This window comes from Arthrobacter monumenti (assembly GCF_054511255.1).
In genome coordinates this window covers 57036-287721 of record NZ_JBTNCY010000006.1, presented here as the reverse complement: position 1 = coordinate 287721, position 230686 = coordinate 57036, and the positions used below count along the sequence as shown (strand labels likewise).

The 230686-nt window shown below is 61.8% G+C and carries 195 protein-coding genes, 6 tRNA genes and 2 riboswitches (2 of these 203 only partly in view); of the genes, 141 read left to right on the top strand and 60 right to left on the bottom strand.

Annotation, left to right across the window (positions count from 1 at the left end; all coding sequences use genetic code 11):
* The 11 genes from ACX80B_RS11195 to ACX80B_RS11145 all read left to right on the top strand — a co-directional run.
* On the top strand, window positions 1-821 hold the 3' portion of the coding sequence (locus ACX80B_RS11195; protein ID WP_459296052.1) for a ParA family protein. Its footprint begins 76 nt before the window's first position; the window shows 821 of its 897 coding nt (coding positions 77-897); its start codon lies off the left edge, out of view; its stop codon occupies window positions 819-821.
* On the top strand, window positions 821-1690 hold the full coding sequence (locus tag ACX80B_RS11190) for a segregation and condensation protein A (RefSeq protein WP_459296050.1): 870 nt from the start codon (window positions 821-823) through the stop codon (window positions 1688-1690). Before ACX80B_RS11195 ends, ACX80B_RS11190 begins: the two co-directional genes overlap by 1 nt.
* Window positions 1683-2399, top strand: a complete 717-nt coding sequence (scpB, locus tag ACX80B_RS11185; RefSeq protein ID WP_459296048.1) for an SMC-Scp complex subunit ScpB — start codon at window positions 1683-1685, stop codon at window positions 2397-2399. The genes ACX80B_RS11190 and scpB overlap by 8 nt, the downstream gene beginning before the upstream one ends.
* A 41-nt stretch (window positions 2400-2440) precedes the next feature.
* On the top strand, window positions 2441-3577 hold the full coding sequence (locus tag ACX80B_RS11180) for a pseudouridine synthase (protein ID WP_459296046.1): 1137 nt from the start codon (window positions 2441-2443) through the stop codon (window positions 3575-3577).
* A gap of 2 nt (window positions 3578-3579) precedes the next feature.
* A complete protein-coding gene (locus ACX80B_RS11175) occupies window positions 3580-4689 on the top strand; it encodes a prephenate dehydrogenase (protein ID WP_459296044.1) in 1110 nt (369 codons plus the stop codon).
* The gene (cmk, locus tag ACX80B_RS11170) at window positions 4671-5378 is read left to right on the top strand and encodes a (d)CMP kinase (protein WP_459296042.1); all 708 of its coding nucleotides are present in this window, start codon (window positions 4671-4673) and stop codon (window positions 5376-5378) included. Before ACX80B_RS11175 ends, cmk begins: the two co-directional genes overlap by 19 nt.
* A gap of 160 nt (window positions 5379-5538) precedes the next feature.
* Window positions 5539-7095 (top strand): ribosome biogenesis GTPase Der, encoded by a 1557-nt coding sequence (der, locus tag ACX80B_RS11165; RefSeq protein ID WP_459296040.1) that lies wholly within the window; start codon window positions 5539-5541, stop codon window positions 7093-7095.
* Window positions 7096-7174: 79 nt separating this feature from the next.
* Window positions 7175-7248, top strand: a tRNA-Pro gene (locus ACX80B_RS11160).
* Window positions 7249-7455: 207 nt separating this feature from the next.
* On the top strand, window positions 7456-8430 hold the full coding sequence (locus ACX80B_RS11155) for a threonine ammonia-lyase (protein WP_459296038.1): 975 nt from the start codon (window positions 7456-7458) through the stop codon (window positions 8428-8430).
* Window positions 8431-8514: 84 nt separating this feature from the next.
* Entirely contained in the window at window positions 8515-9177 is a 663-nt protein-coding gene (locus ACX80B_RS11150) for a hypothetical protein (RefSeq protein WP_459296036.1), read from the top strand.
* A gap of 38 nt (window positions 9178-9215) precedes the next feature.
* On the top strand, window positions 9216-9755 hold the full coding sequence (locus ACX80B_RS11145) for a histidine phosphatase family protein (protein WP_459296034.1): 540 nt from the start codon (window positions 9216-9218) through the stop codon (window positions 9753-9755).
* 5 nt (window positions 9756-9760) lie between these two features.
* Here the strand turns inward: ACX80B_RS11145 and ACX80B_RS11140 are convergent, their stop codons facing one another.
* Window positions 9761-10630, bottom strand: coding sequence for a slipin family protein (locus ACX80B_RS11140; RefSeq protein ID WP_459296032.1), 870 nt, complete (start codon window positions 10628-10630; stop codon window positions 9761-9763).
* Complete coding sequence (locus ACX80B_RS11135) at window positions 10627-11058, bottom strand: NfeD family protein (RefSeq protein WP_459296030.1); 432 nt, start codon at window positions 11056-11058, stop codon at window positions 10627-10629. Before ACX80B_RS11135 ends, ACX80B_RS11140 begins: the two co-directional genes overlap by 4 nt.
* 130 nt (window positions 11059-11188) lie before the next feature.
* Between ACX80B_RS11135 and ACX80B_RS11130 the strand changes: the two genes are divergently transcribed.
* The 6 genes from ACX80B_RS11130 (at window position 11189) to ACX80B_RS11105 (ending at window position 16004) form a co-directional block, all read left to right on the top strand.
* Window positions 11189-12841: a DUF7800 domain-containing protein gene (locus tag ACX80B_RS11130; protein WP_459296028.1), complete on the top strand. Its 1653-nt coding sequence runs from the start codon at window positions 11189-11191 to the stop codon at window positions 12839-12841.
* Between the two features lie 137 nt (window positions 12842-12978).
* Window positions 12979-13365 (top strand): glycine cleavage system protein GcvH, encoded by a 387-nt coding sequence (gcvH, locus tag ACX80B_RS11125; protein WP_459296026.1) that lies wholly within the window; start codon window positions 12979-12981, stop codon window positions 13363-13365.
* Between the two features lie 80 nt (window positions 13366-13445).
* Window positions 13446-13940 (top strand): FHA domain-containing protein, encoded by a 495-nt coding sequence (locus tag ACX80B_RS11120; protein WP_459296024.1) that lies wholly within the window; start codon window positions 13446-13448, stop codon window positions 13938-13940.
* A gap of 84 nt (window positions 13941-14024) precedes the next feature.
* Window positions 14025-14702 carry a transcriptional regulator FtsR gene (gene ftsR / locus ACX80B_RS11115; protein ID WP_459296144.1) on the top strand — a complete coding sequence of 226 codons (678 nt, stop codon included), beginning with the start codon at window positions 14025-14027 and terminating at the stop codon, window positions 14700-14702.
* 12 nt (window positions 14703-14714) lie between these two features.
* On the top strand, window positions 14715-15215 hold the full coding sequence (locus ACX80B_RS11110; RefSeq protein WP_459296022.1) for a bifunctional nuclease family protein: 501 nt from the start codon (window positions 14715-14717) through the stop codon (window positions 15213-15215).
* 195 nt (window positions 15216-15410) lie between these two features.
* On the top strand, window positions 15411-16004 hold the full coding sequence (locus ACX80B_RS11105; protein WP_459296020.1) for a MerR family transcriptional regulator: 594 nt from the start codon (window positions 15411-15413) through the stop codon (window positions 16002-16004).
* A 111-nt stretch (window positions 16005-16115) separates the two neighbouring features.
* On the opposite strand, the gene ACX80B_RS11100 is transcribed toward ACX80B_RS11105, so the two are convergent.
* Window positions 16116-16931 (bottom strand): ParA family protein, encoded by an 816-nt coding sequence (locus ACX80B_RS11100; protein WP_459296018.1) that lies wholly within the window; start codon window positions 16929-16931, stop codon window positions 16116-16118.
* Window positions 16932-17019: 88 nt separating this feature from the next.
* Here ACX80B_RS11100 and gcvP point away from each other — a divergent pair, with 88 nt between their 5' ends.
* From gcvP to ACX80B_RS11080, 4 genes are all read left to right on the top strand, one after another.
* A complete protein-coding gene (gcvP, locus tag ACX80B_RS11095) occupies window positions 17020-19884 on the top strand; it encodes an aminomethyl-transferring glycine dehydrogenase (protein ID WP_459296016.1) in 2865 nt (954 codons plus the stop codon).
* 131 nt (window positions 19885-20015) lie between these two features.
* Window positions 20016-23444, top strand: a complete 3429-nt coding sequence (locus ACX80B_RS11090; RefSeq protein WP_459296014.1) for a pyruvate carboxylase — start codon at window positions 20016-20018, stop codon at window positions 23442-23444.
* Between the two features lie 129 nt (window positions 23445-23573).
* A complete protein-coding gene (locus ACX80B_RS11085; protein WP_459296012.1) occupies window positions 23574-24824 on the top strand; it encodes a MinD/ParA family ATP-binding protein in 1251 nt (416 codons plus the stop codon).
* Window positions 24825-24842: 18 nt separating this feature from the next.
* Complete coding sequence (locus ACX80B_RS11080; protein ID WP_459296142.1) at window positions 24843-26249, top strand: mycothione reductase; 1407 nt, start codon at window positions 24843-24845, stop codon at window positions 26247-26249.
* A gap of 47 nt (window positions 26250-26296) precedes the next feature.
* Here ACX80B_RS11080 and ACX80B_RS11075 read toward each other — a convergent pair whose 3' ends face one another.
* Window positions 26297-28105 carry an AMP-dependent synthetase/ligase gene (locus ACX80B_RS11075; RefSeq protein WP_459296010.1) on the bottom strand — a complete coding sequence of 603 codons (1809 nt, stop codon included), beginning with the start codon at window positions 28103-28105 and terminating at the stop codon, window positions 26297-26299.
* 140 nt (window positions 28106-28245) lie between these two features.
* Between ACX80B_RS11075 and ACX80B_RS11070 the strand changes: the two genes are divergently transcribed.
* From ACX80B_RS11070 to ACX80B_RS11050, 5 genes are all read left to right on the top strand, one after another.
* Complete coding sequence (locus tag ACX80B_RS11070; RefSeq protein WP_459296009.1) at window positions 28246-29346, top strand: ROK family glucokinase; 1101 nt, start codon at window positions 28246-28248, stop codon at window positions 29344-29346.
* A gap of 78 nt (window positions 29347-29424) precedes the next feature.
* Window positions 29425-29970, top strand: a complete 546-nt coding sequence (locus ACX80B_RS11065; protein WP_459296007.1) for a hypothetical protein — start codon at window positions 29425-29427, stop codon at window positions 29968-29970.
* 107 nt (window positions 29971-30077) lie between these two features.
* Window positions 30078-31691: a multicopper oxidase family protein gene (locus ACX80B_RS11060; RefSeq protein WP_459296005.1), complete on the top strand. Its 1614-nt coding sequence runs from the start codon at window positions 30078-30080 to the stop codon at window positions 31689-31691.
* A 3-nt stretch (window positions 31692-31694) separates the two neighbouring features.
* Window positions 31695-32237, top strand: a complete 543-nt coding sequence (gene lepB, locus ACX80B_RS11055; protein WP_459296003.1) for a signal peptidase I — start codon at window positions 31695-31697, stop codon at window positions 32235-32237.
* 37 nt (window positions 32238-32274) lie between these two features.
* On the top strand, window positions 32275-33591 hold the full coding sequence (locus ACX80B_RS11050; protein WP_459296001.1) for a sensor histidine kinase: 1317 nt from the start codon (window positions 32275-32277) through the stop codon (window positions 33589-33591).
* Here the strand turns inward: ACX80B_RS11050 and ACX80B_RS11045 are convergent.
* Window positions 33588-34223, bottom strand: coding sequence for a hypothetical protein (locus tag ACX80B_RS11045; RefSeq protein WP_459295999.1), 636 nt, complete (start codon window positions 34221-34223; stop codon window positions 33588-33590). The genes ACX80B_RS11050 and ACX80B_RS11045 overlap by 4 nt on opposite strands.
* The gene (locus tag ACX80B_RS11040) at window positions 34220-34984 is read right to left on the bottom strand and encodes an alpha/beta hydrolase (RefSeq protein ID WP_459295997.1); all 765 of its coding nucleotides are present in this window, start codon (window positions 34982-34984) and stop codon (window positions 34220-34222) included. The genes ACX80B_RS11045 and ACX80B_RS11040 overlap by 4 nt, the downstream gene beginning before the upstream one ends.
* 146 nt (window positions 34985-35130) lie before the next feature.
* On the opposite strand from ACX80B_RS11040, the gene ACX80B_RS11035 reads away from it, so the two are divergent.
* Window positions 35131-36081, top strand: a complete 951-nt coding sequence (locus ACX80B_RS11035; RefSeq protein ID WP_459295995.1) for a lysophospholipid acyltransferase family protein — start codon at window positions 35131-35133, stop codon at window positions 36079-36081.
* 106 nt (window positions 36082-36187) lie between these two features.
* Complete coding sequence (locus ACX80B_RS11030; RefSeq protein ID WP_459296140.1) at window positions 36188-37564, top strand: class II 3-deoxy-7-phosphoheptulonate synthase; 1377 nt, start codon at window positions 36188-36190, stop codon at window positions 37562-37564.
* 76 nt (window positions 37565-37640) lie between these two features.
* Here ACX80B_RS11030 and ACX80B_RS11025 read toward each other — a convergent pair whose 3' ends face one another.
* Both ACX80B_RS11025 and ACX80B_RS11020 read right to left on the bottom strand, forming a co-directional pair.
* On the bottom strand, window positions 37641-39782 hold the full coding sequence (locus ACX80B_RS11025; RefSeq protein ID WP_459295993.1) for a Stk1 family PASTA domain-containing Ser/Thr kinase: 2142 nt from the start codon (window positions 39780-39782) through the stop codon (window positions 37641-37643).
* Between the two features lie 87 nt (window positions 39783-39869).
* On the bottom strand, window positions 39870-41498 hold the full coding sequence (locus ACX80B_RS11020; RefSeq protein ID WP_459295991.1) for a LysM peptidoglycan-binding domain-containing protein: 1629 nt from the start codon (window positions 41496-41498) through the stop codon (window positions 39870-39872).
* Between the two features lie 248 nt (window positions 41499-41746).
* Between ACX80B_RS11020 and ACX80B_RS11015 the strand changes: the two genes are divergently transcribed.
* Window positions 41747-42079, top strand: coding sequence for an Rv2175c family DNA-binding protein (locus ACX80B_RS11015; RefSeq protein ID WP_459296138.1), 333 nt, complete (start codon window positions 41747-41749; stop codon window positions 42077-42079).
* A 15-nt stretch (window positions 42080-42094) separates the two neighbouring features.
* Here ACX80B_RS11015 and ACX80B_RS11010 read toward each other — a convergent pair whose 3' ends face one another.
* Window positions 42095-43201 carry a polyprenyl synthetase family protein gene (locus tag ACX80B_RS11010; RefSeq protein ID WP_459296136.1) on the bottom strand — a complete coding sequence of 369 codons (1107 nt, stop codon included), beginning with the start codon at window positions 43199-43201 and terminating at the stop codon, window positions 42095-42097.
* 8 nt (window positions 43202-43209) lie between these two features.
* Window positions 43210-43776: a hypothetical protein gene (locus ACX80B_RS11005; RefSeq protein ID WP_459295989.1), complete on the bottom strand. Its 567-nt coding sequence runs from the start codon at window positions 43774-43776 to the stop codon at window positions 43210-43212.
* Window positions 43777-43871: 95 nt separating this feature from the next.
* On the opposite strand from ACX80B_RS11005, the gene dinB reads away from it, so the two are divergent.
* From dinB to nrdR, 26 genes are all read left to right on the top strand, one after another.
* Entirely contained in the window at window positions 43872-45092 is a 1221-nt protein-coding gene (gene dinB / locus ACX80B_RS11000; protein ID WP_459296134.1) for a DNA polymerase IV, read from the top strand.
* Between the two features lie 173 nt (window positions 45093-45265).
* Window positions 45266-45634, top strand: a complete 369-nt coding sequence (locus ACX80B_RS10995; RefSeq protein ID WP_459295987.1) for a DUF3040 domain-containing protein — start codon at window positions 45266-45268, stop codon at window positions 45632-45634.
* Between the two features lie 313 nt (window positions 45635-45947).
* The gene (mraZ, locus tag ACX80B_RS10990) at window positions 45948-46379 is read left to right on the top strand and encodes a division/cell wall cluster transcriptional repressor MraZ (RefSeq protein ID WP_459295985.1); all 432 of its coding nucleotides are present in this window, start codon (window positions 45948-45950) and stop codon (window positions 46377-46379) included.
* Window positions 46380-46556: 177 nt separating this feature from the next.
* Window positions 46557-47531: a 16S rRNA (cytosine(1402)-N(4))-methyltransferase RsmH gene (gene rsmH, locus ACX80B_RS10985; RefSeq protein WP_459295983.1), complete on the top strand. Its 975-nt coding sequence runs from the start codon at window positions 46557-46559 to the stop codon at window positions 47529-47531.
* The gene (locus ACX80B_RS10980; protein ID WP_459295981.1) at window positions 47528-48331 is read left to right on the top strand and encodes a hypothetical protein; all 804 of its coding nucleotides are present in this window, start codon (window positions 47528-47530) and stop codon (window positions 48329-48331) included. Before rsmH ends, ACX80B_RS10980 begins: the two co-directional genes overlap by 4 nt.
* Before the next feature lie 30 nt (window positions 48332-48361).
* On the top strand, window positions 48362-50155 hold the full coding sequence (locus tag ACX80B_RS10975) for a peptidoglycan D,D-transpeptidase FtsI family protein (RefSeq protein ID WP_459295979.1): 1794 nt from the start codon (window positions 48362-48364) through the stop codon (window positions 50153-50155).
* A gap of 45 nt (window positions 50156-50200) precedes the next feature.
* Window positions 50201-51793, top strand: coding sequence for a UDP-N-acetylmuramoyl-L-alanyl-D-glutamate--2,6-diaminopimelate ligase (locus ACX80B_RS10970; RefSeq protein ID WP_459296132.1), 1593 nt, complete (start codon window positions 50201-50203; stop codon window positions 51791-51793).
* A gap of 6 nt (window positions 51794-51799) precedes the next feature.
* The gene (locus ACX80B_RS10965) at window positions 51800-53314 is read left to right on the top strand and encodes a UDP-N-acetylmuramoyl-tripeptide--D-alanyl-D-alanine ligase (protein ID WP_459295977.1); all 1515 of its coding nucleotides are present in this window, start codon (window positions 51800-51802) and stop codon (window positions 53312-53314) included.
* Complete coding sequence (mraY, locus tag ACX80B_RS10960; RefSeq protein ID WP_459295975.1) at window positions 53311-54414, top strand: phospho-N-acetylmuramoyl-pentapeptide-transferase; 1104 nt, start codon at window positions 53311-53313, stop codon at window positions 54412-54414. Before ACX80B_RS10965 ends, mraY begins: the two co-directional genes overlap by 4 nt.
* On the top strand, window positions 54396-55961 hold the full coding sequence (gene murD, locus ACX80B_RS10955; RefSeq protein WP_459295973.1) for a UDP-N-acetylmuramoyl-L-alanine--D-glutamate ligase: 1566 nt from the start codon (window positions 54396-54398) through the stop codon (window positions 55959-55961). The genes mraY and murD overlap by 19 nt, the downstream gene beginning before the upstream one ends.
* Window positions 55961-57289, top strand: coding sequence for a putative lipid II flippase FtsW (gene ftsW / locus ACX80B_RS10950; RefSeq protein WP_459295971.1), 1329 nt, complete (start codon window positions 55961-55963; stop codon window positions 57287-57289). The genes murD and ftsW overlap by 1 nt, the downstream gene beginning before the upstream one ends.
* Window positions 57286-58389 (top strand): undecaprenyldiphospho-muramoylpentapeptide beta-N-acetylglucosaminyltransferase, encoded by a 1104-nt coding sequence (murG, locus tag ACX80B_RS10945; protein ID WP_459295969.1) that lies wholly within the window; start codon window positions 57286-57288, stop codon window positions 58387-58389. Before ftsW ends, murG begins: the two co-directional genes overlap by 4 nt.
* Window positions 58386-59825 carry a UDP-N-acetylmuramate--L-alanine ligase gene (gene murC, locus ACX80B_RS10940; protein WP_459295967.1) on the top strand — a complete coding sequence of 480 codons (1440 nt, stop codon included), beginning with the start codon at window positions 58386-58388 and terminating at the stop codon, window positions 59823-59825. The genes murG and murC overlap by 4 nt, the downstream gene beginning before the upstream one ends.
* Window positions 59815-60753 (top strand): cell division protein FtsQ/DivIB, encoded by a 939-nt coding sequence (locus ACX80B_RS10935; RefSeq protein WP_459295965.1) that lies wholly within the window; start codon window positions 59815-59817, stop codon window positions 60751-60753. Before murC ends, ACX80B_RS10935 begins: the two co-directional genes overlap by 11 nt.
* 244 nt (window positions 60754-60997) lie before the next feature.
* Window positions 60998-62176, top strand: coding sequence for a cell division protein FtsZ (gene ftsZ / locus ACX80B_RS10930; RefSeq protein WP_459295963.1), 1179 nt, complete (start codon window positions 60998-61000; stop codon window positions 62174-62176).
* Window positions 62177-62193: 17 nt separating this feature from the next.
* Window positions 62194-62931: a polyphenol oxidase family protein gene (locus ACX80B_RS10925; RefSeq protein WP_459295961.1), complete on the top strand. Its 738-nt coding sequence runs from the start codon at window positions 62194-62196 to the stop codon at window positions 62929-62931.
* Window positions 62915-63688, top strand: a complete 774-nt coding sequence (locus ACX80B_RS10920) for a YggS family pyridoxal phosphate-dependent enzyme (RefSeq protein ID WP_459295960.1) — start codon at window positions 62915-62917, stop codon at window positions 63686-63688. The genes ACX80B_RS10925 and ACX80B_RS10920 overlap by 17 nt, the downstream gene beginning before the upstream one ends.
* 73 nt (window positions 63689-63761) lie before the next feature.
* Window positions 63762-64283 (top strand): cell division protein SepF, encoded by a 522-nt coding sequence (locus ACX80B_RS10915; protein ID WP_459295958.1) that lies wholly within the window; start codon window positions 63762-63764, stop codon window positions 64281-64283.
* A gap of 72 nt (window positions 64284-64355) precedes the next feature.
* The gene (locus ACX80B_RS10910) at window positions 64356-64664 is read left to right on the top strand and encodes a YggT family protein (RefSeq protein ID WP_459295956.1); all 309 of its coding nucleotides are present in this window, start codon (window positions 64356-64358) and stop codon (window positions 64662-64664) included.
* Between the two features lie 145 nt (window positions 64665-64809).
* On the top strand, window positions 64810-65463 hold the full coding sequence (locus ACX80B_RS10905) for a DivIVA domain-containing protein (protein WP_459295954.1): 654 nt from the start codon (window positions 64810-64812) through the stop codon (window positions 65461-65463).
* An 87-nt stretch (window positions 65464-65550) separates the two neighbouring features.
* Window positions 65551-66246 carry a signal peptidase II gene (gene lspA / locus ACX80B_RS10900; RefSeq protein WP_459295952.1) on the top strand — a complete coding sequence of 232 codons (696 nt, stop codon included), beginning with the start codon at window positions 65551-65553 and terminating at the stop codon, window positions 66244-66246.
* On the top strand, window positions 66246-67172 hold the full coding sequence (locus ACX80B_RS10895) for an RluA family pseudouridine synthase (RefSeq protein WP_459295950.1): 927 nt from the start codon (window positions 66246-66248) through the stop codon (window positions 67170-67172). Before lspA ends, ACX80B_RS10895 begins: the two co-directional genes overlap by 1 nt.
* 94 nt (window positions 67173-67266) lie before the next feature.
* Window positions 67267-70806: a DNA polymerase III subunit alpha gene (gene dnaE / locus ACX80B_RS10890; RefSeq protein ID WP_459295948.1), complete on the top strand. Its 3540-nt coding sequence runs from the start codon at window positions 67267-67269 to the stop codon at window positions 70804-70806.
* 3 nt (window positions 70807-70809) lie between these two features.
* Window positions 70810-71364 (top strand): hypothetical protein, encoded by a 555-nt coding sequence (locus ACX80B_RS10885; RefSeq protein ID WP_459295946.1) that lies wholly within the window; start codon window positions 70810-70812, stop codon window positions 71362-71364.
* A gap of 34 nt (window positions 71365-71398) precedes the next feature.
* Entirely contained in the window at window positions 71399-72748 is a 1350-nt protein-coding gene (gene hisD / locus ACX80B_RS10880) for a histidinol dehydrogenase (RefSeq protein ID WP_459295944.1), read from the top strand.
* Window positions 72749-72861: 113 nt separating this feature from the next.
* A complete protein-coding gene (gene nrdR, locus ACX80B_RS10875; protein WP_459295942.1) occupies window positions 72862-73404 on the top strand; it encodes a transcriptional regulator NrdR in 543 nt (180 codons plus the stop codon).
* A 52-nt stretch (window positions 73405-73456) separates the two neighbouring features.
* Here nrdR and ppgK read toward each other — a convergent pair whose 3' ends face one another.
* Both ppgK and map read right to left on the bottom strand, forming a co-directional pair.
* Window positions 73457-74290 (bottom strand): polyphosphate--glucose phosphotransferase, encoded by an 834-nt coding sequence (gene ppgK / locus ACX80B_RS10870; RefSeq protein WP_459295941.1) that lies wholly within the window; start codon window positions 74288-74290, stop codon window positions 73457-73459.
* A 73-nt stretch (window positions 74291-74363) separates the two neighbouring features.
* On the bottom strand, window positions 74364-75242 hold the full coding sequence (map, locus tag ACX80B_RS10865) for a type I methionyl aminopeptidase (protein WP_459295939.1): 879 nt from the start codon (window positions 75240-75242) through the stop codon (window positions 74364-74366).
* A gap of 69 nt (window positions 75243-75311) precedes the next feature.
* Between map and ACX80B_RS10860 the strand changes: the two genes are divergently transcribed.
* Window positions 75312-75476 (top strand): SPOR domain-containing protein, encoded by a 165-nt coding sequence (locus ACX80B_RS10860; protein WP_459295937.1) that lies wholly within the window; start codon window positions 75312-75314, stop codon window positions 75474-75476.
* 64 nt (window positions 75477-75540) lie between these two features.
* On the opposite strand, the gene panB is transcribed toward ACX80B_RS10860, so the two are convergent.
* The gene (gene panB, locus ACX80B_RS10855; protein ID WP_459295935.1) at window positions 75541-76392 is read right to left on the bottom strand and encodes a 3-methyl-2-oxobutanoate hydroxymethyltransferase; all 852 of its coding nucleotides are present in this window, start codon (window positions 76390-76392) and stop codon (window positions 75541-75543) included.
* Between the two features lie 119 nt (window positions 76393-76511).
* On the opposite strand from panB, the gene glnA (ACX80B_RS10850) reads away from it, so the two are divergent.
* Genes glnA (ACX80B_RS10850) through ACX80B_RS10840 form a run of 3 tightly spaced genes read left to right on the top strand, consistent with a single transcriptional unit; the run spans window position 76512 to window position 81251 of the window.
* Window positions 76512-77852 (top strand): type I glutamate--ammonia ligase, encoded by a 1341-nt coding sequence (gene glnA / locus ACX80B_RS10850; RefSeq protein ID WP_459295933.1) that lies wholly within the window; start codon window positions 76512-76514, stop codon window positions 77850-77852.
* A complete protein-coding gene (locus tag ACX80B_RS10845) occupies window positions 77853-80873 on the top strand; it encodes a bifunctional [glutamine synthetase] adenylyltransferase/[glutamine synthetase]-adenylyl-L-tyrosine phosphorylase (protein WP_459295931.1) in 3021 nt (1006 codons plus the stop codon). It begins immediately after the preceding gene.
* A 54-nt stretch (window positions 80874-80927) separates the two neighbouring features.
* Window positions 80928-81251, top strand: a complete 324-nt coding sequence (locus ACX80B_RS10840; protein ID WP_459295929.1) for a cupin domain-containing protein — start codon at window positions 80928-80930, stop codon at window positions 81249-81251.
* A gap of 85 nt (window positions 81252-81336) precedes the next feature.
* Here the strand turns inward: ACX80B_RS10840 and glnA (ACX80B_RS10835) are convergent, their stop codons facing one another.
* Window positions 81337-82761, bottom strand: coding sequence for a type I glutamate--ammonia ligase (gene glnA, locus ACX80B_RS10835; RefSeq protein WP_459295927.1), 1425 nt, complete (start codon window positions 82759-82761; stop codon window positions 81337-81339).
* 199 nt (window positions 82762-82960) lie between these two features.
* On the opposite strand from glnA (ACX80B_RS10835), the gene ACX80B_RS10830 reads away from it, so the two are divergent.
* Window positions 82961-83398: an RDD family protein gene (locus tag ACX80B_RS10830; protein WP_459295925.1), complete on the top strand. Its 438-nt coding sequence runs from the start codon at window positions 82961-82963 to the stop codon at window positions 83396-83398.
* 52 nt (window positions 83399-83450) lie between these two features.
* Here the strand turns inward: ACX80B_RS10830 and ACX80B_RS10825 are convergent, their stop codons facing one another.
* The 3 genes from ACX80B_RS10825 to lipB form a co-directional block, all read right to left on the bottom strand.
* Window positions 83451-84221, bottom strand: coding sequence for a DUF4191 domain-containing protein (locus ACX80B_RS10825; protein ID WP_459295923.1), 771 nt, complete (start codon window positions 84219-84221; stop codon window positions 83451-83453).
* 96 nt (window positions 84222-84317) lie between these two features.
* Window positions 84318-85313, bottom strand: a complete 996-nt coding sequence (lipA, locus tag ACX80B_RS10820) for a lipoyl synthase (protein ID WP_459295921.1) — start codon at window positions 85311-85313, stop codon at window positions 84318-84320.
* Window positions 85310-86029: a lipoyl(octanoyl) transferase LipB gene (gene lipB / locus ACX80B_RS10815; protein ID WP_459295919.1), complete on the bottom strand. Its 720-nt coding sequence runs from the start codon at window positions 86027-86029 to the stop codon at window positions 85310-85312. The genes lipA and lipB overlap by 4 nt, the downstream gene beginning before the upstream one ends.
* Window positions 86030-86144: 115 nt before the next feature.
* Between lipB and ACX80B_RS10810 the strand changes: the two genes are divergently transcribed.
* A complete protein-coding gene (locus tag ACX80B_RS10810) occupies window positions 86145-87785 on the top strand; it encodes a serine/threonine-protein kinase (RefSeq protein WP_459295917.1) in 1641 nt (546 codons plus the stop codon).
* A 71-nt stretch (window positions 87786-87856) separates the two neighbouring features.
* A complete protein-coding gene (locus ACX80B_RS10805; protein WP_459295915.1) occupies window positions 87857-91462 on the top strand; it encodes a S41 family peptidase in 3606 nt (1201 codons plus the stop codon).
* Window positions 91463-91547: 85 nt separating this feature from the next.
* Here the strand turns inward: ACX80B_RS10805 and ACX80B_RS10800 are convergent, their stop codons facing one another.
* From ACX80B_RS10800 to ACX80B_RS10785, 4 genes are all read right to left on the bottom strand, one after another.
* Complete coding sequence (locus ACX80B_RS10800; RefSeq protein ID WP_459295913.1) at window positions 91548-91976, bottom strand: OsmC family peroxiredoxin; 429 nt, start codon at window positions 91974-91976, stop codon at window positions 91548-91550.
* Between the two features lie 186 nt (window positions 91977-92162).
* Window positions 92163-94070 (bottom strand): 2-oxoglutarate dehydrogenase, E2 component, dihydrolipoamide succinyltransferase, encoded by a 1908-nt coding sequence (gene sucB / locus ACX80B_RS10795; RefSeq protein WP_459295911.1) that lies wholly within the window; start codon window positions 94068-94070, stop codon window positions 92163-92165.
* A 111-nt stretch (window positions 94071-94181) separates the two neighbouring features.
* Window positions 94182-95561, bottom strand: coding sequence for a dihydrolipoyl dehydrogenase (gene lpdA / locus ACX80B_RS10790; protein ID WP_459295909.1), 1380 nt, complete (start codon window positions 95559-95561; stop codon window positions 94182-94184).
* A gap of 173 nt (window positions 95562-95734) precedes the next feature.
* Window positions 95735-97261: a leucyl aminopeptidase gene (locus ACX80B_RS10785; protein ID WP_459295907.1), complete on the bottom strand. Its 1527-nt coding sequence runs from the start codon at window positions 97259-97261 to the stop codon at window positions 95735-95737.
* A 242-nt stretch (window positions 97262-97503) separates the two neighbouring features.
* Here ACX80B_RS10785 and ACX80B_RS10780 point away from each other — a divergent pair, with 242 nt between their 5' ends.
* From ACX80B_RS10780 to ACX80B_RS10770, 3 genes are all read left to right on the top strand, one after another.
* A complete protein-coding gene (locus ACX80B_RS10780) occupies window positions 97504-98493 on the top strand; it encodes a proteasome assembly chaperone family protein (protein ID WP_459296130.1) in 990 nt (329 codons plus the stop codon).
* 112 nt (window positions 98494-98605) lie between these two features.
* Complete coding sequence (locus tag ACX80B_RS10775; RefSeq protein ID WP_459295905.1) at window positions 98606-99859, top strand: DUF4192 domain-containing protein; 1254 nt, start codon at window positions 98606-98608, stop codon at window positions 99857-99859.
* 267 nt (window positions 99860-100126) lie between these two features.
* Entirely contained in the window at window positions 100127-101449 is a 1323-nt protein-coding gene (locus ACX80B_RS10770; protein ID WP_459295903.1) for an RNA polymerase sigma factor, read from the top strand.
* Window positions 101450-101579: 130 nt separating this feature from the next.
* Here the strand turns inward: ACX80B_RS10770 and ACX80B_RS10765 are convergent, their stop codons facing one another.
* Window positions 101580-101804, bottom strand: a complete 225-nt coding sequence (locus tag ACX80B_RS10765) for a DUF7455 domain-containing protein (protein WP_026535343.1) — start codon at window positions 101802-101804, stop codon at window positions 101580-101582.
* A 252-nt stretch (window positions 101805-102056) separates the two neighbouring features.
* Between ACX80B_RS10765 and ACX80B_RS10760 the strand changes: the two genes are divergently transcribed.
* Window positions 102057-104165, top strand: a complete 2109-nt coding sequence (locus ACX80B_RS10760; RefSeq protein WP_459295901.1) for a DNA gyrase/topoisomerase IV subunit B — start codon at window positions 102057-102059, stop codon at window positions 104163-104165.
* Window positions 104166-104221: 56 nt separating this feature from the next.
* On the opposite strand, the gene ACX80B_RS10755 is transcribed toward ACX80B_RS10760, so the two are convergent.
* A complete protein-coding gene (locus ACX80B_RS10755) occupies window positions 104222-105247 on the bottom strand; it encodes a M56 family metallopeptidase (protein ID WP_459295900.1) in 1026 nt (341 codons plus the stop codon).
* A 27-nt stretch (window positions 105248-105274) separates the two neighbouring features.
* Window positions 105275-105646, bottom strand: a complete 372-nt coding sequence (locus ACX80B_RS10750; protein WP_459295898.1) for a BlaI/MecI/CopY family transcriptional regulator — start codon at window positions 105644-105646, stop codon at window positions 105275-105277.
* Between the two features lie 216 nt (window positions 105647-105862).
* Between ACX80B_RS10750 and ACX80B_RS10745 the strand changes: the two genes are divergently transcribed.
* Both ACX80B_RS10745 and ACX80B_RS10740 read left to right on the top strand, forming a co-directional pair.
* A complete protein-coding gene (locus ACX80B_RS10745; RefSeq protein WP_459295896.1) occupies window positions 105863-106855 on the top strand; it encodes a GNAT family N-acetyltransferase in 993 nt (330 codons plus the stop codon).
* A gap of 79 nt (window positions 106856-106934) precedes the next feature.
* Window positions 106935-107258, top strand: coding sequence for a DMT family transporter (locus ACX80B_RS10740; protein WP_459295894.1), 324 nt, complete (start codon window positions 106935-106937; stop codon window positions 107256-107258).
* Window positions 107259-107261: 3 nt separating this feature from the next.
* On the opposite strand, the gene ACX80B_RS10735 is transcribed toward ACX80B_RS10740, so the two are convergent.
* On the bottom strand, window positions 107262-109772 hold the full coding sequence (locus ACX80B_RS10735; protein WP_459295892.1) for a DNA gyrase/topoisomerase IV subunit A: 2511 nt from the start codon (window positions 109770-109772) through the stop codon (window positions 107262-107264).
* A gap of 56 nt (window positions 109773-109828) precedes the next feature.
* On the opposite strand from ACX80B_RS10735, the gene ACX80B_RS10730 reads away from it, so the two are divergent.
* The 4 genes from ACX80B_RS10730 (at window position 109829) to ACX80B_RS10715 (ending at window position 115322) form a co-directional block, all read left to right on the top strand.
* On the top strand, window positions 109829-112615 hold the full coding sequence (locus ACX80B_RS10730; protein ID WP_459295890.1) for a bifunctional acetate--CoA ligase family protein/GNAT family N-acetyltransferase: 2787 nt from the start codon (window positions 109829-109831) through the stop codon (window positions 112613-112615).
* 90 nt (window positions 112616-112705) lie between these two features.
* Entirely contained in the window at window positions 112706-113395 is a 690-nt protein-coding gene (locus ACX80B_RS10725; protein WP_459295888.1) for a DUF5998 family protein, read from the top strand.
* Window positions 113396-113398: 3 nt separating this feature from the next.
* Window positions 113399-114601, top strand: coding sequence for an alkaline phosphatase family protein (locus ACX80B_RS10720; protein ID WP_459295886.1), 1203 nt, complete (start codon window positions 113399-113401; stop codon window positions 114599-114601).
* Window positions 114594-115322, top strand: a complete 729-nt coding sequence (locus ACX80B_RS10715) for a thymidine kinase (RefSeq protein WP_459295884.1) — start codon at window positions 114594-114596, stop codon at window positions 115320-115322. The genes ACX80B_RS10720 and ACX80B_RS10715 overlap by 8 nt, the downstream gene beginning before the upstream one ends.
* Here the strand turns inward: ACX80B_RS10715 and sepH are convergent.
* Entirely contained in the window at window positions 115319-116521 is a 1203-nt protein-coding gene (sepH, locus tag ACX80B_RS10710; protein ID WP_459295883.1) for a septation protein SepH, read from the bottom strand. The genes ACX80B_RS10715 and sepH overlap by 4 nt on opposite strands.
* Window positions 116522-116729: 208 nt before the next feature.
* Here sepH and ACX80B_RS10705 point away from each other — a divergent pair, with 208 nt between their 5' ends.
* Window positions 116730-117029, top strand: a complete 300-nt coding sequence (locus ACX80B_RS10705) for a DUF4193 domain-containing protein (RefSeq protein ID WP_459295881.1) — start codon at window positions 116730-116732, stop codon at window positions 117027-117029.
* Window positions 117030-117033: 4 nt separating this feature from the next.
* Here ACX80B_RS10705 and ACX80B_RS10700 read toward each other — a convergent pair whose 3' ends face one another.
* Window positions 117034-117522 (bottom strand): DUF3093 domain-containing protein, encoded by a 489-nt coding sequence (locus ACX80B_RS10700; protein ID WP_459295879.1) that lies wholly within the window; start codon window positions 117520-117522, stop codon window positions 117034-117036.
* A 131-nt stretch (window positions 117523-117653) separates the two neighbouring features.
* Between ACX80B_RS10700 and dut the strand changes: the two genes are divergently transcribed.
* The 4 genes from dut to ACX80B_RS10680 are packed head-to-tail and all read left to right on the top strand — an operon-like array spanning window position 117654 to window position 120002.
* The gene (gene dut / locus ACX80B_RS10695; RefSeq protein WP_459295877.1) at window positions 117654-118136 is read left to right on the top strand and encodes a dUTP diphosphatase; all 483 of its coding nucleotides are present in this window, start codon (window positions 117654-117656) and stop codon (window positions 118134-118136) included.
* Window positions 118137-118196: 60 nt separating this feature from the next.
* The gene (locus ACX80B_RS10690; RefSeq protein ID WP_459295875.1) at window positions 118197-118934 is read left to right on the top strand and encodes a DUF3710 domain-containing protein; all 738 of its coding nucleotides are present in this window, start codon (window positions 118197-118199) and stop codon (window positions 118932-118934) included.
* Window positions 118927-119259, top strand: a complete 333-nt coding sequence (locus ACX80B_RS10685; protein ID WP_459295873.1) for a hypothetical protein — start codon at window positions 118927-118929, stop codon at window positions 119257-119259. The genes ACX80B_RS10690 and ACX80B_RS10685 overlap by 8 nt, the downstream gene beginning before the upstream one ends.
* Window positions 119256-120002: a DUF3159 domain-containing protein gene (locus tag ACX80B_RS10680; protein WP_459295871.1), complete on the top strand. Its 747-nt coding sequence runs from the start codon at window positions 119256-119258 to the stop codon at window positions 120000-120002. Before ACX80B_RS10685 ends, ACX80B_RS10680 begins: the two co-directional genes overlap by 4 nt.
* A gap of 12 nt (window positions 120003-120014) precedes the next feature.
* On the opposite strand, the gene ACX80B_RS10675 is transcribed toward ACX80B_RS10680, so the two are convergent.
* Together ACX80B_RS10675 and ACX80B_RS10670 are read right to left on the bottom strand one after the other, a co-directional pair.
* Window positions 120015-120692 (bottom strand): potassium channel family protein, encoded by a 678-nt coding sequence (locus ACX80B_RS10675; RefSeq protein ID WP_459295869.1) that lies wholly within the window; start codon window positions 120690-120692, stop codon window positions 120015-120017.
* A complete protein-coding gene (locus tag ACX80B_RS10670) occupies window positions 120689-121363 on the bottom strand; it encodes a potassium channel family protein (RefSeq protein WP_459295867.1) in 675 nt (224 codons plus the stop codon). Before ACX80B_RS10670 ends, ACX80B_RS10675 begins: the two co-directional genes overlap by 4 nt.
* 164 nt (window positions 121364-121527) lie before the next feature.
* On the opposite strand from ACX80B_RS10670, the gene ACX80B_RS10665 reads away from it, so the two are divergent.
* The 4 genes from ACX80B_RS10665 (at window position 121528) to dxs (ending at window position 130081) form a co-directional block, all read left to right on the top strand.
* Complete coding sequence (locus ACX80B_RS10665; protein ID WP_459295865.1) at window positions 121528-123504, top strand: APC family permease; 1977 nt, start codon at window positions 121528-121530, stop codon at window positions 123502-123504.
* On the top strand, window positions 123501-124883 hold the full coding sequence (locus tag ACX80B_RS10660) for a class I SAM-dependent RNA methyltransferase (RefSeq protein WP_459295863.1): 1383 nt from the start codon (window positions 123501-123503) through the stop codon (window positions 124881-124883). The genes ACX80B_RS10665 and ACX80B_RS10660 overlap by 4 nt, the downstream gene beginning before the upstream one ends.
* Before the next feature lie 183 nt (window positions 124884-125066).
* Window positions 125067-127901, top strand: coding sequence for an aconitate hydratase (locus ACX80B_RS10655; protein ID WP_459295861.1), 2835 nt, complete (start codon window positions 125067-125069; stop codon window positions 127899-127901).
* A gap of 197 nt (window positions 127902-128098) precedes the next feature.
* Entirely contained in the window at window positions 128099-130081 is a 1983-nt protein-coding gene (gene dxs / locus ACX80B_RS10650; protein ID WP_459295859.1) for a 1-deoxy-D-xylulose-5-phosphate synthase, read from the top strand.
* Window positions 130082-130231: 150 nt separating this feature from the next.
* On the opposite strand, the gene ACX80B_RS10645 is transcribed toward dxs, so the two are convergent.
* Complete coding sequence (locus ACX80B_RS10645; protein WP_459295857.1) at window positions 130232-131971, bottom strand: BCCT family transporter; 1740 nt, start codon at window positions 131969-131971, stop codon at window positions 130232-130234.
* Window positions 131972-132081: 110 nt separating this feature from the next.
* Here ACX80B_RS10645 and ACX80B_RS10640 point away from each other — a divergent pair, with 110 nt between their 5' ends.
* Both ACX80B_RS10640 and ACX80B_RS10635 read left to right on the top strand, forming a co-directional pair.
* Window positions 132082-132702, top strand: a complete 621-nt coding sequence (locus ACX80B_RS10640; RefSeq protein WP_459295855.1) for a cob(I)yrinic acid a,c-diamide adenosyltransferase — start codon at window positions 132082-132084, stop codon at window positions 132700-132702.
* On the top strand, window positions 132699-133676 hold the full coding sequence (locus tag ACX80B_RS10635) for an aldo/keto reductase (protein ID WP_459295853.1): 978 nt from the start codon (window positions 132699-132701) through the stop codon (window positions 133674-133676). Before ACX80B_RS10640 ends, ACX80B_RS10635 begins: the two co-directional genes overlap by 4 nt.
* Window positions 133677-133772: 96 nt before the next feature.
* Here ACX80B_RS10635 and ACX80B_RS10630 read toward each other — a convergent pair whose 3' ends face one another.
* The 8 genes from ACX80B_RS10630 to ACX80B_RS10595 form a co-directional block, all read right to left on the bottom strand.
* Window positions 133773-135917, bottom strand: a complete 2145-nt coding sequence (locus ACX80B_RS10630; protein WP_459295851.1) for a 3-hydroxyacyl-CoA dehydrogenase NAD-binding domain-containing protein — start codon at window positions 135915-135917, stop codon at window positions 133773-133775.
* A 136-nt stretch (window positions 135918-136053) separates the two neighbouring features.
* Entirely contained in the window at window positions 136054-137370 is a 1317-nt protein-coding gene (locus ACX80B_RS10625) for an HRDC domain-containing protein (RefSeq protein ID WP_459295849.1), read from the bottom strand.
* A gap of 42 nt (window positions 137371-137412) precedes the next feature.
* Window positions 137413-138045, bottom strand: coding sequence for a DUF3000 domain-containing protein (locus tag ACX80B_RS10620; RefSeq protein WP_459296128.1), 633 nt, complete (start codon window positions 138043-138045; stop codon window positions 137413-137415).
* Window positions 138046-138133: 88 nt separating this feature from the next.
* On the bottom strand, window positions 138134-139189 hold the full coding sequence (locus tag ACX80B_RS10615; RefSeq protein WP_459296126.1) for a threonine aldolase family protein: 1056 nt from the start codon (window positions 139187-139189) through the stop codon (window positions 138134-138136).
* A 61-nt stretch (window positions 139190-139250) separates the two neighbouring features.
* Entirely contained in the window at window positions 139251-139985 is a 735-nt protein-coding gene (locus tag ACX80B_RS10610) for an SDR family oxidoreductase (protein WP_459295847.1), read from the bottom strand.
* Window positions 139982-141349: a DUF6421 family protein gene (locus ACX80B_RS10605; protein WP_459296124.1), complete on the bottom strand. Its 1368-nt coding sequence runs from the start codon at window positions 141347-141349 to the stop codon at window positions 139982-139984. The genes ACX80B_RS10610 and ACX80B_RS10605 overlap by 4 nt, the downstream gene beginning before the upstream one ends.
* A gap of 188 nt (window positions 141350-141537) precedes the next feature.
* Window positions 141538-141999 (bottom strand): peptide-methionine (R)-S-oxide reductase MsrB, encoded by a 462-nt coding sequence (gene msrB, locus ACX80B_RS10600; RefSeq protein WP_459295845.1) that lies wholly within the window; start codon window positions 141997-141999, stop codon window positions 141538-141540.
* Window positions 142000-142013: 14 nt separating this feature from the next.
* Entirely contained in the window at window positions 142014-142505 is a 492-nt protein-coding gene (locus tag ACX80B_RS10595; RefSeq protein WP_459295843.1) for a hypothetical protein, read from the bottom strand.
* 75 nt (window positions 142506-142580) lie between these two features.
* On the opposite strand from ACX80B_RS10595, the gene ACX80B_RS10590 reads away from it, so the two are divergent.
* The gene (locus ACX80B_RS10590) at window positions 142581-143891 is read left to right on the top strand and encodes an alpha/beta hydrolase family protein (RefSeq protein WP_459295841.1); all 1311 of its coding nucleotides are present in this window, start codon (window positions 142581-142583) and stop codon (window positions 143889-143891) included.
* Here the strand turns inward: ACX80B_RS10590 and ACX80B_RS10585 are convergent.
* Both ACX80B_RS10585 and ACX80B_RS10580 read right to left on the bottom strand, forming a co-directional pair.
* On the bottom strand, window positions 143854-144309 hold the full coding sequence (locus ACX80B_RS10585; protein WP_459295839.1) for a SufE family protein: 456 nt from the start codon (window positions 144307-144309) through the stop codon (window positions 143854-143856). The two genes, ACX80B_RS10590 and ACX80B_RS10585, sit on opposite strands and share 38 nt — an antisense overlap.
* A gap of 21 nt (window positions 144310-144330) precedes the next feature.
* On the bottom strand, window positions 144331-145233 hold the full coding sequence (locus ACX80B_RS10580; protein WP_459295837.1) for a sulfurtransferase: 903 nt from the start codon (window positions 145231-145233) through the stop codon (window positions 144331-144333).
* 186 nt (window positions 145234-145419) lie between these two features.
* Between ACX80B_RS10580 and zapE the strand changes: the two genes are divergently transcribed.
* Entirely contained in the window at window positions 145420-146457 is a 1038-nt protein-coding gene (gene zapE, locus ACX80B_RS10575) for a cell division protein ZapE (protein ID WP_459295835.1), read from the top strand.
* Window positions 146458-146547: 90 nt separating this feature from the next.
* On the opposite strand, the gene ACX80B_RS10570 is transcribed toward zapE, so the two are convergent.
* Entirely contained in the window at window positions 146548-146799 is a 252-nt protein-coding gene (locus ACX80B_RS10570; RefSeq protein ID WP_459295833.1) for an antitoxin, read from the bottom strand.
* 175 nt (window positions 146800-146974) lie between these two features.
* Window positions 146975-147037, top strand: a riboswitch (guanidine-III (ykkC-III) riboswitch).
* 11 nt (window positions 147038-147048) lie between these two features.
* On the opposite strand from ACX80B_RS10570, the gene ACX80B_RS10565 reads away from it, so the two are divergent.
* Complete coding sequence (locus ACX80B_RS10565) at window positions 147049-147363, top strand: DMT family transporter (RefSeq protein WP_459295832.1); 315 nt, start codon at window positions 147049-147051, stop codon at window positions 147361-147363.
* 40 nt (window positions 147364-147403) lie between these two features.
* Here ACX80B_RS10565 and ACX80B_RS10560 read toward each other — a convergent pair.
* The 3 genes from ACX80B_RS10560 to ACX80B_RS10550 all read right to left on the bottom strand — a co-directional run bounded on the left by ACX80B_RS10560 (window position 147404) and on the right by ACX80B_RS10550 (window position 147704).
* A tRNA-Val gene (locus ACX80B_RS10560) sits at window positions 147404-147478 on the bottom strand.
* A gap of 13 nt (window positions 147479-147491) precedes the next feature.
* Window positions 147492-147562: transfer RNA gene (locus tag ACX80B_RS10555), tRNA-Cys, on the bottom strand.
* A 70-nt stretch (window positions 147563-147632) separates the two neighbouring features.
* Window positions 147633-147704: transfer RNA gene (locus ACX80B_RS10550), tRNA-Gly, on the bottom strand.
* A 245-nt stretch (window positions 147705-147949) separates the two neighbouring features.
* Between ACX80B_RS10550 and ACX80B_RS10545 the strand changes: the two genes are divergently transcribed.
* The 17 genes from ACX80B_RS10545 to hisF all read left to right on the top strand — a co-directional run bounded on the left by ACX80B_RS10545 (window position 147950) and on the right by hisF (window position 164414).
* Window positions 147950-148021: transfer RNA gene (locus ACX80B_RS10545), tRNA-Val, on the top strand.
* 218 nt (window positions 148022-148239) lie between these two features.
* Complete coding sequence (betT, locus tag ACX80B_RS10540; RefSeq protein WP_459295830.1) at window positions 148240-150366, top strand: choline BCCT transporter BetT; 2127 nt, start codon at window positions 148240-148242, stop codon at window positions 150364-150366.
* An 81-nt stretch (window positions 150367-150447) separates the two neighbouring features.
* The gene (locus ACX80B_RS10535) at window positions 150448-151926 is read left to right on the top strand and encodes an aldehyde dehydrogenase family protein (RefSeq protein ID WP_459295828.1); all 1479 of its coding nucleotides are present in this window, start codon (window positions 150448-150450) and stop codon (window positions 151924-151926) included.
* Between the two features lie 69 nt (window positions 151927-151995).
* Window positions 151996-153555, top strand: a complete 1560-nt coding sequence (locus ACX80B_RS10530) for a GMC family oxidoreductase (RefSeq protein ID WP_459295826.1) — start codon at window positions 151996-151998, stop codon at window positions 153553-153555.
* Window positions 153556-153645: 90 nt separating this feature from the next.
* Window positions 153646-154539 carry a cytochrome gene (locus ACX80B_RS10525; RefSeq protein ID WP_459295824.1) on the top strand — a complete coding sequence of 298 codons (894 nt, stop codon included), beginning with the start codon at window positions 153646-153648 and terminating at the stop codon, window positions 154537-154539.
* Window positions 154540-154626: 87 nt separating this feature from the next.
* The gene (gene def, locus ACX80B_RS10520) at window positions 154627-155181 is read left to right on the top strand and encodes a peptide deformylase (protein WP_459295822.1); all 555 of its coding nucleotides are present in this window, start codon (window positions 154627-154629) and stop codon (window positions 155179-155181) included.
* On the top strand, window positions 155178-156104 hold the full coding sequence (gene fmt, locus ACX80B_RS10515; RefSeq protein ID WP_459295820.1) for a methionyl-tRNA formyltransferase: 927 nt from the start codon (window positions 155178-155180) through the stop codon (window positions 156102-156104). The genes def and fmt overlap by 4 nt, the downstream gene beginning before the upstream one ends.
* The gene (locus ACX80B_RS10510) at window positions 156101-157714 is read left to right on the top strand and encodes an RsmB/NOP family class I SAM-dependent RNA methyltransferase (RefSeq protein ID WP_459295818.1); all 1614 of its coding nucleotides are present in this window, start codon (window positions 156101-156103) and stop codon (window positions 157712-157714) included. Before fmt ends, ACX80B_RS10510 begins: the two co-directional genes overlap by 4 nt.
* 35 nt (window positions 157715-157749) lie before the next feature.
* A complete protein-coding gene (gene rpe, locus ACX80B_RS10505) occupies window positions 157750-158430 on the top strand; it encodes a ribulose-phosphate 3-epimerase (RefSeq protein WP_459295816.1) in 681 nt (226 codons plus the stop codon).
* A 10-nt stretch (window positions 158431-158440) separates the two neighbouring features.
* Window positions 158441-158606: riboswitch (FMN riboswitch) on the top strand.
* A 164-nt stretch (window positions 158607-158770) separates the two neighbouring features.
* Complete coding sequence (gene ribD, locus ACX80B_RS10500) at window positions 158771-159847, top strand: bifunctional diaminohydroxyphosphoribosylaminopyrimidine deaminase/5-amino-6-(5-phosphoribosylamino)uracil reductase RibD (RefSeq protein WP_459295814.1); 1077 nt, start codon at window positions 158771-158773, stop codon at window positions 159845-159847.
* A 20-nt stretch (window positions 159848-159867) separates the two neighbouring features.
* Complete coding sequence (locus ACX80B_RS10495) at window positions 159868-160497, top strand: riboflavin synthase (RefSeq protein WP_459295812.1); 630 nt, start codon at window positions 159868-159870, stop codon at window positions 160495-160497.
* On the top strand, window positions 160494-161183 hold the full coding sequence (ribB, locus tag ACX80B_RS10490) for a 3,4-dihydroxy-2-butanone-4-phosphate synthase (protein WP_459295810.1): 690 nt from the start codon (window positions 160494-160496) through the stop codon (window positions 161181-161183). The genes ACX80B_RS10495 and ribB overlap by 4 nt, the downstream gene beginning before the upstream one ends.
* On the top strand, window positions 161176-161919 hold the full coding sequence (ribA, locus tag ACX80B_RS10485) for a GTP cyclohydrolase II (RefSeq protein ID WP_459295808.1): 744 nt from the start codon (window positions 161176-161178) through the stop codon (window positions 161917-161919). The genes ribB and ribA overlap by 8 nt, the downstream gene beginning before the upstream one ends.
* Window positions 161916-162401 carry a 6,7-dimethyl-8-ribityllumazine synthase gene (ribH, locus tag ACX80B_RS10480; protein WP_459295806.1) on the top strand — a complete coding sequence of 162 codons (486 nt, stop codon included), beginning with the start codon at window positions 161916-161918 and terminating at the stop codon, window positions 162399-162401. The genes ribA and ribH overlap by 4 nt, the downstream gene beginning before the upstream one ends.
* Window positions 162402-162451: 50 nt before the next feature.
* Window positions 162452-162715 carry a phosphoribosyl-ATP diphosphatase gene (locus tag ACX80B_RS10475; protein ID WP_459296122.1) on the top strand — a complete coding sequence of 88 codons (264 nt, stop codon included), beginning with the start codon at window positions 162452-162454 and terminating at the stop codon, window positions 162713-162715.
* Window positions 162716-162788: 73 nt separating this feature from the next.
* A complete protein-coding gene (gene hisG / locus ACX80B_RS10470) occupies window positions 162789-163634 on the top strand; it encodes an ATP phosphoribosyltransferase (RefSeq protein ID WP_459295804.1) in 846 nt (281 codons plus the stop codon).
* A gap of 12 nt (window positions 163635-163646) precedes the next feature.
* Complete coding sequence (hisF, locus tag ACX80B_RS10465; RefSeq protein WP_459295802.1) at window positions 163647-164414, top strand: imidazole glycerol phosphate synthase subunit HisF; 768 nt, start codon at window positions 163647-163649, stop codon at window positions 164412-164414.
* On the opposite strand, the gene ACX80B_RS10460 is transcribed toward hisF, so the two are convergent.
* Window positions 164411-165055, bottom strand: coding sequence for a TIGR03085 family metal-binding protein (locus tag ACX80B_RS10460; RefSeq protein WP_459296120.1), 645 nt, complete (start codon window positions 165053-165055; stop codon window positions 164411-164413). The two genes, hisF and ACX80B_RS10460, sit on opposite strands and share 4 nt — an antisense overlap.
* Before the next feature lie 142 nt (window positions 165056-165197).
* Here ACX80B_RS10460 and hisI point away from each other — a divergent pair, with 142 nt between their 5' ends.
* From hisI to pyk, 11 genes are all read left to right on the top strand, one after another.
* On the top strand, window positions 165198-165605 hold the full coding sequence (gene hisI, locus ACX80B_RS10455; RefSeq protein ID WP_459295800.1) for a phosphoribosyl-AMP cyclohydrolase: 408 nt from the start codon (window positions 165198-165200) through the stop codon (window positions 165603-165605).
* Window positions 165606-167201, top strand: coding sequence for an anthranilate synthase component I (locus ACX80B_RS10450; RefSeq protein WP_459295798.1), 1596 nt, complete (start codon window positions 165606-165608; stop codon window positions 167199-167201).
* On the top strand, window positions 167198-167896 hold the full coding sequence (locus ACX80B_RS10445) for a Trp biosynthesis-associated membrane protein (protein WP_459295796.1): 699 nt from the start codon (window positions 167198-167200) through the stop codon (window positions 167894-167896). Before ACX80B_RS10450 ends, ACX80B_RS10445 begins: the two co-directional genes overlap by 4 nt.
* A gap of 95 nt (window positions 167897-167991) precedes the next feature.
* Window positions 167992-168282 carry an HGxxPAAW family protein gene (locus tag ACX80B_RS10440; protein WP_459295794.1) on the top strand — a complete coding sequence of 97 codons (291 nt, stop codon included), beginning with the start codon at window positions 167992-167994 and terminating at the stop codon, window positions 168280-168282.
* A 2-nt stretch (window positions 168283-168284) separates the two neighbouring features.
* A complete protein-coding gene (gene trpC, locus ACX80B_RS10435; RefSeq protein ID WP_459295792.1) occupies window positions 168285-169100 on the top strand; it encodes an indole-3-glycerol phosphate synthase TrpC in 816 nt (271 codons plus the stop codon).
* 81 nt (window positions 169101-169181) lie between these two features.
* Window positions 169182-170615, top strand: a complete 1434-nt coding sequence (gene trpB, locus ACX80B_RS10430) for a tryptophan synthase subunit beta (protein WP_459295790.1) — start codon at window positions 169182-169184, stop codon at window positions 170613-170615.
* The gene (gene trpA, locus ACX80B_RS10425; protein ID WP_459295788.1) at window positions 170612-171418 is read left to right on the top strand and encodes a tryptophan synthase subunit alpha; all 807 of its coding nucleotides are present in this window, start codon (window positions 170612-170614) and stop codon (window positions 171416-171418) included. The genes trpB and trpA overlap by 4 nt, the downstream gene beginning before the upstream one ends.
* Window positions 171419-171501: 83 nt before the next feature.
* Window positions 171502-172596 carry a prolipoprotein diacylglyceryl transferase gene (lgt, locus tag ACX80B_RS10420; RefSeq protein WP_459295786.1) on the top strand — a complete coding sequence of 365 codons (1095 nt, stop codon included), beginning with the start codon at window positions 171502-171504 and terminating at the stop codon, window positions 172594-172596.
* Window positions 172597-172849: 253 nt separating this feature from the next.
* On the top strand, window positions 172850-177478 hold the full coding sequence (gene gltB, locus ACX80B_RS10415) for a glutamate synthase large subunit (RefSeq protein ID WP_459295784.1): 4629 nt from the start codon (window positions 172850-172852) through the stop codon (window positions 177476-177478).
* A complete protein-coding gene (locus tag ACX80B_RS10410; protein WP_459295782.1) occupies window positions 177471-178928 on the top strand; it encodes a glutamate synthase subunit beta in 1458 nt (485 codons plus the stop codon). Before gltB ends, ACX80B_RS10410 begins: the two co-directional genes overlap by 8 nt.
* Window positions 178929-178975: 47 nt before the next feature.
* Entirely contained in the window at window positions 178976-180478 is a 1503-nt protein-coding gene (gene pyk, locus ACX80B_RS10405; protein ID WP_459295780.1) for a pyruvate kinase, read from the top strand.
* A 64-nt stretch (window positions 180479-180542) separates the two neighbouring features.
* On the opposite strand, the gene ACX80B_RS10400 is transcribed toward pyk, so the two are convergent.
* Window positions 180543-181136, bottom strand: coding sequence for an ANTAR domain-containing response regulator (locus ACX80B_RS10400; RefSeq protein ID WP_459295778.1), 594 nt, complete (start codon window positions 181134-181136; stop codon window positions 180543-180545).
* A gap of 139 nt (window positions 181137-181275) precedes the next feature.
* Here ACX80B_RS10400 and ACX80B_RS10395 point away from each other — a divergent pair.
* Together ACX80B_RS10395 and ACX80B_RS10390 are read left to right on the top strand one after the other, a co-directional pair.
* Window positions 181276-181360, top strand: a tRNA-Leu gene (locus ACX80B_RS10395).
* 79 nt (window positions 181361-181439) lie between these two features.
* Complete coding sequence (locus ACX80B_RS10390) at window positions 181440-181820, top strand: response regulator transcription factor (protein WP_459295776.1); 381 nt, start codon at window positions 181440-181442, stop codon at window positions 181818-181820.
* A 204-nt stretch (window positions 181821-182024) separates the two neighbouring features.
* Here the strand turns inward: ACX80B_RS10390 and ACX80B_RS10385 are convergent, their stop codons facing one another.
* Window positions 182025-182579: a P-loop NTPase family protein gene (locus tag ACX80B_RS10385; protein ID WP_459295774.1), complete on the bottom strand. Its 555-nt coding sequence runs from the start codon at window positions 182577-182579 to the stop codon at window positions 182025-182027.
* Window positions 182580-182591: 12 nt separating this feature from the next.
* Window positions 182592-183077: a PaaI family thioesterase gene (locus ACX80B_RS10380; RefSeq protein WP_459295772.1), complete on the bottom strand. Its 486-nt coding sequence runs from the start codon at window positions 183075-183077 to the stop codon at window positions 182592-182594.
* Between the two features lie 136 nt (window positions 183078-183213).
* On the opposite strand from ACX80B_RS10380, the gene polA reads away from it, so the two are divergent.
* From polA to ACX80B_RS10360, 4 genes are all read left to right on the top strand, one after another.
* The gene (gene polA / locus ACX80B_RS10375) at window positions 183214-185865 is read left to right on the top strand and encodes a DNA polymerase I (RefSeq protein ID WP_459296118.1); all 2652 of its coding nucleotides are present in this window, start codon (window positions 183214-183216) and stop codon (window positions 185863-185865) included.
* Window positions 185865-187172, top strand: a complete 1308-nt coding sequence (locus ACX80B_RS10370) for a GNAT family N-acetyltransferase (RefSeq protein WP_459295770.1) — start codon at window positions 185865-185867, stop codon at window positions 187170-187172. The genes polA and ACX80B_RS10370 overlap by 1 nt, the downstream gene beginning before the upstream one ends.
* 176 nt (window positions 187173-187348) lie before the next feature.
* Complete coding sequence (rpsA, locus tag ACX80B_RS10365) at window positions 187349-188815, top strand: 30S ribosomal protein S1 (RefSeq protein WP_459296116.1); 1467 nt, start codon at window positions 187349-187351, stop codon at window positions 188813-188815.
* A gap of 98 nt (window positions 188816-188913) precedes the next feature.
* On the top strand, window positions 188914-189432 hold the full coding sequence (locus ACX80B_RS10360; protein WP_459295768.1) for a tetratricopeptide repeat protein: 519 nt from the start codon (window positions 188914-188916) through the stop codon (window positions 189430-189432).
* Between the two features lie 31 nt (window positions 189433-189463).
* Here the strand turns inward: ACX80B_RS10360 and ACX80B_RS10355 are convergent, their stop codons facing one another.
* The gene (locus ACX80B_RS10355; RefSeq protein ID WP_459295766.1) at window positions 189464-190111 is read right to left on the bottom strand and encodes a YigZ family protein; all 648 of its coding nucleotides are present in this window, start codon (window positions 190109-190111) and stop codon (window positions 189464-189466) included.
* 72 nt (window positions 190112-190183) lie between these two features.
* Between ACX80B_RS10355 and coaE the strand changes: the two genes are divergently transcribed.
* The 4 genes from coaE to ACX80B_RS10335 all read left to right on the top strand — a co-directional run bounded on the left by coaE (window position 190184) and on the right by ACX80B_RS10335 (window position 196244).
* Window positions 190184-191401 (top strand): dephospho-CoA kinase, encoded by a 1218-nt coding sequence (gene coaE / locus ACX80B_RS10350; RefSeq protein ID WP_459295764.1) that lies wholly within the window; start codon window positions 190184-190186, stop codon window positions 191399-191401.
* A gap of 78 nt (window positions 191402-191479) precedes the next feature.
* Window positions 191480-193567, top strand: a complete 2088-nt coding sequence (gene uvrB, locus ACX80B_RS10345) for an excinuclease ABC subunit UvrB (protein WP_459295762.1) — start codon at window positions 191480-191482, stop codon at window positions 193565-193567.
* A 193-nt stretch (window positions 193568-193760) separates the two neighbouring features.
* Complete coding sequence (locus ACX80B_RS10340; RefSeq protein WP_459295761.1) at window positions 193761-194864, top strand: TerC family protein; 1104 nt, start codon at window positions 193761-193763, stop codon at window positions 194862-194864.
* A 9-nt stretch (window positions 194865-194873) separates the two neighbouring features.
* Entirely contained in the window at window positions 194874-196244 is a 1371-nt protein-coding gene (locus ACX80B_RS10335) for an MFS transporter (RefSeq protein WP_459295759.1), read from the top strand.
* Window positions 196245-196286: 42 nt separating this feature from the next.
* Here ACX80B_RS10335 and ACX80B_RS10330 read toward each other — a convergent pair whose 3' ends face one another.
* Complete coding sequence (locus tag ACX80B_RS10330; protein ID WP_459295757.1) at window positions 196287-197609, bottom strand: alpha/beta fold hydrolase; 1323 nt, start codon at window positions 197607-197609, stop codon at window positions 196287-196289.
* 29 nt (window positions 197610-197638) lie between these two features.
* The gene (locus tag ACX80B_RS10325; RefSeq protein WP_459295755.1) at window positions 197639-200221 is read right to left on the bottom strand and encodes a DEAD/DEAH box helicase; all 2583 of its coding nucleotides are present in this window, start codon (window positions 200219-200221) and stop codon (window positions 197639-197641) included.
* A 76-nt stretch (window positions 200222-200297) separates the two neighbouring features.
* Here ACX80B_RS10325 and ACX80B_RS10320 point away from each other — a divergent pair, with 76 nt between their 5' ends.
* Window positions 200298-201071: a trans-aconitate 2-methyltransferase gene (locus ACX80B_RS10320; protein ID WP_459295753.1), complete on the top strand. Its 774-nt coding sequence runs from the start codon at window positions 200298-200300 to the stop codon at window positions 201069-201071.
* Window positions 201072-201137: 66 nt separating this feature from the next.
* Window positions 201138-201857, top strand: coding sequence for a PIG-L deacetylase family protein (locus ACX80B_RS10315; RefSeq protein ID WP_459295751.1), 720 nt, complete (start codon window positions 201138-201140; stop codon window positions 201855-201857).
* A 29-nt stretch (window positions 201858-201886) separates the two neighbouring features.
* Here ACX80B_RS10315 and ACX80B_RS10310 read toward each other — a convergent pair whose 3' ends face one another.
* Window positions 201887-202522 carry an MBL fold metallo-hydrolase gene (locus ACX80B_RS10310; protein ID WP_459295749.1) on the bottom strand — a complete coding sequence of 212 codons (636 nt, stop codon included), beginning with the start codon at window positions 202520-202522 and terminating at the stop codon, window positions 201887-201889.
* A gap of 130 nt (window positions 202523-202652) precedes the next feature.
* Here ACX80B_RS10310 and ACX80B_RS10305 point away from each other — a divergent pair, with 130 nt between their 5' ends.
* The 12 genes from ACX80B_RS10305 (at window position 202653) to secG (ending at window position 216239) form a co-directional block, all read left to right on the top strand.
* Window positions 202653-203063, top strand: a complete 411-nt coding sequence (locus tag ACX80B_RS10305) for a GntR family transcriptional regulator (RefSeq protein ID WP_459295747.1) — start codon at window positions 202653-202655, stop codon at window positions 203061-203063.
* A gap of 16 nt (window positions 203064-203079) precedes the next feature.
* On the top strand, window positions 203080-205968 hold the full coding sequence (gene uvrA, locus ACX80B_RS10300; RefSeq protein WP_459296114.1) for an excinuclease ABC subunit UvrA: 2889 nt from the start codon (window positions 203080-203082) through the stop codon (window positions 205966-205968).
* A 90-nt stretch (window positions 205969-206058) separates the two neighbouring features.
* Window positions 206059-206727, top strand: a complete 669-nt coding sequence (locus ACX80B_RS10295) for a lysophospholipid acyltransferase family protein (RefSeq protein ID WP_459295745.1) — start codon at window positions 206059-206061, stop codon at window positions 206725-206727.
* 55 nt (window positions 206728-206782) lie between these two features.
* Window positions 206783-208813, top strand: a complete 2031-nt coding sequence (gene uvrC, locus ACX80B_RS10290) for an excinuclease ABC subunit UvrC (protein WP_459295743.1) — start codon at window positions 206783-206785, stop codon at window positions 208811-208813.
* 105 nt (window positions 208814-208918) lie between these two features.
* A complete protein-coding gene (gene rapZ / locus ACX80B_RS10285; RefSeq protein ID WP_459295741.1) occupies window positions 208919-209818 on the top strand; it encodes an RNase adapter RapZ in 900 nt (299 codons plus the stop codon).
* Complete coding sequence (locus ACX80B_RS10280) at window positions 209818-210843, top strand: gluconeogenesis factor YvcK family protein (RefSeq protein WP_459295739.1); 1026 nt, start codon at window positions 209818-209820, stop codon at window positions 210841-210843. The genes rapZ and ACX80B_RS10280 overlap by 1 nt, the downstream gene beginning before the upstream one ends.
* Window positions 210844-210852: 9 nt before the next feature.
* Window positions 210853-211833, top strand: a complete 981-nt coding sequence (gene whiA, locus ACX80B_RS10275) for a DNA-binding protein WhiA (RefSeq protein WP_459295737.1) — start codon at window positions 210853-210855, stop codon at window positions 211831-211833.
* 142 nt (window positions 211834-211975) lie between these two features.
* Window positions 211976-212599: a superoxide dismutase gene (locus ACX80B_RS10270; protein ID WP_459295735.1), complete on the top strand. Its 624-nt coding sequence runs from the start codon at window positions 211976-211978 to the stop codon at window positions 212597-212599.
* A gap of 173 nt (window positions 212600-212772) precedes the next feature.
* Window positions 212773-213783: a type I glyceraldehyde-3-phosphate dehydrogenase gene (gap, locus tag ACX80B_RS10265; RefSeq protein WP_459295733.1), complete on the top strand. Its 1011-nt coding sequence runs from the start codon at window positions 212773-212775 to the stop codon at window positions 213781-213783.
* An 11-nt stretch (window positions 213784-213794) separates the two neighbouring features.
* Window positions 213795-215042: a phosphoglycerate kinase gene (locus tag ACX80B_RS10260; RefSeq protein ID WP_459295732.1), complete on the top strand. Its 1248-nt coding sequence runs from the start codon at window positions 213795-213797 to the stop codon at window positions 215040-215042.
* A gap of 72 nt (window positions 215043-215114) precedes the next feature.
* Window positions 215115-215930: a triose-phosphate isomerase gene (gene tpiA / locus ACX80B_RS10255; protein ID WP_459295731.1), complete on the top strand. Its 816-nt coding sequence runs from the start codon at window positions 215115-215117 to the stop codon at window positions 215928-215930.
* 57 nt (window positions 215931-215987) lie between these two features.
* A complete protein-coding gene (gene secG, locus ACX80B_RS10250; protein WP_459295729.1) occupies window positions 215988-216239 on the top strand; it encodes a preprotein translocase subunit SecG in 252 nt (83 codons plus the stop codon).
* A gap of 101 nt (window positions 216240-216340) precedes the next feature.
* Here secG and ACX80B_RS10245 read toward each other — a convergent pair whose 3' ends face one another.
* Genes ACX80B_RS10245 through tkt form a run of 6 tightly spaced genes read right to left on the bottom strand, consistent with a single transcriptional unit; the run spans window position 216341 to window position 224731 of the window.
* A complete protein-coding gene (locus ACX80B_RS10245; RefSeq protein ID WP_459295727.1) occupies window positions 216341-217201 on the bottom strand; it encodes a 6-phosphogluconolactonase in 861 nt (286 codons plus the stop codon).
* Entirely contained in the window at window positions 217198-218166 is a 969-nt protein-coding gene (locus tag ACX80B_RS10240) for a glucose-6-phosphate dehydrogenase assembly protein OpcA (protein ID WP_459295724.1), read from the bottom strand. The genes ACX80B_RS10245 and ACX80B_RS10240 overlap by 4 nt, the downstream gene beginning before the upstream one ends.
* Window positions 218163-219707, bottom strand: coding sequence for a glucose-6-phosphate dehydrogenase (gene zwf / locus ACX80B_RS10235; protein ID WP_459295722.1), 1545 nt, complete (start codon window positions 219705-219707; stop codon window positions 218163-218165). Before zwf ends, ACX80B_RS10240 begins: the two co-directional genes overlap by 4 nt.
* Before the next feature lie 3 nt (window positions 219708-219710).
* The gene (locus tag ACX80B_RS10230; protein ID WP_459295720.1) at window positions 219711-221336 is read right to left on the bottom strand and encodes a glucose-6-phosphate isomerase; all 1626 of its coding nucleotides are present in this window, start codon (window positions 221334-221336) and stop codon (window positions 219711-219713) included.
* A gap of 43 nt (window positions 221337-221379) precedes the next feature.
* Entirely contained in the window at window positions 221380-222522 is a 1143-nt protein-coding gene (gene tal / locus ACX80B_RS10225; protein WP_459295718.1) for a transaldolase, read from the bottom strand.
* 34 nt (window positions 222523-222556) lie between these two features.
* Window positions 222557-224731, bottom strand: coding sequence for a transketolase (gene tkt, locus ACX80B_RS10220; protein WP_459295716.1), 2175 nt, complete (start codon window positions 224729-224731; stop codon window positions 222557-222559).
* A 362-nt stretch (window positions 224732-225093) separates the two neighbouring features.
* Here tkt and ACX80B_RS10215 point away from each other — a divergent pair, with 362 nt between their 5' ends.
* Window positions 225094-226038 carry a heme o synthase gene (locus tag ACX80B_RS10215; protein WP_459295714.1) on the top strand — a complete coding sequence of 315 codons (945 nt, stop codon included), beginning with the start codon at window positions 225094-225096 and terminating at the stop codon, window positions 226036-226038.
* Between the two features lie 94 nt (window positions 226039-226132).
* A complete protein-coding gene (gene malQ, locus ACX80B_RS10210; RefSeq protein ID WP_459295712.1) occupies window positions 226133-228403 on the top strand; it encodes a 4-alpha-glucanotransferase in 2271 nt (756 codons plus the stop codon).
* Window positions 228404-228432: 29 nt separating this feature from the next.
* Here malQ and ACX80B_RS10205 read toward each other — a convergent pair whose 3' ends face one another.
* Window positions 228433-229281 (bottom strand): NAD-dependent epimerase/dehydratase family protein, encoded by an 849-nt coding sequence (locus ACX80B_RS10205; RefSeq protein ID WP_459295710.1) that lies wholly within the window; start codon window positions 229279-229281, stop codon window positions 228433-228435.
* Window positions 229282-229438: 157 nt separating this feature from the next.
* Here ACX80B_RS10205 and ACX80B_RS10200 point away from each other — a divergent pair, with 157 nt between their 5' ends.
* Window positions 229439-230329: a dihydrodipicolinate synthase family protein gene (locus tag ACX80B_RS10200; protein WP_459295707.1), complete on the top strand. Its 891-nt coding sequence runs from the start codon at window positions 229439-229441 to the stop codon at window positions 230327-230329.
* Here the strand turns inward: ACX80B_RS10200 and ACX80B_RS10195 are convergent.
* Window positions 230310-230686, bottom strand: partial view of a COX15/CtaA family protein gene (locus tag ACX80B_RS10195; protein WP_459295705.1) — the end only. Its footprint extends 670 nt past the window's final position; the window shows 377 of its 1047 coding nt (coding positions 671-1047); its start codon lies beyond the right edge, outside the window — the gene reads right to left on this strand; it ends in the stop codon at window positions 230310-230312. The two genes, ACX80B_RS10200 and ACX80B_RS10195, sit on opposite strands and share 20 nt — an antisense overlap.

The window sequence follows — 230686 nt, the reverse complement described above, 5'->3', positions numbered from 1 at the left end:
GTCCGCAGACCGAGTTTCCTGAACTTCGCGCGCTCGATTCCCACGGGCCTGCGCGCATTATCGCCATGGTCAATCAAAAGGGCGGCGTCGGAAAAACGACGTCGACCATCAACCTGGGTGCCGCGCTCGCCGAAGCCGGTCGCAAGGTCCTGCTCGTCGACTTCGATCCGCAGGGCGCGTTATCGGCCGGCTTGGGCACGAATCCTCATGAGCTGGACCTGACCGTCTATAACGTGCTGATGGATCGTAAAGTCCAGATCCGGGACGCTATCCAATCAACGTCGGTTGAAGGCATCGATCTGCTGCCTGCGAACATCGACCTGTCGGCAGCCGAGGTGCAGCTGGTCAACGAGGTGGCCCGGGAACAGGTGCTGGACCGGGCGCTGCGCAAAGTTGCCGACGATTACGATGTGATCCTGGTCGACTGCCAGCCTTCGCTGGGACTGCTCACCATTAACGCCCTGACCGCCTCGCACGGGGTGATCATTCCGCTGATCTGTGAATTCTTCGCGCTGCGTGCTGTGGCGCTGCTGGTGGAAACGATTGAGAAGGTCCAGGACCGGCTGAATCCGGCGCTGGTGGTCGACGGCGTGCTGGCGACCATGTATGACGCCCGCACCCTGCACGGCAGGGAAGTAATTGCCAGGCTGGTCGAGGCTTTCGGTGACAAGGTTTTCGAAACAGTGATCAAGCGCGCCATCAAGTTCGCGGATGCCACCGTTGCGGCCGAACCCATCACGGCTTATGCCGGCAGCCATACGGGCGCGGAGGCGTACCGCAATCTGGCCAGGGAACTCGTCGCCCGCGGTGGCGCCCCGTAATGACTGTCCTCAAACCGGAGACCGAGTTCCAGTCTTCCGGTTTTGAGGTCCGGCTGGATAACTTCACCGGCCCGTTCGATCTGCTGCTCGGTCTGATTTCCAAGCATGAAATGGACATTACCGAGGTGGCCCTGGCCCGGGTGACCGACGAGTTCATCTCCTACATCCGCAGGCTGCAGGACGGTGGACAGGAATGGGCGCTGGACGAGGCGAGCGAATTCCTGGTGGTTGCCGCCACGCTGCTGGATTTGAAAGCGGCCCGGCTGCTGCCGTCCGGTGAAGTGGAGGACGCTGAGGATGTTGCGCTGCTTGAAGCGCGGGACCTGCTTTTCGCCCGTCTGCTGCAGTACAAGGCGTTCAAACAGGTCGCGGCCATCATCGGCGACCAACTCCAGGACGAAAGCGGCCGCTACCCGAGGCTGGTCCGCCTGGAACCACAATTTGCCGCCCTGTTGCCGGAACTGATCTGGCGCAGCACGCCCCAGGATTTCGCCGCACTTGCCGCGAAAGCACTGCAGCCAAAGGATCCACTGCCGACCGAGGTCGGACTGGCACACCTGCATGCCCCTGCGGTCAGCGTGAAGGAGCAGGCAGGCATTCTCGGCGACAAGCTCAAAGCCGGACAGTCCTTATCCTTCCGGACCCTCATCCAAGATGCCGATAATACGATGGTGGTGGTTGCCCGCTTCCTGGCCTTGCTCGAGATGTTCCGCGACGCCGTCATTGCCTTTGAACAGATCTCGCCGCTGGGAGCGCTGAAGGTGCACTGGACCGCGGCGCCGGATGATTCCTGGAGCAGCGCCGCGATCAGTACCGATTTTGATGAGCAAGGGGCGACGCCCGAAGAAGTGGAACAGAACCATGAGTGAACCAAACGACGACGGCGGGAACGTTCGGGAGGACGATCAGCCGCGTGAAGAACAGCCGACTGAGCAGAGCCGGGACGAGCAGCAGCCGGAAGAGGCCTTGGATCTGGACGTTCTGCCCGGGGGAGCGAAGGCCGCTCTGGAAGCCGTCCTGATGGTCATCGACGAACCCGCCACGGAATTCGAACTGGCGACAGCCTTGCTGCTTCCGGTGGACCGGGTCCGGAGTCTGCTCGCTGAACTTCGTGCCGAGTATGACGGATATACTGGGGAGGATCCTGCGCCGGAATCAGCTTCAGCGGCAACCACTCCCCGTGGATTTGAGCTGCGCAATGTAGCCGGCGGCTGGCGGATATTCTCCCGGAGCACGTTCGCACCTGTGGTGTCGCGGTTTGTTCTCGAGGGTCAGACAGCGAAGCTGACGCAGGCTTCGTTGGAGACGCTGGCGGTAATTGCCTACCGTCAACCTGTTCCGCGGGCCAGGGTATCGGCTATCCGCGGCGTCAACGTTGATTCTGTCATCCGGACTCTGACCCAGCGCGGCCTCATCGAGGAAGCCGGCACAGACCCGGAGTTCGGCGCTGTGCTGTACCAGACGACGTCGTTTTTCCTGGAAAGGATGGGCATTGGCAGCGTCGCTGAACTTCCGAAGTTGGCGCCGCACCTGCCGGGGCTGGACAATTTAGAAGAGTTTGAAGGCTTGACCTATTGAGACGTAATGATTTGTATGAACGCTGACTTGAAGGAAACCCAATGACACAGCCTCCCCGCTCCGGATCCCACGGCCGCCCCGGTCCGGAAGGACGCCGCGGAGGGCACGGCAAGGGTCAGCAAGGCGGACCCGGCAAGGGCCGCACCGGTGGCCAGCCAGGCAAGGGCCGTTCCGGCGGTCAGCAAGGTGGGTTCGGCCCCGGCGTTTCCAAGCCTGATGACGCCAAGCCGTCGCGTGCCAAACCGGCCCCGGGTGCCAAGCCTTCCCATTCCAAGCCGGCACCGGGCAAGCCATCGCGGCCAGCCGCGGCCAAAGGCGCCAAAGGACCTAAGGGTCCCAGGGCGTTTGGCAATGAACGCTTCGGCAAGAACCTCGGACCGGTCCAGCAGCGGAAGAGTCACGGCAAGCGCCGTCCCACGGCTCCGCCGGCGGATCAGTCCGACGCACATGATCCGGAAGGCGTGCGCCTGCAGAAGGTCCTGGCCGGTGCCGGAGTTGCCTCCCGCCGGGTCTGCGAGGAGATGATCCGCGACGGCCGCGTCGAGGTCGACGGCAATATAGTCACCGAATTGGGAGTGCGCGTCGATCCCCGCAGTGCGGTTATCCACGTGGACGGCATCCGGGTCCAGTTGGACGAAACACTGGTCTACTACGTCTTCAACAAGCCCAAGGGTGTCGTCTCCTCCATGGATGACCCCGAGGGCCGTCCATGCATTTCCGACTACCTGAAGAAGCGCCCGGAACGGCTCTTCCATGTGGGCCGGCTCGATATCGCCACCGAGGGGTTGCTGCTGTTGACCAACGACGGCGAACTGGCCAACCGCCTGACGCACCCCTCCTACGAGGTACCCAAAACCTACCTGGTGCAGGTGCGTGGACCGATGGCCCACGGCGTCGGCGCTCAGATGCGGGCTGGAATAGAGCTCGACGACGGCACCGCCTCGGTCGACTCCTTCAAGCTGGTCGACTCGACACCGGGACACCTGCTCGTCGAAGTAGTGATCCACTCCGGCCGCAACCGCATCGTCCGCCGCCTGTTCGACGCCGTCGGCCATCCCGTCGAGCGGCTGGTGCGGATCCAGGTCGGCCCGATCCGCCTCAATGACCAGCGCCAGGGAAGCATCCGCGCGCTCGGCAAGCAGGAAGCCGGTCATCTGCTCGCGACTGTAGGGATGTAGCGGTGACAGCAGTGAACAACGGGCATACACACCTGCGCGGGCCGGTGTTGATCATCGGCACCGGGTTGCTGGGTGCCAGTATTGGACTTGGCCTTCGCCGGTGGGGGATCGACGTCGTTCTGTCGGACACCTCTCCGTCGGCCGAGGCAGTCGCGCAGGACATTGGAGCGGGACGGCTGCTTCGGGATGCCGAACCGGATTTTGCGCCGGAACTGGTGGTCTGTGCACCGCCGCCGGATGTGACCGCCGCCGTCGTCGTCGATGCGTTGAAGCGGTACCCAAACGCCGTCGTCGTCGACATTGCCAGTATTAAGGCGTCTGTTGCTGCCGAGCTGAAGGCAGCCGGGGCGGACCTGAGCCGTTACGTGGGCACGCATCCGATGGCCGGCCGGGAGAAGTCAGGTCCGGTGGCGGCCCGCGCGGAATTGTTTACCTCGATGCCGTGGGTGCTTTGCCCTCCGGCTGCCGCCACGGGACAGGCGGTCAAGACTGCGCAGGCGCTCGCTTTGGACCTTGGCGCGATTGTGGCGAGGATGTCGGTGGAGGAGCACGACGAGACGGTTGCGCTGATTTCGCATCTGCCGCAGGTCGTTTCCTCGCTGGTGGCGAGCAGGTTGCAGGACACGCCGCCGCAGGCGCTCTCGCTCGCCGGACAGGGGCTGCGTGACGTGACCCGGATTGCCGCCAGCGACCCGTCGCTATGGGTGCAGATCCTGGGCGCCAACGCTTTCCGGCTGGTGGACATCCTCTACGGTGTCCGTGAAGATCTGAACCGGCTGATCAATACACTGGAACAGCCGGAGGCGCCGGGAGCGCGGTTGGACCTGGCGCAGCTGATGAGCGAAGGCAACGCCGGGCAGGCGCGGATTCCAGGCAAGCACGGCGCACCGCCTCGTGCGTTCGCGGAACTGACGGTCTTGGTCGACGACGTACCCGGGCAGATCGCGAAACTGCTGACCGAGATTGGCGCAGTCGGAGTGAATCTGGAGGACCTGCGGCTGGAGCATTCGCCGGGGCAGCAGGTTGGCATGGTCGAAGTATCGGTTGTCCCGGGCAAGCGGACGGAATTGATAGAAGCGCTTACGGAGCGTGGATGGAAAGTGGTTTCATGAGGGAGTCAAGAACGGTCCGCCTCGGCAAGTCCCTGGTGGTCGCCATCGACGGACCATCCGGATCGGGCAAGTCCAGCGTCAGCAAGGAAGCCGCCCGTCGGCTCGGACTGACGTACCTGGATACCGGAGCGATGTACCGGGCGGTGACCTGGCACTGCGTCGACCTCGGCCTCGACCTGGATGACGCCGTCGCCGTCGAACGCGCCACCCGCACCATCGACCTTTACATCAGCACCGATCCCGACACCGAACTCGTCAAGGTGGGCGGCGTCGACGTCACTGCCGCGATCCGCGAGCCGGAAGTTTCGACGGCGGTCAGCGCGGTGGCCACCAAGCTGGGCGCCCGGGCGGAACTGATCAGACTGCAGAAGCAAATGATCGCCGACGCCGGACGCCGGATAGTCGTCGAGGGCCGGGACATCACCACGGTGGTCGCGCCCGAGGCCGAGGTCCGGTTGCTGCTGACGGCGAGCGAAGAGGCGCGGATGGCGCGGCGCGGGCTGCAGCTCGGAGGCACCCAGGACGCCGGACAGTTGACGACCCAGGTCCTGGAGCGGGACAAGAAGGATTCCACGGTGGTGAACTTCCACCAGGCGGCCGACGGCGTCATCACGGTGGATTCGTCCGACCTCGACTTCGAAGAAACCGTGCGGGCCGTGCTCGACGCCGTCCACGCTGTTGCGGACTGAGGTCGGAGCAGGGTATCCGAACGTGTTTCAATGGATTGCAGCCGCAAAACACTTTTCTCTGCTGCGCCAGCCACACAAGAAACGCCATCGAACCGTGCTGCACCAGCTGCCGGACGATGAAGCATGCCAACAAACGTAACTCCCAAGAAGGACAGTGATCATGAGCGATAGACCGTCTCAGGACGAGAGCGCGAACGACGGGTTCTCCGATGAGGAGTACGTGCCCGCCGAAGCGGACCAGGTCAACGAGCGCTACGCGTCAATCGACGACGCCGAGGCGGATCAGCGTGCCGAATCGCTTCGTGCCGGTCTGGCGGACTACGAACTTGATGAAGAAGACGCCGCCCTGCTGGCCGGAGCGGCGGAGGACGCCGACGACGACGCGGCGCACCGGATGGAGCCGGTGCTGGCCATCGTCGGACGGCCGAATGTCGGCAAATCCACCCTGGTGAACCGCATCCTCGGCCGCCGGGAAGCCGTCGTCGAAGATACCCCTGGTGTAACCCGGGACCGCGTCTCCTATCCAGCGCACTGGAACGGGCGCAACTTCACCCTGATCGATACCGGTGGCTGGGAGCACGACGCCAAGGGCCTTCAGGTCCAGGTCGCAGAGCAGGCGGAAGTGGCGGTCGAAATGGCCGACGCCGTCCTGCTGGTCGTTGACGCCACCGTGGGTGCGACAGCCATGGACGAGGCGATTGTCCGGATGCTGCGCCGGATCAAGAAGCCTGTCATTCTGGCCGCCAACAAGGTTGACGACATCCAGGTGGAATCTGACGCATCGGCACTGTGGGCGCTGGGACTCGGCGAACCATATCCCGTCTCCGCACTGCACGGCCGTGGATCAGCGGACATGCTCGACGCCGTTCTCGAGAAGCTGCCCGAATTTTCCGCTGTCGAGGGGATCCAGCGCACCGGTGGCCCACGGCGCGTGGCCCTGATTGGGCGGCCGAACGTGGGCAAGTCCTCGCTGCTGAACAAGCTTGCCGGTACCGAACGCGTGGTGGTGGATCCCACCGCCGGCACCACCCGTGACCCGGTCGACGAGATGATCGAGCTTGGTGGCCGCACCTGGCGTTTCGTGGACACCGCTGGTATCCGCCGCCGGGTGCATATGGCCCACGGTGCGGATTTTTATGCCTCGCTGCGTACCCAGACGGCACTGGAGAAGGCGGAAGTCGCCGTCGTGCTCCTGGCCGTCGACGAGGTGTTGAGCGAGCAGGACGTACGGATCCTGCAGCTGGCCATTGGCTCCGGCCGTGCCCTCGTGCTGGCGTTCAACAAGTGGGACCTGCTGGAAGACGAACGACGCAAGTATCTGGAGCGGGAGATCGAGCAGGATTTGGCGCACGTCGACTGGGCACCGCGGGTCAACATCTCGGCGAAGACCGGCTGGCACAAAGACCGGCTGGTGCCGGCGCTGGAGCGTTCACTCGAATCGTGGGACAGCCGCATTCCGACCGGACGGCTCAACGCCTTCCTCGGCGAGCTCGTTGCGGCGCACCCGCACCCCGTACGCGGCGGCAAGCAGCCCCGCATCCTGTTCGGCACCCAGGCCTCGAGCAGGCCGCCGAAGTTCGTGCTGTTCACCACCGGGTTCCTCGACCCCGGCTACCGCCGCTTCATCACCCGCCGGCTCCGCGAGACCTTCGACTTTGAAGGCACACCGATCGAGGTCAGCATGCGCGTCCGCGAAAAGCGCTCGCGGAAGCGCTGATCGGGTCGCGGTCTGGTTCGTTACCAGCCGCGGTTTAGGGTAGGATTTCATGGTGGTCCGGGCGACAAAGCCGGACCGTCGGGTTGTGGCGCAGCTTGGTAGCGCACCTCACTGGGGGTGAGGGGGTCGCAGGTTCAAATCCTGTCAACCCGACAAATTGAAAGCCCCCGGATCGTTGGAAACCCACGATCCGGGGGCTTTCTGCGTCCGGGGTGTGAGCCGCTGCGGGGTTCATCTATTGCTTCGTTCAATTGACTCTGCTGTTTCATCCGAGGTTACGATGACAACTACGCTGCGATATTTAGCGCGACGCATCCAGTCTGACAACGACTCCAATCCAAGCCTTGAGAGTGAGGCACGATGAACGATCCGGGCTCTGAGCGGCTGGTCGGTCTGCGTGAGATCACCGAAGCTGCTGAACGCATTGGCGATCTGGTGCTGCGCACTCCGGTCATCGAGCTGCCGCACCCGGTTCGATCCGATGAAGTGCTGCACTGCAAGGCTGAGTCACTGCAGCCGACCGCTGCTTTCAAGCTCCGCGGAGCGTATAACGCAATTGCCCAGGCGCTGCCGCAAGCACGTGAGTATGGCATTCTCGCCCAGTCCTCCGGTAATCACGCACGTGCCGTCGCCTATGTCGCGCACCGGCTCGGCCTACATGCGGTGATTGTGATACCGGAGAACGCACCGCCGGCGAAGGTCGCGGCGGTGCGGGCTCTTGGGGCGCAGGTCGAACTTGTGCCGATTGCGGAGCGGGACACCCGGACGCTGCAGTTGGCGGGCGAAGCCGAGTATGTGCATGTGCCGCCCTACGATGACCTCCGTGTCATCGCGGGGCAGGGGACCGTCGGCCTGGAGCTGATTGAGCAGGTGCCGAATGTCGACGTCGTGCTCGTCCCTGTCTCCGGCGGCGGACTGATCTCCGGCGTATCGGCTGCCGTAAAGGCTCTCAGCCCGCACACCCGGGTCATTGGGGTTGAACCAGAACTGGCGGCTGATGCTACCGATAGTTGGCGCGCAGGCCAACGGATCAGCTGGACGCCGGAACAGACTTCCCGCACCATCGCGGACGGACTGCGGGTCACGGCGGTCGGAACGCATCCGTGGGAGCACATCCAACGCTATGTCGACGATTTCGTCACGGTCTCTGAGGCGCAGATTTATGCGGCGATGCGGCACCTCGCCGTCGCCGGGCGACTGGTCACCGAACCATCCGGGGCTGTCGCGGTGGCGGCGTGGATGCATGACCTGGTGCCAGCGGAAGGCACTGTTGCGGCGGTGGTCTCTGGAGGATCGGTCGAGCCGTCGCTGCTGGCCTCAGTGCTTAGCTCTTAGCCAGCCCCGGTGTGCCCGGGCCGGGTCCTGCCTGACCAGGACCCTGTCCGGGACAGCCGCCCGCTTCCGGAATAGGATGAAGCGGTGGAGGCATTGCTGGAATTCGCTGGTGATTATTGGTGGCTCGTTTTTCCGCTGAGCGGGGTATTTGCCGCGTGGGGAGATTCGTGGCGGAAGGCCAGTAAGCGCCGGCATCAACGCAAAGTTGAGCTGTACAAACTCCGCTACCACGGCCAACAGGTTGAGCAAACGCAAGCGGGTGAAGTGGAAGCGCTCATGGAAACCCACGACGCCGTCAACCAACGTTGGTTGGACTACGAACTCGATGTGGGCAAGCTCATCGATTTCCCCATGATGACCGATGTCCGTGAGCCCCTCACCGTGGCCTTCCACCGGGCGAAGCGCGACGCAGACGCCCTCCGCCCCGCGAAGCCGGATGCTGTGAGCTCTGCCCGGTTGTCCGAGTACCGCGATGCGGTGAATAGCTGTGAGGTTGCCTTCAGGATTGCCGAAACCGAAGCCCGGCGCCTCAAGACCGGAAGTTTCTCGGAGAAGGAGCGGCAGCGACTGTCCACGGCCAGGAAACTGATCACTATCGCCGTGGATAATGCTGCCACCCCGAACGAAAGGCAGACAGCTTACCGCCGCGCCCGCCGTGAGCTGGACGGCCTTATCGTGCTGCCGGACCGGGCCGTGAATTTGCTGGAGCAGCAGGTGGCCCGCCCCTTGGAGGGCGGCCGCTGGTAAACTGCTGCGACACATACGAGGGATGGCAGGTCACAATATTGAGTACGGCATTGGCACTGGTACGGCACGGACAAACGGCCTGGAATGAAGCAGGCCGTTTGCAGGGAAGTACAGATATTCCGCTCGACACAACCGGTCGTGAGCAAGCCGCAGCAGGTGGTGCGGAACTCGCCGGCAGACGGTGGGATGTGCTCGTATCCTCGCCGCTGGGTCGTGCGGTCGAAACCGCGCAGATTATTGGCCATCGGATCGGTCTAGAACCCGCGAAGCCCATCGCCGGATTGCGGGAGCGGGACTACGGAGCGTTGGAGGGTAAGTACCTGGATGGATTGTCAGAGCCTGAATACAATCGCCTGCACACCGGGGCGGAGCCCGAGGACGCAGTAGCCGAGCGTGGGCTGAAGGCGTTGTGCGGATTGTTCGAGGAGTACCCGGAACAGCGGATCATCGTCGTAGCGCACGGAACTTTGATCCGGCTGACGATGTCGGCGTTGCTCGGCCAGCCCCACCCGAGGCTCGCGAATTGCGAAGTCGTCGACGTCGAACCGGAGATGTTCCTCAACCTTCAGGCTGTCTAGCAATATCAGATCCGGTAACCGCCGCCGTCGCCCTCAGGGCGCGGCGGTTGGGGAGAGCCGACGTCGTCGGTTCCGGCTTCCACCCCGGTACTCGGTGCCTGTCCGCTGCGGTCCGCGGGCGAGCCATGTGCCTCGAACAGCCGGAGCAACTCCATCGGTACAGGAAAGACCACTGTCGAGTTCTGTTCCGCGCCGAGCTCCAGCATTGAGGACAGGGTCCGCAACTGCATTGCGGCCGGGTGGGCTTCGAGGACCTCCGCCGCCTTCCCCAGGTTCTCGGCGGCTTCCTGCTCGCCAAGGGCATGGATGACCTTGGCGCGCCGGTCCCGCTCGGACTCGGCCTGCCGGGCCATCGCCCGCCGCATGCTCTCCGGGAGCAGAACATCCTTGACCTCCACGATGGTGACCTTGACGCCCCATGGGTCGGTGACCTCGTCAATGACCCGCTGCAGCTGCTGGTTGATCTCATCCCGTTTGGTCAGTAGATCGTCCAGGCTGGTCTGGCCGATAATGCTGCGCAACGTCGTTTGGGCGACCTGCTGGGTACCGACACGGTAATCCTCGATAGAGAGCACCGCACGCACCGGATCGACCACGTTGAAGTAGGCCACGGCGTTGACTTGGACCGTGACGTTGTCCCGGGTAATCACATCCTGGGAAGGCACATCGTAGGTATGCGTGCGCAGATCCACGCGCCGCATGCGGTCGAGGAACGGGGCAATCACGAACAGCCCAGGGCCTTTCGGCGCCTGGATGCGGCCTAGGCGGAAGATGACGCCCCGTTCGTACTCCGGGACGATCTTGACGGCCCGGGTGACGATGTAGATAACCACCAGAGCCGCAACGCCCAGACCGATCAGCGTGCCGTCAATCATGCGTCCTCCTCAGTCGGCGCTTCTCCGGCCAGCGGCTCGACGACCAGGAAGAGGCCATCGACTGCCCGGACCCGCACGCGGTCGCCCGCCCTCAACGGCCCGCCGGTGCTGTGCAACGACCACCAGCTGCCCTCCACGAATGCCAGCGCGTGTGTACCTTCCGCTGATCTTACCGTGACGATCTGTCCCCTGAAATGATCTGTACCGCTGCTGCTGGATGTGGGGCGGGAGCGGCGCCAGAGCCACACGGCCAGGAACAACCCGCCGAGGGCAAGGATCAGCGTGGGCACAATCAAACTTAGGAACAGATCCCAGCCCAGGCCGAGGCCCTCGATGAAGGAGGACAGAGCAGAACCAATTTCGTCGAGCAGGTCGACCTCAGATCCGGTCACGGCAATCGCTCCGGTGTGCGCTCCGCTCGCGGTCATGCTCGGTCCTCGACTGGGTCATGCGATCCTAATGTCGTTGTACATGAGCGTATCCCTCGTGCCGCGGGAGATAAAGGTATGAACGAAGTCCGCAATGGCCGTAAGTCTCCGGAAACGGTAGAACTGATGAATGACTGAATCTCTTATCCTCGGCCCAATGATGCGCTTCGTCGACGAAACGTCGGCCAGCATCTGGGTGGAAACCCGCGACGCCCGCCGGGTGACGGTGCGGGCGGCAGGGAGCTCCTGGCAGGCATCGACCTTCGCCGTGCACGGCCATCACTACGCGTTGGTTGAGGTGAACGGGCTGGCGCCGGGAAGCGTCAATCCCTATACCGTCGACATTGACGATGAGGAGGTGTGGCCGGCGGGCGGTTCGGACTACCCGCCGTCGTGCATCTCCACGTTGACGCCGGGTAAACCAATCAAGATGGCATTCGGTTCCTGCCGCACCAGCGTGCCGCACGACGCCGGTGGCAACGGCACTCACGGCGTCGACTCGATGCGCGCCTATGCCCTGCGGATGGCATCCACTGCTGACGAAGCCTGGCCCGATCTTGTCGCCTTCCTGGGGGACCAGGTCTATGCGGATGTGACGAGCGACCAGATGCAGGAGTTCATCAGTGCGCGTCGAAGCATGGAGGAACCGCCGGGGAAGGAGCTGAAGGACTTTGAGGAGTATGCGCATCTCTACAAGCTCGCGTGGTCCGATGAAGCCAACCGTTGGTTGCTGTCGAACCTGCCGAGCGCGATGATCTTTGACGATCACGATATCGATGACGACTGGAACTCGTCCTACACCTGGAAGCAGGAGCGCGAAGCCACAGGATGGTGGCACGACAGGATTGTCTCGGGGTTGGGCTCGTACTGGGTCTATCAGCATCTCGGAAACCTTTCGCCGGAGGAACGTGCCCACGACGAAATCTGGGCAGAGATCGCGGCCTACGACGGCGATGGCGAACTGGACATGACAGAGACCATCGACGCCTTCGCTGACCGGGCGAACCAACAACCGGCAAGTTATCGCTGGAGTTATTGCCGGGATATCGGGGACGTGCGTGTGATCACGATCGATTCCCGGGCAGCCCGCGTTCTGGAATCCGACCGTCGGTCATTACTGGACGACGAAGAACTCGCCTGGCTGGACGACAAGATGCAGGGTGGCTTCCGGCACCTGCTGGTCGCCACGTCGTTGCCATTCCTTCTTCCGGAGGGACTGCATCACATCGAATCCTGGAATGAGGCTCTCTCTGAAGGGGCATGGGGAAAACGTGGCGCGAAGATCGGCGAGAAAATCCGTCAGGGCGTTGACATGGAGCATTGGGCGGCATTCCAGCAGTCCTTCCGTGCAGTGGCCGGCATGGTGACTGAAGTGGCCGACGGCAAGAGAGGCACTGCACCGGAGACTATCTGTTTCCTCTCCGGCGATGTGCACTTCTCCTACGTCTCGGAGGTTAAACGTTCCTCCGGCAGCCGCATAGTCCAGGCGGTCTGCTCGCCGATCCGCAATCCTTTGCCAAGGGTCATGCGGTTTGCCACGGCTGCATTGTCATACGGCGTGGCCGGGCCAGTGGGCGCAATAGTTGCCCGATCGGCGAGAGTCCCCAGCCCACCATTCTCCTGGAGTGGCATCAAGGGGCCCTGGTTCGACAACAATCTGGCGGGGTTGGAGGACTCAGCCGATGGCCTGAAACTATGGTGGGACACCGGCGATGTAGAGGACGACGACCATCTGCATCCGCGGTTGAAGCAAGTAGCGGCCGTCACCGTGGGGCCCCGGTAGCTGGGAAAGCTGGCGGTAGCTGGGAAAGTTGTCGATCCGACCCAAAAACGTCACCGGTGGCGAGTCGTCTCCGGAACCGTATAGAGTTCTTAGACACCCGGCTTATCGATATTTTCCTGGACCGAAAGGCACCGCTCATGAGCAATATTCCTGCCGATCTTTACTACACCGCCGAGCATGAATGGATCACGGCCCCGGATGCAGACGGCGTTGTCCGCGTCGGGATCACCGATTTCGCCCAGGACGCTTTGGGGGACGTTGTGTATGCGCAGATGCCCGAAGCAGGGACATCCGTTTCCGCGTCCGACGTCGTGGGTGAAGTTGAATCCACCAAGAGTGTCAGCGATATTTTTGCTCCACTGACCGGCGAGGTCGTCAACAGCAACAAGGGTCTCGACGACGATCCCGCCCTGATCAATTCAGACCCGTATGGACAGGGATGGCTGATGGAAATCCGCGTCGCCGACGCGGATTCTGTTAAGGGTCTGCTCAGCGCTGACGACTACCAACAGCAGGTAGGCTAGAACCAGGAATGAGCAGGCGGTTTTTGCAGTCAAAGGCACCGCTTTCTCGAAGCGGACGAAAAGACGGAGGAGGGGCAACCATGGCTGGCGATGAAGGTAAGTACGTAGGCGGTCGGCGCGCCGGAGACTTGGATGATTCAGAGTCGACTGCCCCCGAAACGACGACGATCAGCGTCCCGAATCTGGATGCCCCATTAGCTGCTCCGAAACTCACGGATCAGGAAATGGCCGCCGTCGAGGCGCTACCATCTGGTTCAGCGCTGTTGATTGCGCATTCGGGACCCAATAGTGGCGCCCGTTTCCTACTCGACTCGGAGGTAAGCACCGCCGGCCGCCACCCCAATGCTGACGTTTTTCTCGACGACGTTACAGTCTCGCGGCGGCACGCCGAATTCCGGCGCACCCAGCGCGGTTTCGAAGTGGTGGATACCGGCAGCTTGAACGGCACCTATGTCAATCAGGACCGGGTTGATCATGTCCTGCTCCGCCAGCACAACGAGGTCCAGATCGGCAAGTTCCGGTTGACCTTCTACCTTGGTCCGGCCCACACGGGTGAAGTCCCGGTTCAGGGCTAACCAGTGTCGCCGGCCCAGCCCGCGCGGCGCCAGTTCGGTCACGGCCGCGCTGACACATCCGGGGCGCCGACAGGTGTCCTCAACATCGGCCAGGTCCTGGCCGAACTCAGTGCTGACTTTCCGAATATCACCGCGTCCAAAATCCGGTTCCTTGAAGAAAAGGGGCTGATCAGTCCTCAGCGGACGGCGGCCGGCTACCGCAAGTACACCGCACAGGACGTGGAACGCCTTCGGTTCGTGTTGGGGTTGCAGCGGGACCAGTACCTGCCGCTGAAAGTCATCCGGGACTATCTGGACGCCATCGACCGTGGCGAGAAGCCGGAGAACCTGCCTGAGGGAGTCAGTATCTCCCCACGCATGGTCTCCGACGAACTGCTGACCCAGCTCAACGGCCAGGCACGGCAGCTGACACTGGAACAACTGAAGAAGCAGACCAACGCCGGCTCGCAGCTGATCCAGGAGCTGGCCAGCCACGGACTGATCAGCGCCGTCGATGACCGGTATGACGATTATGCGCTTAAGATCACCAAGGCCTGCGTGCAGCTGCAGGAACACGGTATAGAACCGCGTCACCTGCGGCCCTTCCGCGCAGCCGCGGACCGCGAGTTCTCGCTGGTGGAAACCGCAATCGCGCCGGTGGCATCGCGCAAGGATGTAGCCTCCAGGGCACGGGCCGCGGACGCCGCACGTGAAATCAGCGATATATGTCTGTCCCTGCACAGTGCACTCGTTAACGGGCAGATCGCCCGCATGGACAGGTAGGGAGGAACCTCAGTGATTGAAGTGGAAATCGTCGGAGTCCGGCTGGAACTGCCTTCGAATCAACCGCTTGTCCTCCTCAAAGAGTCACACGGCGAGCGGCACGTACCCATTTGGATCGGCACTCCCGAAGCAAGCGCGATCGCCTTGGCCCAGCAAGGCATTGTTCCCGCCAGGCCGATGACGCACGATCTGCTGTGCGACGTCGTCGAAGCTCTGGGCCGGAGCATCAAGAAAGTGCACCTGACCACAGTGGAGGATTCGGTGTTCTTTGCGGAACTGGTCTTCGATGACGATTCCGTAGTCTCCGCACGTGCTTCCGACGCCATCGCAATTGCCCTGCGGATTCCCTGCCCTGTGCTCTGTGCCGAAGCGGTACTGGACGAGGCCGGCGTCGAAATTGCCGAAACGGATGACGACGACGAAGATAAGGTCAGCGGGGAGAACGCCGAGAAGGAACTGCGCAAATTCCGCGAATTCCTGGACGATGTCGAGCCAGAAGACTTCGAAAACTAGGGCTTCCAGGAGTGCACGGCGGCGACACGCCAGCAGACAAAGGGCCAGCATCTTTGACCATTGTCCCCCGCCACTCTAACGTCGAAGTACAAGGTTCCCATTGCAACGGCAGTTGTCGACGGCTTTAATGAAGTTAGCTCGTAGACAAGGGTTGAAGCACACTTCCCCCAGGGAGCTACGACAAGGAGGATCCACGTGAGTCCGAAAGGTGATGGTGGCGAACTCTCGCACGCCGCTTCCCACGGCCGGTCGATTCCGGAAAGCGCTCAAGGGCTGCTGTTCACCGAGGACCTTCCAGTTCTTGATGAGGACGCCGGTTACCGTGGCGCCACCGTCTGCAAGGCAGCCGGTATCACGTACCGTCAGCTCGACTACTGGGCCCGTACAGGACTGGTTCTACCAGGGGTACGCAATGCCGCGGGTTCAGGTTCCCAACGCCTTTACGGATTCCGCGACATCCTGGTTCTCAAAGTCGTCAAGCGACTGCTCGATACCGGCGTCTCGCTCCAGCAGATCCGTTCGGCCGTTGAGCATCTGCGCGAACGTGGCGTTGAAGACCTCGCCCAGATCACGTTGATGAGTGATGGAGCAAGCGTCTACGAATGCACTTCCGCCGATGAGGTTATCGATCTTGTCCAGGGCGGGCAAGGAGTCTTCGGCATCGCGGTGGGCCGGGTATGGCGCGAGGTCGAGGGAAGTCTTGCCCAGCTGCCCAGCGAACATGCCACCGGTGAGGAATTCCCGGAGGACGAGTTGAGCAAGCGCCGCACTGCACGCAAGATCGGTTAGAAGTCCTTTAAAAGCAGTTGGCGTCCACCCCTCGGGATGGACGCCAATTTTAGTTTGTCTGCCGACTCGGTCCGGCTTCTGCGCCTGGGGCCGTCTTTCGACGGCGGGAGCTTACCGGTGCACCCGGTCCCGTACCCGCCCGGTCGAGACCAGGTTCATGAGCAACTGGTCGAACAGGCCGGCCGCATGCTTGGCCGATTCTCCCGGCCAGTTGTGGATCGCGTGGGCGGCACCCTGGATCTGCTGCCAGTTCGCCTGCTCGCCGACGGTGGGGGAGAGCAGCAGCTCGCCGAACATGGCGTGCATCTCCGCAAGACGGTAGCTGTGCTCGCTTGAACCGGACCGTACACGGTTCGCGACAATCCCGGCCGGCATCAGGTTCGGCGCGAGTTCGTGACTGAACACTTCAATGGCACGCAGGGTACGTTCAGTTCCCGCCACCGAGAAGAGGCCGGGCTCAGCGACCAGCAGCACACGATTGCTCGCCGTCCAGGCCATCCGGGTCAGCCCATTGAGCGAGGGCGGGCAGTCAATGAGAACCAGTTCGTACTGGTCCACCTTGCCCAGCAGGGTGCTCAGCCGGCGCAGATCGCGCTTGCCCAGATCCGGACGGTCGTAAATGCCGGTATAGGCTGATCCCATGGCGACGTCGAGCACCGGCCGGGGACCGCCGTCGTCGTGCGCCGCAACCCAGCCACTGGCGACCACATTGGCTGCGAGATCCGCCCGCCGGGCACTTTTGAGAAGCCTTCCGATGTCGGTTTCTTCATGGGCACGTACTCCAAGTCCCGTGGTCGCGTCCGCGTGCGGATCCAGATCGACGACCAGGGTGGGAATGCCTGCTGCCAGAGCGGCCGATGCCAGTCCCAGGGTTACCGACGTCTTGCCAACGCCGCCTTTGAGGCTGCTGATGCTCACTACTTGCACTTGAAGAACCAATACCTAACATTTCTAGTCATCACGAGCGTTTCGCCATTTAGAATGGCTGTGGACTGACCGTTATTTGGAGCATAACTTGAAACAAGAACAAGCTAGCAGCAATACGGCAACACCGTTCAGCCACCGACACATCGGTGTCACAACGAAGCCCCACCTTCATCATATGTTGACCAAGCTGGGATTCAGTTCCCTGGACGAGCTCTGCAGCGCCGCGTTGCCGGAAACGATCCAGTCAAGCGAACGGCTGAATCTGCCCGAGGCCGCCTCGGAAGAAGCCATGCTGGCGGAGCTGCGGTCCTGGGCGTCCCGGAACACGGTGCGGAAGTCGCTGTTGGGGCAGGGCTACTACGGCACCTTTACGCCAAGCGTGATACAGCGGAATGTACTTGAGAACCCGGGTTGGTACACCGCCTATACCCCCTATCAACCGGAAATTTCGCAGGGCAGGCTGGAGGCGCTGCTGAATTTCCAGACCATGGTGGCCGATCTAACCGGTCTGGATATCGCCAACGCCTCGATGCTCGATGAAGGAACCGCAGCCGCTGAAGCAATGACGCTGATGCGCCGGTCCAACCGCACGGCGGCACAGGATGCAGCGTTCCTCGTCGATGCCGACGTTTTTCCGCAGACACTGGCCGTCATCAATACCCGCGCCGAGGCGTTGAAGATCCCGGTGCTGGTGCACGACTTCGACGAACCGCTGCCGGATACGGACATCTTTGCCGCCCTCATCCAGTATCCGGGTGACTCCGGCAAGATCCGCGACCTGGCTCCCATCATCGAAGCGCTGAAGGAACGCAAGGCGATGACCGCCGTCGCCGCCGATCTGCTGGCGCTGACATTGCTGGAGGCGCCGGGGACGGTGGGGGCCGACGTCGCCGTCGGAACCTCCCAACGCTTCGGCGTGCCGATGGGATACGGCGGACCACACGCAGGCTATATGGCCGTGCGGAACAAGTTGGAACGCTCACTTCCGGGGCGCCTGGTAGGGGTATCCAAGGATGTGGAGGGGCAGCATGCCTATCGGTTGGCTCTGCAGACCCGCGAGCAGCACATCCGCCGGGAACGGGCGACGTCGAACATTTGCACCGCCCAGGTGCTGCTGGCCGTGATGGCGGGAATGTACGCCGTCTACCACGGACCGGAGGGACTGCGGCAGATCGCGGACCGGGTCGCCGGATATGCCGCCGCCGTCGCCGGAGCCGCCCGCGAGGCCGGACACACCGTGGTGCATGACCGGTTCTTCGACACCGTGCGGATCCAAGTCGACAGCACCAGTGGCAACAACGCGATGCGGATTGTCGCCGCCGCCCATGAAGCGGGCTATCTGCTGCGTCAGGTCGCCAAAGACACTGTGCAGATCGCCGTCGACGAGACCACCGATGATTCGGACCTGGCGGCGGTAACGGAACTGCTCGGGCACCGGACGGAGGACTGGAGCCCGGCAGCGGAAGCAGAACCGGCGCGCAGCACCGACTATTTGACCCATGACGTCTTCCACAGCCACCGCTCGGAGACGCAGATGATGCGTTACCTGCGGCGGCTGGCCGACGCAGACTATGCGCTCGACCGCGGGATGATTCCGCTTGGTTCCTGCACCATGAAGCTGAACGCCGCGGCGGAAATGGCAGCGGTCACCTGGCCGGAGTTCGCCAATCTGCATCCCTACGCGCCTGCCGAGGATACCGTTGGCATGGTGGGCATGGCGACTCAGCTTGAAGAGTGGCTGGCGGAAATCACCGGCTATGACGCGGTCTCCATCCAGCCCAATGCCGGCTCGCAGGGTGAGTTCGCCGGTCTGCTGGCCATCCGCGCCTACCAACGGGACAACGGGCAGCCGGAACGTAACATCTGCCTGATTCCGCAGAGCGCCCACGGTACCAATGCGGCGTCAGCGGTGATGGCGGGACTGAAGGTCGTGGCGGTGAAGACGGACGACTTCGGCAATATCGACGTCGACGATCTCCGGCGGCAGGTGACCGAGCACGAGTCGGACCTGGCCGCGATGATGATCACCTACCCGTCCACGCACGGTGTTTTTGAAACTGAGATCACCACAGTCTGCGAATTGGTGCACGACGCCGGCGGGCAGGTTTACGTTGACGGCGCCAACCTTAACGCGCTGATCGGGCTTGCAAAGCCGGGCAAATTCGGTGCCGATGTATCGCATCTGAACCTGCACAAGACGTTCTGCATACCGCATGGCGGCGGGGGACCCGGCGTCGGTCCTATCGGCGTGCGGGAACACCTGGCCAAGTACCTGCCGGCCCGCGAACTCGGTGAGGATTCCGCCGTCGGACTGGTGTCGGCGGCACCGTACGGGTCGGCGTCGATCCTGCCTATTTCCTGGGCCTACATCCGGATGATGGGACCCGACGGAATGCGTGCGGCTACCCAGACGGCGATCCTCTCCGCCAACTACATCGCACGCAGCCTGGCCGACCACTATCCCGTGCTGTACACCGGCGCCCATGACCTGGTGGCACATGAGTGCATTCTGGATCTGCGGAAGCTCACCGCGCAGAGCGGCATCACGGTTGAGGACGTCGCCAAACGGCTGATCGACTATGGTTTCCACGCACCCACGATGTCCTTCCCGGTGGCCGGGACGCTGATGGTCGAACCGACCGAATCGGAGGACCTCGCCGAGATGGACCGGTTCATTGACGCGATGATCGCCATCCGGAAGGAAATCGCGGCGGTGCAGGACGGACTGTGGCCGGCGCACGACAACCCGCTGGTCAATGCGCCGCATACGGCCAAGAGCCTCACTGAGAGCTGGGATCACAGCTACAGCCGGGCGGACGCCGTCTACCCTGCCGGCGTCGAACCCCGGGGCAAGTACTGGCCGCCCGTCAGCCGGGTCGACCAGGCTTACGGCGACCGGCACCTGATCTGTTCCTGTCCTCCACTGGAGGAGCTGGCGGAAGCGCCCGGATAGGCGCAGCCGGACCCATTTTTGTTAAAAAGTCCGCAAGCGCCGGACAGTGATGTAACCAAAAGCACGCTTCCACCGGCGTGTCATGTAAGTTACGCAGTACCGATTGAGCAGTTTACGCAGATAGGCAGGGCATGTTCTCGAAGATTCTGGTAGCCAACCGCGGCGAAATCGCCATCCGCGCCTTCCGCGCCGGTTATGAACTCGGTGCGAAGACCGTCGCGGTCTTTCCTCACGAGGACCGCAACTCCATCCACCGCCAGAAGGCGGGCGAGGCGTATCTGATCGGCGAGGAAGGCCACCCGGTCCGTGCCTACCTCGACGTCGACGAGATCATCCGCGTGGCGACCGAGGCCGGTTGTGACGCGATCTACCCCGGCTACGGATTCCTGTCCGAGAACCCCGGGCTGGCCACGGCTGCCAAGAAGGCCGGCATCACGTTCATCGGGCCGCCGGCAGAGGTACTGGAACTCGCCGGCCACAAGGTGCACGCCCTCGAAGCGGCGCGGAAGGCCGGCATCCCGGTGCTGGAATCCAGTGCACCGAGCGCCGATCTCGATGAACTGATGGCGGCAGCGGAGAAGGTCGGATTTCCGATCTTTGCCAAAGCCGTAGCCGGAGGTGGCGGCCGCGGCATGCGCCGGGTGGAGAAGCCCGAAGACCTGCGGGCCGCTCTGGAATCGGCCATGCGCGAAGCGGAGACAGCGTTTGGCGATCCGACGATGTTCCTGGAACGCGCCGTCCTGCGGCCGCGGCACATCGAGGTCCAGGTGCTGGCCGACGGCGAGGGTAACGTCGTCCACCTGTTCGAGCGCGACTGCTCGCTGCAGCGCCGGCACCAGAAAGTCGTGGAGATCGCCCCGGCGCCGAACCTGGACGAGAATATCCGCCAGGCGCTCTACCGGGACGCTGTGGCCTTTGCGAAGGAACTGAACTATGTCAACGCCGGAACGGTGGAGTTCCTCGTCGATACCGTCGGCGAACGCGCCGGCGAGCATGTCTTCATCGAGATGAATCCGCGGATCCAGGTCGAGCACACTGTCACGGAGGAAGTGACCGACGTCGACCTGGTACAGGCCCAGATGCGCATTGCCGCGGGGGAGACCCTCGAGGACCTGGACCTGATGCAGGACCAGATTTCCCTCAAGGGCGCCGCGCTGCAGTGCCGCATCACCACCGAGGACCCTGCCAACGGCTTCCGGCCCGACGTCGGCAAGATCTCGGCCTACCGCTCCGCCGGTGGCGCCGGTGTCAGGCTCGACGGCGGCACAGTGTACGCAGGTGCCGAGATCAGCCCGCACTTCGATTCGATGCTGGTCAAGCTCACCTGCCGTGGCCGGAGCTACGGCGCCGCCGTCGCCCGCGCCCGCCGCGCTCTGGCGGAGTTCCGGATCCGCGGCGTCTCGACCAACATCCCCTTCCTACAGGCGGTCCTCGACGATCCTGCCTTCCTGGCTGGCGATGTCGCCACCTCCTTCATCGATGAGCGGCCCGAGCTGCAGCAGGCACGCGGTTCGGCCGACCGCGGCACCAAGCTGCTGACCTGGCTCGCCGAGGTAACCGTCAATAAGCCGCACGGCGAAGCACATGTCCAGCTCGATCCGGCGCAGAAATTGCCGGTCCTGGATGACGTTCCCAACACCAGTTCCGACAGCGCTCAACGTCCAGTCGAGTCAGGATCGCGGCAACGGCTCCAGGAGCTCGGGCCGGAAGGCTTCGCTGCCGAACTGCGCAGTCAGACGGCGCTCGCGGTCACCGATACGACGTTCCGCGATGCCCATCAGTCGCTGCTGGCGACCCGTGTGCGCACCCGTGACCTGGTCGCTGCCGGCCCGGCCGTGTCCCAACTGACACCGCAGTTGCTCTCGGTGGAGGCCTGGGGCGGTGCAACCTACGACGTCGCACTCCGCTTCCTGGGCGAGGATCCTTGGGAGCGCCTTGCCGCCCTGCGCAAGGCCGTGCCGAATATCTGCCTGCAGATGCTGCTGCGCGGACGCAACACGGTCGGCTATACGCCGTACCCGGTGGAAGTGACCGATGCCTTCGTTGAAGAAGCCGCGGCCACCGGCATCGACATTTTCCGTATTTTTGACGCCCTTAATGATGTGTCGCAGATGGAGCCGGCCATCAAGGCGGTCCGCAAGACCGGGACTGCCGTGGCGGAAGTGGCCTTGTGCTACACCGCGGACATGCTGGACCCGGAGGAAAAGCTCTACACCCTCGACTACTACCTGAACCTTGCGCAGCAGATGGTCGATGCCGGTGCCCACATCCTTGCAATCAAGGACATGGCCGGGCTACTGCGTCCGGCGGCGGCATCAGTGCTGGTCAACGCCCTGCGCGAAAAGTTCGATCTTCCGGTGCACCTGCACACCCATGACACCGCGGGTGGCCAGCTTGCCACACTGCTGGCCGCTTCCGATGCCGGGGTGGACGCCGTCGACACCGCCAGCGCGACGTTGGCCGGTACCACCAGCCAGCCCTCGGCGTCGGCCCTGGTGGCGGCATTGGCCCACACCGAGCGGGACACCGGACTCAGCCTGGAAGCGGTCAGTGCGCTCGAGCCTTACTGGGAAGCGGTCCGCCGGATGTATTCGCCCTTCGAGTCCGGCCTGGCCGGGCCGACCGGGCGCGTCTACCGGCATGAAATTCCCGGCGGCCAGTTGTCCAATCTCCGCCAGCAAGCAATAGCACTGGGTCTCGGCGAACGCTTCGAAGCGATCGAGGACATGTACACGAGCGCCGACCGGATGCTCGGCCGCCTCGTCAAGGTCACGCCGTCGTCGAAGGTGGTTGGCGACCTGGCGTTGCAGTTGGTGGGAGCCAATGTGGATCCGGCCGAGTTTGAGCAGAACCCGCAAAGCTACGACATTCCGGACTCCGTGATCTCGTTCCTCAGCGGAGAACTGGGGGACCCTCCGGGAGGATGGCCGGAGCCGTTCCGGACCAAGGCGCTGCAGGGCCGCTCGATCAAGGTGCGCGATGTTGAGCTCAGCGACGATGACAGTGCCGCGCTGCAGTCGGATTCGAAAACCCGCAGGCAGACCCTGAACCGCTTGCTGTTCGAAGGCCCCACGAAGGAATTCCTGCGCAACCGCGAACTGTATGGTGATGTCTCGGTCCTCGACACCCGCGACTATCTGTTCGGCATGCAGCCCGGCGAGGAGCACACGATTGCCCTGGAGCAGGGAGTGCGGCTGATCGCCACGCTGGAGGCCATCTCCGAGGCGGACGCCAAGGGCATGCGCACGGTGATGTGTACGCTCAACGGCCAGATGCGGCCTGTGCTGGTGCGCGACCAGAGCGTCGAAAGCCACGCCAAGGTCGCGGAGAAGGCCGACCCGGCCGACAATGGACACGTTGCCGCCCCGTTCGCCGGTGCCGTCACCGTGACCGTCGCCGAAGGCGACCAGGTGGAAGCCGGCGACACGGTGGCAACCATTGAAGCCATGAAGATGGAAGCCTCGATTACGACGCCGGTAGGCGGCACTGTGGACCGGCTTGCCATCTCCAAGGTGGAACAGGTCCAGGGCGGAGACCTGCTGGTGGCAATCAAAAACTAGTTGCTTCGGTGGTGTGTGGGTTTGCCGCCGTGGAGGTGAACGACGCCGCCGGTGCGCTATGGTGAGTGCAGATTCGAGGCACCGCTGCAGCAGCCGGCGGCGCCCGCCGGACCGACCACGGAAAGACTTATGACGCCAGAGCAGAAGAAGCCCGGCCAACCGGAGGCTGGACCACACGACGACACGCTTCAACCGGATGAGGCCGGCGTGGTGGCCGATGGGCCGTGGGCCGGACAGTGGGTGGCCGGCACGCCGGTGACAGTCCCCACGGACTCCGGTTCACAAGATACAGCGGAGGCGGACAACCCGTCATCTCTCCAGACGTCGTCCTGGCCCGTGCAGGCGGGACTTCCCTCGGAACAGGCTCCGCCGATGCCGGTTGCACCGCCGGCCGGCGGTGACGAGGATGAGGTCCCGGCTGACCGCTCCACCACGCGCAGGATGCACGACGCCGGTCCGGAACCGGCGGCTGCACTGACCGCCGACCGTCTCCTCACCCGGACCAACCGTCCGCCCATGGGTGGCTGGCGGAAGTGGCTCTACGCTGCCACCTTCGGTTATCTCAATCCGGGCGATTCCGAAAAGGTCCGCGTCCAGCGTGCCTTGGAGCACCGGATTGGCGTCCGCCTGGGCGGGCGGACACGTTACATTCCCATCCTGTCCCGCAAGGGTGGGGTGGGAAAGACGACCGTCACGACCCTGCTGGGCATGACCCTTGCTGATATCCGGGAGGACCGCGTCATCGCCGTCGACGCCAATCCGGATCGCGGCACCTTGTCCGACCGTTCCCCGGGCAGCGCCGACCACACAGCCCGGCAGTTGGTCCACGACCGCTTCGCGGTGGATTCGTTCGCACAGTTGTCGGACTATGTGGCCCGCGACGGCTCGCGGCTGGATGTGCTGGCCTCGGACACTGATCCGACGGTGGCCCAGGCCTTCGACGAGGTGGACTACCGCGCCGTGACGGAAATCCTGGACCGCTACTACTCCGTTGTGCTCACAGACTCGGGCACCGGGATGGTCCATTCGGTGATGAAAGGCACCTTGGAGAAAGCGGACACCGTGGTACTGGTCTCCGGTGGCAGCGTTGACGAGGCACGTCTGGCTTCCGAGACATTGTCCTGGCTTGAAGCACATGACCGGCATGACCTCGTAGCCAAAGCCATCGTCGTCATCAACATGTCCTCCGGTGGCGGCTCGCTGGTTGACGTGTCGCAGATTGAAGAGCATTTCCAGTCGCGGGTACGCACTGTGGTTAAAATTCCGTACGACCGCCATCTGGCCGAGGGATCCCGGATTGAGCTGACAAAGCTGCGCCCGGCAACCCGGACCGCGGCCATTGAACTCGCGGCACTGGTCGTCGACGAGCTGCAGTCATAGAAAGTGGGGTCGGCACCGGTGGAACACTACGACCTGATCATTATCGGATCGGGCTCGGGCAATTCGCTCATCACGGACGACTGGAACGACAAGAAGGTTGCTATTGTGGATGGCGGAACCTTCGGGGGCACCTGTCTCAACGTGGGCTGCATTCCGACGAAGATGTATGTCTACCCGGCGGAACTGGCGCACTCCACGGTCAAGGCCGCGAAGCTCGGTATTGACGCGACGGTCAACGAGGTCCATTGGCCGAAGATCCGCGACCGGATATTCAGCCGTATCGACACCATTTCCGAATCGGGCAAAAACTACCGTGATGTCGAGTTGGATAACGTCACGCTGTATCAGGAGCATGTCCGGTTCACGGGCCCGAAGACACTGGTGACTGATTCCGGCACGGTGTTGACGGCGGAGCAGGTTGTGGTTGCCGCCGGTTCCCGCCCGATCATTCCGGAAACCGCCGGTCAGCACCTCCCGCAGGTCCACACCTCCGACACGGTGATGCGGATCGACGAACTGCCGGGCCGCATCTTGATTGTCGGGGGAGGGTTTGTGGCTGCCGAGTTCGCCCACATCTTCGACAGCCTCGGTTCCGAAGTCATCCAGATAAACCGCTCCAATCAACTGCTCAGGCACGAGGACCGGGACATCTCTCTGCGCTACACCAGCCAGGCGGAGCGCCAATGGGACGTCCGGCTCGGGTGCACGGTGGGGACCATCACCGAACTGCCCGATGGCCGTGTCGAAGCGGCCATTGTTCCGACCGGCGGTGGCGAAGCCCGGACCGAGGAAGTCGACATTGTGTTGATGGCGACCGGCCGCCGTCCCAATACCGACACGCTCGATGTCGAAGCGGCTGGGTTCGACATCACTCCGGACGGCCGCATCGCCGTCGACGACTGGCAGCGGGTGCTGGCCGGAGGCTCACCGGTCGAGGGCGTCTGGGCACTTGGTGATGTCAGCAGCGACTACCAGCTCAAACACGTGGCCAATCACGAGGCCAAGGTCGTGAGCCACAATCTGATCCATCCCGATGAGCTGCGGGCCAGCGACCACCGCTTTGTCCCGTCTGCCGTTTTCACCCGGCCGCAGATCGCCAGTGTGGGACTGACCGAGGAGCAGGCACGCCGGCACGCGGCCGAAAACGGCAGCACAATAGCCATGCATCTGCAGGCCTACGGCTCAACTGCCTACGGCTGGGCAATGGAGGACGACGACGGCTTCGTCAAAGTCATTGCCGAGACGGGCACCGGGAAGTTGCTTGGCGCGCACATCATGGGCCACGAAGCGTCCATGATCATCCAGCCGCTGATCCAGGCCATGTCGTTCGGCCTGGACGCGCGGACCATGGCCACCGGCCAGTACTGGATCCACCCGGCACTGACCGAGGTCGTGGAGAACGCCTTGCTCGGACTGGAACTTTAGCCTGGGACTCAAGAGCCGGACAGAAGACCCGGAGGACCCGGCCCCAATCAGGAGCGCGGTGCCAGGTAAATTTCGTTGACCAGATCGTCATAGTCTTTCAGAACCTGCACACGTTTGATCTTCAACGAAGGGGTCAAATGTCCTGACTCCTCGGTGAAGTCCACCGCAACAATCCGGAACGACTTGATCTGCTCAGCCTGCGACACCGTGGAGTTGGCATTATCAATCAGCTTCTGGATCTCGGCCTGGACCTGTTCGTTTTCCGCTGCCTGTGCCACGGTGGTCGACGACGGCAGCCCGTGCCGCTCCAGCCAGCCCGGCAGGGATTCTTCATCGATGGTGACCAGCGCTGAGATGAAGGGCCGGTGATCACCGAGCACCACACACTGGGAAACCAGCGGATCGGACCGGATCTGGTCCTCCAGCAGTGCAGGGATGACGTTTTTTCCACCGGCCGTGACGATGATTTCCTTTTTCCGGCCGGTGATCGTCAGATAGCCATGGTCGTCGAGCTCGCCGATGTCTCCGGTCGCGAACCATCCGTCCACGAACGCCTCCGCTGTCAGATCGTCGCGCTTGTAATACCCGCGCATGACGCAGACGCCCTTGGTCAGGATCTCGCCGTCGTCGGCAATTTTTACCGCATTGCCCGGCAGCGGAACTCCGACCGTTCCGATCTTGATCAGGGCCGGGGTGGTTACCGAGATGGGAGCGGTTGTTTCGGTCAGGCCGTATCCCTCGAGGACGGTGAGGCCGATGCCGTGGAAGAAGTGCCCGAGGCGTTCACCCAGTGGAGCCCCGCCCGAGACTGCATGCTTGACCCGTCCACCCATGGCATCGCGCAGCTTGCCATAGACGAGCTTGTCGAAGAGTGCGTGCCGGAGCTTCAAACCGAAGCCAACCGATCCGTCCTGCTCGGCCTTGGAGTAGGCGATGGCCGTCTCGGTGGCTTTGGCGAAGATCTTGCCTTTGCCGCCGTCCTCCGCCTTGAGTGAGGCGGAGTTGTAGACCTTTTCAAATACCCGGGGGACCGCCAGGATGAACGTCGGTTTGTAGCTCTGCAGGTCGGGCAGCAGGTGCTTGATATCCGGGGTGTGGGCGACCGTTGCGCCGGCAGCTACGCACATTACAGAGATGAACCGGGCGAAAACATGGGCCAACGGCAGGAACATGATCGTCTGGGCGCCTTCGTAGGCCACCTCGGAAATTGCTGCCACAGCATTCTCCGAGAGTTCCACAAAGTTCCCGTGCGTCAGTTCGCAGCCCTTGGGGCGACCGGTCGTTCCGGAGGTGTAGATGATGGTGGCGACGTCTGCCAGATGCGACGTCTTACGCCGCTCTTCGAGCTCTTCATCGCTGATACCGGCGCCAGCGGCACGTAAGGCGTCCAGCCCGTCACCTTCGAGCTGCCATACATGCGCGATCGCTGACAGGCTCTCTGCCTCTGCGGCCTGGCGGACGATATTTTCATGCTTGCCGGACTCGACGAAGATGGCGACTGATTCGGAGTCGCCAAGGTTCCAGGCGACTTGGCTGGGGGAGGAGGTTTCATAAATCGGCACGGACACAGCACCGGCAAACCAAATTGCAAAGTCGACCAAGGACCATTCGTACCGGGTGCGCGCCATGATTCCAACCCGGTCGCCGGCGCCGATGCCGGAGGCGATAAGTCCCTTGGCGAGCAACGAAACATCGGCCAGGAAGTCGGTTGCCTGGATGTTCTGCCAGTTTCCCTCATCGTCTTTGCGGGAGAAGAGCGCAGGGTTGGATGGCTTCTCCGCCTGCCGGATGACAAGATCGGTAATGTTGCTGTCCTGGGGTGATTCAACCATCACCGGAACGCTGTATTCTCGCACGATAGCTCCTTCGGTACCTGCCAATGCCCCCAAGGGGTTGTCAATAGCCTACCGGGGCGGAGCCGGTTCAGCCGATGGGTGACTGCCGGCAGTAGGTAACTTTCAGGTGACAAAAACGACCTTCCGTAGAATGGCCCCGTATGAGTAGACAAAGCAGCAGGCCCCGTCCCGCTTCCGGCGGCCCCTTGTGGCCGAGGACGGGACCAGCCACGGGACGTCCCCGGGTGTTGCCTGCTGTGCCGGCCAGGCTGGGACGCCGTGGGCTGGCGATCGGTATTGATATTGGCGGGACCAAGGTCGCTGCCGGCGTGATCGATGTCCACGGTCAGGTACTGGCCGAACTCGTACGTCCCACTCCCGCCACGGATCCCCGCCAGGTCGAAGACGTCATCGTTGATCTGGTCCGCGAGTTTGCCGCCAGTTACCGGATCTGGTCCGTGGGCATCGGCGCGGCCGGCTGGATGGACCAGAGCGGCAGTACGGTTCTCTTCAGCCCGCATCTTGCTTGGCGGAATGAACCGCTCCGGGAGAATCTTGAATACAAACTTCGACGGCGGGTCATGGTGGTCAACGACGCCGACGCAGCCGGATGGGCCGAATGGCGCTTTGGAGCCGGTCGCGGGCAGAGCCGCCTGGTCTGCATTACTTTAGGAACGGGCATCGGTGGCGCGTTGATAGCCGACGGACGGCTGGAGCGGGGCCGGCATGGCGTGGCCGGGGAGTTCGGCCACCAAATTATCGTCCCCCAGGGCCACCGCTGCGAGTGCGGAAACCGCGGCTGTTGGGAACAGTATGCGTCTGGAAATGCCTTGGGGCGCGAGGGCCGCGAACTTGCCCGTGCGAATTCACCGGTTGCCCAGGATCTGCTGCGGGCAGCCGGCGGCGATCCGGATGCCATTACGGGAGCGTTGGTGACGCGGATGGCGGCAGAAGGCGATGCCACCTGCATTGAACTGCTTGACGACGTCGGCCATTGGCTTGGTCTTGGACTGGCCAACCTGGCGGCGGCGCTCGACCCCGGCCAGTTCGTCATCGGCGGCGGGCTGAGCGGTGCCGGAGACCTTCTGCTGCTGCCGGCACAGCGTTCTTTCCGCCGCTATCTGACCGGCCGTGGTTTCAGGCCGGCGGCCCCGATCAGTATGGCCCGCCTCGGTGCACGGGCAGGCATGGTTGGAGCGGCTGATCTGGCGCGGATAAATGCGCGTACCGGCACCCGTGGAACACGTCCTGCAGGGACATAAAAGACGGCGTCCTTTCAGCTGACCGCACGGTTGGAATGCCAACAGGTTTTTACAAGGTGCCAGCGGATCATTATTGGCATGTCAGTTCTTCTAGAAGCAGGAGAAGCCCGTCCCGTACAAAGGGGCCGGCGCCGGAGGGTGTTTTTTATCCCGCTGGCGATCTTGGCATTACTTGCGGCAAGTCTCGGGTATCTCTTCCTTACGACCTCGGACCCTGAACCGAGCGCTCCACTGGGCGCCTCGATCCCGGTACCAGGCGGCATGGCCGGCATTACCGGTGTCACGCCGCTGGAGGTTGACGGATGGCAACCACCGGCCGCTGCAGCCATTCTCGGAACCCAGCCTCAAGAGGGCGCGCACAGGGTGCGGATCCAGGTTCAACTTACGGCCTTGGACGCCGGCGGCCTGCGGTACGACCCGCAGGAGTACTTCGTTGATGGCATCGGCTCCGGTGAACCGCATGTTCTGTGGTCCTCACCCTCAGCACAGGAGCTCGACCAGGGGGAATCCATCACCGCCACCATGGTCTTTGAACTGCCGGATAAGGCGATCGCACTGGTCCTCGAAAACGAGGACGGCAGCCGCCTGTCATTGGGCTCGGAGCACCACACCGGTGGCCCATAACTGCTCCAGAAACGTTCCTTCGGCCAAGGCTATTTAATCACCTGGCAGGAACGACTTCGGGCAAAGCTATATCGAACCAACAAATGCAGTACAGGAAGTGAACGGTCATGTCCGTATCCAGACGCGATGTCTTCAAATGGGGCGCTGTGGGAGTTGCAGGTGCGTCACTGGTGACTGTCCCGATCTCCACAGTCTCAGCGAAGTCGGCCAGTCAACTCGACGAGCGGGAGATGCCCCGCCCCTATAAAACCGCATTCGTTAAGCCACCAAAGCTGCGGCCTAAGTCCGTGACGTGGGAGGACGGGCAGCGGGTGAACCACTATGAAATTTCGATGCGTCAGAGCACGGCGCGGATCGTGCCCGGGAAGACGACCCGGATCCTGGGCTACGAGGGGATCTTCCCGGGCCCGACGATCGAGTTGGAGCAGGGAACCCGGGCTACAGTGAATGTGCGTAACAAGCTGCCCAAGTTTCATCCACAGTGGGGTCACCTGATGGCGTCATCGACCCATCTGCATGGGTCGGCTTCGCTGCCGCAGTATGACGGGTACGCCAACGATATGACGCCCCCCGGATTCTGCAAGGAATACCATTACCCTAATTTCCAGGCGGCGCGGACTCTTTGGTATCACGATCACGCCGTGCATTTCACGGCGCAGAACGTCTACTCGGGCCTTGCCGCTGTCTACGTCATGCACGACCCGCTGGAGCGCCGGCTGTTGCCACAGGGCGCGTTCGATGTTCCGCTGGTGGTCAGCGACGCCATGTTCGCTGAGGATGGCTCCCTTGCCTATGACGACCGGAGCCATTCCGGGCTGTGGGGGGATGTGATCCTCGTTAATGGCCGGCCCTGGCCGGTGATGAAGGTCCAGCCGCGGGTTTACCGCTTCCGGGTCTTGAATGCCTCGATCTCGCGTTCCTACCGCTTCGCGCTCAGCACCGGGGATCCGATGTATATGGTTGCCACCGACGGCGGCCTAATGCCGCAAACCCAGACGGTGAATAATTGGCGCCACAGCATGGCCGAGCGCTATGAGGTGCTGATCGATTTCAGTAAGTATCGGCCAGGCACCCGGGTTGAGCTGCGGAACCTGTCCAACGACAATAACCGCGACTACGACCACACGAACAAGGTGATGGCCTTCGACGTCGTCGCCCCGCCGAGCGTGAAGAAGATGAAGGCCGACCCGAAATGGAACCGGATCCCCACCACTCTGGCCCACAGCGAGGTGATGGAACTGGACCCGAAGGACGCGGTGAAGACGCGCCATTTCCGGGTACAACGCGGTGGAGAGATCGAACCTTGGACCATCAACGGCACCACTTGGGAAGAAGTCATAGCCAGCAACTTCAAGATGGTCAGCGCCAACCCGAAACTCGGGGCAACGGAAATCTGGGAGTTCGAAAACAAATCCGGTGGCTGGTTCCACCCCATCCACATCCACCTGGTCGACCACAAGATCCTCAGTCGGAACGGACGAGCACCTTTCCCCTATGAACGCGGCCCCAAGGATGTCGTCTATGTCGGGGAGAACGAAACGGTCAGGCTCCTGATGCAATTCGGTCCGCACAAGGGCCGCTACATGGTGCACTGCCACAACCTCCCCCACGAGGACCACTCCATGATGATGCAATTCAGAGTAGGCCCCGTCGGAGACGACACCATCGACGGCGATCCCATGCTCGCAGACCCGGCACACCTCGACACAGAACCGGACTAGAAAATGGCTGCGATCCGGTCGGCACCGTCTTCTGCCCCCGCCTCTTCCTGGCGGCGGAGGCGGAAGACGGTACTGGCCGTCGTCGTTATTGCCATCCTGGCGGGGCTTTTCGCTCTCAGGCTGTGGGTGATTGAACCGGTGGGCGTGGACTTGGCCAGCATGGAACCGACCCTCGATCCCGGAAGTATCGCTTTCGTGCTGAAAACCGGGCAGGCCAAGTCCGACGTCGAGTTGGGGGACCTGGTGGTTTTCCCATCACCAGCGGATGAAACACCGGTGATCAAGCGCGTGGTGGCCGAAGCCGGCCAGCAAATCGAGGTCAGGGACGGGCTGCTCTACGTCGATTCCGTTCAAGTGGATGAGCCGTTCGTGGACCAATCCACCATCGACGGAACGTTCTATCCCTTGACAGAGGTCCCTCCGGGAACTGTCTTCGTAATGGGGGACAACCGTGAACGGTCGATCGACTCCCGCGACTTCGGTCCGTTGCCGGTGAACAGCATCGAAGGCGTTGTTGTCTGGTCCTTTAATCCCGGCGATTGGTAGCAGGGTTTTCCCATGGTTTCAGCGTCACGATGCTGACATGGCATCGATCACCCTCGACGCATCGGATCGTTCTGATATCCGGTTTGCCGTCAAGCGCTTCCTCTTAATGGGGCTGGCGGCACTTGTTCTGATTGCGACCCCGGTTGCCTTCTGGATCCACGCAGCATCGGAGAACCATGCACTGAACCGGGTGGTGGGATCGACCCAGCGGTTGGCGGACAATGCCGTTGCGCCTATGGTGACTGAGGAGGTTCTGGCCGGAGATCCTGAGGCTCTGCGGGAGCTGGATGAACGACTGCAGCCCTGGCTCGAAGAGGGGTCAGTCCTCAGGTTCAAAATCTGGAATGCTGACGGACGGATTATCTATTCGGATGTCGCACCACTCATCGGGCAGCAGTTTGAATTTGCGGACACCGTAGGAAATTTCGGCTCTTCAGGCCTGGGAATCGCAACACTGGGGGTCCAAAACCAGCTCGAGAACGAATACGAAGCCGAAGCCGGTGAGTTGGTGGAGGTGTATGTCCAGCTGGCAGCAGCAAACGGACAGCCCCTGGTTTTTGAGGCATATTACGACGACGAGGACGTCCGGGAGATGCAACTGGCAGTCTTGCTCGGTGTTGCCCCCGCATCTGTCCTGGCTCTGGCGGCTTTGCAACTGGCCCAGCTGGTTCCGGCGATACGCTTGGCCCGCAGAGTCCAGTCAGACCAAGCCAGAAAGCGGCAGCTGCTCGAACGGGCCATTGACGCTTCGGAACTGGAACGCCAGCGGATCGGCCGGGACCTGCACGGCGAAATCATCCAGGATCTGGCAGGTCTCTCCTACGCAATGGAATCCGAGGAAATGCGGGGCTCCGCCGACCAGAGTCCATTGTTCAACCGGGCCCGCTCCATCTTGCAGAATGACATCCGGACGCTCGTGGCGATGACCGGCAACCTGGACCCGTCGGACCTGCGGGAGGCGGGATTGCAAACGGCCCTGTCCCGGCTGGCGGAGAAATTGACTGAGCAGGGAATCGGCGTGATCCTCAATCTGGAGGAGAACCTCAATTTGGATGCCGATCAGGCCGCATTATTCTACCGGGTCGCCCGTGAAACTCTGGCGAATGTGGCCGAACACGCCAACGCGAGGACGGTGGAAGTGTCGTTGCGTGGGTACCTGAACCGCACGGAGCTTCTGATCCGGGATGACGGCTCCGGCTTCGACCCTGAGGCCTGCCCGGGCAAGGATGCCATGGGATTGAAAATCATCCGTTCAACCGTCTCGGCCGCCGGCGGATCCCTCGAGGTCAGCTCCGGGACGGGAACCGGCACCTGCCTGATCGTCAGCCTGCCGGCGGTGGAGCAGCGCTGCTAGACGACAGCGCCGTCGTCGTTATCATCACTGCGTTCCGAGGGCAGCCTCATCAGCAGGAACACGACCGAGGCGAGGAACGCGGCAATGATGCCAACTACGGCCAGCATCGGAAGGGCACGAAAGAAGAAGGCCGACAACAGCAGCACCAGGGGACCGCCAATGGCGCCGCACCACGCGAGCACCACCAGCGGTTCGGTCCCGGCCAGCGGCGACGGCGGATCCTCCGGGACGAAGCTGTCATCCTCTTCTTCTTCGGGGGTGTAGTCACGGGGGCCGCCAAGGTGCTCCCTGTCAATCCTCCGCGGTTGCGGGGCCGCCGACCGTGGATGCCCGAATACGGGATCGGGGGCGGGAATGGATTCACCGTCTGTGTCCGGTTGGCCTTTGTCTTGCCGTTGCACCGGGCCGTGGTCTTGGTTCCGGCCGCTGCTTTCCTGGTTCTGTGCCGGCTCCGGTTCGCTGTCTGTCTGCTCCAGGCGGGATACCAGATCCCGCCAGACGTCGTCGTCGGACGGGTTGGCCCCGGATTCGTTCTGTCCGTCTCCGGTGCCGCCGCCGGAAAGCGCGGCGTCATCCGGGACAGGATCGTTGTCCTGGTCCGGATCGTAGGGGTCGTGCTCAGAATTGTTCATCGCCGGGTTCCTGCCGAATGCTGTTGGATGAAGTCACCGGTGCGGTCGAAAATAAATCCGGCATCGTTATCCATCGTTGCAACATGATAGCTGTTGTGCAGCGGCACGATCTCCAGTTCCCCGCTGCCAAGCCGTTTTTGGATCTTCGCCACGCTGCTGGGCGGAACTATCCGGTCCACGGTGGACTGGAAGACGAGTGTCGGCGCCTGTACTTTACCGAGGCAGTTCAGGGTGTCGCGGAAGAGCAACCGCAACTGGTGCACCGCGGCAACCGGGGTCATCGGATAGGCGCCTTCCGTCACACCGGACTTTTTGATGTCATCGCCGATAGCGGGAACTGTCTGGCGGATATATCTGAGGACGCCGGTGAACCGGGCCAGCGGATCGCTGAAGGTCAGCCCGGGATTGACGACGACGACGCCGCTCACCGGATGATGGGCCGCGATCCTCAGCGCCAGCGTTCCTCCCATGGACAGACCCGCGACGAAGGTGTGGTCCGTCCGTGCGGCAAGCCGCAAGTATTCAGCTTCGAAAGTGCCGTACCAGTCCTGCCATCGGCTGGCGGCAAGCTCCTCCCAGCTGGTTCCATGCCCGGGCAGGAGCGGTAGAGTGACGGCATATCCCGCCGCCGCAAGACTGCGTGCCCAATCGAGCATGCTGGCAGGCGAACCGGTGAAACCATGGCTGAGGGCAACCCCGATCCGTGCGTTTTCCCCACGGCCGGGACTGGAGAAGGCCTCGGCGCCTGCCAGAACTGTCATGTATCCATGGTGTCACTGATCGCGTGGAATCTCACTGCGCAGTACGGTGACGTCCGGGGGCAAAAAGGCCTAGGGTAATGTGGCAGAAACCACTGGAAAATCGTCAGGCTAAAAGGCTTGCGGAACCGGTCAGGAGAGGTTACAGCGTGTTCTATTGGGTGATGAAGCGGATCTTTATCGGTCCCTTGCTCAAAATGCTGTTCCGGCCTTGGGTCAAGGGGATGGAGAACATCCCGGAAGACGGGCCGGCCATTCTGGCAAGTAATCATTTGTCCTTTTCGGACTCGGTCTTCCTGCCGGTATCCGTGTCCCGCCCGGTGGTGTTCCTGGCAAAGTCCGAATATTTCACCGGCAAGGGGATCAAGGGAAAGCTGACGGCTGCCTTCTTCAGGCTGACCAACCAACTGCCTATGGACCGCTCCGGCGGCGCCGCGTCGGCGACATCGCTGGACGCCGGTATCGACGTGTTGCAGAAGGGCGGCCTGCTGGGAATTTATCCCGAAGGTACGCGCAGTCCCGACGGCCGGCTTTACCGGGGCAAAACCGGAATTGCAAAGCTGGCACTGGCGACGGGCGTTCCGGTCATACCTGTCGCGATGATCGGCACCGACAAGGTCCAGCCGATCGGACGGAAAATCCCGAATATCCGGCGTCTGGGTATCATCATCGGCGAACCTATTGATTTCAGCCGCTACAAAGGCCTGGAAAATGACAGGTTCGTCCAGCGGTCGGTCGCTGACGAGATCATGTATGAACTGATGCGCCTGTCCGGCCAGGAGTATGTGGATGCCTACGCCAGTACGGTGAAGGAACGTCTGGCCACACGCAAGAGCGTCAAGAAGCAGGAAGACGCCCGGAAGGCGGCAGCTGTAAGGGCGGCTCCTCCCGGGACGAAGAAACCCGGAACGGTCACCAGCATCGGCGGGGCAGCAGAGGCGGAGCCGGCGGCCGGATCCGAGGATAAACCACGGGGCGGCGACATCCCGCTGCAACGAGCGGATGTGCCGCCGGCTGGCGCGGGTCCAGCCAATGACCGCCAGCCAGAGTCAACGCCGGGACTCGACGAAGACCAGGGCAACCAGTCCGCGGCTGGTTGAAGCCTGCTGCTCAACAATTGTGACGTCTCCGCGGCGGCATTACGCCACCAAGGCGCGCATCGAGGTCGGAAACCATTAGGCTGGATAGGTGACTGAAACAACCCGCATAAGCTCATCCCTGCCGACCAGTCCTGCCGCCGTGCCCACGACTGCGGACTATCCTGAGCTCGACGCCTGGCGTGGACTGCCGATATCCCAGCAGCCGCAATGGCGTGACGATGCGGTCTATCAATCTTCCATTTCGGAATTGTCGACTTTGCCTCCACTGGTTTTTGCCGGTGAAGTCGATGTCCTCCGTGAACGCCTCGCCGCAGCCGCTCAGGGAAAGGCTTTCCTGTTGCAGGGCGGCGACTGCGCCGAAACCTTCGAGGCGGCAACCGCCGACCGGATCAGCGCCCGTGTCCGGACCATACTGCAGATGGCCGTGGTGTTGACCTACGGAGCCTCGCTGCCGGTTATCAAGATGGGCAGGATGGCCGGGCAGTTCGCCAAACCGCGTTCGTCCAATGAAGAAACCCGCGACGGCGTAACGCTGCCCGCCTACCGGGGCGACATGGTCAACGGTTTCGAATTCACCGATGAATCCCGCGGGCATGACGCATCACGGTTGGTCAGGGCGTACCACACGTCCGCATCGACGCTGAATCTCATCCGCGCCTTCACGCAGGGCGGTTTCGCTGATCTGCGCCTGGTACACCATTGGAACAAGGGCTTCATGGCCAACCCGGCCCACTCGCGGTACGAATCGCTGGCTCGGGAAATAGACCGGGCGATGAAGTTCATGGAGGCCTGCGGCTCGGATTTCGAGGCGCTCAAGCGGGTCGAATTCTTTGCCAGCCACGAGGCGTTGCTCCTCGACTATGAGCGGGCGTTGACACGCATCGATTCCCGCACCGGAACTCCGTACGACACCTCCGGGCATTTCCTCTGGATCGGCGAACGGACCCGCGATCTCGAAGGCGCCCACGTCGACTTCCTGTCCAAGGTACGTAATCCGATTGGCGTCAAGCTCGGACCGAAAACCACCGGGGACGATGCACTGCGGTTGATCGAGAAGCTGGACCCGAACCGCGAACCCGGCCGGCTGACCTTCATCACCCGTATGGGTGCAGGCGCGATCCGGGAGAAGCTCCCGCAGCTGGTGCAGAAGGTTACTGACTCCGGTGCCCAGGTGCTGTGGGTGTGCGACCCGATGCATGGTAATACCGTCACCTCTCCCAATGGGTACAAGACCCGCAATTTCGACGACGTTGTCGACGAGGTCCGCGGGTTCTTCGAAGTGCATAACGCGCTTGGAACCTTTCCCGGCGGGCTGCATATTGAGATGACCGGCGACGACGTGGCGGAGTGCCTCGGGGGAGCGGATCCTATCGATCAAGATGCCTTCGTGTCCCGCTACGAATCGGTTTGCGATCCACGGTTGAATCACATGCAGTCATTGGAGATGGCCTTCCTGGTCGCCGGTGCCCTCAGCAAGAGCTAGGGCCGCCGGCGGCCGCGCCTATCCGGTTCCACGCCTTCGCGACGTGATTCCGGCACGGCCACGAGGTTGTCCGGGTCTAGACCACGGTCAGGGTAACAACTGAACCTTTGGGGACGGATTGGTCCACTGGGTCCTGGTCCCGCACGGTTCCGAAGAAGCCGCCCAGGATGTTGTTGACTTCCACCTCGAAGCCAAGCCCTTCAAGCTCCTGTACGGCATCCTCGACCTGGTCGCCAATGAAGTTTGGCACCTCGACCATTTCGGGCCCTTTGGACATCGTCAGGGTCACCGGGTCGCCGCGGAAGAGCTGTCCCGCCGCGGGCTCCTGGGAAACGACTGATCCCGCCGGAATGCTGGGGTGGAAAACGGTTTCGTCGGCGATGACCGGGTCAAGACCGGCCGCCCCGAGCGTGCTCGTCGCCGCATCCTGCGGCTCGCCCACCACGGAGGGAACATCGATGGGTTGCGGGCCCTTGGACACAGTCAATTCGACAGACGTGTTCCGCCGACGCTCTTCACCTGCGGTAATGCTTTGCGTGAGCACGGTACCGGCGGGTTCCTCTTCATTGAACTCTTCAGTGACATTTCCGGCCGACATGCGGGCATCCTGGAGCGTTTTCGTGGCTGCTTCCAGACTCTGTCCGGTGACATCGGGAATGGCGAAGAGTTCCGGACCCATCGAGACGAACAGGGTAACGTCCTCGAACTTCCGGATTTCCATGCTGGCCTCCGGTTGTGCGCGGACGACCAAACCGGCGGAAATCCGCTCATGATGTATGTCTGTGACGGTCGACTCCAACCCGCGCTGGGTTAGCAACTGCTGGGCCTCGGCGACGGTCTTCTCGGTAACCCGGGGAACCGTTGTCAGCGCGCCCGGGCCGACGGCCAGGAACCAGGCTGCGGCACTGGCCAGCAGTGAGATAACCACCAGCACAATAATCCACAGCAGGGCGCGCCGGCGGGGATTGCCGCGGCGCAGGCTCTGCTCCGGCCGCTGGGCGGCCTTGGCCCGCTGTTTGTCGAGGGTCTTCTGCCTGCGCTTGTCCTGGCGGCCTTCCGCCCTGGCGGAGATCGGAGAGGCGGCGTCCGGGTCATAGTCCTGTTGCTGCCGGGGGGCAGCGTCCCCGGTGGGTGATCCCTGCCGGGAGATCACTGTCGTCGGGTGCAGCTTCGGATTAATGACTTGGGTATGACTGGGATCAACCTGTTGCCCGCCGGAATGCGCACCCGGACGGAGGGCGCCCGGCATGACCGTTGTCGCGGTGTCCGCCCCTGGTCCCTGCCGTGGAATGACCGTCGTCCTGCCGTCGTCGTTCCCGGACGCAGGGGACTCAGCAGCCGCCGCCGGCCGCTCAGCATGGAAGTCGAGTTCGGCATCAGACAAAGTGGTCCGGATATGCCGCAGCTCACCAAGGAGCGCGTTTCCGTCGATCGGCCGCTCGTCAGGATCAGCAGCGGTGCACCACTGGACCAGTTCGTCCAGGTCCTCTGCCAGTCCGGGCAGTTCCTGCGAAGGGGCCGGCACCTCGGAATTGACGTGTTGGAAGGCGACTTGGATCGGAATCTCGCCGGTATACGGATGATGTCCGGTCAGCATTTCGTAGAGCATGATGCCTACGGAATAGATGTCGCTGCGGGGATCGGCAGCGCCGCCGGTCACGAGCTCCGGGGCGATATAGGCGACCGTCCCGATGAGCGTTCCCGTATTTGTGCTTGTCGATACTGCCCGGGCGAGGCCGAAGTCGCCGATCTTGATGCGGCTGTCTTCGGCGATGAGTACGTTCTCGGGCTTGACGTCCCGGTGGACGAGTCCGGCTTCATGCGCGGCCGCGAGACCCTCAATCACCGGGTCCAGCAAAGCAAGGGCCAGCCGCGGGGTCAATGGGGCCTTGTCGTCTATGACGGCGCGGAGTGTGTGGCCGGGGACGTATTCCATCACCAAATACACCAGTTGGTCGTCCCGGCCCTGGTCAAGGACACCTACGACGTGGGGATGCGATAACCGGGCCGCGGCTTTGGCTTCCTGGCTGAACCGGTGCAGGAAGCTTGCGTCTTCGGCCAAGTGGGCGTGCATGACCTTCAGTGCGACGTCCCGTTCCAGCCGCTGATCTGTGGCCAGATAGACGGTGGACATGCCTCCCCGCGCCAATCGGGACTGCACAAAGTAGCGCTGGTCCACCACAGCGCCCACCAAAGAGTCAGTTACCCGTTCCTGCACCCTTCGATCCTAGATGTTCCGATGGAAAGGGCCCGAATCAACATGCGATCCGGGCCCAATCAACGACTTGGCTTTTGCCAGTCCGGTTTACCGGAACCGCTTCTGGTGCGCCTTGACGGACTTCACGTACTTCTTCGTATCGTCATAGAAGCCGTGCTTATTGACCGACCATTGCCCCTGGTAGTAGGAACCGATCGCTTTGTCCGTTGAATCACTCGTCCGCAGCAGCGCAGCAATAATGGCGACGCCGGCGGTGATGTTGTCATGCGGATCCAGCAGGTTCAGTTGCCGGCCGACCAGCTGCGAGGCCCACTCTCCCGAGGACGGAATCACCTGCATGGTTCCGATGGCGTTCGCCGGTGAGACCGAGCGGTGATTGAAACCGGATTCCTGGTAGGCATGGGCCAAGGCGAGCGACGGCGGAACACCCATCTGCCGGGCCGTCTGGACGATGATCTCCTGGACCTGAGCCGACGACGGGGCAGGGGCTTTCAGCAGGGCAGCCATGTTGACGTTTGCCTTGGCGACCACGTGCTTGGGGTAGGTGTAATGCAGGAAGGTATTGGGTACCAGATTGTCGGGAGCGGGGCTGTCTCCGGCAGGTGATGAGCCACCGGGAATGGACAGCTTGTTGCCCGGGTAAATGACGCTGTTCAACCTCATGTTGTTCGCCTGCAGGAGGGCGCTGAGCGAGACGCCGTGCCGGGAGGCAATGGCCCCCAACGTGTCTCCGGATTTCACCGTGTAGCTGCCCGAGGATTTCTTTTGCTTCGCCGGGGCTTTCGGTTTCTGGATGACGTTGGGCTCGTTCGACTGAGGGGCCACCCGGCTGCCCGAGACTTTGATGTTCTGTCCGGGATAGATGACAGACCGGATGTTGAGCCCGTTCAGCTCGAGGATATGCTGGGTGCTGACTCCGTGCCGGCGGGCTATGGCACTGATGGTATCGCCCGACCGGACCGTGTAGGAACTTGCGGATGAGTTCGCCGGTTTCTGCTTCTTGACGTTCCTGGGTTCCTGTCTCTGCTGCTGCGGAGCAGGTGCGGAACTGCCGGACAGTTTGATTTTCTGTCCAGGATAGATGACCGACCGCATGTTGAGTCCGTTCGCAGCGAGAACACTTTGGGTGCTGATTCCGTGCCGGCGGGCTATCGCGCCGATCGTGTCTCCGGATTTGACCGTGTAGGTTGAGGCGCTGGAGCCGTTTGAGTTGGAGCTGGCAACCCTCTGGCTCTGCGATGTACCTGCATTCTGTCCCTGGCGGGCCTTGGCCTTTCCGCCGAGCCGGATATTATCTCCCGGATAAATAACAGTGCTGGCGCGCAGATTGTTGAGCTGCAATAGGGCATGGGTCCCGAGCCCATACTGCCGCGCGATACTACCGACTGTGTCGCCCGCCTGGACTGTATGGCTCTTAGGGGCCTTCCGCTGCGTCGGGGCCAAAACCGATGGCAGGTTGGCGGCCACCATGGAAGCAGGCACCACACTGCTAACAGGTCCGGCGGCGGCAACAGACTGCGTCAACGCCTGGGGCAGTACCCGCGGCGCGCTCAAGGTTGGAGCTGCCTGGGCCGGTTGCGCGAGGGCAAGGGAAGAAAGTACAACCGCTGGAATGGCAGCAGTCGAGACTGCGGCGCTGAGTTTCGTGCTCCGCCGCGCACCACTTGGGGCACTCGCTGAACGTGAAATGGGCGTCGACTGGCGCTGGGGACTCATCTATGGGTTCCTCGTCTGGTCTGTGTTTGCGGCACCGTCAGGCATTGCCCTCATGATGGATGCGGTGAATGTTGCAATTGGTGCATATGTTTCGGATGTGACTATTGAGAATCTACACCATATTTGCCATAGCACAAGGGTGTAATTTCCACTGGCAACAATATGACTTACGGCGAGTCTTTCCGGCTGGCTATGAAGCATGACCCGCGGCGTGGCAGTCTTAACGCGTGAACGAACTTCAAAACCTGATAACCAATTGGCTGACGCTTCCCGATGCGAGCGAGCAGCTGGATTTGCCAATAAACAAGGTGCACAGCCTGTTGGACGAGCGCGCCCTGATAGGTGCGCGTATCGGCGAGCGGAATATCCGGAGCATTCCAGCCGAGTTCCTTATCGACGGGCATGTGCTGGAAAGCCTCAAAGGAACCATCATCGTATTGGGGGATGCCGGGTATGAGGATGAGGAGATGCTCAGATGGCTCTTTACCCCTGACGACTCGTTGCCTGGCCGTCCCATTGATGCACTGCGTGAGGGACGCAAGACCGAGATCCGGCGCAGGGCGCAGGCACTGGCCTGGTAAGGGCTGACGCGGAAGCTACGATGCCCGGTGGACGGCAGCCTGGGCAAGAACGGTCAACGCCTGCCGTGTAGGGGCGTCCACGGAGAGTTGCGCCAACGCGGTAAAGGCCTGGTCCGATAACTCCCGGATGAGATCCTCCGTTGCCGCAAGTGCACCGCAGCCGTCGATGATCTGCCGCAGGCGGGCCACATCTGCCTCACCCAGGTCCGGGTCGCCAAGGTTCTGCTCGAGTACAGCTGCATCGCTTTCGGACGCAAGGCTGAGCACGTGACCGGTCAGGACGGTCCGTTTGCCCTCCCGGAGGTCGTCACCGGCCGGTTTTCCAGTAGCTGAGGGGTCACCGAACACACCGAGTACGTCGTCGCGGAGTTGAAACGCCTCTCCGAGCGGGAGCGCGAACCTGGAGTATTGACCCAGCAGGTCGTCGCCGGCACCGGCCAATGCACCACCGAGCATCAAGGGATGCTCTGTGGAGTACTTGGCGGACTTGTAGCGGATGATTGCGCGTGCCCGCCCGACGGCGCTGCTCCGGTCCCTGCCCGGCCCCGCCACTTCCTCCAGCACGTCGAGATACTGTCCTGCCATGACTTCGGCACGCATCCGGTTAAACACCTTCCGGGCCGGACTGTTATGCCCGGCGGCGCCCCCGATTGAGGAGAATAGTTCCTCACTGAACGACAGGCATAAGTCGCCCGTCAGGATCGCCGCGGCCCGGCCAAATGGCTCGGGATCGAGTGCCCAGCCACGCTGGCGGTGCAGCGAACCGAAGCGCCGGTGGACACTTGGCCTGCCCCTGCGGGTATCCGAGTTATCAATGATGTCGTCATGGATCAGTGCGGCCGACTGGAACAGTTCCAGCGCCGCACCGGCCGACGTGACCTCAGGGGCCGTGGCTTCGCCGCCTGCGCCGCGCCAGCCCCAGTAGCACAGGCTCGCGCGCATTCTTTTGCCGCCGGTCGACAAATCGGCGATGGCATCGAGCAATTCAATTGCGTCGGGGGAGATGTCCAGCAGCTCCGTACGGCGTTCCGCCAGGAAGTCCGTGAGGCGGGTTCCGACCGCGGAGATAAACCACTGTTGGGAGCCGCCGTCGTTGTCCGAGGGGGGAGTGGTGCCGTTCAGCTGTGAAGTCACGTGCCCAACTCTACTGATTCAGCTGATACATGTGCCCCGATGGTATAGGTCGTCCCGCCGTCGGTCTCGACAGCTGAAATGTTGACGGTCTCCGTTCCCGCATTGCGGGCGTAGGTTTTAGACGCCGTTCCATCGATGGAGCTTCCTTCCAAGGCTTCGAAACCTTGGTCCGCAAGTGCGTCGTCGTAATAATCGAGGACTTTCGCGGCCGGCGCTTCTGTGGCCGCAACCAGGGAAATGGCGACGGCGTCGCCCGCAGTTTGAACGTCCGAGACCAGCACTTCGGAACCGTCAAAGACAGGAACCAGGTCAGTGGGGAAATCCTCCATCAGCGGATTTGCAGACGCAGAGGCCGCGGCTGCGGCGGAAGGACTCGAAGAGGGAGAAGAGACCTGTGTGGGTTCCGTAATGGAAGGGGCTGCGCTGCTGGACGTCGTTTCCGGTTCCGGCGGGGACGCGTCGTTGCCGGCAGGACCGGCGCATCCGGAAACCAGGATTGCGGCGGTTAAAGTGGTAACGAGTCCAACGGCTCTGGCCCTGCCGCTTGCGTCGCCTGAAAACACTGGTGCTCCTTGTGCTCGCGTTGCCGTGGCGGTCATGGGGCCATTTTAGCCAGTGACGCCAAAGTGCCGGAGCCAGCGCTTAAGATGTGACTGTGATGCTCCCGTCAGACGGCGGTTCGCGCGGTTCCGCTCCACAGAACCTGGACTGCACAATCCTCCATGTCGATATGGACGCGTTTTTCGTCTCCGTTGAGCTGTTGGATGCGCCACAATTCCGGGGAGTTCCAGTCATCGTGGGCTCGGAATCGACCCGCTCCGTTGTGCTGTCCGGTTCCTATGAGGCCCGGGCCTATGGTGTCCGGTCCGCTATGCCGATGGCCGTGGCGCGGCGGCTCTGCCCGCATGCCGTCATCATTGAACCTCATCAGGAGAAGTACCGGAACGTCTCGCAGCGAGTGATGGCGGTTTTCGCCGAAATCACCGACTTGGTGGAACCGCTCAGCGTGGACGAAGCGTTCCTCGACGTCAAAGGGGCCATCCGCCGGCTCGGACTGCCGGAGGAAATAGGTCAGCTGATCCGCCGCCGGGTCGAAACCGAACTGGGGATTACGGCGTCGGTAGGCGTGGCCAGCAGCAAATTCGTGGCAAAGATCGCTTCCACCCGTGCCAAACCGGATGGTCTGCTGGTCATTCCCAAGGACGAAACCGTTCCCTATCTCCACTCGCTTCCGGTCTCTGCACTGTGGGGCGTTGGCGCCAAGACCCAGCAGGCGTTGGCCCGGTTGGGAATTTCGACCATCGAAGACGTCGCCCAGACACCGCCCTCCACACTTAAACGGGCTCTTGGGGCAACGGGGGAGCATGTATACAGACTCGCGTGGGGTCAGGACGACAGGGCTGTGACCCCGGTCCGGGTGGAGAAAAGCATTGGCGCTGAGGAGACATTCGTCACAGACGTTGACTCTGGTCAGGTTCTGCGCACTGAGTTACTTCGGCTCGCACACCGGACGGCATCACGGCTCCGCTCCGGAAGCATTTCGTGCAGGACGGTCGCGATTAAGGTCCGCTTTTCCGATTTCAGTACCTTGACTCGTTCGAAGACCCTCCCCGAACCGGTGAACAGTGCTCAGCTGATCTACGCCGCTGCAGCCTCCTTGTTGACCGCGTTGGGGCCTCTTCCGATGAGTGTGCGGCTGATTGGCCTGCGCGCGGAGTCGCTGGAGGAAGACACCGGAACCATGGACCAGCTCACGATCGACCGGCGCGATGATAACTGGCGGGCAGCTGAGGCGGCCCTGGATCGGGTCAACCGAAAATACGGGCAGGACAACGTTCAACCGGCCAGATTATTGCCACGGGAGGGAAGACCGCGCTAGGAAGCCGCTTCGCAGCCTGCACCTGCGGAAATTACAGCTTTCACAACGGACGAATGCCATCTATCCTAGAGGTAGGCAGATCAATCATTTGGCAGCCCGCCTGATGGCTGTGACCCTCACCGGCCACCCGTCACGGCCATGTTGACGTCGGCACTTACCGTAAGGAGGCAGCAATGCCACTCTCGGAACACGAACAAAAGCTGCTTGAGCAATTGGAACGGCAGTTGCAGGCCGACGACCCCAAATTCGCCAGCTCGCTGGGGAATGACCGGATGCACGCCCTCTCGACGCGCCACATCGTTATTGGTGCGCTCGCTGCTGTGGTGGGCTTATTGGTCCTTTTGGTCGGCGTATCGGCGCAACTCATCTTCGTTGGCGTAGGCGGCTTCCTCATCATGGGGGGAGGAGTCTACTGGGCCTCCACCCAGGGTGCGAAAGCGGCTGCCCGCAAGGACAAGAAGGCAGGCAAGTCCAAGTCCCAGGGAAACTTCATGAGCAATCTGGAGGACCGCTGGGAGGATCGGCGCAGGGAAGAACCCTAAGGCGCTCCACTTAGCCCCACAGCAGACTAAAAGTTCGATTTCAGGATCCGCTTCGGCGGATCCTGAGTCATTTAATGAGCTATATCGCTGGAACCCTTGGAAAATTTCTGTGTGCCGGCCGCACCGGGGCGATTTGCCCTCCACTTCCATCCCCACGCAATAAATCCCACCGCTACAGGCATCCGTGGGATGACACACCCTTGTTTTCGACGCTTTGGCGTTGACGGTGGTGGATTGTGGAGTAAAGTGGAGCCTATTAGAGGGCGATGGTGGCCATGGAGGGAATTTTCCCCGGATCGGCAAGGCGGTGGCGATGTTTCTCGGAACACATTCGCCGCGGCTGGACGAGAAGGGGCGGATCATCCTCCCGGCGAAGTTCCGCGAGGAGCTTTCCAACGGTCTGGTTCTCACACGGGGACAGGAACGTTGCATCTACGTCTTCAGCCAGCGGGAATTCGAAAAGGTTCATGAGCAGCTGCGTGAGGCGCCGATCTCCTCACGTCAGATGCGTGATTACGTTCGGGTTTTCCTGTCTGGTGCCTCTGACGAAGTTCCCGACAAGCAGGGCCGGGTGACTATTCCACCGGCACTTCGCGACTATGCGGGGCTTGGCCGTGAATTGGCCGTCATAGGCGCTGGTGCACGTGCCGAGATCTGGGATGCCCAGGCTTGGAGCGAGTACCTGGACGAGAAGGAATCCGCCTTCTCCGACACCGACGAGAACGCACTACCGGGGGTCCTCTGAACGATTAGGGGCGACCGCCGCAAAACTTCAGTTTGCTTGGACGAGATCTCCAGCCGGCCCGACCGGACTGATCATCCTGACTCACCTTCCCCGGTGTCAGGCGGATCAGGAAGTCAGGTGCGGATGGGGATCTGGTTTAAGTAACCAGCCGCACGATGAAGGGAACGGTTCGAGGACATGAACGCAGAGCAGCCAACCGCCGGGCGTCACGTCCCGGTGTTGCGCGAGCGCTGTGTCTCCCTGCTGGAGCCCGCCATTCAAGCCTCCGGTGCCGTGGTTATCGACGCAACGCTCGGAATGGGCGGGCACAGCGAATCCATGCTCCAAAGGTTCCCCGGGTTGCACCTGATCGGTATTGACCGCGACGAGGAAGCCCTCGCCCTGGCTACGGACCGGCTGGCTCCCTTTCAGGACCGGATTGATCTGGTCCACGCTGTCTATGACGAGATTCCCGACGTTCTGGACGATCTGGGGGTGGATGAGGTTCAGGGAGTCTTGTTCGACCTGGGTGTCTCCTCCCTTCAGCTGGACGAACGCGACCGCGGCTTCGCCTACTCCTACGATGCACCGCTGGATATGCGGATGGATACCAGCACCGGCCAGACGGCGGCTGATGTGGTTAATAACTATTCCGAACCCGAGCTGCGGACGATCATCCGCAGGTGGGGCGAGGAAAAGTTTGCGGGCAGGATTGCATCCGGAATTGCTGCGGCCAGGACTGAGCAGCCGATTACGACGACGGGGCGGCTCGTCGAGGTGATCCGCAGCGTCGTTCCCGCCGGCGCCGCCCGCACCGGCGGACATCCGGCAAAACGGACGTTCCAGGCTCTGCGGATCGAGGTCAATGAGGAACTCGACGTCCTCGAGCGTGCGGTTCCGGCGGCCGTTGACGCGCTGGCCCTTGGCGGACGGATGGTTGTCCTCTCGTATCACTCCCTTGAGGACAAGATCGTTAAATCGGTCCTGGCCGGCCGCTCGCAGTCCTCGGCTCCGCGGGGCTTTCCCGTTGAACTGGAAGAACACAAGCCGGAACTTAAGCGTCTGGTCCGGGGTACGGAAGCCCCGACCGAGGTCGAAATCGAAGAAAATCCACGGGCCGCATCGGCCAAATTACGTGCTGTGGAGCGCATCAAAGACAGGAGAGCGGCATGAGCCAACCAGCCCCAGCCAACGTTCAGCCGTCCACCGGCGCAATAGCGGGCAATACTGCCCGGGTGCTGCCCGACGGCGGTGCGCCGCAGCAGCATCCCAGCCCGCAGAGGCGAACACCGCTCTCGCTGGTGCCGGCAAGAAGCGGTCGGCGGCGCACGCCGTTCGTCGTCTTTTGCTTCCTGACGCTCGCCGCCGCCCTGGTCGGCGTGCTGGTGCTGAACGTCTCCGTATCGTCGGGCCAGTACAAGCTCGTGGACCTGCACAACAAGCAGGTTTCGCTGGCACAGAAGAACGAAATGCTGACACAGCGGCTCAAAACCCACCAGGCTCCCCAGAATTTGGCCTCCGCGGCTGCAGAATTGGGAATGGTAAGTTCACCGTCGTTTGGAACCATCGATTTGGAAACCATGAGCCTTTCAGGCAATCCCAAGCCGGCAGAGGACACAGAAGGTCCGGAAGCGCGCATCCCGGCACCGGATGTGGCGATCCAGCCCCGGCTGGCCGAACCATCTGCATCCTCCGCAGCGTCGCGGGAGGAATCTTCGGCCCCATCCTCGGACCAAGGCACGGAAGGTTCCGGCGATGGCGGGCAGGAAGCAAGTGCATCCAGCGAAGGTGAGGCGCAGGCTTCGTCCGGAGGCGACGCGCAGTCTTCTTCCGAAGGCGAGGCACAAGCCTCCTCCGGCAGCGACGAACAAGCCTCCTCCGGCAACGTAGTTCCGGCTCCGGCGCAAGCGGAGCCGAGGGAACTAAACGGAGGCACCATCCCGGCGCCGCAGCAGCAATCGGCGCAGCAGTAAGTACTCGACAACCAATGACGGGGACACTTTGTGGCACTGATCAACGCTAAGAGCAGAAGGACAAGGCTGTCCGGCACCACCCGGAGGCTGCGGGCCGGTCTGGCGGTCATGCTGATGCTGCTGCTCATTCTGAGCGGCCGGCTGTTCCAGGTCCAGGGTCTGGATCCGGACGGTATGGCGCAGGCGGCCATCGACAACCGGGTCCGGACTTTTCCGGTGGCTCCTCTGCGCGGGGACATTATTGGCGCCCAAGGCGATGTCCTGGCCACCAGCGTGCAGCGGTATGACATCACCGTCGACCAGCAGAACGTCCTGGACGAGTTCACCCGGATTACTCCCCAGAATGAACTGGAAACGGTAACGAAAGAACAAGCGGTCCAGGAGTTGGCCGGAATACTGGGGCACGACCCGGAGGAAGTCAAAAAGGCCATCACCGGTGAGGACCGGTTCCACTACGTGGCGAAGTCTGTGTCGCCGGCCGTGCGGGACAAGATCATTGACCTCGGCATACCGGGAATCGTCGCCCAGGCAACGAGCCAGCGGACCTATCCATCCGGCGCGGTGGCTGGATCAATCGTCGGCTACCTGGGCTCCGACAACGCGGCATTGGCCGGAGTCGAGTTGACCAAGGACGACGTTCTCAGCGGAAAGCCCGGGGAAATCACCTATCAGATTGGTGCTGACGGGATTCCGATTCCCACGGCCCCACGGCAGGAGAAGCCAGCAGTCGACGGTAAGACCATCCAGCTGACCATTAACCAGGACATACAGTGGTTTGCCCAGCAGCAGATCGCCAGCCAGGTGGAGCGGCTCGATGCCGAGTGGGGCAACATTGTCGTGCTCGAGGCTGAAACCGGACGTATCGTCGCAATGGCGCAGTCGAAGAGCCCGGATCCGAATAACCCCGGAGCCACACCGGCCGACCGCAGGCAAGCGATGTCAGTGACGGAGGCCTTCGAGCCTGGCTCAACCGAGAAAATGATCACGATGGCCGCTGCCATCGAGGAGGGGATCGCCAAGCCGCTCTCCGAATTCACTGTTCCCCCGACCTACACGGTCAGCGGGCAAACATTCAGCGACGCTTTTGAGCACGGCACCCAAGAGCGGACCATGGCTGGTATCTTCGGCGATTCGATGAACACCGGAACGGTCATGATCGGCGAACAGCTCACGAAGCAGCAGCGGTACGACTGGTTGCGCAAGTTCGGGATCGGCGAACCGACCGGCGTTCCGTTGCCGGGCGAGACCGGCGGCATCCTCGCCCAGCCCGAGAACTGGGATGGCCGGCAGGAATTCACCGTTCTCTTCGGTCAGGGAGTGGCTCAGACAGCACTGCAAACCGCCGTCGCTTACCAGACGATTGCCAACGACGGCGTCAAGCTCAAGCCGCGTTTGATCGAGGCGTATATCGACCCGGATGGCACCCGGCACGAGGTTCCGGAACCGGAGGGAGTCCGGGTCGTTTCGAACGATACCGCGCAGATGGTCCAGGACATGCTGGAAACCACCGTCACCGACGCAGGCGCGCAGTTGGCCCAAATGGACAGCTACCGGGTCGGCGGCAAAACCGGCACGGCGGAGGCTCCGGGCGAACACGGCGGGTACGATGGGTACACAGCTTCGTTCGTCGGCATGGCTCCCATGGAGGATCCAAAGTATGTGGTCGGGGTAACCCTGCAACGGCCTCAGGGGGACATCTACGGTATCACCGCCGGGCCGACGTTCACGGCTGTCATGGGGCAGACACTGCATACCTTTGATGTCCCGCCGTCCACGGGAAAGCCCCCGCATCTGCCATTGTTTGCCAACAAAAAACCGGAGTAGTTCGTGCCAGAGAACAGCGGACCGTCCAATAGGACGGTCCTGGAAATGCGCCCGCGCAATACCGCTCCGGTGCGGGTCTCGACTATTGTCGAGTTCCTTCAGGCCTTCGGGGCCGGCTCAACGGCCAACCAAGGCCCGCACCCCGCGGACGCCGGGGTCTCGGTCGTCGGGGTTTCCATCGACTCGAGGGATGTGCAGCCAGGTGATTTATACATCGGTCTGCCGGGTTCGAGAAGCCATGGCGCCGCATTTGCCGGCCGTGCCGTGGAGGCCGGTGCCGCGGCCGTCCTGACAGATCCCGATGGGGTCGGACAATTGGGGGAGTGCCCGGTGCCTGTACTCGTCGGGACCGACCTGCGTTCCGTCGTCGGGCCGTTGTCCCGTTTGATTTTCCAGAGCCAGCCGGCCGGAGTTCAGCGGCCAACCCTGTTCGGCGTCACGGGCACCAATGGCAAGACGACCACAACCTATTTGCTGAACTCCCTGCTGCGGGCACTGGATCACACCACCGGGCTGATCGGCACCATCGAAATCCTGGCGGGCGAAGAGGCCATCCCAAGCCAATTAACCACTCCGGAGTCACCGCAGGTGCATGGCTTGCTCGCATTGATGCGGGAGCGCGGCCTGACAGCAGCCGCCATGGAGGTTTCCTCGCACGCTATTGCCTACCGGCGGGTCGATGGGGTGAAGTTCGACGTCGCCGGGTTCACCAATCTGACGCAGGACCACCTTGACCTGCACGGCGACATGGAAGATTACTACCGGACCAAGGCGGGCCTGTTCACCCCGGAGCGTGCGCGGCATGGCGTGGTTGTGGTTGACGACCAGTGGGGGGAGAGGCTCGTCACGGATGCGAAGATACCGGTCACTACCGTCGCTTCAGCAGGGCGCCCCGACGCCGACTGGACCGTGACCTCCGTTGAATCCGCCGGCCTCGGGCACCGGTTCGTGCTCCGCCACCGGTCGGGGGATGTTCTGAGATGCCACACCGGCCTGCCCGGGGACTTCAACGTGGTCAATGCAGCGCTGGCCGCGGTTATGGTGCTCGAATCCGGCGCATCGCAGGCCCGGATCCAGGAAGCCCTCGATGCCAGCGACCCGTTTACCGTCCAGGTCCCCGGACGTATGGAGCTGATTGCAACTGAGCCGGCTGCCATCGTTGATTTCGCCCACAATGCCGATGCACTCGAACGCGCCTTGCAGTCGGTACGCACCCCGGATTCCGTGGGCCGCGTCATTATAGTTTTTGGCGCCACCGGCCAGCGGGACCAAGGCAAGCGATCGATTATGGGCGCGGTGGCGGCACGGAACGCCGACGTCGTTATTGTTACCGATGATGACCCGCACGACGAAGATCCTGCTGGGATCCGTACAGCGGTGTATGAGGGCGCGGCCCAGACCAAGGACGACGAAGATCTCGGTTGCGAACTGCACAACATCGCGCCGAGGGCCGAGGCCATTGCGGCCGCAGTGGAGATGGCGACGGCGCAGGACGTGATCCTGGTGGCTGGACGGGGCCATGAGATCTGGCAGGAGATTAACGGCGTGAACCATTCGCTCGACGACCGGGTGGAGCTCCGAACGTCCCTCAGCCGTCGTGGATTCACCCCCGTGCCTGGCATAGCGGTAGAGTCCTGAGTCGACATGATTGAACTATCTGCAGAAGAAATCGCGACCATTACCGGCGGCAGGCTCACCGGCGCCGTCGACCCTGCCACCATCGTGACCTCGGTTGTTACGGATTCGCGCGAGGCCGTCGATGGCTCACTTTATGTGGCGAAGCCGGGCGAAAAGGCGGACGGGCACAGTTTTATCGGCCAGGCTTTCGACGCCGGCGCGGCACTGACGCTGGCAGAGCGCCCGGTGTCCAGCCCCACCGGTGCTGGGTACCCATCGGTTATTGTCGACGACGCCGTACTCGCCATGGGTGCGCTTGCCGCCGCCGTAGTGAACAGGCTTCGTGCGGCCGGTCCGCTGACGGTAATTGGAATTACGGGTTCGGCCGGGAAAACGACTACAAAGGATCTGTTGGCGGGAATTTTGAGCCGCGAAGCGCCGGCAGTGGCGCCGATCGGGTCGTACAACGGAGAAGTCGGAGTGCCACTGACAGTTTTTGCCGCGGATTTCTCCACCCGCTACCTCATCATCGAGATGGGGGCCACCGGCATCGGACACATCCGCTACCTTGCGGAGATGGTCAAGCCGGACGTCGGCGTCGTACTGGTCGTCGGATCGGCGCATGCCGGGGAGTTCGGATCGGTCGAGAATATCGCCATCGCCAAGGGCGAATTGGTGGAGGCGCTGGCGCCGTCCGGCACGGCGGTCCTGAATGCGGATGATTTCAGGGTTGCGGCCATGAAGGCCCGCACCAAGGCCGGTGTACTTTGCTTCAGCTCCGACGAAAGCCTGCAGAGTGCCGATGTGCCGGGAGAGCTCCTGCTTGCGACGGGGCTGGAAACCACTGCGGAGGGGCATCCTGCCTTTGACATTGCTTTCCCGGACGGGAGCAGCGGACATATCGAGTCGAAGCTGCTCGGTGCTCACCACGTTACCAATCTGCTCGCCGCTGCCTCAGCGGCCAACGCGGCGGGAATCAGTGGAAACAGGATTGTTGAAGCCTTGAGCGGACAGGCGCCGGCGAGCCGCTGGCGGATGGAACGGACCGAAAGGGACGACGGCGTCACCGTCATCAATGACGCGTATAACGCGAATCCGGACTCCATGCGCGCCGCCCTGCGGACTCTCGCCGAACTGGGACGGGGGCGCAGGACCTGGGCGGTGCTGGGCGAAATGCTCGAACTGGGCAACGAGTCGATCGAAGAGCACGACGCCGTGGGCCGCACCGTCGTCCGGTTGAACATTTCCCGGCTGGTGGTCGTTGGCTCCGGCGCCAAACCGATCCATAATGGAGCCGTGCTCGAGGGATCTTGGGGCGATGAGGCCGCCTACGTTGCGGACATGGATGCGGCCGAGGAGCTCCTGCAGGCTGAGTTGCAGCCCGGGGACCTGGTCTTGTTCAAATCCTCCAACGGTGCGGGACTGCATATTCTGGGCGATCGGATAGCATTGCCACCGAACAACTTGGCTTCCGCTGCGGCTCCGTCCGGTGTGGAAGTGGACGACATCCAGGCCACGCAGGAAGGGAGTGCGCAGTCGTGATCACTTTGCTCATCGGCGGTGCTCTGGCCTTGATCTTCGCGTTGGTCGGGACCCCGCTGTTCATCAAGCTGCTGGTCAACCGCGGCTATGGACAGTTCATCCGCGACGATGGGCCAACCACACACCATACGAAGCGCGGAACCCCCACCATGGGCGGCGCCGTCGTCGTCGCATCGGTGGTGGCATCCTATTTCCTCACGCATCTGATCATATTTCTGATCAATCCCGACAACACCGGACCCTCCGTCTCCGGCGGACTGCTATTGCTGTTGATGGTCGGTATGGGGCTCGTCGGTTTCCTGGATGACTTCATCAAAATCTCGAAGCAACGCAGTCTTGGCTTGAATGCAGCGGCGAAAATCACGTTGCAGAGCGCCGTCGGCATTTTGTTCGCCGTGCTCGCATTGAATTTCCCCGACAGTCGTGGCCGGACGCCTGCCTCCACCGCTATCTCATTCGTCCGGGATACGTGGGTCGATCTGGCTTTTGCCGGATCCATCATCGGCGTGATTCTCTTCATCATCTGGTCCAACCTGATCGTCACGGCGGCTACGAACGGCGTCAACCTGACGGACGGCCTGGACGGTCTGGCCGCCGGTGCGTGCGTCATGGTCTTCAGTGCCTATCTGCTGATGGGCATCTGGCAGCAGAACCAGAACTGCGGGTCACCGGGGGTCACAGGAGCCTGCTATGAGGTGCGCGATCCATTCGATCTCGCCATGCTCGCTGGAGCGCTTTGCGGTGCCCTGATCGGCTTTCTGTGGTGGAACACTTCGCCGGCAAAAATCTTCATGGGCGACACCGGTTCGCTGGCACTGGGCGGCGCCCTTGCAGGATTTGCGATCCTGTCGCGCACCGAACTGCTGCTGGCGATTATTGCCGGACTGTTCGTGATCATCACCCTTTCCGTCATCCTGCAGGTGGGTTTCTTCAAAATCTCCCGTGGTAAGCGGATCTTCAAGATGGCGCCACTGCAGCATCACTTCGAACTCAAGGGATGGGCCGAAGTGACCATTGTCGTCCGGTTCTGGATTGTCTGCGGGCTCTGCGTCGCCAGCGGCCTCGGCATCTTCTACGCCGAATGGCTGGTCGCGCTGTGAGTGCGGACCGTTTGGCTGAGCTGACCAGCTGGGACTCCGACTGGGCCGGGCTGCGTGTTGTCGTTACCGGAATTGGCGTGTCAGGCTTTTCCGCAGCCGACACGCTGGCTGAACTGGGCGCCCAGGTCGTCGTCGTCGATGCCACAACAGACGCTGAAGCCAAGGCCAAAGCGGATACGCTCAAAATCGTCGGAGTCCAGGAAGTTTTCCTGGGGGCTGAGTATCGCGAATCGCTTCCTGACGTCTCCGGAAGTGCGCCGGATCTGGTGGTGACATCGCCGGGATGGAGTCCGCGGAATCCGCTGTTGGCAGCCGCGGCCAAAGCGGGCATCGCCATCTGGGGCGACGTCGAACTTGCCTGGCGGCTGCGCCAGCGCGAGGGACGGACGGCGGCACCCTGGCTGACCATCACCGGCACCAACGGTAAGACGACGACGGTTGGACTGACCGAAGCGATGCTGCAGGCTGCTGGCAAACGCGCTATCGCCGTCGGCAACGTCGGAACCCCTGTGCTGGATGCCATCCGGGACCCTGACGGATACGACGTGCTCGCCGTCGAACTTTCCAGTTTTCAACTTCATTGGTCGCACAGCCTGTCACCGCTGGCCAGCGTTTGCCTCAATGTCGCCGAGGATCATGTCGACTGGCATGGGTCCTACAGCCAATACCTTGCGGATAAGGCCAAGGTCTACGCGAACACCCAGGTGGCCGCGGTCTACAATGCCGAGGCGCCCGAAACCGAGCGGATGGTCGAGGAAGCCGATGTCGTCGAGGGTTGCCGGGCCATCGGGTTTACCACCAACACTCCTGCCCTGAGCATGGTCGGCGTGGTCGACAACCTGCTCGTGGACCGGGCCTACATCGAGAACCGGCGCGAAGCCGCTGCCGAGCTGGCAAAGCTGGATGATTTTGAACACGGTGCTGCCCGGCACATGGTGGCCAATGCTCTCGCCGCGGCAGCGCTGGTCCGTGCCTGCGGGGTCGAACCGGAGGCTGTCCGGGCCGGCATCCGTAATTACAGTCCCGGTGCGCACCGGATACAGCTGGTGGCACACTATGCCGGCGTGAAGTGGGTGAACGACTCCAAGGCCACAAACCCGCATGCTGCCGACGCATCGCTCGGCGCCTTCGGTTCCGTGATCTGGATCGCCGGCGGGCTATCCAAGGGAGTCGACTATGACGAACTGGTTGCCAGGCATTCTGCGCGGTTGAAGACAGTAGTGCTGATAGGGGCGGACAGCAGTGCGCTGAAAGCTTCATTGCGGCGACACGCACCGGATGTTCCGGTGATTGAGGCGATGCCGCGCCAAACTGAAGGGGAACAGCCGGACACCTCCGGTATGGCGCTGACCGGGAACGGCGGCAATGTCATGTCGGCGGCGGTGGCAGCAGCAGCGGAGGCAGCCGGAGACGGAGACACCGTGCTGATGGCACCGGCGGCTGCATCGATGGACCAGTTCTCTTCCTACGCGCATCGCGGTAACGCTTTTATCGAAGCAGTTCGTGAGTACGTGGAGGGGCAGGCGCAGACCACTAAGGAGTTCTAATGGTCACCACGCCCACCCGGCCGACCGCCGGAAAGGCCGCGGGCCGCACCCCTGCCAGACCCGGCATCAGGCGGAGTCCCGCCGGCAACCGCGGCAATACTGCAGATTCACGGCCCCAACAGGGCAATGGGACCGGCGGGAACGCTAACGCCGGGAACAACACGTTGCCGGACAAGCTTAGCCGGATGTGGACATTCCTGGAGGGCAGCGACCGGAAAGCCAGCGGGTCCAGTTACTATCTGATCGTCGGTGCCACATTGGCCTTGACCGCCATCGGACTCATGATGGTACTTTCGGCCTCCTCGGTGGAATCCATTGCGTCGGGACTCTCGCCGTATGCGCTGCTGATAAAACAGTCCATCTATGCCGCCGTGGGGCTGGTCATGATGTTCGTCCTGTCCAGGATCAGTATCAGAGGTCTGAAGAAATTGGCCTGGCCGGCGCTTGGTTTGTCATTCGTGCTGCTGCTGTTGGTCTTTTCGCCGCTTGGTTATGGCGTAGGCGGTAACCGGAACTGGATTGGAGTCGGCCAGTTCAGCGCCCAGCCGTCAGAGGCGGCCAAGCTTGCGCTGGCCCTCTGGATGGCGACGGTGCTCGCGCGGAAGGCGAAGCTTATCCACCAGTGGAAGCACGTGTTGATCCCCGTCGTTCCGGTCGCTGTGCTGGCCGTCTTCCTCGTCATCCTGGGCCGGGACCTGGGAACCGCATTGATCATCATGCTCATTGTTGCGGCGGCCCTGTTTTTTGCCGGCGCGCCGGGCCGGATGTTCGTGATTGCAGCGCTGACCGGAGCGGGCGCGGCTCTGGTCCTGACCTTGACCAGCGCCCACCGGATGGAACGCGTGGCCAACTGGCTGCGCGGTGTCTGCCCCATTGGCGAAGCAGGGTGCTATCAGTCCACCAACGGGTTGTACGCGTTGGCCTCCGGCGGCTGGACCGGCGTGGGACTCGGGCAGGGACAACAAAAGTGGAGTTGGATCCCCGAAGCCCACAACGACTTCATTTTCGCCATCATCGGCGAGGAACTTGGCCTGGTCGGAACCCTCGTGGTCGTGGCGCTCTTCGGCATCCTGGCCGTCGCCATCGTTCGTGTCATCATGCGGCATGATGATCCGTTCGTGCGTATTCTCAGCGGTTCCATCATGGTGTGGATTATCGGGCAGGCATTCGTGAATGTCGGTATGGTGACGGGTCTTCTTCCGGTAATCGGCGTGCCGCTGCCGTTCATTTCATACGGTGGTTCGGCTTTGGTTTTCGCATTGGCCGGAATCGGAGTCATTCTCGCCTTTGCCCGTAAGACTCCTGCAAATGTGGAAAGCAGTTCATGACGAATCCAGTCCTTTCCGTTGTACTCGCCGGCGGCGGTACGGCGGGGCACATCAGTCCGCTGCTGGCGATCGCGGAGGCGGTGAAAGACCGCTCACCGGAGGCGCGGATCCTCGCCGTCGGAACCACCGCCGGTATGGAAACCACAATCGTGCCTGCTGCCGGGTACGAGCTTGCCACCATTCCGCGGGTGCCGATGCCGCGCAGTCCATCGGCCGACCTGCTCAAGCTGCCCCTGCGGCTCTATCGGGCCATCCGGGACTCGGCACGGATTCTCGACTCGGCACAAGCCTCTGTGCTCGTGGGTGTCGGCGGCTACGTGTCGGCCCCGATGTATATTGCCGCGCGGAGAAAGCGGATTCCGATCGTGATCCATGAAGCGAATGCGCGCCCCGGACTGGCCAACCGCCTTGGTGCACGCTGGGCGGAAGCCGTCGCCGTGGCGTTCGAAAACACCCGGCTTCCGCGGGCGGAGTGGGTCGGTATGCCCATGCGTTCCGCCATCGCGCATCTGGACCGGGCGCAACGGCGCCCCGCCGCCCGGAGCAGGCTTGGGCTGGCTCCGGACAAACCGACCGTGATAATAACCGGCGGTTCATCCGGAGCCGCCAGCATTAACCGGACAATCGCCGGTTCCCTGGAGGTCTTCGCTGCGGCAGGAATCCAGGTACTGCACATCACCGGCCGCGGCAAACAGAATCTCGATGGGGCCGGCAAGCCGGTGGAAAGTGAACAGTACCGGCAGTTGGAATACTCTGACGGCATGCAGGACGTTTATGCCGCCGCCGACCTGCTCATCGCCAGGGCTGGAGCGGCGACGGTCTGCGAAGTCAGCGCCGTTGGTCTTCCCTCGGTGCTGGTTCCGCTGCCGCACGGCAACGGCGAGCAGGCGCTCAATGCTGCAGGTCTCGTCGCCGCCGGTGGTGCCCTCCTGGTCCCGGACGCGGCCTTCACACCGGAATGGATAGCCGGACATATCCCTCAACTCTTTGCGGATCCTTCGACTCTCGCCAAAATGAGTGCCGCCGCAACCGGAATGGGCATTAGAGACGCCGACGAGCGGATGGCCGGGCTGGTCGCCGGAGCGGCGGGCGAGTCGTGAAGTTTTCGCCTACCCCTTCCGTCCAGAATCTCGGCCGTGTCCACTTCATAGGCATCGGCGGAGCTGGGATGTCGGCCATTGCCCGGATCCTGTTGGCCAGATCCATTCCGGTATCCGGTTCGGATGCGCGCGACTCAGATGGCCTGCGCCAACTTGCCGGGCTTGGGGCAACGGTGCACGTCGGGCACAGCGCCGAATACGCAGCCGCTGCCGACACGGTCGTCGTCTCCACTGCTATCCGGGAGGACAACCCGGAATTCCGGGCAGCCGCTGAAGCAGGCCTGCCCATCATCCACCGGTCCCAGGCATTGGCGGCGGCGATGGAGGGAAAGCAGATCATTGCCGTGGCGGGAACGCATGGCAAAACGACGACGACGGCAATGATCACCGTAATGCTGCACAAGGCTGGACTGGATCCGTCCTTTGCCGTGGGCGGCGATGTTGCCGCTCTTGGCGTCAATGCCGCGCACGGAGAAGGCAGGTTCTTCGTCGCCGAGGCGGACGAGTCGGACGGATCGTTCCTTAACTACCGTCCCGCCATCGCCGTCGTCACCAACGTGGAACCGGACCATCTTGATTACTACGGATCTGCCAGTGCCGTGTATTCGGCCTTTGACGGATTCGTGGACAGGCTGCCTGCTTCCGGGACGTTGATTGCCTGTGCCGATGATGCCGGAGCGATGCAGCTAGTGGACCGGATGCAGGACCGGTTCCGTGATAGTGATGATGCCCCGGCCGTGCTCACTTATGGTTATTCAGATTCTGCCGATGTTCGGATTACAGCGCAGTCGGCCGCGGATCGTTCCAGCGCCTCCAGTCTGGAATTCCTCGTTGCTGGTTCTCCTGTGCAGCAACCTCTCTCGCTGGCCGTTCCCGGCAGGTACAACGTCCTCAATGCAGCCGCTGCTTTTGCCGTCGGTTTGCGCGCAGGGCTCGAGCCTGGACCGGCAGCGTCCGGACTCGCGGCGTTTTCCGGTGCCTCCCGGCGGTTCGAATTCAAGGGGGAAGCGAATGGCGTCCGCGTATTCGACGATTATGCGCATCATCCGACGGAGGTGCTGGCCGTCCTGACGGCGGCGCGGACGGTGGCAGGCGGAAACCGCGTGCATGTATTGTTCCAGCCGCACTTGTTTTCCCGTACCAGGGAGTTTGCACCCGAATTCGCATCCGCCCTCGGACTGGCCGACACAGTATCCGTACTCGATATCTATCCGGCCCGTGAGGATCCGATTGAGGGTGTGACGAGCAGGCTGATCGCGGACAGGATCGGCGATGACGCGTACCAGCCGGATGCTGGCAGTGCCGCGGCCAACGTAGCGGGACGCGCCCATCCGGGAGACATCATCCTCACCGTAGGCGCCGGTGATGTAACGCGGTATGGTCCGCAAATCTTGACAAACCTCGGCAAAGGGACGGAGGCCGACAATGGGAACTGACAATAAGCCAAGGGTGCCCCGGTCCGGTTCCGGTTCCACCCGGCTGCGCACCAGCCGGCGTAGTCAGATGACTGAGCCGGCGGCCGGCACAGTGGAAGCCGGAGACACCATGGTGGAAGTTGGTGCCGAGGAAACGACTGTGGATGAGCCGGCTGGCGCGGAATCGGCTCCCGCGCAGGATTCGGTGGTGAAACTTCCGCGGTCGAAGCGGTGGCGCCGCCGTCGGAATTGGCTGATCGGACTTGGCACCGCCGTCGTCGTCATTGGCGGTCTGATCGCCGCGGTCATTTTTACGCCGATATTCGCGGTCAAAAACATTACGGTTGATGGAACCAAACTGGCGTCTGAAAGCACGATTCTAAAAAAGCTCGACTCTCTGAGGCAGGTTCCGTTGCCGCAGATCAGTACCGGTGAGGTGCATTCGTTGGTCTCCGATGTGCCGCAGGTGCGCGAAGTCAGCATTGAAGCCAGCCCACCATCCACTCTGGTGGTGCATATTGAAGAGCGCGTCCCGGTGGCAGTGCTGAAAGACGGCAATGAATTCAAACTGATCGACGAGGAAGGCACCAGGCTGGGAACTGTCAAGGACAGGGCCGATGCGCCATATCCGTTGATCGATGGAGACCAGAAAGATCTTGGCGATGATATTTTCCGTGCGACGACGGCGGTACTCAGCGCCTTGCCGCCCGACATCCTGGGCAAAATGGAGCACGCTTCCGCCGAATCCGTGGATTCAGTGGAGCTGACCCTGGAAAACGGAAAGCGTGTTTTGTGGGGAAATGCCGAGCGCAGCAAGCTTAAAGCCAAGGTGCTGGGTATCCTCCTCGAGGAGACCGGGGCAAAGCCTTCGGAGGGGGAGCAGCTGGAGCCTCAACCGCCGATAGAGGTCTACGACGTCAGCGCACCCACGAGACCGGTCACGCGATAATTCCGTGCCCGGTGGCGTTAGTTGTGCCGGTGCAAGCGATGGGATTTTAAGTTTCACGCGACACGCGGCACCGGTCATTGCAAGAGCATCCGATGACCCATAGCGTCTCGGTTAAGGAGTTACTTGACATAACTATAACCCTCAAGTAGAGGGTTAGGGTTAAGAAAACAAGCTTTAGGCCGCTGAACGCGACCGGCTCCAGCAAGATCAGTCAGTGCAGAGATTCGAACAAGGGACACAGGACGTGGCAGCACCGCAGAATTACTTGGCCGTCATAAAGGTCGTCGGCATCGGCGGCGGTGGAGTGAACGCCGTCAACCGAATGATCGAGGTTGGACTCCGTGGCGTGGAGTTCATTGCCATCAACACCGATGCGCAGGCTCTGCTGATGAGCGACGCAGACGTCAAACTCGACGTCGGGCGTGAGCTTACCCGCGGGCTGGGCGCCGGCGCCGATCCAGAAGTGGGCCGCAAGGCCGCCGAAGACCATCAGGATGAAATCGAAGAAGTGCTCCGAGGGGCGGATATGGTGTTCGTCACCGCAGGTGAGGGTGGTGGAACCGGTACGGGAGGTGCGCCAGTTGTCGCGCGTATCGCCCGCTCCCTGGGTGCGCTGACCATCGGTGTCGTGACCCGTCCCTTCACCTTTGAAGGGCGCCGCCGTTCCAATCAGGCGGAATCCGGCATTGACTCGCTGCGCGACGAGGTTGATACCTTGATCGTCATTCCCAATGACAGGCTTCTGTCCATCAGTGATCGTAACGTCTCGATGCTGGACGCCTTCCGCTCTGCGGACCAGGTGCTGCTTTCCGGTGTGCAGGGCATTACCGACCTGATCACGACGCCGGGGTTGATCAACCTTGACTTCGCCGACGTGAAGTCCGTCATGCAGGGTGCAGGCTCGGCGCTGATGGGTATCGGCTCGGCCCGTGGCGACGACCGGGCGGTCAAGGCAGCGGAACTTGCCATCGCTTCGCCGCTGCTGGAGGCTTCCATCGACGGTGCACACGGCGTGCTGCTGTCCATCCAGGGCGGGTCCGACCTCGGTCTCTTTGAGATCAATGAGGCGGCCAGGCTGGTCCAGGAAGTCGCACACCCGGAGGCAAACATCATCTTCGGTGCGGTCATCGACGATGCGCTGGGCGACGAAGCACGGGTAACCGTCATCGCGGCCGGATTCGACAACGTGGATACAACATCCGCGCCAGCCGTTCCTGCCCAGGAAGAGCAGCAGAGGCCCGAGGCGGCACCGATGCCCGCAACCGTCGGAGCCGGCGCGTGGTCCAGCAACTACCAGCAGGGCCAAGGCAGTCAGCTTCCGGCCGACGCAGGGTTTGATGTCGACCTCCCCGCCGTCGTCGAGCCCGAGGGCAACGGCCGCGTCCGTCACGACGATCTGGATGTGCCGGACTTCCTGAAGTAATACGGCGGACTGAGGCAGTGTTCTGGTGGCGCCGGCAGGTCGCTGACGGGCTATGGGTGGCGTTCACCGACGCCGGGGCGGGAAATCTTGCCCTGCACGTCGGCGATGACGCCCCTGGAGTCCGGCAGCGCCGCTCACGTCTGGCAGCCGCAATGGACAAACCACCGGAATCGCTGCTGTTTATGAATCAGGTGCATTCGGCGCATGTCGTATGGGCGGATCAGCTTGTCCCTGCTGGACCGCCCAACGACGGCGGCGCCCAACCCGGCGCCGACGCTATGGTGTCTCCTGGCGGACTTCATCCAATGGCAGTGATGGTGGCGGATTGTGTTCCGGTGGTGCTTGCCGGCTTCAATGCAGAGAGCGGGATGGTGACAGGAACCGCCGTGGTCCATGCCGGCCGCCAGGGACTTTACGACGGCGTCGTTCCCGCGGCGGTCCGCGAACTGCGGTGCACCGCCACCGGTGAACTCAAAGCCTGGATTGGACCTGCCATTTGCGGACAATGTTATGAAGTCCCTGAAGAGATGGCCGATTCCGTAGCGGCCCAGGTCCCCGGAACCAGGACGACGACCAGACAGGGAACAGCCGGACTTGACTTGCGCGGGGGTGTGAGCAGCCAGTTGGCTGGCCTCGACGTCGTCGTCGAACAGATCGATGGGTGCACCATGGAGGAAGGCCGGCTGTTTTCGTACCGGCGCGATCATCGGACGGGACGATTCGCAGGATTGGTGTGGCGTGAGCAGACAGGATGAATTGGCGGGCGGCCTTCAGTCGGTAAGGCAGCGGATTGCCAGCGCGGTATCGGAGGCCGGCCGTGAAACAGATCCGGCATTAATCGTTGTCACGAAATTCTTTCCTGCATCGGACGTTGCAGTCCTGGCGACCCTCGGGGTCAAAGACGTGGGGGAGAACCGTGACCAGGAAGCGTCCGCTAAAGCGGCAGAGGCGGCAGCGGATCCTGAGTGTGCAGAGTTGCGCTGGCATTTCATCGGGCAGTTGCAAAGCAAGAAGGCAAAATCGGTCGTCCGGTATGCCTACGCAGTTCATTCCATCGACCGGTCTTCGGTGATTAAAGCACTCAACAAAGCCATGGCAACGGAACAACAGTCGCGGCAGGACGCAGGCTCGGGGCCGAGGGAGAATCTGAAGTGCTTCATCCAGGTCAATCTGGATGAGACCGGCGGCGCCACTGACCAGGACGTTTCAGCGGAACAGAGCGCGGAGCGCGGCGGGGCGGCTCCGGCGGACGTGCTGGCGCTGGCAAACAAAATCGAGAATGCCGAATACCTTGACCTGGCCGGCGTGATGGCCGTTGCGCCGCTGGGCAGCGACCCCGATGCCGCCTTCGGCAGGCTGGCGGATATTTCGCAGCAACTGAGACGTGAATACCCGCATGCCGGTGCTGTTTCGGCAGGCATGAGCGGGGACCTCGAACAAGCCATAAAACACGGGGCGACACACCTGCGTGTCGGTTCCAATGTCCTCGGTCCGCGCCCCGGTTTACGGTAGCGTTCCAGCTAGGGCACACAACTGGGCGCCATTGACAAATCAGCGCTTTAATTTGGCACGATAGGAGCTAACCATGGCTGGTGCATTGCGCAAGACAATGATCTATCTTGGGCTCGCCGATGGTGACGAGCACTACGAGCCTGAGCAACATCACTCGGGACACAAGAATGAGGACTATTCAGTGGACTATGATCGCGACGAGCACCGCACGGAGTCATCTGCCGTGGAATCAAACCGGGTGGCAGAGGATGAATACCGTGCTCCGGTGACCCCCATTAAGCGTGCACCCTCATCAAAGGAAGAGACCTACGGGTTGCGGCAAATCACCACCATCCATCCCCGCTCCTATAACGACGCCAAGCTGATCGGTGAAAGTTTCCGCGATGGCGTCCCGGTGATCATGAACGTCACGGACATGGGTGAAGCGGACGCCAAGCGACTGGTTGACTTCTCTGCAGGACTGGTTTTCGGACTGCATGGAAGCATTGAGCGCGTCACCAATAAGGTGTTCCTTCTCTCACCCTCAAATGTCGAAGTCCTTGGCGATGACAAGAGCGTCAGCGACAACCAGGCCAGCTTCTTCAATCAAAACTAGGGACCTCCCGTCTGTGCCGTTACTATGGGGTACGTCCTGTTATCTGGTGTCTGTAAGGAATGTGGCTGACGCGTGAGTATTGTTTTGTCGCTGCTGTACGTGGTCCTGCTGTTGTTTCTCCTCGCCCTGCTGATTCGATTGATTTTCGACTGGGTGCAGGTCTTTGCCCGTGACTGGAAGCCAAAGGGGCTGGCACTTGTTCTGGCGTCCGGCGTTTATTCGGTAACAGATCCTCCGCTACGGAAATTGCGCCGGGTCATGCCCCCGCTCCGTCTGGGAAATATCTCGCTGGACCTCGCGTTCCTGGTTCTGGTGCTGGCCACCTACATTGCCATGTCGATCGTCTCGGCATCGGCGTCGGCCGCTGCCGGGGCACTTTAGGAACTTCATGGAGGTTAGTCTTCGTAATCTAAAAGATATACTCTGATTCACATATAGAGTGAACTAAGTTTGATAAAAGATCGGTACCGTAAGCGACGACGGCCGCGGCAGGTCGTTGCAGATATAACCAGTATGAGGTGACCAGATGGCGCTAACGCCAGAAGATGTTGTCAATAAGCGGTTCCAGCCCACCAAATTCCGTGAGGGCTATGACCAGGACGAGGTCGACGATTTCCTTGATGAAATCGTCGTCGAGCTGCGCCGTCTGAACCAGGAGAACGACGAGCTGCGCAAGAAGCTTGCGGATGCTGATGCGAGCCCGAAGACCCAGGCTGTGGCCGCGCCCGTCCCTGCCGCCGAGGCAGCGCCTGCGGAAAAGAAGGAAACGGAACAGGTCAAGGAACCCGAGCCCGCGGTCGAAGAGGCACCGGCGAAGGCCGAGCCGGCCGCTCCTGCCCAGCAGCAGCCCACTTCCGAATCCGCGGCCGGAGTTCTGGCCATGGCTCAGCGGCTGCACGACGAATATGTCAATGCCGGTGTCGAACAGCGCGACAAGATCATTGCCGAGGCGCAGGTCGAAGCCCACGGGTTGGTCAACGACGCTCAGGAGAAGAGCCGCAAGACTCTCGGCGAACTTGAACAGCAGCGTTCGGTACTGGAGCGCAAGGTTGAGCAACTGCGTGGCTTTGAGCGTGACTACCGCTCACGTCTGAAGGCCTACATCGAAGGACAGCTGCGCGACCTTGACGCCCGCGGTTCCGTCGCCTCTGCAGACTCCACCGATAAATCCGAAGTGTAATTTTCGAATTTTCTCATCAAGTGCAATGGCCGGCGACTGAGTCCTACTCAGAAGCCGGCCATTGTTCTTAAGCATCACGAAAGCGCCATGACAGATAATTCCCCTGGCACGCCGGAGGCCGCCGGCGGCAAGAACCCCGTTGCGGGTTCCGCAGCCGATGTCAACACCGGTACATCCGGCGACGTCGGCCGCAGGCGGAAGAGGAGCACTTGCCTGCTGATAATGGCCGCGGCCGGACTTTTCGCCTACGCATTCGATCAAGTCACCAAGCTGTGGGTCGTGGCAACGATGACGGAAGGGGAGATAACAGAGGTCCTCCCGCCGGTCCTCAGCTGGCATTTCATCCGCAACTCCGGCGCCGCATTCTCGATCGGAGAGGATGTGACCTGGATTTTCACCATCATCCAAGCGGCCGTGCCACTGATCGTCTTTTGGCTCAGCCGGCGTCTCGGATCCTTTTGGTGGTCCATCGCCTTCGGGCTCCTGGCTGCCGGAGCGTTGGGCAATCTGACCGACCGGTTGTTCCGTGAACCGTCTTTCGGAATGGGACACGTCGTCGACTTTATTGCCTTTCCGAACTTCGCTATTTTCAACATCGCCGACTCGGCCGTCGTCGGAGCCGTCATTTTGATCTGCATCCTGACTTTTAAGGGAATCGGTCTTGATGGACAGCCCGTGACGGAGGAAGACAATGACAGCCGCCGCGGCGGGAAGCGCTCAACCCGCGGGCATCCAGACGGTGGCCAGGACAAGGGCAGCCAAGGAAACCACGGAGGAAGATAATGCGTCACTCCATCCAGGTTTCCGAGGAGAACGCCGGGCAACGTGCAGACGCCGGCATAGCAAGCCTGCTGGGCGTCTCCCGGTCCGCTGCTGCCGCGATGTGCAGCGAGGGGCACGTCTCCGCCAACGGTTCGGTCCTGGGAAAATCCGACCGGCTCGAGGCGGGCAGCTGGTTGGAAATCCAGATTCCGGAACGCCGGGACCCCTTGGAGGTGGTCGCGCAACCTATCGATGACATGGCGATCCTGGCCGACGAGGAAGACTACGTCGTCATCGATAAGCCGGTGGGTGTTGCGGCCCATCCGTCTCCGGGGTGGGTTGGGCCTACAGTTGTGGGCGGGCTTGCCGCCGCCGGTTTCAGGATTTCGACGTCGGGATCCAGGGAACGGGCGGGCATAGTGCACCGGCTCGATGTCGGCACCTCGGGTGTGATGGTGGTTGCCAAAACGGAATCGGGATACACAAACCTCAAGCGTGCTTTCAAAGAACGCACGGTCGAGAAGGTCTATCACGCTCTCGTCCAGGGACTCCCGGACCCGCTCTCCGGCACCATCGACGCACCGATCGGCCGTCATCCGGGGCACGATTGGCGCTTTGCCGTCATCGAAGACGGCCGTCCGTCAATCACCCACTATGAGGTTATTGAAGCCTTTGGCAGGGCATCGCTCGTTGAGGTTCACCTGGAAACCGGCAGGACGCATCAGATCAGGGTGCATTTCTCTGCGCTGAAGCACCCCTGCGCTGGGGACCTCACATACGGAGCCGACCCACGATTGGCGGCCACCCTCGGCCTGACAAGGCAATGGCTGCACGCCCGCTCGCTTGCCTTCAGCCAGCCGGGCACCGGCGACCGCGTGGAGTATGTCAGCGATTATCCTCAGGATCTGCAGTATGCATTGCAGGCTCTGCTCGAAACCACCCGCTGACATTCCAGTCTCCGAGCCCGGCGGACTGGAGCAATCCTTCCTTCTCCGGCGACGCCTGTCGAACCCGGCCTGTTGTCCCATCTAGACTGTTGACGTGGCACCTACTAAGACAAAAGATTCATTCGTACACCTGCACAATCACACCGAGTACTCCATGTTGGACGGTGCCGCCCGCTTAACCGATCTGTTTGAGCAGACCGAAGCGCTGGGCATGAACTCACTCGCCACCACCGACCATGGATTCGTTTTCGGCGCCTTCGATTTCTGGTCCAAGGCGAAGTCCGCCGGTATCAAGCCAATTATCGGCGTCGAAGCGTATGTCACTCCCGGAACCGCGCGGCAGGACCGAACCCGTGTCCAATGGGGTAATGGCGGCCGGGGTGACGTCTCCGGTGCGGGCGCTTACACGCACATGACACTGCTGGCCTCAAGTACGGAGGGCATGCATAACCTTTTCCGGATGTCTTCGCTGGCGTCGCTGGAAGGCTTTCTATATAAGCCCCGTATGGACCGGGAATTGCTCAACACGTACGGCAAGGGGCTCATTGCCACCACTGGGTGCCCGTCCGGCGAGGTGCAGACCCGGCTGCGTTTGGGACAATACAAGGAAGCCGTCGCGGCCGCCGCTGAGATGCGTGACATCTTTGGAGCGGAAAACTACTACTGCGAGTTGATGGACCACGGTCTGGACATCGAGCGCAACATCTCACAGGACCTGCTGAAGTTGGCCAAGGACCTCGGGCTCCCGCTGGTCGCCACCAACGACCTGCACTACACCAATGCCGAGGATGCAAAGGCGCACGCGGCACTGCTGTGCGTTCAATCGGGTGCGACCATGGCGGATCCCAAACGGTTTAAATTCGACGTCGACGAGTTCTACCTCAAGTCGCCCGCCGAGATGCGTTCCATCTTCCGTGACCACCCCGAAGCGTGCGACAACACCCTGCTGATCGCCGAGCGCTGTGAGGTGGAATTCGACACCAGTGCCAGCTACATGCCCCGCTTCCCGGTTCCCGAGGGCGAAAACGAGCAGTCCTGGTTCGTGAAGGAAGTCGAAAAGGGACTGCACTACCGGTATCCAGCCGGCATTCCTGACGATGTCCGCAAGCAGGCCGAATTCGAGGTCGGCGTCATCTCGCAGATGGGCTTCCCGGGTTACTTCCTGGTGGTCGCCGACTTCATCAACTGGGCGAAGAACAACGGTATCCGGGTCGGTCCGGGCCGCGGTTCCGGCGCCGGTTCCATGGTGGCCTACGCGATGCGCATCACCGACCTCGATCCGCTCAAGCACGGTCTGATCTTCGAGCGGTTCCTCAACCCCGAGCGCGTCTCCATGCCCGACTTCGACGTCGACTTTGACGATCGCCGCCGCTCCGAAGTGATCCGGTACGTCACCGAAAAGTACGGCGACGAGCGCGTGGCCATGATCGTCACCTACGGAACGATTAAGGCCAAGCAGGCGCTGAAAGACTCTTCCCGGGTGATGGGCTATCCGTTCTCCACCGGTGAGCGGCTGACCAAGGCCATGCCGCCGGACGTGATGGGCAAAGGCATCACGTTGCCCGAGGTGCACAATCCCGATTCGCCCCGGTATTCGGAGGCGGACGAGATGCGCGAATTGCTCAAGTCCGACCCCGATTCGCAGAAAGTCTTTGAGACGGCGCTGGGGCTGGAGGGGCTGAAACGCCAGTGGGGCGTGCACGCGGCCGGGGTGATCATGTCCTCGGATCCGCTGATCGACATCATCCCGATCATGCGCCGCGAGCAGGACGGGCAGGTCCTGACCCAGTTCGACTACCCGACCTGTGAAGGCCTTGGCCTGATCAAGATGGACTTTTTGGGTCTGCGGAACTTGACGATCATCACCGATGCGGTGGAGAACGTGAAGCTGAACAAGGACTTCGACCTGGAACTGGAGGACCTGGGGCTCGACGACAAAGAGTCCTATGAGCTGCTGGCCCGCGGTGACACCTTGGGCGTCTTCCAGCTCGACGGCGGCCCGATGCGCGCGCTGCTGAAACAGATGCGCCCGGACAACTTTGAAGACATCTCCGCCGTTATCGCGCTGTACCGGCCGGGACCGATGGGCGCGAACTCGCATACGAACTACGCGTTGCGCAAGACCGGCCTGCAGAAAGTCGAGCCAATCCACGCGGAGCTCGAAGTACCACTGGCGGAGATCCTGGGCGGAACGTACGGCCTGATCGTCTACCAGGAGCAGGTCATGGCGATCGCCCAGAAGGTGGCGGGCTACTCGCTTGGCCAAGCCGATATTCTGCGCCGGGCGATGGGCAAGAAGAAGAAAGCCGAGCTGGATAAACAGTACGTCGGCTTCGCTCAGGGCATGAAGGACAACGGCTACTCGGACGCTGCGGTCAAGACCCTCTGGGACATTCTGCTCCCGTTCTCCGATTACGCTTTCAATAAAGCCCATTCGGCCGCCTACGGCCTGGTGTCCTACTGGACGGCGTACCTGAAAGCCCACTATCCGGCCGAGTACATGGCTGCCCTGCTGACCAGCGTCGGTGACGACAAGGACAAGCTCGCCATGTACCTGAATGAGTGCCGCAGGATGGGCATCACGGTACTGCCGCCCGACGTCAACGAATCTGCCGTCAACTTCACACCTGTTGGCAAGGACATCCGCTTTGGGATGGCAGCAGTGCGCAACGTGGGCACCAACGTGGTCAACGCGATGACGGCGGCCCGCACCGAGAAGGGTAAATTCACCTCCTTCAACGACTTCCTGCAGAAGGTTCCCGCCGTCGTATGCAACAAGCGCACGATTGAATCTATGGTCAAGGCTGGAGCTTTCGACTCCCTCGGCCACCCCCGCCGTGCCCTCGCGATGATCCATGAGGAAGCCGTCGACTCGGTGGTGGCCGTCAAGCGCAAGGAAGCCGAGAACCAATTCGACTTCTTCTCGTTGATGGGTGAGGAGAACCCCGACGCCGGATTCGCGGTCGCTGTTCCGGAACTGCCGGAGTGGGACAAGAAGGACCTGCTGTCGTTTGAACGCGAGATGCTCGGCCTCTACGTCTCCGACCATCCGCTCAGCGGCCTGGAAAGCATACTCAGCCAGCACGCCGACTCCAGTATCACCCAGATCATTGGAGAAGAGGGACCGCCCGACGGCGCGATGGTCACGATCGCGGGCATGATCACCTCGCTGTCGCGCAGGATCGCCAAGAACAGCGGAAACGCCTACGCGCGGGCCGAGATCGAGGACCTGGGCGGGTCCATGGAAGTGATGTTCTTCGGCAAGGTATACGGGCCGATTTCGACCATCCTCGCCGAGGACCTCATCGTCGTCGTACGTGGCCGCCTCCAGCGCCGCGACGACGGCGCCGTCACCCTCAACGCGCAGGAGTTGACGGTTCCCGACCTGAGTGACGGGCATTCCGGTCCGGTGATGATTTCGATGATCAACCACAAGGCAACTGAAACCGTTGTGACGGAACTCGGTGACGTCCTCCGGAACCATCCTGGCACCACCGAGGTGCAGTTGAAATTGACTGGACCGCGAAAGGTCGAACTCCTCAGACTCGGCGTCGACCTGCGGGTCAGCCCAACGCCCTCCCTCTTCGGGGATCTGAAGGTGCTGCTCGGACCGGCGTGCCTGGATGCCGGGTAAGCAATGAAAGATTCTGCCCGCCGCGGTGAGCCCAGCGGTGCACGGAAGGCGGCGTACCCGCCGGACGTCTACGCTCCCCGGATGCCTGACGACTTATCGACGGCACCTCCGGCGTCATTGGTGCGTTGGTTCGCCATGACAGCCGCAGCGGGTCTGCCCGCCGGCCTGTTGTGGTGGCTGTGCGCTCCCGGCGGCGCATTCTATGGCGACGGTTCGGTACCGCAAACGTGGTTGCCGAGGGAATTGATGCTGGGCTTGATTGGGCTCGTAGCAGGCGTTGCCGCGGGTTGGTTGGTTGCACGCCAAAAATCGACGCCTGGTTCTGTATGGAAGGCGGCGGCAGCAGCAGGCGGATCGATCCTTGGCTCCATAATTGCCTGGCAGACCGGCGAAGCAATCGGCGCCTGGTTGCAGCCGGTACCGGACGCCGCACCATCCGAAGATGTGGCATTCTCGGTGATGTCCTATGGCGTGCTCCTCATCTGGCCTGCCGCAATGGCCGTAACGACGTTTGCCATAGCGCTCACCAGCTTGTTACGCACAGGGTTGCGGTACTGACGCCCGTATCCGGCCGGGCACGTAAACTGGCAAGGTGACACTTTCTGATTCAACCCCGGAATCCTCACTGCTGCGGACCATCGACTTCCGTGGCAGTACGCTGAGCTACGCGGAACTCAAGCGGGCGGTCCCGCGTGCGGAAGCGGGCTTTGAAGCTGCCTCGGCTTCGGTCGCCGCGATCATCGACGACGTCCGCACCCGTGGGTTCGCGGCTCTGTCGGAGCTTGCCAGTAAATTCGACGGGGTGGAGCAGACTCATCCACGTGTTCCCGCTGCTGTGCTTAGTGAAGCGTTGGCATCCCTCGACGCCGGTGTCCGCTCAGCCCTGGAGGAATCGATCAGCAGGGCCAAAACCTTCGCGGAGGAACAACGGCCCGGCGATGTCGATGTGGACTTTGGACCGGGAGCCGCCGTCCGGCAGAAATGGATACCGGTCCGCCGTGTCGGTCTCTATGTTCCAGGCGGGCTGGCAGTATATCCATCTTCCGTTGTGATGAACGCGGTTCCTGCTATCGCTGCAGGCGTGGAGTCGATCGCTCTCGCATCCCCGCCGCAGAAGGAGTTCGGCGGCCAACCCCATCCAGTGATTCTCGCGGCGGCGGCGCTGTTGGGAATTGAGGAGGTCTACGCCATTGGAGGGGCGCAGGCTGTGGCTGCCTTCGCCTATGGTGTGGAGGGCACCGGTAAGGCTGACGGCTTGGAACCTGTCGACGTCGTCACTGGACCGGGCAATGTCTTTGTCGCCACGGCCAAACGGCTGGTCAAGGGGGTCGTCGGTATCGACGCGGAGGCCGGCGCTACGGAAATAGCCATTCTGGCGGATGACAATGCCAAGCCGGGACTGATCGCTGCGGACCTGATCAGCCAGGCAGAACATGACCCGGCGGCGGCATCGGTGCTGGTGACAGATTCACCGGCACTTGCCGAACAGGTTCAAGTGGAGGTTGCCGCCCGTACCCTTCAGACCAAGCATTCCGGCCGGGTGCGCGAAGCGCTGACAGGCAGGCAATCGGCCATAATCCTCGTCGACGACCTGGCACAGGGGAGCGCAGTGTGCGATGCCTACGCCGCCGAGCACCTGGAGATCCACACCCGGAATGCCTCCGAAGTTGCCGAAGGGATCCGAAATGCAGGAGCCATCTTTATCGGCGACTACAGCCCGGTCAGTCTTGGAGATTATTGTGCCGGTTCCAACCACGTCCTTCCCACCAACGGAACGGCTTCGTTTGCGTCCGGACTGAATGTGACAACTTTTATGCGTGCCGTGCAGTTGGTCAACTATGACCGTAGCGCCCTCGGGGAAGTCAGGGACCACATTAAGAACCTGGCAGAGGCCGAAGATCTGCCGGCTCACGGGGAAGCTGTTTCGGCAAGGTTTTCCTGAACCCGAAAATGGGTGAAACCACAAGATATGGTAATCACGCTCTTGTAATTCACCTACATGTAGTCCTATGATGGTTCAAGAATCCGCATCGGAACAGGGGAGCGAGGAGCACAATGTATTGTCCGTTCTGCCGCAACCCTGATTCACGCGTCGTGGACAGCCGCATGGCCGACGACGGTTCCGCAATCCGCCGCCGTCGTCAATGTCCCGACTGCGGACGCCGCTTCACGACTATCGAAACCACAAGCCTGACTGTGATCAAGCGCTCCGGCGTCGGAGAACCGTTCAGCCGTGCGAAAGTCATCAATGGGGTCCGGAAGGCATGCCAAGGCAGGCCGGTGACCGAGGATGACCTGGCAATGCTGGCGCAGGAAGTGGAAGAAGCGATCCGCGCCAGCGGAGCAGCGGAAATCGAAGCGCATGAGGTTGGTCTCGCCATCCTCGGCCCGCTGCAAAAACTCGATATGGTCGCTTATCTCCGGTTTGCCAGCGTGTACCAGGCCTTCGAGTCCCTCGAAGATTTCGAAGCCGCCATCCAACTGTTGCGGCACGAGGCGGATGCGGCAGCTTCAGATGCACCGCAAATGCCGGCACCCCGCTCAACCGGGCAGGAGACTGCTCCTGACGTGTCCCGGGAACAGGGAACGCTGCTATAAACTCCGGTGGTGGCTGCGGAGGGGAAGCCGAAGCCACCACCGGCACCAAATTCTAGATGTGCTTAAAGCGCTCCGCGGAGTGAAGCGCGGCCCCGACGATTCCCGCATTGTTCTTGAGCTTGGCCGGTATGATTTTGGTCCGCAGGTCGAGAAGCGGCAGGAAGTCTTCGCTTCGTTTGGAGATTCCGCCGCCGATGATGAAAAGCTCCGGCGAGAACAGGAACTCCACGTGGGAGAAGTAGCGTTGCAGCCGGACGCCGTATTTTTTCCAGCTGAGATCTTCGCGTTCCCTGGCCGATGCTGAGGCGCGTGATTCGGCGTCGTAACCGTCAATCTCGAGGTGGCCAAGTTCGGCATTTGGAACGAGCAAACCGTCCATGATGAAGGCCGAACCGATTCCGGTTCCCAGAGTAATGACCAGCACGACGCCGTCGACATCTTTGCCCGCACCCCAGCGTGCCTCGGCGAGACCCGCGGCATCGGCATCGTTCATCACCTCCACCTCCCGTCCGAGGATCTCGGTGAACAAGCTATCCACGTCCGTGCCAATCCACGACTTGTCCACGTTGGCAGCCGACCGGGCGATACCGTGCGAAATGATGGCGGGAAACGTCACGCCGACCGGGGAACCGCCGGCAGGAGCCATGTCCCGGGTGGACAGCTCATCAACGATGTCCTTGACACACCTCGCAACCGCCTCAGGCGTCGACGGCTTCGGCGTACTCACACGGTAACGGTCACCGATGACTACGCCGGTTTCGACATCGACGATGCCGGCCTTGATTCCCGTGCCGCCGATGTCGACGCCGATAACCGTCGTCGGCTCAGCACCGGAAGTGCCGCTCTTGTCTGCGGACTGCTGGGTGGCATGGTTCTCTTGGGGCATGGATTCTCCGAAGGTCAGGCGTGGAAGGTGATCGGGTGCGTCCGGCCAAGTGAATGCCGGTGAGGAGCGATGGTCAGGGCAGGGTCAGGATTTCAGCGCCGGATTCTGTCACCAGCAAGGTGTGCTCGAACTGGGCGGTGCGCTTGCGGTCACGGGTAACGACAGTCCAGTCGTCGTCCCACATATCCCATTCGACAGTGCCCAGCGTCAGCATAGGTTCAATGGTAAACGTCATGCCCGGTTCAATCAGCCGGTCGTATGAAGGAGCGGCGTCATAATGCGGGATGATCAATCCGGTGTGAAAGGCCTCGCCGACGCCGTGGCCGGTGAAGTCGCGCACAACCCCGTAATTGAAGCGTTTGGCATAAGACTCGATGGTCCTGCCGATGACGTTAATCTGCCGTCCGGGAGCCACCGCACGGATGGCGCGGTTCAATGCCTCCTGGGTCCGCTCCACCAAAAGCCGCGACTCTTCGTCGACATCGCCGGCGAGGAAGGTGTAGTTGGTGTCGCCGTGGACGCCGTCCTTGTACGCGGTGATATCGATGTTGATAATGTCGCCGTCCTGGACAACCGTGCTGTCCGGGATGCCATGGCAAATCACTTCATTGAGCGAGGAGCACAGCGATTTCGGGAAATTCCGGTACCCAAGGGTGGAGGGATATGCCTGATGATCGAGGAGGAACTCGTGGCCGACACGGTCCAGTTCGTCCGTCGTGACACCGGGAACGATGTGGCCGCCGACCTCGACAATTGCCTGGGCCGCAATCTTCGAGGCGGCGCGGATCTTCTCGATGGTTTCTGCACTCTTGACCTCAGACCCGGTGAATTCCGCCGGTGCGGGCTTGCCGACGTATTCGGGGCGGGCAATGGACGAGGGGACGGGGCGCAGCGGGGCGACTTTTCCTTGGGTTAGTGTGCCGATAGGTGCGGTTGAAACATTTGGAGGCATACCATCGATCATATAAGGCCCGTCCCGGTTCAGGCGGACAGATGATCGTTGAACTATTTGAGGAGAATCATGGCTGACTTTTGGTACAACATCGTGACGCACGAGGTCGAAGAAGGTGCACAGTCGGACTGGACGCAACTCATTGGTCCGTATGAGACCCGCGCTGAGGCGAAGCGCGCGTTGGAAAAAGTGGAGAAGCGCAACGAGGCCTGGGACGCCCAGGACGACTACTGAGCAACGCCATGCCGGAGTGGGCTATACCCGGCTGAGGTGCCCGTTCCGGCCGCGCTGCCTGCCATTAGAAGGAATGTTCCGGGCCGGGGAACGTACCGTCCCGCACCTCCTGCGCATAGGCCGATGCTGCCTCGGACATGATGCCCCTGAGGTCCGCATATTGCTTGACGAACCTGGGAGACTTGCCATTCCGTAATCCCATCATGTCCTGCCAGACGAGAACCTGTCCGGTGGTGGCATTTCCTGCCCCAATACCGATCGTGGGTACAGCAACCGCCCGGTCGACGGCGGCCGCTACATCAGCGGGAACCATTTCCATCAACACACAGAACGCCCCGGCTTCGGCCAACGCCACGGCGTCGTCGATTACGGCCTGCCCCGCTTCACCTTTGCCTTGAATACGGTAGCCGCCAAGAGCATGCTCACTCTGTGGAGTGAAACCGACGTGAGCCATCACTGGGATGCCCGCTGCCACCATCGCCCGGACATGCCCGGCGTAAAAACTTCCGCCCTCCATCTTTACGGCGCTCACAAGCCCTTCCTTCATCATCCGTACGGACGACTCGATGGCCTGTGCCGGGGAAACCTCGTAGCTTCCAAACGGGAGGTCGGCGACGACGAAGGACCGCTTTGCCCCGGTTGAGACCGCACGGCACAACGGGATCATCTCGTCCAAGGTAATGGGAAGCGTCGTCGCATGGCCGTAGACGTTATTGGCGGCGGAATCGCCCACCAGCAGAACCTCCACGCCAGCCTCGTCGAAGATCTGCGCTGCGTATTGCTCGTATGCGGTCAGCATGGCGAACCGGCCGCCCGAGTCTTTGATTTGCTGTAAATGATGCGTGCGGATCCGTTTGGCCGGTACTGACTGCTGGCCGGAGGCGCCGTAGGGGGAGGGGATTTCGGCGGAGGTCATGTTTCGAGCCTACTGGACCGACGCCGGTGACTGTACAGTCCTCCTTCAAATGCCTCATTGCTTAGTAGAGTGTGGGCAGGAGCATAAACAGGGGTCCAATAGCGAGGAAAGAGGTAGCAGTGAACCGCCAGCAGGAGTTTGTCCTCAGGACTATCGAAGAGCGCGACGTCCGGTTTGTACGGCTGTGGTTCACCGACGTCGTCGGATCGCTTAAATCCGTTGCCCTTGCCCCCGCAGAAGTGGAAGGAGCTTTCGCTGAAGGACTGGGATTCGACGGTTCCTCCATCGAAGGCCTCGCCCGTGTCTTTGAATCCGACATGCTGGTGCAGCCGGATCCGTCCACCTTCCAGATTCTTCCCTGGCGCGGTGAAACCGATGAGACCTCGAGGATGTTCTGCGACATCCTGACACCGGATGGCATGCCCTCGTCGGCCGACCCGAGGAACGTCCTCAAGCGCGCGCTGGCGAAGGCCGCCGACATGGGATTCACCTGTTACACGCACCCCGAAATCGAGTTCTACCTGTTGAAGTCCTCCAAGCCAGGCCCCGACGGCGTCCCGGAGCCGGTCGATGAGGCCGGCTACTTCGACCACGTTCCCGGCGGCGTGGCGCAGGACTTCCGCCGTACGGCGGTGAGCATGCTCGAAGCGGTGGGAATTTCGGTCGAATTCAGCCATCATGAGGCAGGTCCCGGGCAGAACGAGATTGATCTGCGTTATGCCGACGCGCTGCAGACGGCCGATAACATCATGACGTTCCGGACCGTTATCAAGGAGGTCGCCCTTACACAGGACAGTTACGCAACGTTCATGCCCAAACCTTTCTCGCACCATCCAGGGTCCGGCATGCACACGCACTTCTCGCTGTTCGAAGGCGACACCAACGCATTTTTCGAGGCAGGAAGCGAATTCCAGCTGTCCAAGACGGCACGTCAGTTCATCGCAGGCTGGTTGCGGCATGCACCCGAATTCACCGCGGTCACAAACCAGTTCGTCAATTCCTACAAGCGGTTGTGGGGCGGGGGAGAAGCGCCCAGCTATTTGTCCTGGGGACACAACAACCGGTCCGCCCTGGTCAGGGTCCCGCTCTATAAACCAGGCAAGGGACAATCGGCGCGGGTGGAATACAGAGGCATCGACTCCGCAGCCAACCCCTACCTGTCCTACGCGGTCTTGCTGGGTGCAGGACTCAAGGGAATTGAAGAAGGTTATGAACTGCCCGCCGGGGTGGAAGAGGATGTGTGGTCGCTGTCGACGGCGGAGCGCCGGGCGATGGGGCATGACCCGTTGCCTGCCAATTTGCACGATGCCGTCCGGTCATTGGAAGACTCCGAACTGATGGCGGAAATCCTCGGCGAGCAGGTGTTTGAACATTTCCTCCGGAATAAGCGCGAGGAATGGCACGACTACCGGATCGAAGTCACCCCACATGAGCTGAAGCGCAATCTTGGCGTGCTGTAGATGACAGGAAAAAGCTTCAACCGCCGGTTAATCGCGGCGGGTTTTGCCGACCTGGAGAAAAGCACTCGCTTTCTCCAGGCGCCGGAACTGTCCGGTATCGAGGAGCCGTGCCTTTTCGACGGTCTCGCTATGGCAGCCGACCCGGACCAGGCACTGCAGTCACTGGTGCGGCTGTTGGAGAAGAGCCCGGATCTCGGCAAGCTGGTCAATCGGGGTCCTGAAGCCAGCGAGGCCCTGTTCCGCCTGCTGGGGGCCTCGGAGGCTCTCGGCGATTTCCTGATCCGGCATCCCGAAAATCTGGATGTGCTCGAAGTCAGGGTCAGCCCGGAACCCAGCGGCACGGCCCCGGACGTGTTACGCTCCTCGCTGCTGAAATCGGTTCAGGCCGACCCTGCGGCGTCGTTGCCGGTAGCAAAAATGGTGGGGCAGGAAGCCTACAGGAGCCTGCGCGCACGGTACCGGCGGCATCTGACCGAGCTTGCCATCCGGGATGTTTGTTCTGCCTCACCCGAAGACTTCTTTCCAATGGCCGCGCGCGAATTGGCCGATCTGGCCGCTGCCGCCCTGGACGCAGCGCTCGCGGTGTCGCGGGCGGAACTGGCCGCCCACCACGATTCCGGGGATATCGCCGACGTGCGTCTTGGGGTCATCGGAATGGGCAAGTGCGGCGCCGGGGAATTGAACTACATTTCCGACGTCGACGTCATCTATGTGATTGAAAGCGAGCACTTGGAAGACGGTAAGGCTGCCACCATCGGAACCTCGCTGGCCACCGGCATTTCGCGCGCCATTTCTTCCGCGGCAAGCGAACCCGGGCTGTGGGAAGTCGATGTGGCGCTCCGCCCGGAAGGCAAGGAGGGGCCACTGGTCCGGACCCTGGACTCGCATCTGACGTATTACCAGCGCTGGGCCAAGAGCTGGGAATTCCAGGCATTGCTGAAGTCCCGCGCCATCGCAGGGGACATAGAACTGGGGCGCAGATACGAGGATGTACTGAGCCCGCTGATCTGGAGTTCGTCCGAGCGGGAGGGCTTCGTCGAATCCGTACAGTCGATGCGCCGCCGGGTAACCGAACATATCCCCGCACATGAAGAAGGCCGGCAGATCAAGCTGGGATCCGGCGGGCTCCGCGACGTGGAATTCACTGTCCAGCTGCTGCAACTGGTGCATGCGAAGGCGGATGAAACGCTACGCTGCAAGGACACGACGTCCGCGATAGCGGCGCTGTCGGAGGCTGGCTACATCGGCCGGTCCGACGCGCGTGAATTCGACCGCGCCTATCGATATTTGAGAGTCCTGGAACACCGGATCCAGTTGGCACACCTGCGCCGGACGCACCTGATGCCGCAACAGGAGGCTGCCCGGCGTGCCCTGGCCCGCAGCATGGTTGGTGCACTCAGCACGGCCCGGCCCAGCGCCGACTCCTTGATGGAGAACTGGCAGCGGACAAAACGGGCGGTGCGGCGGCTGCATGAACGCATCTTCTATCGTCCCGTGCTGGCCACCGCTGCCCACCTCAGCGCCGAGGACGCCAAACTCTCGCCGGAAGCGGCCGGCGCACGGCTGGCCGCCCTGGGATACCAGGACCCGAAGGGCGCCATGCGGCATATCCAATCGCTGACGGCGGGCATCAGCCGGCGTGCGGCACTGCAGCGGCAACTGTTGCCGGTTCTGCTGGGATGGTTGGCCGAGGGGGTGGATCCGGATGCGGGACTGCTGGGTTTCCGCCGGATCAGCGAAGCACTTGGCACTAGCCCCTGGTATCTGGGTATGCTCCGCGACTCGGCCGCCGCAGCGGAGCGTCTGTGCCACATCCTTTCAAGTTCACGTTTCATCACGGACCTGCTGGAAGTCTCTCCGGAGGCGGTGAAATGGCTCGGTTCCGACCATGAACTGGCCGTGCGCAGCTTTGACACCCAATGGCAGGAAGTGCAGGCAAAGTTCCGGAGGCACGACGATCCCGGCAACGCCATCCGGCTTATCCGGTTGATCCGGCGACGGGAAATTCTCCGCATCGCTATCGCCGACAGTTCGGGACTCCTGCATCAGGACGAGGTTGGCCAGGCTCTCGCCGACACTGACAGGGCAGCGATGCTGGGCGCCCTGCATGTGGCAGAGGAGTCCGTTTACTCGAGCGAAGAGGTCCGGACCAAGATGCTCATCGTGGCAATGGGCCGCCAGGGTGGACGGGAAATCGGTTACGGCTCCGACGCGGATGTGCTGTTCGTGCACCGGGCGGTCGACGGTGCGGCAAAGGAGGCCGCCCAACAGCAGGCGGAAAAAATCGTGTCGCAGACTATGTCGTTGCTCAAGCAGCGCTGCACGCCGCCCATCCAGGCAGAGCGGATTCTGGAAGTTGATGCCAATCTTCGGCCCGAGGGCAAGAACGGGCCGATGGTCCGTTCCCTGGCCTCCTACCGGGAGTACTACGGCCGCTGGTCCCTGATCTGGGAGGCCCAGGCACTGCTGCGGGCGCGGCCGGTTGCGGGCGATGACGAACTTGGCCACGACTTCATCACGCTGATCGATCCAATCCGGTATCCAGAGACACTCAGCGAACAGAACGAGCGGGAAATCCGGCGGATCAAAGCGCGGGTGGAAGCGGAACGGCTCCCGCGCGGGGCAGATCCGGCACGTCAGCTCAAGCTTGGGCGGGGAGGATTGTCCGACGTCGAATGGCTGGTCCAACTCTTGCAGCTGGAACACGCCCATACCATCGAGGGCCTGCGGACGACGTCGACCATTGAAGCACTCAAGGTCGCGGCCGCCAAGGAGCTAGTGCCCGAAGACGAAGCCAGCATCCTGACGGATAGCTGGCACCTGGCCAGCCGGATCCGCTCGGCCAATGTCATCTGGAGCGGCAAATCGTCGGACCTGCTGCCATCCTCCCGCCGAGACCTGGAAGCCGTAGCCCGCTGGTGCGGTTACGAGGCGGGTATGGCTTCCGTCATTGAGGAAGACTACTTGCGCCTGACCCGCCGGGCGCGCGGGATCTTTGAAAAGCACTTTTTCCGCGAGTAGCGGCCGTCACCGGCTAGGCTGAGTTTCACAGCACCGGATCCGGCAGGAGAATCGATGACCGACATTGCGCAACTCGCCGATGAACATCTCGCACTTGCGAGGGAAGCCACTCACGGACGGAGTGCCGTGCTCCTTGGCCAGGATGGGCCATTGCGGCAAACCATCATTGCCCTGCGCGCCGGTGCCGAACTTGGTGAGCATAATGCTCCAGTGGCGGCTTCGGTTTATGTACTCGAAGGCGCCATCACCGTGGTCAGCGACAGTGGACGGAACTCCATTAGCGAGGGTGAACTGGCCATGCTGGTGCACGAACGCCACTCGGTGGAGGCGAACGAGGACTCCGTGTTCCTGCTCACCGCCGTGACGGCACGGGATTGAATACTTCCGCCGTACCCTGCGCTTAACGATCTCTTAAGCAGCTTTGCCCCGGCCGCAGTGGCCGGGGCAAAGCTGGCTGCGTCGACTAGACGCCGTAGTAGAGCTCGAACTCGTAGGGGTGCGGACGCAGGGTCAGCGGAGCGATTTCGCTCTCCCGCTTGAAGGCAATCCAGGTATCAATCAGGTCCTGGGTGAAAACCCCTCCGGCCTGCAGGAACTCATTGTCGTTTTCAAGCGCCACGAGAGCCTCTTCCAGCGTGCCAGGCGCCTTCGGAATATCCTTGGCCTCCTCGGGCGGAAGTTCGTACAGGTCCTTGTCGATCGGGTCCGCAGGTTCAATCCGGTTCTTGATTCCGTCCAGTCCGGCCATCAGCTGTGCGGCAAATGCGAGGTACGGATTTCCGGATGCGTCAGGGGCACGGAATTCGAGGCGTTTGGCCTTCGGATTGGAACCGGTGATGGGGATCCGGATCCCGGCCGAACGGTTGCCTTGCGAATACACCATATTGACGGGAGCCTCGAAGCCCTTGACCAGGCGGCGGTATGAATTCACCGTCGGGTTGGTGAAAGCGAGGACGGCGTCCGCGTGCTTGAGCAAGCCTCCAATGTACCAGCGGGCGACATCGGACAGACCGGCATAGCCCGTTTCGTCGTAGAACAGCGGTTCGGAGCCGTTCCACAGTGACTGGTGGCAGTGCATGCCCGAGCCGTTATCGCCGAAAACGGGCTTAGGCATGAACGTGACGGTTTTGCCCCAGGCATGGGCGACGTTCTTGACGATGTACTTGAACTTCAGCAGATCGTCGGCCGCAGCGGTGAGAGTCGTGAACTTGTAGTTGATCTCGGCCTGTCCGGCTGCACCGACCTCGTGATGGGAGCGTTCAACTTCGAGACCGGCCGCAGCAAGTTCCATGCACATGGCGTCGCGCAGGTCGGCTTGGTGGTCGACCGGCGCGACCGGGAAGTAGCCGCCCTTCTCGGGGGTCTTATTCGCCATGTTGCCTCCTTCTTCCTCGCGTCCTGAGTTCCACCAGGCTTCCTCGGAATCAATCTTGAAGAAGGTGTGGCCGGGCGTCGTCTGGAAGCGGGCGTCATCGAAGACGTAGAACTCTGCCTCGGAGGCGAAGAAAGCAGTATCCGCGATACCGGTGGATCCCAGGTAGGCTTCGGCACGCTCAGCTACGCCGCGCGGGTCACGATGGTACGGGTCGCCGGTGCGCGGATTGACGATGGAGAAGTTCAGCGCGAGAGTCTTCTCGATACGGAACGGGTCGATGTAGGCGCTGGTGGGATCCGGAATGAGCTGCATGTCCGACTCCGCAATTCCCTGGAACCCCCGGATGGATGACCCATCAAAGAGCTGGCCATGGACGAAGAAATCCTCATCAACGCTGGCGGCCGGTACATTGAAGTGCTGCTGGACGCCGGGAAGGTCCGTAAACCGGACATCCACGAATTTTACGTCTTCATCGGCGATGTATTTGAGGACTTCGTCCGCATCTTTGAACATCGAATTTTGCTCCTTAAGCATAAAGGGTGTTGGCCGGTGGGCTGGGAAACCGTCCCGCCAGGCTTAGCTCGTGCTTGAATACGCCCCGACGACCAGCACGATGCCTCCAGCCTAGGCGGCGGTGGTTTCAAACCGGTGTCGGAATTGTTTCCGGCATATTACGTCCTCTACCAACCTCCTTTTAGCCTAGGCTTACTGTGTGGTTGATAGAAACGATCTTGGTTCCTGGCTGGCTGGCCCACCCGGCGGAGAAACACAGAAATGGCCCGGGGAGCGTCTCGGACGTCCGCAATCCGGGCCCGGCTCCATAGCCCGGATGGGTCGACGGGCGCTCGCCTTGATCATCGACTGGTCGCTGAGCTACTTGATAGCTGCGGCGTTCTTCGGTGGCAATCAATGGACGATTCTGACTATATTCGCGCTGGAGCAGATACTGCTGGTGGGGACCCTCGGGTATTCCATTGGGCACAGAATTGTCGGAATCCAGGTGCAAAGTCTGGACGGGCGCGCGGCCGGACCGATCGCAGCGGGAATCCGCACGGTGTTGCTGTGCTTGCTCATTCCGGCAGTCATCTTCGACGCCGATCAGCGAGGCCTGCACGACCGCAGTGTGGGAACCGTACTCGTACGGATCTGAACCGGGGCTCCCGGCGCTGCAGTTTGAGGGACACATCTTCGAATGGCGCACCCTAGCGGCCGCGGGCCGCCTTTCGGTCGGGGCGGGCCTTGAACGGATCGATCCCCTTCGGGATAGGCAGTTTGTTGCCCAGCGAGGAGATGCGCTTGTTGACCTGCTGCACTTCCTGTTTCGTCAGTTCCTTCTTCATCTTCTGGATGCGGCGGGAGACTTTGCTCAGCGGAACCTGACCTTCGCCGTCGCCGGTCTGGATGACGTGGATGGACACATTCGGCAGAATCCGGCTCAACCTCTTGCGTTCGCCGTCAATCAGGCGCTTGACCCGGTGCGGCGGTCCTTCACTGACAAGTACGACGCCGGGACGCCCGATGGCGCGGAAGACGGCATCCTTGCTGCGCGGGTCGACGGCGGCGGGCTGCTCTTCGGTAATCCAGCCACGCCGGAGGGTGCTTAGAGCAGCTCCGGCCGCGCCCGGCTGTCCTTCAAGCTGCGCAAAGGCGGCTCTTTCGGCGCGCCGGGACAAGATAAACATCGCCGCCAGCAGTCCCAACGGGAGGGCAACGATGAGCGCCGTGATCCAGTTGTTGATCAGCAGACCGATGACCAGACCAACGGCAACGATTCCCAGGAACGCCAGCAGCATCAGCCAGACCACATTGGGATCATGGCGGCGGGTCATCTTGAACACGTCCCGCATCTGCTTCATGCGCCCGGGCTTTTTGTTAGCCTTGTCCGCCTTGTTTTTGCGCTTAAAGAGTCCGCGCTTCCGGCTCGGATCGCCAGCGTCGGCGTTGGTCACGTCTGAGTCAGTCCTTTTGGCCATAGTGCTATCAATTCTACGGGATAAGGCGGCGGGTGGTTGACGCCCGGCAGGCTAATGCAGGCATTGTGCACCGTTTGGCGGCCTTCCGCCCGCGCTTCACACGAGGCTGGCTGCCTCCTGCAGAGTTGAGCCCGATTCCTGGATGTGCGCCAGCTCGGGAGGCAACTCGAGCCCCTTCTTCCGCATAGCACCTGCCCACATCCGGCCGGCGCGGTACGAGGACCGGACCAGCGGGCCGCTCATAACGCCCAGGAAGCCGATTTCTTCGGCCTCGTCACGGATTTCGATGAATTCCTGCGGCTTAATCCAGCGGTCAACTGGGTGATGACGGTTGCTGGGCCGCAGGTACTGATTAATCGTAATCAAGTCGCACCCGGCTTCGTGCAGGTCCCGCAGCGCCTCGGAGACCTCCTCGCGGGTCTCGCCCATGCCGAGTATGAGGTTCGATTTGGTGACCATACCTGCGTCCCGGCCCTGGGTGATGACATCAAGGGAGCGTTCATAGCGGAAGGCGGGGCGGATGCTGCGGAAGATCCGGGGCACGGTCTCCACATTGTGGGCGAAAACCTCCGGTTTGGCGTCGATTACTTCCTGGATGAGCTCAGGCTTGCCGGAGAAATCGGGAATAAGAATCTCGACGCCGGTGCCGGGGTTCATCGTATGGATCGCGCGGATTGTTTCGGCATACAGCCAGACACCCTCGTCCTCGAGGTCGTCCCGGGCAACACCGGTCACGGTGGCATAGCGCAGCTCCATCGCCTTGACGGATGTCGCGACCTTGCGCGGTTCGGCGACATCGAGCCGTGATGGCTTTCCGGTATCAATCTGGCAGAAGTCACAGCGGCGGGTGCACTGCGACCCGCCGATCAGGAAAGTTGCTTCTTTGTCCTCCCAGCATTCAAAGATGTTGGGGCAACCAGCTTCTTCGCAGACAGTGTTGAGCCCCTCCTTCTTGACCAGGTTTTTGAGCCCGATGAACTCGGGTCCCATCTTGGCTTTGGACTTGATCCAGTCCGGCTTACGTTCAACAGGCGTTTCAGCGTTGCGGGCCTCTACGCGAAGCATGCGCCGGCCTTCCGGGGCTACAGTCACAGTAATGCTCCTTCCTTCCGGGCACTGCCGGTTTCGGGCCGTCCCTGCCGGGCGCCGCCGGTGTCCGGGCCGGCGACCAGTTGTTCTTCATGGCGTCCGAGTTCCTCAATGATGCGTGGGAGGATATCGGCCGGACTGACGTCCTGTTTCGTCTCGTCCTTAATGGAGGCGACCGAGGCGTCCGAAATTCCGCAGGGAACGATTTTGCCGAAGGGGCGCAGATCGTTGTTGCAGTTGATGGCGAAGCCATGCATCGTCACGCCGTTGGCTACCCGAATACCAATTGCTGCAATCTTCCGTGCCGGTCCGCGGGAATCTGCCGGCAACCATACACCGGAGCGTCCCTGGACGATTTCACCTTCGACCCCGAAGTCCTTCAGAACGGTGATGATGATCTCTTCAAGCAGCCGGACATACTCGGATTGTTTGATCGGATCGGGCAGGTCGAGGATCGGATAGCCGACCAGCTGCCCCGGTCCGTGCCAGGTGAGCTTGCCGCCCCGGTCAACATGAACGACGTCGGTGCCGTCATAGGGCAGTTCGTGATCTTCGGTCCGCTTTCCCGCGGTGTAGACGGCTTCATGTTCCAGAAGCAGCACGGTGCTGGGAGCAGTGCCGGCCAGAACCTCGGCGTGCAGCTTCTGCTGGGCCGCCCAACCGTCCTCGTACTTAACAAAGTGGGGCGCGAGCCCGAGCTGTGAAAACTCCAGAGTCATGCTTGTCACCCTAATGTCCGGGTGGCCAACTCCTCTAGACGTATGATTTATGGGCTGAAATGAGGAATTGTGGATAACTTCTGCAAGGGTTTTCCAATTGCTGTATCCATGGACCATGGAGCAATTTTCCGATCACAGACCATCGCCGAAAGAGGATCCGGCCAATCCCGGGCCGCCGGTTCTCACGGGTTACTGCCGCGGCAGGAAACTGGGCGCCGGAGGCAGCGCCGAGGTCTGGCTCGCCAGCTCGGACAGGACCGGCGGGTTGTTCGCTGCGAAGGTCTTCAACCCTGTTGGACGGAACGATGCTCCCGGCGGGGTGGCAGCCGGACAGGCGCGGCGGGAGATGCAGCTGATGGACAGGTTGGGGCATGAACACCTGGTGCGCCTGCACGACGTCCTGGAGAGCGGTGGCACGACCACATTGATCATGGACTATGCGGCCGGCGGCTCGTTGGCTGCGCTGGTCGGCACACGCGGTCAACTGCCCGTGGGGGAAGTCGTCACCATACTGACCCCCATAGCCCAATGTCTGGCCTACCTCCATGGCCAAGGCATCACGCATTCGGATGTGGCTCCGGGCAATGTGCTGTTTACCGAGCTTGGTAAGCCACTGCTGTCGGACCTCGGACTCGGACGGATGACCGGCGAGAGCGGGACGGCGTCCGCCGGTACGGCTGGCTTTGAAGCCCCGGACGACCAGTCTGAATGGCGCAAAGAGTCGCTGCACCCCGAAGATGACATCCACGGCCTGGCCGCGCTGGGATGGTACGCCCTGACGGGTCGTGTGCCGGCTGCCAAGGACAGGAGACCGCCACTGTCGATCCTCGTCCCTGGTGTCCCCGAAGAACTGGCCGCAATCCTTGAGGCGGGACTGGAACCCGACGCTGCGGTGAGGCCATCCGCAACGGAGTTCGAGCAGGCCGTGTACAACAGTGCCGAGGCAATACCCGTCAATTTGGTTCAGGCGGTACACGAAAGCGTTTTGCCCCATCTGCTCACACGAAGGGCTGTGCTCGACAAGAAGCGGAAAGGCCTCCGCCGGGGGCTCCCGTTTAGAGGACGTTCCAGTCAATCCGGGCCCCGGCGCCTGTCCGGGCGGTATCTCCGGATACCCCTGGCGGCGGCGGCACTGCTGACCGCAGCACTCGTCGCCGGCGGGATGTTTGCCAACAGTTCAACCGAACCTTCATCAAAGCCCGATCTGGCGGAAGCCGGAATATCTGCCTCCGTACCTCCGTCTGAGCCGCCTCCGGATCGTGAGCAGGCTTCCGGGCTGCCGGACAGGATTGAAGACGGACTGCGGTCGGCCAGTCCAGAGGAAGCGGTGCCCGCCCTGGCGTGGGTGCGGTCCTACGCCTTCAGCAGTGGCCGGACCGGACTGTTGGAGCAAGTCAATGTACCGGACTCGCCGGCGATGGCGGCTGATTCCAAAATCGCCGGCCGGCTTAAAGAGTCCGGCCACGTGCTGGCCGGCTTTGAAACCAATATTGAGCAGGTCAAACGGTTACCGACCGGGAGCACCGGCGGGAAGGATCCAGGTGGAAAAGAGGAAGCTAAGGAAACAGCCCTCCTGGCTGTCACCGCGCACACCACCGGTTTTACCGATTTGGATCCGAAGGGCGATGTCGTACGCCAGGAGAAATCTGGAGGCAGGCAACAGTTGACGTTGCTGCTGCGGAAGATGGACGGACGGTGGCTTATCGCGGAGATATTGGAACCACTAAACGACAGCACATCAGCTCCTGCCCAATAGGGAAACAGCGGGGCGCGCGGTGCCCTGCCGGGCTCGCCAAAACGAGGTAATCTTTTGGCTAAGATCGAAAGATGACCTCATCCAGTTACTTCCGGTACCCGCATCTGCACGGTGATTCAGTGACGTTCGTTGCTGAGGACGACGTATGGGTTGCGCCGCTCTCCGGTGGCCGGGCCTGGCGAGTATCGGCCATGCAGTTGCCAGCCCGTAACCCGCGTTTTTCGCCGGATGGCTCCCGCATTGCGTGGACAGTCATCCAAGGCAGTGCCCCGGAAGTGGTGACTGCCTCGGCCGACGGCGGTGATTACCGGCAACTGACCTACTGGGGGCACGCTTCCACCAAGGTTAAGGGTTTCGCCTCCGGGAACGAGGTCCTGGTCACCAGTTCTTTCGAGCGCGAAGAGAGCCGTCACACCTGGGCGTATGCCGTTCCGCTCGACGGAGCACCGCCCCGGGTTCTTCCGTATGGGCCCGTGGACTCCGTTTCCTTTGGTCCCTCCGTGGGGGATGAACGGCCCGTTGTGCTGTCCAGCGTGCTTTCGCGTGAGCCTGCCTGGTGGAAGCGGTACCGCGGAGGCACGGCCGGGAAGCTCTGGATCGATGTGGACGGATCCGGTGATTTCAGCCGGCTGGCTCCCGAAATCGACGGAAATATTGCCGATCCAATGTGGATCGAGGGCAGGATCGTCTTCTTGTCTGATCATGAGGGCTACGGAAATCTCTACTCCGTCCGTCCCGATGGCAGCCAGCTGCAGCGGCACACCGACCATGAGGAGTTCTACGTCCGCCACGCCTCCACCGATGGCGAACGGATTGTGTTCGAATCAGCTGGATCTCTTTGGCTCCTGGACGATCTGAAATCGGAGGCAAGGCAGCTGGACATCACTCTTGGATCTGCTTCCACTTCCCGACGTGAGCGTCCGCTGAAGGTTGCCAATCACTTGAGTGACGTGGTCCCCGATGAAACAGGGCGTGCCAGCGTCGTCGAAACCCATGGAACAGTTCACTGGTTGACGCACCGCGATGGTCCTTCCCGGGTCATTGAAGCTGCCCCCGGCGTCCGCGCCCGCCTTTCCCGCCCAATGGGAACGCGCAAGGTCATTTACGTTGCGGACCACGGGGGAGAGGAAGCGCTCTATCTGAAGGACGTCTTCGCCCGGCCCGTTGCCGGCGCGGGTCCGGGCCCCGCCGCGACAGAACCGGCGGACCGGTCCAATGCCCCCTCGGGTGAGCCGGCATTACCCAGCCCGGTTTCGGCAGCAGAAGTCAATACCGCCAAAAACGGGAACGGTCAGACCGGCAAGGCCGACGGCGGGAGCGGTAACGGAGAGAGCAGTACCGGCACGGAAACAGTCCGGCCGCAGGGCCAGGCAGGCGATGCCGGACCAGGGAAAAATCAGAACGCGGGTGAAGCTCATGGGATGGAAGATGACACTGTCCGTATTCCGCTGCCCCATCCGACGAGAATCAGTGAAATAACTGCCAGTCCCGATGGGACTCTTGCCGCCGTTGCCACAGAGTTCGGCGAAGTGTTTGTGCTCGACGGCGCCGCGAAGGAATTGCGCCGCATCTCGTCCACGGATCACGGCGCCATCGATGAGCTCGCATTTTCGCCCGACTCGGCCTGGGTTACCTGGGCGGAGCCTGTGACCGGTGAGGGTGGACGTCGAAAGATCCGCATTGCCCGCGCGGCCATGCCGTCCGCGGGCGGCAACGGTCAAAAGGATGCGGATCAGCCGGCCAGCGACATTATCGACTTGACCGACGGCCGTTTCCACGACCACTCTCCGGTGTTCACCCGGGACGGGCGTTTCGTCGCATTTCTGTCCGAACGCAGTTTTGACCCGGTATACGACACGCATCGTTTCGATCTGAGCTTCCCGTCCTCAACCAAGCCGTTCCTGGTGGCACTGTCCGCTGAAACGCCCTCGCCCTTCGGACCATCACCGGATGGAACAGGTACTGAGACGGACATGCAGGCAGACTCCACTGAGGAGTCTTCGAAGGAATCGGAGGGCAACGGGCAGGCAAAGAACGATCAGACTTCCGCGCCGGTTACCGTAGACCCGGAAAATATTGCGGACCGGCTCATCTCAATACCGGTTCCGCAGGGGAGCTACGACAGCTTGGCCGCTGCGGACGGCGGCCTGTTGTGGATCGCCAGTGACATCTATGGTGTGACCGGAGACGGTCGGGCGTCCCTGACCGATCAGGATCCGGCGCAGCGTTTGGAACGGTTCGATCTGGCCAAGCGGGAAGTTTCGACATTGGTTCCTGCCGTTACCCGGTACCGCATTACAGGCGACGGAAAGCGCCTTGTGGTGGTGCATGAAAACCAGGTCCGGGTTGTTCCGGCCGGCGGGAAGGTGGACGAAGGATCCGCCGAGAGTGTCGACGTCGACCTCCTGCGGATACGGGTCCGGCTTGACCCGGTCCAGGTGTGGGGCCAGGCGTTTGACGAGGCTTGGCGTCTGCAACGCGACTTCTATTGGGCGCCGGATATGGCCGGCATTGATTGGCAGGGCATCTACGAGCGCTATCGACCGCTGGTGGATAAGCTGGGTTCACACGACGACCTGATGGATCTGTTGTGGGAACTGCATGGCGAACTGGGCACTTCACATGCCTATGTGATGCCCGCCCTCATGGTTGAACCGGGCGCGGGTAAACAGGGACTGCTCGGCGCCGACTTCAAGAGACATGAAAGCGGCTGGGAGATCGTCCGCATTCTGCCGGGTGAATCATCCGATCCGCTGGCGCGCTCACCTCTGACGGCCCCTGGGGCGGCCGCCCGCAGGGGCGACATTATTGCTGCTGTCGACGGCGTCGAAGTGTCCGGGTCACGAAGTCTCAGTTCACAACTGGCCGGTTCTGCCGGAAAGACGGTTGAGCTGACCATTATCAACGGCGCCGGGCATGGGGAAGCAGCAGGCACCCACCGCAGGATCGCCGTCGTACCAGTCCATGACGAGGAGCGGCTCCGGTACCAGGACTGGGTGGCAGGTAACCGCAGAATTGTCAGGGAGGCGTCCGGCGGGAGCTTCGGGTATTTGCATATACCGGACATGGTGGCCCGGGGATGGTCCCAGCTGCACCGGGATCTGGACAGTGAAACGGCCAAAGATGCCTTGGTCATCGATGTCCGGCGTAATCGGGGCGGACATACCTCGCAACTGGTGGCAGAGCTGATCGGGCGGAAAGTCTCCGCTTGGAACCTGCCCCGCGGCGAACAGCCGCAGACCTACCCGGCGCACGCGCCGCGTGGCCCTGTCGTGATTCTTGCCGACGAATTTGCAGGGTCCGATGGTGACATCATTACCCAGATATCCAAGCTGCGGGCGATCGGTCCGGTCATTGGTACGCGGACCTGGGGCGGCGTCGTCGGCATAGACGGCCGGTTCAAACTGGCGGACGGAACAGCCGTGACCCAGCCGAGGTATGCGTTCTGGTTCACCGGAGGAGTCGGATGGGCCGTTGAAAACTACGGTGTTGACCCGGACATCGAGGTACCGTTCCCACCGCACGCGTACGCTGCCGGTGAAGATCCCCAGCTCGAACATGGCGTCGGAGTGCTTAAAGAGATGCTGGCGGAACTGCCCACGGACCGGCCGCCGGAATTCGCCGGGTACAGGAAACTGCAGCCGGCATCGTTGCCGCCGCGTCCTCAGAACGACTAAAGGATCCGGAGCACGAAGAAGCCCCGTTGCAGAACCTGCAACGGGGCGTCTTTCAGGTAACCGGAGACGGAAACCAATGGAAGGACTATCCCTCCAGAGTGGCGTCCAGAGTGATCGTGGTTCCCTTCAATGCTGCAGAAACAGGGCAATCGGTCTTCGCCCCGTCGGCGATCCGCTGGAAGTCTTCATTGTTCAGACCGGGCACACTGGCCGACATCGTTAAGTGGATACCGGTGATGCCTTCGCCTGGCTGGAACGAAACGTCCGCTTTGGTTTCCACCCGCTCCGGGGTCTTGTCCTCTTCCTTGAGCGCGGCGCTGAAAGCCATTGAGAAACAGGCGGAATGCGCCGCGGCGATGAGTTCTTCCGGGCTGGTCTTCCCGTCTGCCTCCTCCGCACGAGCCTTCCACGTCACATCGTAAGTGCCGATGCCTGAAGTATCGAGGGACACCTGGCCGGAGCCGCTGGGAAGGTCACCGCTCCAAATAGTATGCGCTGTACGTGTTGTAGCCATCTGCACTCCTTGGTTTCGTCGGTCGCTAGCAGTGCAGCGGAGCCGGCACCGGTCAAACGGCGTCTGCGTCGCTGCTGCTCCCAGCCTATGTGCTCAGCAGACTTAGTTCCAAAGAGTGTCTGATTAAATGACTGTGGGCACCGCCATTCGGCAGTGCCCACAGTCATTCAGCTCGTACCTGCAGGATTAGAGCCCGAGGTCAGCTTCGAACGCGCCTTCTTCCAGGCGTGCCTTGAGGCTCTGGAGGAATCGTCCCGCATCCGCGCCGTCGACCAGCCTGTGGTCGTAGGTCAGCGACAAGTAGACCATTGACCGGATGGCGATCGTGTCGTCCCCGTCCGCATCCGTGACAACGACAGGACGTTTCACGATGACTCCCGTCCCGAGAATGCCAACCTGCGGCTGGTTGATGATCGGTGTGTCGAACAAGGCCCCAGCACTGCCGATGTTGGTAATCGTGAAGGTTCCGCCGGAGAGCTCGTTGGGCCCGATGGTGTTGTCGCGGGTGCGCGCACCAACGTCTGCGATCTTCTGCGCCAGGCCGGCCAAGTTGAGGTTTCCAGCATCATTGATTACCGGAACCAGCAACCCGCGGTCAGTATCGACCGCGATAGCAAGATGCTCCGCCGCGTGGTACTGGATTTCCTTGGCTTCCTCGTCGAATGACGCATTCAGCTTCGGGTGCTGCTTCAATGCCTCAGCTACTGCCTTGGCAAAGAAGGGCAGGTAGGTAAGCTTGGCGCCGTTTTGCTCTTGGAACGACTTCTTCGCGGCATTGCGCAGTTTCGAAATCTTGGTCATGTCCACCTCGATGACCTGAGTCAACTGTGCGGAGACGTCCAGTGATTCGCGCATCCGGCGGGCAATTGTCTGCCGGATCCGGGGAGCCTTTTCCACGGTGCCACGCAGTTTTGAACTTGCCTCGCTGACGGCGCCACCGCCGGACGGCTTCCCTGCCGCTGCCGGAGCCTCGGATTCAGCAGGGGCGGCCTCCGACTTCTTGGCATCCGCGGCGGCAATAACGTCCTGCTTCCGGATGCGGCCGCCAACACCGGTGCCTTTGACGGTGGAAAGGTCGATGTCGTTCTGGTTGGCCAGTTTGCGGACCAACGGCGTTACGTAGTTGAAGTCAGTTCCGGATTCGTCCGGGGATGGCTTGCTCTCCGGTGCGGATTCTTCAGCAGACTTCGACGACTCTTCCTTGGTGCGGTCGTCCTTTGCTTCCGCGGTTTTCTTCTCGTCGCTGGCCTTGTCGTCCTTGGGCGCTTCGTCACCGCCGGATTCTTCAGCCGACTCCTTGGGCTTTTCGACCGGCTTTTCACGCTCACTTGATTCGGCCGCTGCAGCAGGTTCTGCATCGTCGGCGGAAGCGGACGAAGGTGCGCCTTCACCTGAACCGATGACGGCCAGCACGGCACCAACCTCGACTGTCTCGTCTTCGGCGACCTTGATTTCCTGCAACGTTCCAGCCACAGGAGAAGGAATCTCCGTATCGACCTTGTCGGTGGAAACTTCGAGCAACGGCTCGTCGACCTCGACACTGTCGCCGACCTGCTTGAGCCAGCGGGTGACAGTACCCTCGGTTACGCTCTCGCCGAGAGCAGGGAGCGTAACGTCGGTTCCCTCGCCGCCGCCGGAGCCGCTGTCGCCGGACGATGCTTCGTCGCCGCCGGAAGCCTCTTTGCCGCCGTCGGAACCGGACTCATCCGCTGACATCGCCTCTTCCGGAATCTGAGCAGCCTCCGTGGCTTCCCCCTTGGTGGCTTCCTCGGCTTCTTCTTCCGCATGCTCTTCCGAGCCGGAATCCGATTCGGCTGATTCCGAAGACTCGTCTGAATCGCCCGATCCGCCGCCTTCGCCGTCGCCGATAGTAACCAGGGGAGCACCAACCTCAACGGTCTCATCCTCGGCCACGAGGATTTCCTCGATCACGCCGGCAACGGGAGAAGGGATCTCCGTGTCGACCTTGTCGGTGGACACTTCGAGCAGGGGCTCGTCGACCTCGACCCGGTCACCCACTTGCTTCAGCCATCGGGTCACCGTACCTTCGGTGACACTTTCACCTAGTGCGGGTAAGTTCACGGATTCAGACATGTCGTCCCCGTTTCTCCTTGTAGATCCAAGATTCTTTTGAGTTCCTAATTGCCAGCTTATTCCACCCGGTACGCCTCCGTAGTGGCATTACGGAGGCGTGTGCCGCAAGTCCTAGCCGTGCAGCGGCTTCCCGGCCAGAGCCAGATGCGCCTCGCCGAGGGCTTCGTTCTGCGTGGGGTGGGCGTGGATGAGCTGGGCAACTTCCTCGGGGAACGCCTCCCAGTTCACAATCAGCTGCGCCTCGCCAACCTGCTCGCCCATGCGGCTGCCGATCATGTGGACTCCGATGACGGGTCCATCCTTTTCCCGGACCAGTTTGATCAAACCGCCGGTACCGATGATCGAGCTCTTGCCATTGCCTGCCAGATTGTATTCCTGGACCTGGACTGAATCCTCGCCGAGCTTTTCCTTGGCTCCCTTTTCGGTCAATCCGACCGAGGCGATTTCCGGTTCACTATAGGTAACGCGGGGGATTCCGGACTCATCGATAACGGCCGGGTTCTCTCCGCCGATCTCCTCGGCGACGAAGATGCCCTGCTGGAAGCCGCGGTGTGCCAGCTGCAGCCCGGGCACGATGTCACCGACCGCGTAAATGTTTCCGACGCCGGTGTGTAAACGTTCGTTCGTGATGACGAATCCGCGGTCCATGGTGATCCCGGCTTCCTCGTAACCGAGTCCGTCGGTAACAGGGCCGCGTCCGACGGCGACGAGCAACAGGTCGGCGTCGAAAGTCTTGCCGTCCTCCAGCTTGACCTTGACCCCGTCGTCGTTCTGCTCCACGCCTTCAAACCGCACGCCGGTGGAGAAGTTGATGCCGCGCTTACGGAAGGAGCGCTCCAGGATCTTGATAATCGCGTCGTCTTCGTTGGGCACCAGCGAGGGCAGTGCTTCAACGATCGTGACGTCCACGCCGAACGACTTCCAGACGGAAGCGAATTCGCAGCCAATAACACCGCCGCCAAGCACCACGACGCTCTTGGGGACATAGTCCAGCTTCAGCGCCTGGTCAGAGGTGATAACGCGGTCCTTGATCTCCAGCCCGGGGAGGCTCTTGGAGTAGGAACCGGTGGCCAGGACGATGTTCTTACCCGTGTATTTCTTCCCATCGACCTCGATGGTGTCTTCACCCACGAGCTTTCCGGCGCCCTCGATGACCGTGACGCCTTTCTTCTTGAGCAGCCCCTGCAGGCCCTTGTACTTGCCGGCAACAATGCCGTCCTTGTACTTATTGACGCCGTCCATGTCGATGGAGTCGAACGTGGCCTTTACGCCGTACTTTTCGGCATCCCGGGCGCCGTCGGCGATTTCCGCGGTGTGGAGCAGTGCTTTGGTGGGGATGCAGCCATTGTGGAGGCAGGTGCCGCCCAGCTTCCCCTTCTCGATAAGTCCAACGGATTTCCCGAATTGCACTCCGCGCAGGGCGGCGGCATAGCCGCCACTTCCTCCACCGAGAACCAGGATGTCAAATTCTTGCGCAGCTGAATCGGCCACTTGGACGCTCCCTCGCGTAATCGATGACGTGCGCTGCACGCCGAATTGTGATTTTGGTGCTCTATCTCCGTGTTCACCTTAGCGCCCATCCGCGCCCGCGCTCCACTTACTACAGGTGGATCCGCGCCCGATGGGAGGCCGGTGTGTCCAGTGTCACGCCATTGGTGCTCTGGTTAGCTTGTACGGCTCAGAACGTCTTCGGCATAAGCGATCAACGTCCGCACACCAACACCGGTGCCCTCCTTCGGGGTGTAACCATATGGTGCAGTTTCGTTGAAAGCGGGGCCGGCGATGTCCAAGTGAGCCCAGGGGATCCGCTCCCCGTCTGCTTCACCGACGAATTCCTGCAGGAAGATCCCTGCGGTCAGCATTCCGCCGAATTTGTCGCCGATGTTCTTCAGATCCGCGACCTGGGAATCCAACGTCTGACGCAGTTCCTCGGGGAACGGCATCGGCCAGAATTGCTCGCCTGACCGGTCGGCAGCCTCTTTCACCGCCGCGCGCACGCCTTCGTCGCCCATGACTGCCGATACCCGCGAGCCCAAAGCCACCATCTGCGCACCGGTCAGCGTGGCCACATCCAGGATCACATCGGGCTTTTCTTCACTGGCCGCGGCGAGTCCGTCGGCCATTACCAACCGTCCCTCGGCATCAGTGTTGAGGACCTCGACAGTGCGGCCGCCATAGGTGGTAATAATGTCTGAGGGACGTTGAGCCGTGCCGGACGGCATGTTCTCTGCAAGACACAACCATGCCGTTGCTTTTACCGGAAGCCCCATCTCGGCTATGGCCAAAACGGAATTGAGTACGACGGCGGCTCCCGCCATATCGAGCTTCATCGTCATCATCCCGCCGGCCGGCTTGAGGGACAATCCGCCGGAGTCAAACGTGATCCCCTTGCCGACAAAAGCCAGATTCACCTTTGCCTTGGCGGGCGAGTATTCGACTTTGACCAGGCGGGGTGGACGGGAAGAGCCCTTCCCGACTCCGAGAATCCCGCCATAACCGTCCTTCTCCAGCTTCTTTTCGTCGATCACCGTTACCTTAACCGGCAGGTTGCGGGCGAGCTCCTTGGCCGACTGCGCGAAAGATTCGGGGTAGAGATCGCTCGGCGGCTGGTTAACCAAACTCCGGGTGGCATTGACCGTTTTGCCAATGACCAATGCACGATTGAGGGCATCCTTAAGCGGCTTTTCGTCCGCTGCCGCGGTAAGGATGGTGACTTCCTTGACGATTTCCGGCTGGGACTTCGCACTGGTGTTCCGGTACTCGTTATAGGAGTAGGCACCCAAGGCGCACCCTTCGGCAATGGCGGCCGCCAGCGGAACCGTTGAGGCAGGCAGTGCCAGAAGTACCGAGGACACACCCGCCAGTTGGCGTACTGCCGATCCGGCCGCCCGGCGCAGTGACTCGTCGTCGACGGCGCCACCTGGCCCTGTTTTGCCGACCCCCGCCAGCACAAGCAGATCCGCATTCAGCTCGGGCAGACCGGGCAGGCGCCGGACTTCATCGAGAGCGCCGGTGAGACCGAGTAAACCAAGAGTTTCGCTGAGTGCCGTTGCCGCCTTGGGGGAGAGCGGGTTCTCCAGGAGGAAGGGCCCTTCCGTGCCCTCACCCACACCGATAACAATTGCATCGCACTGCACCTTTTTGGCGTCCTTTGCGATGGCGTGGAGTTTGAGTTCGCTGGCTTTGATCACGGAGACTTTTCCTCACTTCTATGTGCTCGATGCTGGTTGCCTCTTAGGAGACACCTTACAAACCTGGACCGGCGATTGCCCGATGATGCGCCGGGCAGCGGTTCTATTGATCGTAGTCTTTCCGTTGCAGCTCTGCTGTACGTTTATTGTGACCGTAGTCAAGGTTGTGGATAGTCCCAGCTGCGGAATTGATTGGGGTGTCCCGGACGTTCTATTGGTGAACGCATACGACCCAGCGATGGCTGGCCAAAGAGATGGAGGAAACCATGCTTGATCCGTTGACCCTCTTTAGCACCAACGCAGAGGTAATGGGCACCGGGGACCTCAAGGGTCTGAACATGCTGATGGGATTCACCGGCTACGCCGAAGCGGGTCAGGTCACGTCGCAGATCAGCGAAGAGCTGCTGAACCATCTGGACAACGAGCTAATTGCCTCATTCGATGCCGACCAGCTGATCGACTATCGATCCCGACGCCCCCACATCACCTTTGTTGAAGACCACTTTTCCGAGTATCAGCCACCGCGGCTTGATCTCTACCGGCTGTACGACGGACTGCAACAGCCATTCCTGTTACTGACCGGATTCGAGCCGGACCTGCAGTGGGAACGGTTCGCCAGTGCCGTGGTCGCCCTCACCCGCAAGCTCGACGTGAATCTCGTAACCTGGGTCCATTCAATGCCCATGCCGGTTCCGCATACTAGGCCGCTGGGCGTCACCGCCCACGGAAACCGGCCGGACCTGATCGAGGGCATCACATCCTGGAAGCCGACGGCAGAGCTATCAGCTTCAATTGGCCATCTGCTCGAGCTCAGGCTGGCGGAGGCGGGAATCAGCGTTGTGGGATACGTGGTTCACGTTCCGCACTATTTGGCTGAGGCGACCTATCCTCCCGCCGCCGTCGGTGCCATGGAGTACCTCGGAGCGGCCGCAGGACTGATGCTCCCCGCTGACCGGTTGCGGGAAGCAGGCCGGACCGTCGAACGACAGATTTCAGAACAAGTGGCCGGTTCCAGCGAAGTCCAGAGTGTGGTCTCGAATCTGGAGAAGCGCTACGACGAGTACACCGGCGGATTGGAACGCCGCTCGCTGCTGACCAAGAATAACGATGAGCTTCCTGACGCCGAAGAGCTCGGTGCGGCGGTCGAAGCCTATCTTGCCACCCGGGATGGTAATGACGGGGAGAACCCGGGCAGCAGCGAAGAACCGGACGACGGCGGCGACCCCGCCTAAGCTGAAGCGCCGGCACCCACTCGTCCTCCCCAACGCGCCGTCTGCAGGAAGTTGCGCACAAAGCGGCCGGCGCGCCTTTTCGCCGCTTCCGGGCCGGTCAAGACTTGGCGGTATGACTAATGAAAAGCCGTACAGAATCCGAACCTCCGCCGATATCCTGAGCTATATCCCGCACGCCCTTGGTTTTTGGCCACGGGAGAGCGCTGTCTTCATCACGATGAGGGGAGGACGTGTAGGCGCGACATTGCGGGTGGATCTTCCGGACGATCCCACTCCTAATGAGGCGGGCGATTTCGCCGAGCAGATCAGGGACTACCTCGGCGGCGATACAACGCGGGATTCAACGATCGTCGCCTTGTACACCGATGCTCCTTGGGGCGACCAGTCGGCACGGCCGCACAGCAGAATCATGGATGCCCTGGAAGCATGTCTTGCCTTTGCCGGGATCCCAATCCGGGATGCCTGGTGGATTTCGGGTTCAGTTTGGCGGGACTACTTCTGCGACGACATCAAATGTTGCCCGTGGCCCGGACGGCCGATCGATGACATCACTTCAAGCGAGCTCAACGCCGAGCTTGTTTTCCGCGGCAGCCATTACGGACGCAGTATTGAAGAAGCAACCGGCATCGGCCCTGAACTGCAGGTCAATACAGACCGGGCGATTGAAGAAGCCATACGGGAGAATGTTCACCGCGTCGGCACCTCATGGCTGCAGGAAGATCAATTCGCCGCAACGATGGGCGCTTGGCAAACGGCTGTGGACACCTCTGACGACGGTTCCCGGCGCGCCGGCAGATTGCCCTCGGGGATCCTGGACGAAGACTCGGCAGGCTTTCTGCTCGCCAGTCTCACATGCAAAACCGTTCGCGACTGTCTGTTGGTGCAAATCAGCGTCGGTCCGGAAACCGCTCTAAAGGGAGCACTTTCCGGCGGTTTATTGTCGGAACAATCCGGCGCGTTGGTGGTTCCGGACGTACTGAAGCTGAACCACGCACCCGGGCGAAGGACCGACGAAGATCCCGACGGGGCAGCGGAGGCGCTCGCCGTATTCCAGACCGTACTGGTGGGCGGGCATGACGGTCCACCTGACTGGAGGACGATAAACCGCGCGGCGGATGTCTTCAAGATGCTGCTGCAATTCAGCTCCGGTCCATCGTCAACGGCCCTGCTGACCATGCTGTCGTGGATTGAGTGGACCAAGGGACGGGGTTCGCATGCCCAAAGCTACTTGGATAAGTGCCTCGAGCTGGATCCCAAGTACAAGCTGGCGGTGCTTTTAGAGCAGCTGTTTGCCACTGGCCGCCTGCCGCGGTGGGCCACCAGAGCGGATACTGCATGGAGCAGCATCGGCGCTGAAGCAGCATAAAAGGGTCCGGGGCAGCCCTCTGCCAGCCGCCCCAAAGAGTGTACCGAGGCCATGGAATCGTGAGACAATACAAAGGAGACCCGGTTGGGTCCGTGCTTCGAGTAGTCGAATGGACGCCGAATCCGGGGAACATTAGGCCCGGGCTGATAGTTTCACATGGTGGATCTACCAGCGGCGTTACGCCTCGAAATCAATCACGGACTTGACAGGGTCATAGTGGTGTTACCCCTTTGGTGATGCCACAGACCGCTGTATGAAAGGTTTTCTGTGTCACCGGCTTCTAAGAAGACAACCGCTACGTCCGCCAAAGAGGGCACGACGGGCGTAAAGCCCAACTCCGCGGCGAAGGGCGCAAACGGCTCCCCGGAAGAGGGAACCGAGCTGACCAGCGTCAGGAAAAGCATGTCCGGTAACGCCGGTGCGAAATCAAAGACAGGGTCCAAGGCGGATACGGTTAAGGCTCCGGCGAAACCGGCAGGCAAAGGCGGAACGCGGAAGAAGGACGTCGTCGACGAGATAGTCGAAGAGGCCACGCCTGCGGCCGATGCCGACGTGGAGGACTTGCCGGAAGGTGCCGCGGAAGCAGCGGCTGCCGAAGAGGAGGCTCCCACCGGATCCGGCTTTGTCTACTCAGACGCCGACGATGACGATGCCCCGGCCCAGCAAGTCATTTCCGCCGGAGCTACAGCCGATCCCGTAAAGGACTACCTGAAGCAGATCGGCAAAGTCGCCCTTCTGAATGCCGAGCAGGAAGTGGACCTGGCGCTTCGAATCGAAGCGGGCCTCTTCGCCGAACATAAGCTTGGCGGAGAGAAGGACCTGCCGGAAAAGCTGAAGCGGGAGCTGAAATGGGTTATCCATGACGGCAAGCGGGCGAAGAACCATCTTCTCGAAGCAAACCTTCGCCTCGTTGTATCTCTGGCCAAGCGTTACACTGGCCGCGGCATGCTGTTCCTTGATCTGATCCAGGAAGGCAACCTCGGCTTGATTCGTGCCGTCGAGAAATTCGACTACACCAAGGGCTTCAAGTTCTCGACCTACGCGACATGGTGGATCCGTCAGGCGATTACGCGTGCCATGGCCGACCAGGCACGTACCATCCGCATCCCGGTGCACATGGTGGAGGTCATCAACAAACTGGCACGCGTCCAGCGCCAGATGCTGCAGGACCTCGGCCGCGAACCAACTCCTGAAGAATTGGCGCTCGAACTGGATATGACCCCCGAGAAGGTCGTCGAGGTCCAGAAGTATGGCCGGGAGCCGATTTCACTGCATACGCCGCTTGGCGAAGACGGTGACTCCGAATTCGGTGATCTGATCGAGGATTCCGAGGCGGTAGTACCGGCTGACGCCGTGAGCTTTACACTCTTGCAGGAGCAGTTGCACTCCGTCCTGGACACCCTGTCCGAGCGGGAAGCCGGAGTCGTGGCTATGCGGTTCGGGCTTACAGACGGACAGCCCAAAACGCTTGACGAGATCGGAAAAGTCTACGGAGTGACGCGCGAGCGCATAAGGCAGATAGAATCCAAGACCATGTCGAAACTTCGGCACCCTTCGCGGTCTCAGGTGCTGCGCGACTACCTGGATTAAAACCAACCGGCTTCCGCAAATGCGGACCGGCGCAGAGCACGACGAAGGGGCCCTCCAACAGGAAGGCCCCTTCGCTTTTAAGTTTTAGACGCCGTGAGGTGCAATGAACCGGCGGGCGGTTCGTTACAGATCAGCCCTCGCTGGCGGTGCCGGCCTTTTCGTGCAGTCGGCTTGTCTCATCCTGCCACTCTGATGCGAGGGACTTCAGCTTCGGCTCATGTTCACGGGCATGATGTGCACAGAACAGGAGCTCACCACCGGAGGATTCAAGCACGACACGTACATAGGCCTGCGCTCCGCAACGGTCGCAGCGGTCTAGCGCGTTTAGTTCGCGGCTGGCTACAGCTGTCGTCATGACGACCTCCTTAGTAGTTCGTACACTCTATACAACCATTATTCGGTCCAATTTCTTCGCAGGATTGGCCGCTTTCGCTATCCGCGTACGGATGTTGCAGAAGCTATCGCCCCGTTCCGAACCCGGAGGTGGTCCGACTCGCCCCGGGAGGCGGTGTCATCAGGCGTGGGAAAAGGTCGATAGCCTAGTAAGGGTCCAGATTATCCGCCGGTAGTTCCCGGCAGTTCGAAGCCGAGGAGTAAGACCACAGTGGTGCCTACGAAATCCGAGTACACAGCACGGCATCTTTCTGTTCTGGAAGGGCTGGAGGCGGTCCGGAAGCGCCCAGGCATGTATATCGGATCAACTGATTCCCGGGGCCTGATGCACTGCCTGTGGGAAATCATCGATAATTCCGTGGATGAGGCGCTGGCTGGATATGGCCAAAGCATCACAGTAATCATGCATCCGGACGATTCCGTCGAGATCCATGACGATGGCCGGGGTATTCCCGTGGATATCGAGCCCAAGACAGGTTTGTCAGGTGTGGAAGTGGTATTCACGAAGCTCCACGCGGGTGGCAAATTCGGTGGGGGTTCCTATACGGCCTCCGGTGGATTGCATGGCGTCGGCGCCAGCGTGGTCAACGCTCTATCATCGCGGCTGGACGTGCAGGTGGACCGTGGCGGCAAGACATACCAGATGTCCTTCCGCCGTGGTGAACCGGGACATTTCAGGGACAAGGGTAAAACGCTAACTCCGACGGCGCCGTTTGAGCCGTTCACCACCGGGTCGACGCTGGACAAGAGCGGGACCACGAAGCGGGGCGTGAGCGGCACACGGGTGAGGTATTGGGCCGATCCGCAAATCTTCACCCGGGACGCTAAATTTTCCTACGAAGAGCTCCAGGCCCGTGCCCGGCAGACGTCTTTCCTGATCCCGGGGCTCAAAATCACTCTCCGGGACGAACGGGGATTGCCCGGCACCCCTGGGGAGAACGGTCCCATCGAAGAAATATTCGTCCACGACGGCGGAATTTCCGAGTTCGCGGATTATCTGGCCGCCGACAGCCCCGTCACCGATATCTGGAGACTGCACGGTGCTGGGAAGTTTTCCGAATCGGTGCCAGTGCTTGACGATAAAGGACACAGCCACATTACCGAGGTCGAACGTGACTGCGAGGTGGATATCGCTCTGCGTTGGGGGATCGGTTACGACACGACCGTGCGCAGCTTCGTGAACATTATTGCCACTCCCAAGGGAGGAACGCATCTCAGCGGCTTCGAACAGGCGCTGCTGAAGTCTTTCCGAAAGGCGATAGAGGCGAACTCCCGCAAGCTGAAGGCGGGCAACGACAAAATCGACAAGGACGATGTCTTTGCCGGTCTTACTGCTGTTCTGACTGTGCGGCTGGCCGAGCCGCAATTCGAGGGACAGACGAAGGAAATTCTCGGCACGCCGGCGGTGCGCCAGATCGTCGCAAGGGTGGTCGAGAAGGAGATCCTGGCAAAGCTGAACTCCAAAACACGCGCCGACAAGCAGCAAAGCGCGGTGTTATTGGAGAAAGTCGTATCGGAGATGAAATCACGGATCTCCGCGCGGGTACATAAGGAAACGCAGCGCCGCAAGAATGCCCTGGAAACGTCGGCAATGCCGGCCAAACTCGCGGATTGCCGGATCGACGACGTGGACCGATCCGAACTTTTCATCGTTGAGGGGGACAGCGCTCTCGGAACAGCAAGATTGGCCCGGTCGTCCGACTATCAGGCCCTGCTGCCGATCAGAGGCAAGATTCTCAATGTCCAAAAAGCTTCGGTGGGGGACATGCTCTCCAACACCGAGTGTGCGGCGTTGATCCAGGTCGTCGGTGCCGGCTCCGGGCGGAGTTTCCAGATTGAGGCAGCGCGTTATGGCAAAGTCATCCTCATGACCGACGCCGATGTGGACGGGGCGCATATCCGAACGTTGCTGCTGACGTTGTTCTTCCGCTATATGCGTCCTCTCGTTGAGGCAGGGAGAGTTTTCGCTGCGGTACCGCCCCTGCACCGGGTTGAGGTGATCCATTCCGGTTCGAAACCGAATGAGATGATCTACACCTATTCCGAGAATGAGTTGAATGTCCTGCTGGGGCGGCTTGAGAAGGACGGAAAGCGGTACAAAGAACCAATCCAGCGCTACAAAGGTCTCGGTGAGATGGACGCCGATCAACTGGCGGAAACGACGATGGACCCGCGGCACCGGACGCTCCGCCGGGTGGGAGTGGAAGACGCGCAGGCAGCCGAGAGGGCCTTCGACCTGCTGATGGGCAGCGACGTGGCTCCCCGCAAGGAATTCATTATCGCCGGCGCCGCTGTCCTGGACCGTGAACGGATCGACGCGTAAGCGGACAGGCCGCGGACCCCGGACAGCTCAACAGCAACCGGAGCGGAAGCAACCGGTCACAGCCCCAACAGTCCCGGAACAATCAGCAATACTGTCGGCGCCGCGAGCAACGCGGCGGACACACCCACTATTACTGACTGCCCGGATTGCGGCAGGGCGGGGCGGGGCGTGATCAGACGGCTGATCCGGTGCGAGGTCGTCACGGCATCCATACCGGACTCCATCGGACTTCCGGGCGTGCCGGGAGGACTGCCGCCGGTGTTGTAATGTCCGTTGGCAGAAGATGATCCGGCCAAGTCGCTGTCGTCGTCATCCGTGCTCTCAGATGGACCGGTTCCGGAGGCGACGATGGCGATCGCTTTAATCAACGACGCCGTGTCGACCGATTTCAGTGCCTCATCATCGGCCAGCATCTCGATCAGTTCATTCACGGAGCGCTGGGCCAGTTGAGACGTGGGCAGCCATGGCAAGGCGGAACGCCAGGCCGCGAACGCCCACAGCAGGAGATGGTGGCGCTGGGTCAAGTGGGTCTGCTCATGGATGAGCACGGCTTCGAGCTCATCCGGTTCAAGTAGATTGACCAGACCGTCGGATAAAACCGTCACCGACCTTGCTCCTCCCGGCAGGCAGTATGCCACGGGGGCGGGATGGTTAATCACGACAGTCGAGGCAGACTCCGGGGAAGGTGAACTGAGGATACGCAGTAAATCCCGGTGCCGCCGTCGCTGGCGTTGAATCCGGATGTACGTCAGCAGCAGCGTGAAGACAAGATGCAGGCCCAACAGGAAGGCTGCACTGAGCGCAAAGACGTGCCAGAAGCCCAACGCCTCCGTGGACCGGCTCCCTAATACGATCTCCGCCAGGACGCCCATGCCTTCCAGCAGGTTGTCTCCAAGCGGATCGAGCCCCCATACCAGCATGGCGCCGATCATTGAGAGCCCACCGGCCAGCGCGATTGCCTGCCACAGGATCATCGCGGTAAAGGGGGATCGTGCCGGCCATTGCGCCTTCGAAAGGATGATCGGAGCCGGCCAGGCCAGGATGATGGCGAGAACGGCCAGCGCGTACGATGCCCAGATCATGCGATACCGTCCGGCGCCCCGCGGCGCCTAGCTGTGTCCGAGCAGTTTACGCAGGGTCGCCGCCTCGCCATCGCTGACGGATCCGAGGAACCGGGCCAACACTGCCTCGCGGTTGGGCGCAGATCCAAGAACCTCATGCATCAGGTCCGCCGTATGCTCTTCCCTGCTGGTGACTGCCTGATAGCGGTGCGGCCGCGTGTCGCGGGCGCGTTCCACCAGACCTTTTTTCTCCAGCCGGGAGAGAACAGTCAGGACCGTGGTCACCGCCAGTTCCTTGCTGGCCTGTTCCCCATGCGTTCTCCGGGCGAGCATGTCGCGGAGTGCATTGGCTGTCACCGCTTCGGGGTTCTCCCACAGAAGATCCATCACTGTGCGTTCGAGCTCGCCGAGAGTGGCCATCCGGATTCCTTGTCTGCCTGTAACGCCATTGCAGGTGGCGTCGTAGTCCTGTATTCCAAAGTTCACTATGAACTTGTACCTGTCATTAATTTACCCGGTTTTCGGTCAAGGTTCTACATTGCGTAGAACCTTTGCGCGCCGCACGGTCCGCCGTAGGCTCCCGGCATCAATTCGAAGGAGGTAAATTTCAAAGCGGTGGGCCGATAGTCTTGGAATATGACAGCCAGCATCCCCGCCCCGTTGCCCGATTCTTCGACCGGTTTGACGTGGCGCAGCATCACGCCGGAGGACGTCGATTCCTGGTTGGAATTGATTGAGCGAATGGCTGAGGCGGACAAGCCAATCTGGTTTGAGCGGCGGCAGGACCTGGAGGAGGTCTTCAACTCCTCAAGAAATGATCCGGCACTGAACAGTCTCTTCGGCATCGATGAAGCGGGAATTCCACGCGCTTTCGGCAGGGTGACCAGCAATGACGGATCGCTCAAGGTCTACTCCTGGGGCGGCGTCGATCCCCAATGGCGCCGGAGGGGCATCGGCACGGTTGTTTACCGTTGGCAGGAGGCGCGGGCCAGGCAGCGGTTCGTGGAGGCCGGTGCCGCGCCGGGAGTACTGCGTACCTACGCGGAAGAAAACAACCGGGGTCACATTGCCTTGATGGAATCCATGGGTACCAAGGTCGTGCGCTACTGGACCGAAATGACCAAACCGCTCAGTGAGCCGATCCCCGAGGCAGGTCTGGACAGCGGGTTGGAGTTCGTGACCTTCAATCCGGAAATTTCCGACAGTATCCGCCAGGCCCACAATGAAGCGTTCCAGGATCACTGGGGGAGCGAACCCCGTGACGAGGAAAGTTGGCGGTTTACCGTTAGCCATCCGGATTTCAAACCCGAATGGAGTATGGCCGTGATCGACGGGGCCAGCGGCGAAGTGGCCGGATACCACATTGCCAGCATGGACCCGAACTCGGTCAAGATCCATGGGTACAGCGAGGGGTATACGGAGCTGCTGGGAGTGCGCAGTGGCTGGCGCGGACGCGGGATAGCCCCGGCGATCCTGGTTGAGGCCATGCGCCGGTTTAAGGCCGGTGGAGTGGATAATGCAGGGCTGCAGGTCGATACCGAGAACCCGTCAGGCGCCCTCGGCTTGTATGAACGGCTCGGTTACACTCCCACCCACCGGACGCTGACTTTCGACCACGCTTTGGAGTAAAGAGTGCGGGGACGCCTATTAGTGTCCCGTATCAACCGCAGACGCATCGGCGAGTACGGCGTGACTAAAGGAGTCGACAATGCCATACGTATTTCTCGCCCTGGCCATCGTTTTTGAAGTAGCCGGGACCTCTCTGCTGAAGCTCTCGGATGGATTCACCCGGTTGTGGCCCTCGGTGGGTGTGGCGGTCGGTTACGGCCTGGCGTTCTGGATGCTGTCGTTGACCCTCCGTACGGTACCGGTGGGAGTTGCCTACGCCATCTGGGCCGGTTTGGGGACTGCTTTGATAGCCGTCATCGGCGCCTTCTTTTTCGGCGAGCAGTTGGGCATGGTCAAAGTCATTGGCATAGCCCTGATCGTGGCAGGAGTCGTGGCGCTCAATTTTGATAGTGGAGCACCCTGACTCCTACCCGCCGCCCGGCGCCGCCTCTGTCGCGGTTGGCCAGCTTTGCGACGGACCCAACAGTTCGACAGTTTGTGAGAGCGGTACACCCGAGCCGTCCCGGCGGCCATATTCGTTCGGCAACGCCCTGGAAACACCGTTTGAGGAAGAAGCCTTCGCCGGACCATGGCCGGCCCAGGCGACGGTCAGCGCGTCCTCGCCTTTAAGGAAGCGGTGGGCCCGCACCCCTGCAGTGGCCCGTCCCTTCGCCGGGAATTCGGAGAATTCCGTGACCTTCGCCGAGCCGGCTGACATGCCGGGCAGTACGGATGAGGCAGTTGCAATGGTGACGACGACGGCGGAAGGGTCCTCTGCCTTGACCCCGCCAAAAAAGAGCACCGTGTCTTCAGCGGCGACCTTTATCCCGGCCATACCGCCCGCAGTGCGGCCCTGCGGCCTGACCAGGCTGGAAGCGAAAGTGAGTAACTGAGCCTGTGCCGTAATGAACACGAGCTGGTCGTTTTCGCCCACGGCTGCCGCGCCCACAATCCTGTCTTTCGGCTTGAGCGCAATGACGTCCCAGTCGTCACGATTGAGCGGATATTCAGGGTTGACGCGTTTGACCACGCCCTGCTCCGTGCCCAGGGCGATGACCTGGTCCAATGGCACCAGCGACACCAGGGATTCGCCCTTGAGCAGAGTGATGAATTCGTTGGAGGGCACGCCGCCGGTGAGATTGGGCAGTCCGGACGTTGCCGGCAGGACCGGCATATCCATCACCTGCACACGCACCATCCGGCCCAGAGACGTGATTGCGGCAATTTCGGCCCGGGCCGTAGTGCCAATCACCGCTTTGAATACATCGTGCTTCGTCCGGGGCCCCGATTCGGCCAAAGGATTCCGGTCCGATGTCCGCGCCAGCTGCCCGGAAGTGGATAGGACAACCCAGCATGGATCGTCTGCGATTTCCAGCGCCATAACCGGCTTGGCGCTCTTGCTTCCGATTGCCGGTGCGGACGCCATGGCCGGTGCTGCGGCCTCTGCCTCCAGCAGGACGGTACGGCGCTCCGTCGCATACTTAGCGGCTACTTCTGCCAGTTCGTTGGAGACCAGATCCCTCAGCAGCTCCTCGGAGTTGAGGATCCTCTCCAGCGCCTCAATATCGCGCCGCAGCTCGTCCTGCTCCTTCTCAAGTTCAATGCGCGAGTATTTCGTCAGTTGACGCAACCGGAGTTCAAGAATGTGGTTTACCTGGATCTCGGTCAGGTCATAGATCGCCATCAGCCGCTCACGTGCGGCGGCGGCCTCATCGGAGGAGCGGATGATCTGGATAACTTCATCGATGTCGACAATGGCTATTAACAGACCTTCGACCAGGTGCAGGCGGTCCTTCTTTTTCGCCAGTCGGAAGGCGGTGCGCCGGCGGACAACACTGATCCGGTGGTCGATGTACACCTGCAGCAGTTCGACGAGCCCCAAGGTGCGTGGCTGCCCGTCGACGAGGCTGACATTGTTGATGCCGAAGGAGTCTTCCATCGGCGAATACCGGTATAACTGCTGCAACACGGCGGTCGGATTGAACCCGTTTTTCAGTTCGATCACGAGCCGCAGCCCGTACGTACGGTCCGTAAGATCGACGACGTCGGAAATTCCCTGGAGTTTTTTGGAGGTGACGGCGTCCTTGATCTTCTCGATCACTTTTTCCGGCCCGACGCCGTAGGGCAGCTCCGTGACGACCAAACCTGTCCGGCGGGCGTTGAGCTGCTCGACCTCCACCTTGGCGCGCATCTTGAAGGACCCGCGGCCGGACGCATAGGCGTCGCGGATGCCGCTCAGCCCGACGATTTTGCCACCACCGGGAAGATCCGGACCCGGTACGAATTCCATCAGATCGTCCAAGGTGGCTTCAGGGTTGGCAATCAGGTGCCTGGCCGCGGCGATGACTTCCCCGAGATTGTGGGGAGCCATATTGGTGGCCATGCCGACGGCGATACCCGAGGAGCCGTTGACCAGCAGGTTCGGATAGGCCGCAGGCAGGACCTCCGGCTGGGTGAGCTGGTTGTCGTAGTTCGGAACAAAGTCGACGACGTCTTCACCCAAATGGTCCGTCAGCGCCAGAGCAGCGGCAGTGAGGCGCGCCTCGGTATAGCGGGGCGCCGCGGGACCGTCGTCGAGCGAGCCGAAGTTCCCGTGTCCATCGATCAACGGCAGCCGCATCGAGAAGGGTTGCGCCATCCGGACCATCGCGTCGTAGATGGCGGCGTCGCCGTGGGGGTGGAGCTTTCCCATCACCTCCCCGACGACCCTGGCCGACTTCACGTGTCCGCGGTCCGGGCGCAGGCCCATGTCCGTCATCATGTACAGGATTCGCCGATGCACCGGCTTGAGGCCGTCACGGGCATCGGGGAGAGCGCGTGAATATATGACGGAATATGCGTACTCGAGGAACGAGCCCTCCATTTCGGAGGTGACGTCGATATCGACGATATTTTCCGTAAAATCCTGGGGCGGTGCAGTCGCTCGGCGCCGGGCCATAGAGAAGTAAATCCTCGCTTCAAGGTGTAAGGGACAATAATCGCTAAGCTGAGTCTATGGCGGAACAGGGAGATTACCCCGAATATTGGGAAGCCGACGTCGTGTTGCGCGACGGCGGAACCGCGCATTTACGGCCCATCGGCCCGGCGGACGCCGTTGCCGTTCAGGCTTTCCACACGGCCCAGTCACAGAACTCCATTTATATGCGGTTCTTCACCTACAAGTCCAAACTCAGCAGCAAGGAGCTGAAGCGATTCACCGAAATGGACTACAGGGACCGGGTCGCGTTCGCCATCGTCCGCGGGACCGAAATCATCGGCATCGGCCGCTATGACCGGTTGGATGATCCAGCCGAGGCGGAGGTGGCGTTCAACATTTCGGACCATCACCAGGGCCGTGGCCTTGGCTCAATACTGCTCGAGCACCTCACGGCCGCTGCCCGGGAAAACGGGATCCGGAAGTTTTCGGCCGAAGTCCTGCCTGCAAACCGCAGGATGCTCGACGTCTTTTCGGATGCGGGGTATGAAGTCGAACGGCATTTCGACGACGGAGTGGTTGCACTGAGCTTCAACATTGATCCCACGTCCCGGTCCAGGGCGGTGATGGAATCCCGTGAGCACAGGGCCGAAGCCAGGAGCATTGCCGAGCTGTTTTCCCCCTCCTCGGTCGCGGTCATCGGTGCCGGCCGCACTGCAGGATCCGTCGGCCATCAATTGCTGGAGAACATTATCGAAGGCGGCTTCACCGGACCCGTCTACGCGGTCAATCCAGAATCCCTCGAGATTGGCGGGATGGTCTCCCACGCCAACGTGTCGGAGATCAAGGATCCGGTGGAGCTGGCCGTCATCGCCGTTCCCTATGAAGAAGTACTTCCGGTGGTGTCTCAATGTGGAGCTGCCGGTGTCCGCGGCGTCCTCGTGGTCACTGCCGGATTTGCCGACGACGGCGAGCACGGCAGCGAGCGCCAGCGGGCTTTGGTCCGGGAAGCCCGGGCCAACGGAATGCGTGTCATCGGGCCGGCCTCACTGGGAATGATCAATACACATCCCGAGGTGTCGCTGAATGCTTCGATGGCTCCACAGTTGCCGCAGCGGGGCGGTTTCGGATTGTTCAGCCAGTCTGCCGCGGTCGGTGTCCTGCTGTATGCCGCCGCGAGCCGGCGCGGAGTAGGAGTCTCCTCATTCCTGTCGGCAGGCAACCGGGCTGACGTCTCCGGCAACGACCTGATGCAGCATTGGGAGGACGATCCGGATACTTGTGCGGCGGGGCTCTATCTTGAGTCGATCGGCAATCCCCGCAAATTTTCGCGCATTGCCCGCCGGCTGTCCCGGCGTAAACCTGTGATCGTCGCCAAATCCGATGTGATGGGACTTCAGTTGCCTCCCGGACACCTGGTCCGCACCACGCAAGCCCCCCATGGGGCGTTGGACGCAATGCTGCGCCAGGCCGGGGTCATCAGGGTCACTACGAGCGAGGAGCTATCCGATATCGCCCAAATCGTGGTGAGCCAGCCGCTGCCGGCAGGTCCTTCAATAGCCGTTGTCAGCAATTCACTCGCTCTCGGAAAGGTGACAGTCGACGGCGCAGAATCCCACGAGCTTGCCGTATCCCAGCTGGCCGCTGATCTGGATCTGGATACTGGAATGTCGGCGGCCCTGCCCCTTCTGAAGCGCCGCGTGCTTGAGGTACTGCAACTGCCCAAGGTGGACGCCGCCGTCGTCGCCCTGTTGCCCGCCCGCGGCGTCAGTGTGGAAAATATTGCAGTCGTCCTGCACGAATGTTCGGTACAGGCCGGCAAGCCGGTTGTGGCAGCCTTCAGCGGAATATTGGATCCGTCCATCCGGGCGGAGGGGTTGCTTGAAATTCCTCGGACCCAGCCCCCGGCGGCGACGGTGCAGCCGGAGCCATCTGCGGCGCTATCCGGCCCGTCGCCGGCGCTGCCTTCGGCCACCTCCGCATCCGACCCGTCCCAGGCGCGCCAGCAGGGTCTGCCGTGCTACTCGACTCCCGGCAAGGCTGTGGCCGCCCTCGCCGCCGTCGTTCAGTATGCCCAATGGGTCCAACGGGACCACGGTGAGTTCGTGGAACCGGATGGTATCGATACCGATGCCGCGGCGGCGCTCGTGGACCGGCTGCAACAGAACGTCCCGGGCAGTGGTCTGTACCGGCTCAGCCAGGAGGAAGCCGCGGAATTGTTGAGCCACTACGGCATTCCAATCCTGCCCTCGGCACCCTTCCAGACGGCGGAAGAGGCAATCGCTGCCGCGGACCGGCTGGGCTGGCCGGTCGCCATCAAGACCATGGATGAACACCTCCGCCACCGGCTGGATCTGGGCGGCGTACGGCTGAACATCACCGGGCCGGAATCGCTGCGCAGCAATATTGACCAGATGCGGCAGATCCTCGAACCATATGGGACATTCGGGCTGGAAGTTCAGACCATGGCGAGGACCGGCCAGGCCTGCAGCCTGCGCGCTATTGAAGACCCCCTGCTGGGCCCGGTCGTTTCCTTCGGCCTGGCCGGTGATGCTGTCAATCTGCTCGACGACTGGTCGCACCGCATTCCGCCGTTGACCAATGTCGACGTTGCCGACCTGGTTCGTGCCCCACGGGCCGCCCGGAAACTCTTCGGTTATCAGGGGCTCCCACCGGTGCGGATTGAAGCCCTTGAGGACTTGGTTGCCCGGCTGTCGGTGCTGAAGGATGAGCATCCTGAACTGGCGTTGATGGAGTTCAATCCGGTGCTCGTTTCGGATACCGGGCTCAACATCTTGAACGCGGACCTGCGCATTGGCAATCCCGCCCAACGCACGGACAGCGCCCGGCGTGCCATGCGGGATTAGGGGAAGCGGCAAAGGCCAGGCAACTGTCTCCGCTTGTGGATAAGTCCCGTCCCGTTATGACCTGCATAGTCTTTCTGGGAAACTGACATAATGAATCCTTCACCTGGAACCCAGCCGGACGAAGCGCAGCGACTGGACGGCTCGCTGCAGCGCGCCGGATTCTATCCACGCATGGTGGCCGACGTCGTCCACGATGCCCTGGACGGCAGGGAACCGCTGTCGCACCTGGTTCACTTGGAAACCCATTTTGACCGCACCGAGGTCCACCGGCATATCACCGTTCTGGTATTGACCGAGGACATGATGGTCATCACGCACGTCGACGATCAGCAACTCGACGAAGCGGGGGACCAGGTCGTGGCGCAAATATCGACCGAATCCGTTCCTGTCACCCAGATCCGTTCCGTGGTCCTCAGCTACCTTTACGCCCAGCCTCAGAACTATGAACCATCCGACGAGGCCCGGGAACTGACGCTGGCTATTGCCTGGTCCGGCGGGCAACGCATCGACATGGGGCCGGCCAGCTGCGGAGATCCGCAGTGCGACGCCGATCATGGTTACACTGGCACGATCGCACAGGAGGACATCGTCCTCCGTGTCAGCGAGGAAGCCGACGGGGCAGACGCAGTGAAGAACGCCAAGTCGTTTGCCCGGGCTCTGCGCCGGGCCAATACCAGCCAGGCTCCGGCAGTACGGCAGGAGCAGGCACCGCTGGATCAGTCCCGCACCCGGCTGACCAATCTGGGCGGCCGCGCTGCCCGCGGCCATCACCAGCGGTAGAGAATGAGCCATACCGGTGAACAAGTCCTCCCCGCTGCACCAGGCTACGGCAGGAATTCGATAGCGGAAGTCTTCGTTAGCTCGGCCTCAGCGCTCGGGCTGCCGGGATACACCAATCATCTGCGGTTACCATCGGCGGACCGGATTTGCGTGGTGCTGGTGGATGGACTCGGCAAGGCCCAACTCAAGGACCGCGGGGGCCACGCGCCGTTTTTGCGACGCTGCATGGACGGTGCCACAACACTGTCATCTGCCTTCCCATCGACGACGGCGACGTCCCTGGCTTCACTGGGCACCGGCCGGACGCCCGGGGAGCACGGCATGGTCGGCTTCGACGTGCTGGATCCGGATCAGGACAAAGTCGTTAATATGCTCGGCGGCTGGGATGCGAACGTCGATCCGGCGCGCTGGCAGCCGCACCCCACAATATTCGAGCAGATTGAAGCAGAGGTGCCGGTTGCCACCGTGAGCCTGCCGAAATTCGAGTCGTCCGCAATGACACGGGCGGCCCTGCGGGGCGGGTCCTTTATCCCGGCGACATCGTCCCACGCCAAAACAGCGGCCGCCGCCGGGGCGATGGCAGACAATCCCCGCATGCTGATGTATCTGTACTTCAATGAGTTGGACCGTGCGGGACACCGGTACGGATTCCAATCCCCGGAATGGGAACAGGAACTGGAGGAGCTGGACGGGGCAATGCGCCGGCTGAGCTCGCAGCTGCCACCGCGGACCCAACTCCTGCTGACCGCCGACCACGGGATGGTCGATGTGCCCGAATCCCGCCGGTATGACTATGCGGCAAATCCACATCTGATTGACGGCGTCCGGCACACTGCCGGCGAACCGCGCATGGTGCATTTGTACCTCGAACCCGATGGCGGTGAAGGGCAACGCGAACGGCTGCTGGCCGCGTGGCGGGACGCTCACGGTCACGAAGCGTGGGTGATGACCAGGGAAGATGCGATCCGCTCCGGCTACTTCGGCGGAGTTGTGGATCCGCACGTCAACGGGCGGATCGGCGACGTACTGATAGCGGCCCGGGAGCAGGTGGCGTTCTACGACACGCGCCGGGTTCGTCCCACGGCCTTGGAGGTGGTGGGGCAGCACGGGTCCCTGACCCGTGCTGAACGTGAAATACCACTGGTGAATATCGAGGTTACGGCCAACAAAGGACGTTCTGGATCACGGAAGGCTGTACGTGGCTGAACTGGTTTTCTTTTCCGGAACCATGGATTGCGGAAAGTCGGCGCTCGCCCTCCAGATGGACCATAATCACCGCGCACGCAACCGAGGAGGAGTCCTTTTCAGCTGCAGAGACCGGGCCGGAACCGCCGTGATCTCCAGCCGCCTGGGCTTACAAACGCCGGCGGTTGAGGTTACCGGGAGTACTGATTTCCGGGCTGAAGTGGTGGACAGGCGTACCCGTGGAGAAAGAGTGGACTACCTCATCTGTGATGAGGCCCAGTTCTATAGTCCTGAACATGTGGAGCAACTGGCCGGTCTTGTCGATGAAATGGACGTGGACGTCTTTGCCTTTGGCATCACTACTGATTTCAGAACGCAGCTCTTCCCGGGATCGCAGCGGCTCATCGAGTTGGCGGACAGGGTCCAGGTCCTGCAGGTGGAAGCATTGTGCTGGTGCGGAAACCGGGCCACACACAACGCCCGCACCATCGACGGGGTGATGGTGGTTGAGGGCGATCAAATGGTGGTCGGCGACGTCGGTGATGATGGCATGACCGCAACGGATGACGACCCGCGCCAGGAAGTATTGTCCGGGGGTGGGCTGGACAGTCTTTTGGAAACTGCGCCCGCTGTGGGCTATGAGACACTCTGCCGCCGGCATTACATGCGTCGGACCACAGCCCACCGTGCGAACATCATGGCTGAGGCAGATCAGTTGCTGCCCTTTGAACCTAAGTACTAGTCACCTTTTGTGCCGAAGACAATTTCGTCCCAGCTCGGCACGCTGGATCGTTTAGGCTTAATTTGCTTCCGGTCCTGCTCACTGTCGACTGGCCGCTGCGACTGGGAACCGGTGTCGGACGATTTATCCGACGGCTCGGTCTGCCTTCCCGGTGCCGCCGATATGGTGATTTCCCGGGTCTCAGTGCTGACGCCTTCGTGGAGTCGGTGGTCGTCTTCATCTTCACGGTAGTTCGGAGCAAGGCTAAGGGCGGGGAACGCATCCTCGTCCGCTATGGACTCGCCGTCGTCGTCCGCGCCGCCAGGCGCCTCTTCGTTGCGGGGATGGGCCGCTGGAACTCCGCCGCTGTTGAGCATCAAGGCCAGAGCGTCGTCTCCGTCCTCGTCCGAACCTATGCGTTGACCCCTGCGTGACCTGAGAACATCCAGCAGGTTATCGGAATCGAGATCGTCTGCAGGCTTGTCGTCGTCGGCGTCGTCCTTTTCGGCTTCAAAATCGAAGACCCGGTCGGCCACTGCCGAGAGCCGGCGGGCCGGCAAGGGACCGTCCATAGGCTCCAGTTCGCTCAGGACCTGGGCCCAACGATTGCCGTTCTGTACGGTCTTCCGCATTGGATTGAAGGTCCACTGGGCCGGCGGTTGCTCCCCGATGCTGTCCGCTGCCTCTGAATCAGCTTCAAAACGGGCCACGACGTTCCAGGATCCATCCGGACGGCGCCAGGCGTCCCATTCCACAGTGTTGGACTCGAGTCCGTACGCCGTCAGGCGATGCGACACCATTTCGCCCAGGGTCGCCGCGTTGTCGCCGAATGCGGAGCGGTATCCATCGTGGTGCGGCAGGGCAGCTGCTACTTCCACTTTTTGTGCCTGCTGGGCCATGTAATCGCGTTCGGCGCGGACCGGCCCTTCATAGCGTTCGATCCGGGCCAGATTCAACCCGGATTCCCCGGCTACTTCCTGCGCCGTCGCACCTGCACGGATGCGGGCCTGGATGTCCCTGGGTGAGAGATTGACAACCGGTTCGCTGCCGCCGGTGGAAGCAGGCCTGGAAGGCACTTGGCGGGCGGAGCGGTGCGGCGCGCGGGAGGACGCAACCCGAAGCGCTTCGTCGATGCGCAGGCGGTAGATTTCCCCGCCGGTGCCGCTCAATAGCAGATGTTCACCACCATCATGGACACCCACCAGTCGTAGATCCTGCATGAATAACCCTCCGCCAGACATATACTCTTGGACGAAACTTTGCCACCGAATGTGGTGTTTTCCTACTAACGCGCCAGGCGTGGCGGGACACTTACTGCGCCAAGGGCACAAAAACCGGTCTGCAGACGTTATGTACCACGAGCCGGGTTCAGATCAGTTCGGGCCGGCCAACCGTGGAACCGCAACGACCGGAGCGTGAACGACAATCATGGCCACAGACTACGACGCACCGCGCAAGGGCGAAGATGAAGACAGCGAAGACTCGATTGAAGAACTGAAGACGCACCGGACCAACAAACAGTCCTCCGCGGTTGACGAAGATGAAACGGACGCCGCCGAAGGTTTCGAGTTGCCGGGTGCCGACCTGTCCGGAGAGGAACTCCAGGTCCGGGTGCAGCCGGCTCAAGCCGACGAATTTACTTGTGCTTCATGCTTTTTGGTCCGCCACCGCTCTCAGATCGCAAGGGAGAAGGACGGGATGTATTTTTGCAAGGATTGCGAGTCCTGAACCATCACGCATTTGCAGGCGTCTGCAGTGCAGCCGCCAACCGGTCGGGGTGCCTCGTCGAGGTCAGCCAGTATGGCGTTGGATCCGTATCGTCGGTAATCTCAATCCGAACCACAGGACCCACCCAACCGCGGATACACAGATAAGCCAGGCCGTGCAGTTGCGGTCCACGCTGTTCCGTGGCTGCGCTGTCCCGGAACGCCTCAGCCGCGCCAACATACTGCCGTTCAATGGTGGCACGGCCGACCTGCAACGTCCGTTCCGTGACAACGATGCGGGGGGTCGTCAGTATCAACAGGACCGTCATCGTTATGGCCAGAATGATGGCCGCAATAACGCCGGCGGTGATGCTGATCGGTGCGAAAATGAAGATTCCGGCCGCCGATAGGCCCAGGACCACTATCCAGATCCAGGCGGCCGGCCAGAGTTTTTCCTGAAAGAGCGGTGTGGCCTTGGCTGGCGCCGGAGGGAGGGCGGAGGACGAATCTGACATGACCTCAGCTTTTCACTTTTGCCGCCCCTTTTCACCTCGTGGTGCCGGGGACGACGGCGGCCCTGCGCGGGAGGTGCCTGGAGACGCTAGAGTGATGAGCTGACGCAGCGGCGACAGCGGGAGAATTTGACGTGGAACCAACACAGGCAGCGGACAGCTTTGTCGATATTGAACTCAAGCAGCTCGATCCGGATCTGGAGATGCCTTCGTATGCACATCCGGGCGATGCAGGTGCGGATCTCCGCACCAGGGTGGATGTCCATCTTGGTCCCGGAGAGCGTGTCCTGGTGCCGACCGGTGTGGCTGTGGCGCTGCCCGCAGGCTACGTGGCGCTGATTCATCCCCGTTCGGGGCTCGCCACCAAACATGGGCTCACGATTGTGAATGCGCCAGGGACAGTCGACGCAGGCTATCGTGGCGAAATTTCCGTCACGCTGCTCAATACTGACCGGGCCGAACCCATCAGCCTGCGCCGCGGCGATAGAATTGCCCAAATGGTGATTCAACGTGTGGAGCAGGCGAGATTCCATGTGGTGGAGGAGTTGCCGGACTCATTGCGGGGCGCCGGCGGCTTTGGTTCCACGGGCGGTTTTGGCAATGCTGCTGCACGCTGACCAGGGATTTCCGGTGGGTCAATCGCCCAGTGTGCAATCGAAGAGGAGAGGAACCCAATCATGGTATTTGGGCGCCTGAAGAAGGGCAATCAGCAACGGGATGCGGAGGAGACCGGCACCTTGGACGAGGACGTGGAGGAAAGCACCACCAGTCCCGTCGACGAGGAGCCCCGCGGTCCCTATGACGAGGAGGATATTGATTCCAAGGACGGCTACGTCGACCTCGGATCCATCCTTGTCACGCCGCGCGAAGGACTGCAGCTGCGGCTGGAGGTCGAAGAACGCACTAAACGCGTCGTCGCCATCACGTTGGACTTGAACGGTTCAAGCCTGCAGTTGCAGGCCTTCGCCGCTCCACGTTCCGAGGGGCTGTGGGACGAGATCCGCGGCCAGATTGGAACATCAGTAAGTTCGCAGGGCGGCACAATCGAAGAGATTGACGGTCGCTTCGGGTCTGAAATCGTCGCGAAACTGCCGGCGCAGACAGCCGACGGCAAACGGGGATTCCGTGTTGCCCGTTTCATCGGTGTCGACGGTCCGCGTTGGTTCCTGCGTGGTGTTTTCGGCGGCGATGCGGCCCTGGATCGTGAGAAGGCCGCCGACCTGGAGGGTTTGTTCCGCTCAGTAGTGGTTATCCGTGGCGAGAACCCGCTGCCCCCGCGGGAGTTGTTGCCGCTGCGGCTGCCCAAGGATGCGGTTTCGGATGCGAAGGGCAACGTTCCGGCAGACAAGCCCGCGGAATCATCTGAGCCGGCCGACCGGTTCAAGCGCGGTCCTGAAATTACCCACATTGGCTAAGAGATCACGCGCCAAGTACCGGGGGACGATCGACTCGATTACCGTTCCACCGGCGGCCACGGCGCCGTCATTTTCGGCCGTCGTATTGGAGCATTCGGTGGAGGGAAATGCCGATCCGGCACCGGTTGAAGTTCCCCGGGGCCTCTCATCGCGCCGCAAACCCTCCGGGCGCCGCATCCGGCTGATCTGGATTGGCCAGCGCCAGATCGCCGGCATTGCCGCCGGAACAGATCTTGAATTCGAGGGAATGGTCTCCCTGGTTGATGGAACCCCGACCATTTACAACCCAAGGTATGAAATCATCTGCCGGCAGGAGCGAACATGAGCAAGCCCGGTGAAGAAAACGGCGACCCGCAGCGGGAGGAGAAGTCTTTCGCCGACGTCGCCGGTAACTACGCCGCGCAGTCGGGAATAGAACGGCGCGACGACGGTCAGATTGACGTGCTCAAGTCCGTTGGCGGAATCCGCGGGTTGGTGGAGGGAATCCTCCCCGGGCTGGTGTTCCTGGTCCTGTTCACGATAACCAGGCAACTGCAGACAGCCCTCATCGCATCCCTCGCCGCGGCGGCCGTTTTTACGGTCCTCCGCCTGATCCAGCGCACCACGGTCACCCAGGCATTCTCAGGGCTCATCGGCGTCGGAATCTGTGCCTGGGTGGCAAACAGCACCGGTGAGGCCGAAGATTTCTATGTCGTCGGTTTCATCACCAACAGCGCCTACATCGTCGGAATGCTGATCTCGATGGCCGTCAGGTGGCCAATAGCGGGACTGTTATTCGGGTTCATCCGTGGCGAAGGACTGCACTGGCGCCAGGACCGCAGCCGGATCCGGGTCTACAACCTGGCAACGCTCATCATCATTGCTGTACTCGCACTTCGCCTGATCGTTCAGGTACCGCTGTATCTGATGGGAGAGTCCGGGCTCGTGGCGCTGGGCACAACCCGGCTGATCATGGGTGTCCCGCTCTACGCTCTGGGCTTGTGGGTTGCGTGGCTGATTTCGCGGCCAAAGGAAATCGTCGACGCGCAGGAGCGGCTCGATCATCATCATGGGCCGGGCCACCCCTAGGAACCGCCGGGGCTACTGATCCTCTGCCGACTGTTTGGGCACCAGCAGCTGACGCAGTTCGTCTTCGGCGGCGATGGTGGTGATGAAGAATAATTCATCGCCCGCCTCAATCACGTCGTCCGGACTTGGGCTGATCGGTGCATCATCACGGAGGATGGCCACCAGCGCCGAGTCCTGCGGCCACTCGATGGCAGCCACGGTTTTCCCCACCAGGGCGGCATCTGCCGGAACGGTGAATTCGACCAGGTTGGAAACGCCGGTCTGCAGGGTCAGCAGCCGGACCAGATCGCCGATCTCCACCGCTTCCTCGACGAGCGCGGTCATCAAGCGGGGAGTGTTGACGGCGACATCCACACCCCAGGAATCGTCGAACATCCAGTCGTTCTTTGGATTGTTGACCCGTCCAACGGTACGTCCTACACCGAATTCCGATTTGGCCAGCAGGGAGACCACAAGGTTGACTTTGTCATCACCGGTGGCGGAAACGACGACGTCGGCCTCTTCCAGCCGTGCGGTCTGCAGGGTTGAGAGTTCGCAGGCATCTCCGACCATCCATTCGACGTCCCCGAGTTCGCTGCGCGCGGCCAACTCCGGCTTCTGATCGATCAGCATCACATTGTGCCGGTGGGAAATGAGCTCGCGGGCAATCGAAGAACCAACACTGCCGGCTCCGATAATAACGACTTTCACTCTGACTCCTTGACCGGGGGCTTTGCCAGGATGCGGTTGATTTCGTCGCTGGTCTTGACCTCCATCATCATGTGCACAATGTCGCCCTGTTGATAACTGGTGCCGCGACGGGGAAGGGTTCCTTCACCAAATCTCGTCAGGTAGGCCACCCGCGCTCCGGTTGCCTGTTCGATGGCGGTGAGGGGTTGGCCGACCCAGCCTGCATCGAGATTCACTTCGCCGAGGATCAAGCGCCCCGACGACTCACGGAAGTCGCCGGCGATGCTCTGCTCGGGCAGGATCCTGCGCAGCACCTGATCGGCGCTCCAGCGCACGGCTGCGACGGTGGGGATACCCAGCCGCTGGTAGATCTCCGCACGGCCGGAATCGTAGATCCTAGCCACCACATGGGGGACGTGATACGTCTCGCGTGCCACCCGGGTGGCCAGAATGTTGGAATTGTCACCGCTGGAGACGGCAGCAAACGCGTAAGCATGTTCGATGTCGGCTTGTCTGAGCGTATCCCGGTCAAAGCCGACTCCGGTCACACGGTTGCCGGAAAAGGAGCTGCGCAGCCGGCGGAAGGCCCTTTCATCCTGGTCAATGATGGACACTGAATGCCCGGAATCGTCCAATGTATGGGCCAGGCTGGCGCCCACACGCCCACAGCCCATGATCACAAAATGTGCCATTGAACCACTCCATTCCTCGGCTTTTTGCCCGGGGCCGCCACATAGCGGAATGCGCCGACTTTCCCGGTCCGTTGAGAGTCTAATCCCAACCCCGCCGGATCGTTACGCAGCCGACGCCCATGCAACCATGACATTACGCACCATAGGGGCTAGCGTTTAGGGCTGTGCTGACATTTTTCGACGCCGTCAAACGCGTGCTGGTGGGGAAGCCGTTTGGCAACGAGCGGCTGACCCGCAGACTGCTTCCCAAGCGGATCGCACTGCCGGTCTTCGCCTCGGATGCTCTCTCCTCGGTGGCGTACGCCCCGGACGAAATCCTGCTGACCCTCGCTCTGGCCGGCGTCACAGCGGTAACTTTCTCACCGTGGGTCGGGCTGGCGGTGCTGGTCGTCCTGCTGGTGGTGATCGCGTCGTACCGGCAGAACGTCTACGCCTATCCCTCCGGCGGCGGTGACTACGAGATTGCCAGCACCAATCTCGGCCCATCGGCGGGAATCACGGTGGCGTCAGCCCTGCTCGTGGATTACGTGCTGACTGTGGCGGTGTCTATATCTTCAGCTTCGCAGTACCTGGTCACGGCCATCCCGGCACTCGACGGCGGGCAGGTGTGGGCGGCGGCGATCGGCGTCGTCCTGCTTGCATTGGCGAATCTGCGCGGTATCAAGGAGTCTGGCAAACTGCTGGCCCTTCCCAGTTACATTTTTATCGCGTCGATTATCGGGTTGATCCTGGTCGGTTCTATCCAAGCCATGACGGGCACCTTGGACCAGGCGCCGAGTGCCGGATTCGAGATCATCCCCGAGGCGGCATTCGACAGCGGGCTGGTTGGCCTGGCCGGAGCGCTGCTCGTGCTGCGGGCGTTCTCATCCGGCGCGGCGGCGCTGACGGGTGTCGAAGCCATCAGCAGCGGCGTACCCAGTTTCCGCCAGCCGAAAAGCAGGAACGCGGCAACAACGCTGTTGGTGCTGGGAGTCATTTCCGCTGCCATGCTGGCCGGAATTCTCTTCCTGGCGCAGGCAACGCAACTGCACGTCGTCGAGAATCCGGACGAACAGTTGCGGCTCGATGGTGAACCCGTCCCCGGTTCCTACATTCAACACCCGGCAATCAGCCAGCTCGCAGAGACGATTTTCAGTCCAGCTTCACCATTCTTTTATGTGATTATCGCGGCGACGGCGGTCGTCCTCATCCTGGCAGCGAATACGGCGTTCAAAACGTTCCCGGTGCTGGCGTCGATACTGGCCCGGGACGGGTACCTGCCCAAGCAGCTGCGTACGCGCGGGGACCGGCTCACCTTCAGCAATGGGGTGCTGGCGCTTTCCGCCGCGGCCTTGGTGCTCATCGTTGCCTTCGATGCCGACGTCACCAGGCTGATCCAGTTGTACATCGTCGGCGTTTTCGTCTCCTTCACCGCAAGCCAACTGGGCATGGTCCGGCACTGGAACCGTGAACTGACCAAGACTGCGGACCGGGCCAGGCGGTTCCGCATTATCAAGTCCCGCACGATTAACATGGTCGGTTTCTGCATGACCGCCGTGGTGCTGGTGGTGGTTTTGATTACCAAGTTCCAGTACGGCGCGTGGATCGCGGTCCTGGCCATGGTGGTGCTGTTCCTCATCATGTACAGCATCCACAGCCACTATGAAAACGTCGCCCGCGAGCTGGCAGTGGGGGAGGACCACTCGGCGCGTGCACTGCCGTCCCGGGTGCATGCAGTCATCCTGGTCTCGCACGTCCGCAAGCCGGTGATGCGGGCGCTGGCCTTTGCCCGGGCGTCGCGGCCCTCGAAGCTGGACGCCATTATTGTCGACGTCGATCCGGAGGAGACACAACGTACCCTCTCGGATTGGCAACGCCTGCAGATACCGGTGCCTATTACCGTCCTGTCATCCCCTTACCGCGAGACGACGACGCCGATTCTCGACTACATCAAAAACACCCGCCGCGATTCGCCGCGGGATCTGATCGTTGTCTATATTCCGGAGTATGTGGTGGGAAAGTGGTGGGAACAGCTGGTGCATAACCAGACAGCGTTGCGGATAAAGACCCGCCTGCACTTCGAACCAGGTGTCATGGTGGCCAGTGTGCCGTGGCAGCTGTCTTCATCCGAGAACATTAAGAGATACCAGGACCTTGAATGAGCCCCTCTGATCAATCTGCCGCCACCACCAGCGCCGGCCCCCCGTCTCCGGAGGGGGAGCAGTTGACCGTTACGCTGGGGCCGGTCGCCCACGGAGGGCATTTTGTCGCACGGCACGAGGGCAGGGTGATCTTCGTCCGGCACGGGCTCCCGTCCGAGACGGTGAAAATCCGCCTTACGGATGCGGAACCGAGCGCAAAATTCTGGCGTGCCGACGTCGTCGAGGTCCTCGAGGCAGCCGCCGACCGGGTCGAGCATCCGTGGCGGGTGGCGGACGCGGCGACGGCAGCTGCATCGGGACAAATTCCGGTCGGCGGAGCGGAATTCGGCCACATCAGCCTTCCGTACCAGCGCCGGCTCAAGGGCGATGTACTGTCGGAGCAGTTGCACCGGCTGGCCGGCATTGACCTCAGCACCGCCGTCGAAGCGGTCGAACCTCCCGGAACCGGCGAGGGGCTGGGATGGCGCACCCGGGTGGCTTTCGCCGTCGACCCCAGCACAGGCCGTTTAGGTATGCACGCCCATCGTTCAGCGGAAATCATTCCGGTACAGCACATGCCGCTGGCGGTCGCAGGAATCAACGATCTCATGCTGTGGGAAATTGACTACACAGGCATTGAACGCGTGGAGGTGGCTGCCCCGGCAAACGGAAGCCGGCCGCTGGTCCTGCTGATCCCGCGGCAGCCCGCGACAGCAGGAGCCGTTGAGACGGTCCTGAAACAACTGCCCGCGTCGGTATCCGTTGCACAATGGGAGCCCGACGGCGGCATCGGCGACGGCTCGGGCAAGCTGACCCGGCTGCGTGGCCGCGCCTGGGTCGCCGAGACTGCTGCAGGACACGAGTACCGGGTGACCGGGGACGGATTCTGGCAGGTTCACCGGCGGGCTCCCGAAGTACTTGTCGATGCATTGCTGTCCGGCCTTAACCCACGAAGCGGCGAAAACATCGCCGACTTGTACGCTGGCGCCGGCCTGTTTACCGCGCCGTTGGCGGCCGCTGTTGGGGAACGGGGCCGTGTGCTCTCCGTCGAGGGGGCCGCCGGAACCAGCCGCGATGCACGGCGCAATCTGCATGCGTATCCGAACGTGGACATTTTGCAGGGGCGGGTCGAGCGGATACTGCGCTCGCAAAGATCACGTTGGAATGGCATCGTCCTCGACCCACCACGAACGGGGGCAGGCAAAGCCGTCGTCCAGGAACTGATCCGCTCCGAGCCAAGAGCTGTCGGGTATGTTTCCTGCGATCCCGCCTCCTTTGCCCGGGACCTGGGCTACTTCCGCCGCTCTGGCTGGAGGATGCAGGACCTCCGGGCTTTCGACCTGTATCCCAACACGCACCACATGGAGACAGTGGCGGTTCTGGTGCCCGGCGAAAAGTAATAACTGAGAGCTGCGTCACCCTCCCGGCGCGGTAGTGCCGTCATCCAAGCGGCCGTGATCACGGGTGCGGTTAGGATGGATGCAGTAGTTCCGGGGCTTCAGCGACTGCGGCCGGCAAGGCATGCCTTGCCGCGGGCCGTTGACCTCGTGTCAAGAATGAAGTGCGGCGAGAGGAGCCCGACGATGGGCAATGTGGATAGTTTTGGTTCCAGGGGCAGTCTTGATGTGGCTGGTCGGGAGTATGAGGTTTTCCGGTTGGGTGCGGTTGAGGGTTCTGCTGGGCTTCCGTATAGCTTGAAGGTTTTGTTGGAGAATCTGCTCCGTACTGAGGATGGTAAGAACATCACGGCTGATCATGTGCGGGCGTTGGCTGGTTGGGATCCTGGGGCGGATCCGGATACGGAGATTCAGTTCACTCCGGCGCGGGTGTTGATGCAGGACTTTACGGGTGTTCCGTGTGTGGTGGATTTGGCGACGATGCGTGAGGCTGTGAAGGAGTTGGGCGGGGACGCGTCGCAGGTGAATCCGTTGGCGCCGGCGGAGTTGGTGATTGACCACTCGGTGCAGATTGATGTGTTTGGTTCACCGGATGCCCTCGAGCGCAATATTGAGATGGAGTATCAGCGCAATGGCGAGCGGTACCAGTTTCTGCGGTGGGGCCAGGACGCGTTCAATGATTTCAAGGTCGTTCCTCCGGGGATGGGCATTGTCCATCAGGTGAATCTGGAGTATTTGGCGCGGACGGTGATGACGCGTGAGGTTGATGGGGTGTTGCGGGCGTATCCGGATACGTGTGTGGGCACTGATTCGCATACCACGATGGTCAATGGCCTGGGCGTTTTGGGTTGGGGTGTTGGTGGTATCGAGGCCGAGGCGGCGATGTTGGGCCAGCCGGTGTCGATGTTGATTCCGAAGGTTGTTGGGTTCAAGTTGTCGGGGTCGATTCCGGCCGGGGCGACGGCGACGGATGTGGTGCTGACCATTACCGAGCAGCTGCGTTCGCATGGTGTGGTGGGCAAGTTCGTGGAGTTCTATGGTGAGGGTGTTGCCGAGGTTCCGTTGGCGAACCGGGCCACGATCGGGAATATGAGCCCGGAGTTCGGTTCGACGGCGGCGATCTTCCCGATCGATTCGGTCACGATTGATTATCTGCGGTTGACGGGCCGTTCGGCGGAGAACCTGGCCCTGGTGGAGGCCTACGCCAAGGAACAGGGCATGTGGCATGACCCGTCGAAGGAAGTGAAGTACTCGGAATACCTTGAGCTGGATCTATCCACGGTGGTGCCTTCGATTGCGGGGCCGAAGCGGCCGCAGGACCGGGTGGCGTTGACGAGTGCGAAGGCGCAGTTCCGTGATGATTTGAAGCATTACGTGGATCATGATGAGCATTACGGGTTGGTCGATGAGGCGTCGGTGGAGTCGTTCCCGGCCTCGGACTCGCCGACGTTCACCCCGCACGAGCACCAGACGGAGGAGGACCAGCCGCGGGCGACGGTCTCGGCGGCAGCATCGGCGCAGGGCCGCCCGTCGACGCCGGTGCATGTGGAGACCGAGTATGGGGGCGCGTTTGAGCTCGATCATGGTGCGGTCTCGATCGCTTCGATCACGTCGTGCACGAATACGTCCAACCCGTCGGTGATGCTGGCCGCTGCTGTGTTGGCCCGGAACGCGGTGGATAAGGGCCTGGTTTCGAAGCCGTGGGTGAAGACCTCGGTGGCGCCGGGGTCGAAGGTCGTGACCGATTACTACGAGAAGTCGGGGTTGACCCCGTACCTGGAGAAGCTGGGTTTCTACCTGGTCGGCTACGGCTGCACGACCTGTATTGGTAACTCGGGTCCGCTGGCGGAGGAAATCTCGACCGCGATTGCGGACAATGATCTGGCGGTGACGTCGGTGCTCTCCGGTAACCGCAACTTTGAGGGCCGGATCAACCCGGATGTGAAGATGAACTACCTGGCCTCGCCGCCGCTGGTGGTCGCGTACGCGTTGGCCGGGTCGATGGACTTCGACTTCGACACCGAACCCCTCGGCCAGGACGCCGATGGCAAGGATGTCTTCCTGGCCGATATCTGGCCTGCCCCCTCGGAGGTGCAGCAGGTGATGGATGCCTCCATCGATGAGGAGATGTTCACCAACAGCTACGCGACGATCTTCGACGGTGATGACCGGTGGAAGGCGTTGCCGACCCCGGCCGGCGACACGTTCGAGTGGGCCGAGGATTCGACCTATGTGCGCAAGCCACCGTATTTTGAGGGGATGGGCGTCGACCCCGAACCCGTGGACGATATTTCCGGGGCCAGGGTGTTGGCGATGCTGGGTGATTCGGTCACGACCGATCACATCAGTCCTGCCGGTTCGTTCAAGTCCGATTCCCCGGCGGGGCAGTACCTGTTGGAGAACGGGGTGGCGCGGAAGGACTTCAACTCCTACGGGTCCCGCCGCGGTAACCATGAGGTGATGATCCGTGGCACGTTCGCGAACATCCGGTTGAGGAACCTGCTCCTTGACGGGGTGGAGGGTGGTTTCACCCGGGACTTCACCGCCGGTGGTGAGCAGTCGAGTATTTACGACGCGGCGCAGAACTACCAGGGGGCGGGCATCCCGCTGGTCGTGCTCGCGGGTAAGGAATACGGTTCCGGGTCTTCGCGTGACTGGGCCGCGAAGGGCACCGCCCTGCTCGGGGTCGAGGCCGTGATCGCGGAAAGCTTCGAGCGGATCCACCGCTCGAACCTGATCGGGATGGGCGTGCTGCCGCTGCAATACCCGCAGGGTGAGAACGCGGCGAGTCTGGGCCTGGACGGCACCGAAACCTTCACCATTGAAGGAGTGACCGCGATGAACGAGGGCGGCACCCCCGCCACGCTGAAAGTCACCGCCACCACCTCGGCCGAGGGCTCAGAGCCGACCACTTTCGACGCGGACCTGCGCATCGACACCCCAGGCGAAGCCGACTACTACCGCAACGGCGGCATCCTGCAATACGTACTCCGCCAACTCGCAGCGGGGTCAGCGGCCTAGCAGGTCAATCGAATGGGTCTCCGGAGCCGCCGTAGAGGGCGGTCCGGAGGCCCTTTCTGTATCCAACCGGGTCCCGGCCGGGTTGGACGGAACGGGCCGGCGGCATTTATTGTCCGGCCGGCGCGTTAGAGTTAAGAAGAGCCCACACACTGCTGCATAGTTTTTGGATAGTAGGTTTGCCATAGAGGAGGGACCGTATGGGACTACTGGAGACGATCAGTCATCCACAGGACCTCACGAAGCTAACCGAAGCACAACTGGAATCACTCAGCGGTGAGATCAGGCAATTCCTGATCACCAATGTCTCCCAGACTGGTGGCCATCTCGGCCCCAACCTTGGCGTGGTTGAACTGACTCTCGGCATCCACCGTGTCTTTGATTCACCCCGCGACAGCATCGTTTTCGATACCGGTCACCAGTCTTATGTGCACAAATTGGTCACCGGCCGGCAGGATTTTTCCACTCTCCGCCAGCAAGGCGGCCTCTCCGGCTACCCTGCCCGTTCTGAATCTGTCCATGACGTCGTGGAAAGCTCGCATGCGTCCTCGTCGCTGTCCTGGGCCGACGGCATTTCCCGGGCAAGGAAGCTGACCGGCGAGGTGGACCGCCATGTTGTTGCCGTCGTCGGTGACGGTGCGCTGACCGGCGGCATGGCATGGGAGGCGATCAACAACATCGCCGCCGATAGGGACCGTCGGGTCGTGATCGTCGTTAATGACAACGGACGTTCATATGCCCCCACAGTTGGCGGGTTCGCCGACCGGCTGGCCTCAATGCGTCCGGCCATTGATAAGGTTCGCACCCACCACGTCTATGAGGGAACCCTGGACTGGTGGAAGACGCGGCTGCAGGGTGGCGGTTCGGCCAGCCAACTGATCTACAAGAGTCTGCACGCAGCCAAGAAAGGCATCAAGGACTGGTGGGCCCCGCAGGGCTTCTTTGAAGACCTCGGCATGAAATACATCGGTCCCATCGATGGGCATGACTTGGAAGCGGTCGAGAATGCACTGCAGAAGGCCAAAAACTACGGTGGACCGGTCATAGTGCACGCCATGACCGAAAAAGGGCGTGGCTATGCGCCTGCCCGGGCGCACGAGGCTGACCAGTTCCACGCCGTCGGAGTCATTGACCCCGAAACCGGCGCACCGGCCAAAACCGGCGGCGCCCAGTCCTGGACGTCTGTATTCGCCGCTGAAATCGCCGATATCGCCGATGAGCGGGAAGACATAGTTGGCGTCACCGGTGCCATGCTGATTCCGGTGGGACTGCACAAGTTCGCGGAACGGCACCCCGGCCGGGTCTTCGACGTCGGCATTGCGGAGCAGCATGCTCTGACCAGCGCCGCCGGCATGGCCTTTGGAGGGCTTCATCCGGTGGTGGCCTTGTATGCCACGTTCCTGAACCGTGCCTTTGACCAGCTCCTGATGGACGTCGCACTGCACAAGGCCGGAGTGACTATCGTGCTCGATCGGGCGGGAGTGACCGGGCCCGACGGCGCCAGCCACCACGGCATGTGGGACCTTTCCTTGCTGCAGATTGTGCCTGGACTGCACCTCAGCGCACCGCGGGACGCTTCCCGGCTCCGTGAGGAACTGCGGGAAGCAGTCGCCATCAAGGACGCCCCGAGTGTCGTGCGGTATTCCAAGGGCAATGTCGGACCGGAAGTTGCGGCCATTGAACGGCTCGACGACGGCGTCGACATTCTCGCGCGGCGGCCAGCAGGTTCCAGAGATAATGACGTCCTGATCGTCAGTGTGGGTGCGATGAGTGAACTTGCACTCGACATCTCCAACCGGCTCGGCGCCCAGGGCATCAGTTCTACCGTGGTCGATCCCCGCTGGGTACTTCCGGTGCCGGGATCCATCCTCGAAACCGCAGCAGAGCACCGTTTGGTCGTGGTTATTGAAGACGGCGTACGCGCCGGGGGAGTCGGATCGCGGATCAGGCAGGAAATGCGCAAGAAGGGCATCGACACTGCATTGAATGAAGTCGGACTGCCGGTGGAATTCCTGGATCACGGCACCAGGGCAGAAGTCCTCGAACGCGTCGGACTGACGGCGCAGCAGGTGGCACAGGATGTCGTGGCACAGGTTCTGGGAACCAAGGTTCCCGTTGCCCGGCCGCTGCCGTCCGGGGTGGAATCAACCCACACAGGACAGCTCCCGAGGTTCCAGCCTTAGCAGATTGTCCGGTGGAACTCGTCAGCACCGGTGTGCCGGTTGTTCTGTTGCCGGACGCCCATTACCGACGAAAGCAGCGCCCCTTGGTGCCGGCATCTGCCGGCCCAAGACGGGCGCTGCTTTCGCTTATGTTGACCGTACCGGGACCATCTACTCCTTGAAGTTCTTATCGCCCGGGTAGGCTGCCTTGTTCTTGGACTCGTTATCCGCAGGCGAGTCGCCATTGGAACGCTCAGCCTCTTCCGCCATGGCTGCTTCACTGAACGGCACCTGGTCGGGGGTGCTGGAAATCCCACGCACGGGGCCCAGACGGCGTTTACGCAGCGGGTCCCTCCGCAGGTCCATGTACAGCGCGACACAAAGCCCGATCATGATCAGCACGAACGGAGTTGCCGCGAGAATGGTGAATGTCTGCAAAGCTGGCAAGCCGCCAACGAACAGCAGCACAGCGGCGACGGCGCCTGTGAGGATTGCCCACAGGATCACCAGTGGCTTCCATGGCTCCTTACGGCCATAAGAGGACAGCGTACCCAGTACGAGTGCTCCGGCATCGGCGCCACTGACGAAGAAGATGGCAGTCAGGGCCATGACGAGCAGGGCTGCACCAACGAAGAAAGGATAGTTTTGCAACGCAGCAAAGAACCCTGCGGCTTCGTTGCCTGCACCGGCGATATCGACGCCGTTACGCTGCAGGTTAATACCAGCCCCACCGAAGACCACGAACCAGACCATGCTGACGGCCGTGGGGACCAGCAGCACGCCGAGGACGAATTCACGAATAGTCCTTCCGCGTGAAATTTTGGCAATGAAGGTGCCAACGAAGGGCGTCCAGGAGATCCACCAGGCCCAGTAGAAGATGGTCCAACTGGCCAGCCAGTCGGTACCGCCGAATACTGCCGACTGGAAGCTCATTGGAACGAGGCTGGAGAAGTAGGCACCGATCGATTCAGGCAGCAAGTCCAGAATAAAGACAGTCGGTCCAACAACGAAAACGAACAGCAGCAGTACGAAAGCAAGGATCATGTTGGTGTTGCTGAGCCACTTGATTCCCTTGGAAACGCCGCTTGCGGCAGAAAAGACGACACCAACGGTCAAGACGCAAATGATGATGATGGGCAACGCCGTACCAGGGTCATCCGCGAATTCCCCGGTACGAAGCAAGGTTATACCGGCAGCAATCTGCAGTGCCCCCAAGCCGAGGGACGTGGCCGTGCCGAACTTGGTGCAAATGATTGCAAGGATATCGATGGGCTTTCCCCAGCCACGCCGTTCGATTCTGTCCTTTCCAAATATGGCTTGGAATGGCGCGCTCATCAGGTTTCCCCGTCCCATCCGGAACGTGGAGTAGGCCAATGCCAGTCCAACGACAGAGTAGATGGCCCAAGGATGCAGTCCCCAATGGAAGAATGTGTACGCCATCGCCGAACTGGCCGCCTCCGGGCTCCCAGCGGGTGCGTCCACGAATGGCGGTGGAGAGGCCAAATGTGTCACCGGCTCATACACGCCGAAGAACATCAGGCCGATACCCATACCGGCGCTGAACATCATGGCGACCCAGGACAGGGTCGAAAACTCTGTACCCTCGCCTTCCTGTGCCAGCGGAATACGCCCGTACCGGCCGAATGCCAGGACGAGGGAGAAGACCACGAAGCCGGAGGCGGCCAGGATGAGCAGCCAACCGAACTTACCGGTGACCCAGCCCAGGGCCTGCGTGGCTGTTTCTCCGACTTCGGTAGTAAACGTGACACCTAGTATGCAAATGACCGTGATAATCCCGAACGAGACACCGAAGACGACCTTGTCCACGGAGCCCCAGCCTTTGGCCGGAACTTTCTCCAAATTGTCGTGAACCTCCGGTTCGGAAGGCTCCTTTGATGTTCCGATACTCACTGTTACTCCTCGATAGTCGGGGGAAACCACACTTGTGATAGTCGGCCGCAGCGGCAAGGACCCCATGTCCGGTTCCCATGACGAATCCTATGGTTAGTATAGTTGCCGCTATGACCGATGACATGAAAACCAACGAACCAGAATACTACACTCGTGAGGGTGACAACGGGCAGACTCGTTTATCCGGCCACGGAGACATGTCCAAGCGGGACAGTCTCGTCACTGCTTACGCTGAGTGCGACGAGGCAAACGCCACGGTCAGTGTCGCCATGGCAATGGGGGGACTGCCGGCCGATATTGTCAGAACATTGAGCAGTGTGCAGAACGACTTGTTCGATATACAAGCCGATTTAACTGTGCCAACCGACTCGGATTCCGCCAAAGTCAGGATCGTGCAGGGTCATATCGATCGGCTGGAACGGGCCATCGATCATTATGGCCAGGATGCATCGGATCTTAGCGGCATGGTACTTCCCGGAGGGACTGTGGCGTCTGCGCTGCTCTCCCAATCCCGCACCGTAGTCAGGCGGGCGGAACGGGCTCTTTGGGCCGCTGTGGAAGAGCATCCCAGGGCCGTGAATCCGATGACTGCCCGGTATATGAACCGATTGTCATCCCTGCTGTTCGTCCTGGCACGTGGTGCCAACGCCGAACATGGGGATGTGACCTGGGTGCCGGGAGTGTCCGTGGCACCGGCTGACACCGATAGCGAAACGGACGCGGTGTTGTGAGTGGTTTCCGACGTCTCGGCAATTCGGGACTTACTGTTTCGACGGTGGGGCTGGGGTGCAATAACCTCGGCCGGACCGGCACCCCTACAGAAAACGCGCGCGGCGCAACGACCTTGGTCAACGCCGCTGTAGACGAAGGGATTACGTTCTTCGACGTAGCGGACAGTTATGGCAAGACCGCTGGACTCAGCGAGGAACTGCTCGGCAAAGGGCTGGGAAAAAACCGTGACGATGTCGTGGTCGCCACGAAATTCGGTATGGACCTGCGTGGCGCCAACGGCGCGGATTGGGATGCGCGCGGCTCCCGGCGGTACATCGTCAAGGCCGCCGAGGCATCACTGCGGCGACTGAACACTGAGTGGATAGACCTGTATCAGTTCCACACCCCGGATCCGGCAACTCCCATTGATGAGACGCTTGCCGCCTTGGATGACCTGGTAACCAGCGGCAAAGTCCGCTACATCGGACACTCCAACCGCACGGGCTGGCAGATTGCGGAGGCGGAATTCACTGCCCGCATGGACGGTTATACCCGGTTCATCTCCGCCCAGAATCACTACAACCTGCTTGACCGGCGGGCTGAACTCGAGGTAATCCCTGCCGCGACAGCCTATGGTTTGGGAGTGCTTCCGTACTTCCCGCTGGCAAATGGCCTGCTCACCGGAAAGTACCAGGATGGGAAGGCGCCCGCGGGAAGCCGGCTGTCACACTCCCGCCAGAACCTGCTCGAAGCGGCCGACTGGGAACAACTCGGACAGTTCAGTGCCTTTGCCGCGGCCCGGGAGCTAAGCGAGGTGGAGGTTGCATTCTCCTGGCTCGCAGCCCAGCCTGCCGTCGCGAGCGTCATCGCCGGCGCGACAAAACCGGAGCAGGTGAAGATGAACGTGGAAGCTGCATCCTGGCAACCGAATGAGCAGGATCTCGAGGAGCTAAACGAAATCTTTCCGCGGATACCGAAAACCGCCCTTTTCTAACGGGCGTCCTGTACTACTCCCATGATGGGGCCGCTCCGGTTCAAATCACACGACGGCGGGCAGCGACGGTAAGCCGCTGCCCGCCGTCGTCGTTCATCACGGGTTGGAGGCGACGCCGGGTTCCAGGAAGCGCTTCCCATTGACCCGCTCCGAAGCGCCGGTGCGGTCAAGATACGGGGTGATGCCGCCCAGATGCAGGGGCCAGCCAGCGCCGAGGATCATGCAGAGGTCGATGTCCTGGGCGGCCGCTACCACGCCTTCATCGAGCATCCGCCCGATTTCGTCTGCCAGGGCATCCTGGGTGCGCCCCAGAACCTCTTCCGAACTGGAAGGTGACGTGCCGCGTTCCAGCAGGGACAGTGTGGAGTCCGGAACATATAAGGTCCCCTCCTCCTTGTCCGCCCAGAGACCCTTGACGCCGGCATCGATCAATTTCTGCTGATTGAGGGACATGTGGAAGCGATCGCCGAATGCCGCGTGCAAGGACTCCTGCACATGCTGGCCGACGGGGAGCCCGACGAGGGCAAGCAGTTTGAACGGGGAGAGTGGCAGGCCCATGGGGCGGAGGGCGTTGTCCGCCGTCTCCGCGTCGGTGCCTTCATCGAAAACCTTGGTGATTTCACCGAACAACCTGCCCAGGACGCGGTTGACGACAAAGGCGGTCGCGTCCTTGACCAATACGGCGTTCTTTTTCAAGTTCCGCGCGACGTCGAAAGCGGTGGCAAGCACTTCGTCGGCAGTATCTGGGGCGCGGACAATTTCCAGCAGCGGCATGACGGCAACGGGATTGAAGAAATGGAATCCCACGAGCCGTTCCGGATGCTTCAGATCTTCAGCCATGGCGGTCACCGACAAGGAAGAGGTGTTGGTGGCGAGGATGCATTCCCGGGACACAACGGCCTCAACTTCGGCGAAGACCTGCTTCTTGACCGAGAGTTCCTCAAAAACCGCCTCGATGACGAAATCGGCATCGGCGAACTCGGACTTGTTCACTGAACCCGTAACCAGCGACTTCGCCTGGTCGGCGGCGGCGGCGGTGATGCGTTTCTTCTGCAGCAGCTTGTCGACCTCGCCGTGCACGGACTGCACGCCCTTATCGACGCGTTCCTGATCGATATCGGTTAGCACGACCGGGATGCCGAGCTGGCGGGCGAACAACAGCGCCAGTTGGCTGGCCATCAGGCCAGCGCCGACAATACCGATCTTGTTCACCGGCCGGGCCAGTGCCTTATCCGGCGCGCCGGCAGGACGTTTGGCACGTTTCTGGACAAGGTCGAGGAACGCGTACACCGTTGAGCGGAACTCGTCCGTCTGTATCAGGTCAGCCAATGCGAGGTCTTCCTGCTCCGCTGACTCAGCCTGGGTCCAGTTTTTTCCGGCCTCGAACAGGTCCAGTGCGCGGGCAGGAGCCGGGGCGGCATTCGACGTTTTGGCTTCGACAAAGACCCTGCCCCGTGTCACTGCGGCATCCCAATCGCCGCCGGTGCCGCAGTGGTCCTTGCGGCGCTGTTCAACCGCGCCCGTGGTGTCAATGTCGCCGGAGATGATCCGGCCCGCCCATGCCAGGGACTGTTCCAGAAATTCGTCCGGTTCAAAGAGGGCATCGGCGATGCCCATCCCGTACGCGGCCGCGCCGGAAAGCGTGCGGTTCTGGTTCAACGCGTTCTCGATCAGAACCTTGACTGCATTTTCCGGGCCCACCAAGCGCGGCAACAGGTAGATTCCGCCCCAACCAGGAACGAGACCGAGATACGTTTCCGGCAGTGCCAGCGCGCCGGCTGCAGTGGAAACCGTCCGATAGTTGGAATTTAAGGCAACCTCCAGCCCGCCTCCCAACGCAACACCGTTGATGAAGGCAAAGCTCGGCACTCCCATATTTTCCAGCAAACCGAACACATAGTGCCCCAGCCTTGCCATCTGGACGCCATGCTCGCGTTCAGTGATGGATTTAACGGCTGACAGGTCGGCGCCGGCTACAAAGAAGTTTGGCTTTCCGGTAATGCCGACGCCGGCCAGGCCGCCGGCAGCTGCCCGCTGCTGAAGGCCCTCAAGGGTTTTGCCGAGTTCAACAAGGGTCGAGGGCCCCAGCGTCGTGGGCCGCTTGGGATCCAGGTCATTATCGAGCGTGATGAGGGCGAGTGTTCCCGCCCCATTGGGCAGGTCAACGTCCTTTACGTAGGAATGCGTGATGATTTCCCCGCCGAAGGCATCGGCAAGGGTCTGGAAGTCCTGGGCGCTCATGCGTTCTCCTCCGCTGGCACCAGACGATGGATCGGTCCGGCGTCGTGTTTTGTTGTGGTTGGTGCGGGTGGTGCAGATCATCTCCGGGTCATGTTACTCACTAGTAACTTCCTAGGGCAAAACCGCGACGAGCCAGCTATGGCCCGTTTTCGGTGACCGTTCCGTCGTCGGACTTCTTCTCGCCCTTTACCGGCAGCGGGACAGGGTCGAGGAAGGCGTCAGTGATGGTCGCAGCGGTCATTTCAACCTGCCAATTCCGCGCCCCTAGGGACCGAAGCCGTTCTGCGACAGCACCGGCGTCGATTAGTTGCGGGGGACGCCACGCCAGCCGGCGGAGGGTGTCCGGTGTCAGTAGGTTTTCCACCGGCATCTCGAGGGTGCCCGCCATGGTCGCCAGCCGTGCCTTGGCCGTGGATAGGCGGGCGGCGGCAACAGGGTCGCGATCCGGCCAGACGCGTGGGGGAGGCGGAGTGTTGGTTACCAGATGCAACGGCGGCAGGCTTTCGGCCCGGGCCGCGCCTTCGATGCAACGCAGCCAACGCGGCGACTCCCGTTTGGCGGCGCGGCCGTGGAATCCATTCGTGGCCAGCAGTTGTGGAACGGTCGTCGGCATGGCCTTTGCCGCTGCGACGATGGCCGAATCGGGGATCAACCTCCCCGGCGCTACATCGCGCTTCCGTGCCAGCTGTTCACGTTCGAGCCAAAGCCGCCGCACGGCCTCGAGTTGGCGCCGGTCGCGGATCTGGTGCATTCCCGAGGTGCGCCGCCAGGGATCGACGCGCGGCTCAGGCACACCTGCATCCCTGATCGCTTCGAACTCCTCTTCAGCGAACGTCAACTTACCGGATTTCGCCAGAAGGTTGCCCAGTTCGTGACGCAGCTCTATCAGTACTTCCACGTCCAGAGCGGCGTATCCCAGCCACGATTGCGGCAACGGGCGGGTGGACCAATCCACCGCGGAATGTTCCTTCGCCAGGCCAAAACCCAACAGATTCTCGATCACGGCCGCCAGTCCGACGCGGGGCAGTCCGGCCAACCGTGCGGCGAGCTCGGTATCGAACAGCTTGTCAGGCCACATGCCCAGTTCTGAAAGGCAGGGCAGGTCCTGGCTGGCCGCATGCAGGATCCACTCGACCCCGGAAAGTGCCTCGTCGACTATTTTCAGATCATCAAACGGTTCCGGATCAATCAGCCACGTTCCCGAGCCCTCACGCCGGATCTGCACCAGGAACGCCCGTTGTCCATAACGGAACCCGGAGGCGCGTTCGGCATCCACCGCTGCCGGGCCGGTTCCGGATGCCAACGCGGCGGCTGCGCGCTGCAGGCCTTCGGCGGTGGAGATGACAAGCGGAACGCCTTCGCGGGGTTCGGACAACGCCGTGACTTCGTTCTGCGGCTCCGCTGCCTCATCTGGGGTCGCGGGTGGTTGTCCGTCCGGATTCTGCGAAGTCATGATTCCTCCACCTTATCCAGAGTTCGCACCGGCGTGCAGTTTTCAGCTTCGACGGCGGTGTCCCAGGGGTGTGACTCCCTCCGGAAGCGGCGGCAGGCCGGCAAAGGTGCAGACCATGTCGGACCATGCCTCCAGATGCGATTGCACATCCGCAGTCGACGGCGTCCAGGAGGCCCGCAATTCAATGTCAATGGAGTCGTCCCGTTCGGCCAGTGTGCCGTAGGTTTCGGAGAGAATCCGCGTCGCTGTTCCTCCGGCTGACTGGTACGGTGCCCGATGCGCTTCAAGGGCTTCCACAAGCCACGTCCACGCCACTGAACCGAGCAATTGGTCATTTCCGATGTCCGGTTCAAGCTCGGCACGGATGTACGTGACAATCCGGAAAGTACCTTCCCAAATTTCAGAGCCGTCCGGATCATGGAGCAGGATGAACCGGCCGCTCGCCAGTTCCGTGTCCGTATGGTCGGATGATGCGGCTATGGCTGGACCATGGACCGGCCTTCTCGCCGTGGAACCGGTGGTGGCGAAGACCTCGGCACCGAGGGCGACGGCGAAGGGGGCAAGCCTCGATGGCGCCGGCAGTTCTTCCAAGTGCAGCTCGGGGCGGCACTGGGCCTTCCGGAGGCTTGACAGTGCTGTCAGGAAATCAGGGGGAACCTGCGAGAGGTCGCCAATCGCGCTCACCTTGGCAGGTTATGCTCTGCCTCGGACAATATTGTTCAGGCGCGCCGTTCGGCGGCATATCGATTCGGTGACGTCCAGCTTACCGCTGGTATCCGGACATTTCCCGCCGCAAGGCGGCAATAAAGGTCTCGATATCCTCTTCGGTCGTATCAAATGAACACATCCAGCGCACCTCGCCGGTGGCTGGGTTCCAATCGTAGAATTTGAACAATTCCCGCAGCTGGTCAGCGACATCTTTTGGAAGAACCGCGAAGACGGCGTTCGCTTGCGTCGGCTGGGTGGCCTTGACGCCGTCGAGCGCGTCAACAGCCTCCCGCAGGCGGATGGCCATTGCGTTGGAGTGACTCGCCGAACGGATCCATAGATCGCCGTCGAGTAGTGCGATCAGCTGGGCCGAGAGAAAGCGCATTTTCGAAGCCAACTGCATATTGAGCTTACGCAGGAAGGGCAGGCCGGAACAGGCTTCCGGATTCAGTACGACGACGCACTCGCCAAAGAGCAGACCGTTCTTCGTTCCGCCGAAGGACAATACGTCGACACCGGCGTCCCGGGTGAAAGCCCGCAGCGGAACACCGAGGTAGGCCGCCGCATTGGCGATTCGCGCTCCATCCATATGGAGTGACATCCCGCGGGCGTGGACGTGGTCGGCAATCGCCCTGATCTCCTCGACCGTGTATGTTGTGCCCAATTCCGTGCTCTGTGTGATCGACACGGCCAGCGGTTGTGCCCTGTGCTCGTCGCCCCAGCCCCAGGCCTGTTCATCGATCAGTTCCGGCGTGAGCTTACCGTCGGGGGTGGAAACCTGGAGCAACTTGATGCCCGCAACACGTTCCGGGGCACCATTTTCGTCCGTATTGATGTGTGCTGTGGTGGCGCAAACCACTGCGCCCCAGCGGGGGAGCAGCGATTGCAGGCTGAGCACGTTGGCGCCCGTTCCGTTAAACACCGGGAATGCTTCCACGCCGTCACCGAAGTGCGACGCCATAACGTCCTGCAGGCGGTCCGTGTATTGGTCTGCGCCATAGGCCGGCTGATGGCCGCCGTTCGCAGCGGCAAGCGCCTGGAGGATTTCCGGGTGTACACCGGAATAGTTATCGGAAGCGAAGCCTCGGACATCGGCATCGTGCAGTTGCATGGGGGAGTTCACAATAGTTTCAGTCACCATTCCAGTATCGCGCATTTGCCCGCGGCACCGATCAATTATTGAGCGGGATGCGGGTTCCATTGGCCGTGGCGGCGTCGGCAGTCATGAATTCCACGAAGGCTTCTCCGAGTTGGCGAACGTCCGTGTAGCCGGCGAAGGCCCGTTCCGGATTCGCCTCCCGCATCGTGTCGTCGACGAGGGCCTTGATGATGAAGGCCGCTGCGGCGGCGCGCTGCGGCTCGGGATCCTCTTTACGGCCCGACTGTGCCCGCCGGAACCCATCGGCGACGGCCATGGTCCAGGCCTCGGCCGCGGCCTTGGCTGCGGAGTAATTGGCGCCCGACGCCGTTGGCTTGGCCGCCGCCGTCGAGGAGACGATGGCCATTCTCCCGGCATCCGAGGCCAGCAAATCCGGATAGAACGTGCGGCTGGTATTGCGCAGGGTGGTGAAGACGTGGCTGTGCAGGAAGTCCCAGTCTTCATCGCTCTGGCCGGGAATTCCGTTACCGCCGCGCCACCCTCCAACGAGGTGGATCAATCCGTCGATGGGACCTGAGTCATTGTGGAGCTGTGCGGCAAATGAGTCGACCTCTTCGGCGTCGGACAGATTGCAAACATAACCCGTAACCCCCTCCGCGACAGCGCTAAGCCGGTGCAACCTGTCGGGGTTGGTTCCCACCGCGATGACCGAGGCGCCTGCTTCGCTCAAAGCCGCCGCCGTGGCAGCGCCGGAGGGGCTGGTTGCCCCGGCGATCAGGACCGTGGGGTTATCTGCCAGTACTGTCACGCAATGTCCTTCGTCATGCCGGTGATGCCGGCGGTGGATTCAATCACTTCCTTCATCTTACGGTTCAACGCCTCATAGAACATCGACAGGGGGAACTCGTCATCGAGGACCTGGTCAGTCAGTCCCCGTGGCGGACCATCGAGTGGCAGGGAGTCCGGTCCCTTCGCCCAAACGGAAGCCGGATTCGGCGTCAGCGTTCCGGTGATCATTTCATAAGCCGCCAACCAGTGTGCCGTTTTGGGACGATCTATGGAACGCCAGTACAGGTCTTCGATCTGCTGACCGAGCGCAATGACAACGTTGGGCACCTCGTCCCAATCTATGGTCATCTTCCCGTCCGTCCAGTGCAGGACGTGGTGCTGGTGCATCCAGGCAAACAGCAACTGCCCGCCCAGGCCGTCGTAGTTGCGCACCCGGTTTCCGGTAATCGCAAAACGGAAAATCCGATCGAAGATAACGGCATACTGCACCCGCTTCGCATACCCACGGGTTTCTGCCGTGGCCTGACTGTCATGCTCAAGGCGGACCGACTCACGGAAGGCCGTCAGGTCGCACCGCAATTCTTCCAGGGAGTAGAGGAAGTAGGGCATGCGCTGTTTAATCATGAAGGGGTCGAAGGGCAGATCTCCACGCATATGGGTGCGGTCATGAATCAGATCCCACATGACGAAGGTCTTCTCCATCGTCGACTGATCCTCCAGCAGCAGCGCCGCATCATCCGGAAGTTCGAGTGAAGTGATTTCCGCCGCTGTACGCACGACCTTGCGGAAGCGGGCTGCTTCACGGTCTGCAAAGATGGCGCCCCAGTTGAATTTCGGCGTTTGGCGCACCGCAACCGTCTCCGGGAACAGCACAGCCGAATTTGTGTCGTAGCCGGATGTGAAATCGAGGAAACGGATCGGGACAAACAGTTTGTTGGAGTAACTGCCTTCTTCCAGCGCGGAAATGAATTCCGGCCAGATGACCTCCACCAGCACGGCCTCAACCAGCCGCTCGGAACTGCCGTTCTGGGTATACATCGGGAAGACGACCAGGTGCTTGAGTCCGTCGGTCCGGTTTAGCTGCGGTTGGAAGGCCGTCAGAGAATCGAGAAAATCGGGTTCGGGAAATCCAGTATCTGCCCAGCGCCGAAAATCTGTGACCACTGCCGAGAGGTACTTCTCGTCGTGGCTGAATTCAGGAGCGAGTTCCTGGATGCCCGAGACAATGTCCTGCACACAGGCGGCCGCCTGTACGTGGTCCGTCCGTTCGGGTACGGACCCGTCCTTAATCTGCAGCGACTGAAGCGTTGCCGCCGCGGCTTTAATACGCTGCCAAGCAGGGTGTGCAGCAGGATTTTCCGGCCCGGTGCCGGACGGACTCATTACCGGAGTGGTTTCAGTCATCGTTGACTCGCTTTCTCATCGCAGGGTGAAAAACCGTGGTTTCAGGGGTCTGCTCGAAGCGTATCAAAGAATCAGGAATACTTACCTAAAAGTGACTCCAAAGTAAGTAACTCTTGTGCTCAAGTGTCATTTCCTCCGGTCAGGGATCAGTACTTGATGAGCTGGGCTTACTTGACCTGGGTGTCGCCGGCGGAATCATCGGTAACCAAGCGCATGGAAACCGAGTTGATGCAGTAGCGCTGGTCCGTCGGTGTGTCGTAGCCTTCGCCCTCGAATACATGGCCAAGGTGGGAATCGCACTGTCCGCAGCGCACCTCAATACGTTCCATGCCCATGGCACGGTCGCGGATGTAGCGGACGCGCTCTTCGGCCAACGGCGCAAAAAAGGATGGCCAGCCACAGTGCGAGTCAAACTTCTCGTTACTGGTGAAGAGTTCTGCCCCGCAGGCACGGCACTGATAAACGCCCTTGGTATGGCTGTTCCAGTATTCGCCGGTGAAGGGTCGTTCGGTACCTGCCTGGCGCAGGACCGCGAACTCTTCGGGAGTCAGTTCCTCACGCCACTGTTCATCGCTCTTCTGAACGGGGGTCTGCTGTAGGTACGATTTCGAGTTTTGGTTCGTGTCCATGCCGTGTATAACGCTCAGGAGTCGCCGATGTATCCCGATCCTGAGTAGAGATGCAACACAGGAAGTCCCAACTCGTCCTGAGCCTTGCTGGCCCAATCGGTATGGAAGGTATCTTCCACTGCGTGCGGCCGCGTAATGACAATTGCTTCCCGAGCATCGAGCTCATGGACCTTGTCCACCAGCGCCTGCACGGCATTCGCACCGACGACGTGGCCCTCGGCATCGATTCCGGCCGTGCGGAGTGCCTCAAGAGAAACCTTCAGGGTCGCGTCGGCCTTGAGCCTGCTCTTGTCCGCATCAGGTTGCTTGGCGGCAAGGTCACGGAAGGCCTGACCAATGTTCAATAAACTCACTTGATCGACGAAATCCACGATCAGGTGCCGCTCGGTATCTGAAGGAACGAGTAAAATGAAACGCCGATCAGCCCCGGCGTGGAAAGATTCCAGATTACGGACGTCGGCCTCGACCAGCGGTTCTTCTGTCAATACAACAATGGAATCAGTCATGGGCATAGCCTAATGCCTGATTGGTGTTCGCCGAAGGTCCTCGACGCACCCGGGTCCGCCAGCCAGAATGGAATCATGCTGCGTATGTTGACGTCCCTGGGCAACCGCCGTGATGCACCCTCGCCGTTACCCGGGCAGCTACAGGGAACCGGCAGCAGCGCGTGGAAACTTGTCGGCTCGGGTGCAGCGATTGGTGCCGGTTTAACTTCCGTTGTCCTGGCCGGTTCCTCGGTCCTGGCAACTTACTTCGCCCGCAGGGTGGTTACGCCTCTCCGGTTCCGTGAAGAAGACTTATCCATCCTGGCTGTTACCGGAATGGAAGATGAACGCCGGGTGGTTTTGCCGGCGAACGAGGACACCACGGTGGAAGGTACGTACTCGCTGTACTTCGACGGTGGAAGGGGCCATGCCCGGATCGGGAAAGTCCGTTCCTATGCACCCGGTGAGGATACCGTCCTTCGGGATGTGGAGGAGGTGTACAGCGGAGACCTCACTAAGGCCATCCGCGGCTGGTGGAGCGGAGCTGTGTATCCGCATCCCGCCTACCTGGGACTGGAATGGGCGGACGCTTATGTCCCGGTGGACGGCGGCAGCGCGCCGGCCTGGCTGATTCCTTCACCCGGGGAAGGCACCTCCCGGACCTGGGCAATCATGGTCCACGGCCGCGGCGTGACCCGAACAGAGGGATTACGGGCCGCCCTGACAACGGCAGAGCTTGGTCTAACGAGCCTGCTGATTTCCTACCGGAACGACGGCGAGGCTCCGGCCGCTGACGACGGGCGCTATGGTCTCGGCATGACGGAGTGGCGTGATGTCGAGGCCGCCATGGAGTATGCATTCACGAAAGGGGCCAGGGACGTGGTTCTTTTTGGTTGGTCGATGGGCGGAGCAATCAGTCTGCAGACAGCCGACTTGTCGAGGCACCGGCATCTGATCCGCGCCCTTGTCCTGGACGGTCCGGTCATCAACTGGATCGATGTGTTGGCTCACCAAGCCAAGCTGAACTATATCCCCGCGGCAGTAGGGCGACTGGGACAATTGCTCCTAAGCCATCCATGGGGCCGGTCGCTGACCGGTCTCGGTGCCCCCGTAAACCTGAAAAGCATGAACTGGGTGGAGCGGTCGGCCCAACTCGAGACACCAACGCTGATCATTCACAGCAGTGCCGACGAATTCGTGCCCTCCGGTCCTTCAAAACAGTTGTCGCTCAATAATCCAGATCTGGTCAGCTTCGTCGAATTTCCGATGGCGCGGCACACCAAGGAATGGAACGTGGATCCTCAACGATGGGACCGGACAATCCAGGACTGGCTGGCACCGCTGTTGGACAGCCAATACTTTCCGCAGCCTAAGCGACGGCTTGGGCCTCCGAAACCTTCCGCTTAATCCTTCCCAGCATGGCCGACATTCCCCGCATGCGAAGTGGGGTAATGGCCCGGGTGAGTCCCAGCCTGTCGGGAACGTCGTCGGGCACTGCGAGAATTTCTTCCGGACTCAACCCGTCCAGTCCTTCCGCCAGTACAGCCGCGAAACCCCGTGTCGTGGGTGCCTCCGGCGGTGCGGAGAAGAACAGATGTACGATCCGTTTCGGATCTTCCTGCAGTTCCACGGCGAGGAACAGGGGAGTCTGGCATTCGACAACCTGTTCAAGCAGTTCAGGATGGTCGGCCAGATGTTCGGGCAGCTGTGGCAGTTCCCGGGAGAATTCCAGCAACAGCTGCAGCCGGTCCGGCTCCTCAAGCGCCTGGAAGTCCTCGACGATTTCAGCCAGCTGCGCAGGAAGTCCGGCGGTCGACTCAGTCATGATTTTCACCTTCCACGGGCCTCAATGGGAAGCAGGTGCTTCTCCTGGCGCTTCGCCCTTCACGATCGGAACCCGCACAGCGTTGCCCCATTCTGTCCACGAACCGTCGTAGTTGCGCACATTCTCAAAACCGAGGAGGTGCTTCAGCACGAACCAGGTGTGGCTTGAACGTTCGCCGATGCGGCAGTAGGCGACGACGTCGTCACCATCCTTGAGACCTGCATCGTTGTGGTAAATGTCCTCCAGCTGCGTCCGGTCCTTGAACGTTCCGTCTTCGGCCGCGGCTCTGCCCCAGGGGACGGACGCAGCGCTGGGGATATGACCTCCGCGCAGCGCTCCTTCTTCCGGGTAAGCCGGCATGGTGGTCCGGACACCGGTGTATTCCTCCGGCGAACGTACATCGATCAGCGGCTTGCCGAAGTGCTTCAGAACATCGTCCTTGAAGGCCCGGATCGGTGCATCGTTGCGTTCTATGACCGGGTACTCGGACTTGTCCACCCGCGTCGTGGCGGTTGTGATTCCGCGACCCTCGGCTATCCACTTATCCCGGCCGCCGTCGAGAAGCCGGACGTCCTCATGCCCGAAGAGGGTGAAGACCCACAATGCGTAAGCCGCCCACCAGTTGCTTTTGTCTCCGTAGATGATGACGGTGCTGTCGCGGCTGATGCCTTTGGCCGACATCAGAGCGGCGAAGCCTTCGCCATCCACATAGTCACGGGTGTCCGCATCATTCAGATCGGTGTGCCAGTCGACCTTGACCGCACCGGGGATGTGTCCGGTTTCATAAAGCAGGATATCCTCATCTGATTCGACCACCACGAGGCCTTCGTCGTCGAGATGATCCGCCAGCCACTGAGTGCTGACCAGCCGCTCGGGATGGGCATATGCTGAAAATTTATCGTTGGTTTCTGCAGAAACTGGCACAGTATGTAGCCTTCCGGTTGATAACAGGTCCTCTCCCAAGCCTAACGATGATGCCGGCCCAAAACTTCCAGCCAGGTCATCGGAGGCCACAAAGCGAGGGCGAAGGGCAGCCCTCGTTGGCGTATCGTGGCGGTGTCACAAATTTTCGCCGTGCCCGGCGGGTGCAGAACAGAATGGAACAGCGTCTTGGCAACTATTGAGAATCTGACCACGCGTACGCCGAGCGTTTCCGTGGATGAGTTGTTGGACGGTTTTTATCCATCACCACGGTTTGCCGGTGTCTCTTTTTCCAGTTACCGGCCGGATCCCGCCCAGCCTTCCCAAGCACATGCAGTGAAGGAACTGGAGAAGTTTGCCGACACGGTAGCGCAGCCAGAACCGTCCGGATTCCGCAAATTGTTCGGCGCCAAGAAACCGGATGGACCGGCAGGGATATACCTGGACGGCGGATTCGGAGTGGGGAAGACCCACCTTCTCGCATCACTCTGGCACGCCTCTCCGGGGCCTAAGGCATTCGGTACCTTCGTTGAATATACGAATCTGGTCGGCGCGCTGTCCTTCCGGAAAACCGTCGATTCGCTCAGCAGCTACGAGCTGGTCTGCATTGATGAGTTTGAACTGGACGATCCCGGTGACACCGTCCTTATGTCGCGTTTCATGCGCGAATTGGCCGATGCGGGCGTCAAGCTCGCAGCGACCTCGAATACTTTGCCCGGCTCTCTCGGAGAAGGCCGGTTTGCTGCTGTGGACTTCCAGCGGGAAATCCAGGTGCTTGCCGATCAGTTTGAAGTAATCCGGATTGACGGGGAGGACTACCGGCACCGCGGTTTGGCTGAAGCGCCGGAACCACTTGCAGAAGACGAACTGGAAGCGGGCATCGAGGAACACTTCACGGATGACACTGTCGCTCTGGACGACTTCCCTGAGTTGTTGCGTCATCTGTCCGGCGTGCATCCGAGCCGGTACCGCCAGATGCTCGACGGAATCGATGCGGTGGCCTGGCGGGACGTGCGCACCATTGAAGAGCAGGCAGTTGCTCTGCGGTTCGTGGTCCTTGCGGATCGGCTGTATGACAAGGATGTGCCCATTATCGCCAGTGGGGTCCCGTTCGACCGGTTGTTCACCGAAGAAATGACGGCCGGCGGTTACATGAAGAAGTACCACCGCGCGGTGTCCCGACTGACTGCCTTGGTCCGCGAGGGCCAGAAGGGCGAAGCTTCCTAGCTAAAAACCGGCCGCCGCTGGGAGTCCGTTAAGCGGAAAGCGCTGGTGCTGCCCAGAGGCAGAACCAGCGCTTCCTGACGTTCTTAGGTCTTATTGGCCGGGTGCCGGACCGGAAGTTCCGTCGGTCGAATCACCGCGGTTGGCGTTTTTCTCCACGATTCCTGAGGCTTTTTCCCGGACACCGTCGATTTTCCCGGCATATTTGCCGCCCGACTTACGATCCGCGAAATCACCTGCTTTTTGGATGCCGTTTTGGATCTTGCCCTCATGCTGTCCAATGAGGTCCGTGGCCTTGCCCTTCAGCCCGGAGGCCTTGCCTTTGAAGTCATCAAAAACAGACACGGACACCTCCCTTCGTTCCAGGGAGCCAATTTGCTCCCTCCCGTAACTATCTTATGCCCGCTGCCGGCACGCGCCAAGAGTTCGCCCTCTCACGCAGCGGCAGAGACTGAGCCCCACAGCGGCGGAACGGCCGACGGCGATTATTGTCGCCGCCGAATCTGCTGTGGGATAATCCAGGGAGCCATTCAGGCCCCCGGACGAGGCTCGCCGTACCCGGACAGCGACAAGACGGCGTCAGGAGTGATCGATATGGCATGGATAATTCTGGTGGTCTCCGGCATCCTGGAGGCCGTCTGGGCAACAGCGTTGGGCAAGTCGGAAGGGTTCACCAAGCTGGGCCCTTCCGTCGTCTTTGTCATTGGGCTCATCCTAAGCATGGCTGGACTGGCTTGGGCGATGAGAACGCTTCCCGTCGGCACCTCATATGCGGTATGGGTGGGAATCGGAGCGGTGCTGACCGTCGCGTACGCGATGATCTTTGATGGTGAACCGGCATCGGTCATCAAGGTCCTGTTGCTGTTGGGAATCGTCGGCTGCGTTATCGGCCTAAAAGTTATTCACTGACAACAAAAAAAGCAGTCCCGGCGGGGACTGCTTTTTTCTTTGGTGGGCGATACTGGGATCGAACCAGTGACCTCTTCCGTGTCAGGGAAGCGCGCTACCGCTGCGCCAATCGCCCATAATGCAAACCGAGGTGGGGACGGGATTCGAACCCGCGTACGCGGCTTTGCAGGCCGCTGCCTCGCCTCTCGGCCACCCCACCGTGTACGTAATAACCTCTGAATTGAAGTTCTTCAATCACCGAAACCGATTACGCCCAACAGTGACCTGCGAGCGGACGACGGGATTCGAACCCGCGACCCTCACCTTGGCAAGGTGATGCTCTACCACTGAGCCACGTCCGCATGGGGAACACATGAAATCCGCATGAAATCCGGGGGATTCGAAGCGATGTTTTCTGCGTGTTCCTGCGAGTAAAAACTCTATAGGACGAGTTCCTATTCATCAAATCGGGCTTCCGAATGCCGTGTTTTCGGGGTTTTCACGCAGATTCCGTTCGTTTTTGGTTCTGCTGGTCGTGTTCCGATAGCATTTAGAGCATCGGCGGAATGTCCGGCTATTGGCTGGCGTTCTCCGCTCTCCCGCAAGGGGGCGATTGGCGCAGTGGTAGCGCGCTTCGTTCACACCGAAGAGGTCACTGGTTCGAACCCAGTATCGCCCACCCTCTTAATTACTATGCTGCGGGACGGCGGATTCAGCGCCCGATGTAGATGACCACCCGCGCAATTGACACCCGCTTCTCGGCGCCCTGTATTGGTTGCCTTAGGCCCTTGTCTTATGTCTACAGCGGGACAAAGATTGGATGCACCATTGCCGAGGACTTTTCATCGAGAAGTCCGGCATATCTGTGTGCTGACACACAAGCCGTAAGGAACTGTGATGAGCGAAACGAAGGACGTGGATTCGGGCCCGGCAGAAGGGGAGCCTGGCGAGGCTGGGGCAGCCAGATACCCAGTGAAGGACAGTGCGCTCAACCCGGTGGTGTTCTTCGGGTCGGCCGCTCTTATTCTGGCTTTATCGTTGTGGGCAATGATCGCGCCAGATTCAGCCGAAGCGGTTATAGGCGGTGTCGTCGGCTGGATCTCGTCGAGTTTCGGTTGGTATTACTTCTTGGCCGCGACGATTTTCGTGGTTTTCGTCGTTTTTATCGCCGCGTCGAAATACGGCAGCATCAAATTGGGGCCGGAGCAGGCGAAACCGCAGTTTAACCTCTTTACGTGGACAGCGATGTTGTTCGCGGCAGGCATCGGTATCGACCTGATGTTCTTTTCCGTCTCAGAACCGGTCAGCCAGTACCTGTCGCCGCCCGTCGGCGAAGGCAGTTCCGTGGAGGCAGCGCGGATGGCAGTTTTCTGGACATTATTCCATTACGGCATCACCGGGTGGGCCATGTACGCCCTGATGGGGATGGCGCTGGGTTACTTCGCTTACCGGCACAACCTTCCATTGAGCATCCGCTCTGCGCTGTATCCCATCATCGGCAAACGCATCTGGGGCCCGGTTGGAGACGGTGTCGAGATCGCCGCTGTTCTGGGCACTATCTTCGGCATTGCAACGTCCCTGGGTATCGGCGTCGTACAACTCAACTACGGCTTAAGCTTCATGTTCGGCGTGGAGGAGAATGTCGGCTGGCAGATTGCTTTAATTGCCCTGGCTGTGGTGATGGCAACGGTATCCGTGGTCTCCGGCGTCGAGAAAGGCATCCGGCGGCTTTCGGAGCTCAACATCGTTCTTGCCATTGGGCTGATGCTCTTCATCCTCATCAGTGGGCGGACAGGTTTCCTGCTCAACGCCATGATGATGAATATCGGCGACTATGCCAGTAACTTCCTGGACATGACACTGAATACGTTCGCGTTTGAAGCTCCGACTGCGTGGCTGAACGGTTGGACGCTGTTCTTCTGGGCTTGGTGGATCGCATGGGCGCCCTTCGTGGGACTGTTCCTGGCCCGGATTTCACGTGGCCGGTCAATCCGCCAATTCGTCACCGGCGTGATGATCATCCCGTTCGCCTTTATCCTGATTTGGATTTCCATTTTCGGAAACAGCGCGCTGAGCATTGTCATGAGCGGCGGAACCGAGTTCGGCGAGATCGCGGCAAATTCACCAGAGCGGGCGTTCTACACAATGCTCGACCAGTATCCGGGTATCGCCTTCAGCGCCGCGATCGCCACGTTCACCGGCTTGCTCTTCTACGTGACTTCCGCCGACTCCGGGGCGTTGGTGATGTCGAACTTCACGTCGAAGACTCGTCACCCGGCAGCAGATGGAGCGAAGTGGCTTCGCGTGTTCTGGGCTGCAGCCACCGGGCTGCTGACGCTTGCGATGCTGATTGTGGGCGGCGTAACGACCTTGCAGAACGCAACGATCATTATGGGGTTGCCATTCTCCTTCGTGATGTTCTTTGTCATGATCGGGCTCTACAAATCGCTGCGGGTTGAGGGCCACCGGTTTGAGAGCCACCGGCTCAGCCAGGCAGGCAATGCCGCAGCAAGGGTAAACACACCGGAACGTTCGGAGCAGCGTAACTGGCGGCAGCGGCTTGCCCGGTCAATGTCCTATCCGGGACGGCGGCAAACCGTTCGATACATGGATGACGTCTGCCGGCCCGCCCTGACAGAGGTATCTGAGGAACTGCGCGGACAGGGCCTCGACGTCGACTACACCGAAGGCGTGGTTGAAGCCACTGGACTGGACCGGATCAGCCTCACAGTCAAACTGGCGGGAACCTCGGACTTCACCTACCAGCTCTGGCCGGGGGAATTCCAGACACCGTCGTTCGCCACGCGGATGCAGACCAGTGACGACAAGTATTACCGTGTGGAGGTCTACCTGACAGAAGGATCACAGGGCTACGATGTCACCGGCTTTACCAAGGAGCAGATCATCAGCGACATCCTTGATCAATATGAAAGCCACCTGCACTTCCTCCATCTGCAACGAGAGCACCGGGCCGCTGCCGACAGCCCGGACGAAATTCCGCCCTCCAATACGAATCCCGGGTAATAGAAGCCAGTATGGACGTCCGGAGTTCCGGCCTTTCCATGGCAACGTTCAAAGAGCAATTCCAATTCAAGGAGGATCTCAGTGACTGCACCTGCATCATTGTTTATCGACGGCGCGTGGGCTCCGTCAAGCACCGGCGAGACCCGCGAAGTCCGCTGCCCTGCCGATGGTGAGCTGATCGATACAGTCTCGGAGGCCTCCACCGAGGATGTCCACCGGGCGATTGCCGCTGCCCGTGTCTCCTTTGACACAGGCCCATGGCGCTATCTGCCGGCGGCCGAGCGCGGGGATGTGCTCCTCACGACGGCGGCCATCCTTCGCGAGCGGAGCGACGAATTTGCGACGGCGGAGTCGAAGGACACCGGCAAACGTTTTGTCGAAAGCAAAATCGATATGGAGGACATCGCCAGCTGCTTTACCTACTTCGGAAAGCTGGCCGGGCAGGACGCCGGACGAATGGTCGACGCCGGAAGCCCCGACGTCGTCAGCCGGATCATTTACGAACCTGTAGGCGTCTGCGGCCTGATTGCACCCTGGAACTATCCGCTGTTACAGGCGTCCTGGAAGGTTGCTCCCGCCTTGGCCGCTGGGAACTCCTTCATTCTCAAGCCGAGTGAGTTGACGCCGCATACGTCTATGCTGCTGATGGACGTGTTGACCGAGGCAGGAGTTCCCGCCGGGGTGGCCAACCTGGTCCTGGGGGCCGGCGCCGTGGCAGGTGCTCCGCTGTCCGAGCACCGTGACATTGACATGGTTTCATTCACCGGCGGACTGGTCACAGGACGACGGATTGCGGCGAGTGCCGCTCCAACCGTGAAGAAAATCGCACTTGAGCTGGGCGGGAAGAATCCCAACGTCATTTTCGCCGACGCCGATTTCGATGCCGCCGTCGACAATGCGCTCAATGGTGGTTTCGTGGATTCAGGACAGGTGTGCTCGGCCGGAGCGCGGATCATTGTCGAAGAATCCATCCACGACAAGTTCGTCGATGCGCTCGTGGAGCGGGCGAGGAACATAAAACTTGGCGGTCCCTTCGACGACACGGCAGAGTCCGGCCCGCTTATTTCCGCCGAACACCGGGACAAAGTCACCGAGTATGTCCGCAAGGGGGTCGCCGAAGGTGCGGAGCTCCGGTGCGGTGGTGCATGGGGAGAGGGAGAGCTCAAGAACGGCTACTATTACCTGCCCACGGTGCTCGATAATGTGCGGCGCGGCATGTCCGTCGTCGTTGATGAAGGATTTGGGCCGGTTGTCACCGTGGAGACCTTCCGCACCGAGGATGAGGCCGTCGAAACGGCCAACGATACCGACTACGGGCTCGCCGGAGCCGTGTGGACCCAGGACGCAGGCAAGAGCCAGCGTGTCGCCCAGCGGCTGCGCCACGGCACCATCTGGATCAACGACTACCACCCGTATCTGCCGCAGGCCGAATGGGGCGGTTTCGGCCACTCCGGTTTCGGCCGTGAACTTGGGCAGATGGGCCTGGGCGAGTACCAGGAAGCGAAGCATATTTATCACAATCTTCGCCCCGCCGTCACGGGATGGTTTCCAGAAAAATAGCACCAGCTCCGGTCGGCGGCCGGGCAACAGGTATGACGGCAATGGACCACGATAAGGAGTGGATGTCTGATGAGCGGAACGGAATTTGACTACGTGGTTATCGGGGGTGGATCGGCCGGCGCTGCCGTGGCGGCACGGTTGAGTGAGGACCCCGATGTTGAAGTCGCATTGGTTGAGGCGGGTCCCTCCGACCTCGGCGACGACGTGATTCTGCGCGTTACCCGGTGGATGGAGTTGCTTGAATCGGGCTATGACTGGGATTACCCCATTGAGCCGCAGGAGAATGGCAACTCCTTCATGCGGCATGCGCGGGCAAAGGTCCTGGGCGGCTGCTCGTCACACAACTCCTGTATCGCCTTCTGGGCGCCCCGGGAAGACCTGGACGATTGGGAAAAGATGGGAGCTGCGGGCTGGGGATCGGAAGCTACCTATCCGTTGTTCCAACAGCTGGAAAACAATGACCAGGATGGCGAACACCACGGCCATGAAGGACCGGTCCGGATCAGGCAGATTCCCGATGCAGATCCGTGCGGTGTTGCCCTGCTGGATGCCTGCGGGAGCACCGGAATTCCACGCGTCCAGTTCAACGACGGCGTTACAGTCACCAATGGAGCGAACTTCTTCCAGATCAATGTGCGCGAAGATGGGGTGCGCTCGTCGTCGTCCGTCTCCTACCTGCATCCTGTGCTGGACCGGCCCAACCTAACGCTGCTGACCGGCAACCGTGCTAAAAAGCTGAATTTCGACGACGACAACAGGTGCACCGGCGTCGACGTCGAAGATGCGGATATGTTCCACACGACCACCGTGTCGGCACGCCAGGAAGTCATTGTCTCGGCAGGCGCGATCGATTCCCCCAAGCTCCTGATGCTGTCCGGTATCGGTCCGGCGGAACATTTGCAAGAGGTGGGCATCCAGGTGCGGGTGGATTCACCCGGCGTCGGTTCCCATCTGCAGGACCATCCTGAGGGCGTAATCCAGTGGGAAGCTAAACAGCCGATGGTCACCGAGTCGACGCAGTGGTGGGAAATCGGCATCTTCACCACCACAGAGGAGGGACTGGACCGCCCGGATCTGATGTTCCACTACGGTTCGGTGCCGTTCGACATGCATACCGTGCGCTGGGGGTATCCGAGCACCGAAAATGGCTTCTGCCTCACACCCAATGTGACTCATGCACGCTCCCGCGGCACCGTCCGGCTGCGCACCATGGATTACCGCGACAAGCCGCTCGTGGATCCGAAGTATTTCACCGATCCCCACGACATGCGGGTGATGGTCGCCGGTATCAAACTCGCGCGGAAAATCGTCTCGCAGCCCGGCATGTCCGAATGGGCGGGGGAGGAGCTGTACCCGGGCCAGGATGTGCAGACGGACGAGCAGATCCAGGAGTACATCAGCAAGACACACAACACCGTTTATCACCCCGCCGGCACAGTTCGGATGGGTGCCCCCGACAACGACGCCTCGCCGCTGGATCCCGAGCTTCGGGTCAAGGGGGTCAGCGGGCTGCGTGTGGCTGATGCTTCCGTAATGCCTGAGCTGACCACGGTGAATCCAAACATCACAACGATGATGATCGGCGAAAAGTGTGCCCGGATGTTGAAGTCGGCGCGTATTGGCAGCTAGGGAAGCGTGACAACGCAGGACGTAGAGTGCAAGGCGGACGGGTTAACGAGCCAATTAAAAAATGTCGGTGCGCGGTGCCAAACTGGAATCATGACTGAACCAGCATTGGCCGAGAGCACAGCACAATATGGCCGGATGTACCGCCGCTCTTTGACGGACCCTGTCTCGGTGCCGTCCATTACGACTGTGATTTCCCAGCAGCCGCATGGTCTCGACGGTTGGTTCGGGCACATGGCAGCCACCAGTCTTGCCAATGATGCCCGGTTGCCGGGTGCTTTGGGCAACCCGGCCGAGATGCGCACGCTGCTGCGGGATGCTTGCCAGGCCTCGGAGCTGTTCCGGGATTCGGCCGCCCTAAGAGGCGACAGGGTGCACACCTACTGCGAGCAGGTGGCCCTTCGGGCAATGGGACGTGACCACCGGATGGCCGAAGCCCGTGATGAGCTTGCCCGGAACGGCGAGGAAAAGTTCGCGGCCAGGTTCGATGAATGGTGGGAGCACTATCAGGTTGAACCGATTGCCGCGGAAATTACCGTGTGGAACCACAGTGTTGGCTATGCCGGAACGCTCGACCTGGTCGCCCGCGTGGGAGGCCGCGTCTGCCTCATTGATTACAAGACCAAAGGCACCGACCGCGACGGCCTGGTCAAGTCAATGGATGACAAGGTGGTGATGCAGCTGGTCGCTGGAATGAAAGCCGAAGAATCACTGGTCGATGCCACCCAGGGGCAGTGGGAGCCGTGGCAATATGGAGAAAACCCACTGCTGCTGGGCGTCGCCGTTGGCGAAACCGAAGTCCGTCCCATGCGGGCCAACCCAGAGGTGCTGAAGTATCACTGGTATAAGTTCTGTTCCCTGCGCCGGGTATGGGAAACTTCAGCCCACAGCGCCGAGGCCGGACGTGCTCTGTTGCCGATCGGCCCGCCACCTTCACGAAGGCCCGACGCTGATGCGGTCCCGGCTTCCAGTGGTACTGCCTCGTAACGGGCTGTCACTAAACTTGGTTATGCTGGCCGCAGTGCCAGCCGCCCTTTATCTGCCTGCCCCAGCGCGGAAAGCGAGAAAAGTCCGATGGCAATCCTGAGCATTCGCCTCATTGGAGACCCGGTGCTCCGGACCCAATCCGAGCCGGTGACGGATTTCGGAGCCGGACTCCGGAAGCTCATAGCCGACATGGAAGAGACCATGCACGACGTCGATGGTGCTGGCTTGGCGGCTCCACAAGTTGGGGTGAATCTGCGCATCTTTACATACTCTGCGGGTGGAGAAAGCGGCCATGTTGTGAATCCTGTGCTTGAGGTTGGAGACCAGGACCAGGAAGGTTCCGAGGGATGTTTGTCGGTTCCGGGACTGGGGTTTCCCACACCGCGCAAGGAATGGGCGCGGGTCACCGGGCAAAACCAGGACGGAGAGCCGGTAACGATTGAAGGCACAGGCGTGCTGGCACGTGCCCTTCAACATGAGACGGATCACCTGAATGGGATTCTCTACATTAACCGGCTCATCGGCGACGAGCGCAGGGCCGCTATGCGTTCCATCCGCGACCGCGGTTATGAAGGCCTGTCAGCTTCCACGCGCCAGCAACGGGAACGGAATGTCGGAAGCAGTTTCCGGGTGAATTCATGAGGCTCATCTTTGCGGGCACGCCCGCCGTGGCCGTCCCGTCTCTGGACGCAGTTCTTGCCGCCGGACACGAAGTCATGGCGGTCCTGACGCGTCCGGATGCTCCGGTCGGGCGTCGCCGGGTCCTGACACCTTCCGCTGTCGCCCAGCGTGCCGCCGAACTTGATATCGAGGTAATCCACGCCTCCAGGATCGATGCGGACATTACAGAAAAGCTGGCGTCCTTTGACGCGGACGCAGCAGCAATCGTCGCCTATGGGGCACTGATTCCAGCGGCTGCGCTAACGATCCCAGCGCACGGCTGGGTTAACCTGCATTTTTCACTCCTGCCGGCCTGGCGCGGCGCCGCGCCCGTGCAGCATGCCATTATCCATGGAGACGAAATCACTGGGGCTTCGACATTCCGGTTGGAAACCGGGCTGGACACGGGCCCTGTTTTCGGCAGGCTGACCGAGGAGATACGACCCGGCTATACATCGGGAATCCTGCTGGAACGGTTGTCCCACAGTGGAGCTGTGCTCCTGCAACAGACACTTGCCGCCCTGGAGGCTGGAGATGCGGCGCCCGTTCCACAATCGGGAGAAGTCTCCATGGCGCCGAAACTCACGATTGAGGATGCACGGATCGACTGGAGCCAGCCTGCATTGGCTGTCGACCGGAGAATCAGGGGTGTATCACCCGAACCAGGGGCTTGGACGACCCTCGACGGCCAACGGTTCAAATTGGGGCCGGTCGCGCTTGAGCACAGTGTCGACAGTCTCGGCCCCGGCCGGATCCGTTTGACGGCCGACAAGAAAAGCGTTGTGGCCGGTACGGGCTCGCATAATGTCCGGTTGCATATTGTGCAGCCGGCAGGCAGGAAATCCATGGCCGCCGCCGACTGGATGCGGGGAATGGACCACCAGGAAGACGTGATGTTTGTATGAGCCCGCGGGATGAAGAGCGAAGCCCCCGTCGACATGGCGCCCAGAGTGGAAAGCCGCAACGGCGGAATGCCAAGGGCAGAGAGCGGAACAGGCCGGCGGCCTCAAGCCATACGCAATCAGCGCCGTCGCAACGGACGAGGAAGGCCGATCCCGCACGGCTTGCGGCATTCGAGGTTCTTCGCGCCGTTGCGGAGGAGGACGCGTATGCAAATCTTGTTCTCCCCGCCCGGATCCGGGAGAACCGTCTGGACAAGCGCGGAGCCGGGTTTGCCACCGAACTCGCCTATGGCGCGCTTCGCGGGCAGGGCACCTATGACGCCATCCTCGCCGAATGCGTTGACAGGCCGCTGGCGAAGCTGGACCCCGCCATCCTTGACGCCTTGCGGATCGGCGCACATCAGCTTCTGGCCATGCGGGTGCCTCCACATGCCGCCCTCGACCAAACTGTCGGCCTGGCCAGGGCCGTCATAGGTGCCGGACCGGCCACCCTCATTAATGCCGTGTTAAGGCGGGTTACTGCTAAAGACCTTCCCGCCTGGCTGGATCAAATCACATCGGCAGTAACGGATCCGACCAAGTCATCGGCCCTGCGGCACAGCCATCCTGAATGGGTGGTACGTGCGTTGCGGCAGTCTTTGGTGGTGCACGGACGTGATGCAGCGGAGATTGAGCAGCTCCTCGCCGCCAACAATGCAGCGCCCGTGGTGAATCTTGTTGCGCTGCCCGGTATCGGGGATCTTGCCGAGGCACTGGAGGCGGGCGGGCGCCCCGGCGCGCTCGTCGAGGGCTCGGCTTTGTACTCCGAGGGAGATGTTGGACGCCTGTCCAGCGTGCGCGAAGGCACCACCCGCGTCCAGGACGCCGGGTCCCAGCTTGTTGCCAGAGCGCTGACCGTCGCCTCAACAGCGCCGGCCGGTGCTCGGCGGGCAGATGGGCACAAAGCGGAGAACGGCGATGGTCCCAAAGCGGCCGGCGAGGTGTCCGGCGGGGCCGATGACGGCTCCGGCAAGGCTGGCGAAAAGTGGCTGGATCTATGTGCCGGACCGGGTGGCAAAGCGGCCCTGCTGGCGTCCCTGGCGGCCCAGCGGGATGCGACGCTGCTTGCAAATGAACCCGCACCGCACCGGGCAAAACTCGTCCGCCAGGCCTTGTCGCCGATTCCTGCCGGCATCTGGGACGTCCGCGTGGAGGACGGCAGGAGCATTGGCGAGGAATTTCCGGAACACTTCGACCGAGTCCTGGTGGATGCCCCATGCACGGGGCTGGGGGCGCTGCGCCGCCGGCCGGAAGCGCGGTGGCGCCGTAAGCCCTCGGACCTGGCGGATCTGGGTCCGCTCCAGCGGGGCCTTCTGCAGGCAGCCCTCGACGCCGCCCGCCCGGGCGGAATTGTCGCCTATGCGACCTGTTCGCCGCACCCCGCTGAAACCACCGCCGTCGTCACCGACGTTCTGAACAAACGGGACGACGCCGAACTCATTGATGCGGGCGGGACGCTGGACAAGGCAAGCCTGTCGGGAGGGCTCAATGCGGGAGCCGGTATGACCGCACAATTGTGGCCGCACATTCACCAGACCGATGCCATGTTCCTGGCGCTGATCCGGAAAACCTAGCCAAGAAGCCGGCAAGACCGCCTAGAGAGGGCAGTATGCGCACCTGTTGCATCAATCCAAGTATTCTTTCCGCTGATTTCGTCAACCTCGAGGCGGAGCTGGCGCGGGTCAGCGCGGCGGACGCTGTGCACGTTGACGTGATGGACAACCACTTTGTTCCCAACCTGACCATAGGCCTTCCGGTGGTGGAGAGGATCCAGCAGGTTTCCTCACGCCCGCTGGATGCGCATTTGATGATTTCAGAAGTGGACCGGTGGGCTCCGTCCTTCGCCGAGGCGGGGCTGGAATCGGTGACCTTCCACCTTGAGGCCTCCGCCGCTCCAGTGAAGCTGGCCAGGGAGTTGCGGGCGCGGGGGAGCAAGGCAGGGATGGCGTTGCGGCCGGCGACTCCGGTCGAGTCGTGCCTGGATATGCTTGCCGAATTGGATCTGTTACTCCTTATGACTGTCGAGCCCGGCTTCGGTGGTCAGGAGTTCCTGGACATCATGTTGCCCAAAATCCGGAAGGCCAGGGCTGCTGTGGATGGTGCCGGAGTCGACGTTGCTATCCAAGTGGATGGCGGGATCAACGCGGAAACCATCGGCAGAGCGGCGGAGGCGGGCGCGAACATTTTCGTGGCTGGTTCGGCAGTTTATGGCGCCGAAGATCCGAATACCGCCGTCGAACACCTCCGCCAAGCGGCCCAACGGGCGCACAACGGCTCCGATATGGAATAATCGAATCCGTACACGTGCTCCGGGGTCGGTGTAAGTCCGAACCGGCGGTTATAGTCCGCGACCCGTTTGATGTTCGATGCCAGCTTTCCCACCGGGAAGTGGCGGAGGACAGAGAGCGGCTGAACTGGTGAAATTCCGGTACCGACAGTTAAAGTCTGGATGGGAGAAGCACGTACAGCGTTGCCCGCAACGCGCAGGTCCCTGTCGGGGCTTCCGCGCTGCAGCGCCGCAACAGCTGTCGCAACCCCGGAGCCGCCGAAGCGGACGAGGGGAAGGAACGCCAGATGTCGCAGTGTCGACGGCGGCCCGATGAGGTCATGTCCTCCGGACGGACCAGGGCATGAAACTCAAAGGCGTGGAAACATACCAGAGCCGGAGTTTCAGCGACCCGGAACGCCAGGCTATGGCGGCTGCCCTGGAGCTCGCTTCCCGCGGAGTCCGGGGCGCAAATCCGCTCGTTGGAGCAGTCATTCTGGACTCCACAGGCACCGTGCTCGGGACTGGATACCACCGGGGTGCAGGCACTCCTCATGCTGAACGGGACGCCATTGCCGACGCCGGGAATCGCGGCAGCAAAATCGAAGGTGCGACGATGGTCGTCACGCTTGAGCCGTGTAATCATACCGGACGGACTTTGCCGTGCACGGACGCCATAATCGAGGCCCGAATCTCCCGGATTATCTATGCCGTTCATGACATCAGCCACACTGCAGCGGGCGGATCGGAGACCCTGCGGAACGCCGGAATCGAAGTTGAGTCCGGCCTGCTGGAGGATGAAGCCGCCAGGCTGAACCGGAGGTGGCTCGACGCCGTTGCCAAAGCCAGACCCTTTACTACCCTGCGGATGGCGCAAACCCTGGATGGGCAGATCGCCGCATCGGATGGCACCAGCCAGTGGATATCCGGTCCCGAGTCACGCCGCGACAGCCATCAGTTGAGGTCACGGGCTGACGCCATCCTGGTTGGCACCGGAACGGTACTCGCGGACGACCCTAGACTGACCGCCAGAGACGAGGACGGCGCGCCGGCCGCATCCCAGCCGCTGCGCGTGGTGATGGGGCACCGCGATGTTCCGGCCGGGGCGGCGGTCCGCAATGAAGGCGGTGGCGGATTCGTCCACTATGACAGCCATGATCCGCGCCACGTTGGCGCGGAACTTCACGCGCGCGGCGTCCGCCACCTGATGATCGAGGGTGGATCCAAGGTCTCCAGCGCATTTCTCGCGGAGGGATTGGTCGACGAAATCATTATTTACCTTGCTCCGATGTTTCTCGGGCGGGGAATTCCTGCCCTCGAGGATCTCGGAATCAACTCATTAAGCCAGGCGCAGCATTGGGACTTGGACCCTGTCGGGCGTGGATGTGCGGTACCACTGGGCCGGGATTTGCGGCTGCAGCTGGAACCGGCAAAGCAGTAGATCGGATAGAGAGAGAACACATGTTTACCGGAATTATCGCAGAGCAGGGCAGGGTCGTTGAGGTCAATGTTGATGCGGCAGCGGACAGCGCCGTGCTGGTGCTGCAGGCTCCGCAGAGCAGTAAGGACCTCAGTATTGGCGGCTCCATCGCGGTCAATGGAGTCTGCCTCACTGCAACGGGCGTCGAAGCAGGAATGCTGCACGTGGACGTGATGGGGGAGACTCTCAAGCGCTCCACGACGGGTGGTTTGAAGCCGGGAGACAGCGTAAACCTCGAGCGCTGCGTACAGGCCGGAGAGCGGCTTGATGGCCATGTCGTCCAAGGGCACGTTGATGGTGTCGGGACACTGATTGAACGGGAACGTCAGGCACAGTGGGAACGCCTGCGATTCGCAGTCCCTCAGGATCTCGCCAGGTACATCGCGGAAAAGGGTTCCATTGCCGTCGATGGAGTTTCACTGACAGTTACCGCCGTCAGCGATGCGGCCGACGAAACTCCATGGTTCGAAGTCGGGCTCATTCCAACCACCTTGTCCGAGACAGGACTCGGAGCCAAGGAAGAAGGATCACCGGTCAATATCGAAGTTGACGTCCTGGCCAAGTACACCGAACGGTTGCTGGCCTTCGACGGCGGAAGGCAGCAATCATGAACGTCACAGAAGCCCGCAACAGGCCCGGTCTCGACTCCATCGAGGATGCCATCGCCGCCATTGCCGCCGGCAGGCCGGTGTTGGTGGTCGATAATGAGAACCGCGAGAACGAGGGCGACATCATTTTCGCGGCGCAGTTCGCAACCCGGGAATTGATGGGCTGGACCATCCGCCACAGCTCCGGCGTCGTCTGCGTACCCATGACCGGAGAGCGGGCGGAACTGCTGCAGCTGCCGGCCATGGTTGAGGTGAACCAGGACGCCAAGGGCACCGCCTACACGGTTTCCTGCGATGCGGCTGCTGGAGTGACCACCGGAATCAGCGCCGGCGACCGTGCCCGCACCGCGGCCGTGCTCGCCTCGGCATCGTCGACGGCTGCAGACCTGCACCGGCCCGGGCATATTTTCCCCCTTCGTGCGGTTGAAGGCGGTGTGCTTACACGTCCCGGACACACCGAAGCGGCGGTTGATCTGTGCCGTCTGGCGGGATGCCAGCCGGTTGGTGTGATTGCGGAAGTTGTGCACGATGATGGTGAGATGATGCGGCTGGAAGGTCTGCGCCGGTTCGCACGGGAGCAGAACTGCCTGTTGATTTCGATCGAGGACCTCGCTGCTTTCCGGCGCCGGTCCGAAAGCGGCCGTTTTGGAACACCGGTTGCCGCAGGGGAAAGGAATAATCATGACTGAATCCAGGACTGTGGATCCGGAGGCGGCGCTTCCCCCTGTCAGCGGTGGACCGGAAGTGGAACTGCCGACGGCGTTTGGTAGCTTCCGTGCCCGTGCCTGGACGGACAACGGCACCGGGATCGAACATTTGAGTGTCTCGGCCGATGGCAACAGCGATGACGCTCCCCTGGTCCGGCTGCACTCGGAATGCCTCACCGGAGACGTGATGGGATCGTACCGCTGCGACTGCGGTGAGCAACTGGACATGGCACTGAAGCTGATCCAGGAACACGGCGGAACACTGATTTACCTGCGCGGCCATGAGGGCCGCGGCATTGGCCTGGCCAACAAGCTTCGGGCCTACGCGCTGCAGGAGGCGGGTGCGGACACCGTCGAGGCCAACGAGCAACTTGGACTGCCGGTTGATGCCCGGAACTATCAGGCCGCTGCGCATATCCTGGCCGAACTTGGTCACTCAAATATCCGTCTACTCAGCAATAATCCGGACAAGCTGTCCCGGCTGCTGGAGTATGGAATCGCGGTTCAGGAGATGGTGCCGACACAGGTGCCGGCCCGGATCCAGAATGAACGGTATCTGCTGACCAAACGGGACCGGATGAACCACAAACTGTCGCTGTTGACAGAACTGGACGAAGATCTCAGCGCCGAACTCGAAGCCGCCGCCGAGGCGGACTTCCACATCGATCTGCCAAACCGCCCCGATACCGGCGCGGAAACAACCAAGGGAGCACTATGAGCGGCCACGGGGCCCCGGCCATTGACCTGAAGAACGACGGCGGCGCATCCCGGCTGAAGCTGGCCATTGTTGCCGCCAGCTGGCACACCACCATCATGGACGGACTGCTGGACGGTGCCCGGCGTGCCGCGGAAGAAGCGGGAGTCAGTGAGCCTACTGTGCTGCGGGTGCCGGGGAGTTTCGAACTTTCGGTCGCAGCCGCGCGGCTGGCTCCGCACTTCGATGCCGTCGTCGCCCTCGGCGTCGTTATCCGCGGGGGAACACCGCATTTCGAGTACGTTTGCCAGGCCGCCACAGATGGACTGACCGACGTCACCGTCCGGACCGGGACACCGGTCGGTTTCGGAGTGCTGACCTGCGACGATGAACAGCAGGGCATTGACAGGGCCGGTCTGCCCGGTTCCAAGGAAGACAAGGGACATGAAGCAACGACGGCGGCACTTTCGGCCGCGTTGACACTGGCACCGTGGGAAATGTCATAACGGGTAGCGCGAATCAGCCCCGGGCGGACACACCCGGTACGCTGGAGGATGTGAAAAACTTCGAGACGCTCTTCGCCGAACTCAGCGAAAAAGCCGGAAGCCGTCCCGACGGTTCGCGCACCGTCGCTGAACTCGATTCAGGGGTGCACGGCATCGGGAAGAAGGTCGTCGAGGAGGCTGCCGAGGTCTGGATGGCCGCCGAATACGAGTCAGACGAAGCCGCGGCGGAGGAAATTTCCCAACTGCTGTACCACGTGCAGGTCATGATGATTTCCAAAGGTCTCACCCTCGAGGACGTCTACAAGCATCTGTAGGGAGCGGACGCGCCAGGCGATCCGTTCCCGTTGCCGACGACTCCGACGGACCATCGAGAAGAAAGATTTCACCATGCTGCGAGTAGCTGTTCCCAACAAGGGATCCCTGTCCGAAGCCGCCTCCGCCCTGCTGTCCGAAGCGGGCTACCGCCAACGCCGGGACACCCGCGAGCTTGTGCTCGTGGACCCGGAAAGCGACATCGAATTCTTTTTCCTCCGCCCCCGGGATATCGCCGTGTACGTCGGCGGCGGAACCCTCGACGTCGGGATCACCGGCCGTGACCTCCTGCTCGATGCAGAGGTGGATGCCGTGGAGCTGATGAACCTGGGCTTCGCCGGCTCGACCTTCCGGTTTGCCGGTCCGGTAGGCGAATTCAGCGACCTGTCCCAGCTGAACGGCCGCCGCATCGCCACCAGTTACGACGGATTGCTCCGCCGGTACCTCGCCGACCGCAACATTGACGCTTCCGTCGTCCGCTTGGATGGAGCGGTCGAGTCGGCCGTCCGGCTCGGCGTGGCGGATGCCGTGGCCGACGTTGTCTCCACGGGGACCACTTTGCGTGCATCCGGGCTGGAGACATTCGGTGATCCCATTCTGTATTCCGAGGCCGTGCTGATCGGACGTACCGACTCGGAGCAACCGGCCGGCCTGGACGTGCTGCAGCGCCGGATCCAGGGCGTGCTGGTGGCCCAGCAATACGTGATGATGGACTACGACGTGCATGTTGACCTCGCCGATGCCGCCTGCAACATGACCCCCGGCCTGGAATCGCCGACTGTGTCCCCGCTGCGCGACCGCCAATGGGTTGCGGTGCGTTCGATGGTGCGCCGGCAGGACACGAACAAGATCATGGATGACCTGTATGAGCTCGGGGCGCGCGCGATCCTGGTCAGCAGCATCCACGCCTGCCGTATCTAGGAGGGCAGCGTCGTGAGCGTAGCCATTAGAGTCATTCCCTGCCTGGACGTTGATGCCGGACGGGTGGTCAAAGGCATCAATTTCGCCGGACTGCGGGATGCGGGCGATCCGGTGGAGCTGGCGCACCGTTACGATTCGGCAGGCGCCGACGAGCTGACTTTCCTGGACGTCACAGCCTCCTCCAGCGACAGGGAAACGACCTTCGACATGGTGGCCCGTACCGCCGAAGAGGTCTTCATCCCCCTGACCGTTGGCGGGGGTGTGCGCGGTGTGGCCGAGGTTGACCGGCTGCTCCGGTGCGGTGCGGACAAGGCATCCATCAACACGGCGGCCGTCAATCGTCCCGGGGTGATCGACGAAATCACCTCGCACTTCGGCGCGCAGGTGCTGGTCCTCTCGCTGGACGCCCGCCGGGCGCCGGGACTGACGCCGTCAGGCTTCGAGGTCACCACGCACGGCGGGCGCAGGGGCACCGGGATAGACGCGGTTGCCTGGGCACACGAAGCCGCAGAACGCGGCGTCGGCGAAATACTCCTGAATTCGATCGATGCCGATGGAACCAAGGACGGATTCGACCTGGAGATGATCCGCGCTGTGCGGGCAGCGGTCAAGGTTCCATTGATCGCTTCGGGCGGGGCGGGGGAGCCGGCACATTTTCCCCCGGCGGTGCAGGCCGGAGCGGACGCCGTGCTGGCGGCATCGATCTTCCATTTCGGACCGGTCAGCGCCCTCGCGCAAGTGAAAAAGGCAATTGCCGAGGCAGGGTACCCGGTCCGCTAGTTACCGATTTCTGCGCTGTCCAGCAGCGCCACCGCGTCCGGTTCGCCTTCGAAGGTGACCAACGCGTGCTTGGTCCGCCCGTGGGCGTGCATCAGCAGTTCGCCGGGTTCACCCACAATGGCCACCGATACGGGCGCCCGCTTGGCCACGTGTCGTGGACCGGAAGGACGCACCAGGACGATTCCCAGGTCCACTCCGCGGTAGAGAATGGCTGCCCGCTTGACGAGTTCGTCCCATAACGCCGACGAATATTCCTCGTCCAGCGCCCGCGGAGCCCAGCGCTGCGTTGCCCGCCGGACGTCTTCGGTGTGGACGAAATACTCGATCAGGTTCACGTTCTTGTCCACGACCGGCAGCTTCATCGGGGACAGGGCGGAAGGGCCGGCACGGAACTTCTCCACCAGCTTCGTATATTCGGCACGGGCGCTGGACGCCTCAGCCAGCTTCCGGGTGGCCTTGTCAGTGACTTTCGACAGCGGCTTTGCGACCAGGCCCAATGCGACGGCGGCACGGTGTTCACGAAGATACAGATGCGCCGCCAGATGCTTTGTCTGCCATCCCTCACAGAGCGTGGCCGAACCCGGTCCGGCCGCCAGCAGTGTTTCGGCCAGGACTTCCCGGGACGGTTCAACGAAGTGCATCACTGCTGAAACTAGCATGCAATCGCGCCAATTGCCCGAAATGAACCACATCCTGGCTCCGGATGGGCTCAGCGCGGGCCGTGTATGTGATTTCGGGCCGCTGAAAATGGAACATCAGACTGCTGGCACTAGAATCGAGGGGATGTCTGACTCCCCACTGCCCCCTGCCTCCAAGCACCCACTGATAGGTGCGGACGGCCGGCTGGCTTTTGAACTGAAAAAAGACGCTTCCGGACTGGTGGCAGCAATCATTCAACAATTCGATACCGGCGACGTATTGATGCTTGGATGGATGGATGAGGAAGCCCTGCGCCGCACGCTCACCAGCGGCAGAGTGACTTTTTTCTCCCGCTCCCGGCAGGAGTACTGGCGCAAAGGCGACACCTCCGGCCATGTTCAATGGGTGAAATCCGCTGCAATCGATTGCGACGGCGACGCCCTGTTGATCCGCGTCGACCAGGTCGGTGCCGCCTGCCACACCGGCACACGGACATGTTTCGACGGACGGGACATCAGCGCCGCCGTCGGACCTATCGAAGGAACTGACTAAATGCACGATCTGGGAGTGATTAGCCCGACCCTGGAGGAATTCCGGGAGCTGGCCAGCGAGCACAGAGTCATCCCTGTCACCATGAAGGTCCTCGCTGATGCCCATACCCCGATCGGTTTGTACCGGAAGCTCGCACAGGGCCAGCCCGGAACATTCCTGATGGAGTCTGCGGCCAGCAGCGGCGTCTGGTCCCGCTATTCCTTCATTGGCGCTGACTCACGCGCCACCCTGACCACCAAAGACGGCCAGGCGCATTGGCTCGGGGAACCTCCGGTGGGGGTACCGCTCGAGGGCAATCCCGTGGACGCGGTCCGCGACACCATCGAAGCCTTGCAGACAGAACGGTTTGCTGGACTGCCCCCCTTTACCTCCGGCCTGGTCGGTTTCCTCGGCTGGGAGGTCGTCCGGCACTGGGAACGGCTGACGAGCCCGCCGGAGGACGATCTGAACCTTCCGGAGATGGCCATGTGCCTGGTCACGGATATGGCCGTTCACGACAATACAGATGGGTCGGTCCTGCTGATCGCCAATGCCATCAACTATGACGACACCTCCCAGCGCGTCGACGAAGCCTGGCACGACGCCGCTGGCCGGTTGAACTCCATGTTGGACAGGATGACCACCGGCGATGGCGAACCGGTGTCCGTGATGGCTCCCGGTCCACAGGACAGCAGTGAGCTGATGCCGTTGGTGCAGGAGCGGTGGCAGGAGGAGCGCTACCTTGCGGCGATTGAGCGCGGCAAGGAAGCCATCGTCGACGGCGATGTCTTCCAGGTTGTGATCTCCAGGCGGTTCGAACTCGAATGCCGTTCCTCGCCGCTGGACGTTTACCGCGTGCTGCGGCAGACCAATCCCAGTCCGTATATGTACATCTTCTCCCTGCAGGACGCGGACGGCCGCCGGTACTCCGTGGTCGGATCGTCCCCCGAAGCATTGGTCACCGTCACCGGGGAAGAGGTCATTACGCATCCCATTGCCGGCTCACGTCCGCGCGGGAAGACTATCGAGGCGGACCGGGAACTGGCTGAGGACCTGTTGGCCGACGAAAAGGAACGGGCCGAGCATCTGATGCTGGTCGACCTCGCCCGCAACGATATCTCGCGTGTCTGCAAACCGGGCTCCGTCGACGTCAGCCAGTTCATGGAGATTGAACGCTTCAGCCACATCATGCATCTGGTGTCGACCGTCGTCGGAAAGCTCTCCTCCACGGCAACCGCCTACGACGTCCTCGCGGCGACGTTCCCCGCCGGAACGCTTTCCGGCGCGCCCAAACCACGTGCCCTGCAGCTGATCGACGAGCTCGAACCCCACCGGCGCGGGGTCTATGGCGGCGTTGTGGGCTACCTTGATTTCGCCGGCGATATGGATATGGCCATCGCCATCCGCTCGCTCCTGCTGCGCGAAGGCCGGGCCTACGTGCAGGCCGGCGGAGGCATCGTCGCAGATTCCGTGTTGGCGGACGAGGCAACGGAATCGGTCAACAAGGCCGCGGCTCCCTTGCGCGCTGCATGGTTGTCGGAACGGCTGGAGCCGGTGCAGAGGAACGACGCCGGCACGCCCTTGGACGACGCGGGCGGACGGGAGCAACAACGATGAGCGCCGCCAACGCCCCGGCCTGGAGCCGCAAGGGCCGCGTTGTCCTGCTGACGATAATCAGCGCGGCCATCGTCTTTGCCTCGACAACGCAGACGTGGCTGAGGGTGGATTTGCCTGAACAAGCCGTGCCGACGCCGGATCTCACCATCGCCGGCAGCGAGGCGGCCACGGCCGTGACGGCGCTTGCCCTGGTCGCCCTGGCCGGAGCACTGGCCTCAACGATCGCCGGGCGGATTGCGCGTCTGGCTATCGCGGTGATCATCCTCGCAGCCGCGGCCGGAATTATCGCCTCGGCACTCAGCGTGATGGCGAATCCGAGGGCCTCGTCCGAGGGGCAGGTCGCCGACGCGATCGGCATTATCGGCAGCTCGGCCCAAACATCCGTCACCGTTTTCCCTGCCATTGCGGTCGCCGGAGGCGGGCTGCTGGCCGTCAGCGCCGTCGTCATCGTGCTGGCCGGACGGTATTGGGGGCGCACCAAGCGCTTTGACACGGACGCCTCGTCCACCGCCGGGACAAGCGGGACAGCAGCAGGCGCATCTGCACGAGGTCCGGCCGCAGGTGCGGGCGGTTCCACCACCGCAGACCCGGCGCGGCCGGGGGAGCCCGCCAGCGCCGACGAAGCGGACGAAGAGCCCGCAGACGAGATTGAGAGTTGGGACCAGCTAAGCCGCGGCAAGGACCCCACGGGATAAACCTCATAAACCCAGCAGCACCGGTAACAGGGCAGTCAACTGCTGCAAGTAATGGCAGAATGGACGAAGGCACAAATACGTTAGGGAGATTCACCATGGGCGCCAACGCCACCGTCAACACTTCTGAATCAGCTGAAGCCCGCGCCGCCGCCGAGGCGGAGCGCCACGCGGAACCCGTCGGTCACGGCAACAGTCCAGCCGCCTGGACGCTGGTGGCCATTGTCCTGTTCGGATCGGCTATTTCCTGTGTGGCCTTTGCCCTCGCAAGTGCGCTGTGGTTCTGGATCGGCGTCGTCGTCATGGGTATCGGACTGCTCGTTGGCTTGATCATGCGCAAGGTCGGCTTCGGCGTCGGCGGTCATAAACTCAAGAACAACGGACACTGAGCGTGAGCGTTCTCGACGACATCATTGTTGGGGTCAAAGAGGACCTGCAGGACCGTAAATCAACTGTCAGTACGTTGCATCTGCGGGACATGGCCGCCGCGACGGCTCCCGCACTGGACGCTTTTGCAGCCCTCGGCGGCAACGACGCACCCCGGACACAGCTTCGGGTAATTGCGGAAGTTAAGCGCAAGAGCCCCTCCAAGGGCGATTTGGCCCACATCGCGGATCCGTCTGTGCTGGCGCGCAGCTACGCAGACGGCGGAGCGGCGGTCATCAGTGTGCTCACCGAACAGCGCCGGTTCGGCGGTTCGCTGCAGGACCTGGATGCTGTCCGGTCCAGTGTGCAGGTGCCGCTGTTGCGTAAGGACTTCACCGTCGATGCCTATCAGGTGCTGGAAGCCCGCGCCCATGGGGCGGACTTGATCCTGTTGATCGTCGCGGCCTTGTCCGACGCGCAACTGACTGAACTGATGGGACTGAGCCATGAACTCGGCATGAACGTGCTGGTTGAGGCCCACACGGTTGAGGAAGTTGAACGTGCCGTTGCCGCCAACGCCCGTATTATCGGCGTCAATGTCCGCAACCTGAAAACCCTCGACATCGACCGGTCGGTCTTTGCCTCCTTGGTCGAAACCATCCCCGCCGGTTCGTTGATCATTGCCGAATCGGGGGTACGGGATGTGGCCGACGTCGAACATTTCGCATCGCTTGGAGCCAACGCGATCCTGGTCGGCGAGGCATTGGTCCGGAACAACAATCCCCAAGAGGCCATCGAGACATTCAGCCGCGCGGGCGCCGCAGTTATCGCCAACCGATAGCAACGCCGCCGCAAGAAGCCCGTCGGGTGCATCCGCCGCAGCGGTGCAGTGCCCGCCTTTCGAAACTTAGAAGGTGCATCAATGACTGACAAACCGCAACCACCGCAGCGGACGGCGGAGACCGCCACCGATCCAGAACCGACCAGGAAAGTTGCCGCGGCCGGTGACAGGACGGCCGGGAGCGACGACAACCAGACCCAAGGCGCCGGTGCTGAAGGGGCGGAAGCGTTCCTTGAAGGCAGGGAGTCGCTGCGGGGAGCCACCGGTCCGTATTTCGGCGCTTACGGCGGGCGTTGGATGCCTGAATCACTGATTGCCGCCCTCGACGAGCTGGAAGACACCTTCGAGAAAGCGCGGGCCGACCCGGACTTTGTCTCCGAGATCGCCGAGTTGAACCGCAATTACTCCGGACGGCCGTCCCTGCTGACCGAGGCGAAGCGATTCAGCGAACACGCCTACGGCACCCGGATCTTCCTCAAGCGGGAGGACCTGAACCATACCGGGTCCCACAAGATCAATAACGTGCTGGGGCAGGCTCTGCTGGCCAAGCGGATGGGCAAGTCCCGGCTGATTGCCGAGACCGGTGCCGGTCAGCATGGCGTGGCCAGCGCGACGGCGGCCGCCCTGATGGGAATGGAATGCGTCGTCTACATGGGGGCTGAAGACACCCGCCGCCAGGCGCTGAACGTGGCCCGGATGGAACTGCTGGGAGCTAAAGTCATTCCGGTCGCGCATGGCTCGCAGACCCTGAAAGATGCCATTAACGAGGCGCTGCGGGACTGGGTGGCCAACGTGGACCACACCCATTACCTGCTCGGCACCGTTGCCGGCGCGCATCCGTTTCCCGCCATGGTCCGGTTCTTCCACGAGGTCATCGGAGACGAAGCACGCGGACAGATTCTGGAACAGACCGGTGCCCTCCCCGACGCTGTCTGTGCCTGTATCGGCGGCGGCTCGAACGCCATCGGGATATTCCACGCCTTCCTCGATGACAAGGACGTGGAAATCTTCGGGTTCGAGGCGGGCGGCGACGGCGTGGAAACCGGACGCCACGCTGCCAGTATCACCTTGGGCCGCCCCGGCGTCCTGCACGGTGCCCGCTCCTACCTGATGCAGGATGAAGACGGCCAGACGGTGGAATCGCACTCCATCTCCGCCGGATTGGATTACCCCGGGGTGGGTCCGGAACATTCCTACCTCGCCGACATCGGCAGAGTCACGTATGAACCCATTACCGACGCCGAAGCGATGGATTCCTTCCAGTTGCTGTGCCGTACGGAAGGGATTATCCCGGCGATCGAGTCGGCACACGCCCTCGCGGGTGCACTGAAAGTTGCCCGGCGCTGGGACCAGGCCGGCCACACCGGCGCCGGACGTCCCGTTAATGAAGCCGTCATCATCGTCAACCTTTCCGGAAGGGGCGATAAGGACGTCGCCACGGCCGCGGAATGGTTTGACCTTCTGGATACTGAAAAAGTGGATTCCGAAACCGTGACCGAAGGGGAAGACAAATGAGCGGCGCCGTCGACAGCGGGCAGACCAGCAAGTCTGCGGCGGCCATTGACCGCGCACGTAACGCCGGCCGGTCGGCCCTGATTGGATACCTGCCCGCAGGTTACCCGGATGTCCCCAGGTCAATTGATGCGGCCGTAGCCCTCGCCGACAACGGCGTGGACCTGATCGAGATCGGCGTTCCGTATTCGGATCCGGTGATGGACGGCCCGGTTATCCAGGATGCCACTGTCGAGGCACTCGCCAACGGCTTCAGGGTAAGCCAGCTCTTCGACGTCGTCGCAGGAATTACCGCACGGACGGATGTTCCGGTCGTCGTCATGACCTACTGGAACCCGGTAATGCGCCTCGGAGTGGACGAATTCGGCCGCCGGCTGGCCGAAGCCGGGGGAGCGGGACTGATCACGCCAGACCTTATCCCCGACGAAGCCGCCGAATGGATGGAGGTCTCGGACAAGTACGGCCTGGACCGGATCTTCCTGGTTGCGCCGTCCTCCTCGCCGGAGCGGCTGCACCGCACGGTCGAGGCCAGCCGCGGCTTTGTCTACGCGGTTTCCATCATGGGAGTGACCGGCGCACGGAGCAAGGTCAGCAGCGCCGCACACAAGGTCGTTGACGACACCCATGCAGCAGGCGCAAAACGGGTCTGTGTCGGTCTAGGTGTTTCCACCGCCGAACATGTCCGTGAAATCGCAGCCTACGCCGACGGCGTCATCGTGGGAACCGCCTTGGTGGCGGCCCTGCGCGACGGCGGGGTCAGCGCCGTCGGGCAGCTTGCCAAAGAACTAAGTGCGGGACTGGCATAATTCAAGCTGGACAAGCACCTCGTAAGCCGGATCGCCACCTCCTTTCCAGCAATCGCGATACCTTCACCACAGGAAGCTGACTAATGCGAACTGCCGTTGACGCGGTCACCCAACTGCCCATGAGCATCCCCAGTCCCGACTGGAGCGGCTTTAACATTGGGCCGTTGACCATACATGCCTACGCATTGTGCATCCTGGCCGGTATAGCTGCCGCCCTCTGGCTGACATCCGTGCGGTGGAAGCGCCGCGGTGGGCCCGAAGACGCCATCTGGGATATCGCGATCTGGGCCGTTCCGTTTGGCATTATCGGCGGGCGGCTGTACCACGTGTTCTCCTCACCCGACGCGTATTTCGGCGAGGACGGCAACCTATGGCTGATTCCGCAGATCTGGCTCGGCGGGCTGGGTATCTGGGGCGCCGTCGTACTGGGCGTTGTAGGTGCGTGGATAGGCTGCCGCAGATCCGGGGTAAAACTGACGGCCTTCATGGACGCCGCAGCGCCCGGCCTGCTGCTGGCGCAGGCCATCGGCAGGTGGGGCAACTGGTTCAATCAGGAGCTCTACGGCGGACCCACCACACTGCCATGGGGACTTGAGATCGACGCCGACAACCCGGACTTCCCGGCCGGGTTGCCCGCCGATACGCTGTTCCATCCCACGTTTCTCTACGAATCGCTGTGGAATCTGGCTGGCGTGGCGCTCCTGCTCGTGCTCGACCGGCGTTTCAAGTTCCGCCTCGGGCGCCTGTTCTGGCTGTACGCCGCTTATTACACCCTCGGCCGGGTGTGGATTGAAGCAATGCGGATTGACGACGCCGAACTCATCTTCGGCGTCCGGCTCAACGTGTGGACAAGCATCATTGTCTTCGTGGTGGCCGTGGTCGTCTTCATAGTGCTCGGACGGCGCATGAAGGGCAGCGGTGTGCCAGATTCCGTGTACCTGCCCGGACGTGAGCCTAAGCCGGAAACGGAGGACACTGATGCCGGCGCGGAGAATGCAGGCGCAGACGTCCAAGATTCGGACGAGGCTGGAGCGGACACGTCGGAACCGGCAGAGCAACACGGGCAGGCCGATGATGAAGGCAGCGCCGAACGCGAGGGACGTGCTAGAGTCTCTGATACCCGAAGTGACGTACAAGACACTTCAACGCTCGATCACCCTAACGAGCGGAATTCATAGGTCCGCCACTACCATCTGGCAGGACTCGACCACGTTGATGTGGGTACATGGCAAGGCCCTCCGCGCAGCGGCCCGGGATTGATCCTCCCGTCGCGGAAGCGTAACTAAAATGTTGCCCGGTTTCCGGAACGATCAGGGCCGGTTTGCCATAGTATTTCCAGTACAAATCACGCATGTCTGTATCTAACAGACGTGTGTGGGGCCAAAGTTGTCCCCTCCACCAGCTCCATCTGAAGGGGGAAGGACACCAGTCATGACTTCTGTACCGTTCAACGCCAATCCGGCGGCCGCAGGCAATCCGGCGGCCGCACCCATTTCCGCGGCCGCGCCATCACCGTTCGAGCGATTCGCGGCCATTCCCGAATCCGCCGGCCTCTACTCACCTGAAAACGAAAAAGACGCCTGCGGCCTTGCCGTCATTGCCACGCTCCGCGGAGAACCGGGCCACGACATTGTTGATGCCGCCCTGACCGCATTGCGGAATCTGGAACACCGCGGCGCGGTGGGAGCAGATGAGGGAACCGGTGACGGCGCCGGGCTGTTGACCCAGGTTCCGGATGAGTTCTTCCGCGCGGTGGCAGGTTTCGAGCTCCCGCCCGCCGGCCGGTACGCCGTCGGCACCGCCTTCCTCCCAACTGAGCGCACCGAAGGTGAAACGGCCAAGGAGGGAATCGAAACCCTGGCCATGGAAGAGGATTTGGTTGTGCTCGGCTGGCGCCAGGTGCCGGTCGTCGCCGACCTCGTAGGCGCCATGGCCCGCGCCTGTATGCCGAACTTCGTCCAGGTCTTCCTCGCCCCCGCGCCGGGTGCAGCAGCGGGCAATCTGGATGCAAAGGCATTCCGGGTCCGCAAACGTGCACAGAACAAGTACGGCGTCTACTTCCCGTCGCTGTCGTCCAAGACGATCGTCTACAAGGGGATGCTGACCACGGCCCAGCTGGAGCCGTTCTATCCGGACCTTTCGGACCCGCGGTTCAAGACCAAGCTCGGGATCGTCCATTCGCGCTTCTCGACCAACACCTTCCCGTCGTGGCCGCTGGCCCAGCCGTTCCGCACTATTGCCCACAACGGCGAGATCAATACCGTCAAGGGCAACCGGAACTGGATGCGCGCCCGCCAGTCCCAGCTGGCGAGTCCGCTGCTGGGAGACATTCCCGAAGAGCTGTACCCCGTCTGTACGCCCGGCGCCTCCGATTCGGCATCCTTCGACGAGGTGGCCGAGCTGTTGACGCTCTCCGGCCGGCCGATCACGCACGCCATCATGATGATGATTCCGGAGGCGTGGGAAAACCACGCCACCATGGATCCGGCACGGCGGGCGTTTTATCAGTACCACTCGATGCTGATGGAGCCGTGGGACGGCCCTGCCGCGGTTTCCTTTACGGACGGAAAGCTGGTCGGCGCCACCCTGGACCGCAATGGGCTGAGGCCCGGGCGTTACTGGGTTACAGAGGATGGCCTGGTCATTTTCGCCTCGGAGGTCGGAGTCCTCAATGTGGATCCCGCGCGGGTGGTTAAGAAGGGCAGGGTTTCCCCCGGCAAGATGTTCCTCGTCGATACCGAAGCCGGACGCATCATCGATGACCAGGAAGTCAAAACCGAGGTCGCCGCCGCAAACCCCTGGGCACAGTGGGTGAAGGAAAATATGGTCAGCCTCGCGGACCTGCCCGAGCGCGAACACGTGGTGCACACCGCCGCCTCGATTAACCGCCGGCAGCGGACGTTTGGCTATACCCAGGAGGAACTGCGGATCCTGCTCGGACCGATGGCGAAGACGGGCGCGGAGCCGTTGGGGGCGATGGGCTCCGACACCCCGGTGGCGGTGCTGTCCAAGCGCCCACGGCTGCTTTTCGACTACTTCGTGCAGTCTTTTGCCCAGGTCACCAATCCGCCGTTGGATTCCATTCGCGAGGAACTCGTCACATCGATGCACACGGCGATCGGGCCGGACGGAAACCTGCTCAGCCAGGGACAGGTGCACGCCAAACAGGTGGAACTGACGTTTCCCGTGATCAATAACGACGAACTCGCCAAAATCGCAAACCTTGAAACCAGCGGCGGCGGCAGGGCGGCGATGCGCGTCCGTGGCCTCTACCGCCCTCAAGGCGGTGCGGCTTCGCTGCGCGCCCGGTTGGCGGAAATCTGCGAGACGGTCTCCGCGGCCATGAACCGCGGTGTGCAGCACGTCGTGATCTCCGACCGCGAATCCAACGCACAGTGGGCACCCATTCCGTCCCTATTGCTGCTGTCCGCGGTGCATCATCATCTGCTGCGCAGCGCCAACCGGACCAAGACTTCTCTCGTGGTCGAGGCCGGTGATGTCCGCGAGGTTCACCATGTGGCGGCCCTGATCGGTTACGGGGCATCCGCGGTCAACCCTTACCTGGCAATGGAAAGTTGCGAGGAACTGGTCCGCAATGGCGAAGTCGAAGGCGTTAGCGAGTCCCAGGCTGTCGAAAACCTGATCAAGGGACTTGGCAAGGGCGTGCAGAAAATCATGTCCAAGATGGGCATCTCCACCGTCGCTTCCTACTGCGGTGCGCAGACCTTCGAGGCGCTGGGCCTGTCCCAGGAGGTGGTGGATGAATTCTTCGCCGGCACCGTTTCACAGCTCGGTGGAGTGGGTCTGGAGGTAATTGCCGCCGAAGCGGCTGCCCGCCATGCCACGGCCTACCCGGACGACGGCGTCGAACAAGCACACCGGGCACTCGAAAACGGCGGCGAGTACCAGTGGCGCCGTGAAGGACCGCCGCACCTGTTCAATCCGGAAACGGTGTTCCGCCTCCAGCACGCCACCCGTGAGCGCCGGTACGACATCTTCAAGGCCTACACCCGGGGCGTCGATGACCAGTCCAAGGAACTGATGACACTGCGCGGCCTGCTGAAGTTCAATGCGGGCGACCGCCAACCGGTGCCGTTGGAGGAAGTCGAGCCGGTGTCGGAGATCGTCAAGCGCTTCTCCACCGGTGCTATGAGCTACGGATCAATCTCCCAGGAAGCCCACGAAACCTTGGCGATCGCCATGAACCGGCTCGGCGCCAAGTCCAATACGGGTGAAGGCGGCGAGGACGTGGACCGGCTGCTGGATCCGGAGCGCCGGTCGGCCATCAAACAGGTCGCCTCCGGACGGTTCGGTGTGACCAGCCTGTACCTGACCAACGCCGATGATCTCCAGATCAAGATGGCGCAGGGGGCCAAGCCAGGCGAGGGCGGCCAGCTGGGAGCTGCGAAGATGTACCCGTGGGTGGCAACAACCCGTCATTCCACCCCCGGTGTGGCCCTGATTTCACCACCGCCGCACCACGACATTTACTCCATCGAGGACCTGGCGCAGCTGATCTACGATCTCAAGCGGTCCAACCCGTCGGCCCGGGTCCATGTGAAGCTGGTGTCCGAAGTGGGGATCGGCACCGTGGCAGCCGGCGTGACCAAGGCAAAGGCCGACGTCGTACTGGTGTCCGGGCACGACGGCGGAACCGGCGCCAGCCCGCTGAATTCGCTGAAACACGCCGGTGCCCCATGGGAGTTGGGCCTGGCCGAAACGCAGCAGACGCTGATGCTCAATGGCCTGCGCGACCGGGTCGTCGTCCAGGTCGACGGGCAGCTGAAAACCGGCCGCGACGTGGTGATCGCAGCCCTGCTGGGCGGCGAAGAATTCGGCTTTGCCACCGCACCCCTGGTGGTTTCGGGCTGCATCATGATGCGCGTCTGCCACCTCGACACCTGCCCGGTGGGCGTCGCCACGCAAAACCCGCTGCTGCGGAAACGGTTCAGCGGCAAGCCGGAATTCGTGATCAACTTCTTCGAGTTCCTGGCCGAGGAGGTCCGGGAGATCCTCGCCGAACTGGGATTCCGGAGCCTGGAAGAGGCCATCGGCCGCGTCGAATGCCTCGACACCAAGGAGGCGATGGACCATTGGAAGGCCGACGGACTCGACCTTGATCCAATTCTGCATGGAATGGAGTTCGACGACGATGCCCCGCGCCGGAATTTGGTGCCGCAGGATCACAATCTGGATAAGCACTTTGACCAGCAGCTGATCGCGCTCAGCGCCGAGGCGTTGACCGACCGGGCACCGGTGAAAATTTCCCTCGACATACTCAATACCGACCGGTCGGTGGGAACCATGCTCGGACACCAAGTGACCAAGCGCTTCGGCATCTCGGAGCTGGCACCTGGAACTATCGATGTCACGCTTACCGGGCAGGCGGGCCAATCACTCGGTGCGTTCCTGCCGGCCGGCATCACGCTGCGGCTGTTCGGCGACTCCAACGACTATGTGGGCAAGGGACTGTCCGGTGGCCGCATCACCGTCCAGCCGGACCGGCGCAATCCCTTCCCCGCAGACCGGAACGTGATCGCGGGCAACGTGATCGGCTACGGCGCGACGAGCGGGGAGATTTTCCTGCGTGGACAAGTCGGTGAACGCTTCCTGGTCCGCAACTCCGGTGCGACGGCGGTGGCTGAAGGTATCGGCGACCACGGTTGCGAGTACATGACCGGCGGGCAGGCATTGATTCTGGGCCGGACTGGACGCAACTTCGGGGCCGGCATGTCCGGCGGCACGGCATTCGTGCTGGACCTTGAACCCACACGCCTGAACAAGCAAAGCTTCGACGCCGGCGAGCTGCTGCTGCTCGAACCTGACGCAGAAGACGCGGACATCGTGCACCAGCTGCTGGTCGAACATGTCGAAGAGACAGGATCCACTCTGGGCCGCCGTCTGCTTTCGGACTTTGAATCAACTATCGGCAGGATCACCAAGATACTGCCACGCAATTTTGCCGCTGTTCTGCAGACCCGCGCGGAGGCCATCGAAGAGGGCCTGGACCCCGACGGCGACGAAGTGTGGAACCGGATTCTGGAGGTGACCGGTGGCTGATCCACGGGGTTTCATGAAAGTTACCGAGCGCGAAACGCAGCCACGCCGGCCCGTTCCCGTGCGGATCATGGACTGGAAAGAAGTCCACGAACCACAGGAGAGCGGAACCCTGCGGCGCCAGGCCGGCCGCTGCATGGACTGCGGTATTCCGTTCTGCCATCAGGGTTGTCCGCTGGGCAATCTCATTCCTGAGTGGAATGACCTGGTCCGCCGGGGCAAAGGCGAAGAAGCGATTGAACGTCTGCACGCCACGAACAATTTTCCTGAATTCACCGGCCGGCTGTGCCCCGCGCCTTGTGAGTCTTCCTGCGTGCTGGGGATCAACCAGCCTGCTGTCACCATCAAGCAGGTGGAGGTCTCGATCATTGACGACGCGTTTGAGAACGGTTGGGTGGATACCCACGAGCCGCCGCGGTTGACGGGCCAGACGGTCGCCGTCGTCGGGTCCGGGCCGGCCGGCCTTGCCGCCGCACAGCAACTCACCCGGGTAGGGCACACGGTGGCCGTTTACGAGCGGGATGACCGCATTGGCGGACTGCTACGGTACGGAATTCCGGACTTCAAGATGGAGAAGGAACACATCGACCGCCGGCTCCGGCAAATGCGGGAGGAAGGCACCCGTTTCCGTGCCGGCGTCGACATTGGCACGGACATCACCTGGAGCGAGCTGCGGCGCCGCTATGACGCCGTCGTTATTGCCACCGGAGCCACCGTGCCCCGCGATTTGCCAATCCCCGGGAGGGACCTGAACGGCGTGCATTTCGCCATGGACTACCTTATCCAGTCGAACCGCGTGGTGGCCGGTGAAGAAGTGCCGGACCAGATCCACGCCAAGGACAAGCACGTCGTGATTCTGGGTGGCGGCGATACCGGAGCCGACTGCCTGGGCACCGCGCACCGGCAGCAGGCGGCCTCGGTTACGACGCTCGCCATCGGCAAGCAGCCTCCGCCGGAGCGTGCACCGCATCAGCCCTGGCCGACATCCCCGACGCTGTTCGAGGTCGCCTCCGCCCACGAAGAAGGCGGAGAACGGACGTATCTCGCCTCGACCGTGGAGTTCCTGGGCGGAGACGGCGTGCTCAAGGCCATCAAGGTTGCCGAGACCGAGTTCGTTGATGGCCGCCGCGTCCCGAAACCAGGCACGGAACGCGAGATTCCCGCGGATCTGGTGTTCCTGTCCCTTGGCTTCACAGGTCCGGAATCCGAAGGACTCGCCGCTCAGGTGGATGCTGCTTTCGACGAACGTGGCAATGTAGAACGTGACGGCTATTACATGACAACCACCGACGGCGTTTTCGCCGCCGGCGACGCGGGCAGGGGGCAATCCCTGATTGTCTGGGCTATTGCGGAGGGCCGTGCATGCGCGGCCGCTGTGGACAAGTACTTGATGGGCAGCACCCGGCTGCCTGCACCGGTTTCACCGACGGATCAATCCATCTCAGCGCTGTAGAGACGGCCGTCGCCAACCAATCAACAGATGACTACTAGGCTAGGTATATGAGACGCGCAAAAATTGTTGCTACATTCGGTCCGGCTATTGCCAGTTATGAAAACACGCTGGCGGTGCTCGAAGCGGGGGTGGACGTTGCCCGCATGAACATGAGCCACGGCGACCATTCGGTCCACGACGGGACCTATGAGAATGTCCGCAAGGCAGCCGACCACCTCGGCAAGGCCGTCGGCATTATGGCCGACCTGCAGGGACCCAAGATCCGTCTCGGCCGGTTCGCGAACGGCCCGCACGCTCTGGCGGTCGGGGACAGGTTCATCATCACGACCGAAGATATCGAAGGAACCGCCGAGATCTGCTCGACGACCTTCAAGGGCCTGCCGGAAGACGTCCAGGCCGGGGACCCGATCCTGATCGACGACGGCAAGGTCGCCCTCCGCGCGGTCGCCATTGAGGGCCCCCGGGTGATCACCGAAGTCGAGGTGGCCGGGACAGTATCCAACAACAAGGGAATCAACCTTCCCGGTGTCGCGGTCAACGTACCGGCGCTGAGCGAGAAGGACGAAGACGACCTGCGTTGGGCGATCCGCCGTGGCGTGGATCTTGTCGCACTGTCGTTTGTCCGCGACGCCGTCGATATCAAGCGAGTCCACGAGATCATGGACGAGGAAGGCCGCCGGACGCCGGTGATCGCCAAAATCGAGAAGCCGCAGGCAGTGGACCACCTCGAGGAAATCATTGACTCCTTTGACGCCATCATGGTCGCCCGTGGGGACCTCGGCGTCGAGCTTCCGCTGGAGGAAGTGCCGTTGGTCCAGAAACGTGCCATTGAAATGGCACGCCGGTGGGCCAAGCCGGTCATCGTGGCCACGCAGGTCCTCGAATCCATGATCGACAGCCCCCGTCCGACCCGTGCAGAAGCTTCGGACTGCGCCAACGCCGTTCTCGACGGCGCGGATGCCGTCATGCTTTCGGGTGAAACAAGCGTGGGGGAGTACCCCATCGAAACCGTGCAGACGATGGCCCGGATCATCGAGGCAACCGAAGCGGACGGACTGGAACGTATTCCTCCGCTGGGCAGTTCCCCGAAAACCCGCGGTGGCGCCATCACCCGCGCATCGGTCGAAATCGCCAACCAGTTGGATGCCAAGTACATCTGCACGTTCACCCAGTCCGGTGACTCGGCACGGCGGCTGTCCCGCCTGCGCCCGCTCAAGCCGGTATTCGCGTTCACCCCGGTGGAGGCCGTTCGCTGCCAGCTGGCGCTGACCTGGGGAATCCAGCCGCTGCTGGTTGACTTCGTCACCCACACCGATGCCATGACCGCACAGGTCGACAAGACGCTCTTCACCCAGGGACTGGTCCAGCGCGACGATCTGGTGGTTATTGCGGCCGGTTCACCTCCAGGACAGGCGGGTTCGACCAACTCGCTGAAGGTCCACAAAGTTGGTGACGTGACCGACGCCGGCATGTTGCCCGAGGGTTCCGAGCGCCAGAGCGTCAAGGAAAAGGTCGGACCCTGGCCGCAGGACGAAAAGAAGCGGAAGTAAACTCCCGCTTCAACGAATTCCTGCAAAGGTGGCCTGCGGACAGTTCCGCAGGCCACCTTTGCGGTTAATTCACCTGGTTGATGATTGTTTCGGCGACCTCACGCATGCTGAGCCGGCGGTCCATCGAGGTCTTCTGGATCCAGCGGAACGCCTCCGGTTCCGTCAGGCCCATTTTTGTGGTCAGCAGGCTCTTGGCCCGTTCAACGAGCTTGCGGGTGGCAAACTGCTCCTGAAGGTCCGACACCTCGGACTCGAGCGCCTTGATCTCCTCATGGCGTGACAGCGCGATTTCGATCGCCGGGACGAGGTCCGACGGCGTAAACGGTTTAACGACGTACGCCATGGCTCCGGCGTCGCGGGCACGCTCGACCAGTTCCTTCTGGCTGAAAGCGGTGAGCAGCACGACCGGGGCGATCCTTGCCTTAACGATCTGCTCTGCGGCGGTAATGCCGTCCATCACCGGCATCTTCACATCCATCAGGACCAGATCCGGGCGGTGCTCTTTGGCCAACTCCACGGCCCGTTCACCATTGTCTGCTTCGGCAACGACGTCATAGCCCTCGCCGCGGAGGATCTCGACAATGTCCAGACGGATCAAAGTCTCGTCCTCAGCCACAATCACTCGTCGTGCGGGGGTGGACTCGGATTGCTCAGACACTAGGGGCTCCTCGGATGCGGAAAATATTTGGATTTGTGAACCCGGTATGGTCTCCGGTTCACAGAAACAGCCTATCGGCATGTACAGTAGTTTCGCGCACTCGGTGACGCAGCGAACTGACGCTGAAGGATCCGGGCCGGCCCGAATGGCGGAATTGGCAGACGCGCTGCACTCAAAATGCAGTACCGAAAGGTGTGTGGGTTCAAGTCCCACTTCGGGCACCAAACTGGATGGGAACCAGATTCGATACCATCAAAGTATGATTGGTCTCATTTCCCGCGATCCGGACGCGGATGATCGTCTGTGAGCAATGCGAAAATTCTTGTGGTCGATGATGATTCCGACATCCGGGATCTCGTCGCGCTGAAACTTTCCAGTGCCGGACATGAGATTCTGACGGCCGACGACGGTGCTGAAGCCTTGGAGCTCGCCGCCGGACAGCATTTCGACGCCATCGTGTTGGATGTGATGATGCCCGGGATGTCCGGTATCGACGTCGTGAGGTCGTTGCGCGGTTCGGAACCCGCCATCCGTACCCCTGTCCTGTTGCTGACGGCCAAGAACCAGGAGCGTGACATTGAGGCTGGCTTCGCTGCCGGTGCCGACGACTACGTGGTGAAACCGTTCAGCCCACGGGAGCTGCAGACCAGGGTGGATGTCCTGATCACGCGCCGCCGGTACTGAAAGTCTTATGGACTGGTCGCCGGCGATGCCGTCGAGGGATTACGAGTTGTCATGAGACGGGTGTCTTTCCCTGAGAATGCCCTCAAGTCCCCCTTGAGCGGCGTCCGCCGGAGCACATCGCGACGCGGCTGCTTCTCGGCTGAAGTAATTGGACCATGCCGGAGGGGTAAGCACCAGTAGCGGAATCGAAAATATTCTAACGATTCAGCTTTCATCACTGTCGGGAAAGGATTTCAACCAGGTGGCCGTTTCGCGCGGTGATTTAAAGAGCAGTACTGCCGGAAGTCCGGCATTTGGCAAAGCTGCGTCAGCTGCCATTGCACGCATGCGGGCGCGTTTACGGCCGAAGGATTTGAAGTGCCAGAGCAGTATCGAATCGCGCGAGAACGTATTGCGGAACGATTCGACGTTGCCATTGCAGATTTCTTTCTTATCCCGGTTGCGCACAAATGTCCGGACCAGCAGGCGTCCAAACGAGAGCCAGCGGGGATAATCGAGGCAAATGATCAGCTGGACCGACTCCAACGGAATATCCACCCAGCTGGAGTACGCAGAATCGAGAATCCAGCGCCTGCCGGCACAGATACTGACGATACGACTGCGCTGGATCTCCAGCGGTACCTGCACCCATCCGGGTTCCCAAGTCAGATTGTCCACCCAGTGCCAGGGCAAGCCGGTCCTCTCGCCCAGGTCCCGGCACAAGGTTGATTTGCCCGAACCTGTGACGCCGTAGATGAGGATGCGCTCCGCGGTCAGCATCGGTCGGATCCCTTACCGCTTGTCCCGGAGAAGGTTGGTGATCCTGGCAGTCGAGAGGCGGCGTCCGTCGTCGTCGGTCATCACAATTTCATGCGTGGTCAGTATCCGGCCCAGATGAATGGCCGTCGCCGTGCCGGTAACAGTGCCGGAGGAAACTGCGCGGTGATGGGTGGCACCGATCTCGATCCCCAGCGCCTGCCTATCCCGTCCGGCGTGAACTCCCGCCGCGAAGGATCCCAGGGTCTCGGCGAGAACCATATGAGCGCCGCCGTGCAGGATTCCTGCTACCTGTGTGTTGCCTTCGACGGGCATGGTTCCGACAGTCCGCCCGGCGGAAATTTCCACAAACTTGATGCCCATCCTGACCACGAGGGCGCCGACTCCGTGTGGGCTGAGCCACTCGTGCATGTCTTCCGGCACACCGGCGTCGATCAGTTCCTGCTCGAAGCTGTTGGTGACGGCCGGAGCAGCCTGGTGCCGGGTGAAATTGTCGGTCATGAGAACTAGGCTGGCACCTGTGACTGAAACTACCAAACCCGCCGGGCCTCCGGCCCAAAAGACCGGCTCATCCTCTTCCGGCACCGGCACGGCAACCGCGGAACGCAACCGACTAATCGTTATCGACGGCCATTCCATGGCGTTCCGGGCGTTTTATGCCCTCCCGGCGGAAAACTTTTCCACTTCGACCGGCCAGCACACCAATGCAGTGTTCGGCTTTACCTCGATGCTGATCAACCTCATCAGGGACGAGAGGCCGACCCATCTTGCTGTTGCGTTCGACCTCGATACACCGACATTCCGGACGGTGGAGTATACGGAGTACAAGGCCGGCCGGAACAAGACGCCGCAGGAGTTTTTTGGCCAGATCGACCTGATCATCAAGGTGATGGAAGCGCTGCGGATTCCAACGATCTCGCTGGACGGCTACGAAGCGGATGACATCATCGCCACACTGGCCGAACAGGGCACGGCTGCGGATTACGACGTTATGGTCGTTACCGGAGACCGGGACGCATTCCAACTGGTCAATGACAACGTCACCGTCCTCTACCCCCGCAAGGGCGTCACCGACCTGCCCCGGATGGACGCTGCGGCAATTGAAGAGAAATATTTGGTTCCCCCGGCGCTCTATTCAGATCTTGCCGCGCTGGTGGGGGAGACAGCCGACAACCTTCCCGGCGTTCCGGGAGTGGGACCGAAGACGGCTGCCAAATGGATCAAGCTCTACGGCGGTCTGGACGGTATCTGGGAAAACCTCGACTCCATCAAAGGCAAGGTCGGAGAAGCACTCCGTGAGCATGTCGATGAGGTGAAACGGAACAGGCGCCTGAACCGGTTGCTGGGAGATCTGGAACTGCCGGTCGCGCTGGAGAAATTGACGGCGTCGCACCCTGACCGCGAAGCGGTGGAGGACCTGTTCGATGCGTTGCAGTTCGACGTCCTGCGCAAGCGGTTGTTCGACTTGTATGGGGAGGAAGAAGCAGCCGCAAACGAAGAAGAGCAGCTGGCGCCGGAATTTACCGTGCTGAGCAGCGCCGGGCAGCTCAACGAATGGTTCGACTCGACGAAACTGCACAACACGGCGATCTCTCCGGTGCTCCAAACCATCGCAAACGGCGGGAACGACGTCGTCGGGCTGGGTCTTGTTTCGTCTGAAACAGCCGCTTATATCGCCCTTGAAGGGCTCGACGCGGCTGCCGAGCAGGAGCTGGCCCAGTGGCTTGCCGACTTGGACGCACCTAAGATCGTCCACGACTTCAAGGTTCTCTATAAAGCTCTGGCCCAGCGCGGACTCAGACTGGCGGGAATCGTCGACGATACGGTGCTCTCCGGCTATCTGGTCCAGCCCGACCGGCGAAACTATGAGCTGGCGGACCTGAGCCAGTATCATCTACGGGTTTCGCTGAGTGGTCCGGCGGCGGGCACCGATGCCCAGCTTCAGCTGGACCTGGACAATGGGGATTCGACGTCCAGGGATGCTGTTCTGAAGGCTGCGGTTATCCACCGTCTGAGCGAGTACCTCAGTGCGCAGCTCGTCGCCCGCGGCGGTGGCGAACTGTTGTCCGGTCTGGAGCTGCCGCTGGCCCGGGTATTGGCGGACATGGAACTGACGGGAATCGCCGTATCGGTAGAGCGTCTCGATACCCTCCTCAGCGACTTCACGGCGACGATCGATGCAGCGCAGTCAGCTGCATTCGAGATCATCGGCAAGGAGATTAATCTGGGATCCCCGAAGCAGCTGCAGACGGTGCTGTTCGACGAGCTCGGATTGCCCAAGACGAAGAAAATCAAGACCGGCTACTCCACGGACGCGGATGCTCTGAACGATCTCATCATCAAGAGCGGACACCCGTTCCTGCACGAACTGCTGGCTTACCGGGATGCGACGAAGCTGCGCCAGACCGTTGAGGGCCTCAAAAAGGCCGTCGACCACGACGGGCGGGTACACACAACCTACCTGCAGACTGTCGCAGCCACCGGGAGGCTTTCTTCCACTAACCCGAATCTGCAAAACATTCCGATCCGCAGTGAAGCCGGCCGGCGGATCCGCGAAGTGTTCATGGTGGGAACATCTGCCGGAACTCCATACGAGACCATATTGACCGCAGATTATTCACAGATTGAGATGCGGATTATGGCGCACCTTTCCGGTGATGAGGCGCTCATCCAGGCCTTCAAAGCAGGCGAGGATCTGCACCGTTTCGTTGGTGCGCGGATTTTCAATGTCGACCCGGCTGACGTCACTTCGGAAATGCGTTCAAAGGTCAAGGCCATGTCCTACGGACTGGTGTACGGGTTGAGCTCCTTCGGCCTTTCCAAGCAGCTCGGCGTGCCGGTGGATGAGGCGCGGACGCTGATGAACGACTACTTTGAACGGTTCGGGGCCGTGCGGGACTACCTGCGCGGTGTGGTTGACCAGGCAAGGGTGGACGGTTATACCTGCACCATCGAGGGACGCCGCCGCTATCTTCCGGATCTTTCCAGCGACAACCGGCAGCTGCGGGAAATGGCCGAACGGGCGGCACTGAACGCCCCGATCCAAGGCTCGGCAGCGGACATCATCAAGAAAGCAATGCTCGGCGTCGACCGTGCCTTGGCCTCCGGAGGACTGCGTTCGCGGATGTTGCTGCAGGTCCATGACGAACTCCTGCTCGAAGTGGCACCCGGTGAAAGGAAAGTTGTGGAACAGCTTGTCATTGAGGAAATGGCGGCGGCGGCGACGCTGTCGGTGCCCTTGGATGTGCAGGTTGGAGCCGGTACCTCCTGGCATGAGGCAGGCCACTGATGATGTTCCAGGAGAACAGCCACAGCAATTACAACACCGAGCCCTTTGCGCCGGCACTGGACGGCGATGTTCCGGATACGAGGACGGCAAAGTGGTTCCAAGCCGTGTCCTTCGGTTTCCACGACGGTACGCCGGATAATGAATCCCTGGCGAAAATCGTTGAGTCCTACCGCGCTGATGACAGGGTCTTGACCGGGGCGTACGTGTCGAACCCGCCGGGCACTGCCTGGGATGCAGACATGCCGGTGGCAACGTACGCCACCATGGTCAACACGATGAACGTTGGCGCCGGAAGGCTATTGCCAACCCATCTCGTCACGGCGGTCACAGTGCGGCCCACCCACCGCCGTCGTGGCCTGCTGCGCCGGATGATCACAGAGGATCTGTCGGCAGCGAAGTCCGCGGGACTGGCAATGGCGGCGCTGACCGCGTCCGAAGCGACGATCTATGGCCGGTTCGGATTCGGTGCCGCCACTTTCACCCGCAGCGTCGAGATCGACACCCGGGAGAGGTTTGGCATTGCTGCACCGGTCAGCGGAATGGTCGAGGTGGCCGATCCAGAGGTGCTGCTCAACATTGCACCTCAGGTGTTCGACCGGTTCCACCGGCGGACCACCGGTTCCATGGGACGGCAGGACGCGTACCGGCACCGCATCTCGGGACAATGGAGTGAGCAGAAGCCGGAGCCGGACAAGTCGGTGCGTACGGCGCTGCATTACGACGACAGCGGCGAGGTGGACGGCTATGTCTCCTATAAGTTCGCCGGCTGGGACACCAAGCCATTCACTATGAAGGTTATCGATCTCGTGGCGGGGACCGATGATGCCTACCTGGCGCTGTGGCAGTATCTTGGCTCCATCGACCTGGTTGAACGGATCAATTTCCCGCTCGCCGCCATGGAGGACCCGCTGCCGTGGGCGATGTCCGACCGCCGCGGTTACACGGTTACCGGTGACGAAGACGTCCTGTGGTTGCGGGTGCTCGACCCGGTGAAAGCCTTGGAGGCGCGGAGTTACAAGACGGACGGCAGCCTCACTATGAAGCTCACGGATCCGCTGGGTTGGGTGGACGGTACTTACCGGATCCGGGTCAGGGATGGTGAAGCCACGGTGGAGAGAACAGGCAATCAGGAAACTGCCGACGTCGAACTCACCGTGAATGCTCTGGGATCCTTGTATCTGGGCGGAGTCAGTGCCCGGACGCTCGCCGCCGCCGGAGAGATCCAATCCAGGGGCGGGGAGAGTTTGCAGATGCTGGGTGACATGTTCGCGGGGCCGGAGACTCCGTACTGCATCACGCACTTTTAAAGCGCTTTGACCCTTGTTGTCAAATGCGACTAGACTTGCAAAGTGCGACTCACGCGCGCCCTCCAGCAGTCAGCACGTCGGCTGGATACAACTATAAGCATTCAGTACCGCCGTCCTTGTTCCGCATCGACGGTGTGCCTGATCCGATCATCAATCCACAACGGAGCCCCTACTACATGACCATCACCACCACCGAGAAGCCAGGTACCCCACAGGTCGCTGTGAACGACATTGGTACCGCTGAGGACTTCCTCGCCGCCATCGACGAAACCATCAAGTACTTCAACGACGGAGACTTGGTCGAAGGCACCGTCGTCAAGGTCGATCGCGATGAAGTTCTGCTCGACATCGGCTACAAGACCGAGGGTGTTATCCCTTCCCGCGAGCTTTCCATCAAGCACGATGTCGACCCCGGAGACGTTGTCTCCGTCGGTGACGAGGTCGAGGCCCTGGTCCTGACCAAGGAAGACAAAGAAGGCCGCCTGATCCTGTCCAAGAAGCGTGCTCAGTACGAGCGTGCCTGGGGCGATATCGAGAAGGTCAAGGAAGAAGACGGGGTCGTTACCGGAACCGTCATCGAGGTTGTCAAGGGCGGCCTCATCCTCGACATCGGCCTGCGCGGCTTCCTGCCGGCTTCCCTGGTGGAAATGCGCCGTGTCCGCGATCTGGCTCCGTACATTGGCCAGCAGATCGAAGCCAAGATCATCGAGCTGGACAAGAACCGCAACAACGTTGTGCTTTCCCGCCGTGCATGGTTGGAGCAGACCCAGTCCGAGGTTCGTTCCACGTTCCTCAACAAGCTGGAAAAGGGCCAGGTGCGCCCCGGTGTTGTCTCCTCCATCGTCAACTTTGGTGCCTTCGTGGACCTGGGTGGCGTCGATGGTCTGGTCCACGTTTCCGAGCTGTCCTGGAAGCACATCGACCACCCGTCCGAGGTTGTCGAGGTTGGCCAGGAAGTCACCGTTGAGGTGCTCGAGGTCGACCTGGACCGCGAACGCGTCTCCCTGTCGCTGAAGGCCACCCAGGAAGATCCTTGGCAGACCTTCGCCCGCACTCACGCTCTGGGTCAGGTCGTGCCGGGTAAGGTCACCAAGCTGGTTCCGTTCGGTGCATTTGTGCGCGTCGAAGACGGCATCGAGGGTCTGGTCCACATTTCCGAGCTGGCCGTGCGCCACGTGGAACTGGCCGAACAGGTTGTCTCCGTCGGTGACGAGCTGTTTGTCAAGGTCATCGACATAGATCTGGAACGCCGCCGCATCTCGCTGTCCCTCAAGCAGGCCAACGAAGGCGTCGACCCGGATTCCACCGAGTTCGATCCTGCGCTGTACGGAATGGCCGCCGAGTACGACGAGGCCGGCAACTACAAGTACCCCGAGGGCTTCGATCCGGAGACCAACGAATGGCTCGAAGGCTACGAGGAGCAGCGTGGGGTTTGGGAGCAGCAGTATGCTGACGCCCAATCACGCTGGGAAGCTCACAAGAAGCAGGTTGCCGAGCAGTCTGCCGAGGATGTGGAGGAAACTTCCGAAGCACCCGAGAGCAACGCCTCCAGCTACTCCTCCGAGGCGCCTGCCGAGGATTCCGGCACGCTTGCATCGGATGAGGCTCTCGCCGCACTGCGCGAGAAACTTACGGGCAACTAAATCTGCGGTGGTCGAGCTAATCGATTCCAGCAGTAGCTGATTGAGCAAAGGACCTCCACCATCAGGTGGGGGTCCTTTGCATTTTCCCGGGAGGATCCATGAAGGAACAGTTCATCGACACAGGTCAGGGGACCGGAGTCAGTACCTCGACCCTGTTGCCGCTTGTCCACGACCGGGATAAGTTCGAGGCCACCATCGGCAGTTCCGAGGATCCGGTGGATGCTGTTGTCTATCACCTCGTCCTTGGAGCGTTGGATAAGGCCGAAAGGGCGCTGGATAAGGCCGTGAAGAAGGGCCCCGGTCCGGGAGACTTCCGTTTACGCGCTCTTGCGGCGGACATCCAGGCCGAAAGGGGAGACTACCCGCAGGCCAAGGCTATGTACCGGCACCTGCTCGATGAAGCTTCGGGCAGTAAACGCGAAGCTGAGTTACAGCACAATCTGGGAAAAGTACTCCTCGCGGAGAAGGATTACAGCACCGCGGCTTCGTGTTTCGCGGCTGCCGTCCGGCTGCACCGGATGTGCCAGGACTCCGATGCGAACATCAAGGCATCGGCGGTTGCGCTCCGCCACGCCGAGGAGAATGTACGCCGCGGATCGACACTCGCGCCGCAGTAGCCAGCCGTTCAGGAGCCACCTGCAGCGGCAGTCAGCTGAGGTCAGTCCAGCGGCTACTGCTGGCTTCCGGCCGGGACCGGCCGCCGGTCAACGACGCCAGCCGGTGCGGGAACCCGGTTGCCGGTTCCCCTGCAGGCAGAGCTACCGTCAATTCCACCCCGTTGGCCGAGTAGTCAGTGGACACTATCTGGACGCCGTCGGCCCGCAGATCGTTCTCCAACCGCCCCGCTTGGCCATGGGCAAGTTCAATGGTGAACAGTTGCATGAGCCGTCGCTGCACAAGCGGGGCGGCCTCCAGTGCTGAGGAAACGGAATCCGAGTAGGCTCTGACGAGTCCTCCCGCCCCGAGAAGGATTCCCCCAAAGTAGCGCACGACGACAGCACAAATATCGCTCAGATCAGCGACTCCATCGGCAGTTTCGCGCCGCACCAATGCGTCCAGCATGGGGGCCCCGGCAGTTCCGGATGGTTCGCCGTCGTCATTTGAGCGCTGAACTGTGCGATCCGCCCCAAGGACGAAGGCACTGCAGTGGTGGCGGGCATCATGGAACTCCCTACGCAGACCCGCCAGCAGACTCCGGACGTCATCTTCCGTTTCCACCCTGCGCAACACCGTAATGAAGCGGGACCTCTTGACCTCCAGTTCGTTCCGATGCTCGACGGATAAGGTGCTGTACATGCTAGACCCGCTGCCTTGCCCGTCGGAATTCACCATTCCACCCTATCGATCCCGGCTGTCTATGATGGCAGCATGCTCTCAATCGGCCTCACCGGCGGGATCGCTTCGGGTAAATCCGCCATCGCCAGGAGACTTGCTGAACTGGGTGCCGTCTTGATCGATGCCGATGTTCTTGCAAGGGAAGTGGTTGAACCGGGCGCCTCCGGGCTTGAACAGGTGGTGGAGGCTTTTGGCCGTGAGGTCTTGGACGGTAAGGGCGCTCTCGACCGGGCCGCCCTTGGAGGGATCGTCTTCGATGACAAGGCCGCTCTGGAAAAGCTGAATGCCATTATTCATCCACAGGTCAGATCCGCAGCCTCCCGTCGTGTTGCCGCGGCAGCAGCGGACGCCATAATTGTCCAGGACATTCCGTTGCTCGTGGAAACGGCTCAACAGTCCCACTTTCACCTGGTGATTGTGGTCGAGGCTTCCGAATCTATCCGGGTGAAACGCATGGTTTCGGACCGGAATATGACCGAATCCCAGGCCAGGTCAAGGATCCGGGCGCAGGCCACGGACCAACAGCGGCGGGAGGCGGCCGACGTCGTCATAGATAATTCCGGCGACCTTACAAATTCCCTCGCAACCGTCGATGAGGTGTGGCAGCAGCGGCTGGTTCCCTTCGAGGCGAATCTCAGGAGCAGGAGTCCATCAGCGCGAAGAGGGCCCGCTGTACTGTCCGAATACGATCCTTCCTGGCCCGACGCCGCCCGGAGGATCGGCGCACGCTTGCGCCGGGCCGGGGGAGAGGCAGTGCTCTCCGTAGAGCACATCGGTTCCACCGCTATCGCCGCAATGCCGGCCAAAGACGTCCTTGACTTGCAGGTGACGGTCGCGGACCTCGCCGATGCCGACAGCTTCGCCGACGCGTTCGCCGACGCCGGTTTTCCGGCCGCCGGGGGAGAATGGGTGGACAACCCGAAACCGTGCGATCCGGATCCTGAGCACTGGCGCAAGCGCTTCCATCGGAACAGCGATCCCGGACGACCGGTGAATATCCATGTCCGGTCGGAGGGGTCGCCAGGCCGCCTCTTTGCCCTCGCATTCCGCAACTGGCTGCGCGAAGATGCCGGCGCGGCCGAAGATTACGCGGCGGAAAAGCACGGGCTGGCATCGGCGCATGCTACGGATGCATCGACCGGAGACTATGCCGAAGCCAAGGAAGAATGGTTCACCGAGCAGGCCTATCCGCGGCTGGTTAAGTGGGCCGCGGAAAACCCCGACCGAATCTGCGAGGGCGATCACGCCTGATTCCAGCAGCCGGGAAGCCGGTTTCGGCCCTGAACAAAGCGGACGCCGCCTGTCCCCAATAAGCGGTAGCGTTAACCCATGAGTCTTGCGCAGGACATCAAGCGGGTCGTTGCCCCCTTTGAAGTGATCAGTGAGTTCAAACCGGCCGGTGACCAGCCGGCGGCCATCGCCGAACTGACCGAACGTATCCAGGCCGGCGAAAAGGACACGGTGCTGCTGGGCGCCACCGGTACAGGAAAATCAGCGACGACGGCATGGTTGGTCGAGCAGATCCAGCGTCCAACGCTGGTGATGGTCCAAAACAAAACCCTCGCAGCCCAGCTGGCCAATGAATTCCGGGAGTTGCTGCCCAACAACGCCGTAGAGTATTTCGTTTCCTACTACGACTATTACCAGCCGGAAGCCTATGTGGCGCAGACGGACACCTTTATCGAGAAGGATTCGTCCGTCAATGAGGAAGTGGAGCGCCTGCGCCACTCAGCCACCAATGCGCTGCTGACCCGCCGGGACGTCATCGTCGTCGCAACCGTCTCCTGCATCTACGGACTTGGCACGCCGGAAGAGTATGTAGAGGGCATGGTGACCTTGCGCAAAGGTCAGGAGATGAACCGGGATGATCTGCTGCGGAAGTTCGTCAGCATGCAGTACTCCCGCAACGACATGGACTTCCACCGCGGCACCTTCCGCGTCCGCGGAGACACGGTGGAAATTATCCCGATGTATGAGGAGCTCGCGCTGAGGATCGAATTCTTCGGGGACGAGATCGAAAATATCTACACACTGCATCCGCTCACCGGCGACATCGTCCGTGAGGAAGAGGAGATGTATGTATTTCCGGCGTCGCATTACGTGGCGGGCCCGGAGCGGCTGAACCGGGCCATCGCGTCGATCGAGGACGAACTTCGTCACCGTCTTGAGGAACTGGAAGGTCAAAATAAGCTCGTCGAAGCTCAGCGGCTCCGGATGCGGACGACCTATGACCTCGAGATGATGCTGCAGATGGGCTTCTGCAACGGTATCGAGAATTACTCCCGCCATATCGACGGCCGGTCCGCCGGTTCCGCCCCACATTGCCTGCTGGACTACTTTCCGGACGACTTCCTGCTGGTCATTGATGAGTCGCACGTGACCGTTCCGCAAATTGGCGCCATGTATGAAGGCGATATGTCGCGTAAGAGGAATCTCGTGGACTACGGTTTCCGGCTCCCCTCAGCGATGGACAACAGGCCGCTGAAATGGAACGAGTTCCAGGAACGGATCGGGCAAACGGTGTACTTGTCCGCGACCCCCGGCAAGTATGAACTCGGCAAGGCCGACGGATACGTGCAGCAGATTATCCGCCCGACGGGTCTGGTGGATCCGGAGGTGATCGTGAAACCCACCAAGGGCCAAATCGATGACCTGCTGGGCGAAATCCAGATTCGCGTGGACAGCAATGAGCGGGTGCTGGTCACCACGCTCACAAAGCGCATGGCGGAGGATCTCACCAGTTACCTGATGGAGCACGGCGTAAAGGTGGAATATCTGCACTCGGATGTGGACACGCTGCGCCGCGTTGAGCTGCTCCGCGAACTCCGGCTCGGGACCTTCGACGTGCTGGTCGGGATCAACCTTCTGCGTGAGGGCCTGGATTTGCCGGAAGTGTCGCTTGTCAGCATCCTCGACGCCGACAAGGAAGGCTTCCTCCGCTCGTCGACGTCGCTGATCCAGACCATTGGACGTGCCGCCCGTAACGTCTCCGGCCAGGTACATATGTATGCGGACAAGATCACCGACTCAATGGAACACGCCATTGATGAAACCAACCGGCGACGTGCCATCCAGGTCGAGTTCAACAAAGAAAACGGGATTGATCCCCAGCCGCTGCGCAAGAAGATTGCCGATATCACCGATTCTCTTGCACGCGAAGATGCGGATACGCAGGCACTGCTGGAGGCTGCTTCGGCGGCGAAGAGTTCCAAAAAGGGCCGGGACAAGCCGCGGTCCGGCAAGGATGGACTGGCGTCCGCGCCGGCCGAGGACCTGGCGGACCTGATCGCCCAGATGACGGATCAAATGCATTCGGCGGCCGCCGAACTGCAGTTCGAACTCGCCGCCCGGCTGCGCGACGAAATCGGAGACTTTAAGAAGGAACTTCGCCAAATGCAGGCGGCTGGACATGCCTGATCCTGTTTGCCAGCACGGCAGGTTTCCGACCGGCCCGTCGTTCGGTAGACTCTAAGGTCGTAGGGGAGTATCCCAAGCGCTACGGACGTCAACACGCAAGGCACTGAAGCCTCGCCGGGCGTAGCGGCTGCCGGCATCTGAGGGCGGGACAGCGGAGAGACTTACGGTTCTCGTCATCCCTGAAAGGTTTTTGATGCCCGAATTACCCGTCGCCTTCGAAATAGGAACGTTCGTTGTCCTGATTTCGATTCTGATCCTTGACCTGGTTCTGGTCGCCCGCAGGCCACACGAGCCGTCGATGAAGGAAGCCGGTCTGTGGGTCGGTTTCTACGTTGCCCTTGCGCTTATCTTCGCGGCCCTGATGTTCATCTTTACCGGCCCCGAGTTCGGCGGCCAGTTCGTAGCCGGCTGGATTACTGAGTACAGCCTCAGCATCGATAACCTCTTCGTCTTCATCATCATCATGGCGCGCTTCTCGGTGCCTCGAAAGTACCAGCAGGAAGTGCTGATGGTGGGCATCATTATTGCCTTGATTCTGCGCGGTATTTTCATCCTGGTCGGTGCCGCGGTTATTGAAAACTTCAGCTGGGTGTTCTACATCTTCGGAGCGTTCCTGCTGTACACGGCCTACAAGCAGGCCACTGATTCCGGAGAGGATGAAGAGGAAAGCAGCGACAACGCCTTGATCCGGAAGTTGCGCAAGGTTCTGCCGCTTTCGGAGGAGTACGACGGCGGCAAGATCCGTACCGTGGTCGACGGCAAGAAGGTCTTTACACCGATGATCATCGTTTTCGTGACGATCGGTATGACGGACCTGCTGTTCGCAGTGGACTCGATCCCGGCCATCTTCGGTCTGACCCAAAGTGCCTTCATCGTCTTCACCGCAAATATTTTCGCGCTGATGGGCCTGCGCCAGCTGTACTTCCTGCTGGGCGGATTGATGACGAGGCTGATCTACCTCAAACACGCCTTGTCCATTATCCTCGCATTTATTGGCGTGAAGCTGGTCTTCCATGCCATGCATGTCAACGAGTTGCCGTTCATCAATAACGGTAACCACATCACCTGGGTGCCGGAAATCGGCACCTTCGTCTCGCTGGGTGTCATCGTGGCCACCATCGTCATCGCTACAGTTGCCAGCCTCTTAAGCCCCAAGGCGCGGGAGATTAAGGCAGCGGAAGAGCTGAAGAAGGACGCCGAATGGGACCGTGGAGAGCGGACCGATGAGGAAGGCGACACCGCTCGCAGCGAAGATAATACCGCCCACGAGGTGAGGAAGTCGCGGACTAAGGACTAGGCTCATGGCATGAGCCATGGTGGGACGGTTCCCGACCGGGGCCGGCTTCAGCGGCGCACAGTCCGTGTGCTTTCAGCCGCTCAGCTGTTATCCGGTGTGGGTACCGGCGCAAGCCTTGCGATCGGATCACTGCTGGCCGTCCAGCTGGCGGGATCTGAAGCCTGGGCAGGATCAGTAACGACGGCGATGACGTTGTCTGCCGCCGCTTCCGCGATTCCGCTTGCCGGACTGGCGGCGCGCCGCGGACGGCGTTCATCGCTTCTTACCGGAATGCTGACAGCTATGGCCGGCGCACTGTTGGTCGTAACCTCAACGGTCCTCGGTTCGTTGGCGGTCCTGCTGATGGGAACGGCGTTGATAGGTGTTGGCGCCGCTGCGAATCTTCAGGCCAGGTTCGCAGCGGTGGACCTGGCCGGTTCCGCACACCGTGGCCGCGACCTTTCCATCGTCGTCTGGGCCATTACGGTTGGGGCCGTAGCCGGACCGAATCTCATAGAACCGGGCGCCGTCGTCGGCAGGTGGCTCGGGTTGCCGGAAATCGCAGGCCCGTTTGTTATCGCTGCAGGCGCATTGGCCATAGCGTCAATGCTCCTGGGTTTTGGACTGCGCCCTGACCCCTTGCTCACGGCCAGGGCCTGGGAGGATCAGGAACGTGTGGGCGGAAAATCCGGTTCGGCGGCACCGGCGGCAGGACGAACATCGTTGCGTGCCGGACTTGGCGCCGTCCGGGCTTCGAGACCGGCACGGCTGGCATTTGGGGCCATCGTCGCGGCCCACGCGGTGATGGTCGCCGTGATGTCGATGACTCCACTTCACCTGCAGCAGCTCGGCGCAACTCATGGAAGCGCGGGGCACGTGGTGGCGGAAGCGGGTGCGGCGGAGGCCGGGACGGCCGCCCTGGCAACGGATGAGTTTGCCATTATCGGCTTTACCATCTCGCTTCACATTGCTGGCATGTACGCGTTGTCGCCGGTGATGGGATCATTGGCCGACAAGTTTGGGCGCCGGCGCACGATGCTGCTGGGGCAGATCCTGCTCGTGGCGGCTGCCGCCTTGGCCGGTTTCGGCTCCCAGAGTCAATGGACTGTGGCGGCAGGACTGGTTGCGTTGGGGCTTGGCTGGTCCGCTGTGCAGATTGCCGGTTCCACCCTGCTGGCCGAGAGTGTGGCGCCGGGCCAAAAGGTCGTGGTCCAGGGGTTGTCCGACATGATGATGAGTGCAGCCGGTGCGGTGGGAGGCGCGGTCTCCGGTGTCATTTTGAGCCTGATTGGATTTACCGGGCTGACACTGGTGTCCGGTGCGTTGGCCGCCTTCGTAGGTTTCCTCATTGTGGCGGCACTCCTGCGGCGAAGAGTCTCTGTCACTGATTACGCAGTGTGACTGGCTGAACGACTCCGTCGCCCGAACGCCAACTTCACCGGCTCAGCCCTCCTCCTGACGGCAAAGGCTGAGCAACCGGGCGAACACAACGGCTCCGTCCTGCCGCAGCCCGTCGTGATGGTAATCGCCTGTTTCCCAAGTCCGCAGTCCTGCCACGCTGGCTGCGGTCTGCACGGAGAGCTCGTGGGCCACGAAAATATCGTCAAGGTAGACGGCGGCGGCTGCGGGAACCTCGTTACGGGCAAGCTGCTCCAAGTCGTACAACTGTCCCCAGTCGTCAATCTTCGACACCTCGTCGGCCACGGCAGCCAGCGGAATCAAGGCCGGATCTTCTTCGAAATACCACGGGTGGATCATTTCGCCGGTGAATAACAACGGATCAGCCGCAGTACTGAAATCCGGCCGCTCTGCGAGCACGCGGTCGGCCGTCCACCCTGTTGCAGGGCCTTGGGAGTAGATGGACTCGTGCATCACGGCGTAGAGCGGATTCGCGGCGTAACTGACTACGGAACCGACCTGCTCCAGGAATCCATCGGAGAGCCGTTTACCGTCCACAGCGCTGACGAAGGGGGCTTCGAGCAAAAAATGCAGTTGGTGTACGCGTGAATTGCCACCGAGTAAGTTTCCGAGCATTTGGAACCTGTGCACGGTGAGACGTTCTCCAGTGGGAAGATACTCAGGAACGGCCTGGAGGTGTTCGGCTACCCGCCGCGCCATATTCAAATCCTGCGGATACCAGCCGTAGAATTCCTCGTTCCGGGCTTTGACCCGTGTGTAAGTGGCACGGTAGACATCTTCAATTGAACCCGAGACCGGTCCGAGACCGCCGGTGATCAACGCTTCGCGCAGACTCCCCGGGGCCGTTGAAAGGTAGGTCAGCGCACAAAACCCTCCGAAGCTTTGCCCAAGAATGCTCCACTGTTCGACGCCGAGACTCCGGCGGATGAGCTCCGCGTCGGCAACGATGGAGTCGGCCCGGAAATGGCGGAGGTAATTGGCTTGCTCCGGTGTGCCGCCGCGGAGCGGAAGCGTCTGCCGGTTGATGGGCGTTGAGCGTCCTGTGCCACGCTGGTCGAGCAGCAGGACCCGGAACGTTTTGAGCGCCTCTTCCAGCCAGCCGCCCGGCTCGAGTGGTCGGTTCGCCGCCATCCCGGGACCGCCTTGGAAAAAGACAAGCCATGGTGCTTGCTCCGGATCCGTTCCCTTTACATCCTGCGCCGGATCGGCAACCTCGCGTGCGTAAACTTCAAGCTGTTCGCCAGCAGGATTGGCGTGGTCGAGGGGAACTTCGAAGACGTGGTCTGTCAGCCGCATACCGGTTCGCTCTACGGAACCGAGGACGCGGTGGACGGAAGAAGGCGACATTATTCGAGCATATCCGCCTTCTACGAGGGCTACGTCCGAAGTGGTCCCACATCGGTCACCCGCACCGCAGCAGTTCCCAGTTCGTCCGATTCCGCCAAATCCACTTCGGCGCTGATTCCCCAGTCACGGTCTCCGGCGGGATCATCGAAGATCTGCCGCAGTTTCCAGCTGCTTGAGCCCTCTTCAATCATCAACAAAGCAGGTCCGCGTGCCTCGGGACCTGTTCCCAATTCGTCGTATTCGTCCCAATACAGGTCCATGGCAGCGGCCCACCGGTCGGCATTCCAACCGGCGTCCTGGTCGAGTTCGCCCAGTGCTTCGACATTGTCCAGCGCTGCCAATTCGACCCTGCGGAACATTTCATTGCGCACCATGACGCGGAAAGCACGCGCGTTGGTGGTGACCCCCGGCGGTTCCGGCGGCCGTGCGCCCAACTCGTCCGGTCCTGCCTGTCCAGCGGGAGCGGCCACGGCTGCCGCGGCACCCGCTGGTGGCGATCCGGACGTCAGCTGCTCCCACTCGTCCAGGAGGCTGGAGTCGACCTGGCGGACGAGTTCACCCAGCCAGGCAATGATGTCTTCCAGATCTTCCCGCAGTGCTTCGACCGGAACGGTCTGGCGCAATGCTTTATAGCCATCGGCCAGATAGCGGAGCACGATGCCCTCGGAGCGGGACAGCTGGTAGAAGGCGACGAATTCCCCGAAATTCATCGCGCGTTCGTACATGTCCCGGATGATGGATTTGGGAGAGAGTTCGAAATCGGCGACCCAGGGTGCACCTTGGCGGTACACATCGAAGGTCTGGTGGAGCAACTCGGCCAGCGGCTGGGGATAGTTGACCTCGTCCAGCAAGGCCATTCTTTCCTCGTATTCGATGCCTTCGGCCTTCATCGAGGCAACCGCTTCACCGCGGGCCTTGGACTCCTGAGCCCGCAGGACCTGGCGGGGTTTCTCGAGGATGGACTCGATCGCCGAAACGACGTCGAGGGCGTAGCCAGGGGATTCCGGATCGAACAGCCCCAGGCTGGCCAGCGCGAACGGCGACAGTGGCTGGTTCAGCGCGAAATTTTCCTGCAGGTGCATAGTCAGGCGAACGCGTCGACCCGACGGCTCCGGGTCCGGTATCCGTTCCACGATGCCGGCAGTCAGGAGTTCCCGGTAAATGCCGAGTGCCTTGCGGATCAGCCGCAACTGGACGGGACGGGATTCGTGATTCTCAGTCAACAGCCGGTGGGCCGCCGGGAACGGATCGCCGGGCCGTTCCAGTAAGTTCAGCAACATCGAATGCGTAACAGTGAAACTCGAGGTCAGAGGTTCCGGAGCCGATTCGACAAGCCGTTCAAAGGTCGGTTTGCCCCACGAAACGAAACCCGACTGCGGCTTTTTCTTCACGACCTGCCGCAGTTTCTTCTGGTCTTCCCCGAATTTCGCTTTTGCCTTGGCCATCGCCTTGGCGTTTTCGACGACATGCTCGGGAGCCTGGACGACGACGGTGCCGGCGGTGTCATATCCGGCACGGCCTGCCCGGCCTGCAATCTGATGGAACTCCCGGGCGCTGAGCAGGCGGGTGCGGGCGCCGTCGTACTTGCTCAATGCCGTCAGCAGCACGGTGCGGATCGGGACGTTGATGCCGACGCCGAGGGTATCCGTTCCGCAGATCACCTTGAGCAGGCCGGCCTGGGCCAGTTGCTCGACGAGGCGCCGGTACTTGGGCAGCATCCCGGCATGGTGCACGCCGATGCCATGACGCACCAGCCGGCTCAGTGTCTTGCCGAAACCCGCGGCGAAGCGGAATCCTCCAATGAGCTCGGCGATCCGGTCTTTCTCCTCGCGGGTGCAGACATTGATGCTCATCAGGTTCTGTGCCCGTTCGATCGCCTCCACCTGGCTGAAGTGCACCACGTAAATCGGTACCTGCCTGGTGGACAGCAATTCCTCGAGTGACTCGTGGATGGGCGTTTCCACGTAGTAGTAGTGCAACGGGATGGGCCGCTCGGCGGAGCTGACCGTTACCGTTGGCAGACCGGTGCGGGTGGTCAGCTCATCTTCGAAGCGGCTGACATCGCCAAGTGTCGCCGACATGATGAGGAACCGGGCCTGCGGCAATTCCAGCAATGGGACCTGCCAGGCCCAGCCGCGCTGCGGATCGGAGTAGAAGTGGAATTCGTCCATGATGACGGTTCCGAGCGCGGCATCGGTGCCCTCGCGCAGCGCAATATTGGCCAGGATTTCAGCAGTGCAGCAAATGATGGGCGCATCCTGGTTGACTCCGGAGTCGCCGGTAATCATCCCGACATTCTCGGCGCCGAAAATCTCGCACAGGGCAAAGAACTTTTCCGATACCAGGGCCTTGATGGGTGCTGTGTAATAGCTGCGCTGCCCGGCGGACATGGCATCGAAGTGTGCTGCCACGGCCACCAGGGACTTTCCCGAACCCGTCGGCGTTGCCAGGATGACGTTGGATCCGGAGACAAGCTCCATGACGGCCTCATCCTGGGCAGGGTAGAGCGACAGGCCGCGGCTCTCTGTCCATTCCAGGAAAGAGGTATAGACGTCGTCGGGTGTGGGCAGTGTTCCCACGCTGGCGGAAGGCACACTTTCAGCTAAGTTCATCCATTACAGAGTATCCGTCCGCCCCGACAAAGTTCTGCGCCGCGGAAAACAGGTCGGTGCGGAGTAGGGTGAAGCCATGAGATGGGATCCGGACCGGTACGCCATGTTCGGCGACTACCGTGACCGTCCGTTCTTCGATCTGACCGGCCGGATCGCCGCGGCAGCGCCGCGCCGGATCGTGGATCTGGGCTGCGGACCGGGAAATCTGACAGTTACGTTGGCCAATCGGTGGCCCCGGGCGGAGGTCCTGGGCATCGACGCATCGCCGGACATGATCGAACGCGCGGAGGCCGCCCACGACACGGCAAATGTGCACTTCCAGCGCGCCGACGTCCGGGAATGGGACGCAACAGGGGCCGACGTCGTCGTGTCCAATGCCCTGTTGCAATGGGTGCCCGGACATCAGGAGCTGCTGGCCAAATGGCTTGATCAGCTCGCGCCTGGAGGTTGGCTGGCATTTCAGGTGCCCGGCAATTTTGAATCCCCGTCCCATGCCCTCATGCGAAGCCTTGCGTCCTCCCCGCGGTGGCGGTCCCGGCTGGGGTCTGTGCTGCGCCACAGCGACGCCGTCGACGGGCCAGGGGAGTACCTGCAGTTAATGCTCGACGCCGGCTGCCGGGCCGACGCTTGGGAGACGACTTATCTGCAGTTGCTCGAAGGGGAAAATCCTGTGCTGGACTGGGTGCGCGGCACCGGGCTGCGACCCGTGCTGGATGTCCTGAACCCGGAAGAAGCGGGGGACTTCGAGGCGGAGTACGGCGCTGCCTTGCAGGAAGCCTACCCAGCGGGCGAACACGGTACGGTGTTTCCGTTCCGGCGGATTTTCTGCGTCGGGCAAAAGAAATCATGAACCGCACTTTCAGTTGAAACAGTCGCGTCGAAGCCGTGGCCATCGGGCCGCGCGGAGGAGGCATGGATGAACGACCTTGAAGAGATGCCCGAAGACTGGCAGCGGGCCCTTGTCCTGATGGCACATCCTGACGACCCTGAATATGGCGCGGGCGCCGCGGTGGCCGAATGGACGGCTCAGGGCAAGGAGGTTGCCTACACTTTGGCCAGCAAGGGGGAGGCAGGCATCGAGGGAATGCCGCCGGCCGAATCTGCCCAGGTCCGGGCGGAGGAGCAACAGCGTGCTTGTTCACACGTCGGAGTGGATGACCTGCGTTTCCTGGATTATCCGGATGGCCGGATCGAAGAAGGGCTCCAGTTGCGCCGCGACCTTGCACGCGAGATCCGCCGTTCGAAGCCGCAGCTGGTGATTACGCTCAACCATCATGAGACGTGGGGGCCGGGCGCTTGGAACAGCGCCGATCACAGGGCCGTCGGCCGGTCGGTCTTAGACGCCGCAGCGGATGCCTCGAACGGATGGATCTTCGAGGAGCTCAGCGATGAGGGTTTTGCGCCTTGGGATGGTGTTCTGTGGGTGGCAGTGCTCTCCATGCGGCCGACTCACTACCAGGAAGTCTCCCGGGAGAGCCTGGAGCGCGCCATCAGTTCACTGGCCGAGCACAAGCGTTACCTGGAGGCGCTGAGCCCGGACCCTGTCCGCGAACAGGCGCAGCGCCAAGTGGAGATGGTGACCGGCGGCCCCGAGGCGAAGCGCCACCGTGTGGGTTTTGAACTTTACAGTTTCTGACCCATGCAAGGTCCTGAACCGGTAGGCGGTTACCAGCCGCGTTCCTTCCACTCCTGCAGGTGTGGCCGTTCGGCACCAAGGGTCGTTTCCGCACCGTGGCCGGGGTGGACCACTGTATCGTCGTCGAGCACGTCGAAAACCCGGGTGACGACGTCGTTATAGAGCGAGTCGAACCGTTCCGGATCCTGCTGCGTGTTGCCCAGGCCGCCTGGGAACAGCGAGTCACCACTGAATAAATGCGCCGGGCCGTGCGGATCCCGGTAGAGGAATGCCACCGAACCAGGTGTATGCCCGCGCAATTTGATGGCTTCCAGCGTAAAGCCGTCAAACTCGCCCAGATCACCATGCTCGAGCAGGACATCGGTGGGGACCGGCAGTTCCGGAGCGTCCTCGCTGCCGGCGGCGGTCCGTGCCTGTGTTACCTGGTGGACCTTTCCGAGCGCCTGCACATGATCGTGATGGCAATGCGTCGTGCCAATCAGGACCAGATGGGCCGCGGGGGAGTCCTTCTTGCCGGTTTCGATCAACTCCAGGACGGAATCCGCCTCGTTCGCTGCATCGATGAGCACCTGGGCTCCTGATGACTTTGACGTCAGGAGGTAGACGTTGTTGTCCATCGGTGCGACGGAAATGCTACGGATAGTAATTTCAGCCAAGTCATACATTCCACCAGCATAACCGGCTTACTATCGCCGATTGGGTCCAGTAACAACATAGTTTGCGGCCGCAGGTTTCGACTGTCGTGGGTGCATGCCACAATTTGTCTGAACAGGCCTTTACAGGAAGCGGAGCGCAATGAGTGTGGGCACCGATGGAAGTCCCGGTGAGCTTGGTTGGCTCGTGGTCGACGAGTCCTCAGCGATACCGCCTTATGAGCAGATCCGGAGGCAGATCGCCGAAGCGGTGCACAACGGAAGCCTGGTCGTCGGCACCAAGCTCCCATCCGTGCGGGCGCTTGCCTCCCGGCTCGGCCTGGCCGTCAACACCGTCGCCCGTTCCTACCGTGAACTGGAACAGGCACAGCTCGTGGAGACGCGCTCGCGGGCGGGTACCGTTATTGCTGCGGGAACAGATCAGGACCGGCTCCGGTTAGCACAAGCGGCGGCGGTTTATGCCGACGTCGTCCGGAGCCAAGGTGCGAGCCCCGCCGAGGCGGTGGCGTTGCTGAACGCGGCGATGGACGCAGCAAATTTTCGATTAGAGTGAGTGCGTGCCAAAAGCTATGACAGCGCCGGCTCCGGCTGGCCCCCAATCCTATTCCGCCACCGACCTTTCCCGTCTGGTCGTCAAGGGCGCCCGGGAACATAACCTCCAGAATGTGGATCTTGATCTGCCCAGGGACGCCATCATCGTCTTCACCGGGTTATCTGGATCAGGCAAGTCCTCCCTGGCCTTCGACACCATTTTCGCCGAAGGCCAACGGCGCTATGTCGAGTCATTGTCCGCCTATGCCCGGCAGTTCCTGGGCCAGGTGGATAAGCCAGATGTCGACTTCATCGAAGGACTCTCTCCGGCGGTTTCGATCGACCAGAAGTCGACGAGCAAGAATCCACGATCGACTGTCGGCACGATCACTGAGATTTATGACTACATGCGGCTGCTCTGGGCGCGCGTGGGACGGCCGTACTGTCCGGTCTGCGGTGAACCGGTCACCCGGCAGACGCCGCAGCAGATCGTCGACCAGTTGCTCGAGCTCCCCGAAGGAACCCGCTTCCAGGTACTGGCTCCTGTGGTCCGTGGACGGAAGGGAGAGTTCGTCGACCTGTTCGCCGAACTTTCCTCCAAGGGCTACTCCCGGGCCCGGGTGGACGGCAAAACAATCCAGCTGTCCGAGCCGCCGTCGTTGGGAAAGCAGTTCAAACACACCATTGAAGTGGTCGTCGACCGCCTGGTCAGCAAAGACGGTATCCGGCAGCGGCTGACAGACTCCGTGGAGACGGCTCTTGGCCTCGCTGAGGGCCGGCTGCTGGCCGATTTTGTGGATCTGGATGAAGATGACCCGGGCAGGATCCGGCCATTCTCCGAGAACCTGGCCTGCCCGAATGAGCATCCGCTGGCCATCGACGAGATCGAACCACGGTCCTTCTCCTTCAATAACCCGTTTGGAGCCTGCCCGGCCTGTACCGGCATCGGTTCGAAGCTTGAGGTCGACGAGGACTTGGTGGTTCCCAACCCCGATATGTCCCTCGCCGAAGGCGCCATCGCGCCCTGGGCCCTGGGTACAGCAACGTTGCAGTACTGGACCAGATTACTGACCGGCCTTTCCAAGGAGCTCGGCTTCTCCGTGGACGTTCCGTGGCACAAGCTGCCGGAAGCGGCGCGGCAGGCCGCGTTGTACGGCAAGGACCACAAGGTGGTCGTGCAGTACCGGAACAGGTTCGGACGTGAGCGTAAGTACAGCACCGGCTTCGAAGGCGCGGTTCAGTACATCCAGCGCAAGCACCTGGAAACAGAGTCCGACCATGCGCGGGACCGCTACGAGCAGTACATGCGCGAAATCCCCTGCCCGGAATGCGGCGGCGCCAGGCTGAACCCTGCCTCGCTGTCAGTCTTGATTGACGGCAAATCAATTTCCGAAGTGGCAGCAATGCCGATGCGGGACTGCGCAGCATTCCTCAATGGTCTTTCCCTGACCGACCGCGAAGCGCATATTGCCCATCAGGTGCTGATCGAGATCCAGGCCCGGCTGACCTTCCTGCTGGACGTCGGCCTCGACTACCTCAACCTGGAGCGCGCCGCGGGCACGCTGTCCGGCGGCGAGGCGCAGCGCATCAGGCTGGCGACGCAGATCGGCTCCGGCCTGGTCGGGGTCCTTTATGTGCTGGACGAGCCCTCGATCGGCCTGCACCAGCGGGACAACCGCCGCTTGATCGAGACGCTTACCCGCCTTCGCGATCTGGGCAACACACTGATCGTCGTCGAACATGACGAGGACACAATCAACCAGGCGGACTGGATCGTCGATATTGGGCCGGGCGCCGGCGAGCACGGCGGCCAGGTCGTGCACTCCGGATCCTACGAGGATCTGCTGACGAACGAACGGTCATTGACCGGTGACTATCTCTCCGGCCGGAAGCAGATCGCCATTCCGGCAAAGCGCCGCAAGATCGACAAGAGCCGCCAGCTCAAGGTCATCGGAGCGCGCGAACACAACCTGAAGAATGTGGACGCCACCTTCCCGCTGGGCGTATTCACCGCTGTGACCGGCGTCAGCGGTTCCGGAAAATCCACTCTCGTCAATGACATTCTCTACAAGTCGCTGGCGAACAAGCTCAACGGGGCGAAGCAGGTGTCGGGACGGCACAAGAAGATTGACGGGCTGGAACACCTGGACAAGATTATCCACGTCGACCAGAGCCCGATCGGCCGCACCCCCCGCTCGAATCCTGCCACCTACACCGGTGTCTTCGACAACATCCGCAAGCTGTTCGCGGAGACCACCGAGGCGAAGGTGCGCGGCTACCTGCCAGGCCGCTTCTCCTTCAACGTCAAGGGTGGCCGCTGTGAAGCGTGTTCCGGCGACGGCACCCTGAAGATCGAGATGAACTTCCTGCCAGACGTCTATGTGCCCTGCGAGGTTTGCCATGGTGCGCGTTACAACCGGGAGACCCTGGAGGTCCACTACAAGGGCAAGACGATTGCGGATGTGCTCGGCATGTCGATCGAGGAGGGAGCGGAGTTCTTCGCTGCCTTCACGCCCATAGCCCGGCATTTGCGTACGCTTGTCGACGTCGGACTCGGCTACGTCCGGCTCGGACAGCCTGCCACCACGCTCTCCGGCGGCGAAGCGCAGCGCGTCAAGCTGGCGAGTGAATTGCAGAAGCGGTCCAACGGGCGCAGCATCTATGTCCTGGATGAGCCGACGACCGGCCTGCATTTCGAGGACATCCGAAAGCTGCTGATGGTCCTGCAGGGTCTCGTCGACAAGGGAAACACCGTCATCACCATCGAGCACAATCTCGACGTCGTCAAGAGCGCGGATTGGATCGTGGACCTTGGACCCGACGGTGGATCCGGCGGCGGGCGGATCGTCGCGACCGGCACCCCTGAGAAGGTCGCATCCTCCCCGGACAGCCACACAGGAACCTTCCTCGCCGAGGTCCTCGGCTGATATATTCCCCGGGCGGCATGCTGGTTTCGCCGCTGATGAAGGATCGTGAGAAACTAAGCCGTCGGGAAAGACGGGGTGCAAGGAGGCGGCGTGGCATTTTACGATCTGTCGCGCTCTTCCACCCGGGGTCTTCTGGCTACGCTCTGCCGTCCCACGATTGAAGGTCTGGAAAACTTCCCGGCCGATGGGCCGGTGATTGTGGCTCCCAACCACCTCTCGTTTCTGGACAGCGTCATTGTCCAGGCCCTGATGCCGCGGAAAGTAGCGTTCTTTGCCAAGGCGGAATATTTCACCTCCAAGGGTCCCAAAGGTATGTTGTGGCGCTGGTTCTTCAACGGCGTCGGCTCGGTTCCGGTGGAGCGGGGCGAACAGGCCGCAAGCGTGGCGGCGCTGAAAACTGCGCTCGGAATTCTGGAGAACGGTGATGCATTCGGTATTTATCCCGAGGGGACCCGTTCGCGTGACGGGCTGCTGTACCGGGGACGTACCGGTGTCGGCTGGCTGGCGCTGACAACGGGGGCGCCGGTTCTTCCGGTGGGGTTGATCGGCACCGAAAAGCTGCAACCGGCGGACAAGATGATGATCAAGCCGCAGCACTTCACGATGAGAATCGGGCAACCGCTGTACTTCGACAAACTCGGCCCGGACCATTCGTTGCCCGCACGTCGCTCGACCACCGACCAGATTATGGACGGGATCGCAGCCTTGACCGGACAGGAACGGGCCGCGACCTACAACCAGAGCAAATCTGCCGGCTGACTGCCTGTTCCGCGGGGAGTCAACGTTGCGGAGCCGGTTTTATTAGGATGGAATAGTGGCAGATCCAGTCAGTTACCGCCCGTCAACGGGCGAAATCCCGACGAACCCGGGTGTGTACCGCTTCCGTGACGAGCACGGGCGGGTCATCTACGTGGGCAAGGCCAAAAACCTGCGTTCGAGGCTCAATTCCTACTTCGCCAGTCCTCAAGGGCTGATGCCCAAGACACGCGCCATGGTCTTCAGCGCCGCGAGTGTCGAATGGACCGTGGTGGGCAGCGAACTCGAGGCGCTGCAGCTGGAATTCACCTGGATCAAGGAATTCAACCCCCGCTTCAATATCGCCTTCCGGGACGATAAGTCCTATCCCTACTTGGCTGTCACCATGGGGGAGAAGTTCCCCAGGGTGCAGGTCATGCGCGGCGATCGGCAGCGCGGAACTCGGTATTTCGGCCCCTACAGCCAGGTTTGGGCCATTCGCGAGACGGTGGATACGCTGCTGCGTGTCTTTCCCGTCCGGACGTGCAGCAACGGTGTCTTCAACCGGGCGCAGCGCAGCGGCCGGCCCTGCCTGTTGGGCTACATCGATAAGTGTTCGGCCCCCTGCGTGGGGCGTATTTCACCGGAGGACCATCAGGCCCTGGCCGCGGAATTCTGTGCCTTCATGTCCGGGCAGGCCAAGCAGTTCATCAGCAGCCTGGAAAAGCAGATGGCCGCCGCCGTCGCCGAATTGGACTACGAGCGGGCCGCCACCCTGCGGGACGATCTGGCGGCTCTGCGCAAAGTGTTCGAGCGCAACGCCGTCGTCCTCTCCGAGGAAACCGACGCCGACGTGTTCGCGCTCAGTGGTGATGAGCTCGAAGCTGCGGTCCAGGTGTTCCATGTCCGCGGCGGCCGGATCCGCGGGCAGCGCGGCTGGGTGGTCGAGAAGGTCGAGGACGCGAGCGACGCCGACCTCTTCGAGCACCTGATCCAGCAGGTCTACGGGGAAGCGACCGCAGCCAGCCACAAAATTCCCCGTCAGATCCTGGTCCCCGAACAGCCCGCCAATGCTCCGGAACTGGAACAGTGGCTGCAGGGGCTGCGCGGCTCCAAGGTCGCCGTCCGGGTGCCGCAGCGCGGGGACAAGGCCGCGTTGCTGAGGACCGTCCACGAGAATGCCGAACAGGCCCTGCGGCTGCACAAGTCCAGGCGCGCGGGGGATTTGACCACCCGTTCGGCCGCCCTGCAGGAGCTTCAGGAGGCCCTCGAGGTACCCCTGCCCCTGATGCGCATCGAGTGCTTCGACATTTCCCACGTATCCGGAACCAACGTCGTCGCGTCCATGGTCGTCGTCGAAGACGGTCTGCCGAAGAAATCCGACTACCGGAAATTCTCCATCACCGGTGATGCGGCGCGTGACGATACGTCGGCCATGTATGACGTCATCAGCAGGCGCTTCCGGAACTACCTCTGGGAGAAAGACACCGTCGCCGAAGTCGCGGCCGGGGCCACCGGAGGCAATGGTGGAACGTCGCCTGCCGGCAGTGGCCTACCTGTTGGTGAAGAGGCAGCGCAGCCGGGGATCCGAATGGACACAACGACGGCGGCACCCAGGGCGAAGTTCGCCTACCCGCCGAATCTGGTGGTGGTTGACGGCGGTCAGCCGCAGGTCGCCGCTGCAGCGCGGGCACTCGAGGATCTGAATATTGACGACGTTTACGTCATCGGACTGGCCAAACGGCTGGAGGAAGTATGGGTTCCGCACAGCGATTTTCCAGTCATCCTCCCAAGAGCTTCGCAGGCGCTGTTCCTGCTGCAGCGGGTGCGGGATGAGGCGCACCGGTTTGCCATCACCTTCCACCGGCAGAAGCGCGGCAAGTCGATGACGGTATCCGCGCTTGACGCCGTCGACGGCCTGGGCCCGGCAAAACGCAAGGCACTGCTGAAGCACTTCGGCTCCGTCAAGAAGATCAAACAGGCCGATATCGGGCAGTTGCAGGACGCCCCAGGTATTGGACCCGCGCTGGCGGAGACCATCCACCAACAGCTGGGTGCCTCCTCCGAAACCGCCGTGAACATGACGACAGGGGAAATCGTCGAACCCTGATGGCGGTCAACGTTCGACCGCCGCTGCCGAACGGCTAGGCTTGGTGGGGAACATGAATGAGAGGCGCCGCGGGATCTCCCGCCGGGTGCAAACAGGATGGGGAGAATGACGCAGACTGAGAGCCTGACGCCGGTAAAACCTGCGGAATCGGAACTGCTGGTGGTAACCGGTATGTCTGGAGCGGGACGCAGCACGGCGGCCAATGCTCTGGAAGATCATGGCTGGTATGTCGTGGAGAACCTGCCACCCCAGATGTTGGCGACGCTGACCGATCTGGTCTCGCGGATGCCCCAGTCGATACCCAAGCTGGCCGTCGTCGTCGATGTGCGCAGCAAGGCGCTCTTCAGCGACATCCGTGATTCGCTTGCCAGCCTGACCGCCAGCGGAGTTACCTTCCGGGTGCTGTTCCTGGACGCGAGCGACGACGTGCTGGTGCGCCGTTTCGAGCAGGGGCGCCGGCCGCATCCATTGCAGGGCGATGGAAGAATCCTGGACGGAATCGCCGCCGAGCGTGAGATTCTGCGTGAGCTGAAGGCGTCTTCCGCCATGGTGGTGGACACGACGGACTTGAATGTCCATGAACTCGCCACTGCCATTACGGAATATTTCTCCGCCACCGGGCCGGTGGTCCTGCGGCTGAACGTGATGAGCTTCGGCTTCAAATATGGATTGCCGGTGGATGCCAACTTCGTAGCCGACGTCCGGTTCATCCCGAACCCGCACTGGGTCCCGCAACTGCGGCCCTATACCGGGCTCGACAAGGAGGTCAGCGACTTTGTCCTGGTCGATTCCGGCGCGGAGGAGTTTGTTGACCGTTACGTCCATGCGCTTGAACCCGTCCTGACCGGTTACCGCCGCGAAAACAAGCATTATGCGACGATCGCCATTGGCTGCACCGGAGGCAAGCACCGCTCCGTTGCGGTCAGCACCGAGATTGCCAAGCGGTTGGCGCAACTTCCGAGGGTGACCGTCACGACCAGCCATCGGGACCTGGGGCGCGAGTAGTGGCGATTCGTACTGGACCGCTGCCCATGGTGCCGGTGGCGCCGTCGTCCGCTCCCACCCCGCAACGCCAGGAAAACGACCCCGCCGTCGTTGCCCTTGGCGGCGGCCACGGCCTGTCCGCTTCACTTTCGGCCCTGCGCCTGCTGACCTCGGACCTGACTGCCGTCGTCACCGTGGCCGACGACGGCGGCTCCTCCGGACGCCTGCGCCAGGAACTAGGGGTCCTGCCGCCCGGGGACCTGCGGATGGCTTTGTCTGCGCTCTGCGATGACACGGACTGGGGGAGGACTTGGCGCGACGTCATGCAGCACCGCTTCCAACCGGACGTGTCGCGGGCTGGAACCCTCAACGGACACGCGATGGGCAACCTGCTCATCGTGACCCTCTGGGAGTTACTGGGGGACGCCGTAGCCGGCCTGCAGTGGGCCGGTGCCCTGCTGGGAGCCCGTGGCCAGGTCCTGCCGATGGCGAGCATACCGCTGACCATCGAGGGTGACGTCCCCACGACTTTCCCTTCGGGCGAAACCGGGCTGGAAACGGTTACCGGTCAGGCCTCGCTGGCCGTGGCCGGGAGCGTGGAAAACGTGCGTTTGATTCCGGATAACGCCCCGGCCTGCGTGGACGCACTCAACGCCATTGAACTCTCCGATTGGGTCATCCTCGGGCCAGGCTCCTGGTACACCTCAGTGCTGCCCCACCTGCTGCTGCCGGAACTGCGGGAGGCGCTGTGCCGCACGCCGGCCCGGCGTTGCTTGACCATGAACCTCTCGGTCCATACCAAGGAAACCTCCGGGATGAGTGCGGCCGACCATCTGAAGGTCATCTCCCGCTACGCTCCGGAGTTCGGTGTGGATGTAGTGTTGGCGGATCCGAGGTCGATTGAAGACTACGCCGAATTCGAACGGGCGGCCGCAATGATTGGTGCAGAGGTGGTCTTGGGTAAAGTAGGTGCGTCGGACGGACGTCCGGTGCATGACCCACTCCGTCTGGCGGCGGCCTACCACGATATTTTTGGGGACAGTTAGGATGGTCCGATGGCGTTGACTGCGGCAGTCAAAGAAGAGCTTTCCCACCTGGAAGTGAAGAAATCGTCGGTCCGCAAGGCCGAGGTTTCAGCAATGCTCCGGTTCGCCGGCGGGTTGCACATAATTTCCGGCCGGATTGTCATTGAGGCGGAGGTGGACCTCGCTTCGACGGCGCGGCGCCTGCGTACTGCAATCGGCGAGGTTTACGGGCACAACAGCGAGATCATTGTTGTCTCCGGCGGCGGGCTGCGCCGTGGCAACCGTTACGTGGTGCGGGTGGTGCGCGACGGCGAATCCCTGGCCCGGCAGACCGGGTTGCTGGACGCCCGGGGCAGGCCGGTCCGCGGGCTGCCATCCGTCGTCGTCAATGGTTCCACGGCGGACGCCGAGGCCGTCTGGCGCGGTGCCTTCCTGGCCCATGGTTCGCTGACCGAACCCGGGCGGTCCTCCTCGATGGAAGTGACCTGTCCAGGGCCCGAATCGGCACTTGCGTTGGTTGGGTCCGCCCGCCGGCTCAGCATTGGCGCCAAGGCCCGTGAAGTACGTGGTGTGGACCGGGTCGTCATCCGCGACGGCGACACCATCGCGGCCCTGCTGACCAGAATGGGTGCCCATGAGACCCTGCTGGTCTGGGAGGAGCGGCGGATGCGCAAGGAAGTGCGTGCTACAGCCAACCGGCTGGCAAACTTCGACGATGCCAATCTGCGGCGTTCCGCCCAGGCCGCTGTTGCCGCCGGTGCCAGAGTCGAGCGGGCGCTGGAGATCCTGGGCGACGACGTCCCGGATCACCTCAAGTACGCCGGTGAACTCCGGGTGGCGCACAAGCAGGCAAGCCTCGACGAACTCGGGCGGCTGGCCGATCCGGTGATGACGAAGGACGCCATTGCGGGACGGATTAGAAGGTTGCTGGCGATGGCCGACAAGCGGGCCATCGAGCTTGGTATTCCGGGGACCGAGGCGAATGTGACTGCAGAGATGCTTGAAGAGTAGGTGCGTGCCTAGGATAGGACTAGTGCCGCATTAGGCCGTCCTCCGCGCGCACCGGGAAACCGGCGGCCCGCAAAGACGGCTGGCACAGGTTTCTGGATGGAGATGCCATCCAGATCAGATAAGTGAAAAGGTGGAGGATTTCGTGAGCGAGTACACACTTCCCGATTTGCCCTACGATTACGCAGCGCTCGAGCCGCACATCTCGGCCCGGATTATGGAGCTGCATCACGACAAGCATCACGCAACCTACGTCAAGGGTGCCAACAGCGCCATTGAACAGTTGGCGGAGGCACGGGAGAAGGGCGACTACGCCAACATCCCGCGGCTATCCAAGGACCTGGCGTTCCACACCGGTGGCCACATCAACCACTCGGTGTTCTGGAACAACATGTCCCCGGACGGCGGCGACAAGCCTGAGGGCGACCTGGCCGCAGCCATTGACGACACCTTCGGTTCCTTCGACAAGTTCCGCGATCACTTCACCGCCGCGGCGCTGAGCCTGCAGGGATCCGGCTGGGCGTTCCTCGCCTGGGAACCGCTCGGAAAGCGTCTCGTCATCGAGCAGCTCTACGATCAGCAGGGCAACGTGGCTGTGGGGACGACTCCGCTGCTGATGCTGGACATGTGGGAGCACGCCTTCTACCTGGATTACGTGAATGTTAAGGCCGACTACGTCAAGGCATTCTGGAATATCGTCAACTGGGCCGACGTCGCCCGTCGTTTTGAAGGCGCACGCAACAACGCCTCCAGCCTGATCACCCTCTAGCAGCACCGTTTGGCGGCCCGCCTCGGCGATGCCGCCTCGGATAAGGCCACGGAAAGTCCGCCGTCGAACGCGGGCGGCGGCTTTCCACCGGTCTCCGGCTGACCCGCACGGGCAAGTGTGAGCGGCTTATCGAAAGTTGAAACTGCGTACGACTATGAAGGAGTAAGAAACAAGTGACTACTCGTGTTGGAATCAACGGTTTCGGTCGTATCGGCCGCAATTACTTCCGTGCGGCACTGGAGCAGGGGGCGGACCTTGAGATCGTCGCCGTTAATGACCTGACCAGTCCGGAAGCCCTGGCCCACCTGCTCAAGTACGACAGTGTCACCGGTCGCTTGAAAACCAGTATCGAGGTCAAGGACGGCGATCTGGTGGTGGGTGGCAAAACCATAAAGGTCCTCGCCGAGAAGGACCCCGCCAATCTGCCGTGGAAGGATCTCGGCGTCGATATCGTCGTAGAGTCCACCGGTTTCTTCACCAAGGCCGGCGATGCCCGCAAGCACTTGGACGCCGGCGCGAAGAAGGTGCTCATTTCTGCGCCCGCTTCGGACGAGGACCTGACTGTGGTCCTGGGTGTCAATGACGATCAGTATGACTCCGAAAAGCACCACATCATCTCAAACGCCTCCTGCACCACCAACTGTCTCGGCCCGCTGGCTAAGGTGCTCAATGACAGCTTCGGCATCCAGCGCGGGCTGATGACCACTGTGCATGCCTACACGGCAGACCAGAATCTGCAGGACGGCCCGCACAAGGATATGCGCCGTGCCCGGGCCGCCGCCGTCAACCTGGTGCCCACCTCCACCGGTGCAGCCAAGGCTATCGGCCTGGTATTGCCGGAGCTGAAGGGCAAACTGGACGGCTACGCCATCCGCGTTCCCATCCCAACCGGCTCGGTCACAGACCTGACTGTGACGCTCGACCGCGAGGTCACTGAGGAAGAGGTCAACGCCGCCTACAAGGCCGCCGCCGACAACGGTGCGCTGAAGGGCTACCTCAGCTACACCGAGGATCCGCTGGTTTCCGCCGACATCACGACCGATCCGGCGTCGTGCATTTTCGATTCGGGTCTGACCAAGGTGATTGGCGATCAGGTCAAGGTCGTTGGCTGGTACGACAACGAGTGGGGTTACTCCAACCGCCTCGTTGATTTGACCGAAATCGTCGCTGAAAAGCTTTCCTGACGGCGCGCGGAATGGCTGCACATACCCTCGATGAATTGATTGCCGAAGGAGTCAAGGGCCGGCGCGTCCTGGTCCGGTCGGACCTGAACGTGCCGCTCGATGGCTCCGGCACGTCCAAGCAAGTGACCGACGATGGGCGCATCCGTGCCTCGTTGCCGGTCCTGCAGAAGCTCTGCGACGCCGGTGCCCGCGTCATTGTGATGGCGCACCTGGGCCGGCCCAAAGGCGAACCCGATCCGCAGTATTCGCTCAAACCCGCTGTTGACCGGCTCGCCGAACTGGCTTCCTTCAAGGTCGAACTGGCTGCGGACACAGTCGGCGAAAGCGCACGCGCCAAGGCTGCGGAACTGGCCGAAGGCAATGTCCTGGTACTCGAGAACGTCCGCTTCGACGCACGGGAAACGAGCAAGGACGACGCCGAGCGCGGCTCCATGGCCGAAGAGCTGGCAGCCCTCACCACCCAGAACGGCGCCTCCGGCGCATATGTGGACGATGCCTTCGGTGCCGTACACCGCAAACATGCGAGCGTTTTCGATATCGCCAAGCGGCTGCCCGCTTACCAGGGAGATCTGGTCCGCACCGAACTGGACGTACTGGACAAGCTGACCAAGGATCCCGAGCGGCCCTACGTCGTCGTCCTGGGCGGTTCCAAAGTCTCGGACAAACTGGCCGTGATCGACAATATGATGGCGCAGGCAGACTACCTGCTGATCGGCGGAGGCATGGTCTTCACCTTCCTGGCAGCGCAGGGCCACAAGGTGGGTTCCAGTCTGCTGGAGGAGGACCAGCTCGACACAGTAAAGGGCTACCTCGACGCAGCCGCCGGTTCGAATTGTGAATTCGTACTGCCCACCGACATCGAGGTGGCCTCCGGGTTTGCCGCCGATGCCGAACACGCCACGGTGGCGGCGGAGTCGATCGAGCAGAGCGATTTCGGTTCCTCCGGGATAGGCCTGGATATCGGTCCGGCCTCGGCGGAGTCCTTTGCCGGCTACATTAAGTCGGCCCGCACCGTTTTCTGGAACGGTCCAATGGGGGTCTTCGAATTCGAGGCCTTCGCCGGCGGCACGAAGACCGTTGCCCAGGCGCTGACCGAGACCACGGGCTTTACCGTCGTCGGAGGCGGCGACTCGGCGGCAGCTGTGCGAAGCCTCGGTTTCGACGATAGCCAGTTCGGCCATATTTCCACCGGCGGTGGAGCCAGCCTGGAATACCTGGAAGGCAAGGAACTGCCCGGACTGACCGCACTTGAGAGCTAAGGGCGGCGCTGTGGTCCTGCCCAGCGAACGCAACGAACATCCGCGCCAAACACGACGACAATTCGGAGAGCTATGACGACCTCGACCAATGGCAAGTACGACCGGACACCGCTGATCGCCGGCAATTGGAAGATGAACCTGGATCATGTCCAGGGCATCACCATGCTGCAGAAACTGGCCTGGACGCTCAGCGACGCCAAGCACGACTACAGCCGGGTCGAGGTGGCAGTGTTCCCTCCGTTTACGGACCTGCGGTCGGTACAGACGCTCGTGCACGGCGATGAGCTCGAAATCAGCTACGGCGGACAGGACCTCTCCGATCAAGACTCAGGCGCCTATACCGGTGACATCTCGGGACAGTTCCTTGCCAAGCTTGGCTGCAAATATGCCCTGGTTGGCCACAGCGAACGGCGCACCGTCCACGGCGAGTCCGACGAGCTGCTGAAGGCGAAAGTCCAGGCGGCCTACCGACACGGACTCACCCCGGTGCTGTGCGTCGGCGAGGGTCTGGACATCCGTCAGGCGGGCAAGCACGTTGAGCACAGCCTCGAACAGCTTCGCGCAGCTGTAGCGGAGCTGCCGGCCGGCCAGGCAGCCGAATTGGTAGTGGCATACGAGCCGGTCTGGGCGATCGGGACCGGGGAAGTTGCGGGTCCCGAGGATGCTCAGGAAATGTGTGCGGCCCTGCGCGCCGAGTTGGAGAAGCTGTATGACGAAGGCACTGCGGCCAAGGTGCGGCTGCTGTACGGCGGATCCGTCAAGGGCAAGAATGCCGCTTCGATTCTGCAGCAGCGGGATGTCGACGGCGTGCTTGTCGGCGGTGCAAGCCTCGATCCGGCAGAGTTTGCTAGTATTGTCAGGTTCGAGCAGCATCTTGTGACCGGCTGACGCCGACTCCACGCTTGATCTGACGCACGTTTTTAACATCAGCGCTGAAAGGCAGTTGTGGACGCTTTACAAATCATCCTGCAGGTTCTTCTCGGAGTCACCAGCCTGCTGCTGACTCTGCTGATTCTGCTCCACAAGGGCCGCGGCGGCGGCATGTCGGACATGTTCGGCGGCGGCATGACATCGAGCCTCGGATCATCCGGGGTCGCAGAGCGGAACCTGAACCGCTTCACCGTCGCCCTGGGGATCACCTGGGGCCTGGTAATCATCGCCCTCGGACTGGTAATGCGGTTCTCCGGCGACTCATAAGTGCCGCAGATCCCCGGCCGCTCCGGGGTGCATGCATTGAAGACATAGGAAGGGCCGCCCGCGGTTGTCGCACCGCCGGCGGCCTTTCCCATGCGGTGAAGCTACTGCTCCACACTCTCAAAGATCATCAACTGTTCCGGAATCTGCGCGGCTGCGTCCTGGTCGATCAGCCATAGTGTCTTCGAACGTCCGGCAGCTCCTGCTGCCGGCACCTGGACAGGAGCGGCTCCTGCCAACGCCAACCCCACCGCTCCGGCCTTGTCGTTTCCGGCCACGGCAATCCATACCTCGTCCGCCGAGTTGATCGCCTCCAGAGTCAGCGATACCCGCAACGGCGGTGGCTTCGGCGAGTTCTCGACTCCAACGACTGTCTGGTTTCGGGTACGGACGCCCTCCATGTCGGGGAAGAGGGAGGCGATGTGTGCATCCGGTCCGAGGCCCAGCAGGAGTACATCGAACTGCGGCAGCCGTGCAGCACGATTGGAAACGTCACGGTCCACCGCGCGCTCCGGCGCGGCACCGGCCTCCGTCCCGGTGCTCCCCTCGGCGGAGCGTTCGTGTGCTGCTTCCAGCGCCAGCTCCGCGGCGTAGGCATCGGCGGCCGCATGGACATCTTCAAACTCGTCGGCGGACCCGAACGGGTGGACCCGAAGCCGGTCGACGTCGATCCGTCCCAACAACGCTTCTTCCGCCTGGACAGCATTCCGCTCTGCATCGGCGCCCGGAAGGAATCTTTCGTCGCCCCACCAAAAGTTCACCCGGGCCCAATCAACATCGCCGACGTTGTCCGCTGCGGGGATGGAGGCCAGGATTGAAATCCCCAGGGTACCACCGGTCAGGACAACTGTGGCTTCGCCGCGCCGGCGCTGTACCGAGGCCAGCCGGTCGATAAGCCGGCCGGCGGCAGCACTGCTCAAACCATCGAAGTCGCCGTGGATTTTTACCCTGGGGGATGCACTCATGCTGAAACGGTCTCCTCACTGGTTGACCCTGGTCCGTCTGGCCGGGCACCGGCCAACGCACGGTTCAGTCCGTCTGTTATCACTTCTCCGAAAACTTCATCAGGGTCCAACCGGCGCAGTTCCTCCGCCAGGCAGGCCTGGAGCGTACGGCGGGGCAGGGCGATGCGCTGGACAGGTTGGCCCGGCTGGTTCAGGGTGGCGACGGTAAGGTTTGGACGGACCAATTCAATATCGCCGCTCTTCCGCTCAAGCAGGACTCTCCGGATCCCGGTGCCAGCGGGATCGTCAATGATCTTGACCGGGGAATCCAGCGCCATCGTTAACCATGAAGCCAGAAGCAAGGTGCTGGGGGAGTCGGTGGCGCCTTCAACCGTAATCCTGGTGACCGGTTCAGTTGAAACGTGGTCCATCACAGCTGCCAGTTGGATACGCCAGTTGGTGAGACGGGTCCAGGCGAGATCGGTGTCGCCCGCTACGTAGGTTGCGCTGATGTGCCTCAATGCGGCACGCGGATCAGGTTCGTTGGCCGAATCCGTGATCCGGCGGTGAGCAATCTGTCCGATGGAGCTGTTCGCCGCCGACTCGGGAATACCATGCGGCCACCAGGCAACGATCGGCGCATCGGGCAGCAGCAACGCCGAGACCACCGACTCACTTTCGACCGCCAGTGATCCCTGTCCGCGCAGGACCACAACCTCTGAGGCTCCGGCGTCACCGCCGACCCGGATCTGGGCATCCAGCCGGGTGTCCTGCTCGGTATCGCCACCTGCCAGCACGATGATCCGGCACGGGTGTTCCCGGCTGGCGGCATTGGCTGCCTCTATGGCCTCTTCCTCATAACCCGAACGGGTAATCACCACCAGCGTCAAGACCCGGCCGAGGGCAACCACACCGCCGAGCTCGCGCATTGTCATGATTTCCTTGGAAACCTGCGATGTCGTCGTATCGGGCAGATCAACAATCATGGCCGCCTCCAGGTTCGTCCATCACGGGCAAGCAGCTCGGCCGCGGCCGGCGGCCCCCAGCTTCCAGGCATATACGCTTCGGGCTGTTCCCCATGCTCGCTCCAGTACTGCTCAAACGGGTCCAGGATCTTCCAGGACAACTCGACCTCCTGGTGCCGCGGGAACAACGGTGGTTCGCCCAGCAACACGTCGAGGATCAGGCGTTCATAAGCCTCGGGACTGGATTCGGTGAAGGCATGTCCATAGCCGAAGTCCATGGTTACATCCCGCACCTCCATCTGGGTTCCGGGAACCTTTGATCCGAAACGGATGGTCGCACCTTCGTCGGGCTGGACCCTGATTACGACGGCGTTCTGTCCGAAGTCGTCCTCATCGTGATGCGGGAACAACATGTTGGGAGCCCGTTTGAAGACGACGGCGATCTCCGTGACCCGTCGGCCAAGCCGCTTGCCGGTGCGCAGGTAGAACGGAACACCGCTCCAGCGGCGGGTATTGATGTCCAGGCGCAGCGCGGCGTAGGTCTCGGTGATGGACGACTGGGGGATATCGTCCTCTTCGAGGTACCCCTTTACCTCCTGGCCGCCCTGCAGGCCGCCGGCATACTGACCGAGCGCGGAGTGGGCGCCGAGGTCTTCCGGAAGCCTGACGGCAGCCAGTACTTTCTCCTTCTCCGCCCGCAGATCGCCGGCGTCGAAGGTGATGGGTTCTTCCATTGCCGTCAGTGCAAGAAGCTGGAGCAGGTGGTTCTGGATGACATCGCGGGCCGCACCAACGCCGTCGTAATATCCGGCACGTCCACCAATCCCGATGTCCTCGGCCATGGTGATTTGGACATGGTCGACATAGTTCGAATTCCAGAGCGGTTCGAACAGCTGGTTGGCGAAACGCAGCGCCAGGATGTTCTGGACCGTCTCCTTGCCCAGGTAATGGTCGATGCGGAAGACGGAATCCGGTGCGAACACGGACTCTACGATTTCGTTGAGCTCGCGGGCCGATTCGAGGTCGTGACCGAACGGCTTTTCGATGACGACACGGCGCCAGGTGCCCTCTTCGGCATTGGCCAGCCCGTGCTGTGACAGTTGCTGGCACACCTGCTCGAATTTATTCGGAGGGATAGACAGGTAGAACGCGTGATTGCCTTGGGTTCCGCGCTGCTCGTCCAGCTGACTGACAGTTTTCTTCAGCCGGTCGAACGCGTCATCGTTGTCGAATTCACCCTGCACGAAGCGGATGCCTTCGGCCAGCTGGCCCCAGACATCTTCGCTGAAGGGCGTGCGTGCGTATTGCTGCACCGCTTCCTTGACCTGGGCGGCGAATTCTTCGTCGTCCCAGTCACGGCGGGCAAAGCCGACGAGGGCGAAACTGGGCGGCAGCAGGCCGCGGTTGGCCAGGTCGTAGATGGCCGGCATCAGCTTCTTGCGCGCGAGGTCTCCGGTTACTCCGAAGAGCACCAGCGAGGACGGGCCGGCGATCCGGTTAAGCCGCCGGTCCCTCGGATCGCGCAGTGGATTCCTGTGCCGGGTGGATTCACTTGGGGGCATCAGTCACATTCCGCCGCTGGTGTTGAGGAAGGCTATTGCGTCCATGAGCTGCTTCGTGCCCGCAGCGCGGTCCGTCAGGTGCAGGCGCAGCACCGGCCGGCCATGGTCAGCCAGGACCTGGGCATCTCCAGCCGCCTGTGCTGAAATCAGTTCGCCGAAGCTGAAGGGCCGCTCCGGAATGGACAAATCTTCATCTGCGGCCGCGGTGATCTGCAGGTAGACGCCTACTGCCGGTCCACCTTTATGGAACTGCCCGGTGGAGTGCAGGAACCGTGGTCCCCATCCGTAGGTGACCGGACGGCCGGTGGTCCGGGCGAGTGGGTCCCGGATCCGGGACAGCGATTCGTAGGCGATGCGGTCGAAGTAGGCCTGCACACTCAGGTACCCCTCCGATGGCAGCTGCTCTATCAGCGCGCGCAGTGCATCATCCAGGCTGGCGGCGTTGCCAAGCAGCGTTTGGTCGGCACGAACCTCGATGGCGCCGTCGGTAAAGTTTGCCGGCGACTGCTCCGGGCGGTTGTCCAACAGCCCGCGGGCGGCGTCCTTGGCCGCTTCGACGTCCGGCTGGTCGAAGGGGTTGATGCCCAGCAGCCTGCCAGCGACAACTGTGGCATACTCCCAGGCCAGCAACTGGCTTCCCAGACTGCCCGAGACTGCAACCTGATTGTCCTTGACCTCCACGTGGGTATCCTGGCCGACAAGCCGCACCACCAGGATGTCGGACGCATCCGACGACACCTCCGGCGAATCCGGGTCGGCGACGACGGGAAGGACTCCGGTGCCCAGCTTTCCCGTCGATTCGGCGATGAGCTGTTCAGCCCAATCCGCGAAACCAACCATCGAGGATCCCTCGTCGACGAGGACGATCTTATTCCGCAACGGCTCAGTTCCGCCGAGGGCAGCCCCCAACACCAAACCAAAGTTGCCATCGTCGTCGTCCCGCAGCATTTCCGAGGCCTCCTCCGCCTCATCGAGCAGCGTTTCAATATCGACGCCGGCCAGTCCGGAGGGAACCAGACCGAAAGCGGTCAGCGCCGAATACCTGCCACCTACATTTGGATCCGCGTTGAAAACCTCGCGGTAGCCGGCTTTCCTGGAATCGGCGTCCATCGGCGAACCAGGATCCGTCACGACAATGATGCGCCGGGCCGCATCCAGCCCCGCATCGTTGAATGCCTTCTCGAAGGTCCGCCGGATCGAGTCCGTTTCCAACGTCGAGCCGGACTTGGAAGAGACAACGACGGCAGTCTTTTCCAGGTTGTCTTCCAAAGCGTGGCGTACCTGCTCCGGGTCGGTACTGTCCAAAACGGCCAGTTCGACGCCGGCGGTCCTGGTGATGACCTCCGGCGCCAAAGATGAACCGCCCATACCCGCCAACGCGATACGCGTGACGCCTTCGGCTTTGAGCTCGTCCCGCAGTTGAAGGATCCGCGGCACCAACGGCCGTGAGGTCTCCGCCAGTTCCACCCAGCCGAGCCGTTTGGAAGCTTCCGCCTCGGCGTCCTTACCCCATAACGCCGCATCTTTCGCGGTGATGCGGGAGGCGACGTGATCCTCCACCAGGGCACCTATATGCCGGTCAATGGCCTGGCGGGCGGCGGCCGCCGCGTCAATGGAGAGCGAACTCATGGCTGACAAATCCTCCTGCTTGTTATTCGAACACTGCCTGACGCTACTGCTGGCCGGAACTCCCGGCCTTATCGAGCGCCGACTGGACGGTGTCCAGCAGTTGGCTCCAGCTCTTGACGAACTTATCGACGCCTTCGGTTTCCAGCAGCCCGACGACGTCGTTGTATGAAATGCCCAGCTTTTCCAAGTCATTCAATACGGCGTTCGCTTCGTCGTACGTGCCGGTGACGGTGTCGCCGGTGACCTCGGCATGGTCCGCTGCGGCTTCCAGGGTCTTCTCCGGCATCGTATTGACGACGTTCGGCGCAACCAGATCGGTCACGTACATTGTGTCCGGGTAGGCAGGGTCCTTCACACCGGTTGATGCCCACAACGGACGCTGCGGGCGTGCGCCGGCGTCGGCCAGCGTCTTCCAGCGTTCGGTGTTGAACTGCTGTTCGTAAACCTGGTAGGCCAGCCGCGCATTCGCGATTCCGGCCTTGCCCTTCAGCGCCTTCGCCTCGTCGGTTCCGATGGCGTCGAGGCGCTTATCCACTTCGGAATCGACACGGGAGACAAAGAAGGAAGCGACGGAATGGATCTTGGAAAGGTCCTTGCCGGCTTCCTTGGCCCGCTCCATTCCGAGCATGAAGGCGTTGATGACTTCCCGGTACCGCTCCAGCGAGAAGATCAGCGTGACGTTGACGCTGATGCCTTCCGCCAAAGTCGCCGCGATGGGCTCGAGACCTGCCTGGGTGGCCGGAATCTTGATGTGCACATTGTCGCGGTTAACCTTGCGGGACAGCTGCTGCGCCACGTCGGCCGTCTTGGCTGCATCATCTGCCAGACGCGGGTCGACCTCGATGGAGACCCGGCCATCCACACCGTTGGTGCGTTCGGCAATCGGGGCAAACAGGTCGCATGCCTCGGTTACATCGCGGGTAGTGATTTCGAAAACCGCGGTTTCGACGTCGGCGCCTGATGCGGCAAGTCCGGAGACCTGTTCCGCATAGGATTCGCCGTCAGAGAGGGCCGAAGCAAAAATGCTGGGGTTGGTGGTAATGCCGACGACGTTCCGCTCGTCCATCAGCTTCTGGAGGTTGCCGGAGGTGAGGAGTTCCCGGGACAGGTCGTCGAGCCAGATGGACACGCCTGCGTCGGCGAGCTGACTGGTCGGCTTTGATTGGGAGCTGGTTGTCTGTGTCATGACTGTTTCTCCTTAATGAAGAGGGTTCGGCGTGCTACTGCAGGTCGCCGGTGGTTGAAGATTGTGCTCCCGAAGGCGCTGCGGTGGAGCGGTTCAGGGGGCCGGGGCCGGATTCTGCTGCTTCGAGTGACTCGCGGGCGGCGGCGGCGACGGCGTCAGCCGTGATCCCGAACTCGCGGAACAAGGTCTTGTAGTCGGCTGAGGCACCAAAGTGTTCCAGCGAAACCGAGCGGCCGGAATCGCCGATCAGATCACGCCAGCCTTGGGCCACGCCCGCTTCAACGGAGACCCGTGCCCGGACGCCGGAGGGCAGGACGCTCTCGCGGTACTGCTCGTCCTGCTGGTCGAACCACTCGAGGCAGGGCATTGAAACCACCCGGGTGGGAACGCCGTCGGCCTGCAGTGCTTCGCGGGCCTGGACGGCCAGCTGGACCTCGGATCCGGTGCCGATCAGGATCACCTGGGCGTCACCGCCGTCGGCCTCGGCCAGGACATAACCGCCCTTGGCGACGCCGTCGGCTGAACCGAAAGTGCTTCCCGACGCCGCACCGGTGCCGCGCTCGTAAGTGGGAATGTTCTGCCGGGTGAGCACAATTCCCGCCGGGTTCTTGGTGTTCTCCAGAATGGTGCGCCAGGCGACAGCAACTTCATTGGCATCACCTGGACGAACGACGTCGAGTCCGGGGATGGCGCGCAGCGACGCCAACTGTTCGACCGGCTGGTGCGTCGGGCCATCCTCGCCCAATCCGATGGAATCGTGGGTCCAGACGTAGATCGCGGGAACGCCCATCAGCGCACCCAGGCGGATAGCGGGACGCTGGTAGTCGCTGAAGATCAGGAACGTCCCGGAGAATGCGCGGGTGCTTGAATGCATCACGATGCCGTTGACGATCGCCGCGGCGGCGTGCTCGCGGATGCCGAAGTGCAGGACCCGCCCGTACGGACCGCCGGACCACATCTCGGTCTGCCTCGACTCGGGGATGAACGACGGCGATCCTTCGATCGTCGTATTGTTCGATTCCGCCAGGTCGGCCGATCCACCCCAGAGCTCCGGCAGTACCGGCCCGATCGAACCGAGCACCTTGCCCGAAGCTTTACGGGTGGAAACATCCTCGCCGGCAGGGAAGGAGGGAAGCTTGTCCGTCCAACCTTCAGGGAGTTCGCGGGCGGAAATACGCTGCAGCAGCTGGTTCTCCTCCGGATGCGCATCCTTCCATCCTGAGAAGCTCTTCTCCCACTCCGCGCGTTCTTCCTTGCCGCGCTGCACCACCTGGCGGGCGTGCTCGAGAACTTCGGAGTCAACCTGGAACTGCTGCTCCGGGTCGAAGCCCAGCTCCTTCTTCACTGCGGCGACTTCATCGGCGCCGAGGGCGGAGCCGTGTACCTTGCCGGTGTTCTGCTTATTGGGGGCCGGCCAGCCGATGATGGTCCGGAGCGCGATGATCGAAGGCTTGGACGTCTCCTGCTTCGCAGCCTTCAACGCGCCATAGAGCTCCGCGACGTCTTCGACGTATTCGCCGGTCTTGGTCCAGTCCACACGCTGGACATGCCAGCCGTAGGCCTCGTAGCGCTTGAGGACATCTTCGGAGAAGGAGACATCGGTGTCGTCTTCGATAGAGATGTGGTTCTGGTCGTACAGGACCACCATGTTGCCCAGCTCCTGATGGCCGGCCAGCGAAGAAGCCTCGGAGGTGACGCCTTCCTGGAGGTCGCCGTCGGAAGCGACAACCCAGATGGTGTGGTCGAACGGGCTCTCGCCTGTGGGCGCCTCCGGGTCCATCATCCCGCGCATGCGGCGCTGGGCGTAGGCAAAACCGACCGACGTGGCCAGTCCCTGCCCAAGGGGGCCCGTGGTGACTTCCACCCCGGCCGTGTGGCGGTATTCCGGGTGGCCGGGAGTTTTCGAACCCCAGGTCCGCAGTTCCTGCAGGTCCTCAATCTCCAGTCCATAGCCGGAGAGGTACAACTGAATGTAGAGGGTGAGGGAGGTGTGTCCCGGGGAGAGGACGAAGCGGTCCCTTCCGGTCCATTCCGGATCCGACGGGTCGTGCCGCATCATTTTCTGGAAGATCATGTAAGCGGCCGGAGCCAGGCTCATTGCGGTTCCGGGATGGCCGTTTCCAACCTTCTCCACGGCATCTGCCGCCAGGACACGAACGGTATCCACTGCGCGCTGGTCCAGATCAGACCACTGAAGTTCTTCTTCCATATGTGGCACGTTTACCGAGCCCCTCTCTCTACTGTCGCCTCGGCGAAGCGGCCCTGACCGGTGCTCCGGAATGTGGACTCGTCCACTGGCCGTCCGCGGTTGAAACCTTGATAAGTTGCGTTGCTCTTAGCTCGCTTTCAACCTTAGTCGCATTCACCTGCAGCCTGCCCGTTCGTGTCGTCATAAGGATTGTTCGCCAGCTGCGGAAAAGCGTTTCTACACGACGTAGTAAGATTGGTTCCGGAGCGGGAGGGGAGTCGACTGGCCAACTGCTCCAGTAGGTATGATGGTAAGGAAACCGAGTGCCGTCATGGCTGCCTTTACACTCGGACATTGATCAGACAGAACAGAGTGATTACCCCGTGCGAACCCAGGATGCGCCCGTAATTGCCGCTTCTGAGGGCGGTAAGTCAAGGTGGAGCCGCAAGGCCAAGGCGTACCTGGCATTAACGAAACCCCGGGTCATCGAGCTGCTGCTGGTCACGACATTGCCGACCATGATTTTTGCCCAGCGCGGGTTCCCGGACCTGATGCTGGTTTTGGCCACACTGGTTGGCGGGGCCTTCGCCGCGGGCAGTGCGGGCGCGTTTAATTGTTACATCGACCGCGATATCGACAAGCTGATGCACCGCACCGAGAAGCGGCCGCTGGTGACCGGTGCCGTTAGTCCGCGTGAAGCATTCATTTTCGCCTCTGTGCTGGGCGCGGCGGCAATCGCCATCCTCTGGTTTGGCGCCAACCTGCTCGCTGCCTGGCTCGGCGTCGCCGCGATCTTCCTCTACGTCGTCGTATATTCGATGATCCTGAAGCGTCGGACCTCGCAGAACATCGTCTGGGGCGGAGCTGCCGGCTGCATGCCGGTGCTGATTGGATGGGCCGCTGCGACCAACGAGTTGGCGTGGCCGGCGTTCATCCTGTTCATGATCATTTTCCTCTGGACTCCACCGCATTACTGGCCGCTGTCCATGCGCTACAGCGACGACTACAACAAGGCGCACGTGCCAATGCTTGGGGCGATCGCCGGCGCCAAGGTCGTCTCGGTGCAAATAGTGCTCTATGCCTGGGCCATGGTGGTGTGCTCCCTGCTGCTCGTCCCCGTCGGCGGGGCGGGATGGACCTACACAATCGTTGCGGTGCTCAGCGGGTTCTGGTTCCTGTACGAATCACACCGCCTGCATTTTCACGCCCAGCGCGGCACCACCACCGGCAAGGGTGCCATGAAGGTTTTCCATGGCTCGATCAGCTACCTGACGCTGGTGTTCCTGGCCCTCGCCGTCGATCCCTTCATCGGATCCCCGCTCTTCTGACAGCACGCCGGTCCACGGTCTTTGCGATGTACGCCGGTGCACGGTCTTGTAGATTCCCTTGGTGAACGTCCTCCTGCCGCATAGGTTAAGAGACATGGGCGATGCGACCGGGCAGGATCTGACCGACGACGGAAACGGCCGCCTGCTGCGGCAGTTGGCTGAAGCTAACGGTATAAGCACAACATTCAAGGGCTGGGACGGAACCGGGCAGAACGTCGACGCACAGACCCTGCGCAAAGTATTGGCCGCGCTGGGGGTTACGGCTGAAACGGATGAAGACGTTCAGACGGCACTGAATGAAAGTGAACTGGCGCCATGGCGGCAGTTGCTGCCGCCGGTCGTCGTCGCCCAGCAGGGACAGCCACATCAGGTCGCGGTGCACAAACCCACGGATAATACGGCCCAGCTGTGGATTATCGGCGAGGACGGCACCCGGTACGACATTTCCTGGGCGGATGTCCCGGCAGAACGGCGGACAGTAGACGGAGTTGGCATTGAGCGCCGGATGGCATCATTGCCGGCCGGTCTGCCCCTCGGCTGGCACACCCTGCATGCCGAATCCGGATCAGAGCAGGCACAGTGCACCCTGGTTATTGCACCACAGCAGCTGACAACGACGGCGCGATTGGCCGGGGAGCGCGGCTGGGGACTGATGGCGCAACTGTATTCGGTACGCTCAAAACGCTCCTGGGGGATTGGAGATCTGGCGGATCTGGCCGACCTTGCCGCCATTTCCGGGGCTGGACCCGGCGCCGGTTTCGTTCTGGTCAATCCGTTGCACGCCGCCGAACCAGCGCCGCCGGTTGAGCCTTCACCGTATTTGCCGACAAGCCGGCGGTTCTTCAATCCGCTGTATATCCGGGTGGAGGACATACCGGAGCACGGATATTTGAGGGGCGGGCCGCGGAAGCGGATCGAGGATCTGGCCGAACGGCTCCGCGAAGCGAATCAAGCCGCGGACATGTTGGACCGGGATTCAACCTATGCCGCGAAGCTCGAGGCGTTGGAATTCATCTACCAAGTGGAACGTGCTGCGGCCAGGCAGCAACAGTTCGACGCCTTTTGCGCCGGCCAAGGGCAGGGCCTGGAGGATTTCGCCCTGTGGTGCGCCATGACGGAGGAAGCCGGGGCGGGTGCGACGCGTGCCGACAGCGCGGCGCGTCCTGACGGCGCCTACGCGCAGGAGCAGCGTGTCCGGCTGGCCGGCAGAATCGACTTTCACAAATGGCTGCAATGGATCTGTGATCAGCAACTTGAAACCGTGCAGAGTGCAGCGAAGAAGGCCGGAATGGGCATCGGTGTGATGCACGACCTCGCAGTCGGCGTCCAAAGCCGCGGAGCAGACGCCTGGGTGCTGCAGGATGTCCTTGCCCCCGGCGTCAGTGTGGGGGCGCCGCCGGACATGTTCAACCAACAGGGGCAGGATTGGGCTCAGCCACCGTGGCATCCTGCCCGCCTCGCTGCCTCCGGGTACGCCGCCTACCGCGACATGCTGCGCACCATCCTCCGCCATGCGGGTGGCATCCGGATTGACCACATTCTCGGCCTTTTCCGGCTCTGGTGGATTCCGGAGGGCGCCGCCCCAGGGGAGGGCGCTTACGTTCACTACGATCACGAGGCGTTGATTGGGATTCTCGCGCTGGAAGCTCAGCGGGCGGGCGCCGTCGTCGTCGGTGAGGATCTGGGCACCTTTGAACCGTGGGTGCAGGACTACCTCGCCGAACGAGGCATTCTAGGTACCTCGATCCTGTGGTTCGAACAAACCGGGGAAGGCCCGCTGTCGCCCGAAGAGTACCGGAAGGCCTGCCTGACCAGCGTCAACACTCACGACCTGCCCCCGACGGCGGGGTACCTGGCGGGCGAGCATGTCGATCTCCGTGATTCCCTTGGCCTCCTGAACCGGCCGGCAGCGGAAGAACGCGCTGACGACGCCGCCACTCAAGAAGCCGTCCTCGCCCTCGCCCGGGAACGGGGGCTGCTGCCCAAAAGCACGCAGTTGCCAACCGTCGGCACCGGCGTCGGCACCGGCACCAACACCGGCACCGACTCCACCGGCACCAACACCGGCACCGACTCCACCGACGGCGACACCGGCACCGACGGCGTCAAAGCCGGCGACGAGGTGCAACGAACGGTGGAGGCTTTGTATGCCTTGATCGCCCAGACGCCGTCCGTTCTGATTGGAGTGGCCTTAGTTGATGCGGTCGGGGAGCGGCGTACGCAGAACCAGCCGGGAACGAGTGACGAGTACCCGAACTGGCGCATTCCGCTTGCCGGCCCGGACAGCAAGGTTGTCCTGATCGACGATCTGCCGCACAACCAGAGGTTCCTTTCCCTGGTCAAGGTCCTGCAGACGGATAGGTGACTCTTCCGCCAGGCAGAAGGGCCGAACCGTCAGGACACGTGGTTCCGCCAGCTGTGCTCGGGGGCGTAACCGAGAATGCGCCTGGCCTTATCGATCGATAGCAACGTCTCGTGCTCGCCGACGTCCTTGACGATGTCGACGTCACCGAAAACCTCGGCTGCGAGACCGGCACTTGACCGGCTCATCACGGTGTCAGCGGCCGCAATAATGAATCTGTCGAAACCCGGCTGGGCGTTTTCCAGCGAACGCAGGACGGCCTGCGCCCCGTCCCGGCCGTCGATGTAACCCCACAGATTCCACTTGCGCAGCATGGGATCGCTGTCGAATGAGGGAAACTCGGCATAATCTTCCGGATTCATCACATTGGAAAACCGCAGGGCGGTGATGCTCAAGGCTGGATCCCAGCGCGTGAACTGGATCGCCATCTGTTCTTCGAGATGCTTCACCAACGAGTAGGTGCTCTCGGGGCGGGCGGGGTATTCCTCATCCACGGGAATGTAGGGCGGATCGGTGTCGAATGGAAGACCCAGCACCGTTTCACTGGAGGCGTAGACGATTCTCTTAATTCCGGCCCGCCGGGCTGCCTGGAAGACGTGGTAGGTCGACAACATATTGTTTTGGAACGTGGCGGCGTCGGGAAGTATCGCCGGTGCCGGAATAGCGGCCAAATGCACGACGGCGTCGAATCCGTCGTGCAGATCGTTGATCCCCATCATGGCGTCGGCGACCTGTCCGTAGTCAGTGAATTCGACCCGCGCGAAGCCTGGTCCGCGGTCCCCGGCACGGTCGAGATTAACCACGGAATGTCCTTCATTGCGCAGCCGCTCCACCACGCTCCTGCCGAGCTTGCCGTTTCCACCGGTGACAACAACCTTCATCGAACTCTCCTTCAGCAGGAATTAGAATCACAAACCCCTCTATCAGTACCCGCCCCGGCATCAGCCGTCAACGTGCCGGATTGGACCCGGAACCATCCGCACCACGCCGGACCGGTCCGGGCCCCGGGAACGGCAGGGGCGGCGCTAGCATGGGCGGATGGACTTCACCGGTGTCATTGCCTATCCCGTCACCCCCTTTACCGCCAGCGGGGAGGTGAACCTCAATGAGCTGCGGCGGATGATCTCGTCCCTGGCAGCGTCCAGTGTTGATGCCATTGCCGTGCTGGGCAGTTCCGGCAGTTTCGCTTATTTGGATCGTGCGGAACGGTCCGCCGTCGTTGGGGCAGCTGTTGAGGAAGCCGCGGCTGTGAACCCCAAGCTGCCCGTCTATGCGGGCGTCAGCGCCGTCTCCACCCGCGAAATCCTGGCGTCAGCGGCTGACGCCGAGGACGCAGGGGTTGCCGGCCTCGTCGTTTCGGCGGTGTCTTATGTGCCTCTGACGATCGAGGAAGTTGCCACCCAGTCGCGCACTCTGGCGGAACGGACTGATCTGCCGATCTGCCTGTACAACAACCCCTCCACCACCCAATTCGACTTTCCGGTGGAGCTGGTGGCGGAGCTGGCCACGGTCGCCAATATTGTGGCGTTGAAAGATCCGGGCACCAGCCGCGAAGCCTACGACGAGCGGCTGGCCGCCCTGCGGGAAGTCACGCCGCGGGAGTTTTCGCTCGGGATGAGCGGCGATACCTCGATCGTGGATAACGCCGTCGCGGCCGATGCCTGGCATTCGGGACCGGCGGCCCTGCTTCCCGAACATTATGTGCGGCTCCGTCGTGCCCTGATCGCGGACGATGCCGCGGAGTTCTCCTCCTGCCGGGAAGTCCTGACGCCGGTGATCCACGCCTTGGCGGCGCAACGCAAACTGAGTAGCCTGCACTCGCTGGCGCGTGCCTGCGGGTGGGACGCCGGCGACCCGCGCCTGCCGCTGCTGCCGGTTCCCGGAAGCCAGCAGCGCGAACTCGCCCGGCTTATCGACTTGCTGGACTGACCTGTTCCGACGTTTCGGGTCGCGGAATGCCGCGGTCGTAACCCTGGTCGATGGCGTTAGCCGCCGCCGCAACGAGCAAGGAGGCGCCGAGCATGTGCAGCGCCACCAAAGCCACGGGCAGCCCGGTGAAGTGCTGGATGTAACCTACCAGTCCCTGGAGCAGTACGACGACGGCGAGGATCACCATGGCGCGGCGCAGGCTGCGGCTATGGTGACGCCGGTAGACGAGCACCAACGCCACGACGGTTGCCGCAACCAGCAAATACACCGGAAGGACGTGCACCCGCGTCATCAGGTCGGAATTCAGGCCATTGCGCGGCGCATTGGCGTCGCCGGCGTGCGGACCGGACCCGGTAA

Coding starts and splice junctions, on each gene's coding strand:
- ACX80B_RS10735 (WP_459295892.1), bottom strand. CDS start 109,772: ATGGCCCGGCGCCGAGCGACTGCACCGCCCCAGGATTTTACGGAAAAT.
- ACX80B_RS11085 (WP_459296012.1), top strand. CDS start 23,574: ATGACGCCAGAGCAGAAGAAGCCCGGCCAACCGGAGGCTGGACCACAC.
- hisI (WP_459295800.1), top strand. CDS start 165,198: ATGTCTGACTCCCCACTGCCCCCTGCCTCCAAGCACCCACTGATAGGT.
- ACX80B_RS11050 (WP_459296001.1), top strand. CDS start 32,275: ATGGCATCGATCACCCTCGACGCATCGGATCGTTCTGATATCCGGTTT.
- rapZ (WP_459295741.1), top strand. CDS start 208,919: ATGACGCAGACTGAGAGCCTGACGCCGGTAAAACCTGCGGAATCGGAA.
- ACX80B_RS10590 (WP_459295841.1), top strand. CDS start 142,581: ATGCTGCGTATGTTGACGTCCCTGGGCAACCGCCGTGATGCACCCTCG.
- ACX80B_RS10340 (WP_459295761.1), top strand. CDS start 193,761: ATGCCCGAATTACCCGTCGCCTTCGAAATAGGAACGTTCGTTGTCCTG.
- ACX80B_RS10825 (WP_459295923.1), bottom strand. CDS start 84,221: ATGGCCAAAAGGACTGACTCAGACGTGACCAACGCCGACGCTGGCGAT.
- ribA (WP_459295808.1), top strand. CDS start 161,176: ATGACTGAATCCAGGACTGTGGATCCGGAGGCGGCGCTTCCCCCTGTC.
- lspA (WP_459295952.1), top strand. CDS start 65,551: ATGACAGATAATTCCCCTGGCACGCCGGAGGCCGCCGGCGGCAAGAAC.
- ACX80B_RS10310 (WP_459295749.1), bottom strand. CDS start 202,522: ATGTATGACTTGGCTGAAATTACTATCCGTAGCATTTCCGTCGCACCG.
- ACX80B_RS10740 (WP_459295894.1), top strand. CDS start 106,935: ATGCCATACGTATTTCTCGCCCTGGCCATCGTTTTTGAAGTAGCCGGG.
- scpB (WP_459296048.1), top strand. CDS start 1,683: ATGAGTGAACCAAACGACGACGGCGGGAACGTTCGGGAGGACGATCAG.
- murD (WP_459295973.1), top strand. CDS start 54,396: ATGGCTGGTCGCGCTGTGAGTGCGGACCGTTTGGCTGAGCTGACCAGC.
- ACX80B_RS11180 (WP_459296046.1), top strand. CDS start 2,441: ATGACACAGCCTCCCCGCTCCGGATCCCACGGCCGCCCCGGTCCGGAA.
- ACX80B_RS10440 (WP_459295794.1), top strand. CDS start 167,992: ATGGGCGCCAACGCCACCGTCAACACTTCTGAATCAGCTGAAGCCCGC.
- ACX80B_RS11190 (WP_459296050.1), top strand. CDS start 821: ATGACTGTCCTCAAACCGGAGACCGAGTTCCAGTCTTCCGGTTTTGAG.
- tpiA (WP_459295731.1), top strand. CDS start 215,115: ATGACGACCTCGACCAATGGCAAGTACGACCGGACACCGCTGATCGCC.
- ribD (WP_459295814.1), top strand. CDS start 158,771: ATGAAACTCAAAGGCGTGGAAACATACCAGAGCCGGAGTTTCAGCGAC.
- ACX80B_RS11130 (WP_459296028.1), top strand. CDS start 11,189: ATGACTGAATCTCTTATCCTCGGCCCAATGATGCGCTTCGTCGACGAA.
- rsmH (WP_459295983.1), top strand. CDS start 46,557: ATGAACGCAGAGCAGCCAACCGCCGGGCGTCACGTCCCGGTGTTGCGC.
- sepH (WP_459295883.1), bottom strand. CDS start 116,521: ATGCAGGATCTACGACTGGTGGGTGTCCATGATGGTGGTGAACATCTG.
- ACX80B_RS10355 (WP_459295766.1), bottom strand. CDS start 190,111: ATGTACAGCACCTTATCCGTCGAGCATCGGAACGAACTGGAGGTCAAG.
- ACX80B_RS11140 (WP_459296032.1), bottom strand. CDS start 10,630: ATGATTGACGGCACGCTGATCGGTCTGGGCGTTGCGGCTCTGGTGGTT.
- ACX80B_RS10750 (WP_459295898.1), bottom strand. CDS start 105,646: ATGGCCACTCTCGGCGAGCTCGAACGCACAGTGATGGATCTTCTGTGG.
- lepB (WP_459296003.1), top strand. CDS start 31,695: ATGGCTGCGATCCGGTCGGCACCGTCTTCTGCCCCCGCCTCTTCCTGG.
- panB (WP_459295935.1), bottom strand. CDS start 76,392: ATGACCTCCGCCGAAATCCCCTCCCCCTACGGCGCCTCCGGCCAGCAG.
- ACX80B_RS10840 (WP_459295929.1), top strand. CDS start 80,928: ATGACCGACATTGCGCAACTCGCCGATGAACATCTCGCACTTGCGAGG.
- def (WP_459295822.1), top strand. CDS start 154,627: ATGGCAATCCTGAGCATTCGCCTCATTGGAGACCCGGTGCTCCGGACC.
- ACX80B_RS10245 (WP_459295727.1), bottom strand. CDS start 217,201: ATGAGTGCATCCCCCAGGGTAAAAATCCACGGCGACTTCGATGGTTTG.
- ribH (WP_459295806.1), top strand. CDS start 161,916: ATGAGCGGCCACGGGGCCCCGGCCATTGACCTGAAGAACGACGGCGGC.
- ACX80B_RS11065 (WP_459296007.1), top strand. CDS start 29,425: ATGTCAGTTCTTCTAGAAGCAGGAGAAGCCCGTCCCGTACAAAGGGGC.
- ACX80B_RS10325 (WP_459295755.1), bottom strand. CDS start 200,221: ATGAACTTAGCTGAAAGTGTGCCTTCCGCCAGCGTGGGAACACTGCCC.
- ACX80B_RS10700 (WP_459295879.1), bottom strand. CDS start 117,522: ATGTCAGATTCGTCCTCCGCCCTCCCTCCGGCGCCAGCCAAGGCCACA.
- ACX80B_RS10660 (WP_459295863.1), top strand. CDS start 123,501: ATGAGCCCCTCTGATCAATCTGCCGCCACCACCAGCGCCGGCCCCCCG.
- hisG (WP_459295804.1), top strand. CDS start 162,789: ATGCTGCGAGTAGCTGTTCCCAACAAGGGATCCCTGTCCGAAGCCGCC.
- ACX80B_RS10730 (WP_459295890.1), top strand. CDS start 109,829: ATGGCGGAACAGGGAGATTACCCCGAATATTGGGAAGCCGACGTCGTG.
- map (WP_459295939.1), bottom strand. CDS start 75,242: ATGCCTCCAAATGTTTCAACCGCACCTATCGGCACACTAACCCAAGGA.
- cmk (WP_459296042.1), top strand. CDS start 4,671: ATGGAAAGTGGTTTCATGAGGGAGTCAAGAACGGTCCGCCTCGGCAAG.
- ACX80B_RS10670 (WP_459295867.1), bottom strand. CDS start 121,363: ATGGCACATTTTGTGATCATGGGCTGTGGGCGTGTGGGCGCCAGCCTG.
- ACX80B_RS10935 (WP_459295965.1), top strand. CDS start 59,815: ATGGGAACTGACAATAAGCCAAGGGTGCCCCGGTCCGGTTCCGGTTCC.
- ACX80B_RS10380 (WP_459295772.1), bottom strand. CDS start 183,077: ATGACCGACAATTTCACCCGGCACCAGGCTGCTCCGGCCGTCACCAAC.
- tal (WP_459295718.1), bottom strand. CDS start 222,522: ATGACACAGACAACCAGCTCCCAATCAAAGCCGACCAGTCAGCTCGCC.
- ACX80B_RS10530 (WP_459295826.1), top strand. CDS start 151,996: ATGAGCGGAACGGAATTTGACTACGTGGTTATCGGGGGTGGATCGGCC.
- ACX80B_RS10915 (WP_459295958.1), top strand. CDS start 63,762: ATGGCTGGTGCATTGCGCAAGACAATGATCTATCTTGGGCTCGCCGAT.
- ACX80B_RS10810 (WP_459295917.1), top strand. CDS start 86,145: ATGGAGCAATTTTCCGATCACAGACCATCGCCGAAAGAGGATCCGGCC.
- ACX80B_RS11090 (WP_459296014.1), top strand. CDS start 20,016: ATGTTCTCGAAGATTCTGGTAGCCAACCGCGGCGAAATCGCCATCCGC.
- ACX80B_RS10860 (WP_459295937.1), top strand. CDS start 75,312: ATGGCTGACTTTTGGTACAACATCGTGACGCACGAGGTCGAAGAAGGT.
- trpA (WP_459295788.1), top strand. CDS start 170,612: ATGAGCGGCGCCGTCGACAGCGGGCAGACCAGCAAGTCTGCGGCGGCC.
- ACX80B_RS10995 (WP_459295987.1), top strand. CDS start 45,266: ATGCCACTCTCGGAACACGAACAAAAGCTGCTTGAGCAATTGGAACGG.
- murG (WP_459295969.1), top strand. CDS start 57,286: ATGACGAATCCAGTCCTTTCCGTTGTACTCGCCGGCGGCGGTACGGCG.
- ACX80B_RS11135 (WP_459296030.1), bottom strand. CDS start 11,058: ATGACCGCGAGCGGAGCGCACACCGGAGCGATTGCCGTGACCGGATCT.
- uvrB (WP_459295762.1), top strand. CDS start 191,480: ATGAGTCTTGCGCAGGACATCAAGCGGGTCGTTGCCCCCTTTGAAGTG.
- ACX80B_RS10240 (WP_459295724.1), bottom strand. CDS start 218,166: ATGATTGTTGATCTGCCCGATACGACGACATCGCAGGTTTCCAAGGAA.
- ACX80B_RS10630 (WP_459295851.1), bottom strand. CDS start 135,917: ATGAGCGCCCAGGACTTCCAGACCCTTGCCGATGCCTTCGGCGGGGAA.
- gltB (WP_459295784.1), top strand. CDS start 172,850: ATGACTTCTGTACCGTTCAACGCCAATCCGGCGGCCGCAGGCAATCCG.
- rpsA (WP_459296116.1), top strand. CDS start 187,349: ATGACCATCACCACCACCGAGAAGCCAGGTACCCCACAGGTCGCTGTG.
- der (WP_459296040.1), top strand. CDS start 5,539: ATGAGCGATAGACCGTCTCAGGACGAGAGCGCGAACGACGGGTTCTCC.
- whiA (WP_459295737.1), top strand. CDS start 210,853: ATGGCGTTGACTGCGGCAGTCAAAGAAGAGCTTTCCCACCTGGAAGTG.
- ACX80B_RS10895 (WP_459295950.1), top strand. CDS start 66,246: ATGCGTCACTCCATCCAGGTTTCCGAGGAGAACGCCGGGCAACGTGCA.
- ACX80B_RS11120 (WP_459296024.1), top strand. CDS start 13,446: ATGGCTGGCGATGAAGGTAAGTACGTAGGCGGTCGGCGCGCCGGAGAC.
- ACX80B_RS10725 (WP_459295888.1), top strand. CDS start 112,706: ATGAATCCTTCACCTGGAACCCAGCCGGACGAAGCGCAGCGACTGGAC.
- ACX80B_RS10905 (WP_459295954.1), top strand. CDS start 64,810: ATGGCGCTAACGCCAGAAGATGTTGTCAATAAGCGGTTCCAGCCCACC.
- ftsW (WP_459295971.1), top strand. CDS start 55,961: ATGGTCACCACGCCCACCCGGCCGACCGCCGGAAAGGCCGCGGGCCGC.
- ACX80B_RS10205 (WP_459295710.1), bottom strand. CDS start 229,281: ATGAAGGTTGTTGTCACCGGTGGAAACGGCAAGCTCGGCAGGAGCGTG.
- ACX80B_RS10370 (WP_459295770.1), top strand. CDS start 185,865: ATGATGTTCCAGGAGAACAGCCACAGCAATTACAACACCGAGCCCTTT.
- mraZ (WP_459295985.1), top strand. CDS start 45,948: ATGTTTCTCGGAACACATTCGCCGCGGCTGGACGAGAAGGGGCGGATC.
- ACX80B_RS11020 (WP_459295991.1), bottom strand. CDS start 41,498: ATGAGTCCCCAGCGCCAGTCGACGCCCATTTCACGTTCAGCGAGTGCC.
- ribB (WP_459295810.1), top strand. CDS start 160,494: ATGAACGTCACAGAAGCCCGCAACAGGCCCGGTCTCGACTCCATCGAG.
- ACX80B_RS10745 (WP_459295896.1), top strand. CDS start 105,863: ATGACAGCCAGCATCCCCGCCCCGTTGCCCGATTCTTCGACCGGTTTG.
- ACX80B_RS10510 (WP_459295818.1), top strand. CDS start 156,101: ATGAGCCCGCGGGATGAAGAGCGAAGCCCCCGTCGACATGGCGCCCAG.
- ACX80B_RS10450 (WP_459295798.1), top strand. CDS start 165,606: ATGCACGATCTGGGAGTGATTAGCCCGACCCTGGAGGAATTCCGGGAG.
- ACX80B_RS10655 (WP_459295861.1), top strand. CDS start 125,067: ATGGGCAATGTGGATAGTTTTGGTTCCAGGGGCAGTCTTGATGTGGCT.
- ACX80B_RS11155 (WP_459296038.1), top strand. CDS start 7,456: ATGAACGATCCGGGCTCTGAGCGGCTGGTCGGTCTGCGTGAGATCACC.
- sucB (WP_459295911.1), bottom strand. CDS start 94,070: ATGTCTGAATCCGTGAACTTACCCGCACTAGGTGAAAGTGTCACCGAA.
- tkt (WP_459295716.1), bottom strand. CDS start 224,731: ATGGAAGAAGAACTTCAGTGGTCTGATCTGGACCAGCGCGCAGTGGAT.
- ACX80B_RS10445 (WP_459295796.1), top strand. CDS start 167,198: ATGAGCGCCGCCAACGCCCCGGCCTGGAGCCGCAAGGGCCGCGTTGTC.
- ACX80B_RS10615 (WP_459296126.1), bottom strand. CDS start 139,189: ATGCAACTGCACGATGCCGATGTCCGAGGCTTCGCTTCCGATAACTAT.
- ACX80B_RS10595 (WP_459295843.1), bottom strand. CDS start 142,505: ATGACTGATTCCATTGTTGTATTGACAGAAGAACCGCTGGTCGAGGCC.
- ACX80B_RS10305 (WP_459295747.1), top strand. CDS start 202,653: ATGAGTGTGGGCACCGATGGAAGTCCCGGTGAGCTTGGTTGGCTCGTG.
- uvrA (WP_459296114.1), top strand. CDS start 203,080: ATGACAGCGCCGGCTCCGGCTGGCCCCCAATCCTATTCCGCCACCGAC.
- betT (WP_459295830.1), top strand. CDS start 148,240: ATGAGCGAAACGAAGGACGTGGATTCGGGCCCGGCAGAAGGGGAGCCT.
- polA (WP_459296118.1), top strand. CDS start 183,214: ATGGCGTTCCGGGCGTTTTATGCCCTCCCGGCGGAAAACTTTTCCACT.
- nrdR (WP_459295942.1), top strand. CDS start 72,862: ATGTATTGTCCGTTCTGCCGCAACCCTGATTCACGCGTCGTGGACAGC.
- ACX80B_RS10330 (WP_459295757.1), bottom strand. CDS start 197,609: ATGTCGCCTTCTTCCGTCCACCGCGTCCTCGGTTCCGTAGAGCGAACC.
- ACX80B_RS10460 (WP_459296120.1), bottom strand. CDS start 165,055: ATGCACTTCGTTGAACCGTCCCGGGAAGTCCTGGCCGAAACACTGCTG.
- malQ (WP_459295712.1), top strand. CDS start 226,133: ATGGGCGATGCGACCGGGCAGGATCTGACCGACGACGGAAACGGCCGC.
- ACX80B_RS10385 (WP_459295774.1), bottom strand. CDS start 182,579: ATGCTGACCGCGGAGCGCATCCTCATCTACGGCGTCACAGGTTCGGGC.
- ACX80B_RS11040 (WP_459295997.1), bottom strand. CDS start 34,984: ATGACAGTTCTGGCAGGCGCCGAGGCCTTCTCCAGTCCCGGCCGTGGG.
- ACX80B_RS10720 (WP_459295886.1), top strand. CDS start 113,399: ATGAGCCATACCGGTGAACAAGTCCTCCCCGCTGCACCAGGCTACGGC.
- ACX80B_RS10585 (WP_459295839.1), bottom strand. CDS start 144,309: ATGACTGAGTCGACCGCCGGACTTCCTGCGCAGCTGGCTGAAATCGTC.
- fmt (WP_459295820.1), top strand. CDS start 155,178: ATGAGGCTCATCTTTGCGGGCACGCCCGCCGTGGCCGTCCCGTCTCTG.
- ACX80B_RS10230 (WP_459295720.1), bottom strand. CDS start 221,336: ATGAGTTCGCTCTCCATTGACGCGGCGGCCGCCGCCCGCCAGGCCATT.
- gcvH (WP_459296026.1), top strand. CDS start 12,979: ATGAGCAATATTCCTGCCGATCTTTACTACACCGCCGAGCATGAATGG.
- ACX80B_RS10885 (WP_459295946.1), top strand. CDS start 70,810: ATGAAAGATTCTGCCCGCCGCGGTGAGCCCAGCGGTGCACGGAAGGCG.
- msrB (WP_459295845.1), bottom strand. CDS start 141,999: ATGGACACGAACCAAAACTCGAAATCGTACCTACAGCAGACCCCCGTT.
- trpB (WP_459295790.1), top strand. CDS start 169,182: ATGACTGACAAACCGCAACCACCGCAGCGGACGGCGGAGACCGCCACC.
- ACX80B_RS10845 (WP_459295931.1), top strand. CDS start 77,853: ATGACAGGAAAAAGCTTCAACCGCCGGTTAATCGCGGCGGGTTTTGCC.
- ACX80B_RS10260 (WP_459295732.1), top strand. CDS start 213,795: ATGGCTGCACATACCCTCGATGAATTGATTGCCGAAGGAGTCAAGGGC.
- ACX80B_RS11070 (WP_459296009.1), top strand. CDS start 28,246: ATGAGTAGACAAAGCAGCAGGCCCCGTCCCGCTTCCGGCGGCCCCTTG.
- lgt (WP_459295786.1), top strand. CDS start 171,502: ATGCGAACTGCCGTTGACGCGGTCACCCAACTGCCCATGAGCATCCCC.
- zwf (WP_459295722.1), bottom strand. CDS start 219,707: ATGCCCCCAAGTGAATCCACCCGGCACAGGAATCCACTGCGCGATCCG.
- rpe (WP_459295816.1), top strand. CDS start 157,750: ATGCGCACCTGTTGCATCAATCCAAGTATTCTTTCCGCTGATTTCGTC.
- ppgK (WP_459295941.1), bottom strand. CDS start 74,290: ATGCCCCAAGAGAACCATGCCACCCAGCAGTCCGCAGACAAGAGCGGC.
- ACX80B_RS10315 (WP_459295751.1), top strand. CDS start 201,138: ATGAACGACCTTGAAGAGATGCCCGAAGACTGGCAGCGGGCCCTTGTC.
- ACX80B_RS10705 (WP_459295881.1), top strand. CDS start 116,730: ATGGCCACAGACTACGACGCACCGCGCAAGGGCGAAGATGAAGACAGC.
- ACX80B_RS10805 (WP_459295915.1), top strand. CDS start 87,857: ATGACCTCATCCAGTTACTTCCGGTACCCGCATCTGCACGGTGATTCA.
- ACX80B_RS10640 (WP_459295855.1), top strand. CDS start 132,082: ATGACCGATGACATGAAAACCAACGAACCAGAATACTACACTCGTGAG.
- ACX80B_RS10525 (WP_459295824.1), top strand. CDS start 153,646: ATGACTGAACCAGCATTGGCCGAGAGCACAGCACAATATGGCCGGATG.
- ACX80B_RS11060 (WP_459296005.1), top strand. CDS start 30,078: ATGTCCGTATCCAGACGCGATGTCTTCAAATGGGGCGCTGTGGGAGTT.
- ACX80B_RS10765 (WP_026535343.1), bottom strand. CDS start 101,804: ATGACGACAGCTGTAGCCAGCCGCGAACTAAACGCGCTAGACCGCTGC.
- ACX80B_RS10495 (WP_459295812.1), top strand. CDS start 159,868: ATGTTTACCGGAATTATCGCAGAGCAGGGCAGGGTCGTTGAGGTCAAT.
- glnA (WP_459295927.1), bottom strand. CDS start 82,761: ATGTTCAAAGATGCGGACGAAGTCCTCAAATACATCGCCGATGAAGAC.
- pyk (WP_459295780.1), top strand. CDS start 178,976: ATGAGACGCGCAAAAATTGTTGCTACATTCGGTCCGGCTATTGCCAGT.
- ACX80B_RS10360 (WP_459295768.1), top strand. CDS start 188,914: ATGAAGGAACAGTTCATCGACACAGGTCAGGGGACCGGAGTCAGTACC.
- ACX80B_RS10755 (WP_459295900.1), bottom strand. CDS start 105,247: ATGATCTGGGCATCGTACGCGCTGGCCGTTCTCGCCATCATCCTGGCC.
- ACX80B_RS10625 (WP_459295849.1), bottom strand. CDS start 137,370: ATGACTTCGCAGAATCCGGACGGACAACCACCCGCGACCCCAGATGAG.
- lipB (WP_459295919.1), bottom strand. CDS start 86,029: ATGACTCTGGAGTTTTCACAGCTCGGGCTCGCGCCCCACTTTGTTAAG.
- ACX80B_RS10320 (WP_459295753.1), top strand. CDS start 200,298: ATGAGATGGGATCCGGACCGGTACGCCATGTTCGGCGACTACCGTGAC.
- ACX80B_RS10605 (WP_459296124.1), bottom strand. CDS start 141,349: ATGAGTCCGTCCGGCACCGGGCCGGAAAATCCTGCTGCACACCCTGCT.
- ACX80B_RS10690 (WP_459295875.1), top strand. CDS start 118,197: ATGGTATTTGGGCGCCTGAAGAAGGGCAATCAGCAACGGGATGCGGAG.
- coaE (WP_459295764.1), top strand. CDS start 190,184: ATGCTCTCAATCGGCCTCACCGGCGGGATCGCTTCGGGTAAATCCGCC.
- ACX80B_RS10800 (WP_459295913.1), bottom strand. CDS start 91,976: ATGGCTACAACACGTACAGCGCATACTATTTGGAGCGGTGACCTTCCC.
- ACX80B_RS10680 (WP_459295871.1), top strand. CDS start 119,256: ATGAGCAAGCCCGGTGAAGAAAACGGCGACCCGCAGCGGGAGGAGAAG.
- dinB (WP_459296134.1), top strand. CDS start 43,872: ATGCTCCCGTCAGACGGCGGTTCGCGCGGTTCCGCTCCACAGAACCTG.
- ACX80B_RS10775 (WP_459295905.1), top strand. CDS start 98,606: ATGACTAATGAAAAGCCGTACAGAATCCGAACCTCCGCCGATATCCTG.
- ACX80B_RS10200 (WP_459295707.1), top strand. CDS start 229,439: ATGGACTTCACCGGTGTCATTGCCTATCCCGTCACCCCCTTTACCGCC.
- ACX80B_RS10565 (WP_459295832.1), top strand. CDS start 147,049: ATGGCATGGATAATTCTGGTGGTCTCCGGCATCCTGGAGGCCGTCTGG.
- ACX80B_RS10335 (WP_459295759.1), top strand. CDS start 194,874: ATGAGCCATGGTGGGACGGTTCCCGACCGGGGCCGGCTTCAGCGGCGC.
- dxs (WP_459295859.1), top strand. CDS start 128,099: ATGGGACTACTGGAGACGATCAGTCATCCACAGGACCTCACGAAGCTA.
- ACX80B_RS10965 (WP_459295977.1), top strand. CDS start 51,800: ATGATTGAACTATCTGCAGAAGAAATCGCGACCATTACCGGCGGCAGG.
- ACX80B_RS11045 (WP_459295999.1), bottom strand. CDS start 34,223: ATGAACAATTCTGAGCACGACCCCTACGATCCGGACCAGGACAACGAT.
- ACX80B_RS10980 (WP_459295981.1), top strand. CDS start 47,528: ATGAGCCAACCAGCCCCAGCCAACGTTCAGCCGTCCACCGGCGCAATA.
- ACX80B_RS10970 (WP_459296132.1), top strand. CDS start 50,201: ATGCGCCCGCGCAATACCGCTCCGGTGCGGGTCTCGACTATTGTCGAG.